Origin of the sequence: Christiangramia sp. OXR-203 (assembly GCF_034372165.1) — a bacterium.
In the GTDB taxonomy this organism is placed as follows: Bacteria; Bacteroidota; Bacteroidia; order Flavobacteriales; family Flavobacteriaceae; genus Christiangramia.
On sequence record NZ_CP139698.1, the window covers coordinates 2,652,159 to 2,882,844 of the forward strand.

The following is a 230,686-nucleotide window of genomic DNA, read 5'->3' on the forward strand; positions in this document are numbered from 1 at the left end:
CGAAACGCTGATCCCAGAAATTTTCATCTATATCTTCAACGCTGTTGATGCCAGGAATATTTTCATTCATAATATACCCGGGATGCACTCTTGTGACAAGCACATTTTCGTAATGAGTTCTATTGAATACTCCAAACTTACCACGCTCTGGCAAGGCGATGTAATGTCGCCATAAGTAGTCATGCTTTAGCTCCTTGTGAGAAGGAGTTTTAAAGCTGTGCACCACGACTCCCCTACTATTGAAATTTTTAAAAACCTCCCTGATCAAACTGTCCTTCCCAGCAGTATCCATTCCCTGCAGGCAAACCAGCACGCTATATTTATGGTGCGCATAAAGTACATCCTGCCAGTCGCCGAGCTCCTTTCGTACATCTTTCAGTTTGTCTTTAATTTTATCTTCTGAAGCTTCCATCTCTATTTTTGTAGGCTTCTCTTTCAGTTTAATATTACCGGTTACTTTGAGCTGGGTATGGTCTATTTTCTTCATAAGATTATTAAATGAACCACTAAAGATACAATCTTTATAAAAGTTAATTTTTTTATCTTCGCCACAAATTCATTCGGCTTGGACAAATTAGAGAGAAAAGATATCATCGATAAGGTCACTACACTTTTAAAGGAGATCCCGTCTTCCATGGATATCGTAAAAAAGGATGGAAACCGTGACCAGAGATTTAGATACCTCGCTACGCACATGGTAGATAAAGCCATTGAGAAAGATGCACTTATCGTTTCTGAAAACCGACAGGGTATAGCCATTCTTTTCAAAACCAGTAAGAAGGACAATAATATCTGGAAGGATCTATGGTCTCAGCTTAAGCTGGTTGCTAATGTAACTGGAGTGAAAAATGCGCTGGACATTCTTAAAACACAGAAGTATATTAAGAATCAACGTCCTCAGGAAGGTGAATATCTATACTGCTGGTTCTGGGGAATTCTTAAGGAATACCGAGGTGCAGATACACAGGTAGGAAAGGAAATGAAGGATGTTTTCTTTAGAACTGCACATGATACAGGTCTGGAATTATATGCAGAAACCCGCGGTAGAACGAATGCTATCGTTTATCAACGGGTTGGTTTTGATCTTTTTCATGAATGGGACCATCCAAGTGGAGACACCATGTATTTCCTTAAATACGATCCTAAAAAGCCTAGAAATAAAAGACCTTAGAACCTACTTCCGAAGAGCTCGACGTCTTCCCTGGTAATTTCCTTACCTCCAAGAATAATGAGCCTTTCCACTACGTTTCTAAGTTCTCTTACGTTACCACGCCATTCACTCTGCTTTAGTAATTCGATTGCTTCTGCTGTGAATTCTTTCTTATTAGTTCCCTGTTCTGTAGCGATCTTTTCACTAAAATGGTCTACCAGAAGTGGGATATCATCTTTTCTATTCTTTAAAGCAGGAACTTCTATAAGGATCACAGCAAGACGATGGTAAAGATCTTCTCTAAAATTATTTTCCTCGATCTCTTTCTTTAGGTCTTTGTTGGTTGCCGCAACTACTCTTACATCTACCTTGATATCCTTGTCACTTCCAACCCTGGAAATTCTACTTTCCTGAAGCGCTCTCAATACTTTTCCCTGAGCAGACATACTCATATCCCCAATCTCATCCAGGAATATAGTTCCTTTGTTAGCTGCTTCAAATTTCCCGGCTCTATCTTTATTTGCTGAAGTAAAAGCTCCTTTTACATGTCCGAAAAGTTCACTTTCTATCAATTCTGAAGGGATCGCGGCACAATTCACTTCTACCATAGGACCTTTAGAGCGATCACTTTTTTGATGCAACCAATGCGCAACAAGTTCCTTTCCAGTCCCATTTGGACCAGTGATTAGAACCCTTGCATCGGTATGCGCCACTTTCTCAATCATTCCTTTGATCCTGTTGATCTCTTCAGAATCGCCGATCATTTCATAATTCTTACTTACCTTTTTCTTCAGGCGGGTATTTTCCACAACCAATTCCTTTCGATCAAGTGCATTTCGAACAGTATTGAGCAAACGATTAAGATCCGGTGGTTTTGAAATATAGTCGAAAGCTCCGGCCTTCATGGTATTTACGGCGGTATCGAGGTCACCATGTCCAGAGATCATTACAACAGGAATTTCTGGCTTGATCTTCTTAGTCGCTTCAAGTACTTCCACACCATCCATTTTCGGCATTTTGATGTCGCAAAGGATCAGGTCAAAATCTTCATTTTTCACCAGTTCCATTCCTGCAAGTCCGTCTTCAGCTTCGGTAACATGATAATCCTTACTTTCTTCACTCAGTATTTTATTCAGCACACGTCTTATGCTTGCCTCGTCTTCTATCAGTAATATTTTTGCCATTAGAATATTGTAAATTTTATTCCGCTTCTCGCGTAAAATGTATTTGTTTCATTGATTGTGTACAGATCCTCTCGATCTGCATCACGCAACCTAATATCGTTCAATAAAGTATGTCCACCATAAATATATAGCTTCAAATGGTCGGTAATACTATATTGATAACCTAAACCACTCAGCAATATTGTCATGGATATACTCTCTGCATTTGGTCTATCGTTAAAAATTAAAGGCTGCGTATCAATATTTCGCTGAATATTCGCGAAAAACCCGTCCAGTGTAACAAAAGCCTGTAATTCGCTATTTTCACTAAAATGATATTTCATATTGGTCTTCGGAATTCCTACCGTATACGACCAGTTTTCTGCCCATTTTCTATAGTAGCTCACGATAGGTAAAGGAAATGGAAATCCGGTAGTCGTACTATAACGTAACCCTAGTATTAGTCTCCAGGGAATTTCTACTTCCTCCTTATCTCTTATTTTCACAAAGAATACTGAACCTGTATAAATGAGATCATCCTGAAGTATAGAGTTTTCAGAAAAATTTGACGCGATCTTTAGGCCGCCTTCAGCTCCAAATCTCCAATCATTACCAAACTTGAAAGTGTAACCTAAAGAGCCGGTAAAAGACTGAAACCGGTCAAGATCTGTTGTTTGAAATCCTGTGGGATCTTCAAATTTGAAATTCACGTTCCTGTATTCTACACTCGGCACCAGATAAGCACCATCCTTTTTTAAAGCAATAGGATATGCTACCTGCGCTCTAAACCTTCGGAAGGAGTTATCTGAATTTTTCTGCGGAAAATAAGTGTATTCGATCCTGGCAAGATCAGCTGTCTGGGCATTCAGAAATGAAACACCTAGCAAACATATTATCAATATCCAGGACTTATGCATCATTCTCAGTAGTTTGATTATTAGGAATTTTATTCCCTGGCGGATAAAACATATGCACATCTCGCTGCGGGAACGGAATGGTAATATCGTTCAATCTGAACTTATCATTAATCTTAAATCTCAATTCACTCTTCACCTTTGGATCAACAAAACTATCTGACACATAGAAATGTAATGCAAACATTAAAGCTGAATCTCCAAAGTCTTCAAAAAGCACGAATGGCTCAGGCTTCTTTAAAATACCTTTCTGCTCCTTGGCGCATTCTAGCAAGATAGTTCTAACTTTCTCAACATCGCTTCCATATGCAACTCCCACTTTAACCGATTCCCGGGTAGTTTTATGATTCTGCGTATAGTTATATACTGTATCGCTTATAAATTTATGGTTTGGAATGATCATTACTTTATCATCCCTTGTAAGCGCCCTGGTAGTTCTTAGTTTAATTTCGAATACCCGTGCCACCCGGCCATCCATTTCTATAATATCTCCAACCAGAAGTGATTTATCCAGGATAATAAAAATTCCGCCAATTACATCCTGAAATAATTCCTGCAAAGCCAGACCAAGTCCAACAAATAACGCGGCAGAGGCTGTTAATAAGATAGTTACATCTACACCTGTGGAGCTTAAAGTAATTAGGATCACCGTAAGATATACGAAGTATTTGATGAATTTAAAGACGCTAATAAACTTCAGCTTGTCTTCTTCCATCAACTTTGAGGTGATAAAAGATCGAATTAACCTTAATGCAACGCTGGTCAGTAGAAAGGACAGAATGACAATAATGACCATTCCAACGGTGATCTTAACATCATCACCTCCTATCTGATAACTGAATCCGGCATTCCAGAAATCCTGGATCAAACCCCAGATATCTTCCTCAATTACTTCTGTAACTTTCTCTTTTGTAGATTGATCTTCCTGCATTCTAATACTTAAGCCACTTATACAATTCTTTATAGCTTGGTTTCTTCCCGTACATCAAGATTCCAACACGATAAATTTTTGCTGATAACCAAAGTACTGCGAAATTGGTTCCAATTAAAATAATGATGGAAATTAAGATTTCATACCACGGCACCCCAAATGGAATACGCATAAGCATTACAATAGGTGACGTGAAAGGTATAAATGAAAATATGGTTGATACCGTTCCGTGCGGGTTTTCCACCACGGAAAAGAAACCTACATAAATCCCTAAAATTAGGGGGAGAATAACCGGAAACATAAATTGCTGCGTATCAGTTTCACTATCTACCGCAGCTCCAATCGCTGCATAAACCGAACTGTACAGAAAGTATCCGCCAATAAAATAGATCACAAAGAAACTAAGCAGGCTGGCATAAGGTAACTTCAGAATATCGATCACCAGCTGATTGATCTTTGGATTCCCAGCATTTTCCATCGCCATAGTAGCCGGCGTCTGTGCTGCCATAGGATCAATGCCAAGGAAAGTGGACAATCCTAATAAAAGTACACTTCCCAGGACCACCCAGACTACGAATTGTGTAAGTCCTGCAAGACTGGTCCCCAAAACTTTCCCCAGTAATAACTGAAAGGGTTTTACTGAAGAAACAATGATTTCTATGATCCTGTTCGTCTTTTCCTCAATCACACTACGCATCACCATGTTTCCATAAATAATGATGAACATCATAAGCAGGTAACCGGCTGCACCACCAAAGAACATTTTAATATAATTAGACATCTTTGAGCTTTTTTCTCCCGAGAAATTCTGGATATCCACGCTAACATCTGCTCTCGCTTTATCAATTTCTGAAACATCGATTCCTTTATCAATTAGCTGCTTACGGGTTAGTTTATCTGAAATAGTTTTCTCGATATTTTCTATAGTTCCAAAACCCGGTGTTTCATTTCCGAAGAATTCGATTTTATCTGGTTTGCCACTAACAGAATTCAAGGGAGAGATATGGATGAGTCCGAAATATTCATTTTCCAGCACCTGAGTCCTGGCAAGTTGAAGATCTTTTTCTGATAGATCCAGATATTGAACCTGCTCTCCATCTTTAAATTCTTCAGCAAATATTCCTGTGTCATCATGAATTCCAATGATCTTTTGATCGGTACTATTAAGCATACTTAAATAAGCGATCAACATGATCATCCCCACGAAGATGAGCGGACTCAAAAACGTCATCACGATAAATGTTTTGTTGCGCACCCGGGCAAGATATTCCCTGCTAATGATTAACTTTAAATTACGCATTCTGAGTCACTGTTTTAATGAAAATATCGTTTACTGAAGGAATCACCTCAACAAAATGATTCACTTTCGCCTGGCTCAATAAATATCTAAGCAGTTCATTAGAATCGTCCTTATCTCCAACTTTGATGGTTAGTTTAAGATCGTCCTGAATACTCTTGTACTTAGCGGGCCCAACTTCAAATTTTGACTGTAAGTCTGCATACAAAGCATTTTTATCTGCCGTTTCCAGACCAATTTCGAAGGTGTTTGAAGTATATGCTTTTTTGATCTCGTTTATTGGACCATCCAGTAATTTATTCGATTTATGGATTAGTGCTATATAATCGCAAAGTTCTTCCACGCTTTCCATACGATGAGTAGAGAATAAAATAGTAGCTCCTTCGTCTCTCAATTGTAATATTTCATCCTTAATAAGATTCGCGTTCACTGGATCAAATCCGCTAAAGGGTTCGTCGAAAATCAGAAGTTTAGGCCGGTGTAAAACGGTGATCACAAATTGTACTTTCTGAGCCATTCCCTTAGACAATTCCTGGATCTTTTTATCCCACCATTCCTCTATTTCCAGCTTCTCGAACCAATATTTAAGTCTTTCCCTGGCTTCTGCTTTACTCAATCCTTTCAATCTTGCCAGGTATAGTGCCTGTTCTCCAACTTTCATGGATTTGTAGAGCCCTCTTTCTTCGGGGAGGTAGCCAATATGCGCGATATCATCTGGATGTAATGGTTTACCATCAAGATACAACATGCCCTCATCTGGCATAGTGATCTGGTTGATTATCCTGAGCAAGGTGGTCTTGCCTGCTCCATTGGGACCCAGGAGTCCAAAAATACTTCCGCGTGGGATACTTAGAGAGACATCGTTGAGTGCTGTAAATTTTCCGAAGCGCTTGTAGACATTCTCGGCAACCAAAAGATTATCCATAGAGTTCTTTATAATATGTTAAAGATATAGAAATAGCAACAGAGAAAAAGTCGATTAAGAAGATTTTATTATTCAAAAAAGTCCCTAAAAACAAAACCCACCCTCAATAAATTAAGGATGGGAAAAAAATTGCTATGAAAAAGAAAAATTATCGCTAAAAGACTTAGCGATAATCAAATATATAAAAATTTTCTTAAAATTGGATTTTATGAAAACATATCTTTTACTTTTTCAAAAAATGATTTATCGCTTTTCTCTGGATTCGGCTGGAAGTTATCGTCATTAGCCATTCTCTCGAAAAACTCTTTTTGTTCTTTATTCAAAGTTTTTGGAGTCCATACATTTACGTGAACCAGCAAATCTCCTTTTCCGTAGCCATTGATGCTACTAATACCTTTACCGCGAAGACGTAAAATCTTTCCAGACTGTACCCCTTCTTCGATCTTGATACGAACTTTTCCAGTTACAGTATCGATCTCTTTTGAAGTACCAAGAGCTGCTTCAGAATAACTTATATAAAGGTCATAATGAAGATTGTCTCCTTCACGCTGCAAACTTAGGTGTTCCTTCTCTTCGATCGCGACCAGTAGATCACCAGGAACTCCATTACCAGGAGCATCATTTCCTTTCCCGGAAACCTTTAACTGCATCCCATCTTCAACTCCCGCTGGAATTTTGATAGAAACAGTTTCCTCCTTCATAATAAGACCCTGAGCATCTGCACCATCTGGCTTCTTGTCAATAATCTGGCCTGACCCACCACAAGTAGTACAAGGGGAAGCAGTTTGCATTCTACCTAGAATCGTGTTGGTGACTCTGGTTACCTGACCTGAACCGTTACAGGTACTACAGGTTTTATAAGTGGTTCCTGAAGCCTGGACTTTACGCTTCACTTTGATCTTCTTTTCACAACCGTTAGCGATCTCTTCGAGGTTAAGGCTCACGCGTATTCTGAGATTACTCCCTTTTGCACGTCTTTGACCTCCACCAAAGCCGCCGCCGAAACCGGAGAAACCTCCGCCGCCGCCAAAACCACCGCCAAAGATGTCACCGAACTGGCTGAATATGTCATCCATATTCATACCGCCGCCACCACCGAAGCCGCCGCCATCGAATGCCTGATGACCAAAACGATCATATTTAGCACGTTTTTCCTGATTTCCTAATACCTCATAGGCTTCAGCAGATTTCTTAAACATGTCTTCAGCTGAGGAGTCTCCAGGGTTCTTATCCGGGTGATACTTCAAAGCCAGTTTTCTATATGCCTTCTTGATTTCTGCTGCTGAAGCGTCTTTACTTACGCCTAATATTTCGTAATAATCTTCTTTCATACTATGTTTTTACAATTCTGTAAAAGCGTTTTTATTTTCCTGTAACCACTTTTGGATACCTGATAATTCTTTCTCCAAGCTTATAACCTGGCTCGACCACATCTACGATCTTTCCTTTAAGATCTTCTGAAGGCGCAGGGATTTGGGTAATAGCTTCATGAATTTCAGAATCGAAATCACTCCCCTGTTCTACGTCCATTCTTTCAAGACCTTTAGCTTTTAAAGTTTCGCGAAGCTTATTATGGATTAATTCAACTCCTTTGAGTAGGTTCTCGTCACCAGATTTATTGATCTCGTTCATCGCCCTGTCAAAATCGTCCATAACCGGCAACATAGCTGTCATTACTTCCTGGTTGGCAGTTTTGAACAATTCCAGACGTTCCTTTGAAGTTCTACGCTTATAATTTTCAAATTCAGCAAAAAGTCTCAGAAATTTATCTTTCTCTTTTTGAAGATCTTCTTTCATGCGTTCTTCTTCGCTAAGTTCGTTATCGCTTGCTGTATCTTCTGCTTCGGTATCATCACCGGCCTGCTCTACCTCATTGATCGCTTCCTCCATCGCATCCTCAACCTGGTCTTTCACTATCTTATCTTCGTCTTTGATGTTATCTTCTTTTCGGCTCATTTTATTAAAAATTTACTTTCTGCTGCAATTGGGTCAAAATCATTGCCAATAAAGATGAAATGTCAAAATGTCACAGTAATTATTTAATAAAACTTTAAGAAGCATGGTTTGATTTTCAAATTACTTTTGCGCGGAATATAAAAAACTTTAACAATGAAAAAATTAATACTGAATGCCTTTGTAGTGGCTAGTCTTGGACTTGGTTTTACAGCATGTAAGAATAACAATAACGAAGCTGAAACTGCAGACGCGAAAGATGCGGCAACTGCAGAAGCTGAAGCAATGGAATATAAAGTAGATACTACTGCTTCAACTATTGAATGGCAAGGTTCTAAGCCAACTGGGAATCACACAGGAACTATTGCTGTGAAAGAAGGTACATTTATGGCTACAGATTCTACGATCCAGAGTGGAACTTTCGTGATCGACATGCAGTCTATCGAAGTTACAGATCTTGAAGGAGAGGAGAAGTCAAATCTTGAGGCTCACCTTATGGGAACTGTAGAAGGAAAAGAAGGTGACTTCTTTAACGTTCAGGAATATCCTGAAGCTACTTTCGAAGTAACTGGAATCAGTGAAGAAGAAGGTACTACTATGCTACAAGGAAACCTTACAATGAAAGAAGTTACTAAAAACATTTCTTTCCCTGTAACTATCAGTAAGAATGATGATACTTACACTATTAGCAGTGAGGATTTCAGCATTGATCGTACAAAATGGAACGTAAACTACGGTTCTAAATCTGTATTTGAAGGTCTTGGAGACAAGTTCATCAATGATGAAATTCAGTTAACGATCAACCTTGAAGCTAAAAAAGCTTAATTATAAAGATCAAATCATAAAAAAGGCTGCCATCTGGCAGCCTTTTTTTTTAAGTAAGATCTTCCAAAGCCTTGGAAAGATTGGAGTATTTAAATTTGTATCCATGTTCTTCGATCTTCTTACAACTTACCAACTGACTGGAAAGTACGATCTGTGACATTTCACCTAACATGGTTTTAAGTACCAACTTCGGAACATTTGGGAGCCACAACGGCTTATTGAGTTGATCGGCTAACTGCTTGGTCATTTCCTTATTTGTTACCGGATTTGGGGCAACCGCATTATAAACTCCTGTAAGCTCTCTTTCTATAGCATGAAGAAAAATACCGGCGAGGTCATCGAGATGAATCCAGCTCTGCCATTGTTTACCACTTCCCAAAGGAGCTCCGACATTCATTTCTATAGGTTTCCTAACCTTCTCAAGCATTCCGCCTTTTTCTGAAAGCACAAGTCCAACGCGAATTTTTGCTACGTCTATTCCAAGGTTACTAAACCTGTCTGCTGCTGCTTCCCATTTCTTCACTACCGTGCCAACAAAATTATCTGCAAGAACTTCGTCATCCTCGAAGTATAATTTTTCAAGGGAGTCCGGATATTTACCAATAGCGCTGGCAGAAATAAAATTTTCTACCTGGTGTTCATTATTTTTCAGGGTGTCATATAGCAATGCTGCAGTTTCGGTTCTGCTTTTAATGATAGTTTCTTTATATTCTGAAGTCCATTTTTCAGCGATACTGGCACCCGCAAGGTGAATAATCGTTGAAACACCATCAAGGCATTCTTTTTCTATTTCTTCAGACTTTGGATCCCAGTAAAAACCTTTGTAGTCTTCCCTTTTCTCGATCTTCGATTTACTGGTGGTTAGATAATGTACTATCATGCCACTCTCTCTGCATAAATCGCTCAACCTGGAACCAATCATTCCAGTAGCTCCTGTAATAAGTACTTTCATCTCTTTTTTGAAGAAATATACGACACACTAAAGGCAGGTGTAGCACAATTCTACAGGTTTAACGAGAATGCAGTTATAGTTTAACAGCTCTTAACATTTCACGCTTGCCTGGAGGGCCTGGTAATTTTTCTACCTCAAAACCAGCAGAAATCATGGCTCTCCGAACACTCCCTTTCGCAGCATAGGTTACAAGGACACCATTAGACCTTAAAGCTTTATACATCGAATTGAAAATATCCTCTCCCCAGAGCTCTGGTTGAACTCTCGCACCAAAAGCGTCAAAATATACCAGGTCAAACTGATTGGTCATATCGAGTTCCTGAAATGTCAGCTTATTCTTCAATAATGAAAATTTTTCGGTAATGGGTGCTGAAATTTCCCAGGGAACGGAATGTAGTTTATTGAATTGGTCTTCAGCTGAAGTAGCGTCGGCCGCCTCTGGATAATTAAGCATTTCAATTTCTGAAGTAATTACAGGATATGCTTCTACTCCTGTATAATTTATCTCAATATCATTACGATTGGATTCTAAAAGAGTTAGAAAAGCATTAAGACCGGTCCCAAAACCAATCTCAAGAATTTCCAGTGGTCTCTTTGAATTTGATTCCAACCAGTGATGTAATCCCATTTTAAGAAAAACGTGCCTGGCTTCCTGAATAGCACCATGTTTGGAGTGGTATTGTTCATCCCATTCCGGCAAATGTATGGTCACGGAACCATCGCTGGTTTTAATGATCTTTCTTTCCAAATTATTTTTTTATTAAAACACCATCAGCTGTAAAACCAAATTTTTTCACAGGTTCGCGAATCGCCATTACCTCATCAATAGATTTGCCCGCATCCTCAGCGTAATGACGTTGCTCCTCTACACTTGTTTCTTCAATAAATGCCTTACCACGAACAATCACATCTTTACCCATAGCATCCTTTGGAACAAAGAAGCCATAATTTTCAAATTTCACCATTACATCATCCACTCCGGGTAATTCCAGAACCATCCAGCAGCCTTTACTCTGACAGACACTATTAATTTTGGTATCAAATTTCACATTGATAGTGTCTCCCCCTCGCAAACTTTCATATTTTTCCAGCATAACTGATGAGGAGAAAGTGCCTTTAGGACTAATTTCCTGGCCATATGATTCATAATTAGCTTCAACATTATCTTCTAATACAGCTTCAGCTTCATCATTATGTTTTTTTCGATCACAGGATAAGAGACAAAAAAAAGCAAGAATAAATGCAAATTTTTTCATGATTATATATCTAAACAAAGGTTAGTCTTCAAATTTACCAAAACTTTAGATTTTCGTTCTGCTAATATTTCGGTAAATTTGCGCAATAATACACCAACTACTAAACACCAACTAATGATAGAGATACAAAAGACTACCGAATCTAAAATAGACAAGACTAATTTTGATGATCTAGCTTTCGGACAGGTTTTCTCAGATCATATGATGGAATGTGATTATAAAAATGGTGCGTGGCAAAAACCTATCATCAGACCTTATGGACCTTTATCTTTAGAGCCTTCAGCGCGTGTGTTTCACTATGGACAGGCTGTATTCGAGGGAATGAAAGCTTATAAGGATAAAGATGACCGTATCTGGCTTTTCAGACCAGAGCAAAATTTTGAGAGGATCAATAAATCCAGTGCGCGAATGGCAATTCCTGAGTTTCCGAAGGATTATTTCTTTGAGGCGCTGGAAGAACTATTGAAGTTAGATAAAGACTGGATTAAGAAAGGCTTTGGAAATAGTTTATATCTAAGACCGTTCGTGATTGCTACAGAGGCAGGTGTATCAGCTTCCGCAGCAAAAGAATATAAATTTATGATTATTTGTTCTCCAGCACAGGCTTATTACAGCGGAGAAGTGAGAGTGAAATTTTCAGAAAAGTATAGTAGAGCTGCAGACGGTGGAGTCGGATTTGCTAAGGCTGCCGGTAATTACGGAGCACAGTTCTATCCTACCAATCTTGCAAAGGAAGAAGGTTTCCAGCAGATCATCTGGACCGATGCTAATTCTCATGAATATCTTGAAGAGGCCGGCACAATGAACATTTTCTTTAGAATTGGAAACAAGCTGGTAACTGCACCAACAAACGACCGTATTCTTGACGGGGTGACTAGAAAGAGTGTTCTAAAACTTGCGGAAGAAAATAATATTGAAGTTGAAGTACGCAGAGTTAGCGTTCAGGAGATCGTTGAAGCTGCCAGAAAAGGAGAATTAAAAGAAATGTTTGGATCTGGAACGGCAACTGTGATTAATCCTATTGCTGGCTTCGGCTATAAAGAAGAAAAGTTCGAATTACCAAAGATGGATGATTCTTATGCCAGTTTTTTCAAGGACACACTTATGAAAATTCAGTATAACGAGGCTGAAGATCTTTACAACTGGACTTACGAGGTAAAATAAGATTCCTCTAAATAGTAATGATATATGATCCCGGAAGTTCTCTTTCGGGATTTTCATTTATCAAGGATCTTACTTATTTCAGGTTTAAAGTAATTACTCCCTTTCAGGACCTTTCCATCCTCTCTATAAACTGGCTCACCATTGTCATCCAGTTTACTCATATTACTTCGCTGTATCTCTTCAAAAACTTCTTCAATCTTATGCTGCATACCATGTTCGAGAATTGTACCACACAATATATAGAGCATATCCCCAAGAGCGTCTGCTACCTCAACAAGATCTCCGCTATTTGCTGCCTCCAGATACTCCTCGTTCTCTTCCTTCATTAGGTGATAACGCAACAGGTTCTTTGCCTTTCCAAGATTGGCCTCTGGCTTCTGTTTAACGCCAAGACCAAATGCAGAATGAAACTCTTCCACAGCAGCAATAGCTTTCTTCATGATTAGAATGTATAAAAAGTTTAACTTTGCTGAAAAATTAACTAAATGTTTTCTACCGGACAACTTATATTCGCTGCCTTTTTCGTGGTAGCATTTATCATCGTTATGATCATTAGTTACCGAAAGGATCTGAAACTGCATAAAAAATACTATAAAGGAAGTCTGATGGTACTATTAGCCTTCATAGCTTTTATTGTCATTTTATTTATAATCAAGACACAGCTGAATCATTGATTCTTGCAACCACTCCAAAATAATTATATTAGTCCCCAATAATCCCAGTCATCATGAAAATTCTTAAATACCTGTTTTTCCTACTTTTAATCATATTCATTGGAGCGTCCATTTATATCGCAACCAAGGATGGAAGTTACCAGGTACAGGAACAGCGCATGATCGCAGGTCCGCAAGAAGTTCTTTATGATGAGGTAAATGACCTTACTACCTGGAAAGAATGGGAACCATGGTCGAATGGTGCTGAAGACATGATCATCAACTACGGTGATAAGACCATTGGCGAGGGTGCGAATTACGAATGGAGTAGTGAGGAAATGGGTGATGGTTCGCTGGTTACCACGAAAGCCAACCCTCATGGTAGCATTGAGCAACAGGTTACCTTCAAAACAACTTTTGGGCAAAGCACCAGTGATATCTCCTGGTCTTTTGAAAAACAAAATGACAGTATCTTAACTACCTGGACTTTAAAAGGTGATCAAACTTTTCTTGAAAAAGCAGCATTTTTGTTTGAAGATGAAAGTATGACTCAGCGATTACAGCCGGTATTCAAACAAGGAATGGATAATCTTGAAGAGCAGATAAGAAAGGAGATCGAAAGTTATACGATCAATGTGGACGGAGTAACGCAACACGGTGGAGGTTATTATCTTTATATCACTACTGCGAGCCGACTTTCCCAAATTGCGGGTAAAATGGAGGATATGACAAACGACGTAAGCAACTTCATGAACTCTAATAATATTGAAATGACTGGCAAACCTTTTATTCTCTTCAATGAAAGAAATGAAGATAGAGGAACCGCCATTTATTCAGCAGCGTACTTTACTCCAAGTGAGGTGATCACTCCTCAGGATAGCCAGGTACTGAACGGTTTTATGCCTAATCAAAAAACATTGAAAACCACCCTAAAAGGTGATTATGAATATCTACAGGAAGCTTGGGATGCGGCTTACCTATATATTCAGGAGAATGACCTGGCAATTATGGAAGATGCTGAGTTATTCCAGGTACATGTTACCGGACCAAGGGACAATGCGAATCCAGCCGAATGGATTACTCATTTATACATTCCTCTGGGAGAAAAAGAAACAGTATTAGATGATTAAAAACCTGCTACTCGTCTTTCTTGGTGGTGGTTTAGGATCCAGTCTGCGATATTTGATAAGCAAGTATTTAAATGACGGAGGTGTTATTCCCCAGGGAACTCTAGTAGTTAATGTTCTGGGTAGTTTTTTGCTAGGGCTTGCCCTTGGATGGCTTACTAAGCAGGATATGCTTAATCATCCATTATACTTTCTTATAGCCATTGGTTTTTGTGGTGGTTTCACCACCTTCAGCACCTTTTCGTTCGAAAATTTCAATATGATAAAATCTGGTGATTATATTTCATTCTCTATATACTTTTTAAGTAGTATCGTACTGGGAATTATCGCCATATTTCTCGGAATTATGCTTTCCAGACTTTTTTAAGCGATTTTCAGATACATATATTTCGATTTTAAACATTTTATTTATACACCCCTAAATTTATAGGGGTGTTTTCTATTTATATCATAAAAGTTGACTTGCTAGTTATATTTTAACAGGGTCTGTTAAAGTTTTTAATAACTTTAAACCTCTCTTAATCAACATTTATGAAAAAAATTGAAGCAATTATTCGCAAGTCTGAGTTTGACAAGACCAAAGCAGCCCTGCACTCAATTGGAGTTACGTTTTTTAGCTACTGGGATGTTACCGGAGTTGGAAATGAAAAGGTAGGTCATGTTTATCGTGGTGTATCGTACAGCACCGCAGATATTCAACGAAGATACCTGTCTATCGTGGTCACAGACAGTTTCTTGGACAAAACCATAGAAACATTAATGGACGCTGCTTATACCGGCAGCGTTGGAGATGGAAAGATCTTCGTGTCCACAATAGATGAAGCCTACCGAATAAGAACCAAGGAAAAAGGTTCCGAATCACTCAAGTAAAAACTACAATTTCAACAGTAACTTATTATGGAAGGAATATTAACTATCAATAACGTATGGATGATGATCTGTACGGCACTCGTTTTCTTTATGCACATGGGCTTTGCTCTTTTAGAGATTGGTCTTACCAGGCAAAAGAATACGATTAACATATTATTTAAGAACCTGTTTATTATCACTGTAGGCCTGTTACTCTATTGCCTGCTTGGATTCAATTTGATGTATCCGGGAGAGTTCAATGGATATTTTGGTTTCGCAGGCTTTGGACTGGATAGTCCTCTTGCCGATGGAAGTCTAGATCTGGCCTACAGTGAAGGCTATACTTACTGGACAGATTTCCTATTTCAGGGAATGTTTGCAGCGACAGCAGCAACTATCGTTTCTGGTGCTGTAGCCGAAAGGATCAAACTAAACAGTTTTATGGTCTTTGTAATTCTCTATGTGGGAATTGTATATCCAATAGCCGGATCCTGGAAATGGGGTGGCGGATTCCTTGATGAAATGGGATTCTATGATTTTGCTGGTTCAACTCTTGTTCACTCTGTTGGTGGGTGGGCAGCTCTCGTTGCAATTTACCTTTTAGGAGCAAGAATTGGAAAATTCAAAGATGGTAAAATTGGAGCTTTTCCTGGTCATTCCATGCCTTTTGCCACTGCAGGAGTTTTGATCTTATGGTTAGGATGGTTTGGATTTAATGGAGGTTCAGTACTTTCTGCAGATCCAGAACTAACCTCATTAACCCTGGTAACAACCTGTCTTGCAGCAGCAGCAGGTGGAGTAGCCTCCTTTATATTCTCCAGCATCCTTTATAAGAACTACGATATCACTATGTTTTTAAATGGTATTCTGGGTGGATTGGTAGGAATCACTGCCGGTGCAGACCAGATGTCCCCAACAGATGCAATTCTTATTGGTGCGATCGCAGGTGTTATTATTGTAATGGGAGTCGCGTTTGTTGACAAATTGAAACTGGACGATCCTGTAGGTGCCGTAGCCGTTCATTTGATCTGCGGAATATGGGGAACCCTTGCCGTAGGTATCTTCGGAAATATGGCGGGTATTGATCAGTTCATCACTCAACTTATTGGTGTTGGAGCTTATGCCGCTTTCTGTATAGTGACTTCATTTATCATATTCTATATTCTGAAGGTTACTCTTGGGCTAAGAGTTTCAGCAAAAGAAGAAACTGAAGGTCTGGACATCCATGAACATGGAATGGATGCCTATCCAGATTTCGGACTTAATCAGAAATAACAGCTAAAAATAGAAACGGAGCGTTCCTCCAAACGCTCCGCTATATAATTGCTAAACTTTAAAATACATTAAGTAATACCGTCGCTAAACGAATACACTAACAATGTTTTAATCTTAAAATTATGCATGCAATTACATTTTCAAAATTAATAAAAATCTTCATTGTACCATGCCTCTTATTCTTCTCATTTAGCTTGCAGGCTCAGGAAAATGAAACAGAAGAAGCCTCAACATTTAGTATAAGCGGAAGTGTTGATGCCTATTTCAGAACAAATTTTAATGGGCTCAACCAATCTGAAGAGATCGTAGGTGGTGACGCCGTAACTCTAGATCCTGCCGCTCCCGCGACTTCCTTTGCCAATGATCCCGGTTTTGCCATTGGAATGGCAAATGTGATACTGGGCTACGAAAATGATAAAGTCGGCTTTGTTGCAGATCTGGTATTTGGACCCCGAGGTGAAGATGCTGTATTTCTATCCCAGGGTTCTGCCCAAATTGTGAATCAGTTATACGCCTACTATAAAGTGAATAACGCACTAAAATTCACTTTAGGAAACTGGAACACTTATCTTGGTTACGAGGTAATTTCACCGGTAGCAAATTTCAATTATTCTACCTCTTATATGTTCTCCTACGGACCTTTCTCTCACACTGGGATCAAAGCCGACTTTAGCTTTGACGATAACTGGACCGGGATGCTGGCCATCATGAATCCTACTGACTATACAGAATACAACCCTATCGGGAAATATAGTTTTGGAGGGCAATTAGGTTACAGTAAAGACGGTGGAAGTGCCTTTCTAAATCTTCTCTATGGAGAGCAATCACTTTCAGATGACAGTCTATTTCAAATAGATCTAACCACGGGATGGGATCTAACCGACAGCTTCTACCTTGGATTGAATACTACTTACCAGGATACTGATGGTGCAGGCTTCTATGGTGCAGCAATCTACCCGCAACTTTCACTTACATCCAATTTTGGTCTTGGCTTAAGAGCTGAGTACTTTAAAGAACTGGAAGACGGAGGTGTTGTTTATGGAGCAGACACCAGTATTACTGCTTTCACGCTAACCGGAAGTTACCAGACCGGCGGACTCATCATAAAACCTGAATTGCGTCTGGATAGCGTTTCTGATGATTTCCCGGCATTTCTGGATCGGGACCTACAACCAAATAGTAATCTGGCTTCCTTTCTTGTCGCTGCTATTTATGCATTCTAGTTTTTAGTAAACTTTTTAACGCCGGCCGGTATTGCTGTTTCCAAATGATTCTCCTTAGGAGGAATGGGACAAGAATACCGGCCGCTGTATGCACAATAAGGATTGTATGCCCTATTAAAATCAATAGTTACTCTCTTCTCTTCAGGAATACTGAAGTCTAAATATCTCCCTCCATCATAAGTAGAAATTCCGTTGGTCTCATCTGTAAATGGCAGGAACAAATAATCGAAATATTCTGGATCTGATCTAAGATTTTGATTTTGATATAGATTCAGCATAAATTCTTTTCCCTTTAGTTCAAAATAAAGCTCTCCATATTTCACATAGGTTGAAGTTCTGGAAGTGCTTGTCTGCATTTCAAAAGGAGATTCCGATGGAGTTCTAACAAATTCTGCTTCAACGATATAGGCAGTATCGATTGTGAAAAATTCCAGCCCATCAAAATTTTCCAGGTCTTCCTTTTCCAGTGGAGATTCTTCGGGATCTCTAAAATCTTCATTCATTTGCACTCGATACTCTTCCGAAGCTTTTACAGCTTCCGGCATTTGTGCATGTAACAAAGAGGATATGCAAAGAATAAGGATAAAAAAGATATTTCTGAGTGAAGACATGTGATGTATTTAATTCCCAAAATAACCAATATCTACCAGAAAAATTGAACTAATTTTGAGGCTTATCAATTCTATGAAAAAGTTATTTGCATCCTATATCGATTCGTTCTCTGGACTAAGAAAAGAAATCTGGCTACTGGCTTTGATCACCCTGATTAATAGAGCAGGAACTATGGTCATTCCTTTTCTTTCTCTGTATTTAACCAAGAGTCAGGGTTTCAGCCTGGAGCAGGTAGGATGGATACTCACATTCTTTGGGCTGGGATCTGTAACTGGCTCTTTTCTGGGCGGTAAGCTAACAGATATTTTCGGGCATTATAAAACCATGGCTGGTAGTTTGATTGGTAGCTCTGTATTATTCGTTCTACTTCAGTTTCCTCAGGATTTCTGGACGTTCTGCCTTGGAATTTACCTGGTCATGTCTATAGCAGATATCTTCAGACCTGCAGTGTTTGTTGCGATAAGCGCCTATAGCAAACCGCAGAACAGAACAAGATCCCTAACATTAATAAGACTGGCGATAAATCTGGGGTTTTCAGCAGGACCAGCGCTGGGAGGTTTAATTATAGCTACTGCTGGATATGATGGATTATTCTGGGTAGACGGTATTACATGCCTGTTTGCAGGTGTCCTATTGTTAAAACTACTTCATCCTAAGCGTGCTGTAGAAGAACCTGAAGAGGAGATTACCAATACCGCTTCTGCATACCAGGATAAACTGTATTGGGTATTCATAGTAGCACTAATGCTGTTCGGACTGGTATTTATCCAGTATTTCTCTACGGTGCCACTTTACTATTCCGAAGTGCATCAATTGAGCGAACTCGAAATCGGACTTATACTGGGACTGAATGGGTTCTTTATATTCCTGTTTGAAATGCCGCTGATCAAGTACCTGGAAAACCGAAATTTAGGAACGTTGAATTATGTCATATTCGGCGCCTTCCTAACCGCATTAAGTTTTCTGGTCATAAACCTTACCGGTTGGGTAGGTATTATTATTGTTGGAATGCTTCTGGTTACTATTGGAGAAATGATCGCTTTTCCGTTTTCTAACTCTTTTGCTCTTATTAGATCTCAAGGCAAAAAACGTGGCAGTTACATGGCGCTCTATAGTATCGCCTTTTCAGTCAGCCATATTTTTGGACATAACTCCGGAATGCAATTAATCGATAATTTTGGTTACGACTTCACCTGGTACACTATGATGGGGCTCGCCGTTGTATGCATCCTGTTACTTATTCTTCTGAAGAAGTTTCTGGTGAGGGAAGCAGCTTAGTATTTCGATTTTTTGAGATACTTCTGAATGATCGCATTGTATTCTTCAGAGAATTTCAAATCCAGAGTTCCATCGATGGAATACAATCTTTCATAGTCATCGTAACCGGTCTTCAGAAGATCTTCCAGGTACAAAAGAGCCGTTTCAGCATCCCCATCCAAAGAAGCCAGTGATATAATTTTGAAATAGGCTTCAGGGTCTTCTTTGTTGATTGCTGTTCTTAAAACACTTATAAAAATTCTGGCATCAATTCCTGCATTGGATTTCATGATATCATCGAACTGTCGCTTGGAGAGAAAGTCCAGATATCCCTTCAACCTGTAAGCCATATCAACTTTTGCCTTTTCAGAACTATTCTGAAGTTTCTCCAGACCATCCATTTGGTACGCCCACCAACCGATATTTTGAAAGTTTTGCGTCATCACATCTGAAGTTAAAAGGTACTCATACTCTGCCTGTTGTTCGCGCTCATAAGAAACTGCCTGTTTAAAATCTCTTTTCTGAGCCGAATAACCCCTGGTACGCCTTACCTCTTTCATTCGATCTTTCACTTCGTCTTCGTAACCAAATTCTGCATACTTTTCTTTCATTCTCTCCAGGTTTTGATACGCAGAATAGTAATTCCTTGTACGCCTCAGACTTTCCACATAATCCAGTTCCTGCTGGTATAATTTAGAAATGAAATCTTTATCTGCCTGTCTTGTACCATCCTTTACTGCTTGTAGCGTAAAACCGGAAACTGCATTATAGATGACTGCACTGGAAGGCCAATCATTCTCCTTACCGTCAAAATAATAGATTTCCGTTGGGAAATCTCGCTTGTCATAGAATTTAAGATAGCTTTCCATTTCGTACACCATATAATCCTGACTTGCTCCTATTCCAATAAACATATATGGCTCCTGATCATTCACAAATTTTGGATTGACGAATGAGTTATTAATAGCAAGGATTCCAGCCATGTTCCTATTCATCAGAGTAAGGGCAGAGGCGATCTGTGCCCCTTCTGCCATGCCTGCAAAATAGATTTGCTCAGGATCAATTCCTAAAGTTCCTGTTACTACGTTCATCATGGATACTGAGGTATTTATTACACTATCCAGAGACTTAGATTTTAAATCGAGTTCCAGGGCTGCAATTATATACCCCTGATCTTCCGCAGCCGGTCGAAAAAGATTTGCTGTACTAGTCGCCCTTCCTTTTGGATCAAAAATAAAAATAACCGGCCATTTTTTATCCTGAGAATATTGTGAAGGGGTATAAACTGCGAAAGTTTCACCTTTGGATCCAGGAATATTAATGCCTTTAGTAACATTGCCTTTGGCGATTCTCATCTCCTGTCCTACCATTAAAAGAGGGAGTATTAGGAAGAAGATGTACAGTAGAAGTCTTTTCATAGGTGTTCGAATATTGTTAAATATAATAATTGCATCACGAATTATTCCATAAAAAAACCCGTAAGTAATAAACTTACGGGTTGGGGCACTTTGAATGTGTCTTTTATCTCCTTTTTACTGGCTGATATTTCATTTTTGGTTTCTCCGGAAAAAATAATTTCGCCATAAGAGAAATCACCAGTAGGTCTGCAAAAATCAGGAACATTATTCTAACTACTTCAATTCCGGAAAATGATAATCCGGTAAATCCAACTAATCCTGTTACTGCTGCAAGAACTAAAAATAATAGTGCTTTCTTCCTCATGATACTTTTTACTTGTTTTGTTTAATACAAATTTAAGTACGAATCTCATTATATTGTCCTAACAAAATTACAATTGGAATCTTTTTAACTAAGAACCGGGTATTCTCAAATTAAAGTGTTAACAGAAAGAATTGAAAGTCATTATTTTAACAGTTTTTTCTGGCTCGTTTAGATTTGCTGGAAAAACTAAATATTCTTATCGTGGTAGTATTGGCGCATCGTCCACAACTTTGGAAAGTATAATATGAGTTCTGGTTTCCCCATAGGTGATTAATTGATCAATGAGCTTTTCCAGGTGCACCTGATCTTTTAAGATCACCTCCATAATTATATTTTCGTTACCAGTTATACGATAACAATTGAGCACCTCTTTGTAGGTTGGAACGGTTTCTAAAAATGCTTTTAATCTTCCTGTAAATGCGCGCAAAGTAATTACCGCCCTTAGTTGATATCCGGTCTTCTGGTGACTGATATTGACTTTATAGGAATTTATCACCCCCGCATCTTCCATTTTCTTCATTCTCTCAGCAACAGCCGGTGAACTCAACCCCACTTTTCTTCCTATCTCTGAAAACGAAGCTCTCGCATCTATTTGTAATTCCTGCAGGATCGCCCAGTTCAATTTATCAACCATATTTTTAAAGTATTATATAGCTATAAATTTAAATATTAAATATAATTCTATCATTTACATTAACTTTTAAATGCATCTTTGATAAGTCTCTAGTAATTTAGAGGAAAATTTAAACGATGTCATCCTCTTACGACAAGTCCCGACAGCCCAGCGAAGCATTATATTCTAAGGCCCGGGAGATCATGAAGATATCCAAATCTGTATCAGATTATCTTTTGCCTGATGTATCTGGCTTAAATGATCATGGGTTGGAAGATAAGAGCGTTTATTTTACCGGTGATATCATTCGATATTCAGAATCACTTTTGCCGAATATTGCGAGGGCCGAAAATGAATTTTTTCAGGAAAGTAGAAAGCATTATGTGCATGCCGTAAGTCTGCTTACCGAACGTTTAAATAAGCATTGCGAACACCTTGAACTTGCTAATAGCAACGGAACAGATTTCGTACGGCTTCTACGGAAAGAAATTCAGAAGTTTAGAAAATTACAAAGCGTCTGGCGACTATCCTTATAAAGTTAGAAAACAAAAAAATCCCGGTTTCCCGGGATTTTTTTAATATCTGAAATAATTCAGTATTTACATATTTCTACGATACTGTCCACCCACCTCAAACAATGCATGAGTGATCTGTCCTAGCGAACAAACTTTCGTTGCCTCCATTAATTCCTCGAAAAGGTTCTGATTGGTAACTGCTGCTTTTTGTATTCTTTCCAGCATTTCTTCAGCAGAATCCTCTTTAGCCTTATGTAAAGTTTCCAGAGTTTTGATCTGGTGTTCTTTTTCCTCTTCCGTAGCACGAATAACTTCACCCGGTGTTACCGTAGGAGAACCTGTAGAACTCAGGAAAGTATTAACTCCGATAATTGGGTAGTCTCCATTGTGCTTTAAAGTTTCATAGTACAGGCTTTCTTCCTGTATCTTTCCTCGCTGATACATAGTTTCCATAGCACCAAGCACTCCGCCACGTTCTGTGATTCGATCAAACTCAGTAAGCACAGCTTCTTCCACCAGGTTGGTCAATTCTTCGATAATGAACGATCCCTGGATAGGATTCTCATTCTTAGCAAGCCCTAACTCCTTATTGATAATTAATTGTATAGCCATCGCTCTTCTTACTGAAGCTTCAGTAGGCGTGGTGATCGCTTCATCATAAGCATTGGTGTGCAATGAATTACAGTTATCGTAGATCGCATACAATGCCTGAAGGGTAGTTCTAATATCATTAAAATCAATTTCCTGCGCATGTAAAGACCTTCCTGAAGTTTGTATATGATACTTCAACATTTGAGCTCTGGAATTGGCTCCATACTTATGTTTTAAGGCTTTGGACCAGATTCTTCTGGCAACCCTACCAATCACTGCATATTCCGGATCTACGCCGTTAGAGAAGAAGAACGAAAGGTTTGGACCAAATTTATTGATATCCATTCCCCTGCTTAAATAATATTCAACATACGTAAATCCATTTGCCAGGGTAAATGCCAATTGGGTTATTGGATTCGCACCAGCTTCAGCAATATGATATCCGGAAATAGAGACAGAATAGAAATTTCTAACCTTCTCTTCAATGAAATATTCCTGAACATCACCCATTAATCGTAGCGCAAATTCAGTAGAAAAAATACAAGTATTCTGAGCCTGATCTTCCTTTAAAATATCTGCCTGAACGGTTCCTCTAACTACAGCTATAGTTTCAGCCTTGATCTTAGCATACACATCTTCTGGTAAAACCTGGTCACCGGTTAATCCCAGCAGCATCAAGCCAAGTCCGTCATTTCCTTCTGGAAGGTCCCCACGGTATTGTGGTCTGTCAATACCAGCATCGTCATACAGCTCCTTCAGTTTTGCTTCTACTTTGTCTTCAAGACCATTCTCTTTGATGTACTTTTCACAATTCTGATCGATCGCGGCGTTCATGAAAAACCCAAGTAACATTGGAGCAGGACCATTAATGGTCATACTCACAGAGGTCATCGCATCTGCAAGATCAAATCCAGAGTAAAGCTTTTTCGCATCATCAAGACAACATATAGATACTCCGGAATTACCAATCTTACCATAAATATCTGGTCGGTGATCTGGATCATTTCCGTAGAGCGTAACCGAATCAAAAGCGGTAGACAGTCGTTTAGCCGGTAATCCCTGGCTTACGTAATGAAATCTTCTATTGGTTCTCTCCGGTCCACCTTCACCGGCAAACATTCTCGTTGGATCTTCACCAGTGCGCTTGAACGGGTAAAGTCCGGCAGTATAAGGAAATTCTCCAGGAACATTTTCCTGAAGACACCATCCTAGAATATCGCCCCAGGCTTTATATTTTGGAAGCGCCACTTTCGGGATCTGCGTATGTGAAAGTGACTCTGTATGAGTATCGATCTTGATCTCTTTATCGCGGACTTTAAAGCTATACACAGGTTCCGTATACTTATTCACTTTATCGTTCCACGCAAGAATCATCTCCCAGTTGTAGGGATCCAGATCCATCTTTACTTTATCGAATTCAGCAAAAAGCAATTTTAAAAATTCGGACTGATCTTCTTCTGAAACTTCTATGATCCCATCCTGATCGATTCCGTTTTTATCAAGGTATTTGGTTTGATCTTTACCAAACTCGGTTTTTATATTAGCAACGGTTTCGATGGTTTTATAGATTCCGTAGAGACGCTGAGCAACTTCAGTTTGAGTAGCAGCTGTTTCATCATAACCACGGTTATTTTCAGCAATTTCTGAAAGATAGCGAGTACGTTTTGGCGGAATCACGAATATTTTCTCGCTCATTTCTTCTGAAATTTCAAAAGTAGAGCTCATCCCTGAATTTGTTTTCTCCTCTACAGCGTCCATAAGACTTCTGTAAAGCGTATTCATTCCAGGATCATTGAATTGAGAAGCGATGGTACCAAACACCGGAAGTTTCTCAGCATCTTCATGCCACAACTGGTGGTTTCTCTGGTATTGCTTTTTTACGTCACGCAAAGCATCCTGAGCTCCACGTTTATCGAATTTGTTGATCGCAACCAGATCTGCAAAATCAAGCATATCGATCTTTTCAAGCTGCGTTGCTGCACCAAATTCCGGAGTCATTACATATAATGACACATCTGAATGATCCATGATCTCTGTATCACTCTGCCCAATTCCTGAAGTTTCAAGAATGATAAGTTCATAACTGGCTGCTTTCAGCACATCGACAGCTTCTGCTACATGCTTGGACAATGCCAGGTTCGCCTGCCTTGTAGCAAGTGAACGCATAAAAACTCTAGGATGATTGATACTGTTCATCCTGATACGGTCACCAAGCAATGCACCTCCAGTTTTCTTTTTTGAAGGATCCACAGAAACGATCCCAATATGTTTTTCAGGAAAATCCATTAAAAATCTTCGAACCAGTTCGTCTACCAAACTTGATTTACCAGATCCACCTGTACCGGTAATTCCCAGAACAGGAGTTTTATTAGTGTCAAAATTGTTCTTATCAAAATGTTTCAGGAATTCCTCATGCCTGTTTTCAGCAAGTGAAATAAGACGGGAGATCGTGGTAACTTTTCTGGATTGCAGATTCTCGTTTACCTTGTCTGCTTCTTCAAGATCTGGAACCTGATTATCAACACGCTGGATCATATCATTGATCATCCCCTGCAAGCCCATTTCACGACCATCATCTGGAGCGTAGATCCTGTCTATCCCGTAATCCATCAATTCCTTGATCTCATCTGGAAGGATCACTCCGCCTCCACCGCCGAAGATCTTGATATGTTCTGAACCTTTCTCTTTAAGCAGGTCATACATATATTTGAAGTATTCGGTGTGACCACCCTGGTAAGAAGTCATTGCAATCGCGTGTGCATCTTCCTGAATAGCACAGTTTACCACCTCTTCCACACTTCTATCATGTCCAAGATGGATCACCTCAACTCCAGTAGCCTGGATGATCCTACGCATGATATTAATAGCGGCATCATGACCATCGAACAGCGAGGCTGCGGTTACAATTCTTATTTTATTTTTAGGTTTATAAGGACTTTGTTGCTCCATATTTAATTATATCAAGAATATTGACCTGCAATTTACGAAAATCGCAATGAAAATGAGATTTTAAAATTATTGAAAACTTAAAAAAAGCCACCTTGGGGGAGGTGGCTTTTAAGCAGGAATATGAACTCGTAATATGCTGATGTATGAAAACAGTCTACTAATAATTCAGTACTCATGTTTTATATTAATATGGAAAAGTATTAATCAGGTGATCATAAATCAATCATCATCCGTTCAACATAATTGATCTAAAACTGAAATTAGAAATAAAAATCATTAAATACCTTTAATCTAAAAACCTGTAAATCAGATCTATCTCGCTAAAATACATCAGCAGAAGACATGAACAAAATCGATAGTTTTAATATTATTATAACTTTATGCGATGAAGCGTTAAAATTTTAGCAAGTATATTTGAGCAAATTATTTACCATGAAAAAGTTCCTCGGTCTACTACTAATATTCTCGTTAAGTTCCTGTGCAGAATTACAACAAATCGCAACTCAGATACCTTCAACTTATGGTGTAACAGATTCGGAGATCAATTCCGGACTAAAGCAGGCGCTTCAATTCGGGATAGATAAAGAAGTGACCAGTCTTGCTACTGAAGATGGATTCTTTAAAAATGAACTTGTGCGTATAAGTTTGCCACCTGAATTGCAGAAAGTTGATAAGACTTTAAGAGATGTTGGATTGGATAATCTTGCAGATGAGGGTCTAAAAGTTCTTAACAGAGCCGCTGAAGATGCAGTAGGAGAAGCCATTCCTGTTTTTGCAACTGCGGTGAAAGAAATAAGTTTTGCAGATGCTCGAAATATTCTTTTAGGTGCAGACAACGCAGCAACAAATTATCTTACTTCAAAAACTCAAACACAGCTTTATGACAGGTTCAATCCCATCATCAATAACTCCTTAGAAAAAGTTGGAGCAAATAAAGTTTGGTCTAATCTCATACAAAAATATAATGCCATTCCTCTTACAAGTAAAGTGAATCCAGATCTTACCGATTATGTAACTAATGAAGCTCTTCAAGGAGTTTATCTTATGATTGAGAAAGAGGAAAAGGATATTAGAAATTCTTTGAACTCCAGAACTACAGACCTATTAAAACGTGTTTTTGCCTTACAGGATAGATCCTAGAATTCTTACATAAGATAAATTTTTAACACTTTCACTCTTATATACTTACTATTTTAAATTAAGCTTAACTCAACATTATCAATCTATAAGCTATGTTAGTCTTAGCTTTGTACCGTAGAGAGATGAAGATGGAGTGGAAAGCAATTAAGTATTATATGTTTAGAATTTTCGAAAATAAATCCAAGGAAGAACGTCTTTGTGAGAAGTACAGCAGATTGATGCAACGCGCTTACAAGATCGCTCTTATAGATAAAGAACAAAGTGATAAATTGAATTTTAGGGCCAAAAAGATTCTGGCTGAGCTTAGAAGAATGGATTGTTCAATGGTAGAAACTAGGAGTGAAACTGCCTGAAGTACTTTAAGGCTTTTAAAACACGGCTTCCATACCAGCTGAAGTATTCACCATCCACAAGTGTAACCTTTTCGGAAATTCCTGAGAAGGCTTTTTTATGTTTTTGTTCAAATGGAAAAGGTTCAGAACTCAGGAGAATCTCATCAATTTCCATAGTCCTTAAGGTATCAAGATCTGTTTCAGGGTATCTGTCCAAATTGAAAACATTTATCATCCTATTTAGAGCAAGCATTTCATTGATAAAGGTTCCCTGCCCTGCTACCATCAATGGTTTATTCCAGATAAAATAAGCTACTCTTCTAGGTTTCGAATCAGATACTATTTGCACCAGATCCTGCCGGGAATTCTCGATATTCTGAATCAAAAAATCGGCTTCCTCTCTTTTATCAAACAACTCCCCATACATTCTAATAAGTTGAGCATTATCCTCCAGATTGGCGACGGCTGAGCAATGAACAGGCGCGATTTCAGTTAGAGCTGTTACCATTTCACGGGTATTCTCCTCTTTATTACAAAGTATAATATCAGGTTTTAAATCCCTGACCTTCCTTAAATTCACTTTCTTAGTTCCTCCTAAGCTGGTTTTCTTATTCCTGAGTCCTTCAGGATGCACACAAAAATGGGTGACTCCCACTATAGAATCTTCTAAATCAAGATCTACGAGTAATTCAGTTTGACTTGGAACTAGCGATATTATTCTCTTCGGAATTGAGGTGAGTTCAAAAGATCGGTGGAGTTGATCCTGAAACTGCATATTTCAGAGCTTAGCTAATTCATCCTTCATCTGGATCTGAATAGCTTCAGCTTTTGCACCAGCGATTTCAGCAAAATTGGAAGAATCTGAAGCATAAATAATCTTACGGGAAGAATTTACGAGTAAACCCACGTTAGGAGTAATTCCGTATTTACAAACTTCCTCGAGACTTCCTCCCTGCGCACCAACACCTGGTACCAGCAAAAAGTTATCGGGAATCATCTTTCTAATTTCAGCAAGATAATCCGCTTTGGTAGCTCCCACTACGTACATCAAGTTTTCAGAATTATTCCAGTCTAAGGATGTTTTAATGACCTTTTTGTAAAGTTCTTCACCGTCAATATGCTGGGTCTGAAAGTCATAAGCTCCCTCATTGGAAGTAAGCGCAAGTAATATGGTATGCTTATTATCAAATTCGAGGAATGGTTCTACACTGTCCTTTCCCATATAAGGTGCAACGGTTATAGAATCGAAACCAAGGTCCTCAAAAAAAGCTTTCGCGTACATTCTGGAAGTATTTCCAATATCTCCACGCTTGGCATCAGCGATTGTATACAGCTCTGGGTATTCAGTATGCAGGTATTCGATCGTCTTTCTAAGACTTTTCCATCCACTGGCACCCAACGCTTCATAAAATGCAATATTAGGTTTATAAGCCACGCAAGATTGATGCGTAGCGTCAATTATGGCCTTATTAAAGCTAAATACAGGATCTTTTTCTGAAAGCAGGTAGGTTGGAATTTTGTCTATATCGGTATCCAGTCCCACGCACAAAAATGTTTGCTTTTTGAAAATTTGCTCAGTAAGCTCCTGTGAAGTCATATTAAATTAATTCAGATTTAAAGAATATCAGAATTCTCTTTTAACTTTTCCGTATTCTCTGCCAGCTGCAATTCATCCACGATCTTTTGAATATCGCCATTAATTATATTGGACAGGTCGTAAAGCGTCAGGTTGATACGGTGATCTGTAACCCTACTCTGAGCATAGTTATAGGTACGAATCTTAGCACTACGGTCACCACTGGAAACCATTGAGTTTCTTTTTGCAGCGTCGGCTTCCATTTTTTTAGCAAGCTCCTGCTCATATAATCTGGAACGTAAAACACGGAAAGCTTTTTCCTTATTCTTATGCTGCGATTTTTGATCCTGACATTGAGCTACCAAACCAGTAGGTTCGTGAGTTAAACGTACCGCAGAGTATGTGGTGTTTACTGACTGTCCTCCAGGTCCTGAAGAACAGAAATAATCAATTCTTACATCTTTTGGATCTATTTGAACATCAAATTCTTCAGCTTCTGGCAACACCATAACGGTTGCGGCAGAAGTATGTACTCTGCCCTGAGTTTCGGTTTGAGGAACCCGTTGTACACGATGCACTCCAGCTTCAAATTTCATGGTACCATACACATCTTCTCCGGAAACTTCAAAGATCATTTCTTTAAATCCTCCACTGGTACCTTCACTATAATCCACGATATTATGCTTCCAGCCCCTACTTTCGACATATTTAGTATACATACGATATAGATCTCCAGCGAAAATGCTGGCTTCATCACCACCAGTACCACCTCGAATCTCTACGACCACGTTCTTAGAATCTTCCGGATCTTTTGGGATGAGCATCATTCTTATCTTATCCTCTAGCGCAGGAAGTTGATTTTTTGCTTCCTCCATTTGAAGTTTCGCCATTTCTGTCATTTCAGCATCGCTACCATCAGATATGATCTCTTCAGCTTCCGAAATGTTTTCAGTAAGACTTATATACTTCTCGCGTTCATCCATCAATGCCCGAAGATCTTTATATTCTTTATTCAATTCGATATACCGCTTCTGGTCTGATATAACATCCGGCTGAATGATCAAATCATTCACCTCATCAAACCTCTGCTTTACGATATTAAGTCTTTCAATCATATATTCCTGCTGAATTTAGGCTAGCAAATTTACGATAATTTGGTTGAAATCATATAAAAGCTTTAAAGCCTTTCCATTTCCAATAATGGTTCATGATTTCTACTGAAAGTAGCAAATTTAACCAGTGAAACCATACCAATAATATAGAAAAATCTATCAGGATAATAAAATTCGAAGAATTCCAGATAATAAGCTATAAATGACATTATATCTGAAAACACCAAACATAAAGCTCCTGCAGTAAAGAAAAAAGCAGTAGTATCAGAATATATATTACTATAGGATATCGCGGCGAGAACTAAAGTAATCATGGCACTTCCGTAGATATAAAACAGGAAATTCAGGTAGGAATAATCATATTTTTCAGGAATCATATCTACTAAAACATATAACATTCCAATATTCAGTGAAAAAACCAATGCAAATACAACTTTCTGAATAATGCTCATTTTTAAATCTTTAATCTCGGGCAGGATGACCACTACAAAAGAAATGTATGCGGTGATACGTAATAGAAATGTAGCTGAATTGACATATGTGTTTTCGTAATTCAGTAAAAGAACATCAGAGGCTAGAAGTAATAGTATTGCGGCAAGAAGCAGTTTTTCAGATCTCTGTTTCCAAATTAATGCTAGAAAAAGGAGAAAAGTACTAATTAATCTACTCCATCTAATCATTTCCAGATCATACTCAAAAATTATGAATGCATTTGCTAGTACTAAAATACCGGCTACAATTGGAAGAAAATTTTTAGAAAACATCTTTGGTTATTTTTTTGAGAGGTATTTACGAATCTTAGGGAATCCTGGATTTAAATTACGGTTTTAAGTTACTAAATTTCCGTTACAGACTCGTCCTCTTTTTTTTGAATCCATTTTTTCACAAAGACAACCAGCAGTGCGACTCCTATTATATTAACAATCCTGTCTGCATAATAAAACACCTTAAAATCTAAATAGTACGCATTATAGAATGTTAGGTCAGACAATACTAGGCATATTGAAATAACCACTAATAAGAAACCCTTAGTGTCCGCGTATCTGTTCAAATAAGATATGCAGGTTGAAACTAAGGCCAGGGATACTAACCCAAGGGTGTAAAACAGTATGGTAAAAATAATATCATTTTTGTAGCCCGGGATATATGTTGCCATATCATGCAACATATAGACATCCAATGCAACTATAAAACCAGTGATTATAAATGCAATCAAGTTTAACCGAAGACGTGAAAGGTAAGGATACAGAAAATTGATAATGGTCAGATATGCCAATATACGAACAACATATATAATATTTCGAACTATAGAATTCTCATAAAATATTAATAGTCCGTCACATAGTGTTAACAAAGAAAATGAAATAAGTAATTTTTGATCTCTATTATATTTAAAAAAAAAGACCAGAAAAAAAACTACAGTTGCAAGTAGTCTAAACCACCTATCGGTTATTGAGTCCAAGTAATAGATCGCAAGTATATTCGTAGCGATCATAACTAAAACCAGTAAGCCAAACCAGAATTTCATCTCAATTTTATAAAACTAATAACCTGGAATGCTCATTGCTCGAGGTTATTCGAAGTTAATTTGTATACCTAACTATACTCAAACGTACCATATTCACTGTTAATTGTAAGCTTTTTACTTTCAGATGTTTCAACTCTTCCCACTACCTGAGCGTCTACATTAAAAGATCTTGAAATTTCTATCACCTTATCTGCATGAGCCTCATCAATATAAATTTCCATACGATGTCCCATATTAAAAACCTGATACATCTCTTTCCAGTCCGTTTTGCTTTCCTCCTGAATTAGTTTGAAAAGTGGTGGGGTAGGAAACATATTATCTTTTATAATATGCAAATCATCAATAAAGTGCAGGATCTTTGTTTGCGCACCTCCACTACAGTGAACCATTCCATTAATATTCTCAGCTCCAATATCAGAAAGTAATTTCTGAATAACCGGCGCATAAGTTCTGGTAGGTGAAAGCACGAGCTTCCCTGCATCAATCGGACTATCATCTACAACATCGGTCAACTTCCTTGTACCTGAATAAATAAGTTCTTCAGGAATAGAACTATCAAAGCTTTCAGGATACTTTTCAGCTAAAACTTTAGAGAAAACATCATGGCGTGCAGAAGTAAGACCATTACTTCCCATTCCGCCATTATATTCACTTTCGTAGCTTGCTTGTCCTGAAGATGAAAGTCCTACGATAAGATTTCCAGGTTTGATATTCGCATTATCAATCACTTTATTCCGTGGCATTCTGGCTGTTACTGTAGAATCAACGATAATGGTTCTCACCAGGTCTCCAACATCTGCAGTCTCTCCACCAGTAGAATGTATTTCTACTCCGAATTTTCGTAATTCTGAAATCAATTCTTCTGTACCGTTAATAATCGCTGAAATTACTTCGCCCGGAATTAGGTTTTTATTCCGACCAATAGTGGAAGAAAGCAGAATATTACTGGTAGCTCCCACACACAAAAGATCATCTATATTCATAATCAAAGCATCCTGAGCAATCCCTTTCCAAACCGAAAGGTCTCCGGTTTCTTTCCAGTACATGTAAGCAAGAGATGATTTAGTCCCGGCACCATCGGCATGCATTATCAAACAATGTTCTTCACTTCCCGTTAGGTGATCTGGTACGATCTTACAAAAAGCCTTCGGGAAAAGTCCTTTGTCTACATTCTTGATAGCGTTGTGAACATCCTCTTTTCCTGCAGATACACCCCTGCCTAAATACCTTTTGCTAATTTCTTTGCTCATGAATATAACTTAGAATCCTCAAAGATAATTAGTTTCAGGCTTCTGGGAAATTATACGACCTATTTAAACAAAAAAACCACGCTAATAGCGTGGTTTGATTTAGAAGATAGTTAAACAGTTATTCCCAATCGGGCATTTTAGCATTCTCGAGCAAAATCTCGCGGTCCTCTTCGAAAGTATTAAAGTTTTCATCGTACTTAACCTGGTAAATAGACTTGATTGCTTCAGCTTCACTTGAAGAATTTACAAAAACTACCGAAGCTTCGTTTGGAGCAAATCTGGGATCGAAATCATTGGTGCCATTTGGTTTTTCCTCACTAAGATTAAATGCTAAGTTTTTATCTCTGTCGTACACAAAAATTTTAGAATTCAATTGCCGAGCACCTACAGATTGGTATCCAGAAACATCTAAACTGTAAAGAATATATCTATTATTTACCGAAATATCAATGCCGTCTAAAACTCCAGCTTCACCTTCGATAATTGTTTCTATTCTTTCACCTTGTTGATTGATTAAAAACAGGCTTCCGGAAAACCCATTAATGTCAGTCTCAAGAATAGCAATAAATTCTCCATTCTCACTTTCTCGAATATCCATTATATATCGATCTGACGGAGCTTCATAAATAATATCCTTCCCGCCACCGGAAATACCGGTTTTATATAATTTGTTGAAATTAGGAAAAAGTAAACTCTCTCCGTCATTAGCCCATGAGAAACCAATTCGGGAGAAATCTATTCCATTAACTGGAATGGAATTAGTGATTTGTTTCTTTTCTGAACCATTATAATTCATGGTAAAGAGATGCAGTTCTCCACCTGAGTTTCCGAGATAGGCTACTTTTTCAATGGCTAGATTCTTTCTCGGCCTGAAGTTATTCTTTGATTCACTAGTTAAACTAGTATCATTTCCTTCGGTATCTGAAGAGAAAATAACATTATTCCCATCTACTTCCCTAACAAAGTAATAAGCGCTTGAAGCGCTTTCTAAAACATTGAAAGAACGTACTTCGCTAATTACAGTAGCGTTAATACTATCACTGACTTTTACCTGCCAGAAATATTTATAAGCACTATTCAAATTAGAAACCGTAAATGTAGTATCTACTATATCAGAAAATCTTAGGATATCGTCATTCCTGTCATTGCGCAATTCCAATTGATACTTTAAGGAATCACCCTCAGGATCTGTAGAATTCCACACGAATTCTACCGCATTAACTAGTACTGTAGCTGCATCCTCAGGGGAAAGTAATTCTGGAGTACTGGGTGCCCGGTTGTTCGCTGTAGATAGTTTTAGTTCAAAAATAACATTGACCTGACTACCTGCACGAACAATTGCTCCTTCAAAAGTGGTGACGTAACCGTCTTTCATGGCCTGAATTGAATATTCTCCTTCCGGAATATCGTCAATAATAAATTCACCATTTTCGTCAGAAAAAACTGTTGATGAGGATGGATTGGTCGAAATTTTTACATTTTCAATGGGCTCATTAGAACCATCCATAACCACCATTCCCGTAACTTGTCCCGAACCGAAGGTTTCTATTGTCTCTTCACTACAGGAGATCAATAAACCGATAAAAGCTATTAATATAATTTTTGCAATTTTCATGCTCATTTATTTTAGTTTGACTTGGTAGACGGCATTGCGCCAAGATTGAAACTTACTCCTACACTGAAATTGAAATAGTGATCATCTCTATTTCCATTTATTACAAAATCAAGTTGATCGGAAAAAGTAATATTGTGTTCTGCGAAAGCCTTTAGGCTTACTTTAGGGCTTAAAAGGTATTCAAGACCTAGACCATATTGTGCCTTAAAAAAAGATGTATCGTTACCATCTGGAGCATTACTATCTATGCTAAAAAGATAACCAGCGCCAGCCTGCACGAAAGGACTTAAATCTTCATTTGGCAACACCAAAAAACCCGCATTAGCATCTACGCCCGTGTATTTCTGAGAAAAATGCGGATTATTGGATAATTCAAATGCATTTGCTCCAAGATTGATATAAAAACTATTGTTAAGATATTGAGAAAAGTCAACCTTGACCAGAGGACCTAGCTCCGGCGAGTTAAAATCGCCGCTTATTAGAGATCCGCCCAGATTAACTGTCAATGAACTGCTGTATGTTCTCTGAACCAATTTACCTCCGTAAACACTCTCCAGATCTGCTTCCTGCTTTTCCTGCCTGTAGGCTTGAATCAGCACATCCTGATCTTGTCCATCTTTAACTTTCCATAAATTATCCTCAACGCCTTCGATAATAAGGCCTTCCACTGCTTTTTCAATAGCTTCGGTTACTGCGAGCTGCACCGGTTCGTTTCTGGTTACACCAACTTCAGCCTCTAGCAGTCTTTGAAATTTTACATATTTAAATAAACTAGCATCAAGAGATTGAGACAATATCGTTTTGGAAACATATATATTCTTCAGTATTTTACCACTGGATGTCGAGATTGCGCGTAAATAAACAGTAACACGATCCTGCCTGTATTGCGTACTTCCTCCAATTCCAAAATATCTGGCACCCATTCCCCCCGTTATAATATTAGTATCATAAGACACTATACCACCTTCAAGTAATACACCAGCAAAAAGTAAGGGTGGTACTTGGGGTTCATTATCTTGAGCTCCCTGGTATTCCTGTCGAGTAGAACGAATAATATTTCGCTCATTTAAAAGATTTCCTATATTTTCTCTCTCAATAGTAGTAAACCATCCCGAATTCTCGAGCGCATTGATAAGAATGGCAGTTCCTCCCTGAGTTACGGCTGTACTAAACGTACTTCCGGACTGAGATGCTTTATACTGCCCGGTCAAATCTCGAAAATTATAAACTCCTACAACCACCTTCTCTGCAGGTTCCGGAAGCGTTTTTAGCTTCTCAGTTGTAGACGTATTCTCCCCAATTCTGGCTTCTCTAAAGTCTACGGGTTGATTGAGGTAGGTACTACAGGATAAACAGAGCAAGGAACTTAATCCTATCAGGCATAAATTTTTAATATTCATGTATTTAGGTTAAGAATTAGGTATAGTTATTTGGGTTTGATCTCCAGTAGTGGTATCAAGAATGTCGATGACGAGCCCTCCATCAGAAGGATAAATATCTATAGCCAGATTCCCAAAAGTGTATCTTCCTTCTGTTAATTCTCCTTCACCAAATTGTGTGAAAAATAAATTTCGGCTTACCTGGCTCAAAAGCTGGCGATTTAAACTTTCGGTGAATTGATCCAGTTCAGATAAATCTTCACGTTCATCACGAGGTGCGGTAAAACTGTTTTGCGCCTGGGCCGAACTGAGCAACCATTGGTAATTAAAGGTATCTCCACCAAAAGCGGGGTTCTTGGGTGTGTATACCAGATCCTGTGCGCTCATTCCAAGGCAAGAGATTAAAATTGAAAAAAATATAAGTTTCTTCATATTTTCACTAGTTAGTATTGGTTAGTATATTCATTTCGATTCTCCAAATATTGAAGATACCTGGACACCTCGTTAATTGCTTTATCTGCATTCTCCCTCAAATAATCCAGTTTGGGACGCGCAAAAAATTGATAAACCACCCGGTCTTCAACTTCAACAATGAGCCTGGTAGTTCTTCCAAAACTTATAATCTCACCTACAGAAATCATGCGTTCACTTTCAAGTCCACTAAGCATGTATTGCTGATAAAAGAAATCATAAAAGTCTTTACCTGGTTTGGTTTTTGTGTTTTCGGTCACGAAACCTGTTAATTTGATTCCCTCATTGTTTTTTTGATAAGAAATCTCATCTCTGTTGGTCTCGTTTTCGTTTGATATTATCAACTTCCGGTTGGTACTAATAATATTTTCGTTATCATCTTTAAAGATTAGAAGGATGACTATTTCAGTACTGTCATTATGACTAATAGAGGTTGAGGCTAGACTTTTTATTTCTGAAGCCTGGAGACTAAAAAAATTTGATTGTTTATTTATTGAATTGTTGTCTCCCTTTTTAATAACAGAAAGCTCATAAGATAAACTAAGAGCTGTATGGGTGAGATTCTTTGCAGATGCTGTTATAGTATAAAAATCACTTGATTTTTCCTGAATATTGATGACAGGTTCTACCTCTTTATTAAAGTTTTGAGAATAACTAGAACAGGCCGACAGAAGTAAAAGCAGAAAGGAGAATTTGGAAATCGATTCCACAGTTTAATTACTTTATATTCTGAATAGTTAACATACGATCATCTCCGATAATTCTAATACTCATATTTTTACTGATGGCGTTGGCACCATTATTCTCAACATGCTGATTATTTCCCTCCTGAATAACCTCCAATTGGGTGCCAGGTTCGGAAAATATTGGAATATTTGAAAAATAATTATTGTCACCGTGTTGGCTGGCATTTAACTTATATCCTTCCACATTAACAATAGATTCTATATAATTTTCATCTCCACTTTGTAACAAACTCATTTCAATACCACTAGCATAAGACCTTGCAATAGCAGAATTATTATTGCCAATTTGCTGAATATTGACAGCGCTTGAATTATTAATCAAATTATTCGCTGAGAAATTAGAATTTTTTATTTGTGCTATCATCTTATAAATTTCTACATTAGGCTGAATATCCTGTGAAAAACAAGAGAAAGTTCCTAAACTTAGGAACGTTAGAATTATCAAATTTTTAGCAAGCGATTTCATTTTCTAAAATTTAAAAGCGGGAATTATTCAATTCCCGCTTTTACTAATATTAATTATTCTGAATAATGTTGAAATACATTTGATGCATTCCCATTTCCACTTTGAATCACACTACTAATATGATTTGTATCTGGAAGAAAACCTGAAGAAGATTGGGAAACAACACTAGAATTATAGTCCCCGGTTTGTAACACTTCTGATTCAAATTTCCATCCACCATTTTGGTCAACATCAGAATAGTTACGATCCCCTTTTTGTTCAACTAAGGAAGTATGTGTAGACCCACGCTGATATACATTACTATTATTGTAATTACCTATTTGAAGTACATCTGATTCATGATGTCCTCCTCCTTGCCAATCTACAGCATTGTTATTGTTTCCACGCTGAGTCTGGTAAGAACGAAGATTCAGACCAGATTGCTCTATAGATGCATAGTTGCTTTTACCTACTTGCAGTTGTTGAGCTTCTGAAGACCTAGTACCGTTACCTGAAGTCCACCCAGTAACGTCCTGTACAATGCTTGCAGAATTATAATCGCCTCTCTGCTCTTGAGACGCATCATTGTCTCCAGCATTTACAGTATTTGGATGTACAGTATTTTGTTGAGTTATTGCATAATTACGATCCCCTACTTGTTTTATATTTGCTGTATTTGCTTGAGCTTCTTGGTTTACTCGTGCACCGTTATAAAATCCCTTTTGATATACGGTCGAAACTAAAACAGAACCTACTTGATCAACATCAGATCCATTATTGTTTCCAATTTGATCAACATCACTGCTGTTTCCTGTTGGCCCTTGGGCAAAAGACATTGCCCCAAACATTAGCGCTCCCGCGCAAAAAATCACTTTTTTCATAATTAATTAAATTTAGATTAGTATTGATTAAACAAAAAATTACACTTCCAAGATTCAGGGCATAGAATATTGGCTTAACTAATTGTCAAACAATGTTTTGGAAAACTAAAGTGTAGGGTTGTAATTGAATGCGGTAGGGTTAGTATTGCAATCTTAATTACTTCTTCGAATATATTTAAGCTAAACAGTTATGAAAAAAAATATCGATGAATACCAGTAATAATTGTTGAAATACCATTTTCTGAAAAAATATTAGGTTAAAAACATGCCATTTAATAAAAATTAGGTGAAATCTCTATGATAATCTTAAACAAAAAAACCACGCTAAAAGCGTGGTTTTTCTTTTTTCTAAAACTTCAGAAATTATCTTGTGAAAAGTAATTCTCTGTATTTAGCTAATGGCCAGATTTCATCATCTACCAATAACTCTAATTTATCACAGTGATATCTAATTTCTTCGAAGTAAGGTTTCACATCATCACAATAGGCAAATGCTTTCTCTTCAGCATCTTCTAGTTTGTTGGCAATTTTTCTCGCTTCAATCATCGCATTCACATTAGAATTGATACTGGCAATATGAGAAGAAATGCTTTCTATAATTTCCAATTGTTCCTTAGCGTGTCTCGCGAAATCATCAGCATAAATATCTTTCAATCCGCGTACATTCTTGATCAGGATATTCTGATATCTTATCGAAGTTGGTATGATGTGATTTCTGGCGATATCTCCAAGGATACGTCCTTCAATCTGAATTCTCATCGCGTACTCTTCAAGCTCGATCTCGTGTCTTGCTTCGATCTCAGTCTCATTCATTACCCCAAGTTCCTTGTAAAGGGCAATTGTTTTCTTGCTTACCTGAGCTTTTAAAGCTAGTGGCGTAGTTCTGTTGTTACTAAGTCCACGTTTCTCTGCTTCTTTTTCCCATGGCTCACCATATCCATCTCCTTCAAATCTAATTTTCTTAGATTTTTTAATGTATTCTCTCAGGACATTAAAGACGGCATCGTCTTTCTTCATCTTTTTGTCCTTGATAAGTTTATCAACCTCAACTTTAAATTCCTTAAGCTGCTTAGCTACGATACTGTTAAGTACGGTCATCGCCCCAGCACAGTTCGCAAGAGAACCAACTGCTCTAAATTCAAATTTATTCCCTGTAAAGGCAAATGGCGAAGTTCTGTTTCTATCAGTATTGTCAAGAAGAATTTCAGGAATCTTCCCAACTACATTCAATTTAAGATCTGTTTTTTCCTGAGGAGAGAGTTTACCATCAGTCACTTTTTCAAGTTCATCAAGAACTTTAGTCAGCTGACTTCCAATAAATACTGAAATGATTGCTGGTGGGGCCTCGTTAGCTCCAAGACGGTGGTCATTAGAAGCACTTGCAATCGCAGCTCTTAATAATTCCTCATTATCATAAACCGCTTTAATCGTGTTTACAAAGAATGTAAGGAACTGAAGGTTCTTCATTGGCGTAGAACCTGGAGATAGTAAGTTTACTCCGGTATCTGTCGCTAATGACCAGTTATTATGTTTACCACTACCGTTAATTCCGGCAAATGGTTTTTCGTGCATTAATACGCTAAAATTATGTCTTTCACCAACTCTCTTCATCACATCCATGATCAATGAATTGTGATCTACAGAAAGGTTAGCTTCTTCAAAAACTGGAGCAAGCTCAAATTGGTTTGGTGCTACCTCGTTATGACGGGTTTTAACCGGAATACCAAGCTTCATACACTCGATCTCAAGATCCATCATATAAGCGATCGCTCTTGAAGGTATAGAACCAAAATAGTGATCATCCAATTGCTGACCTTTCGCTGGAGAATGTCCTAATAATGTTCTTCCGGTTAAAGTAATATCAGGTCTTGAAGCTGTAAGTGCAGAATCAATCAGGAAATACTCCTGTTCCCATCCTAAAGTCGCGTTTACTTTCTTAACGTTCTTATCGAAGTATTTTGCAACATCTGTAGCTGCATTATCAACTGCCTGTAAAGCTCTGAGTAATGGTGTCTTATTATCAAGTGCCTCTCCTGTGTAAGCTACAAATACTGTTGGAATGCATAATGTGGTCCCCCAGATAAAAGCTGGAGAAGTAGGATCCCATGCTGTATAACCTCTAGCTTCAAAAGTATTTCTAATTCCACCATTCGGGAAACTTGATGCATCTGGTTCCTGTTGAACAAGCTGTCCTCCACCAAACTTTTCGATTGCCGACCCATCACCCAAAGGCTCAAAGAAAGAATCATGTTTCTCTGCAGTTGCTCCCGTAAGAGGCTGGAACCAGTGAGTATAATGAGTAACTCCTTTAGAGATCGCCCATTCCTTCATTCCGGTAGAAATATGATCGGCTACATTGCGATCTATTTTCTTCCCGGTATTCATAGCTTCCACGACGTTCGTGTACGCTTCTTTGGTTAAAAACTGTCTCATTACAGTTTCATTGAAAACATTTTTTCCGAAAATTTCAGACCTTCTACGAGGTTCCTTGATCTTCACCGGCTTCCTGTTCAATGTTTCTTTTAAAGCTTGGAATCTTAAAGTTGACATGCTGAAATATTAATTGTGTTGGTTTATAAAAGATTGAATTATCAAATCATCAAATAATTCAGTAATTATCGATTGAAGATGCGAATATAAGCGATATGCAACAAAAAAAGAGTGCAGATTTCGGAAAAAATGCATCCTCTTTAAGAAAACCCCCTATTTTTTTAGGGTTGTTTCTCAATTTTAACCAATAATTAATATTATGCACCCCTTCTTCCGAAGGGATTTAAGAAGAAATTAAGACCTATAGAATTGTGATCAGGATAAACGTAGCGTAAGCGGCAATAAGACCAAATCCCTCTTTTCTTCCCATTTCTGAAGGTTTCGGAATTAATAATAGTGGCAATAAGGCAAATGCGATTGCCAGCATCCAGATCATATCGTTCGAAAGAATTTCTGAAGATTGCACGACTACAGGTTTGATTAAAGCGGTTAAACCTAAAACTGAAGCGATATTGAAAATATTGGAGCCAATTAAATTCCCTAACGAAATTGCTTTCTCCTTTTTCATTGCGGCGATCAGGGAAGCTGCCAGCTCTGGAACGCTCGTTCCAACAGCGATGATAGTCACAGAAACTACTCGTTCGCTAATACCTAATTGAGTGGCAAGATCTACTGCACCCATGACGAGTAATTCTGATCCTCCCCATAAAGCAAAAATTCCAATTAACAGCCAGATTCCTAATTTGATACTTCGAACATCCTGTAAAGACAGATCTACCTCATCTGCAACCACATTGTCCTTTCTTCTTGACCTTTTAATTAGTAGAAACATGTATCCTACAAGTCCGAGTAAGAGAATTCCACCTTCTATACGTGATAATACATCTCCACTTTGGAGAAAGAAATAGAGTACTATGGAGAATAACATCATTATTGGCCAGTTGATCCTATAGAAATCACGATCGACCATTAAGGGAGAAACCATGGCCGTTAATCCCAGAACCAAACCAATATTAGCGATATTAGAACCTATTACATTACCTAAAGAAATATCTGAAAAACCATCAATAGCTGCCTGCAGACTCACCAAAAGTTCTGGAGCTGAAGTAGCGAAGGAAACCACCGTAAGACCTACAACCATCCTGGAAATACTGAGTTTTAGTGAAATTGCTACAGAACTTCGAACTAAAAACTCTCCTCCTATTACCAAAAGGACAAAGCCAACAATTAGAAATACAACGCTCATAGATGATATTTTTTGCGAAGATAGAGGAATTCATAGAATTGCAATTACTTTCTTTAAGTCTAAGAATTCAATGCCTTTAATGACCAATTTTCAGCCAAATATGTTATTTCGCTGAAATTGAATAATTTGTACCTTTCGAAAATATCTCATGTACAATGAAAAAGTCAATTTTCAAGGCGCTTGCTAAGTTCAACAAGAAATTTTTACCTAGTTACTCCAAAAAAGAATTGGATTTACAAAAAGCTTCAAAAGTCCAGATGGCTATTATAGGCTGGCGCCTATGGGTTACTAAAAACTCGCTGGACTAGTAATGTATTAGTGACTCTACCTCATAATTAGAAATCCGGTCTCTCCCGTTAAGAAAATCAAGTTCTATTAAGAAATTACACTGCACAATATTGCCTTTGCATTTTTCCACAAGTTTACAGGTGGCCAGAGCTGTTCCTCCGGTTGCAAGGACATCATCATGAATTAGCACATTTTCACCTTCCTGGATCGCATCCTGATGAATTTCAAGACTATCACTTCCATATTCCAGATCATATTCCTGCTTGAAAGTTTTAGCAGGTAGTTTACCCGGCTTTCTAACCGGAACGAAGCCTGCCTTTAGTTCCTGTGCCAGCAGACTGGCGAAAAAGAATCCCCTGGACTCCATTCCTACCACCTTATCTATTTTTGCGTCTGGAAGTTTGCCAATAAAATTTACAACAACTTCTTTCATAGCCTTGTGATCCAGCAAGAGCGGACTTATATCTTTATATCCTATTCCTTCCTTCGGAAAGTTCTCGATCTCGCGTATATAATTCTTCAATTCCATATTTTATAGATCAAACTGTAATTGCTTTGTTCAAATATTTGCGGAAAGGTAGCATCTCCCTATAGATCTCTATCAGTTTTTCCTGAAAATCATTCTTCAGAATTTGTTTTTGAGTGAGGTCAACCTGAACAGCAAAAGTTTTATTCCGCAGTAGTTCAATATGTTGATGATCCTTGTCAAAGCCTTTGGGTGCGGTTTTAAGCTTTTCATCATGTACAAGTCCGCCGAATGTTTCCACAAATGAATTCTTTTCGATAATTTCTTTAAACTCGGCACCATTATAATCGATAGATGAACGTATACTATCAAGTATGGATTTTTTGGGACGGTAAAATCCGCCGGCTACAAAGCTTCCGTTGATCCCTATATGAATATAAAAATCTCCTTTTTCAGGCTTGTCATCCAGACCTGCGCCAAAATGGTCCTTGTATATTGGTTTATTAGGGTGAAACATCAGGTTATTGTTGATCCTGTTGATTGCTTTCTTACCTTCTGTTGGTGCATAATCTTCATCAATATTAGCCAATTTTATATCAAGCTCATTTAACCATAAGATGTATGAATCGCGAATATGATAGTATTCTTTACGATGTTCGTCCATCCACTCTTTCGAATTATTCTTGTTCAGATCTCTTAAAAAAGTGAACATTTTTTTAAAATCCATGTACAATATTTGAATTGTAAAGATCGCCAAAAACACCGGTATTGCAATAGTTAATCATGGTCCTACAAGATAGCTTTCTACTTATAAAATTGGAATACAGCTTATTACGTTCAAGTTTTATTCAATACCGTTAATAATCTGACTGATTATATTTTATATTTATACGACCAACCTGTAAAATTCATTATTATGATCTTCAAAAAACTGGGAGATGATATTTTCGCGCCTTCACCTAAGGCTATGGCACTAATAGATGCTAAAGATCCTAAATTCAACTACTACCTCTCTTCAAGAATTAGAGGACCTTTAATTGATCTGGACATTACCACTAAGATCTTTCACAATAATGAAATGTTCGTGCGTAAATCTAGTTATCGGGTTAAGCTGGGACAAATCGAAAAGTGCGTCAAACAAAACCTTATAGAACACATGCTCCTATTAGGACTGCCGGAAGCAGAAATTCCAGATAGCCTGAAATCTGATGGGTTTAAGGCCGATGTCATTAAAAATATCAATCGGAGAATTTATACGGATTAATCATAATTCCCCCTGGTAAGAAGCTCTGTTGAAAAACCGGGCTTTTTTTATTTCAGGTAAGACATAAAAAAAACTGCAACCTAAGTTGCAGTTTTTTGTGACCTCGCCAGGATTCAAACCTGGAACCTCTTGAGCCGTAATCAAGTGCGCTATTCAGTTGCGCCACGAGGCCTTTTAAATAGTGCTCTACTGTTTTGTAAAGCGGGTGCAAATATAATTGCTTTTTATAAAACTAAAAAGCCTTTTCAGAATAAAATAAAAAAAAGGCGGATGAACCGCCTTTCCTAGTGCCCAATGTTTGGTTTTTAGTATAAGTAGTTTAGGGCAACGGTATCATAATATCCAAATTCTCCGTCTTCGTTCCCACCAAAACAAGCCAGCATGATAGAATTCGAATCAAAGCCTGTAGGCGTACCTGGAATATGGACTGCACCATCAGCTCCTGCAGATTCTCCACTTTGTCCACAGCTTTGGCGGCTAAACCAATCTGTATGTCTTAATCCTACTGCATGACCAATTTCGTGAGTCATCACATGTTCATTAGTGTTAGTGTCGTAGTTCTGCATACCTGAGAAAATCTGTACATATTTATATGGATTTCCATTGCTAGGAAATCCTGCAACTCCTCCTGCCTGACCATTGTTGGTCTGGTAAACTACGATATCGTAGGGCTGGTAGTTAGTTCCGAAAGTGAGTGTAAAGGTAATTCCAAGATCCAGCGCATTGTAATTACCAATTGCATACTGTAAGGCAGTTCTCTGTTTACTGGATAAAGCCTGACTTCCTCCGGTGTACCCAATTACGTTCACAGTACGAGGTGAGCTCACCAGGTTGTTGGTTCGATACTGCTTATCTGTGATAGAAGACGCGGACATACTAAATAATTGGTCTTTAGTCATGGCAATATCACCTTCGATAAGATAATTTTCGATAGAGCTTCCGTCGGGAAGCATCATCATTTGCTTTTCAACATGTTTTGAATTGAAATGGAGATCGGAAATTCTCTTAAGAACCTCTTTGGATATCTGATCTTCCTGAACTTTGGCAGTTTCTGGAGAAATTTCTGAAACATCTTCTTTTTCACAGGAAGCAAAGAATAATACTCCCATGGATAGGGTAAGTAGTGTAATTTTTTTCATAAGTAAGTTTAGGTTAATGGGGCACTTATAAAGTTAAACTACACTAAAAGATGTTTATCTACTAATAAATTATGTTAAATGTAGGAATTTTCTGCAATGCTACACGATTTCAGCACTCAATCCTGCATCCAATAGTTTGGAGCATCTTGGCTTCAATTCATCATATGGACCGGTTTTTACAGTACATTTTCCCTTGTAATGAACCAGAATACTACATTGCTCAGCCTGTTCTGGAGTATGTTCACAAGCATAGATCAATGTTTCGATTACATGATCAAAGGTATTGTAATCATCATTATATAAAACGATTTCGTTTTCACGCTGTTTTTGCGTTTTCAGGTCAACCTGTTCTAAAACTTCCTCTTTCGTACTCATCTTCAACTTATTACAATTTCTGAAAGCTGCAAAGATACAAATTAATGTAACATGCTTAAAATGAAAACTTTGCAGCTACCCAGTTATTTCTTTCAATGTGTTCTATAAATTTCAAGTCATGCTTTTCACATGCCGACTTTATAACCGAAAGGTCTTCGGTATAAAATCCACTAAAGAAGATACTTCCTGATTCTTGCAGACATTCTACATAAGTAGCCATATCATTCAGCAAAATATTTCTATTGATATTGGCAAGAATTACATCGTATTTTCTACCAGGTAATAACTCTGCTCCACCTTCTTCAACATTTATATCCTTACAATTGTTGCGTTCAATATTCTCCAGTGTATTCAAATAACACCAGTTATCGATATCAATCGCTTCCACAGGGTTTGCACCTTTCATTCTTGCTAAAATGGCAAGAACTCCAGTACCACATCCCATATCCAGTACAGATTTACCTTTCCAGTAGTTCTTTAAAATATGCTGGATCATCATGTGAGTAGTAGAATGATGACCAGTACCAAATGACATTTTTGGTTCTATGACAATATCGAACCGGGTATTTGGCTTCTCATGAAACGGTGCTCGAACGCTGCACTCATCGTCCACCAGTATAGGAGTGAAATTCTTTTCCCACTCCTCGTTCCAGTTTACCCGTTCAATTTTTTTCACCTCATAGTCAATACTGAATTCTTCAGACTTCAGGATTTGTACCTCATCCAGTAGATCAGCTGCGAATTGCTCTTCCGGCACATAAGCAGTAATGCCATCTACATTCTCAACAAAACTTTCAAAACCAAGTTCTCCTAGTTCTGCAATTAAAATTTCTGAAGCTGGAACGACCGGTTGTATCGTAAAATGATATTCGTAATAATGTCCAGTCATTAAAATGAGTTTACAATCTCAAGAAAATCAACTGCTTTTAAGCTAGCTCCCCCAATCAGACCACCATCCACATCTTCTTTGGCAAAGATCTCCCTGGCGTTTGCCGGCTTTACACTACCTCCATAAAGGATGGAAGTATTTTCAGCCACACTCGCGCTTACATTGTCTTTTAATAGAGTACGAATATGTTTATGCATATCTTGTGCCTGTTCAGGGCTTGCAGTTTCACCGGTCCCAATTGCCCATACTGGTTCGTAGGCTAAAATGATATTTTTCCAGGCGTCTTCTGAAAGGTGAAATAAAGCTTCCTTTAACTGTGATTCTACTAAACTGAAGTGCTTGTCGTTTTTACGGTCTTCCAGCTCTTCTCCAAAGCAAAAGATCACTCGCATTTCTGCTGCGATCGCTGCGTCTACTTTCTTAGCCAGTTGCCCATTTGTTTCGTGAAAATATGCACGTCTCTCGCTATGCCCAAGAATAACCGTAGTCACACCAATACTTTGTAACATTTTTGCTGAAATTTCACCCGTAAAAGCGCCATTTTCACTTTCATGCATATTTTGAGCTGCAACGATAACGGGAGTATCCTTTAGTGCCTGGAAAGTAGGATATAGATTTGTAAAGGCTGGAGCTACCATAACAGTTGCTTCAGGTTCCTTAACCATTTGCATCTTCATTTCGCCAAGTAATTCTTCAGTCTCAGCAAGATCGTTATTCATTTTCCAGTTTCCGGCTACTATTTGTTCTCTCATGATAAATATATTTCAGTGATTGGATGCTCTCCTACTATAGGTTTCAGCATATAAGACAAATATAAGGAAAGACTGAAATACGAAATCCTAAACCAGAGCTAAACCTTCAATTTTTAGGATTTTCAAAATATAAGATAGTAGATGCTTATAATTCGATATCGCTAGCGTCGAACCAGTGTTTTTTCTGCTCCACAGTTCCGGATCTCAATACCAGGATACCGGGATTCGCTCTTACGATCGTTTTAAGCGCAGTTTCGTCTGCCTGATAAAAATCGAAATCGAGATCAAATTTCTCTTTTAGTTTAGCTTGAAGATTCTCACCAGATGCTGTGAGAGCAATCACGCGATAATTCTTAGTCCGTGCTTCTTTTGCCAGGTCCTGGATCGCTTGATATCCTTCCATTTCAGTAGACCTTATGTTATACATAACGAACATCAGGACTTTATCTGTAGTAAGAATATCTGTCGTAATATCACCCTCTGGACCTTCGATCACAAAATCATGAATTGGCGGTACATAGCCTTCTTCGATCTGTACCGTTTCAACGCCTATAAATTCTCCGGAAACCTGGGGATAGGCACCTTGATTGGTAATGATCTTCTCCTCACCTCCCACATTAAATTTCCATTGGTATTCATATACAGGCTCCTGAGCACCTTCTGGCACCACCATCTTTTCAGCAATATTATTGCCAATCTTATAGGGTCTGAAATCAAGCAATGGAAGATGCATCAGGACATGATAACAAAATGCGAAACATGCCATGAAGCTGAGGAAAATTGCCCATTTATGATATTTCTGCGGAAATAATGGCTCTATAAACTTCTGATTAAAGAATAATACCAAAATCAGTATCAGTAAGATAATATCTTTATAGAATGACTCCCACGGAGTAAGCGGAACAGCATCACCGAAACAACCACAATCTGTAACTTTATCGAAGTATGCCGAATAAAAAGTAAGAAATGTAAAGAAAACAATCATGAGCAGGAGGCTCCAGCTTGTAAATTTCCTTGCATACCCAATAAGCAGCATGATCCCAAGCACGAGCTCGAAGATCACGAGTAAAATAGCGATAACAAGAGCAAACGGTATAAGCGCCGGAATGTCCAGTACCGGTTCACTAAAATATTCCTGTAGTTTGTATGAAAAACCTACGGGATCATTCAGTTTAATGAATCCGCTGAAGATGAAAAGTACACCTACCAGGACTCTGCAAATACCTACTATTGCTTTCATAAGCTTTATTTTCTGAATTATTTTTCAGCTTCCTGGAAATGGATCATGGCAAATACAGAATAATTGATCATATCCTGGTAATTTGCATCGATCCCTTCACTAACCAGCGTTTTTCCCTGGTTGTCCTCAATTTGCTTCACCCTTAATAATTTCTGTAAGATAAGATCTGTAAGGGAACTAATTCGCATATCCCGCCATGCTTCGCCATAATCATGGTTTTTATCCATCATAAGCTGCTTGGTTGCGGCAATGTTCTTGTCATATAGATCTATTGCGTCCTGAGGTCCAAGATCGGGCTGATCTGCAATTCCCTTTTCAAGCTGAATCAATGCCATCACCGAATAATTAATAATCCCGATAAATTCAGACTTCTCATCTTCATCAACTTTTCGAACATCGCTTTCCTGAAGTTTTCTTATACGCTGTGCCTTGATAAAGATCTGATCTGTTAAGGAAGGTAATCGTAAAATGCGCCAGGCACATCCATAATCCTGCATTTTATTCAGAAAAAGACTGCGACAAAGGCCAATGACATCATCGTATTGTTCGGAGGTATTTTGCATGAAGTAGCTGTAATTTGCGTAAATTTCGGTCAAATATTTCAGATAGTCAAAGTTATTTGCGCTACCAAAATTCAGCCATCTCATGTTTATAAATTGCCGTGGTAATCTCATCGACCTCTCCAAGCCAAAAGTGATGGGGATCATCAATATCACTCCAGATTCCTTTTTTGAGGGTAGTAGAAAACAAACAGATAAAGAGATCCTTTCCTCTGCTGAAAAAATGCTGAAGGAAGGTGCAAGCTTTCTGGATATTGGTGCTTACAGTTCCAGGCCTGGTGCACAGGATATTTCAGAAGAAGAAGAATTGGAACGAATGATTCCGAAGCTGAAGTTACTGGAACAGCATTTTCCTGAAGTGAACTTTTCCGTAGACACCTTTAGATCCAGAGTCGCCAGAGAAGCTATTGAGAATGGTGCTGCAATAATCAATGATATTTCTGCTGGGAATCTCGATGCTCAAATGATTGAAACCATTGCCAGTCTTCAGGTGCCTTATATCATGATGCATATGAAAGGGACTCCGCAAACAATGAAAGACCTCAACCAATACGAGGATCTCACTGCAGATATTCTTTTTTACTTTTCTGAAAAGATCTCTGCAGCCAGAAAAGCCGGAATTAACGATCTAATTATTGATCCGGGATTTGGCTTTGCTAAGAACATTGCTCAAAATTTCGAACTACTGAATAAACTGGATCTTTTCAAAAATCTTGAACTTCCCATACTCGCAGGACTTTCAAGGAAAAGTCTGATCTGGAAGACCCTGAAGTCCACACCTGATAATGCTCTGAATGGCACAAGCATTTTAAATACTATCGCACTTAATAAAGGAGCTTCAATTTTAAGGGTTCACGATGTAAAAGAGGCAATGGAATGTATCAAATTGACCAGTGAACTCAATAACTACGTTTAGTTTTTCTATTTTTACAAAAAACCACTGCATTTGGACATCATAGATCTTCGCATCCTCGATATTCTAGATATTGTTTTTGTCGCCCTTCTACTCTACTACGTTTACAAACTGGTTAGAGGTACTGCGGCTGTTAACATTTTTATCGGGATTGTGGTTATTTACCTGGTTTGGCTGCTAACACAGCTACTTCAAATGGAATTACTTAGCAGTGTTCTGGGTGAATTCGTTGGGGTTGGAGTGTTTGCTCTAATCGTGGTTTTTCAGCAGGAGATCAGGAAATTCCTCTTAATGATTGGTTCTACAAACTTTACACAAAAAGGCCGATTCTTACGAAGCTTCAAAATTAGCAGGGATGATGTGCGCTCGAAATTAGATGTGGAAGCTATTATTGATGCTTGCGAAGCAATGGGTAAAACTTATACTGGCGCTTTGATGGTCATTCAAAAGAACAATAAACTTGACTTCGTAAAGAATACTGGAGATAAAATGAAGATCAAGCTGAATCAGCCTATCATTGAATCGATATTTTTCAAAAACAGTCCGCTGCATGACGGTGCGATGGTCATCGAAGAAAGTATGATCACTGCGACCAGAGTGATTCTGCCTGTATCCAATGACAGATCCATTCCTTTAAGATTCGGACTTAGACATCGTGCTGCCGTAGGAATTACTGAAAAAACTGATGCGCTAGCTTTGGTAGTTAGTGAAGAATCTGGACAAACCTCTTATATCAGGGATGGGCAGTTCGTGATGTTCGAAACGATGGACGAACTGAAGGTTAAGATCAAAGAAGACATAAGCTAAGAATAGATGACGCATTGCAAAAATTGCAATTTTGCCATTTCAGAAGAACAGAATTATTGCTCCAATTGTGGAGCGAAGATCATGCGCGACAAGCTTAGCGTTCCCTATCTTTTTAGAGAATTCTTTGAATCCTTCTGGAGTATTGATTCCAACAAACCTGTACTAACTTTTGTTGACCTTTTCCGTAGACCTGTGAATGTGATTCAGGGATATATTGAAGGCCTGCGTAAAAAATATATCAATCCTTACGGATACTTTACCATCGCGCTAACCCTGACTGGTCTATATACTTACGTTAACCTGAAATATTTTCCAGAATATTTGGAAGGAGGAGGTCTTGAGGTTAATACAGGAGAACGTGATATAACCAAAGAGGTCACCACGATGATCCTGGAACATATGAACCTTATCACATTCCTGTTCATCCCGGTAATCACCTTATTCTCCAGACTGGTCTTTTTAAAAAATAAGAAATACAATCTTGCCGAGCATTTGATTGTACACCTTTACGCTTACTCGCATATAAGTATCGTTTTTGCGATCCTTATTCTACTTTCATTCAGCAATCAGTCGCTTTTTGCAATTATGAATTATGTCAGTTTACCTTTTTACGTAATCTACTACGGGTATATTTTCAAAAAGATGTATGATCTAAGCTTATGGAAGATAATACTTAAAAGTTTACTCTTTCTGCTTTTGCTTCTGCTTGTTTTCCTGATAGTTAGCCTCGTAATTGGTCCCTATATGGCCAAACTCAAGGGAGTTATTTAAATACTCTCTTCTTCCTTGAACTGCACTTCATAAAGATTGCGGTAATATCCATTGGTTTTCTGAAGCAAACTTTGATGGTTACCAATTTCCACAATTTTACCCTGATCCATTACAATGATCTTATCTGCTTTTTTAATGGTCGCAAGCCTATGTGCGATAACGATGGAAGTTCTACCTTCAGTGATCTTATCTGTCGCGTCCTGTATAAGTTGTTCGCTATAGGAATCTACGGAAGATGTTGCTTCATCCAACACAAGAATGCTTGGATTGCTTACATAAGCTCTTAAAAATGAGATCAACTGCCGCTGTCCTGAAGAAAGCATTGCTCCACGTTCCTTTACATTATAATAATAACCGCCAGGAAGAGAATCTATAAATTCATGAATTCCAATTTGCTTTGCAGCCTTGATCACATCTTCATCTGAAATATCAGGGTTATCAAGATTGATATTATTCATGATCGTATCTGCGAACAAAAATACATTCTGAAGAACCACGGCGATTTGAGATCTTAAAGATTTAAGCTCAAGATCCTTAATATCCTGCCCGTCTATTTCAATGACTCCACTATCAATTTCGTAAAATCTACTCAATAAATTTATGATGGTCGATTTTCCAGCACCGGTAGCTCCAACAATTGCCACAGTTTCCCCAGGTTCTACTCTAAAAGAGATTCCTTTTACAACTTCTTCCTCTGGAATATAACTAAATCTTACATCTTTAAATTCGATCTCTCCGTCAAGATGCTCTACTGCAATAATTCCGTTATCTTCTATCGTAGATTCTGTATCCAGAATCCCGAATACCCGGTTAGCAGCGACCATTCCCATTTGCAACGTATTGAACTTATCGGCAATTTGTCGTAATGGCCTGAATAACATCTGACTCAATTCGATAAAAGCTACAATAATACCCAATGACATATCATCACCGGCAACTACCCGTAATCCACCAAACCATACGATCAAACCTATGGTAATAGAAGTTGACATTTCAGCAATTGGAAAAAAGATGGAGTTATACCAAACCGTTTTCACCCATGCTTTTCTATGTTTATCATTGATCTTCTTAAAGTTTTCGTATTCAGTTTTCTCGCGGGTAAACAACTGTACGATTTTCATCCCGGTGATACGTTCCTGTACAAAAGTGTTCAAATCTGCCACCTGAGTTCTAACTTCTTCAAAAGCCAGCTTCATTTTCTTCTGAAAGACTCTAGTTGCGTAGATGATAAAAGGTAAAACTGTAAGTACAAGCAAGGTTAGCTCCCAGCTTTTATAGAACATTACACCAATCACTACCAACATTTTCAGTAGATCTGAAATGATCATAAAAAGTCCCTGGCTAAAAATACTGGCAATCGTTTCAATATCACTTACCGCCCTGGTCACCAATCTTCCAACTGCAGATTTATCATAATACTGCATTTTGAAGCCAAGCATATGCTTGAAGAGTTTTACCCGCAAATCACGAACAACTTCCTGCCCAAGCCAGTTGGCATAGTAGATAAAACAGAACTGGAAGATCACTTCCAGCACCAGTACCCCAATCATTAGGCTTACATAATATATAAGACTGTCAAAATCTGCCGGGATCAGGGCTTCATCTACAGTTTCCTGTAGTAAAATAGGCCTTAGAACTCCAAATAGAGAAACAAGGATGGCCGCTACACCTACAAAATAGAATATTCGTTTATAGGGATTGGTATATCCAAGCAATCGCTTGAAAAGCGCCATATCAAATGCATTTCCTGTATTAGATGCCATCTAGTTCTCTTATCGTTTCAGGATATTCGATCCTGGTTAAATATAATCCATGTGCCGGTACTGAAGTTCCAGCTTTCCCCCTGTCTTTGCTCTTGATCACCTCGTGCATGTATTCCACAGGCTGTTTGCTTTGCCCAATTTCAAGCAAAGTTCCTACTATTGCCCGCACCATATTACGCAAAAATCGATCTGCAGTGATATGAAAAATTAGCTTCCCATCCTTTTCGACCCATTTCGCTTCATCGATACGGCAGTTATATGTATGAACATCTGTCCGCGATTTGGAAAAACATTGAAAATCTGAGTACTCCTTCAGGATCTCTGCAGCTTGATTCATTTTTTCCAAATCAAGTTCATAGCGAAAATACCATGCCTGATCGTAATCAAATACATCTTTATACTGAAGCAGATGATACTCGTAACTTCTCGCTACAGCATCAAATCTCGCATGAGCATCCTTCCTTACCGGAAATACTTCAGAAATTGCAATATCCTTCGGAAGCATAGAATTTAGCTTATAAGCAAGTTCTTGGCAATTAAGTTCTTCCGAAGTATCAAAATGAGCGAACATTTGTCGTGCATGCACACCGGCATCTGTCCTTCCAGCACCAACAATAGCTACTGAAAATGGGAACACCTTGCTTAGATTTTGTTCAAGAACCTCCTGAATACTAATAGAATCAGGTTGATTTTGCCAGCCGTGATAAGCTTTACCGAAATATGAGAGCTTCAGGAAATACCTCAAGTCAGCTTTATTTTTATATTAGCGAAATGCAAAGATAAGGCAATTATAGCAAGGAAAAAGGGCTGATTTCGCTTCCTTTGTTAAACGACTTTTAAAACTGAAAACTTTGAAGAAGATTCTATTACTAAGTGATACACATAGTCATATAGACGAAAGAATTTTGCATTACGCCGGTGAGGCAGATGAAATTTGGCATGCGGGGGATATTGGTAAAACAGATGTCACCGATAAGCTGAAGCAAATTGGACCGCTGCGTGCAGTTTACGGGAATATAGATGATGCTGAAATACGTAAAGAATTTCCATTAAACCAGCGTTTCATGTGTGAAGAGGTTGATGTCTGGATCACTCACATTGGTGGCTACCCGGGAAAATATTCTCCAGCAATTCGGGAAGATATCAGGCAAAATCCCCCGAAACTATTCATTTGCGGTCATTCACATATTCTGAAAGTAATGAACGATAAAAACCTCGGACTTTTACATATGAATCCAGGTGCGGCGGGGAAACATGGATTCCATAAGAAAAGAACCATGTTGCGCTTCCAGATCGATAAAAAAGAAATCAAGGAACTGGAAGTTATTGAATTGGAATAATTAAAAAACCCGAAGCTTTCGCTTCGGGTTTTTCACGCACTAATACTACTAAGATGATAGGCTTATCGTAATCGATCTACAGATTTTACGAGATCTTCGTCCTTCTTGATGGCCTTATTGGCCAAAACAATAAAAACGATAGAAATAATAGGAAGAAACATCCCAATACCTTTCTCTGAGATATCCATCTCTCCAGGTAAAGTTAGAGACCAATAAACAAACACTCCTAGTAAAAAAAGATTTAATATGATATTTAAACGCCCCAATACAAATTGAAGCTTTCTATTTTTAAACATAACGATACTCACCAGCGAAATTGCTGCTGAAGCAAGAAACATTCCCAGCGCGATCAATACTTCGTGAGCATAGACAAATTCACCTGCTGAATTCTCCCAAAGCGGAAGAACAAAGATGAGTCCGGCACTCACAATAACCGCTAATAATAACCAAATAGTTTGTATTCTCTGAAGCATATTTCCTGCGATTGCGGGACAAAAATAAAAGATTCTTTTTAGAATCATTGCGTAAAAGAATAAAATAAAGTTGTATAATTGCAGTAACATTGCGTAACCTATTCAATACAGGTTACTTAAGTCTCCAAAACTTTTTATTCTTCTTCGAGAAGTTTTTAAATCAATCCAATCTTATAATTATTTCACTGAATAGATGTTCGAAATTTCAGAATTAAAAGCTAAAAAGCTTCCTGAACTTAAGGAAATTGCTCAATCGCTAAATGTTCCTAAGTATAAAACCCTTAAAAAACTGGATCTTGTTTACCAGATCCTGGACTATCAGGCCGCTAACCCAGCAAAAGTAAAAGAAGTACTTACAGAAGATAATGCCGAACCGGCTAAGCAGGAAACTAAAAAACCTTCAAAGGTTGGAAGTGAAAAAAAACCTGCAAAAACTCCTGCAAAAACTCCTGCCAAACCTGCTGCAAAAGCACCGAGGCCTTCCAGGAAAGAGTCTGATCCAAAGGAAGATAAGAAGGAATCAAGACAAAAAAGTACTCGCGAGCGTAGTCCTTCTAGCGGAAAAACTGATGACCGCAAAAAAAGCGACAACAGAAACGATAATCGCAACGATCGTAATGATCGTAATGATCGCAACGACAGTCGAAACGATCGCAATCACAACAATAATAGTAATAGCGGAAACAACAAGAATGACCGTAACGATAACAGAAATGATAATCGTAACGACAATAAGAAAGGTAACAACGGAAATCGGGATAATCGTAACAGATACCGTGAGCCGGATTACGAATTTGATGCTATCATCGAGAGCGAGGGTGTACTGGATATCATGCAGGATAACTATGGTTTCCTAAGATCTTCAGATTACAACTACCTCACTTCTCCTGATGATATTTATGTATCACAATCACAAATAAGATTATTTGGTTTAAAGACAGGAGATACAGTACAGGGACAAATTAGACCTCCTAAAGAAGGAGAAAAATATTTCCCACTTATCAAGATCAATAAGATCAATGGACTGGATCCACAGGTCGTAAGAGACAGAGTTTCTTTTGAGCATCTTACACCACTTTTCCCGAAAGAAAAATTCAACATTGCCGAAAAGCAAGCGACGATCTCTACAAGGGTGATGGATCTTTTTGCTCCCATTGGTAAAGGTCAGCGTGGGATGATCGTATCTCAGCCTAAAACAGGTAAAACGATGTTATTAAAGGATATCGCAAATGCTATTGCGGCAAACCATCCTGAAGTATACCAGATCGTTCTATTGATCGATGAGCGTCCGGAAGAAGTTACTGATATGCAGCGTAATGTGAAAGGTGAAGTAGTTGCTTCCACTTTCGACAAAGAAGCTCACGAACATGTTAGAGTTGCAAATATCGTACTGGAAAAGGCTAAAAGACTGGTAGAATGTGGACATGATGTTGTGATTCTACTTGATTCTATCACCAGACTGGCTCGTGCTTACAATACGGTACAACCTGCCAGCGGTAAAGTATTAAGTGGTGGTGTTGATGCAAATGCACTTCACAAACCAAAACGTTTCTTTGGTGCTGCACGTAATATTGAAAATGGAGGTTCTCTATCTATTATTGCTACCGCTCTTACAGAGACAGGATCAAAAATGGATGAAGTGATCTTTGAAGAATTTAAAGGAACCGGTAACATGGAACTGCAATTGGATAGAAGAATTTCCAACCGTAGAATATTCCCAGCTATCGACCTTGTTTCTTCAAGTACCCGTAGAGATGATCTATTGCTTGACGAAAACAATGTTAAGCGCATGTGGGTACTACGTAAATATCTTGCTGACATGAACCCTATCGAAGCGATGGAATTTATTAATGACAAGATTAGAAACACTAGAAATAATGAAGAGTTTTTAATTTCCATGAACGGGTAATTAATTCTTTCTTATATAAATTCTGAAAAGCCTGAAACTAGATTTCAGGCTTTTTTATGTAATAAGATCAAGTAAAGTGAGAGCTTCGAATTCGTGTAAGATTACAGGCTACAGATCTTTTTCAAGGCATTCGCCTTTACCATTACAGTACAATTATTAAATCAGAAAGCCTAAAGACTAAGTTTTACAATATTGAATAGCTCTGATTACTTTCCGTAGCAAATACTTTCAGCATTCTAGATAATATAGTTTTAGACTGGAGATTCCTCCTATTGAGAGGTGAAATTTTAAAATTTCCGTAGTAATCTCGGAAGGCTTTAGACTCTAATTATCTGCAACAAAAAAGCCCTGTCGATTGACAGGGCTTAGAGCGGGAGACCGGGTTCGAACCGGCGACATTCAGCTTGGAAGGCTGACGCTCTACCAACTGAGCTACTCCCGCATGCGGCGGCAAATATAAATGCTTTCTTTTGTATGTTCAAAGGAAATCAAAGTTTTTTTAGAAAATGATAGCCACGAATAACAAAACCAAGATTCATGTAAAATTTATGTGATCTGAAATTTTCGACGTAACTGTTCAGCTCAATAGTTTCACACTGCTTTTTCTTCGCGTATTGATCTATAAACTGAAATAACTGTGTCCCAACACCCAGCCCCTGCAGGTCATCATCTATATAAATATGATCTACTTCGCAGGTTCTTCCCGCATAATGCCGGGTCATGAACCATAATCCAAAAACACCTACAAGTTTTCCAGCTCTATAAATACCGAAACACTCGTAATTCTGCTCAAACATTTCCAGCAATCTTTCTTTCAAAATCTCTGGTGGCAACGCCTGCGACTGCAGTTTTTCGAGGTAAGGCAGAACTAAGGAAAAATCAGTTTTTAAAATCTTGTTAAATGCCAGTTGCATACCTACCTTTTCCGTAAAAATAGTCATATTTTTATCTATTACTTCAAGTACTACAAATAAGAATTATGGATACATCTAAGAATAAGCCTGGTAAGATCCAGGATCTAATTGACAATAAATTTCTGGAAGAACGCAAAATTTATCTTTGGGGAATGGTCAATGATAAAACTGCGAAACATGTTATAGACAGACTGGAATATCTTGACCTGATGGGAGATGGAGAGATTCAGTTATTTATCAATAGCCCGGGTGGTTATGTAACCGATGGATTTGCTATTTATGATACCATCATGAGCATAAAATCACCAGTTTCAACAATTTGTACAGGTCTGGCAGCTTCAATGGGTTCTATATTACTTTCCGCAGGAGAAAAAGGAAGAAGATTTATACAACCGCATGCGAAAGTGATGATTCACCAACCTAGTGGCGGAGCAAGAGGTCAGGCTTCAAATATTGAGATCGCGGCTAATGAAATACTTAAAACCAAACATCTTAGTGCAGAGATCCTAGCTGAAAATTGTGGTACAACCACTGAAAAGGTGCTTAAAGATTTTAATCGCGACTACTGGATGGATGCTGATGAATCACTTGATTACGGAATAGTAGACGGAATTTTTAGAAAATAATATGGAGATAAAACATAAAGAAAGCGATAGCCGCGGAATGTTCTACATTGAGAAAGAGAACAGTCTTGTTGCTGAACTTACCTACCATAAGAAGGGTAATGTGATTACAATAGATCACACCGAGGTGAAGAGGGAGATGGAGAACCAGGGAATTGGTTCAAGCCTGCTGAAGGAAAGCGTTGAATTTGCTCGTAAGAATAATCTAAAGATCGACCCACTTTGTCCATTTGCTGAAGTAAAATTTGATGAAAACCCGGAATATTCAGACGTTCGGGCTTCATAGTTTCGTTTAGAATGAAAACTAAACTACTCCTTGTGGGTTTGATCTTAGGGATAATAAGCTTATCCTGTAAGGACGAACCGAAGCTGGAAGGAATCGAAGAGCGCAACGAAGTTGAAGAGATCAAAGAACTAACTTCGCAGGATGACATAGAGGATTACTTTGAAGATACCGATAGCACTTCAACTAAATTATACAATTTTAAAAGCGTGAGTTCCTTTTATTCTCAAAGGGAATTCATGCCTTTATGGAATGACAAGGAAGCTCGGGAAGACCTTTTTCGCAGTATAGAAACCATCGAATATGATGGGTTATTTTTTGAGGATTATCACGGTGAAGAATTACAGAAACTATTATCTACACTCAGCAGCGAGAATGAAGAACAAAATCTAAGAGCTGAAATTCTTCTAACCGATGCCTTTATCGATCTTTCACATGACCTGGCCGTGGGTAAATTAAACCCGAAAGAAATTTACGAAATCTGGGGTACAGAGCTTAATACCGTAAATACTGAAAGCCTATTACAAAGACTCGAAAAAGGTGAAAAAGCTTCATATATTCTTGCTGAACTGGCTCCAGATCATGTAGTCTATAAAAGTTTAAAGAAAGCACTAAAGAGTTACCGGGATGATGGAATTATAGAAAATTCCACCACTGTGATCGCTAGTGGCAAACTTATAAAACCCGGTGAAGACAGTGATAGAATCCCTGATATTGCGAGCCGGCTTTTCGAGCTTGGATACTATAAAAAGAGTCCAGATTCTGTTGGAACCCGATACATTAAAGAACTACAAACTTCACTTGAAGATTTTCAAAAAGATCATGGTTTAAATACTGATGGCGTTATTGGTAACACTACTATCGAGAACCTGAATCTTACATCAGAAGACCGATATCATCAAATTCTGGTTAATATGGAACGCTGGAGATGGTATCCCAGAGATCTTGGTAAACACTATATTCTAGTAAACATCCCTGATTATGAACTTTACGTGGTCAAAGATGGAGATACCATTAGAAATCACAAAACCATGGTGGGAACTGAAGCGAGAAAAACACCTGTTTTCTCTGATGAGATCGATTATATCATTTATAACCCGACCTGGACCATCCCTCCTACTATCATGAAAAATGATGTAATTCCGGGAGCTTCCAGAGATGTAGGTTATTTGCGAAAGAAGAATATCAGGATGTATGATCGTAGTGGAAAGGAAGTAGATCCTTCTAATGTGAATTGGAGTTCTTCCAGTCCCCAATCTTATACTTACCGTCAGCCGGCAGGACCATCGAATCCATTAGGACTGGTAAAGATCATCTATCCTAATGAATATATGATCTACCTGCATGACACACCTTCAAAAAGCTTGTTCGAAAAAAATGCCCGGGCTCAAAGTTCTGGTTGTGTAAGAGTTGAAAATGTACTCGATCTTGCTAAATACCTGATTAGCGATCAGAAAGAATTCGACGATGAGAAGATCGAAAAAATCCTCAAATCTGGTAATACCACACAGATCCCTATGAAGCAGGAAATTAAGGTACATCACTTTTACTGGACCACCTATCAAAAAGAAGATACCACCAGGTTTATTGATGATATCTATGATCTTGATAAAAAGCTATGGAATTTACTAAAGCCTAAAGCTTAAGAATTTAAAAAACTGGAAGTTTCCAGATATTTGTCGTTAGATCGATGAATGTATACCACCGACTTTCCTTTAATTTTATGGATTAGATCTTTAGCTATCGTATTAGGAACGGCAGGACAACCATAGCTTCTTCCCAATCTTCCTAATCTATCAATAAATTGAGGTTCAGCATAATCTGCTCCATGAATTACAACATATCTTTTTCTGGCATTGGAATTAAATTTCTTTTCCATTCCGTCAATGAACAACGAAAGTCCGTTTTTTCCGAAGTAAGTTTCCCCAGTTACATAGAAACCCAGGGAGCTTTGAAGTGAATTTACAGTATTAGAAAATTTGGTCGCGAATTCTGCGCCTGTGTTTTTACCGTGCGCTACATAAGTATTGAATTCTACTTCTTCTGTATCCATATTAAGGATCCACATTCTCTTCTTAGTTGAAGAAAGGTCGAAGTCTACGACCGTTAATAAAGAATTACTGACCTTTCCAGCTTCATCTAATTTTTGATAGCCTTTGATCGCTTTTTCGAAAACCGATAATTCTGGCATCGTACTATTTTTCAGGGAAAAGCTTTCATATAATGCGAGTGTCTTTTCTTCGGAAGTAAGTTCAACCTCCTCCACTGGCTCTGACTCAATTACTATCTCTTTTGAATTGTCTATTTCAGATGCATTACTGAAAGCGAATGAGAAAATTAGTACTCCAATCACCGTCATAATTCTATACTTCATATAATTTTCGTTTTTAGGTTATTTGTTAAATAATTCCAAAAGTCTTGCCAACATACAAAATTTCAGAACTAATCTCGAAATCAGTCAAATTTTAACAAGATTTGATACTGAAAGCTACTGCAATTGCTCTAAAAATAAGAATTGTTTGCTTGTGGTAAACGCTTCGGAAATGAAAAGATTGTTCCAAACTAACAATTGGGATATGTTAAATTTTTAAACCGCCAGTAGATATGAAATAGTGAAATTTTGTTAAGCTTACTTATTAGTCCACACTTAGCAAACTGCCAAGAATGTTAGAATCGTCTTCCGAAGAATTATGAGAGATTTTATGAGTTGTGAATTAGAAGTTGATAGGTACAAATTAGCTGACAGCTGTATCATATTTGAAAGTTCCGGAATTCAATGAATTCTAAACAGATGATATTGATCGTCAGAGCATTTCATTACAGTTTATGCTTCATAAGAATTAGTTTTAATAAAATATTATAGTCTGCCCTTCAGTCATTCCCTGTAATTGTTTTTATCTTTATCGCTTAAACTACGACAATCGATGAATAAGAAAGTTCTCCTAATGATCCTGGATGGATGGGGTATTTCTCCTAATGAAGAAATATCTGCAGTTGCTAAAGCTAAAACTCCATTTATGGATTCGCTACCTGGAAAATTCCCGCACGCTACTTTGAGGACTGATGGTCTTAATGTTGGTCTTCCTGAAGGACAAATGGGGAACAGTGAGGTTGGACATATGAATCTTGGAGCCGGGAGAGTTGTTTATCAGGATCTGGTAAAGATCAACATGGCGGTGGAAAAGAATACTCTAAAAGATGAACCAGTTTTGGAGTCGGCTTTTAGCTATGCGGTCAAAAATAATAAGCCAATTCATTTTATGGGATTGCTCAGTGATGGTGGAGTTCATTCTCATATCGACCATCTAAAAGGATTACTATCTGCAGCTGAAGAGGCTGGTGTACAAAAAAAATATGTGCACGCATTTACCGATGGTCGTGATGTAGATCCACATTCTGGTAAAGGTTTTGTAGAAGATCTACTCCCTCATTTAGAGTCAACAAATTCTGAACTGGCCTCTGTGATTGGCAGGTATTATGCCATGGACAGGGACAACCGTTGGGAACGAGTTGAGAAAGCATATGATTTAATCGTTAAGGGAGAAGGTAAAACCACTCAAAATATTACAGCTGAAATTCAGAAAAGCTACGACAATGATATTTCAGATGAATTTATCGATCCTATAGTACTTACTGATGATAATGATAATCCTGTTGCCAAGCTTAGTGAAAAGGATGTAGTGATCTATTTTAACTTCAGAACAGATCGCGGAAGACAACTTACCCAGGCGTTGTCACAAGATGATTTCCCCGAATATGACATGAAAAAATTGACCTTATATTATGTCACCATGACTAAATATGATGATAGGTTTGAAAATGTAAATGTCATTTTTCAGAAATCTAATATTAAAGCGACCCTAGGAGAAGTCCTTGAATATGAAGGCAAGAAGCAGATAAGGATTGCGGAAACTGAGAAATATCCCCATGTAACATTTTTCTTCTCTGGAGGTAGAGAAAAACCTTTTGCCGGTGAAAGAAGACTTATGTGTGATTCTCCGAAAGTTGCCACTTATGATCTTCAGCCGGAAATGAGCGCTTATGACATTACAGACAAAATCGTTCCAGAATTAGAGGGCGAGTCGGCAGATTTTATTTGTTTAAACTTTGCAAATCCAGATATGGTAGGTCATACCGGTAATTTTGATGCTGCTGTCAAAGCTTGTGAAACCGTTGATATTTGTGCGAAAAAAGTAGCTGAAACTGCTTTTGAAAATGGCTATTCTGTCATTATAATCGCAGATCATGGGAATAGTGAAACGATGAAGAATCCCGATGGTAGCGCAAATACTGCTCACACCACCAACCCGGTTCCGCTAATTTTGATGGATAGAGATATAAAATCCATACGGGATGGTAAGCTTGGTAATATCGCTCCGACTATTTTAAAACTGATGGGAATTACCCAGCCAGATCTAATGACAGAAGACCCTTTAATCTAATTTTTATGAAAAAGCTATTAATTATCATTGCAGCTTTTGCGGTGAGCTGTGGAAATAAAATGGACAATTCTAATCAGGATGTTGCCATGGATGAAATAGAAGATTCAGTAGTTGAACAACAGGAAACCCAAAAGAATATGTTGCTTGGTGATTTTACTAAAGAAGAATTGCAACGAGCACCATTCAATAGCTGGTTTGATTCAAGGTATGAAAACTTCAAACCGGACACCGATGAAATGGCTACGATCAACGAAAATATTAAGGACTACGAAATCAAAGTTCTTATGGGTACATGGTGCGGTGATAGCAAACGCGAACTGCCTAAATTCCTGAAGATTCTTAACGAAGCAGACTATGATTACGACAATCTGCAACTGGTCGCAGTAGATAGAAATAAAACAACGCCATCTGGCATTGAGAAGGACTTAGAGGTAACTAGAGTACCTACGATCATCTTTTACAAAAACGGGAAAGAAGTAAATCGCTTCGTAGAATATTCACAGGGTGAAAGTATAGAAGAAGACATTGCCAAGATCGTAGGCGGTAAGGAGTACAAAAATTCTTACGCAGATTAGTAAGGAAAAGTTGCAAACTCTGTAATTAAAAAATTATAACTAATTTTGTTTATGCCTAATTCTCTTACCATCGCAGTTGATTTCGACGGTACGATCGTAGAGAACCGATTTCCAGAAATTGGAAAACCTTTGCTATTTGCCTTTGAATCTCTTCGGAAATTACAGGAAGAAGGTCACAGATTAATACTTTGGACCTACAGAAGCGGAGAAAAACTTGATGAAGCTGTTAATTTCTGCGAAAAGAATGGTTTAAAATTTTACGCAATTAATAGTAGTTACCCGGAAGAAGAATTTGATCAAAGTATTAGCAGGAAGATTCTTGCCGATATTTTTATAGATGATCGTAATTACGGGGGAATGAAAGGTTGGGGAGAGATCTACCAATCACTTACATTAAACAAACAAGGAACCGAAACCGGTAAAAAGAAGAGATCAGGTCTCTTCAGAAGATTTTAAAGTATGATTATACCAAAATCCAGCGAAGAAATTGAACTACTAAGAGAAAGTGCGCTCATTGTAAGTAAGACTCTTGGAATGCTGGCGCCTGAAATTAAACCAGGTGTAACTACCCTACACTTAGATAAACTTGCAGAAGAATTTATACGTGATCATGGTGCTGTTCCAGGTTTTCTGGGACTTTATGATTTTCCCAATTCTTTATGCATGAGTCCTAATGCACAGGTAGTTCACGGTATACCTAACGACACTCCATTACAGGAAGGTGATATTATAAGTATTGACTGTGGAGCTTTGAAAAACGGCTTTTACGGAGATCATGCCTACACATTTGCAGTAGGAACGATCGCTCCCGAGGTTGAGGAACTGTTGAAAGTCACAAAAGAGTCCCTGTATGAAGGAATTCGAGAATTCAAAGCAGGAAATCGCGTTGGTGATGTAGGATATGCAATTCAGAAATACACTGAGGACCGCGGCTATGGAGTCGTTCGCGAACTTGTGGGACATGGACTTGGTAAAACGATGCATGAGGATCCCGAAATGCCTAACTACGGTAAACGTGGCAGAGGTAAAAAATTTGTAGAAGGTATGGTCGTGGCTATAGAGCCTATGATCAATCTTGGAACTAAAAGAATTAAACAATTGCCCGATGGCTGGACAATACTAACCGCCGATAATAAACCCAGTGCTCACTTCGAGCACGATGTCGCATTGATAGACGGCAAACCAGAATTACTATCAACATTTAAATACATTTATGAATCATTAAAAATTAATTCAACAGAAGAAGACGAATTTAGAGCAAAAGTTTATGATTAAAAGTTACAGACAGGAAATCTGGAAAACCCTACACAAAGATTCCTGGGAAGACCGCTTTATCTACAAAGTCTCAAATTTCGGAAGGATGATCAGTTATCTGAAAAACCCCGAAGGAGACTTGATGAATGGCGGAAAAGTAGGTGGATATTTAAACTTCGCGGTAAAATTGAAGAATGGTAAGCACAAAACTTACTACATTCATCGCATTATTGCTGAAATGTTTTTAGAGAAAAAAGAAGGTGATCAGTATGTGATTCACAAGAATTTTGTGAAGAATGACAATCGCGTTTCTAACTTGGCATGGGCCACCAAGGATGAATGGGTCCAACATCAATATAACAGTCCTAAAGTAAAGGAAAACAAGGAAAACAGAAGATTACGTAAAGTAACTTCTTACTCCAAGTTAACTTACGCACAAGCTGTTATTCTAAAGAAAAAGCTATTAGATCCTGACAGGAAAACCCGTATTCGAGTACTGGCTAAGCAATTTGGTGTATCCGAAATGCAGCTATATCGTATCAAATCGGGCGAAAACTGGGGAGATATCGAAGTATAGCCAATGAGCAATCTTTTTAAACTGGCCTTAAACAGTATTCCCAGGCCTGTACTTATTAGAGCCAGTTACTTGATAAGGCCGTTTTTAAAGATTTATCTTAAAGGCAACCGATATACTGATCCAATTGACGGTAGCAGTTTCCGAAAATTTCTTCCATATGGATATGAAGATCAGAGAGAAAATGTTCTCTCCCCTTCCACTCTATCTTTGGAAAGGCATCGCCTACTTTGGATATACCTTCAGCAGCACACAGACTTTTTTACAAAAAAGCGTAAAGTACTCCACTTCGCACCGGAACAGGCTTTTTATAAACGCTTCCGGAAATTGAAAAATCTTGAGTATACTTCTACAGATCTAAATTCACCGCTGGCAGATGTCAAAGCTGATATATGTGATCTACCCTTCGCTGATTCCAGCTATGATTTTATTCTCTGTAATCACGTTCTGGAACATATCCCGGACGATTTTAAGGCAATGAAAGAATTGTACAGAGTTTTGAAACCAGGCGGTACGGCGATCCTTCAAATACCCCAGGACCTGAATAGAGCTGTGACATTTCAGGATGATACTATTACTGATCCCAAGCAAAGGGCCAAAATATTTGGACAGTATGATCATGTCAGGATCTACGGTAGAGACTATTTTCAGAAGTTAAGGGAGGTAGGCTTTGAAGTAAACGAAGTAGATCTGAGTAAAGACTTGAGTAGAAAAGAGTTAGATAAATACAGACTTGCGAAAGGAGAAATATTACCAGTTTGCAGCAAATGAATTATTATTCCACCAGATTGGATTTAAATCCTGGTGTTACGTAAGTTTTGATAGCTCCATTTTCATCGGAATAGATCAGATACACTTCTATAGATTTTAGTTCCTTCAGCATACTAGCAGATCTATCCAGACCCATAGCCATAAGAGCTGTAGCATAGCCATCTGCCATCATACAATTTTCAGCAATTACAGAAGCACTTAACAAATTGCTCTTTTCAGCAAAACCAGTTATTGGATTCACAGTATGTACAAAGCGCTCTCCCGTAATAGAGTCCACCCGGTACTTTCTATAATTTCCAGATGTTGCCATAGCAGCGTCTTTAAGCATGACCTTTGCATTAAACTGTCTTTGAGGACCTTCCTGTAATGGATGATCAATTCCCACCAACCATTCTTTACCAGATGATTTATTTTTACCCTTGGCTTTTAGTTCACCACCCAACTCGATCAAATAATCTGATACCCCATTATTTTCAAGGTACTGCCCAATAAGATCTATAGTATATCCTTTGGCAATCGCGTTAAAATCGAGGTAAACGTCTGGATTCTCTTTGAAGACAGTCTGGTCTTCATTAATCCTTACTTTGTTAAGACCCACCAGTTGGTTCAGGGAATCGAGTCGCTCTGCATAAAGATCGGTTACAGGTTTGCCAGGACCAAAACCGTAAGCATTGACCAGAACTCCTACTGTTGGATCAAAAAAACCATTGCTTTCAGAATAAATTTTTTGTGAAGCCTCGAAAACCTTAATAAAATGTTGATCTACGGTTACACTAGAATCACCCCGATTGACCATGGAAATATCGGAATCCTGTTGATATGTACTCATGGATCCATTGATAAGTTCCACAATACTGTCCAAAGATTTAGTGAACTCAAGCTCCTCCTCAGAAAAGTATTGAACTGAATAGGTAGTTCCTAAAGCTTCACCTTTAAAGGAAGCGATGTCCAGTCCACTCTTAGAATCGCAAGAAACCAGAGATAAAACAGAAATGATAAATATTGAAATACGATACATCTAAAATTCTTTCCAGCCAGAATAGTTTACAACATAATCTTCCTCATTAGAGACCGGTTTATCATAATCTGAAGAATTAGCCAGTCCTACACCAGCATAAAATGTTTTAGCGTTAAACTTTTCGGCATGTTCCTTTATATCTTTCATGAAAGCAGGATCAAAAGCCGTTGGATCATCTGGATACTCAATAGCTCTTACAATGACAAAATGCAATTTTGTATCCTTCAGAGCTACAAATTGTGGATTTCGTCTTAGTTTGCTATTGACCCCTAAGAATTCATACCCGTTATCCTCGAGATCCTTACCAACGATATTCATCGCCAGGTTATGTAGTTCCTGTTCGTCTAATTTTGGCATATACAAAGATAAAAAAATCCCGCCGAAGCGGGATTATAATTACTATCCTCCAAAGTCATCAAATCTGATGTTCTCAGGTGGCATACCGAAGTCTTCACCCATTTTCTGAACTGCTTTGTTCATCAATGGTGGACCACAGAAATATAGCTCGATATCTTCCGGCTCTTCATGGTGAGAAAGATAATTATCTATTACAACCTGGTGTATAAAGCCTACAAATCCATCTCCTTCGTCATCAAGATTCGATTTAACTTTCCAGTTATCTTCTTCCATGGGCTCAGAAAGTGCCAGATAAAATTTGAAATTCGGGAAATCTCTTTCTAATGCTCTAAAGTGTTCTGTATAGAACAATTCTCTTTTAGATCTACCACCGTACCAGTAAGTTACTTTTCTACCGGTTTTCAAAGTTCTGAATAAGTGATATAAGTGAGATCTCATTGGTGCCATACCGGCGCCACCACCTACATAAAGCATTTCTGAATCGCTTTCATTGATGAAAAATTCACCATAAGGTCCGGAAATAACTACTTTATCACCTTTCTTCAAGCTAAAGATATAGGAAGAAGCGACTCCAGGGTTCACATCCATCCAATCGTCTTTTGCACGATCGAAGGGTGGGGTGGCAATACGTACATTTAACATGATCTCACGGCCTTCTGCTGGATAAGACGCCATTGAGTAGGCTCTTTCAACCAGTTCAGGGTTCTTCATTACCAGTGGCCATAATTTAAACTTGTCCCACTCATCTTTAAATTTATTCGGATCATCATGTTCTTCAGGGTGAGCAGTAATATCCATATCTTCAAATTTTACTTCCGTTTTAGGAATTTCAATTTGAATATAACCTCCGGCTTTATAGTCCATTGGTTCAGGAATCTCTACTACAAACTCCTTAATGAATGAGGCTACGTTGTAATTTCTTACTACAGTTGCATCCCATTTCTTAATACCGAAAACTTCTTCAGGAATGGTTATTTTCATGTCCTGCTTTACCTTTACCTGGCAACCAAGTCTCCATCCATTTGCAATTTCCTTTCTGGTAAAGTGTGGCTCTTCCGTAGGAAGAATTGCTCCACCACCATCTTCAACGATACATTTACACTGGATACAAGTTCCACCACCACCACAGGCAGAAGGAAGGAACAATTTATTATCTCCAAGAGTGGATAGCAAGGTTCCACCTGAACCTACTTCTATATCTTTTTCGTTGTTGACGTTGATTGTCACAGGTCCCGATGGTGATAATTTGGCCTTAGCTCCTAAGAGCATTGATACCAATAACAAAATCAAGACTAAGAATACTACTACACTAGCTATTATAACTGTCATAATCTTCTTTTACGATTATAATTTAATTCCCATAAAACTCATGAATCCAAGTGCCATTAGTCCGGTGATGATAAACGTGATACCAAGACCTTTTAATGGTGCAGGAACATTTGAGTATGCAATTTTTTCCCTGATGGCCGCAATGGCAAGGATAGCAAGGAACCATCCTATTCCACTACCAAGCCCATAAGTGATCGCTTCTGAAATTCCTCCAAAATCTTTTTGCTGCATAAAAAGTGAACCTCCTAGGATCGCACAGTTTACTGCAATAAGTGGAAGGAAAATACCAAGTGCACCGTACAAAGCCGGAGCAAATTTTTCAACAATCATTTCCACAAGCTGTACCATGGATGCGATTACCGCAATGAACATGATAAAACTCAGGAAGCTTAGATCCACATTTGCATATTCAGCTCCAAGCCAGGAAAGTGCTCCAGGCTTCAAAAGATAATTATCCAGTAGAAAATTGATAGGCACAGTGATCGCCAGTACGAAGATCACAGCAGCACCTAAACCAACAGCTGTTTTTACAGTTTTAGATACCGCCAGGTAGGAACACATTCCCAGGAAGTAGGCAAATATCATATTCTCTATGAAAATACTTCTTACAAATAGATTAACTAATTCCATTCTTTATATACTTTTTTGCTGTACAGCTATTAGTTTTGTTCGATTAGTTTACGATTTCTAGCACGTTGTACCCAGATGATCAATCCAACCACTATAAGTGCCATTGGAGAGAGTAGCATCAAACCGTTATTTTCATATCCTAAAGCATACAGTCCAGTAGACTCAGCCAACGTCGCTCCTTTATGTCCTAATACCTCGAAGCCAAAAAGTTTTCCAGATCCAAGCAATTCTCTAAAGAAAGCTACCACAACCAGAATTAAACCATAACCTGCAGCATTACCAATACCGTCAAGAAAGGACTTGTAAATTCCGTTCCCAAGAGCAAAGGCTTCCAAACGCCCCATTACAATACAGTTCGTAATAATAAGACCAACGAAAACCGACAATTGCTTGCTTACATCAAAAGCATAGGCTTTTAAGATCTCACTTACCAGAATTACAAGAGAAGCAACAACAACCAGTTGAACAATGATCCTGATCCTACTTGGGATCAGGTTTCTTAGCATAGAAACGATCATGTTACTAAATGCCATTACCACCATTACAGCAATTGCCATTACTACGGCCGGTTCCAACTGCACGGTAATTGCCAGTGCAGAACAAATTCCCAGTACCTGAACGGTAATAGGGTTATTGTCATCTAATGGATCGGAAAGTAATTTTCTATTTCCTTTTGAAAGAAAATGCTCCCTTTCTTCAGAATTTGAAAGGAAAAGGATCATTTCCCGTTTCTTTTCTTCCTCTTTAGCAGAGTTGAATTTTTTCTCTTTAGCCATATCTATCTAGTTGCTACTTTAAATCCTTTTTGCTGCTCGAAATAAGGTAAATAACGCTTTAATCTTTCTGAGATCATATCAGAAACACCATCACCTGTGATCGTTGCTCCTGAAATTGCATCTACCTGATTATCGTCCTTATCTGAAACATCAATATTTCCTTTGACTACAGAAACTCCTACAAGATTACCATTGGAATCAAAGATCTTTTCATCAGCAAATTTCTCCTTAAACCATTGTTTTGTAATTTCTGCACCAAGTCCCGGAGTTTCTCCAAGGTGGTCAAAGGTTGCACCTTTTACCGTGTTGATATCATCTTTTAAAGAAATATATCCAAAGATCGCATTCCAAAGTCCGTTTCCTCTTAGAGGAACGATATAATATCTGGAACCTTCAACTTCAGCTACATAAAGTGGAAAAACCTGTTCTGCAACATCTTTTTTAATCTCTTTTGCCAGATCAACTTGAAATGCGTCTACAGATTCGTCTACAGTACCATCTTCAGTGATAGCTACTTCTTCTACGATATACTTATCATATAGCTCTTTTGCTCCATCTCTGTCGGTAGTAATTCCAACGGTAGAAAGGATATTCTGCATTTTCTCTTTACGCACATTCTCCATTTGTGTTGGCTGGAGAGAGATAGCGGCAAAGGCAAGTACAGCGGCAACTACAACAACCATGATCACAGAGAACATGAAGGTATAGCCATTGCTATTCGTCTTATTAACTGATTTTTGTTCCATAACTAAACTGCTGTTTCTACTTGAGGGTTAGCATTTTTAAGTCTTTTCTTTCTTCTCTTCACATTAGATTCTACCACGTAGTGATCGATCGTTGGTGCGAAAACATTCATAAGTAGAATACCTAACATTACACCTTCGGGATATGCCGGGTTGAATACTCTAATCATTACTGAAATAAATCCTACAAGGAATCCATATATCCACTTACCTTTCATTGTTTGTGCTGCTGAAACCGGATCTGTTGCCATAAAGACAATACCGAAAGCAAGACCACCAACAATAAGGTGAAGATACCATGGGAAATTCGTTAAGTTATTACCTTCAATACCCAAAGATGGTAGCGCATTGAAGATCAATCCCATCACTGCAGCTCCAATAAATGCACTTAGTATAATTCTCCAGCTACCTACTTTACTTAATACAAGTAGCAATGCACCTGCCAGAATACAGATCGCTGAAGTTTCAGCTATAGATCCCGGGATCATTCCAGAGAACATATCTAGCGGTGTATAACCTGCCTCATTTCCAGCTGCAAGATTTCCAAGAATCGTTTCACCAGTTACTGCATCTACTTCATACGCATTACTAACCCAAACACTGTTTCCAGACATGTAAGTTGGGTAAGCGAAGAAGGCAAATGCACGTGCCGTAAGTGCAGGATTCAGAATATTCATTCCAGTACCACCAAAAGCTTCTTTCCCAATTAGAACCGCGAACACTACTGAAAGTGCCACCATCCATAGCGGAATATCAATTGGCATGATCATAGGAATAAGTAAACCAGTTACCAGGTATCCTTCGTTCACTTCATGTCCTCTAAAGATCGCAAATGCGAATTCAATTCCAAGACCTACAGCATACGATACTGCGATCATCGGTAAGATCTTTCCAGCACCATGCAGGAAAGCATCTATAAAAGGTACACCGTTCGCATACTCTGGCAATTGGTGAAGATATTGATATCCACCATTCCAGAATCCAAACAAAAGAGCTGGAACAAGAGCGATTACCACGGTAATCATAGTTCTCTTAAGATCCACTGCATCACGAATATGCGCTCCTTTTTGTGTAGTATGATTTGGAGTAAATAAGAAAGTATCTAATGCATTTACTGCAGGAGCATATTTCTCGTACTTCTCGCCTTTGCTAAAAGGCTGTTTCATTTTATCTAATCTCTGTCTAATCCATTCCATATTCTTCAGCTTTTTAACCTACTTCGGTAATCATTAAATCAAGACCTAATCTTATTACTTCCTGAATCTCAATCTTGGAAGTGTTCACGTATTCTACCGTTGCGAAATCTTCAGGAGCTACCTCGTAGATCCCGAGATTTTCCATTTTCTCGATATCACCAGCCATACATGCTTTGATAAGCTGCATTGGATAGATATCCATCGGTAAAACCTCTTCCATTTCACCAGTTACCACCAATGCACGCTCTTCACCATTCAAATTCGTGGTTGGAGTGTATTTTTTATTCGGAAATAACCAGGACAAGGAAGTTCTGGAATGTGAATGTATGTTGTTATAGGTAAATGGTAACCATCCAAAGATTCGGTAATTGTCACCTTCAGGAATTAGCGTAAGCTCGTTTTCAAAGAAGCCTAAATACTGATTATTGCTTAACTGAGTTCCTGTGAACACATCACCAGAGATGATACGAGTACCTTCTGCAGCCTGACCAATAAGATCTGTAACATTAGCACCAATAATCGTTTGATAATATTTCCTGTTTTCAGCTTCACTTCCAACCACAGCAACCGTACGCTCAGCACGATATTCCCCGGTTAGAAAAACATTACCAATAGTTGCCACGTCCTCTACTCCTACAGTCCAAACACGCTCTCCTCTATTTATAGGGTCAAGCTTATGAATTTGAACACCTACGTTACCCGCAGGATGAGCTCCTTTTACATGATGAAGTTCAACACCCTGAATCCCTTTTAGATACTCAGCTGAAGAATCATCTACAGAAAGATGAACTTTACCAGGTGTAAGTTTTCTTAAAGCATCAATTCCCGCCTGGAATGCAGCAATCTTGTCTTTAATGATAAAACCTTTATCTGCCGCCAGAGGTGCAGTTGTTACCGCAGAAATAAAAATTGCCTTCGGAGTATCCTTGGGATCCGCTACAATGTCGTATGGTCTTTGATTAATAAAAGCACCGCAACCACTTTCAAGAAGAAGTTCACGAACATCCTTTACATCAGCTTTAGCAGGATCCAGTTTTTTGAATTCACGATAAGTGTTTTCAGGATCTGCCTCGATGATTATTTCGAGGATCCTTCTTTTGTCACCTCTTTTGATTTCTTTAAGAACACCACTAACTGGTGTTGTAAAGCGAATTTCCTCGGTATATTTCGAATAGAAAATCTCATCACCTGCAAGAAGCTTAGCTCCTTCTTTTACTACCATTTTTGGCACAACAGTGTGAAAATCTGGCGGTTTGATCGCGTAAGTTTTGGATCTCGGAGCCTTTACAAGCTCTTTTTCCGCCGCCCCTTCTAATCGCAGAGATAATCCTCTTTTAATTCGAATGTCTTTTGACATAGGATGAAGTGTATGTTAAATTTTTAGTTTAAAGTCGGGCAAATTTAAGAATTTTCACTCCATTTATCCCAAGAAATGTCAGAATTTTACTTTGGTCAACTGTTAAATTAAATGGATGCAAAATGCTTATTTATATTAACTTTGCTATTTACTCAAACTTTATGAAAGGCTTTCTTATAATCTTTACGTTTTGCCTGCTCCAGTCGAATATTTATGGGCAGGTTGTTAGAGAAACCTTGCCACCTCCGTTTATAAGAACCATTATTTTCCAGGGAGATTCCGTAGAGAATAAAGGAAATCCAATCATTCGTTTAGGTGCCAACCTTCAATTAAGTTTTGATGATATCATTGGGGATGAAGCCGATTACTATTACACGATCGAACATTATAATTTCGACTGGACTCCTTCTCAACTTACTAAAAATGAATATCTCGAAGGTTTTGATGATGTTAGAATCATCAATTACCGAAATTCGCTAAACACCTTGCAACCCTATACTCATTACGAGCTTGATATTCCGAATAAAAATGTACGCGGACTCAAGGTTTCGGGCAACTACATGATTAGCGTCTATAATGCTCAAAGAGAGAAGTTATTCTCGCGAAAATTCATGGTTTATGAACCTGTAGCGCAAATTACTGCGGAAGTAAAAAGAGCCAGAAACCTTGAATTTATCGATGAAAAGCAAATTGTAAACTTCAGTATTAAATCTCCAGATCTGCTTCTGAAGAATCCTGACAGGAATGTCAAGGTAAGCCTCATTCAGAATTTTAATTTAAAAACTGCGAATACGGATCTTAAACCGCAATATACCATTGCCAACGAACTCATCTATCGCTATGATACTGAATCTTCTTTTTGGGGTGGCAACGAATTTCTTCAGTTTGACAATAAAGAAATAAGAGTCACCAATGCTGATATTGCCAAGGTTGACATGCAACAGCTATATGTTCATTATCTTTTTATGGACATCACCAGGGACGGGCAGCCATACACGTACAATCCTGATATTAATGGAGGTTTTGTGGTAAGAAATGTGCTTGCAGAAGATTCAGACCTGGAAGCCGATTATGTATGGATGAGATTTACTTTACGAAATTATGATCCGCTAGACGGGAAACAAATTCATTTGTATGGAGGGTTCAATAATTTTCAACTGGACGAAAGCACTAAGCTCGAGTATAATAAGGAGAGCGGTTATTATGAGCTAGCGAGATTGTTTAAACAAGGATATTATAACTACAAATATGTGGTGACAGGTCCAGACGGGATTGAAGATGGAGCAATTAGTGGAAACTATGATGAAACCGAGAACAATTATACGATCCTCGCTTATTACAGAAGCCCGGGAGCACGTTATGACAGATTGATTGGTGCGGGAGGTGCGAATTCAAGAAACATTCGTAATTAAGCTGTTTATATGCCAGATACTGAAAATAAGATTGAAATTTACCAGTACAGAGGTCAGCATTGCTTAAACTGCGAATTACCTTTAGATAAAAACGACCGCTTTTGTCCCAATTGCGGACAATTAAATACCACTAAAAAACTTAGTTTTTCAGATCTGTTTAATGAATTTTTTTCGGGAGTATTTGCCTATGATTCCAGGTTTCAGAGAACTTTAAGAATACTCCTTTTCAGGCCAGGAAAAATTTCAAAAGATTATGTGGAAGGAAAGAGGACGAGGTACGCAAATCCCTTCAGGTTCTACCTGAGTGTTTCCATTATATTCTTTCTGATCTTTAGCCTTAGCCTGGATCCTAGCGAAAGTTTTAGACGACAGGATCGGGATGAAAACTTGCTTTCAAAACTCGACCGCAAGGAATTGAGCGAGGCTTCTATGGATTCCATTAATAAAGTTTTGACCAGCGATGATGTTGGTTTGGACAGCATCCAGAATAATGTTTTCACTGAAACTTATACTGAAAAGCTTGTGAGTCAGCAAGAACTTGACAGCATGAACTTTATGAATGCTTTTGCCAAAAAAGCAGATCTATACTATGCTTACCAGGATGAAACAGGAATTTTCACCGCTTCCCGGGCGCTGGATAGTTTAAAGCACGAGCAAACCAATTACAATCTCTGGCTTTATAAGAAGGCAGTTGATGCAGGAACCTTTTCAAAAGACCCAGCGCTATTTATAAATTACTTTATAGGGAAGTTGCCTTTTATCATTTTCATCTTTTTGCCGGTATTCGCATTATTTATCTGGCTACTGTATTTAAGAAGAGACTTTAATTATATGGAGCACCTCATCTTTGCATTCCATGTACAAACAGTATTTTTCGTACTCTACAGTTTCGCGCTAATATTAGAAATTATTTTTAAATGGGAAATACTAACAACGCTGGCAAATCTTGTGTTTCTATTCTATTTATACAAAGCCATGCGTTTTTTCTACGGACAGAAACGTGTTAAAACGATTTTAAAGTTTCTACTCCTGAACCTTATATTCTTTACATTAGCCACAGTCGCTGCAATAATATCATTACTCGCGTCTTTTTCAATTTATTGAAACATATGATTCAACAGGTTACAAAAGGTATTAAGATTTCTGTGGAAACCAGATTCGAAGGTAAGTTCTATAAGGACTTCCAGCTGAAGTATGCTTTTGCTTACCAGATCACCATTGAAAACCAGAGTAACGATTCTGTTCAGTTAAAGTCAAGATTCTGGGAGATCAAGGATGCTTTAAGTGAAATCGAATATGTTTCAGGAGAAGGAGTGATTGGAAAAAAACCTGTTTTAAAACCGGGTGAAAGTCATACATACCAAAGTGGTTGCTTACTTACCGCACCTATTGGTTCCATGTCTGGATACTATAACATGATCAATTTCACAACTACGAATGAATTTCAGGTAAGAATCCCACCCTTCAGACTTGCTGCTACCTTTGCTTTAAACTAGTAAGGTATTCTTCAGAAGTATCTTTATTTATTAAATTTTGATATGAAAAATTAATCCCATCAGAGCCATTTGCAACCTGTGATATACTTTGAGTTTTCAGAAATCCACGGTCTATGATCAATCCGTATTCCTTATTGCCCTCACCTGCACTTTTGTGAAATTTTAATAGACTCTCGGCTGTATAACCTTCAGCGCTTACTTCTTCAAACCACTGTTTTCGCTTTTTCTTCATTGCTTCAGAATAGAGCGGAGATGATGACCAGATATGTTGAGTTATAGGAATATATTCGTGTTTATAATTTTTTCCATCCCACACCAGTTGCTGAAAGCATAAGCCATCATGCCATTCTACAATGATCATAGTAAATGGTTCAATGCCTTCGAAATTATATTTGTTTAGATATGATCGCAATCTACACGCTGCAAGAAATTCTTTAACAACCACTCCCCTACTTTTTCGGTACTCAGGTTTGCGTTCGTGAGGTTTTTCAGCTCCATTCATAAGACATATACACCTGGAGTGCTCACTAACTCCCAGCCAGGTGCCTCCTGCCTGTTTATCTTTTGGGAAATATTGTCTTACACCTTCAAAGCGTTCCCATGCAGGTGAAAGGGTTTCTCGACCAACCGATTCATCCCGGTTAGAAGTTAATACAAAGCCAGACATAGACTCAGGACGGGGGACTAAAGTAACTGTGCACATGCTTTAAAATCAAAATTTTAATGAAATGTACAAAAAAAGTTAAGCTTAAGTAAAGGCAAGCCAGATGTTATTGTGCGCAACTTAATTTTTTTACCTTTATCGGAATTAGAAATAAACGAAAAAACAAAATTTATATTTATGGGAAAAGGATTTTTTCACGTACCAGTAGCGGTTAACGAAGAAGTAAAAAGTTACGCTCCGGGAAGCCCAGAAAGAGAAGAAGTATTACTTACTTATAAAGACCTTTGGAATGCGAATACTGAAGTTCCTCTTTATATAGGAGCTGAAGAAGTAAAAACCGGGAATACCAGAACTATCAATCCTCCACATGATCATGCTCATGTTGCAGGAACTTACCATATTGCAGAGAAAAAGCATGTGGAAAGAGCTATTTCTGAAGCTTTGGAAGCAAGAAAGAAGTGGTCAAAATTGGAATGGGAACAAAGAGCTGCTATATTTTTAAAAGCTGCCGATCTAATTTCCGGACCTTACAGACAAAAGATGAATGCTGCCACGATGATCGGGCAATCGAAGAATATTTATCAGGCTGAGATTGATGCTGCTGCAGAAATCTGTGATTTCCTACGTTTTAATGTAGAGTACATGGCAGAATTGTATGATGAGCAACCAATTTCTTCAGATGGAGTTTGGAACCGCGTAGAATACAGACCACTAGAAGGTTTTGTTTACGCTATTACTCCGTTCAACTTTACCGCAATTGCAGGAAACCTTCCTTCAAGTGCTGCGCTTATGGGAAATGTAGCCGTTTGGAAACCTAGTGATAGCCAGATGTTATCTGCTCAAGTATTGATGGAAGTATTTAGAGAGGCAGGTTTACCAGCAGGTGTGATCAATATGATAAATGGTGATCCAGAAATGGTAACAGATACTGTATTAGCCAGCCCGGATTTTGCAGGAATCCATTTTACTGGAAGTACCGACGTATTTAAAGGTATTTGGGGTAAGATTGGAAACAATATTCAGAACTATAAAACATATCCAAGAATAGTTGGTGAAACAGGAGGAAAAGATTTTATTTTGGCCCACCCGACTGCAAAAGCTAAACATGTAGCCACTGCCATTTCAAGAGGTGCCTTCGAATACCAGGGTCAGAAATGTAGCGCGGCTTCCCGTGTTTATATTCCAAAAAGCCTTTGGCCGGAAATTAAAGATTTCGTGATTGAGGATGTGCAATCATTCAAGATGGGATCTCCGGAAGATATGTCTAACTTTATAAATGCTGTGATTCACGAAGGTTCTTTCGATAAGCTTGCAAGCTATATTGAAAAAGCTAAGAACGATAAAAATGCTGAGATTGTAGTTGGAGGAAACTATGATAAATCTAAAGGTTACTTTATAGAACCTACGGTAATTCTTACATCAGATCCTCATTATACAACGATGGAAACCGAGCTTTTTGGTCCTGTAGTAACAGTATATGTATACGATGATAAGGATTTTGATGAATCCAAGTGGGCAGATATCTGTCAGACTGTGGATAATACAAGCATATACGCACTAACTGGAGCTATTATCTCTGGGGATCGTTATGCAGCTGCTCAGGCTACAGATCTATTGCAGAATGCAGCTGGAAACTTCTATATTAATGATAAACCAACTGGTGCAGTTGTAGGACAGCAGCCATTTGGTGGAGCAAGATCCAGTGGTACAAATGACAAAGCAGGATCAAAGATGAATCTTATGAGATGGATTTCTGTAAGATTGATCAAAGAGACTTTCGTCCCTGCTACAGATTATAGATACCCGTTTTTAGGTGAGTAATCGCACTGAGAACATAGTTTTAAAAAACCGCCTTTCCGGCGGTTTTTTTATTCATAGACTTTCAGGTATGTCACCTCTTAAATGTCAAACTACCACTTATTTTCTACAATCATAAATTTTTGTTTTTTTAGCATAACATGCTACAATTCAAAATTTTAACTTAAATTTACTTTCCCCAAAAACTTGTTCCCCAGCAAGTTACATGCAAGGAAACTTGCGTAAAAGCCTACTACTACTACCCTACGTGATATTTATTATTGTAATTAAACCGCCAGACTTATGGTTAAAAAATTACATTGGAATTTGTTTTTTGTATTATTCGTTCTCCCGATTTTAAGTTGGGGGCAGGTTTGTCCTACCTCTGTGTCAATTTCATCTGATACTGGAAATACGATTTGTGCTGGAACGGAAGTATTATTTACTGCTACAACTACCGGTGGTAGCGGTGTGGAAATTTATCAGTGGAAAATAAATGGAAATAACGCCGGGTCGCCCACGACTAGCAATACTTTTTCTAGTAACTCTCTTGCGAACAATGATTATGTGACCGTATCTGTTACAGAGATAGGCGGAGTTGCTTGTAATCTTACCAGCAGCAGGTTCACCATGACAGTGAATGATTTACAAACTCCAACCGTAGATTTTCTCATTCCTCCAGGAAATAAATGTATTGGGCAAAGTATAACCATAGAGGGTTCTAATACAAACGGAGGGTCAAACCCTACTTACGAATGGTTTGTTGACGGTGTCTCAGTGCAGTCTTCCAGCAATAAAAGACTAGTCAGAACTTATTCGGAAGCTAAAACCTACAATATTAGACTTTTACTAACCAGTAATGTGAATTGTTATACATCGCAAACTGCAGAAGTAACCAAAACTTTAACCATCCAACCAGACGCAAGTATCACTATACCTGAAAGTGATATTAGTGATGCATGTATAAATACAGCGATTCCAAATCTCAATTTTACTCTTCAGGGAACTGTGAGTGGAGCAAACGCATCCGGCCTCCCGCCTGGAGTTACAGGAAGCTACAGCAGTGGAAATTTTAGAATTTCGGGAAGCCCTACGACTGCTGGCACGTATAACTATTCGGTTACAACGACAGGAGCCTGTGCAAATGCTACTCTGTCTGGAACTATAGTAGTTCTAAATGATGCAACAATACAATTGACAAATGGAAATGACTTGCAACAAATATGTCAAGGTGAAAACATCGAAAATATCATATATACGATCGGAGAGACTGCAGATGCTGTTAGTGTCTCAGGTTTACCATCTGGAATTACAGGTACTCTCTCGGGACAAACATTTACTATAAGTGGATCTACTAGTCTCGTAGGAACACATAATTTCAGCATCTATAGCACAGGTGATTGTTCAAATTCTGAAGTTCTTGAAGGATCCATTACAGTGAACGAAAATCTCATTCCTGGGGTAACTATAAGTTCATCAGATGTTGATAATGAAATCTGTGAAGGTACAGAGCTTACGTTCACAGCGACACCAACAAACGAAGGTACTAATCCAACTTATCAGTGGAAGGTCAACAACTCCAATGCTACTGGCGCAGGAAATTCGAGCGTTTTTACTACAAGCTCTCTAAACGACGGAGACATTGTAAGTGTGGAACTTACCAGTACTGAAGAATGTACCACCTCCAACCCTGTACTGAGTAATGAAATACAAACCACAGTTTTAGAAAATCTTACACCTTCAGTCTCAATTACAGCAAGTGATACGGATATTTGTCCTGGAGATGAAGTCATTTTCAGCATAGAATCTATTGTTAATGAAGGTGCTAGTCCAACATATCAATGGAAGTTAGATGGTGCAAATGTTGGAACAAATACCACAACGTATGCCAGCACCAGTCTCACCAATGGACAGGTTGTTTCTCTCGAAGTTATCTCCAGTGAAATATGTTTAGCTTCAGAAGGAGCTAGTAGTAACAACATTACAATGGAAGTATTTCCACCTGTTCCAGATACACCTGCGCAAATTACCGGAGAGAATGAAGTTTGTGCTACCGCAACCGGATTGATATATTCTGTCCCTGCGGCAAATAACGCAACCAATTATATATGGAACTTTCCAGCAGGCTGGTCCATTGCATCTGGTGACGGATCCAATAATGTAACGGTGAATGCCGGTACCGGTTCGGGTGAGATAAGTGTTGTAGCTTCCAATAGTTGCGGTGATAGTGCAAATACTACTTTTACAGTAACCTCTGTGGATGGCGTTCCGGCAAATCCTGGAACTATAACTTCAGATCTTGATGGTGTCAATCTAGTTTGTCCGCCGTACCCTATCACATTCAGCGTAGCCAGCATAGGACCACATCAATGGACAGTTCCAACTGGCTGGGATATAATTAGCGGTGCAGGCACTAATACGATACAGGTTAATGTAACCAACGCTGCATCTAGTGGAACCCGCGAAGTTTCAGTTGTAGCCGAAAATATCTGTGGTGAAAGCACACCAGCCACCTATACTGGAATAGAGATCAATAACCATATTATTGCAGATTTCGGGGAAGATCAAACGATCTGTAAATCGCAGAACAGTATTCAGCTATCTGGAACGAGAAGCTTTGGGAATGCAACACTTGACGTTACGTTTTCAAGTTCGAGTTCCGGAAATAATGGATTTTCAGGTTCGACTGTGGGAGGAAATAATAAAAATGGCCCTTTCAATGTAATTTACACTCCTAATGCAGCAGATAAAGCTGCAGGGCAGGTCACACTTACTATGACTGTTCCAGAACCTAAAAAACAGGATAATACTGGAAATGACTGCGGAGATTCCAGTGATTCCATTACCCTTTATATTATTCAGGATGCAGTAATAAGTTCTCCTACAGAAAAAGATCAAACCGTTTGTATTAATACAGCAATCGAAACCATTGACTTTGAAATTTCTGAAGCAGGTACAGGTGCCACTGTTTCCGGATTACCATCTGGTCTTATCGGAACATTCAATAATGGACTTTTTAGTATTAGCGGTACACCAACAGAAGATGGTGAGTTTGATTATACTGTTAACAGTACAGGAGATTGCTCAGACCAGCAAACTTCTATTAGTGGTACAATTACAGTTTCTCCAGATCATGAAATTATTGATGCAGTTAATAAGGATCAAACTGTTTGCCTTAATTCTGCAATAGCTAATATGGAGTTTCCTGTAAATTCTTCAGTTAATTCTGTACAGGTGACCGGAATGCCAGCAGGGGTCTCCGGAGTAATTCAAGGTGGGAATTTTGTAATAAGCGGTACTCCTGCAGAAGTAGGGACTTTTAATTATACTTTGAACACCGTAGGAAGTTGTATAAGTGCTTCCACTACCGGCACATTAACAATTAATCCTGATGTTACTATCAGTGATCCAACAAATAAAAATCAGGAGATTTGTATTAATACTGCTATTGACGCTATTGAGTTTACCATTACTGAACCTGGCACAGGTGCCGCTGTTACCGGTTTGCCTGTTGGTCTAAATGGTAGTTTTAATAATGGCATTCTCACAATTTCAGGGACAGCCACTGAAGCTGGAAGTTTTGATTATGAAGTTACTACCACTGGGGAATGCGTTCAGGTAAGCCAAACCGGAACTATTACGGTGACTCCAGATCCAACAGCGGAAATTGCTTATTCTGGTGAATTCTGCACTTCACAGGGAGGAAGTTACTCAGGTACGCTTAGTGGAACCGGCGAATTTGAAAGCGGTACTTATTCTGCAACTCCAAGCGGACTTATAATTGATGAGGCAACCGGTGAGATAACTCCTTCACTAAGTATTGCGAATACATATACCGTTCGCTATGAAGGACCTGATGTGTGTAACAGGGCTATCGCGACGACTGAAGTTATTATAAACGAAGAGCCTTCAGTTGAAATAGTATATGCAAATGCATATTGCACGTCAAACTCAAGCCTTCAAATTCCGGAATTTCAAAACGGAGTTGGTAATTACGAAGGAGGAATATTTTCCGCAGAACCTGGAGGCCTAAGTATAGATCCGGCGACTGGCGCTATTAATCCACAGGCAAGTTCTGCCGGTACATATGATATATACTATACTATATCTGCTGCAAACTCTTGTGCTGAAGTCATTATTACTACAGAAGTTACAATAACAAGACTTCCAAATGTAACTATTAGCTATCCCGAAATTATTTGTAATTCAGAAGGAGCTATCACCGTTACATTCTCGAATGAAGATGGTATTTATGAAAACGGAACCTTCTTGGGTAGTACCGGGCTGGCTATCAATGAAGATGGACAGATAGATCCTTCGGCCAGTGTTCCGGGTGATCATATAGTTACTTATATAATAGACTCATCAGAGGCATGCGAAGAAGTAGTAGCAACGGCAAACTTCACTATAAAAGACGAACCAATTATAACCACAGACCCTGTAAATTTAGGTGTTTGTTCAAACGGTCCTGCTGAGTTTGAAGTTTTTGCTTCTGGTGATGATCTCACTTACGAATGGTTTAGAATCATCGAAGGAGTTGATCAGGTTATTCCAGGAGAGAATGAATCTGTACTTAGCTTCTCTAACGTTACGGCAGAAGATGCTCTGGAATATTTTGTGGTAGTTTCCGGAGCTAATTCCTGTAACACTGCGACGTCAACCATTTTTACGTTAAATGTCGACGAAGACATTACTATTACAGAACCTTCAGAAGATATTACCATCTGTGAAGATTCACGGGAGGACATTACGTTTACTTTCAAAGGACATGCTAATGGTGCAATATTAAATTTCGACTGGATCAAAGATGGTGAAATCGTGACGGAAGAAGCTGGTAAGATTGACATTGACGTTCTAGGACCATCGGGGACTAATGGAGAATATACCGGAACCCTAACAATTACCAATCCTACTGCTGGAGAGAATGGAGATTCTGGTGAATACTGGGTAGTGGTAGATGGGCCCGATTATTTCACTTGCTCCGAAGCAACTTCTAATAAATTTACGTTTAGAGTGGAAGCCAGACCTCCAAATCCGGTCACAGAAGACCTCACTCTATGCTTAAATGAAGAGGCTGGGAATCTTACGGCAACAGTTGAAGATGGTAATGAAACAAAATGGTATACTTACAATGAAACTACTTCAGAATACGATTTCATTGGTAACAACATTACTATAGATTCCAGTGAGCCAAAAACTTTACAATATTTCGCTACTCAAACCAGACCTAATTCTTGTGAAAGTGATTATGAGCCTATTACGATTACAATTCTGGATACTCCAGATCCAATTTCGACTGAACCTGTAGTTTTCGAATTCTGTTTTGAGGAAGAGGTTACAGAGGCTATCGCTGTCACTCCGGCAGAAAATGCAACCATCAACTGGTATGCTTCTATCGATGCTTCTGAAACTATTGCCGCACCAATTCCGAACACAGGTATTTCAGAAAATGAGACTTATTACGTAAGTCAGACATTTGCTTCTACCGGATGTGAAAGTGATCGTACGCCTGTTGAAATTCGAATTAAGGATCTTCCGAATGTGATCGTGGAAATTGATGGCGAAGAGAGTACCATCTGTTTGGGCGATAGTATAACAATGAATGCTTCCGGAGCAGAGAGTTACGAATGGTTTGTTGATGACACTTCAGTAACAACCGGTGCAACTTATTCCCCTACTCCAACTGAAGCTGGTGAAATCACCTATACTGTTGTAGGAACCTTAAACGGATGTACCAATAGTTACAATATTACGATCAATGTCGACGAAGTAAGTGTTGCTGGAACATTAGCAGCACCTGAAAGAATTTGTATCCAGGATGGAATTGCCACTCTAAGCCTAACTGGTACTACCGGCGAAATTATAAGATGGGAATATAAATCTGCGGAAACCAGCGATGCCTGGACAAATTTCGAGGATGGGAATTTAAGTGCTGAACGAACCTTTACACTTACAGAAACTACAAGTTATCGAGTAACTGTTCAGAATGGCGAATGCTCAGAAGATACGGTGGAAACAACTATTATTGTGGACCAACTTCCGGTTGGTGGTGAACTAACCTGGGACTCCAACAATGATCGTATATTCCTCACTTGTGAAAATCCGGCAAATGGTTTTGGAAGCAGATTGAGTCTTTCTGGCTATACTGGAGAGGTAGCTTATTGGCAATATCGAAATGCACCTTCGAACACATGGGTTGCAATTGAAACAAACGAAACTTTTTTAGAAAGTAATCAGATTGAAGGACTAATTAATAATTTATCTACAACCTTTAGAGCAGTATTAAGTAATGGTAGTTGTACTGATGCTGTTTTTTCTGAAACCGCTATCACAAGCGTAATTGTTGCTGATATTAAACCAACACCTGTAGAAGTCGACAAACCTATTATTTGCATCGGAGAAGAAATTAGCCTGAGCTCAGAAACAGGGTATAGCACAACCGGAGAAAAATTCGAAGGAGGACAATTTACAGAGGCTGGAATTAAAAATAAAGGATGGGACTTTACACAACCTGATGGAACAGTAAATGATTATGATGCCGCAGCCAATAATGGAAGAGCAGATCACTGGTTAAAAATGAATGCAAGTGGTGGTCCAGATGGCAAGGTCTATACAGGAACATTACCTAGCGGTAACACCGGAACGACTATAAGATGGACTTCAGAATTAAATGTGAATGAGAAATTTGCTTTGGTAACCGGGCCCAATGATTCTTATATGGAAACTCCTCCGTTTTCATTGAGCGGTATGGATGAAGCCATTTTTATCTGGGATCAGGGTTATAATCTTACTGCCGGAGCAACAATTACTGTGGAAATTTCTACTAATGGCGGTAGCACTTATGAAACTGTATTATATACTCATACCGGTGACGGCACCGTGGCTGGTGGATCAAGTGGTAATTATTTGGATTTTGGGGGAGGTACACCTTCGACCAGACCTAAAAACAAGATGGTTGTTGATCTTGGTGATTACCTTGGTCAATCTAATCTGCGTGTTCGATTTAACTATGACGGCAGAAAAGACGGAGACGTTTGGGCAGTAGATAACATTAAAGTTCCTGAAGGGCCACAGGATATATTATTACAATGGTATTATGACGATGATCTTACAGATGACGGGAACGTTTTGGAAGAAATCGGCGAAGTGAATCAAAACACAGTATTCTTTACTCCAAGAAAAATTGGCTGGAATGATTTTGAAGTACAGACCAGAATTATCCTGGATAGTAATGGTAATGCCTGCCAGAGTATAGACAATTTTGAAACCATTAGAGTTTGGGCTTTTGATGAGTATACCACAGAAGTTTCTGCTGCTGTAGGCGCATGTGGTAGCCTGTCCATTGTGCTCAATGCGACGGTTACAGCAACTGAACAGAACATGGAAATAGTTGAGTACCCTACTCTGGATGGTTATGTAGGTAGCTGGAAAGTTTTTGATTCAAATGACATTGAAGTTACTACTGGCTTTAGTTTCGATAATCAGGATAATAGCAGCGATCTTGAACCCGTAAATGACCCAAATGCTATTTTCACTGCGGAAAACCTGGGTGACTATAAAATAAGATGGGTCCTTAGTCCAACAGCAACAGATGAAAATGGAGTTTTGATTGAAAATACAGGTTGCCCGCCAATAGATACCACACAAACTATAAGTCTGGTGGATTGTGTTACTCTTGATTTTGATGGTTATGATGATTATGTAGATCTGGGAAATAATTATACCGGCAGTTTCTTTTTAGAAGCATGGATAATGCCATTCGACAGACCACTTCCTGATGGAGGAATGACAGACGCTTCAAAAGGAACAATTTTCAGCGCTCCTGGATTTGAACTTAGTATGGAAAATCTTTCTGAATTTGTAACTACTAATGACAGGTGGTACCATATCGCAGTTTCCAGTAATGGAACTACACTATACATTGATGGTATTGAAATCACCGGAGGAACTAGTGTAAATACATCTGGAACCAATACCGCGGCAATTGGAGCGAGATACAGTGCCTCGACTAAAACTGCTACCAACCACTTCTCAGGATGGATAGAGGAAGTCAGGATCTGGAATACTGCTCCTTCAGAAAAAGAGATTCGTTTCATGATGAACCAGCGACTTAAACTCAATTCTTCCAATCAGGTCGTTAGTCCAATTGAAGGGGAAGTTGTACCAAACAGAACCGTTGATGGCAGCTACTATACCGCTAATGGTTTCAATTTAGATGAAGATGGAGTTAGTTTCTATGATCAAACTGCGACTGAACTTGCTGGGTACTATCGACTTTATTCCAATGATCCAGACCCGGATAATAAACTTCCAGGTTACTTCCTGGATGCTCTAAAACCATTGAACGGACTTACACCCAATCATGCTAATGCAGCGAATCCTGGTAGAATGGTTAATATTGAAACAGATCAGGAGAATACTTCTCCAACGCCATACTTTACGTATGCTGATGGTTCTACATGGAGCGATATTAACACCTGGGCAAGACCCGAAGTTTGGGACGCACCTAATAGCCAAGGTTATGATGGCATTTTAATTGACTGGAACATAGCAAGAATCAATCATACTTTTGAAGCCAATAGAGCTATCACGATGCTCGGTCTACTTTCTGAGACCACAGGTAAGGAATTAACTATCAATGCTAGTAATCCAATAACCATTAGTCATTATTTGTATCTGGACGGTAGTATAGATTTGCAGGGGGAATCTCAGTTATTACAAAACCACGGAAGCATCCTGGCGAATGAAAGCGGTGGGTTTGTTGAAATAGATCAACAAGGTAGAATGAGTAGTTTTAATTATAATTACTGGACAAGTCCCGTGAGTACCCAGGGATCTTCGAACAATTTAGGTTACCGACTAGCAGATGTTCTAATGGATGGCACAAATGCCGAAAATCCTGCTGCAATTAACTGGAAAACTGGATATTTCGATGCAGATGGAGCAAGAACTTCACCTATAACAATCACCGATGCCTGGATCTGGGATTTCAGAGGAGGCGACGCAGATATCTACGGAGACTGGCTCTTTATGGGTAAAGATTTTATGCAAATTGCAGGCGCTGGTTATTCTATGAAAGGAACCGATGGTACTGTGGGCCCAAACCAAATGACCCAGAATTATGTTTTCCGCGGAAAACCGAATAACGGTAATATTCCGACCACCGAATTGAGTCTGAATTCAACACAGAATTTTCTGGTTGGTAATCCATTCCCTTCTGCTTTGGATGCTAACGAATTTTTACGAGATAATTTAAATGTTGTAGGAACTGGAACTGGAAACAATTCTCAAAATGTCTTTAATGGGACACTCTATTACTGGGATCATTTTGCGGGAAGCACACATATTCTCGAAGAATATGTTGGTGGATATGCCACCTACACCCTGGCAGGCTCTGCTCCTGCAATTTTAAATGACTGGCGTATAAGCCAGGTAGGTGGAAATGGAACTAAAGAAGCTTTGCAATATATTCCGGTAGCACAAGGTTTCTTTCTGAATAGTGCTCCTGTGAATGGAAATACATTTGGTGGACAGATTCAGTTTACTAATACCCAGAGAGTTTATAGAAGAGAAAGTGTAGATCCATCTATTTTTCTACAACAAGAAGATAATCCTAAATCTTCCAAAAATAAGACTGCAAAAAGCTCAGAGGATGATCGAGCAAAGATTAGGTTGAAATTTGAATCTCCGGCAGGTTATCACAGACAGATTCTGGTTACGAGAGACGTGAATACTACTAACGGATTTGACATTGGTTATGACGCGCCTCTTATCGAAAATAATAAAGAGGATATGTACTGGTGGTTTGCCGAAAATAGATTTGTAATACAGGGAGTTCCTGATTTTGAAAAAGATCAAGTACTGCCCTTAGCTATAAAAACTTCTTCGGAAGGGTCATTTACTATAAAAATAGATAGTACCGAAAACTGGCCTGCAAATAAAGAACTATACCTGAAGGATAAACAAAATGACAGTATCCACGACCTGCTTGCCGGTTCATTTAAAGGCTCGACGACAGAAGGTGAAATTAGTGATCGTTTCGAAATAGTGTTCTTCAAAGAAATGGCACAGGAACCTGATCCAGTTATCATTCCAGAAGAACCTGAATTGCCAGTAGTCGATGGTCTAGTAGGAATATCCTATAGTACCTTCAGCAGAAATGTTAAAATTAGTAATGAAGATTTACTTAAAGTTGAAAAAGTTCTGATTTATGACATGGGTGGTAAGCTGATACAGGAGTTCGATGGACTTCCTTCAGAAAAGGAAATTTATCTTGGCTTAAGGCCAGTGAGATCTGGAATATATATTGTTAAGGTTTTCTGTGAAAATGCAATTTGTAATAAAAAGATCATCGTGAAATAATAGAAAGTAGTTTCTTACAAGATCATATTAACAGTACTAAGTTTTGTTTAGATTACTGAATTAAAGACTTTTATGACATTATTTTTACCATATACTTAACGCTTTTAATCGAATTTATATTACTTTTACCGATGAAAATCTAGATCGGTAACCTTATGAAACAAATTACTATTGGACCCCAACTCCAATTTGTACTTTTTTCGCTATTCTTTTTTTTCTCATCTGTAGTTTTAGATGGGTTAGAATTACATGCGCAAACCATAAATGCAAATTCCACAAATCCTACCTGCGAAAATTCAGCAGATGGCTCTATAACAATCACTGTTAGCGGTGGAACCTCACCCTATACATACAACTGGACTGGTACGGGAGTTAATACTTTAGCTCAAAATCAATCAAATCTTACACAAGGGACCTACTCCGTTGAGGTAACTGATAGTTCAGATCCAGCTCAATCCACTTCAGAAACTTTCACACTTACTGCTGTAGATAACGAAGATCCAACGATCACTGCTCCAGCAAATGTTTCTGCGAATACCAGCGATGACGGTAATGGTGATTGTACAACTTCGGTCGATCTGGGAACACCTACCTCCAACGATAATTGTGAAGTTGAATCAGTAAAAGCATTTGTAAACGGCGGTGAGATAAACCCAAACAATTATTCATTCCCTATTGGAACTACTACTGTGACCTGGACAGTTACTGACACTAGTAATCGAACGGCCTCTGATGACCAGACTGTAACAGTGTCTGACAACGAAAATCCAACAATTTCTGCGCCAGCAAATGTTTCTGCAAATACCAGCGATGATGGTAATGGTGATTGTACAACTTCAGTAGATCTGGGAATACCTACCTCCAACGATAATTGTGAAGTTGAATCAGTAAAAGCATTTGTAAACGGCGGTGAGATAAACCCAAATAATTATTCATTCCCTATTGGTACTACTACTGTGACCTGGACTGTTACTGACACTAGTAATCAAACGGCCTCTGACGACCAGACTGTGACAGTTTCTGACAACGAAAATCCAACAATTTCTGCGCCAGCAAATGTTTCTGCAAATACCAGCGATGACGGTAATGGTGATTGTACAACTTCAGTCGATCTGGGAACACCTACCTCCGACGATAATTGTGAAGTTGAATCAGTAAAAGCATTTGTAAACGGAAGTGAGATAAACCCAAATAATTATTCATTCCCTATTGGAACTACGGTTGTGACCTGGACAGCTACTGACACTAGTAATCGAACGGCCTCTGATGACCAGACTGTAACAGTATCCGACAACGAGGATCCAACAATCTCTGCACCAGCAGATGTTTCTGCAAATACCAGTGTTGACGGTAATGGTGATTGTACAACTTCAGTCGATCTGGGAACACCTACCTCCAACGATAATTGTGAAGTTGATTCAGTAAAAGCATTTGTTAATGGGGATGTAATTAATCCAGATACCTACGAATTCCCTATTGGAAGTACTACTGTAACTTGGACCGTTACCGATGCTAGCGGAAGAATGAGTTCAGATGATCAAAACGTTGTAGTAACTGATAATGAGCTTCCGGTCATCACAACAACTGGAACGGTAAACTCTTTTAATGACAATGGTCTTTGTGAAGCTAATGTTATTGTCCCTGCACCCACAATTACGGATAATTGCAATGTAGGAGCTGCCAGTGGTGTACGTAGTGATAATAAATCTTTATCAGACCCATATCCTGTAGGAACCACGGTAATCACCTGGACAGTTACTGATGACAATAACAATGATGCAATCCCTGTAGAACAACAGGTTATTGTCACAGACAATGAGGAACCGGTACTTCCTGTTCTGGAGACTATTACCTGGGGATGCGAATATACAGCTAAAGTACCTGTTACCTCAGATAACTGTGATGACGAAGTAACAGCGACAACTGAAGACCCTACAACCTTTAACACTTCTGGGACATATACAATCACTTGGAAATTCACGGATAAGGCTGGCAATTCAGTATCTGTCAATCAAACGGTTATTATCGATCTTTTAGCATTAGATTTAAGCGCTACGGAAATTGAATGTAATGGTTTTCAAACCGCACAGGCTACTGCGAACTTAAATGGAGGAGTACAACCCTATTATTATACCTGGATCAATAAAAGTACGAATGAGGATTTAGGCTCAAATGAGAGTATCACTAATCTCCCGGCTGGAACTTATCAGGTTACAGCCAGCGACGTTAATGGTTGCGAACTAATAGATGAAATTACCATATCAGAACCTGATGTTCTTGCAATGACTAATCCTTCATCCACACCCGTTAGTTGTAATGAAGGAAGTGATGGATCAATAATCGTAGGAACAATGACTGGAGGTACGGGACCATATTCGTACTCTTTAGATAATACTAATTACCAAAATAATATTTCATTTAGCAACCTTCAGGCTGGTGATTATACCATATTTGTGCAGGATGCTAATGCTTGCTCTTTGCAGAAAGACGTTTCAGTATCAGAACCTAATCCTTTGGATGGTAACCTTTCAAAAACTGATGTAAACTGTTTTGAAGGACAGGATGGAACTATTGAGGTTAGTAATGTTAGTGGAGGTAATGCTGGATACCAGTACAGTCTTGATAATATTTCATGGCAGGATGCTCAGCTTTTTGATGGATTGATAGCTGGTAATTATACCGTGTATATTAGAGACCAATCGGTACAGGATTGTGTGGTAGAATTAGGATCCATAAATGTGGATGAACCAGCAAGTCCTTTAGCTATCAATGTAACTACGACTTCTACGACCGGGGCTGATACTGCGACTGGAAGTGCTACCGCAAATCCGACCGGGGGAACGAGTGGTTATACCTTTAAATGGTTTAAAGCAGGTACAGCTGCCGTGATCCAGACCACCAGAACAGCCGGCAATTTAAAAGCCGGAGATTATGTAGTTGAAGTTACAGATCAGAATGGTTGTATTGAAAGCCAGGATGTAACAATTCTAGACAGAATTAATGCAGAAATAGATCCAAGATCCATCTGTGAAGGCGGTGCTGGCGATATTAGAACCTCCTACTATACCGTTCTGGATGGTTCTGCTACAGGCGGTGTTGGACCGTACACCTATAATTGGAATTTTGGAAATGGGGCAAGTCCTGTAAATGCAACTACTACAGATGGTAATAAAGAGTACCGAGTAAAATACAATTCAGAAGGGGTAAAGGAAATTAGGTTAACTGTTACAGATAGTAGAGGTGAAAGCGAACTTTTTATAATTGAACAGTTTATTGGCCAATGCTTTGCGAATAATTGTGGCTCTAATGATTTGCGAATCGATGATTTTTACGTAGGCGATGCCAATGGAAACCGATTGAATTCAGCTGACTGTGCTAGTATTGGTAGAAAGTATCTATACCTAGCGCTCGATCCTGGACCGGATAGATATAGCTTGTATGTTGAGGTTTCGTATGTCAAGGAAAATCGTTTTTTCAATACAAGTCCAGAAGGGGTTAATAAAACTGGTACATTCTTTTGTAATGAAACCATTCCCGATCAGGCTAGATTATTTGAAATTGAAAACTGGATCTGTGGTGATCAGGTAACTATTGAAGGTGTTTATCTAACATTCCAGAATAATAAGAATAAAAAGTGTGGTACCAGCAACAAACCAAAATGTTATGGTAGTGATGATGGCAATGAGGTAACCACTCCACTATTTGGGATTGCTACACCAAATGAAATTCCATGTAATGGATTAGAGACAGGGGTTATAGAGGTAAATGCTGCAGGGGGAGAATTTCCTTACGACTATAGTATTACCAGCGCAACTGCTGGATTTCAATCTGGAAAACGATTTGCCGATCTACCTGCCGGGACATACTCAGCATGGATAAAAGACTCACAGGGTACAATTTATCAAACAGATGAAGTAACCATTCTTGAACCAACGAACCCGATAACCCTTACTACGGCAGTAACCGAACCAATCTGTTTCGGCGCCCTAGGCGAAGCTACAGTAAATGTGACCGAAGGTTCTGGAACGCCATTTGAATCTGGCGAACCGTACCAGTACCTGTGGAATGATGCCGAAAACCAGAATACCAAAACTGCTACTAATCTGGCTGCCGGGAATTATACAGTTACAGTGATCGATGCTAACGGTTGTCAGGAAATTGCTGATGTTACTATCACAGAACCCGAACAATTAACAGTACCCGCTGCAGGAGAAGATCAAAATCTGGGATGTGGAATAACAGAGGTTACGTTAAATGCTAATGTCGCAGAAGTTGGAGTTGGTTCCTGGAGTATAGCCGACGGGTCAAGTGCAGGCGGTACTATTACAGACCCTTCCAATCCCACTTCCACATTTACTGGCGTCCAGGGCACCTATATATTAAACTGGACTATTACGAATGCAGAAGGGAATTGTGGTGATGATAATTTTGACAGTGTAGAAATTATAATTGATGGTGATTGTTCCAAACTTGATTTTGACGGAATAGATGATTATATAGATTTTGGTGACAACTACGGCTTCAGTTCCGGGAACTTTACATTTGAAGTATGGGTAAAACCTGAATCAATTTCTGGAAGTCAAACAATTTTAAGTAAAAGAGATGTTTCTACAGGAAACAATGGTTATGAGCTTATTATAAACAATGGTTCACCTACTTTTAAATGGAACGGCAAAACAGTTAGTACGTCATCGAAGGTCAATACAAGCAGGTGGTTCCACATCGCTGTAATTTATGATGGGACGGCAAGACTATATGTAGATGGAATCGATGTTGGGAATGCCACAGGCACCAACCCTTCTACTTCTGTTGCTCCTTACCTTCTTGGAGCTACTTATAATTCTGCGAACCCAACTACTCCACAATCACACTTCTCAGGTTGGATGGAAGAACTACGTATCTGGAATGTTGCTCTTACCCAAACACAATTGCGTTTCATGATGAACCAGAGAGCTACAGCGAATGGTGATGTCGTGAGAGGCTCGGTATTACCTCTGGACGTTCCAGGTAACTTAGCCTGGTCCGCTCTTAAGGGTTATTATAAGTTAGTCCCAGGAGAGATCGTAGATGGAAAGACTTTGGATTTGTCCAATACTCCAGTTTCTGGAGCAATGCGAAATATTGATACTGACCAATATCAAAGCGCACCATTACCCTACATTTCTGAAGCAAGTGGAAAGTGGAGAACTCGTTCTACATGGGATACGAATATAGGAAATGCTCAGGAAAACTGGTGGGGTGTTCCTAATGGTGTAGGTATTAATAACACCAAAATCAATTGGAATATTGCTAAAATAAAACATAATATTGATTCAGATGCAACTGATATTTCTCTGCTGGGTCTTTATGTTGATGAGAATAAACTGGATATGATTGGGTCTAATTCAGCTCAATCTGGAAACGCTTTAACGGTAACGAAATATTTAAGTTTGGATGGTATTCTCGATCTCAATGGAGAATCTCAACTTATTCAAACTGAAGGAAGTATCCTAGAGGAAAATAGTGTCGGTTACCTGGAACGTGATCAACAAGGAACCGAGAATAGTTATAATTATAACTACTGGACTTCACCAGTCTCTACTACAGGAGGTTCTATCAATTCAGGTTTTAGCTTGAGCTCTGTATTATGGGATGGAACCAATCCTGATGAACCTGCTGGAATTAACTATAATTATCAGTTTCATTGGGCAGACAGTGATTATTCAGGAGAATTAAGACTGAGCACTTACTGGCTACATTCGTTCCAAGGAACAGCCGATGATTATTTCCAGTGGTCTCAATTTAGTGAGGACGATGTCCTGAAGCCTGGGATTGGCTTCAGTATGAAAGGTACTCGAGGTAGTGCTGCAGTAAGTAGTAAGCAGAACTATACATTTAGAGGTCTGCCAAACAACGGAGATATCTCTGTTAATGTAGGTACTGATCAAAATCTACTTACAGGTAATCCATACCCCTCTGCCCTGGACGCACAAAAATTCATACAGGATAACATTCAGAATTTTAATGGAAATATTTACTTGTGGGATCATTTTGGTGCTGAATACTCACACTACCTCGAAGAATACGTTGGTGGATATGCAGTTTTTAACCTCTCAGGGGGAATTGCAGCAGCATCATCCATCGATTCCCGTATCAACGCTAATAATGATAAGAGTCAGAAATCATCACCAGGCAAATACGTACCTGTAGGACAGGCATTCTTTATCAATACGAAAGGTGTATCCAACCCAGATAAAATTACTTTTAGAAACTCTTATCGAACGTTCGTAAAAGAATCCAGTTCAGACTCTCAATTCCATTCTCAGGAAGATGATCCTAAAAAATCGGATGAGAATAAATATGAAAAAGACACGAGACATAAGATTAGATTAAAACTGGAATCTCCTAAAGGTTACCACCGCCAGATTCTTGCCACTGCAGATGTCAATACTACTGATGGTTTTGATCTTGGGTACGACGCACCGCTTATCGAAAACAATGTGGAAGATCTCTATTGGATGATCGATGAATCTGAATTCGTAATTCAGGGTGTTCCAGATTTCAATAAAGCAAGAGTTCTGCCTATAGGTTTCAAAATTGCTGAAGCGGGAGAGTACACTATTAAGATCGATGAACTTGAGAATATTCAGAGTGATATAGACATATATCTGTTAGACACAACAACTGAAGAATATCATGACCTGATGAAATCTGATTATACGGTGAGTACAGATAGTGTTGGTGTTTTCAATGAGAAATACCAGATCGTATTTCAAAAACTGGAAGAGGAAGTTTCCGAAGAAGTAGTGGAAGAAAAGCCAGAAGTCATAGAAGAATCAGACCCAGATTTTCTGGATATGAGATACCTTCGCCAGACAGATGAAATTGCGCTATACAATCCTGATCTACAGAATATAGATTTTGTAGAGCTGTACAGCGTCTCTGGACAGAAGATCATGACCTTTAGCGAAATTCCTACGGAAGAATCAATAAGCCTAAGAATTCAACAAAAATTGAGTTCTGCAGTTTATGTAGTGAAGATCTATGTTGGGAAAAAGAGTTATTCCAAGAAGGTGATCATCACCAAATAATCTGGCAATTAACCTTTATATTTCATAGGCAAGTAGACCACTTTCTTAGTATCATAGAAGTCTTCTTCAAAATAATCGGATAGCTCAAAGATCTGGGCTGTCCGGTAATCCTTTAATTCTTCTGAAAGATCTCCGCCTTTCAGATATAAAATTCCGTTTTTGAAATCGTGCTTACTTTCCTTAGCGATCTTACCTTTCACCCAGCGAACAAAAGTTGGCATTACTGCTACCGCTCTACTCACGATAAAATCATACTGACCTTGCAGATCTTCTACACGCTGATTATGTGTGGTCACATTCTCGAGTCCCAGACCTTCTGAAACCTCATCCACCACTTTAATTTTCTTACCTATAGAATCAACAAGATCGAATTTAGTTTCTGGATGCAGGATCGCTAGAGGGATTCCTGGGAAACCACCACCGGTTCCAACGTCCAGAACTCTTGATCCTGGAAGAAATGCCTGAACCTTTGCTATACCCAAAGAATGTAAAACGTGGCGAATATATAATTCGTCAATATCTTTTCTGGACACTACGTTAATTCTAAGGTTCCAGTCTTTATATAATTCTTCCAGTTTTTCAAACTTCTGAAGTTGATCTTCAGTTAAATTTGGGAAATATTTCTTTATTAGTTCCAAAGCATTCAATTTTCAGCAAAAATAGGCATTTTTTTATGTCCATTTTTTCTGAATAAACAGTAGCTGAAAATTTTAATATTATAACTTTGAAATGTTTCCGAAGCTGATGCTACATTGAAATAAAGTGGCATTTTCAGAATCATTAAAAATTTAAAGACATGCAGGAAAAACTATCGAACCGAATTAATGCGATGGCAACATCCCAAACACTTGCAATGGCAGCAAAAGCCAGAGAATTAAAAGCGGAAGGGAAGGATATTATAGGATTAAGTCTTGGAGAACCAGATTTTAATACTCCAGATTTCATTAAGGATGCCGCAATACAGGCCATTAATGACAACTACAATTCCTATACTCCGGTCGATGGTTATGTTGAATTAAAGGATGCCATTATTTCTAAATTCAAAAGAGATAATGATCTTACCTATGATCGCTCACAGATTGTTGTCTCAACCGGTGCCAAGCAATCCCTGGCGAATGTTGCCATGGTTGTTCTTAATCCCGGAGATGAGGTACTTCTACCCTGCCCTTACTGGGTAAGTTATGCTGAAATTGTAAAACTTGCAGAAGGTGTTCCAGTGGAAGTTCCAACTAGTGTGGAGACCAATTTTAAGATCACTCCTGAACAACTGGAAGCTTCTATTACTCCTAAAACCAAGATGATCTGGTATAGCTCTCCCTGTAATCCAAGTGGAATGGTGTACAGCAAGGAAGAATTAAGAGCACTTGCAGATGTACTTAAAAAATATCCAGATATAGTGGTTGTTAGCGATGAGATCTACGAGCATATTAATTTTGTAGGAGATCACGCGTCTATGGCTCAATTTGAAGATATGTATGACCGAACGGTCACAGTAAATGGAGTTTCAAAAGCATTTGCCATGACCGGATGGAGAATCGGGTATATTGGAGCGCCGGCTTATATCGCTCGGGCCTGTAATAAAATGCAGGGACAAATTACCAGTGGTGCTAACTGTATTGCGCAGCGTGCTGTGATCACTGCTCTGGAAGCTCCGGTGAGCAAGATTAGTCATATGATCGATACTTTTAAATCAAGAAGAAAGCTGATTATTGATCACCTTAATGAGATCGATGGATTTGTAACTACCGAACCTCAGGGAGCGTTTTATGTGTTCCCAAATGTCTCAGCCTTCTTCGGAAAGACGATCGATGGTACTAAAATTGAAAATGCAAGTGACTTTTCGATGTTATTATTAGAAAAAGCGAACGTTGCCACAGTAACTGGTGAAGCTTTTGGAAATCCTGACTGTATTCGTATTTCATACGCCGCAAGTGAAAGTCAGATCGAAGAAGCTATTAAAAGAATAAAAGAAGTATTATCATAATTGCAGTTATGAACAAAAAAAACCGGCTTTCGCCGGTTTTTTTTGTTCTATAAATTCAGGTTATCTATTACGCCAGAAGAATGGAGTTAATATGATAAGTACAGTAAATAGTTCCAGTCTACCTATCAGCATCAAGAAAGCTGACCACCATTTTCCGAAATCTGATAATATGTCAAAGTTATTCACTGGACTTAAACCTCCGAATGCGGGTCCAATATTCCCCAGTGAAGATGCAGCACCTCCAATGGCTGTTTGAAAATCCAGCCCCATTCCTGCAAATACTACTGCTCCAATGATAAAGGACAGCATATACAGTATAAAAAAGCCTAGAATATTAAAAACGATCTCCTTACTAATCGACTTCCCATTGAATCGTACCGGAAGTATTGCATTTGGATGTAAAGTTCTTTTAAATTCGATGATCCCGTTCTTGATCATGATAATATGACGCATTACCTTCACTCCACCAGCGGTACTCCCTGCGGAACCACCCAGAAAGAACAGTCCGAAATAGAGAATAGTTAGAAAAGGCGTCCACATCGTATAATCGGCAGAAACAAACCCGGTAGTGGTGATCACGGTTAAAACCTGGAATAGAGAGTGTCTGAAAGCACTTTCTGCTTCCCCCCAAACCATTGGATGCTCAATACTTGAAATTGCAACATCCGCCTGGAAATAAACCACCAGTGCTGAAATTACCGTGAATCCGAAGATGAAATACATATACCATTTGAACTCATCATCATGCAGAATTTTTTGCACCTGACCCTTAAAAGCAAAGTAACTCAATACAAAGTTACTACCCGCCAGCAACATAAAAAGTATGATGATATACTGAATTATAGGGTTATCATTCCAGTAAGCTAAACTTGCGTTCTTGGTAGAAAAACCTCCTGTAGATAATGTACTGAACGCATGATTAATAGCATCAAAAAAGGTCATTCCAGCCACCCATAAAAGGATAGTTTCAGCTACCGTATAGGAAACATAGATAAGCCATAGACGCTTGGCAGTATCTGTAATACGTGGCTTTAATTTATCTGCGCTTGGACCAGGGGACTCCGCAGAGAATAATTGCATCCCTCCAATTCCAAGCAAAGGCAAAATTGCGATGGCTAGAACGATTATTCCCATTCCGCCAATCCAGTGGGTTAGACTTCTCCAGAATAGAATTCCCTTTGGAATCGCTTCAATATCATTAAGAATGGAGGCACCGGTAGTGGTGTATCCAGACATAGTTTCGAAGAACGCATTTGTAAACGTTGGTATAGACTTACTGATGAGATAAGGCAAGCTACCACTTAAGGCCATAAAAATCCATCCAAAGGTTACAATAATATAACCCTCTCTTTTCTTTACCTCCTTACTATGACCACGAGTTGTAAACATGAGCAAGGTCCCGGTAAATAACGTTACTAGAGCAGCAGTTGAAATTTCAAGAGTTACGCCGTCATCATAAATATAGCTTACAAGGGTTGCTAAAAGCATAAAGCCGCCATTACACAGCAGCAATAATCCCATCACATGAAGAATTATCTGATAATTCAATCTGGGCATTAGAGGAAAAGTTTTTCTACTTTGTTAATAGATCTCGGTAAACAACAAACCACAATTCTGTCTCCAGGTTTGATTAGAAAATCACCTAGAGCGATTAAACCTTTACCATAGCGAATAATTCCACCAATAATTGCTGAACGAGGGAAATCCAGATCCTTGATCTTTTTATTTGAAACCTGGGAATTTGGTTTTACTATAAACTCCAGAAGTTCGGCATTCATATTATTAAGCTTGGTCATCGCTACAACCTCACCTTTTCTTACATAACGGAAAATATTATTCGCCGCCAATAGTTTCTTATTGATAAGTGTATCTATTCCAATAGAGTGACTCAGCTGAAAATAATCCATATTCTCGACCAATGAGATAGTTTTCTTAACGCTTTTGGACTTCGCAACCAGACAGGACATAATATTAGTCTCTGAATTTCCGGTTACAGCAATAAAAGCATCCATATCATGGATATTTTCTTCCTCTAGTAATTCAACATTACGACCATCGCCATTGATAATTAAAACATTAGGAAGTTCATCTGCCAGCTCATATGCTTTTTCTCGATGTTTCTCTACCAGCTTAACATTGAAATTATTCCGACAAAGATCCTGTGCGGTTTTTCTACCAATCTTACTACCCCCAAGCACCATTATATTCTTGATATCCTGTCGAACTTTCCCGGTTAGTTTATATAACTCCTCTACACCATTTTTAAGAGTGATAAAGTAAACCTGATCACCATCCTTAAATTGTGTATCTCCCCTCGGTATCAACGTATATTGAGTTCCAAATCTCTGAATTGCAATAGGAACAAAGTTTAATTCTGGAAATATCTTGGCTGCTTCCTTTACTGTCTTTCCTACAAAGGTCGCGGTTCTAGATAAACTCACACCAATCATGGTTAGTGCACCCTCTTCAAATTCGTAGCTATCATTGAACGCCGACTGATTCAGCAGTAATTCAATTTCACGTGATGCAAGCGCTTCTGGAGAAATAAGTTCATCTATTCCAAAACGGGTGAATCCCAATTCTCCCTGATTTTCCAGATATTCAGTATTTGAAATTCTGGCGATGGTTCTTTTCGCTCCAAGCTGCTTAGCCAGTACACATACGGTAATATTAGTAGCCTCACTTGAAGTTACACTAATCACCATATCTGTATGTTTCACCTGCGCATCCTTTAATATTCTGATGGAACTGGCATCGCCTTTAATGGTCCTAATATCCAAATGAGTGTCAGCATAAGCAAGGTTATCTCTATTTGGGTCAATTAGCGTAATATCCTGAGATTCAAAGGAGAGTAATTTAGCTAAATGAAATCCTACTTCACCTGCGCCGGCGATAATTATTTTCATATAACAGCTTCAAATTGTGAAAGCAAAGTTAAGTTATTTTGCAGAAAGGAAAAATCTCTTTTCAGAGATAAATAATCGGCTTATATCCGTTATTTTCTACATATCAGTTATCTTTGAAGCAAATTTCACCTATGAGTAAGAAAGTTACTCCATATAAAGACTCGCAGCTCACCAAAAAAAAGCAGGTAGAACAAATGTTCGACAGTATATCTGACAACTATGATGGGCTAAACAGGGTTATATCTATGGGAACCGATGTAAGCTGGCGAAAGAAGGTTGTTGCTGCTGTAGCTGCAACTAAGCCTGATAGTATTCTAGATATTGCTACCGGAACTGGCGATCTTGCCATACAAATGGCGAATACTGGAGCGACTAGAATCGTTGGCCTTGATCTATCTGACGGAATGTTAAGCGTTGGTAGAAAAAAGATTGCTGCTAAAGAGCTGGATGTTGAAATTGAGATGATTCAGGGAGATTCCGAAAATTTACCATTTGAAGCTGATAGTTTTGATGCGATTACCGTTGCCTTCGGGGTTCGAAATTTTGAAAACCTGGAACTCGGACTTTCAGAAATATTTCGTGTATTAAAGCCTGGTGGTATCTTCGTAGTTCTGGAAACCTCAGTTCCAACAAGATTTCCATTTAAACAGGGCTATAAGATATATTCATCCATGATATTACCGGCTATAGGAAAGTTATTTTCAAAGGACAAGGATGCCTACTCCTACCTAAGCGAAAGTGCTGCAAGTTTTCCTTATGGCAAGGAGTTCAACAATATTTTATCGAAAACCGGGTTTACTAATGTGAGAGACTTACCTCAAACCCTGGGAGTCTCCACTATATACATTGCTTCAAAGTAGATACATGAAGAAATTTTTTATAATTGCCCTTTTTCTATTCATTTCAAATGCGTCTTTCGCCCAGCTATTTTCAGGTGAGAGCGTTGTAAACCAACCTAATATTGATAATGCTCGATGGTCATGGGGTTATTTTCTAGGTTTTAATAGTTATGATTTTGATTTCGATTATATTGATTATAATCCAGACCCCGTAACGGGTCAGGATTTTAGAGTTGGAACTAGAACTGGTTTTAACGTAGGATTAATCGGAAACTTAAAACTACACAACAATCTAGATCTTAGGCTAGAGCCTGGTGTAAATTTCAATACCAGAGATTTTCAGGCGCTAAAGGCAGATGAAGGTACCTATAGAGAGATAAGCGCAACGTATGTACACATACCATTATTACTGAAATTCAATGCGAACAGGCTGAATAATTTTAGGCCTTTCGTGACCGGTGGTCTTTCTACATCGATCAATCTTAGTAGCAATGAAAATAATCCGGATGACAATTCTGCTGGTCAATTCCGCATGAAAACCAATACGTATTATTACGAGATTGGATTTGGTATAGACCTGTATTTATACTACTTTAAACTAACGCCATCTATTAGAGGAGTATTTGCAATTAATGACGAATTAGTGAGAGATGAAGACCCTAATAGCATATATACGGGTAACGTAGATTCTATGTCTTCAAGAGCTGTTTTTATCAACTTCACTTTCCAATAGACTCCTGTCTTCGGAATTCTGCAAGCGTTATTGCTGTTGCCGTTGCTACATTAAGACTTTCAGTATTTTGCTCCTTACCATATTGGGGAATGCTTATCTTCTGATTCACTAATTTGTGAATTTCAGAAGAAATGCCATTTGCCTCATTTCCGAAGATGACAAAACTTTCTGATTTTAACTCACTTTGATAAATATCGGAACCTTCTAAAATTGTTCCATATATCGGGAAAGATTGTTTTTCAGAAATGAATTCATATAAGTCTGTATACACAATATTTACACGGGACAGAGAACCCATACTGGCCTGTACTACTTTGGAATTAAAACAGTCTACTGTATCTCTGGAACATATAAGATCTGTAATCCCGAACCAATCGCAAAGCCTGATGATTGTCCCAAGATTTCCAGGGTCTCGAACTCCATCCAAAACTACCTTCAATCCATTTTCTGCTACCGGTAAATCTTCGCGCATTCTGAAAACTGCAAGATAATCTGGAGCAGTAGTCAGGGAGCTTATCTTGGCCAGATCGGTTGAGTTTGCCGCAAAGAAATCTCGCTCGTTAACCTGTTCTAAATTTTCCGGTCCAAATAGGGCATATAGCTCATAATCAGATTTCAAAAACTCTTTCACACCCTTAATTCCTTCAACTGTGAATAGCTTTTCACGTAGCCTGTGCTTTTTTTGAGAAAGACTTTTTATTAACTTAATCTGGCTTTTGCTTACCATACAAAAAATGTATTTTTGAGCCCTAATCGATTATACTTGACACGGCTTCTCGCAAAAATATTATTATTTTTTTTAACGACTGTTCTTATCCTTAGCTGTAATGCTGTAAAAAGATTAGAAGCCGATGAAAATCTATTGGTAAAAAACGAAATCTTTGCCAATGACGAACTAGTTAAGGATTCCAGAATTAAAAATCAACTTTACCAAAAACCAAATACCAAATTATTAGGTTTTCCGCTTAGACTGCATTTCTACAATTTAGCACGGCCTGAAATTGACAGTATACTAACAGAAAAATTTCTTGAGAACGAATCCCGAAGAAAGCGTCTTACTGCAATACTATCCAAAAAACAATTTGATCAATATGTTTATTCTAAAAAAGAGTTTAACCAGTGGATCAAAAGAACTGGAGAGGCGCCAGTTATTCTAAATAAGGAGCAGGCAGATAAGTCAGTTAACAGGTTAAAATCCTGGTACTGGAATAATGGATGGTTTAATGTGGAAGCAGATTACAAGGTGTTGCCTATAGAAAATAAAGAAAAACGGGCTAAAGTAGAATACTACGTCAAACCTGGAAAGCCTTACACGCTAGACTCGCTTATTACAGAAATTGCTTCACCCGCACTTGACAGTCTTTACCAAGCTAACAAAAATGAAAGTGAGATCATAGCTGGTACGCAGTATAACACTATAGATTTCAACGAAGAAAGAGATAGATTATCAGACCTTTTCAGAAACAATGGAGTGTATAATTTTGACCAGGAATATATTAGTTTCGACGCAGATACTGTGGACACAAACCACAAGTTAAACACTACTCTGATCATCAAGAATGAGCGGAATAACATAGGAGACAGTATAACTAGAACCCCTTTTAAAATCCATACGATAAGTAAAGTAAAGATCTTTACAGATTATAGTTTCGCTAACCGAAATATGCCGATTCTGGACAGTGCAACTTATCGCCGTTATGAGCTGTTTAGTTTTGATGAAATGCGGTATAAGCCAGAAGCTGTTACCGATGCTGTTTTTATAAGACCCGGTATGATCTATCGTGATCTTGACCGAACAAGAACCTATAACAGACTAAATTCACTTCGAGTATTTAAGTATCCCAATATTCAGTATACTCCAGATCCTTCAGATAGCACCAACACAAAACTGATTTCTAATATATTTCTTAGCCCGCTTCCAAAGTATTCGCTTGGTTTCGATTTTGACGTTTCACAAAGTAATATTCAGAAATTCGGAATTGGATTCGGAGGTTCATTTCTGATCAGGAATATTTTTGGCGGACTGGAGAACCTGGAATTATCTGGTCGTGGTAGCATCGCCTCTTCTACAGATGCGGCAGCAAGTGCAGATAAGGACCGTTTTTTCGATATCACTGAAGTTGGTGCCGATTTAAAATTGACTCTTCCGAGGATATTCTTACCTATAGATACTGAAAGGCTTATTAAAAAATACATGGCACCCTTTACCAGTATGAGTCTTGGATTTAGCTCCCAGAGAAATATTGGTCTGGATAAGCAAACATTTTCAGGGATTTTGAATTATAACTGGAACCCGTCTAAACAGCTTACTAACAGCCTCGATCTACTCAATATCCAATACGTTCGAAATTTAAATACTGAAAACTACTTCAATGTCTATCGAAATTCATTTGAAGAATTAAATTCTATTGCGCAGCGAAGTAATTTTAACTTCAGCACTCCGGGAAGTGATCTGCAAATTCCTGAAGAAGCCGATGGATTTATAGATTATGTCATTAATGAAGACAGGCCAAATACTGGTCTGGAGAATGAAGACTACCTGAATACGCTAGACATTTACGAGCGTAAATTGAGACTTACTCAAAATAACCTGATTTTCGCTTCCAGCTACACTTATTTATGGAACACACGGGAAAGCCTTTACGATAAGGAGTTCTCGCGTTTTAGATTCAAAATAGAAACCGCCGGAAATGTGTTATCAGCTCTTTCTAATGTTTTTAATTACCCCGAAAATGACCAGGGAAATGAGAAAGTTTTAGGAGTCGCATATTCTCAATACGTCAAAACTGAACTGGATTTTATCAAGCACTGGGATCTTGGGAACGATCAGATCTTTGCAGTTCGTGCATTTGGAGGAATCGCCATACCCTATGGCAATGCAAATGATATTCCAATCACCAAAACATTTTTTGCTGGTGGACCTAATGACAATCGTGCGTGGCAGGCTTATGACCTTGGACCCGGTAGCAGCGGAAGTATCCTGGAGTTTAATGAGGCAAACTTAAAACTGGCGTTCAATGGAGAATATCGCTTCGGAATTTTTGACCAGTTCAAGGGTGCTTTATTCGTAGATGTGGGAAATATCTGGAACGTTCTTGATTCCAGAACTTCTAAAGATGTAGTTTTTGAGGAATTTTCAGATCTTGAGGAATTAGCTGTTGGAAGTGGATTTGGTCTTCGTTATGACTTTAACTTTTTTGTATTAAGATTTGATATAGGCTTCAAAACTCACGATCCAGGACAACCTGAAGGAGATCGATGGTTTCAAGAGTATAATTTTAACCATGCTGTTTATAACGTAGGAATCAATTATCCTTTCTAAGCCAGTTTATTTTCTTATTTTTGTAAACATAATCAACTAAAAGTTATGAGTCACAATATCAAACCGGGCGTTGCCACTGGAAAAGAAGTTCAGGAGATTTTCAATTATGCTAAAGAGAAAGGTTTTGCCCTTCCCGCTGTTAACGTAATTGGATCAAGTAGTGTGAACGCTGTTCTGGAAACTGCTGCTGAGTTAAATTCACCTGTTATTATTCAATTTTCTAATGGTGGTGCGCAATTTAACGCTGGTAAAGGATTGTCTAATGAAGGAGAACAGGCTGCAATTGCCGGTGGAGTTGCTGGTGCAAAACATGTTCACGAAATGGCAAAACTTTACGGTGTACCAGTGATCATGCATACAGATCACTGTGCTAAAAAATTACTTCCATGGATCGACGGACTTTTAGATGCCAGTGAAAAACACTATGAACAATTTGGTAAACCTTTATACAGTTCTCATATGATAGACCTTTCCGAAGAACCTCTGGAAGAGAATATGGAGATTTGTAAAAAATATCTTGAGAGAATGTCCAAAATGGGAATGACTCTCGAGATCGAGCTTGGAATAACAGGTGGTGAGGAAGATGGAGTGGACAACTCTGATGTTGATGCTTCTAAACTTTATACTCAGCCAGAAGAAGTTGCATATGCTTATGAAGAATTAAGCAAAGTGAGTGATCAATTCACTATCGCTGCAGCTTTTGGAAATGTGCATGGTGTTTACAAACCAGGAAATGTAAAGTTAACTCCGAAGATCCTCAAGAATTCTCAGGAATATATCACTAAAAAATACAATGTAGAAGAAAACCATATCGATTTTGTTTTCCATGGTGGAAGTGGTTCCACAGTAGAAGAAATTCGTGAAGCTATAGGATATGGTGTTATCAAAATGAACATTGATACCGATCTTCAATATGCTTATCTAGAGGGAATTCGTGATTATATGGAAGCTAAAAAGGATTACCTGGCTACACAAATTGGAAATCCCGATGGCGACGATGTACCTAACAAGAAATATTATGATCCACGTAAATGGGTTAGAGAAGGTGAATTAACTTTCAAAACGCGTTTAAAGAAAGCTTTTGAGGACATTAATAACGTAAATACATTATAAATAATTCTCTATAACAGTCTTTTTCTTCGGAATCAGACTGTTTTTTATTGCCATAAATTTGACAACCCTGACGATTAAAATTTGAAAGAAATGGCTTGGTTTAAAAGAACACAAAAAGGAATTCAAACTCCTACTGAAGATAAAAAAGATGTCCCTAAAGGTTTATGGTACAAATCACCTACCGGGAAGATCGTAGATGCCGAACAATTGGAAAGCAATTTTTATGTAAGTCCGGAAGATGGATATCACGTAAGAATTGGTAGCAATGAGTATTTCAAAATTCTCTTTGATGATAACAATTTCAAGGAACTTGATAAAAATGTCACTTCCAAGGATCCTCTGAATTTTGAGGATACTAAGAAATATACAGACAGACTCAAAGCTGCGCAGGAAAAGACCGGTTTGAAGGATGCAGTACGAACTGCTGTTGGAAAATCTAAAGGAAAAGACCTGGTGATCGCCTGTATGGATTTTAAATTCATTGGTGGTTCTATGGGGTCTGTTGTAGGAGAAAAAATTGCCCGAGCAGCAGATTATGCACTACAGAATAAAATTCCTTTCATGATCATTTCCAAATCTGGAGGTGCCAGAATGCAGGAAGCTGCACTCTCATTGATGCAACTTGCAAAAACTTCTGTGAAGTTAGCTCAACTTGCCAATGCGAAAATTCCATATATATCTCTTGCTACAGATCCTACCACTGGAGGAACTACGGCAAGTTTTGCTATGCTAGGAGATATTAATATTTCTGAACCAGGAGCATTAATAGGATTTGCAGGACCTAGAGTTGTAAAAGATACCACTGGAAAAGATCTTCCAAAGGATTTCCAGACTTCAGAATTTCTGAAGGAAAAAGGATTTTTAGACTTTATCACACATAGATCCGAATTGAAGAACAAAGTGAATTTATATCTTGATCTAATCCAGAATCAACCTGTGAGAAAATAAGTATATATTTCAGTTTACAGAACAAAAAAAACGACCTGATCTCTCAGGTCGTTTTTTTTGTTTCTGCGCTTCAGGATTAATCGATCTTTCCTGAAACATGATCTTCTCTAACTTTTGGATCGCGATACTTGCAACAATCATCAAGCTTAGCATAAGCTTCATCGGTAGCTTTTAAGCTATCGAGATCATGCCCGGCATCGAGAATATTGCCTTGGATCGTTTTAAGATCTGTTTTCTTTTCATTGAAGATCAACTGTAGTTCCTGAGTTTCTAAATTCCAATCTGCAAATTTCACACCTTTTGATGTAATACCTGCTTTCTCAATTCTATCCTTGCACATCATACAAACACCATCTACTTGAAATGACGCTTTTGCATTGCGATCCTGAGCAAACATGCTGGTAGAACCTACCATAAAAATTAATAATACTAAGTATTTCATATTCTACTGTTTAATTCAATTTAAATCTAAAACCTGCGTAGTATAAATTACCAAAAACAGGACCATACACAAGAGTTGAGTCAAAATAATCTCCAAAAGGATCTTCCGCAGCAAGTATTGGTCGATCCTGTTTAACATTCGTAATGTTTTCTCCTCCAATATAAACCTCGAATCTACCTGAAAAAACCCTGGTTATTTGTGCGTTTAGTGTATTTAATGATGGTGAATATTCTCCTACTTGGAACTCCTCCGGATTTGTGGTTGTAGACGGAAATCTTTGTTCCCCGAGCCAATTATAGGTAGCGTCAAACTTCCACTGACTATTATTTTTTATTTCAGTTTCATAGGAAAGATTTGCAAAGACTCTATTTTCTGGGATAAGGGGCTTGATCTTAGTTCCAGTCTGATACTTAGTTTTTACATCGTAAAATTTATAAGCCATTCTTAGATCCAGGCGCTCTGCAGGATTGTAGCTAAATTCAGCCTGAAAACTGTTAGCATAGCTATCTCCTTTCTATAAAAACTTATTTCCTGTGGGTTTTCCCAATCGACGACCACCTGGTTCTGAAAGTCTGTACGATAGTAATCAAATATCAGCTCTGCTTTTCTACTGAAAATGTTGAATCCCTGCATATATGAAATTCCGTAATTCCAGGCGATCTCAGGATCCAAACCATAAATATCTCCGCTGGAACTTTTTTGGATATTGATCTCCCGGGAAGACGCGAATAAATTTTGATTTTCAGCAAAAATATTAGCAGCCCGTTTCCCACGACCAAATGATGCTCTCAAAGCAGATTTTGCCCATGGTCGATACCTCGCATGAACTCTTGGAGTTAGAAAGAAACCAAGCCGATTATGATAATCTGCACGCACTCCTGCGGTAAGATTAAGCTTGTCCATATCGTCAAAGTTATACTCGAAAAAACCACCTACAGAATTATCTTTACGAACGTAATCTGTATCTTCTACCAGCTCATCATAAGAATCCTGAGTAAAATCAAGACCAGTTTTGATCTTATGTCTGGAGTCACTAATAATACTATTATAGATAATGTTGGAATAAATGCTATTGTGCTCTATATCATAAACTCTAAGACCAAAATAGGAATCCTGCTGATGATTGCTCACCGCTAATTGCATTCCAATACTCTGCCATGGAAGTTCCGGATTTACATATCCTAGTTTTCCTGAAAACTCATAGCGCTGTGTATTGATCTCACTTCCCCAGGCATTTGTGGTAAGTTTATCTGTTTCAGGATCAAACTCCAGCTCTCCGGTTTGCTTTTCATCGTTTAGATAACGGAAATTCATAAAAGCAACGATCCCGTTCTCGTTATCGATATATTGCCAGCGATTCATCAAATTGATCTGATTATACAAAGGCATATCCAGGAAGTTGTCGTTATTGACATCGTGCTCTTCCTGATGTGAGTTTCCGTGTACAAAAATACCAGTACTCCACTTCTTATTCAGCTGAGTATTATAATGAGTATTGAGCTCCAGGCGCTTACTGCTGGCACCATAAAGGTTTACAAAAAATTTATCTGAATTTGCAGGTTTCTGAAGTTCAGCGTTGATCTGTCCGGCAATACTTTCATAACCATTAACCACACTACCCGCTCCTTTAGTAATCTGAATACTCTCCACCCATGTTCCCGGTGTAAAGGAAAGTCCGTAAGCCTGAGCGGCTCCTCTAACTGCCGGAATATTTTCAGTAGCGATTAATATATAAGGACTGGTTAGACCCAGCATTTTTATTTGTCGGGTTCCCGATATAGCATCGGCAAAATTTACATCTATGGAAGGGTTGGTTTCAAAACTTTCAGAAAGGTTACAACAGGCTGCCTTCAAAAGTTCATCGCTGCTAATATTCATAACATTTGTAGATTCCAGATAGGATCTCGACGTTGCTTTTTTCCGGGAAACCAGGTCTACTTCATCTAGATTTGCTGAAGGACTTAATTTATGAATAAAATTATCCTGATTATTTTTAATATTGAGAGTATCTGCTTTAAAGCCCATAAAACTAATGACCAGCTTGTCATATTCCTTTTTATAAGGAATTGAAAATTCTCCGTTGAAGTTGGTTATGGTTCCAACTTCCGTATTTAGCCAGTAAACATTAGCTCCAGGCACAGGCATTTCTGTACCCATTTCCTGTACTTTACCCTTGAAGGTTTCTTGGGAAAAAATTACCGCAGGGAGTAGTAATAATATGAGAGATTGTATGATTTTCATCAATTAAATTTTGATTTTTGATAATAATTAAAGTACCCTCCGCCCGTCTTTCTGCGGAAAGTGATAATTCTATTAAAAATCTAAATTCAGATTAAATATATCTGGTAGCACGACTGAAGGTCAAAGCTAATAGTAGGTGGATCGTAATGAAGTGAATTTTCCAGCCTTTTAGAATCCGGTTGAAAGAGTGAGAAGAAAGCGTTGCCGAATGCAACAAAAAAGACCTGTTGACCTACATCCAGATCGTCGATCTTTTTGGCGGTGGTGGCATCCTGTCCTTCCTGAACATCAATTACATCTTTACAGCAATGATCTATGATGTTGGTTACATCATCGGGGTCGAGGCAACCTGAGCATTTCTCCAATTCAGCAAAAACAGAAGAAGTGATTAGGTTATCGCCACAAAAATGTTTTTCTATGGCAAATGAATTGGTAATGACCAGCACAAGAAGCGCCAGTACTGAAACCATAAGTTTATGACATATACCTGTTTTCACCCTGCGAAAGTATAAATTTTACCTGACATTTAAATTTAAAACCTTATACATACGGAATAAAAAATAAATGATATCTTTGCCGCCTGACAGATATGCTGTCAATACATAAAAATCATTTAAATAATATTGGAATGTATCTAGCAAAAGAGAAAAAAGAAGAGATCTTCGAAAAACACGGTAAATCAAAAAATGATACCGGTTCAGCAGAAGGACAAATCGCATTATTTACTTACAGAATTGCTCACCTATCTGAGCACCTGAAGAAAAACCGAAAGGATTTTAACTCAGAGCGTTCACTGGTAAAGCTTGTTGGTAAAAGAAGAAGCTTACTTGACTACTTGATGAAAAAGGATATCATGAGATATCGTGCAATCATTAAGGAACTTGGACTAAGAAAATAATTTTCAGGGGGCTTTATGCCCCCTTTTTTTATATCTTGAAGCAACCTGTTACAGGTTTTTAAAATTGTCGCCCAGGGGGTAGTTTTTCATTGGTCACAACAACTACACACAACACACAACCCGGCCGTCCGGATGGCGGAGACCTTTGTTTAACTAAAATGATCTGGTTGAAGTTATTCAGATCGAATTTGAAATTATTATGATTCCACAAACATTTAAGGAGGTTATCGATTTAGGAGATGGTAGAACTATTTCCCTCGAAACCGGAAAATTAGCAAAACAGGCTCACGGCTCTGTTGTCGTTCAAATGGGTAACGCTATGTTACTTTGTACTGTAGTATCTTCTTACAAGCCTACTACAATGGACTTCTTTCCACTAACACTGGATTACCGTGAAAAATTTGCAGCTGCAGGTCTTTTCCCTGGAGGTTACTTCAAGAGAGAAGCGAGACCAAGCAATGAAGAGATTTTAGTAATGCGTTTAGTAGACCGTGTATTGCGTCCACTATTCCCAAAAGACTACAAATTTGAAACTCAGGTAATGATCCAGCTAATGTCTCATGACGATGATGTTATGCCAGACGCTCTAGCAGGATTGGCAGCTTCTGCTGCAATCCAATTATCTGATATTCCTTTTGAAACTCCTATTTCTGAAGCGCGAGTAGCAAGAATTAATGGAGAGTTCGTTCTCAACCCAAGCAGAGAGAAACTTGCTGAAGCAGACATGGATATCATGGTTGGAGCTTCTGCAGATTCTGTAATGATGGTTGAAGGACAATTTGATGAATGTTCTGAAGAAGAGATGGCTGAAGCAATTAAATTTGCTCATGAGGCTATTAAAATTCAGTGTGAGGCTCAGGTGAAACTTGCTGAAGCATTTGGAAAGAAAGAACCAAGAGAATACGAAGTAGCTGCAACAGATGCAGATATTGAGAAGAAAATTCTTGATGCTACGTACCAGAAATCATATGATATCGCTAAAAGCGGTACCAGCAAAAAAGAGAGAAGTGAAGCTTTTTCTGCATTAAAAGATGAAGTAAAAGCGATGTTCTCTGAAGAAGAGTTAGAAGAAAAAGGTAAAATGATCTCCGGATATTTTGCAGATGCTCAAAAGAAAGCTGTTCGTGATGTAACTCTTAAAGAAGGAACTAGATTAGACGGTAGAAAAACCGATGAGATCAGACCAATCTGGTGTGAGGTAGATTACCTTCCATCCACACACGGTTCAGCGATCTTTACTCGTGGAGAAACTCAGGCACTGGCAACAGTTACTTTAGGTACTTCCAGAGAAGCTAACCAGGTAGATCTTCCAACTCAACAAGGAGAAGAGACTTTCTATTTACATTATAATTTCCCTCCTTTCTCAACCGGAGAAGCTTACCCAATTAGAGGTACTTCGAGACGTGAGGTTGGTCACGGGAACCTTGCTCAAAGAGCATTAAAAGGAATGATCCCAGCAGATTGTCCTTATACCGTACGTGTAGTATCTGAAGTTTTGGAATCTAATGGTTCTTCTTCGATGGCTACAGTTTGTGCCGGTACAATGGCATTGATGGATGCGGGTGTTCAATTGAAGAAACCAGTTTCAGGTATCGCCATGGGATTAATTTCTGAAGGTGATGACTACGCAGTACTTTCTGATATTCTTGGAGACGAAGATCACCTTGGCGACATGGACTTTAAAGTTACAGGTACTGTAGATGGTATAACTGCCTGCCAGATGGATATTAAGGTGAAAGGACTTTCTTATGAAATCCTGGTAGCTGCATTGAAACAGGCTAGAGACGGTAGACTTCATATTCTAGAGAAACTTACTGAGACGATCCCAAGTGCAAATACTGAAGTTAAAGCTCATTCTCCTAAGATCATCACCAGAAGAATTCCAAATGAATACATTGGTGCATTGATTGGACCAGGTGGAAAAGTAATACAGGAACTTCAAAAAGAAACTGGAACTACGATCGTTATTAACGAAGATCCGGTTACAGAAGAAGGTGTTGTTGAAATCCTGGGAACTCAACAGGAAGGAATCGACAAGGTTCTTGCTAAGATCGAATCAATTACATTCAAGCCTGAAAAAGGTAGCGTATATGAAGTAAAAGTGATCAAGATCCTTGATTTTGGAGCTGTTGTGGAATATGTGGATGCACCAGGAAATGAGGTATTACTTCATATCTCTGAGCTCGCATGGGAACGCACCAATGATGTGAATGACGTTCTTAAAATGGGTGATGTGATCGACGTGAAATACTTTGGTCTTGATCCTAAAACCAGAAAAGATAAAGTCTCTCGTAAGGCATTGCTAGAAAAACCTGAAGGTTACGTGGCAAGACCACCAAGAGATGACAAACGTGATAATCGTGGATCCAGAGATAATCGTGGTTCTCGTGATAACCGAGGCCGTGATAATCGTAGAGACGATCGTCGTGACGATAGAAAACCAAGAGAAGATAAAGAATAGTTTATCCCTCACTAATAAAAAAAGCCCGGATCTTCCGGGCTTTTTTGTTTCTATGCTGTAAGGCTTTCAACTTCCTGCAAACCTATCTAAAGGTTTTTTCAAAATTATTATGTGAGAATTTGCGTTAGGGATTGTAGCGAATAGCCCACAGCGACTGCAAGGAGCGCGGACTAGTAGCGTAAAGCCCGGCACGAAGTGCAACGCACGGAAAAATATTTTAAAACTTTTTGTAACATTTTTTGGAATTCTTACGTATAACTACACAGAGACCCTATGCACAATTAAAATCCAAGAGAGATAGATGAGACAACTGAAGATTACGAAGCAGGTTACCAATCGTGAAACCGCTTCGTTAGACAAGTATTTGCAAGAAATTGGAAAAGTGGACCTGATCACGGCTGATGAAGAAGTGGAACTGGCACAAAGAATTAAAGCGGGAGATGACCGCGCGCTGGAGAAATTAACCAAAGCGAACCTTCGTTTTGTTGTTTCTGTAGCCAAACAATATCAAAACCAGGGATTAACCTTACCTGACCTTATCAACGAAGGGAATCTAGGACTTATAAAAGCTGCGAAACGTTTTGATGAAACTCGTGGTTTCAAATTTATATCTTATGCCGTATGGTGGATTCGTCAATCTATCCTGCAGGCTTTAGCTGAGCAGTCTCGTATTGTTCGTCTTCCATTGAACAAAATTGGATCTATAAACAAGATCAACAAAACTTTTGCTTTCCTTGAACAGTCACACGAGCGTCCGCCAAGTGCTGAAGAGATTGCAAAAGAACTGGATATGACAATTAATGACGTTAAGGAATCAATGAAGAATTCTGGTCGTCATGTATCCATGGATGCTCCGCTTGTAGAGGGTGAGGATTCCAACCTTTATGACGTACTACGTTCAGGTGAATCTCCAAATCCAGACAAGGAACTTCTCCATGAGTCTCTTAGAACTGAGATCGAGCGTGCATTGGAAACTCTTACTCCGCGTGAAGCTGATGTGATCAGACTTTATTTTGGACTTGGTGATCAACATCCTATGACACTGGAAGAAATTGGTGAAACTTTTGATCTTACCAGAGAAAGAGTACGCCAGATCAAGGAAAAAGCTATTAGAAGATTAAAGCATACTTCCAGAAGTAAGATTTTAAAAACCTATCTTGGTTAAAATATTTAAGATGACAACAGTTTAGTGACGGGAGTGATGACCCGTTATGAGAATAACTGTTCGTTTTTTGATTGATGAATGACCCCGGAGTGATGACCGGGGTTTTTTCTTTTCTATATCTGACTAAATTTTTGTTAATCTAATTCCGGTTTACTCCAATCCGCGATTTTGTTCTTAAATTCTATTCAAAAGAAATTCTGATCATGAAGAAGATATTAATTGCAGGAGCCTCTGGAGTATTAGGTATGGAACTTTGCAGATTATTGAGTCAGGACGAAGGTACAGAGCTAAGACTACAAACCAGTTCCAGTGAAGGAGCTGAAAAATTGAAAAATTTTAGTACCGATATCTTCATCGCGGGAAATGAGGATGACTTTACCGGTATCGCTGCAGATATTGATATTGTAGTTTCTGCACTAGGAAATAGTGTGAGTCTCTTTACTAAAAACGACTCATCATTCTATCAAACTGATCTTTATACCAACAAAAAAATTCTTGAAGATGCAGAAGAGAATGAGGTCAGTAGATTTATATATGTTTCAATCCTGGGAGCAGAAGAAAATGAAAAAATGAGCATTCCCGGCTCCAATAGACTTTTCGAAAAATCTTTGGAAAGCTCCGGTCTTGATTATACGATCATTCGACCAGTAGGATTATTTAGCGGCCTGCACGATTTGGGGATCATGGCCAAAAGGAAGCTAGTACCAGTGATTGGCGACGGAAAAGCGAAAACAAATTCCATGCATCAGGCAGACCTCGCGCTATTCATTACTGAAATACTGGAATCAGGGGATAAATTAATTGAAATAGGTGGTCCAGAAATTCATACTCGTATGGAGATGGCTGAAATGATCGCTGAAAGATTCGATGCTAAGACATTAAAAGTTCCAGAAAGTATTGCTGAGGCAGGTGTTGTATTATCTTCCTTTTCTGAAGATATTAAACACAAACTTGAAAACTTTAAATATATCACCACTCATGAGATGATTGGGAAAGCCTACGGAACTAAGACTTTTAAAGAATATTTAGAACATATAGATGAAAACGAGCTACCCTAATGAATGAGGAATTTGATGTCATTATAGTTGGAAGTGGTCCAAACGGACTGGCTGCAGCCACCTATCTTCAAAAACAAGGTTATAGAACGGCAATATTCGAGCAGGCGGAGAAACCTGGTGGAGCGGCCAGAACAGAGGAAATCACCTTACCTGGTTTCAAGCATGATCTGGGATCTGCTGTGCATCCACTGGCCTTTGCATCTCCTTATTTTAAGACTTTACCTCTGGAAGATTACGGACTTAAATGGATACATCCGGAAATTCCATTCGCACATCCTTTTGATGACGGTACCGCTTTTGCCTGTTATAAAGATATCCGGAAAACCGCCATACAGTTAGGAAAAGACGAACAGAACTATCTCAACCTACTTCTAGACTTTGTTGAGAAATGGCCAGAACTGGAAGAAGATTTACTTGCTCCCCTGCGATTCCCACAGAATCTTGAAATGATGTTCCGATTTGGTCTCAAGGCATTGCCATCAGCTAAATTTACCGTAAATCGTTATTTTAAAGAAGAAAAGACTAAGATCTTCTTTTATGGTGCCGCTGCACATTCCACTTTACCTCTCTCAAAGCTGGTCTCTTCCTCTTTCGGTTTGGTGTTGAATATCCTGGCGCATAGACATGGGTGGCCGTTTCCTGAAGGCGGCGCAGTTAAGATCGTGGATTCGCTTCTCGCTTACTACAAAGACCACGGAGGTAAAATTTTTCTAAACCAGACTGTATCTGATCTTAAAGATTTACCTCCAAGCAAGACTTTCATTCTGGACATGACGCCAAAACAAATTCTGAAAGTAAAGAATACTGATCTTAGCACAACATACAGAACTAGATTGGAAAAGTATAAATATGGAGCCGGGATCTTCAAGATGGATTGGGCTCTCGACAAACCTATTTCCTTCACGAACGAAATTTGCAAAAAAGCCGGAACCGTACATTTTGGATATAGTAAGGAATCACTTGAAGATTCTGAAGCAGCGGCACATGAAAACAGGTTATCCAGTGAACCTTATGTGTTGCTTGCACAGCCTTCAGTATTCGATAGTACCAGGGCTCCGGCAGGAAAACATACAGCCTGGGCTTACTGTCATGTTCCAAATGGCAACAAGGAGGATGTTTCTCTATATATTGAGAAACAGATAGAGCGAGCAGCTCCAGGTTTTAAGGAATGTATCATCGCAAAAAACACTATGAGGACAGATGAACTGCAGGCTTTAAATCCTAATTTAATAGGTGGTGATATCAATGGAGGTAAACAGGATATTAGTCAGTTATTCACTAGACCAATAGCAAGCACTAATCCACATGCTACTTCAAATCCCAGGATTTTTATAGGTTCCTCTTCAACCCCTCCTGGTGGTGGCGTTCATGGAATGGGTGGATATTACGCAGCGAGATCGGCTGAAAAGTTCCTGGAAAAATAATTTTAAGTTTAATACTATAATTCAAGAACAGATTGATAGGCAAATATAAATTTAAACCTTATTTTCCTTCAACAGCAAGTGCAAGATTTTTCCTGACATCTTTTCTTCGAATGCTTTTGTGAAAAAATTCAGCTCTTGGTCTCTGTATTTTTTTAAATTGTAGGCCTAAATAATTTTTATTGCAATGCGTTATGCCATTAGTTACGTAAGCAGCGTAAGCCACACATTATCAAATGATCAAATCCAGGAGGTTTTAGACTATAGCAGAAACTGGAATATCGAGCATAATATTACCGGAATATTACTCTACTCTGAAGGTAATTTTTTCCAGGTTTTGGAAGGAGACAAAGATCTTCTGCAATCATTATTTTCAAGAATAAGTACAGATGAAAGACATCGTAATTTGATCACTCTTTTCCGAAAAGAAGTTTCTGAGACAAAATTTAATACCTATAAATCAGATTTCATATCGCTGGATTCACGTTTTCAAGGTAAAAACATAGCCCTATATTTTTCTCAGATCGAAAAATTAAATCCAGAAATTCAAAGTTCTGTAAGATATATACTAAATAAATTTACCGAAGGAATTAAACTATCTTAGGATATTCGTTATTACATATAATAACCCATTTCCCATGGAATTGTAGTTAATTTTCCTGACCTTCCATTCGACAATTTCTGTATTTTCCATTTAACTGTATATAATTATAAACGAAATAATAACCTATGAGATATGCCATAAGTTACGTTAGCACAGCTAAAAGAAGTCTTTCAGAAACAGAAATTAGACAAATTCTGGATGATTCTGAAATCAATAATGATAAGCAGAATATTACCGGTCTACTACTCTATTCAGAAGGAAACTTTTTCCAGATCATTGAAGGAAATCAACAGCAGATTATTCAGCTTTATGAAACTATCAAAGATGACTCCCGTCATTACAATATTATAAAGCTCTTCGGAAAAGAAATTCAAAAAGAAGCCTTCGATGGTTTTAAAAGTGATTTTATTTCAGCAGATGCCCGCTATAGCAGTGATAGACTTCAGAATTATAAACGTTATCTCGAAGTTCTGGACAAGCCTACAAAAAAAGCCGTTGCTAATATTCTAAAAGCATTTATCGTGTAATACTCTAAAAGCCTGTAATTCTTCTTATTTTTGCAGCTCACACAACAAAATTTTGATGAGCACAACACTTATAGCCCCTTCAGTTCTGGCTTCAGATTTCGGAAATCTACAGAGAGATGTAGAAATGATCAATCAAAGTGAAGCAGACTGGTTTCATATTGATATAATGGACGGTGTTTTTGTACCAAACATCTCATTTGGCATGCCGGTTTTGAAAGCTATTTCTCAACACGCGACTAAAACTATCGATGTTCACCTTATGATCGTAGACCCAGATAGGTATATTAAGGAATTTGCCGCTTTGGGCGCTAATATACTTACAGTTCATTACGAAGCATGCACCCATTTGCACCGCACCTTACAAGCTATCAAAGCTGAAGGCATGAAAGCTGGTGTTGCAATTAACCCGCATACAAATGTAGATCTGCTAAAAGATGTGATCAAGGATATTGATCTGGTTTGTATAATGAGCGTAAATCCTGGATTTGGTGGACAGAGTTTTATTGAGAATACTTTTAAGAAAGTACAGAAATTGAAGGAAATCATTATGACGAATAACGCACCGACACTTATAGAAATTGATGGTGGTGTAACCGATAAAAATGCTGCGGAATTAAGTAAGGCCGGAGCAGATGTATTGGTGGCCGGTAGTTTCGTATTTAAGTCTGATGATCAGCCTGGAACTATTAAAAATCTAAGATCTATTGCAAACTCCTAACGAGAATTACGAACTGGTAATTATTGGTGGTGGTCCTATTGGTATCGCCTGTGCGCTGGAAGCTGAAAAGAAAGGGATTTCCTATGTGATTCTTGAAAAAGGCTGCCTGGTGAATTCGCTATACCATTACCCTACGAATATGACATTCTTTTCCACTTCTGAAAAACTGGAACTGAATAATATTCCATTTATTAGCAACAATCCAAAACCTGAGAAGCGAGAAGCTCTTGAATACTACCGAAGAATCACGGTCGCCAATAAGATCAATATTCACCTTTTCGAGAAGGTTACTGCTGTGGAGCCTAATATAGATTCAGGCCATATTGTGAAAACCACGAAGTCTGAATATCATACTTCTAAAGTAATCATCGCAACAGGTTTCTATGATATTCCTAATTACCTCGGGGTTCCCGGTGAAGACCTGCCAAAGGTTTCTCATTATTACAATGATCCTCATTACTACGCAACCCAGAAAACTATTGTTGTGGGGGCTAGTAACTCTGCCGTGGATGCTGCACTCGAAATCTACCGCAAAGGTGGTGATGTGACTATGATCGTTCGAAAACCAGAAATTGGGGAAAGAGTGAAGTACTGGGTGCGACCAGATATTGTAAATAGAATAGAGGAAGGAAGCATTAAAGCATATTTTAATGCAGGTATTAAAGAAATTAGGACTAAAGAGGTTGTTATTGATACTGATGAAGGTGAAGTTTCGATACCTAATGATTTTGCGTTATTACTCACAGGATACAGGCCTAACTTTGGATTTCTGCAGGATATTGGGATTCATCTTTCAGAAGATGGCAGGAAAATTCCTGAGTATGATCCAGAAACAATGGAAACAAACATCCCAGGCATTTATCTTGCCGGCGTAATTTGTGGTGGAACTGAAACTCACAAATGGTTTATTGAAAACTCCAGAGTTCATGCAAAGATGATCATGAACGATATAGGTAAATAAAAAAAGTCGATTCAAATGAATCGACTTTTTTTATTTATACTGATCAATACCTTAGTCCATCAGAACTACAGAGTTGGAACCAAGACCTTTTTTTCTTCCAATTAGCTTACCGTAAAACTCAAGATCTTCTTGATTGTGCTTAAAAGAGTGATCAATTTTTTTACCTATTTCTTTAATTGGAAATGAATAAACTTCTATTTGCGGATAAGAATTAAAATCATCCTCGGTTTTATTGATTCCAATTTCAACGGCTTTCGTTTGTTTATTATACACTGCGTACTCAGCCTGAAAATTATGTCTTAAAAGATCCATACAATCCTGAGAAAGTTCGTTACATTCCTCACAATCACTCATATAAATCTTTACCAGTTCCTTCATTGTCAATCTCAACTGGTTGGTATTAAAATATGCTGCCATAATACTTGCTTTTTTATCTCATGGCTAAAGTATCAGATACCTTAGGCTTCGGAAAGTATTTATAGAATGTTTAACGCCAGTGTCTAAATAAATCAAAAATTTTCAAATTTATTCTAAGAACATTGTAGAATTTTTTAGTTCTGTGTCAATGCCATTGCAGAGCTAGAATGAATGAAGATTAAATGATCCCGGAGATGTAAAATATCAAATTTGCAAATAAGCTGATGATTCAGATTGAAAATTCACAATATTGTATATTTTCGTACGCGTTACTATATAGTTAGTAATTTTCTTAAGTTATCGCCATTCAATTACGGATATCCATAATTTGATTGTTGAAACTTTAATACATTGCGATCAATTGAATTGAGCGAGAGATAATTTTCAGTTCATCATAAAATGCCAGATCATATGGATTTGTTAACTGAGTAGGGTCGGTTCGCAATATCCGATCTGGCTTTTTTATTTCTATCTGGTAGTTTCATTTGGAAAATTTGAGATATAGGCTTCAATAGATGTATATATTTCAAATATTCTGCTGAAGAAGTAACAGAAATAAAAAATCCGTAGAACAAATGCTCTACGGATTCTCTTTGTGACCCCGGCAGGATTCAAACCTGCAACCCTCAGAGCCGAAATCTGATGCGCTATTCAGTTGCGCCACGGGGCCTTATAATTTATTTATTCAGTCTTTTTCTAACGATAGCTGAGATTGTTTTTCCATCTGCTCTACCAGCTAATCTAGCCGTAGAAGCACCCATTACTTTTCCCATATCCTGCATTCCGGTTGCACCGATTTCTGTGATGACCTGGTCCACCTCTTTCTCAATTTCAGCTTCGCTCAATTGTTCTGGAAGAAATTCTTCGATCACAGCAGCCTGAGCTAATTCAGGTTCAGCAAGATCTTCCCTTCCCTGTTGCTTGTAAATTTCAGCACTATCCTTACGCTGCTTCACAAGCTTCTGCAACAACTTCATTTCTTCGTCTTCGGTAAGTCCGTCTTTAGACGATGAGCCTGTGTTCGCTAAAAGTATTTCACTTTTAACGGCACGCAAAGCCTCTAACTTCACACTATCCTTTGCTCTCATGGCCGCTTTCATTTCGCCCATTACTTTTTCCTGTAAACTCATGACTGAAAAATTATGCAGCGAAGATAAAATTTTCTTCAAGAATACACTATAGAATAACTGAATGAAAATTAAGTAAATTCAGAAATACCTACGAACACAATAACATCCAAATCACAAGTTTATCCATTATACTAGGAATCAACAGATTTCAATAAAAAGCCCCGGGAGTAAAAACCAAAACCCGGGGCCAACAAACTAAAACTTACGATTTGAATTCTGTGGAAATCGATTCACTTTCTTATTCTTCCGGAGCAATGCGCATGGCATTAATATAAAAGAATCCATTTGCATTATCGTTATTTAATCCCGATGTTACTTCAATAAAGATCTCTCCATTCTCATCTGCTTGTATGCCTTGAACACAGGCGATTTCATCTGTATTACTCGCGGCATTCAAGGTTGCAGAATCAGAGTTCTGACCAATTACGGTGTATAAGGTCTCCCTGTTATCTGTAGCTGTTCTAGATCCAAAAAAACAGAACTCATATGCGCTATCACTTTCAAAACCACTTAGCTTCAGAACACCTTTTTCAACAAGTATTCCGGCCCATTCACCCTTTGAATTTCCGTAGAAAGAATTTCCAGAGACTTCTGCTGGCATATTTAAATCTGTCGTGGTGACAGTCTCTCCTGCAGTATTCTGGCCGTTAAATCTACTTGTAACTGTAAGTTCAATTCCAGTGAACTCATTGTCTTCATACTTTAGATTTGGTATCGTAGCATCTTCAAGGAAACTGGTCAAACCATTCCATCCTGTAGAATTTGAAGAGGTTGCAAAATCGATGAGTACATTTTTAGTTATAACTCCAGACCCTCCTGCAGTTTGATAGTCGGTAAGCTCCGTAATCATCATTGGATTCTGAACAGCTTCGTGAGCAGCATGTTGAGCAATTTCAGCATCCAGCGGAACAAAGCCTTCCGGAACATAGCTATTACCCAATACACTTTGATCAAAAAGGATCTCGAACCATGTACTTGCAGCAGTATATTTTCCTATTTCATTTAAATGATAACCATCTCTATTGAAATTATCTCCTAAATAACTGGTTCTCGCATTCTGAATGGCAGTCCCGGCAGGAACGACACTATGCGTGTTGATAAGGTCCCCGGCCTGGTCATAAGCATCAACGATAGCTTCATACATTTGAATCTGGTCATTATCATAATTTACAAATCCGGAATGAGTTGAATTTTCAGAATATGCCCAGGTTTGGTGAAGCAAATATTTAGTATCCGAATTATCCACATTTTGAACTACATATTCGTATAATTCGGTTAGAGGTGTAACAAAAGTTTCATACTGACCAGATTTCTGACTCACCTGCTGGAAACTAATATAATCCCAGTTCTCATCATCCAGGGCGGTAGAGATCGCCACATCTGCAGTAGTATTCTTATTTCCCTGCAGATCGATCTTCCGGTAGCTATAACTTCCAGCATTTTCCGCAGCATTCTGAGCATGTAAGTCCAGTTCTGCACCTCCAATATATAGATTACCTATCACGATTTCCTCACCGGCTGCATCTGCCAGTCCATACAGGTAAGATTCCAAGGCGTCTTCAGAAAAACTGTTTCCAATGGCCAGAACCTTTAGAATTCCGTCGTTCTCATTTTCTACGATTACTTTTGTAGAACCCACAACCTGACCATCATCAGAACGTATAGTAAGTTCTGTAGTACCTTCCTGCAAACCCTGAATTTCAATTTCATAAGTCTCAGGATCTGTTTCAAAAGAGATGATTCCTTCAGGATTGGCGGTCCAGGTATAATTTCTAACTGGACGCTCCACCAGGTTAAAATCTGGAATGATACTTACCGTGGACTGAGTAAAGGCGGTAATAGTCGCAGGCAATCGCACTTCAGATTCCATGATCAAATTGGTCTCTATGGTGGTGCTGGCTTCTTCTGTCCCATCGATAGTACTTATAGATGCGGTCGCGGTGCCTTCACCAATAGCTCTTACAGTTGCCGCGTAATTGCTGGCTACTGAAACTATTTCTATCACTGTTGAATCTGAAACTGCCCACTGATACTCTTTGGAAGCAGTTTTAAAATTTCTTATAAGCGGAGTTAGAGTCAGCTCGTTTCCTACAACCATGTGTGCGTAGTCAAGATCTAATGCGACCGTACTTAGTGGCTCTTCAATATCATCGTCCTCACAGGCAGTAAACGCCAGCAGCATCGCTGCAAAGATGAGGAAGACATAACTAAACCGGTAAAATTGCCTGGAAACTCTCATAATAAATGTTTTAATGGTTGATACTAATTGGTTAAGTGTTCATTTTAATTTTTCAATTATCAATTATTTTTTCAAAGTAAAACTGCCCGCTGCTTCTATGGCTGATGAACCTCCAATAAAGAATTCAAATTCTCCTGGCTCAGCAACAAATTCCAATTGTGAATTATAAAATTTTAAATCCTCTTCAGTAATCTTAAAAGTGACAGTTTTTGACTCACCCTTTTTCAAAGCGATCTTCTGAAAACCTTTCAGTTCTTTAACCGGTGGAGTTACGCTTCGAACTTTGTCAAGTAAATAAAGTTGTACCACTTCCTCCCCATCAAAACCTCCGGTATTAGTGATCTTCGCACTTAATTCTATGGAACCATTTGAAGTGAGTTCGTTACTATTTGCCTTTATACTTTCATATTTAAAAGTCGTATAACTAAGCCCATGGCCAAATGGTATCAATGCTGAATTTTTCGTATCCAGGTAGTTGGTCTTGAATTTGGCAAATTCTTCAGAAGGTGCTGGTCTACCCGTCGTTTTTACTGAATAGTATACAGGAATCTGTCCTACATTTCGAGGCCAGGAAGCTGTGATCTTTCCGGATGGATTATAATCACCAAAGACAACATCGGCAATAGCATTTCCAGCTTCCACTCCTGGATGCCATACCTGCAAAATACTTACTGGTAATTCCATTTCTTCTGAAATATCCAGAGGTCTACCACTCATTAGCACTAAAACCATCGGCTTACCAGTTTTAGCCAATTCGCGAATCATTGTTTTCTGACTTTCAGGAATCTTAATATCGGTTCTACTGGCAGCTTCTCCACTCATTTCGGTGGCTTCCCCGACAGCAGCTACGATCACATCTGCATTCCTAGCAGCATCCAGCGCTTCCTTCAGCATAGCTTCCGAAGACTTTTCTGAAATCATAATTCGTGGACCAAAGACATTCACTTTTTTGGCAAAACTGGTATCATTTGAAATATTAGCCGCTTTTGCATACGAAATTGTAGCCTCTGGAGCTACATTTTTAAAGCCTTCTAATATTGAAACTGATAAGGAAGGATCTCCGGTTGGAGCCCAGGTTCCAAGCATATTATTCTTATTATCAGCCAATGGACCGACCAAAGCGATCTTCGCAGATTTCGAAATTGGCAGAACATCCTCATGCTTTTTCAATAATACGAAAGAACCTTTAGCAGCTTCTCTTGCCAGCTTTCGGTGTTCTTTAGTCAGAATATCGGTAGCAGGTCTGTTGCTGTCCAGGTATTTATAAGGATCATCAAAAAGTCCCAGTTTATGCTTTGCTTCCAGAATTCTTCTGGCAGCGATAGTTATCTCTTCTTCGGAAACTTTTCCCTCTTCAACAGATTTTCCGAGAGTAGTCAGAAATCCTTCTCCAACCATATCCATATCAAGACCTGCTTTTAAAGATAGGGCTGAAACGGCCTGCAGATCACCTAATCCATGAGCGATCATTTCGTTCACTGAAGTATAATCTGAAACCACAAATCCATCAAATCCCCATTTTTCTCTAAGTAGCTCGGTAAGCAACCACTTGTTCCCTGATGCCGGGATTCCGTCCACATCATTGAACGAACTCATAACACTGGCTGCTCCTGCATCTAGAGCGGCTTTATATGGTGGCAGGTATTCATTGAACATTCTAAGTCTGCTCATGTCCACCGTATTATAATCTCTTCCAGCTTCCGCAGCACCATAAAGTGCAAAATGTTTGACAGTAGAGATCATGGTATTTGGCAGAGCAAGATCTTCTCCCTGATAACCTTCTACCATCGCTTTCGCGATCTGGCTACCCAAGTAAGGATCTTCTCCTGCGCCTTCAGCAATTCTACCCCATCTTGGATCACGGGCTATATCCACCATTGGTGAAAAGTTCCAGTTTATCCCGTCTGCAGTAGCTTCTTTAGCTGCAACCTCAGCTGTCCTTTTAATTAATTCCATATCCCAGCTGGAGGCAGTTCCCAGTGGAATTGGAAAAGTCGTTTTATATCCATGGATGACATCTGAACCAATTAGCAGCGGGATCCCCAATCGTGTATTATTAACAGCATATTCCTGCGCCATTCTAATTTTATCTGGACCAGATACCCCAAAAAGACCTCCTACTTTTCCTTGCTTTATCTTATCCTTAACATTCTTACTAACTACGGCTCCTGTAGCTACTCCACCACCGGGTGTTACCAGGTTCAACTGACCAATTTTTTCCTCCAGGTTCATTTTTGCCAGAATCTCTTCCACTTCCGGGATTCTATCCTGTGCCTGCATAGATATTCCAAAAATGGCTACACATAATATGGATAAATAATTTTTCTTCATTTCTTCTGATTTTCTAATTTGAATTCGGTTATTCTACAGTTATAATTTGGGTCTTTTCTGAAATTCCATTTTCATTGAAGGATTCAATAGAGAAGAAGTATTTTGTATCTCTATCCAGATTTCTCATAAAATGATCTGTTTTGCCATACACCAGCCAGGAATGATACAATTTATCTGGAGCTATTCCCCACCTGATATTGTATCCCTGAGCACCAACAACTTTCTTCCAGCTTAAACTGGCGTTACGTCTATCATCCTCTCTATCAACTTTAAAATCCTTTACTTTTTTTGGTGCAGCTCCATAGCCTTTTCCAAATACTCTTATTTCTGAAAGTGCCAGGTTATTTCCCGGTACTTTGACATTTCGATATCTCACGTACCTCGCCTTCACGGGTTTATCTAAACGCAGGTACGCATTAGGAGCATCTATCTCACTATTACTGCGATCCACGATCATTTCCCAATTGTTTCCATCTTCGGAAGTTTCTAAGGTAAATTGATGTTTCAATCCTTCAGTTCTGGTATAAATACCGGCCTCATGATCATGAAAATTTAGCTGAAGTGCATAGACATCACCGGAAGATTTCATTTCTAATTCCACCCATTGTTCCGCATTATTACTTTCAGCAACCCAGTAAGATTTAGGACTTTCATCAGTAATTAATTCCGTAGTAATATTATTATTGGAATCCCTGCCTGCTGCGATTTCTTCAATATCAAATTGCCCGTCTGCAGATGTACTTTTTCGCACCTGTACCTTCGAAGTTGAAACCGTGGTTTTGGCCTGGTAAGAAAGTAACATCCAGCCCGTATGTTTTCCTGGCTTTGTTGGATGGTCTGGTGCAAAGAGCGGATAATCACCATAACTGGTATTGGAATGCATGAGTCCGTCCTCATCAAAATAGGTAGGAAACATCGCCAGTCTTCTTTCCCAGTGAGAATTGGACGCCAGCGCCATGGTAGAAAAATGCCAGTATTGTCCATTTGTTTGCTTCACTGTGATCCCATGTCCTGCGCCGTTGGTAAAGCCTCCCGGTTTAAAACTCATAGGATTATTTTTCATGTATTCAAAGGGTCCTAATGGTGTTTCACCAACATAAGCTCCATCTGCATATACATTAAATTGCGTGCCGGGTGCAGCATATTGCAGGTAATATTTACCATTATGTTTGGTCATGGAAGCTCCTTCCATATAACCCTCTTTCAAAGTGGGATGAAAGTTATTCTCTCCAAACCGCTCCCATCCATGCTCCTCTTCTACCAGATTGAAAAGCTCCTTTTGATCGCCGGTCTCCAGGAACCGATCGTTTTTATTCAGCATTTTAACCTTTAGCGGGTGAACGTTCGAAGATCCCCAATACAGGTAGGTTTTACCATCATCGTCAATAAATAATTCTGAATCCTGAATATTATTAGAAATTGAAGCAACCGGTTCCCACTCACCTTTCTTAGGATCATCTGTATAAATAATGCTTCCGTAGCCTGCAGGATCACCAGCAAAATAGACCAGCGAATCTTTATAATTGAAAGCCGTAGGAGCATTTGACCCTTCGAAATACCATTGCTTAGGTCTTATAAATTCCCAGTTTACCAGGTCTGTAGAATGCCAGTAGCCAAAAGAACGGGTAATGAACATAAAATATTCACCACGGTATTCAATCACAGCGGGATCTGCCCCGGAACGATAGGAAATATTCTTACTGGAATTATATACCATATAGGTATAATCGATATCCAATGGATTACAGTAGGTTTCAGGCAAGCTCTCCTGCGCTGTCAGAATACCTGAAAACGTTAGGGTTGCACCTAAGAAATACTGTCTAATTCCACTCATTTTGATCATTAAATCAGGATGTTTATTTTGTTTGATTCTGAATATGTGAGAATAGCCATTTCAGTAAAAAAGGTTCTGCAAAAGCTGAATCCCAGCTATTATGATTATCCTCAGGATATAGGGAAAGTTTAGCATTTCCCCCATGATGATTGATCGCACGCGCCATCGCTTTGGAATATTTTGGCAACACTACATCATCCTGTTCTCCATGGAAGATCCAGATATCAAAATTTTCAGGATACGCAGCTGCGATCTCGGTATTCGCTCCGCCACATATGGCAAATGCAGCTGCGAACAATTCAGGTTTTTTGAAGATGATTTCAAAAGTTCCCATTCCACCCATACTCAATCCACCCACGTATAAACGATCATCATCCACGAATGATTTTTGCTTCATTTCTTCCATTAATTCCATGACCAGTTTCAAGGATGGTGTGCTTTCAGCTTTATTTTTAAAATCGAATTCAAAAGGTTTAATATCTCTATTCACTTCAACTTTTGCCCAGTAATCATCCTTTGGTGCCTGCGGAAAGATGACGATAGCGGGAAATTGCTCTCTCACCGAATCCTTCAGAAAAAGACCACCACCATGAACCAGTTGAGCTTCATTATCATCTCCACGTTCTCCTGCACCGTGTAGCACTAATACCACCGGATATTTTTCAGTTTCACTGAAGTCCTTCGGAAAAAGGATTCGGTAATCCAAAGTATCAGTTCCTGAAACAAAATGCTCTTTTTGATATTCTGAATTTTCCTGAGCATAGCCTATCAAGCTGAAAAAGCATACTAAAAGTGTCAATCTAAATCTCATATCTTCTATTTTGTAAATTGAAAATCAAGCTTTTTTAATCCTTCCTGAACTTCCGGTGCCTGCATAAAAAGATCCCAGATAAGTCCGCTTCTATAATTTTCGATCATCACTACCATTGGACCCTGATCTATGGCGAGATATCTCTGGCTTACCCATGGCTCATCTTCCAGGCTATAAGCATCATAGAAACCAGCAGGCCCCCAGAGCAGGTCATTTTGATCCTCAAAGAAAAACCTCATCGCTGCCAGAGATTTTTCAGGAGTGTATGGAATGGAACTAATCGCTGCTGTAGGTGAAACCACATCACGATCATTATCTGGTGAATGTGCTGTGTAACCAGTAGAATTATCCTGATTTCGGGTATAACTTGCGGTTAATCCCCAGGAATTTTCAGCGTAAGTTTTAGAGCTATCAGCTTTTGAAAGAGCATACTCGTAGTTGATGAGCGTATGATTTACATTAAGATCCCAGTAATTTGCATACCTGTCGCTTAGACCTTTTGGATTCAGCCCCAAATACGAATAATGAGCCCAAAACAATGGACCTCCCATATTGCCACGAGTATTATGTTTTAGAATAAGAGGATAAGAGAAGGCTTCAGCTCCTGTAGTGATCTTACCACTTCGTGCCCAGCCATCGTGGTATGCCCTGGCTTTAATCGCATGATCCGGACTGGACGCGGCCAGGATATAGGTGATAAGACATTCATTATAACCTTCGATCATAAAATCCATCTCCCATTCGTATTCTGGTGACCAATGCCAGTAAATACCATCCTTATCATTTGTATACCAGTCCCATTCGATACCTTTCCAGAGTTTATCAAATTTTGCCGCTACTGCTTTCTCCTCTGTAGTTCCATTTTTATAATACTCGCGCACCACGATAAAGCCCTGTGCTAAAAAAGAAGTTTCAACAATATCTCCACCATTATCTTTTTCCCCAAACGCCTGAATTTCTCCAGTTTCACCATTTAGCCAGTGAGACCAGGCACCATGAAATCTGGGAGTACTATCCAGAAAATCTGCGATCTTATTAAATCTTATCAATGCTGAATCGTTCGGAATAAAACCTCTTTCTACTCCGGCAACAAGCGCCATGAGTCCGAAACCAGTTCCACCCGTTGTAACCACATGTTTATCATCTTTTGGATAATTACCATCTGGATGAAAGCGCTCTCGTGCCATTCCACTATTTGGTTCTGCGAAATCCCAGAAATACTTCAGGGTTTGCTTTTGAACAGTGTCTAATAACTCGGCTTCAGTGAGTTTCGGCGAATTACTGCTTGATTCCTCTGAAGCTTCAGTCTTATTCGTTGCGTCCTTGCAACCTGTTAATAGAAAAAGGCTGAGACTTAGAATATATAAAGATCTATTTAACATTCAATTACTTTAAAATTTGATTCAGGATCTAGTAACTAAAACCCAGTTTATCCAATCCTGCAGATATTTCAGGATTAGACATAAAGAGATCCCATAATAATTGCGTTCTGTGGTTTTCTATCATCGCAATGATAGGCCCCTGGTCGATGGCCAGGTAACCATCGGCATACCAGTCATATTCTTCAGAAAATGCATCATAAAAGCCCATATTTCCCCAAAGATCATCTCCTAGTTCTTCGTAGAAGTAACGTAATGCTGTCATTGACTTTTCAGGAGTATAAGGAAAAGAGGATAATGCCGCAGTAGGAGTGATCACTCCCAAATCATTCGTAGGGCTATGAGCGGCATATCCATCTTTAGAATCTGAGGCTGTAAGGCCCCACGAATTCTGTCCGTAGCCTTCAAAATCCTTCGGATTCGTAACGGCATACTCATAATTTATTAATGTATGTGCTGTATTCTGATCCCAGTAATTGGCGTATTGATCTTCCAGGTTTCTTGGATCCAGACCAATAAAGGAATAATGACTGAAAAATAAAGGTCCGCCATAGGAAGGTCCAAGTGGCAGTCCAATGGAATAATGCTCACGGTTATTCACCATGTTCCCATTAGAAGCCCAGCCATTGGTATAAACTTCTTTATCTATAGAATGGGTAGGTGATGAGGCTGCAAGCACATATACGATTAAAGATTCATTCCAGCCGTTGATCTGCAGATCCTTTTGGAAAGCGAAATTTGGAGACCAGTGCCAGTAAAGTGTATTTTCTTCTTTAGTATACCAATCCCATTCCACTGCTTCCCATAAACTTGTAATTCTAGAATCGATCTCATCGTTCTCGAAATATTCCCGACAAATAAGCAAACCCTGTATTAAAAATGCTGTTTCAACAAGATCTCCACCATCATCAAATTCACCAAATGTTCTAGTTTGAGCGGTGTTTCCCATATACCAGTGAGAAAATGCACCATGATAAGTTGGAACCGATTCCAGAAAATCAAGAATCTTTATCACGCGATCCTGAGCTTCAGTTTTACTAATCCAGCCACGTTCAACTGCTGCAGGAAAAGAGGCTAATCCAAATCCTGTACCACCAGTAGTTACGATATTAGGTGAATCACCACCATAAGCTTCATCCTGGGATCGCTCTCTTGCCATCCCGCTATTAGGTTCAGCAAAATCCCAGAAATATGTAAAGGTTTGTTCCTGAACTTTATCAAGAAGCTCCTCATCTGTGATCGAAGGAACTTCAGCCACGTCATCATCTGTTGGGTCTGGGTTGTAGGGTTCCTGATAACCTGGACCAGAGTCATCTGAACAAGCTGATATAAGCAGGATATTCAGAAGAAGAAAAACAGACGGAATTTTGATTTTGAGCATAATAAAGCTTTGATCTGGTTCAAAATTTTGAAATTTTAAATCAGAAATTAATGATTATGTGGATTTAAAGAAAGGCTTCGGAGTGGTACTCCGAAGCCTGTAAACAAATTATTCCTGAGCCATCATGGATTCGATTTCATTTTCAGTAAGTACTTTATTGAAGAATGTTAGCTCGTCCATGTAGCTGGTATCGGCAAGGTGACCCCAGCCGGTAAATCTTGGAGCTCCAGACATGATAGAAAGAAGATCTGCTCCTGTCCAGTCTATAGGTGAAGCAAGAGTACCTGTATTTACGGCTTCGCCGTTAAGATAGATCACGGTTTCAGTTTCTGAAATAGTGAAAGCTACATGCACCCACTCTCCAGCGGTTACGTCTACTACTCCACCATCATTCCAGCTTTCGCCATCGCCGGTTCCAACGTTTAGTTTGATACGTTGCTCTTCAGCATTTCCTTCTCGAAATAATCTAAAACCTTTGGTACGGTTGTTCTGAGCATCAGGATTTTCTGAGTCTGCAGCAGCCATCGTTAAAATTCCAGCACGGTCGTTCGTTGCGTCTGCCTTGTACCAGAAAGTGGCACTAAATTGTGAAGACGTAAGCCCTTCCGTAGAAGCAGTTAAATAAGAATCTGCGGCACCAGCGTATGCATTCGATCCTGCGGCAGCTTCACCGGCATAGCCTGGATTTCCTACCGTGGCGATATCACGATTACTCGCAGCATCCTGGTAAGAACCATCGAATGATATTTTTAAAGTTTCAGAAGAAGCATTAATAAGGTTTGATATCTCATCCTGACTAAGCGCTTTGTCAAAAATCCTTAATTCATCAATTGCGCTGCTGTCATACTTATGATCCCAGTAACTAAAGGTTTCGCCACCAGCACCAATAGTAAGTTGCTCAACTCCTGTCCAGTCGATAGGCGCAGCAAGGTTCCCGGTATTCATAGCAACACCGTTAAGATATATGGTAGATTGAGACTCGGTCACCGTAAAGGCTACATGCACCCATTCTCCGGCATTTACATCAATAACTCCACCGTCATTCCAGCTTTCTGCTGCTCCGGTTCCTATATTCAGTTTAATTCTTTGCTCATCAGCACTTCCTTCTCTGAATAATCTGAATCCCTGAGTACGGTTTTCATCTGCTCCAGCTACAAGAATCCCTGCTCTGGATGGATCTCCACTAACTTTGTAATAAAAAGAAGCAGTAAACTCTGTTCCAACAGATCCATTAAATGGGAATTCCAACCATGAATCTGGTGATCCTGTGAAAGAATTGGAACCTCCAAAAGACTCTCCGGCAAAGCTAAGATTGCCAGTTACTTCTGAGCTTCTAAGCGTAATTAGGTCTACGTAATCACCATCGAAAGCCATATATAAATGCTCATTTTCGAATTTTGGTGTATACGGTGGTTCCTTACTAAAGTTCACCGTTTTAGATGTTACATTACCTTCAAGATCTGTTGCTCTAACTGTGACAGTATGTTCTCCATTGGTTACATTATCAAATATAACTTCCCTGTTAACGATCCTGTAATCCATGAATTCACTCATGGTTGCGATCACATTGTCATTCACCAGGACTTCTACCATGGCTACTTCAATATCATCCTCAACTCCAAATTTGATAACGATACTGGAAACTTCGTCCAGTACCTTGATCACATTACCATCTGCCGGAGATGATATAGTTACCTCTGGAGCTCCCTGATCTGGACCTGGATCTACTTCTGTGATTGGATCGATTCCTTCATACTCACAGGATGTGATCGTGAAGAAAAATGATAGCAACCCAAGAAAATATATGTTGAATTTTTTCATTTTTAGACTAATTTAATTGGTTCAAAATCTCATTCATCACTGTATTCCTGTCAACTGCCGTAGCGTTTAGAGGTAAAGCGTCTACCTGCGCCTGTGGATAAGGCAAATATTCGTTTGCTGCAGAAAAGTTTCTGCCATCATAGCTCAACTCATCATACTGATCTAATCTAATAAGGTCATAATAACGTTTTCCCCATTCCATTGCCAGTTCAGCAAATTTCTCATCAATCACATCCTGAGTTGTTACGCCGGAAATTGATGATATTCCTGCTCTTTCTCTTACCATGTTCACCGCTTCATCTGCTGAGATAGCTGAGGCTGAAGCACCCTGTGTTACGGCTTCTGCATACATTAATAAGATTTCAGCATAACGAATTACAATATTATTCTTCCCTGCACCATAGTCATTTCTACCATCAGTCAATTGTACTGAAGGTAGATAATGCTTTCCGCTGGCAAATAGTGCACGTGCGTAATCGTTGATCACATCACCAGATTCTGTAGTATTATCTATAAAACCTGGTACGCTTACACCATTTGCCTCTAATGCAGCAATACCCCTGTCTGTAAATAGAACCGAAGTTTCGAGACGTCTTTCTTCTCCTCTGTTAATCATAAACTCGATCCACTTCATACTTGGCTCATAGAATCCCCAACCACTACTTGCATTTTCTCTTGCAGGTGTCCAGTTGGAAGGACCGAATGGTGCGTATAGATGATAAACTTCTCCTCCACTCTCCTGTCCAAAATCTGAATATTGCATCTCCAAAAGGCTTTCATCACTCAGCTCTCCTGGTTTTTTGAATAGCTGATAGAAATCATTGTAAAGAGAGAATCCGCCGTTATTGATGATCTCTCCTGTTGAAGTTGCGACTCCCTGGTAATCTTCCAGTTCCTGGTAAGCCAATGCCTGTATAGCTAAAGCAGTATATCTGGTTACTCCACCAGGAATATCTGTTCTCTGGTTAGGTCTCATATCCGGCAGGTTTGGAATTGCTTCATCCATCTGGTCAACGATCCACTGCATAACTTCAGCTTTAGAAGCTGGTCCAGCTTCTACTTCACTAGCCGGTTGATTTGAAGTAATGATGAACACATCTTCCCAGGTTCTAGCCAGGTTCAAATGAAACCAGGCTCTTAGAACGCTAATCTCTGCGATATACTGATCTGCTTTTGCTATATCATTACCTTCAGCAAATTCTTTAAACGATTCTACTTGAAGGATCGCAGTATTCATATTAACGATGTCATTATAATGTACATTCCACAGAGAATTGTACATCCAGTAATCTTTATCGTACGTAAATTGATCTGTCGCAGAAAATGGCTGTTGATCACCTTCTCCTCCAGCATTCACATCATCTCCTCTCACTCCCAAAAGCAAAGGTTCTTCCCATCCCCTCGTTGAAAACTCATAATAAGCTCCAATCACGGGCTGGATCATATCACTGGTATTTGTATAATCTATATCGCCAGTATTTAGCTGACCTTCCCGCGTATCCAGCTTATCGCTACACGAAATTGCAGTAGCAAGGAAAAGCATAGAGAATACGCCAAGAATTACTTTTCTATCAATTCTTTTCATATCGTGTTTTTTAAATTTTAATGTTTAGTCCAATAGTATATACTGAAGGTATTGGATAGGTTTGTCTGTCTACTCCATTTGATACTTCAGGATCAAAACCATTGTAATCAAAGAAAGTGAAAGGTCTTTCTGCTGTAAAATACAACCTGGTTTCAGGTAATGATGGACTTTCAATAGTATATCCAAACTGGATATTCTGTATTCTGAAGAAATCTCCCTCTTCTACCCAGAAGTCACTCAATTTCTGGTTCCACACTTTTCGCAATCCAGCAGATGATGGATACGTATTACTTGTTCCTTCACCATGCCATCTGTTAATTGCAAGATCTGCATCCATGTTCGTATCATTTGTGAAGATGATCTCCCCTCGCTTACGGTTTAAGATCTCGTTCCCAACCTGTCCATAAAAACTTGTAGAGAAATCCCAGTTTTTATAGTTGAATCCTATATTTCCACCAAATGTGAAATCTGGTAGAAACGATCCAAGAATAACTCTATCGGCATCATCAATGACCCCATCACCATTCTGATCCTTAAAAATAAGGTCTCCGGGAACAAGACCATTGTTCACAGCAATTGGATCTGCATCAATCTGGGCCTGATTCTGGTAAACCCCTGTTCTCTCATAACCATAAAAGGCGAAAAGAGGACCACCTTCCTGTGTTCTTTGACGAAATTCAGCTGAACCTGAATCAATATAACCACTTTCATTGGCAATTTCTAAAGCCTCATTGTTGATAGTGGTAAAGTTTGCACCAATCCTATAGCTAAAGTCATCGTTCACAGACTGGTTCCAGTTTACGGCCAATTCCAGACCTTCATTCCTGATAGTTCCTGAATTTTGATTCACACTTCGGTTAATGATAGGAATAAAAACCGGCAGTATGGCATCTTTAGTATCTCTAATGTAGTAATCTGCATCTATAGACAACCTGTTATCTAAAGCTTCAATATTAAGACCGAAGTTCTTTTCTTCGATTATTTCCCAGGTATTGTTAGAGAAAACACTGGTAGAAGTTATTCCTGAAACCGGTTGTTCACCAAGAGCAGCAGTAATTACTTCAATGGTATTTGATCCATCACTGGCAGCAACATTATCATTACCCAATTTTCCCCAGCTCGCTCTAAGCTTCAGAAAATCGACAACTCCATTATCCTCCATAAATTCTTCTTCAGAAATTACCCAACCAGCTCCAACCGAAGGGAAATAACCCCATGGATCTTTGGTGAATTTCGAAGAACCATCTGCTCTAAAAGTTCCGTAGAGAAGATACTTATCATCAAAATTGTAAGCAATCCTTCCGAAATAAGAGATCCCATAATATCTTCTTCCAATTTCACTTACGTTGTTATTAAAAGACTCATTATCTGCAAAATCCAGGTACCAGCTTGATTCAAGTTTAATACCTGCGATATCGGTTCCTGTTGCAGCAAAACCATTGCTAGCCTCATCACGATAAGAAGCACCGGCCATCACAGTAAGATCATGATCGCCAAACTCATTTTGATAAGTTAGGATATTGTCCCAGTATTGATTGGAAAAAGTATTGTTCTCTCTTTTAATACTTGACCTTCTTTCTACATTATTTCCTAAAGTATATGGAAGATCTACATAACGCTCTTCCAATGCTGAATAGTTGTGACTATAGGTCGTTTTGAAATCAAGTAATTCAGGAATCACCTCATATTGAAAATAAACACTGGCTAAAATCTTTCTAATTTTTAACCTGTTCTCATTAAAAGTAAGATCTGTAAATGGATTCTGTGTTCCCCGGTAACCCAGGTTTTGAGCATTCGCATAAGGAATTGGCTGCGCATCTGTATTCGTAGGATCAAGCACCGGCATAATTGGTACCGCGAAATATGATTTAAACCACGCTGCATTTTCGGGAGCATACTTTGTAGCATTACTGAAAACCGTGTTCACCCCGGCTTTAAAACGATCTGTAACGTCTACATCAATTTTAGACCTAAGGTTGAATCTCTCATATTCGTTTTTCATATCAAGAATTCCTTCCTGTCCGAAATAGTTGGCTCCCAAGGAGTAGGTTACTTTATCTGCTCCACCGGTGATTCCAATACTATGGTTTTGGATGATCCCATCACGAAGTACTTCTTCATACCAATCTGTATTTACGGCAGGTACATTAGGATTGATCCTGCTACGGCCATAACGTTCCATGGCATTTAATACAAATTGCACATCTGGAGCAGAGCCAGATTCGTACGCCATCGTAGTAAACTGCTCGGCATTTGCCATTTTCAGAACATTCTGAGCTCTTTGTATCCCGGTATAGCCATCGTACTCTATTTGTGGCTTTTGATTCTTCTTACCAGACTTGGTTTCAATGATTACTACCCCGTTAGCCGCTCTTACTCCATATATAGCGGAAGACGAAGCATCTTTTAGAATGTTTATTGACTTGATATCCTTTGTATTCAAGAAGTCGATATTGTCATATAGCGTACCGTCTACTACATAAAGTACATTCGTTGCATCCTGGTAAGTACCAAGACCTCTAATTCTTACTGTAGGTGAATCTCCCGGAGAGCCGGCACTTACAATTTGCACCCCAGAAACTTTACCTTGTAATGACTGCATCACGTTGGAAGTAGGAGTCTTTTCAATTTCTTCGGAATCTACTGAAACGATCGCTCCCGTAAGGTCTCTTTTCTTCTGAGTACCATATCCAACTACTACGACCTCGTCTAATTGACCAGCATCTTCTTCAAGAGAGATATTATAATCATTACTAGAAGTGACCTGAACGGTTTGCTGTTTAAATCCTAAGAAAGTTACTCTGAATGTATCACCTTCTTCTACACCTTCGAGGCTGAAGTTACCATCGAAGTCTGTAACATCAAAAATATCTTTGTCTGTTACTTTAATTTCTGCACCTGGTAATGGAACACCACCTGTGTCTGTAATGATACCAGAAATGGTTTTTGTTTGCTGTGCGTGAGCGAGTATAGAACATACTCCAAAAATCACACAGGCTAATAGTAATTTTACCTTCATACTTGTTGGGTGTTTATGCTTATTTGAAGTCACAATATACATCCAAGCTCAAATTTTACGCAAACGTTATAGTACACATCTACTACTTCAAGTATGTTCTTAGTGCAACTATCTTGTTATCAAGGCTCTATAATAGTTTTGAAGTAATTTGAAAGTAAATATTTTTCGTGTTGATGTAGTATTGTAGTACTTAAATTTTGTAATATTTATGACTATTTACTGATAATTTAGAAATTCTTTATCAGGAATTTTGTCAAATTCACATCACTTTCGAGCGCCATTTTCTTCCTTAAACGATACCTGTGAACCTCAACACCCCTGACAGAAATTCCCATTAACGGAGCAATTTCTTTTGAACTCAAGTTCATTTTTAAATATGAACATAACTTTAGATCCTTCCCAGATAATTTTGGATACTCCGAAAGTATATCCTTAAAGAAATCTTCATGAACTTCATTAAAGTTAGTTTCGAAGACTTTCCATTCATCCTTACTCTTAACCGCCGCATTGATTTTGTTCATAATATGTTTCATCCTGTACTGGTTGGAGAAGGAATTTTTATCCTTGGAAAGTTCATTTTGTATCTCCATAAGAACTTCATTCTTCTTTGCAGCCATCATGGTAGTATTAGCCAGTTCTTTTCTTTTCAGGTCAATTTCATGAACCAGGCGATCGTGTTCTATTCTAGCTAATCTTTCCTGGTGCTCATCTTCAAATTTTTCTTCCAGCTTCTGCTGATGTTTTCTCAGTTTTCTCTTGTTAATTAGAAAGACCACGGCGATAAGGGCCATAAACAGTAATACGTATAAAGCTTTCATCCAGGCAGACAAATACCATGGAGGAGCGATTCCAAAGGAGTATTTCGCCAGAACCTTCTTGTTATCCTGCTCCCTTTCATGGATGATATCTAGCGCGTAATCACCATAGGAAAGATTTCTAAGATTCAACCAGCCGTCGCTACCTATTTTACCGCTATATTCTTCATCTCCCTTTAGTTTATAGGATAGCTCGTTCAAATTAAGATTTGGAGCTCCAACCTGTACGCTAATATTTCCTGATGTTCTGTACTTCAAGGTAGGTGAAGAACTAAGGTCGTAGTAACCATTATTGTCACCGAACTTTTTTATGAATCCTATCGATTCCCATTCTTCAGAATCAGTCCTTTTAAAGGCTGCAAAATCCAGCTTAGCGAAGCCATCATTTAGGGTTATATAATAAGTGGAGTCATTCGGTCTGGTCAAATTTTCATTAGCCTTTACCAGCCTGTTATCCAGTACACTTGCAGAAAGCCCGAGTGTATTCTTGTCGAAATCTGTAAATAGTATACTACCATTTTCTTCATTATTGAAGACGAAAAAATCGCTTGTATCCTGAAGCAACCTCAAACCTCTAAAGTCTTCGAATTCTTCAAATTCTTCAAAAGTCTCCTTGAATGGATTATGCCTATACCAGTTCTCGTTGACAAAGCAAATGATCTGGCCATTCAGTTTGAATAAGTTTACTCTGTAGTTATCAGTTTCCCCTAGTGCAGGAAGTTTCTGGACTTCTATTTGTTGAAAATTATTATGTGTAATTCTGTACAAACCTTCGTAAGGATGGGCAGCCCATAGTACCTGATCATTCTCAAATACAATTTGCTTCACTGGAAAATTCACTCCTTCCACTTCGCTTACTTCTCCAGTATTTTGATCGTAAATACTAATTCCCGTATACTCTCCCAGCAAATAAAGATTTTCACTACCGGGCACTTTCTCTATACAGAAACTACCCGTTCTTTTCTTAACCGGAATGAACTGATCCTTTTGTACCTGATAGATGCCTGTATTGTGATTCACAAAAAGTTGATCATCCAGAACTTCAAGATTCCAGACATGGTCCTGACTTCCTTCCAGTAAACTCATCTTTCCATTCTGAAAAGTGTGTACACCGGTATTACTAGCCAGATATGTTTTACCTCCAAACTCTTCAATATCATAAACAGCACCTAGTTCACCAGAATGATCTGTAAAGAATTTTAAAGGTGAATCAAGATCAAGTTTATCTATTCCTTTGTCCAATGCCAGCCATAAATTCCCCTGATGATAGCTCATCCCTAAGACCGTGTTGTTTTGTAAACCTTCAATACGATTGTAAAACCGAAGTTCTTTAGTATCAAGATCGTATTCCGCTACGCCATTTTTGATTGTTCCAATAAGAACTTTTTCTTCTGAAACGCTCAGAATATGGTTAAGCTCAGATTCTGAAAGAAATTCATTCAGTTCTATGTCCTCGATCTTTGATAATTCCCCTTCGGAGTAAATAAAAAGAGAATTTTTACTTCCTATATATAAGGTATCATTTAGAGCGAATAATTCTACAATATTTAATCCTTCCAGGGCTGAAAGATCTCCTTCCAGTTCCAGCCTGGCATTATCATTCGTTAAATAAAATATTCCTTTGCTTCTTTCGGCAATTACCAACCGACCTTGAAAAACCTCCATTGCCGTGGAAATATGGTTCTGAACTTTTAAGATCTCATTATCCTCATATTTAAAAACACCTCCAAAAGATCTGAAGTAAATAGTTTCACCCAGGGATTCTATGCTCCAGAATTCATCACTTTGCAATTCCAGTCCGGTCATTAGTTTACTCAACGAGTGATAAACCATTTTACCTTTTTCATCGGTCTGCCAGTAACCAAATTCCCTGAAAGATCCTGTATATATTCTATCTCCTTTTGGAAATACCGATCGAATGATGGAGCCACTTTCAAGTTTATGTAATTCCCAGCTTAATCCATCAAATTCTAAGAGGCCCTGATTATTTGCAGCAAATACTACCCCGCGATCATCCACAGCAATATCCCAATTCTGGCTGGCAGCATCATATAAAGCAGGATTATAGTTTTGTATAGGTGGAAGTAATTCCTGAGAATAAGTAGCATTCAGAGTTAAACATATAATAATCAGTATTTTAAATATTTTATGAATCATTTCGTACAGGTAATTGTGCATGCTATGAGCAGGTGAAAATTAAACAATTCCTATAAAACTTTTGCATTTTTCCTCTATACAAAATCTATCTCAATGTTACATCGAAGCTTGCCTATTTACTTTCTAATTCTTTTAAGCTCTATCTTTTTACAATCCTGCCAGGAAAAAACTTCTGAAGAAGTGACTGCAGATAAAAAACCCAATATCATCTTTATCATGACAGATGATCACGCTGCTCAGGCTATAAGTGCCTATGGACATCCAGTAAGTCAATTGGCTCCCACTCCAAATATTGACCGGATTGCCAATAACGGAGCTCGCTTTTTGAATAATTTCTGCACGAATTCTATTTGTGGACCCAGCAGGGCTGTGATCCTAACTGGAAAATTTAGTCACATAAATGGTTTCAGAATGAATGGGGACATCTTCGATGGTTCTCAACCTACATTGCCAAAATATTTGAAAGGTGCAGGATATAATACTTCTATAGTCGGAAAATGGCATTTGCATGGTAAGCCAGAGGGTTTCGATCACTGGCAAATCCTCAATGACCAGGGAAATTATTACAACCCCGAGTTTATTACCAAAAATGACACCAGCGTTGTTGAAGGATATGCAACAGACCTCATTACCAATATGAGTATAGAGTGGTTACAGAACCGTGATTCCGAAGAGAAGAAAAAACCATTCTTCCTGATGGTTCATCATAAGGCTCCACATAGAAACTGGATGCCACCAATAAGGCACATCAATACCTACGATTCTATTAAGTTTCCACTTCCAGAAAGTTTTTACAGTAAACATGAAAATCAGCTTGCCGCAAAGCACCAGTTACAAACTATTTATAATGACATGTATGAAGGGCATGATCTCAAAATGACCATTGAGAAAGGCAGTGATTCATTAAGACATAATCCGTGGAAAACAGATTTTGATAGAATGACAAAAGCTCAGCGTGCCGATTGGGATAAAGCCTACCGACCTAAAAATGACGCCTTTCATGAAGCTGATCTTAAAGGAAAGGATCTTGCGGAATGGAAAGGGCAAAGATATATGCGGGATTATATGGGAACTGCACAGGCAGTCGATGAAGGCGTTGGAAAAATCCTCGATTACCTGGATGCAGAAGGACTCACAGAGAACACCATTATCGTTTATACTACAGATCAAGGATTTTACCTTGGTGAGAAAGGCTTTTTTGATAAGCGTTTTATGTATGAAGAGTCATTAGCCATGCCTTTGCTTATACAATACCCGAAGGCGATCTCAAAAGGAATTGTCATTGACGCACTGACTCAAAATCTGGATTTCGCTCCAACCTTTCTGGATTACGCCGGCACTGAAATTCCTGAAAAAATGCAGGGTAAATCTCTTAGGCCTCTACTCTCCAGTTCTGAGAACAATAAGACCTTCAGAAATGCCATTTATTATCATTATTATGATTTTCCAGCTTTTCATATGGTTAAAAGGCACTACGGAATAAGAACAGACCGGTATAAACTTATCCATTTTTACGATGATATTGACGAATGGGAACTTTACGATCTTGAGACAGATCCAAAGGAGTTGAACAATCTATATGGCGATCAAAAGTATGCGGATATTCAGAAGAAACTACATTTAGAGCTAGAAGAACTTCAGGAGAATTACGAGGTGACCGAAGAGGAATTCGCCACTACACCAAAAGCTCAGGTTAAAAAAGCCTATGAAAATTTTGCCCGTCTCGCTGATGAGGAGCCAGATTCTTATGAAGGCTATCATTCTTTGAAAAAAAATTAATCTTTTGAGCTAATAGTTTATCGTTTAGGAGTCACTATGATTTTGGAATATTTCCTATTTTTGGATAAATTCCTAATTATGGATTTCGATCGAATAAAAGAAAAATTAAATATTCTGGCAGACGCTGCTAAATATGATGTTTCATGTTCTAGTAGTGGATCCAAGCGAACCAATACCAAGAAAGGCTTGGGTGACTCATCAGGAATGGGTATTTGTCACTCCTATACACAAGATGGCCGTTGCGTATCCTTACTGAAGATCCTTCTTACGAATCATTGCATATTCGATTGCGCTTATTGCGTTACCCGAAAATCCAATGATATTAAAAGAGCTGCTTTTAAGGTACAGGAAGTTGTAGATCTTACCATAAGCTTTTATCGTAGGAATTACATTGAAGGTCTTTTTCTAAGTTCAGGGATTTTTAAAAGTCCAGATCATACAATGGAAAGATTGATTCGAGTAGCCAAAAAATTGAGGGAAGAAGAGAACTTTAATGGCTATATACATCTTAAGAGCATTCCTGGAGCCAGTGATGAATTAATGAGAGAGGCTGGACTCTATGCCGACAGGTTGAGCGTAAATATTGAGATCCCAACAAAATCAGGTCTTAAACTACTAGCGCCCGAGAAAAAACATGAGGACTTCATGAAGCCCATGGAGAAGGTAAAGAATGAGATCATTCAATATAAATCTGAGTCGAAACTTATCAAAAGCACTCCTAAATATGCACCTGCAGGCCAAAGTACCCAGATGATCGTTGGAGCTACCGGTGAAAGCGATCGGGATATCATGTACTCATCAGCATTCTTTTATAAGAATTACAATATGAAAAGGGTTTATTATTCTGGTTATGTCCCAATTAGTAATGATCCTCGTTTACCTGCTTTAGGAACTCAGGTTCCCATGATGCGTGAAAACCGACTCTATCAAACAGATTGGTTGATGCGCTTTTATGGGTATGATGTTCGGGAACTTTTGAATAATGATTTCCAGCATCTTGAAATGGACATAGATCCTAAACTGAGTTATGCACTCCGTAACCGACATTTATTCCCTGTAGATATCAATAAAGTCGACAGACAGCTACTATTACGCGTTCCGGGAATTGGATTAAAGTCGGTTAATAAGATCCTTCAGGCACGAAAATTTAGAAAATTAAACTGGGAACATCTTCAGAAGATCGGTATCTCTATGAATCGCGCTAAGTATTTCATTACCTGTGATGCCAGGGAAAAGGAACTTAAAGATGTAAGCAGTGAAAACTTAAAGCAGTTAATCATTCAAAATTCCTTCAGTAAATATCGAAAGGAATTTAATCAGCAACTTAGTTTATTTTAATGAAAAGCGTTGTACTGAAATATGATGGAAGTTTTCCGGGATTTTTGACCTGTGTTTTCAATGCCTATGAGCAGAAGCTGGAAATTACCGAGATCATTCCTGAAGGAGAAGATCAGAAACAATTATTTAGTGAAACGCTAGAAGTAATTACTGAAGATTTCAAGGTACAGAGAGTTTTAAAATCATTGAAGAAAAAGTTGTCATCAAATGGTGTTAAGAGATTATACTATTCTTTCCTGAGTGAAATTCCCGGGATCGAACTGAAGATGTATGATATGATTCGATATGTCTATAGTTCTCAAGAGAAGGCAGAACTGGATTACTCTCATCCATCAGTGCTGGATATTTCCAAAGCAGCAAAACAGGTTGGACGCGAAAAGCATAGAATGGAGGCATTTATAAGATTTAGACTTACTAAAGATGACCTATATTTCGCGGTGATCGAACCAGACTTTAATGTTTTGCCTGTGATCACGAAGCATTTCAAAAGCAGGTATGCAGACCAGCGATGGTTGATTTATGATCTTAAGCGAAAATTGGGAGTGCATTATGATCTTCAAAAGGCAGAATATGTTTCGATGGAATTACCTGAAGATATAGGTATCTCAGGCGGAAATCCCGACTATTTTGCTGAAGGAGAAATCTACTTTCAACATTTATGGAAAGAATACTTTGACTCCACAAACATCAAAAGTCGAGTAAATATGCGGCTTCACATTCAACACGTGCCTAAAAGATATTGGAAATATTTAAGTGAAAAGAGTCCTTTTGCATAATAAAATTTTGTTTAAATTTGTGTCTTCAACTAATTAAACATTTTACAATGAAAAAATTTTTATTATTATTTGCAGTTGCATCAATGAGCCTTTCTATCTATTCTTGTAGAGAAACTACTGAAGAAAACATGGAAGAAGACATGGAGCAAGCAGGTGAAAACGTAGAAAACGAAATGGAAGAAGCTGGTCAGGAAGTAGAAGATGCTGCTGAGAACGCTGAAACCGAAATGGAAGAAGAAGTAGAAGGAACTGACGATATGAACGGTGATGATGATATGTAATCATTTTCTTTCTTAATATGATTAAAGCCATTCATTTGAATGGCTTTTTTTAGTTTAACCCTAAAATTATAAACAATGAAAAAGACTGTAACGATCCTGGCCTTAGCTGCAATGAGTATTTCTATGTATTCCTGCCGAGAAACAACCCAGGAAAAGACTGAAGAAGCAGCGGAAGCGATTGGAAATGATATTGAAGATGGTGCCAGAGAAGCTGGAGAAAAGATCGAGCGTGGAGCTAAGAAAGTTGGTGAAGAGATCGATGAAGAAATTCACGATACAGACGATGTAAATAATGAGGAAGAGACAGATGACACTGTCCAGTAATATAAAAAGCGGCACGATGTGTCGCTTTATTTTTTTCGTTCTATAACGTAATTTACCATTAATTCTAAACTGTCACGGTATTCAGATGCTGGGTAGTCCTGCAATAATAGAAGTGCTTCTTTCTGAAATTCCTTCATACGTTTTACCGCGTAATCCAGTCCTCCATTAACCTTCACGAATTCAATCACTTCTCTTACCCTTTTACGATCCTTATTGTGATTTTTGACAGAATTGATTAACCACTTCTGATCTTTTTCAGAAACAGTATTTAAGGTATAAATTAAGGGTAATGTCATTTTTTGCTCCTTTATATCAATTCCCGTAGGTTTCCCGATCTTCTCAGTACCATAATCAAAGAGGTCATCCTTGATCTGGAAGGCCATACCTATAAGCTCTCCAAATTTCCGCATCTTTGCGACATCACCGCTGTCTGGCTTTACAGAAGCCGCACCAAGACTACAACAAGCTGCGATTAGCGTTGCAGTTTTCTGTCTTATAATATCATAATAAACTGCTTCGGTGATATCAAGTCTTCGGGCTTTCTCGATTTGCAACAGTTCACCTTCACTCATTTCGCGAACAGCTACAGAAATGATCTTCAGCAGATCGAAATCATTGTTATCAATGGAAAGTAATAAACCTTTACTCAACAAATAATCACCCACAAGAACGGCGATCTTATTTTTCCATAAAGCGTTTATACTGAAGAAACCTCTCCTTCTGTTGGAATCATCTACAACATCATCGTGTACGAGCGTGGCAGTATGTATTAGCTCAATTACAGAGGCGCCACGATAAGTTCTTTCATTCACTTTACCTTCAGAAACCATTTTGGCAACCAGGAATACGAACATGGGACGCATTTGCTTCCCTTTCCGGTTTACTATATAATGAGTGATCCTGTTTAGAAGGGCCACTTTGGAAGACATGGATTCGAAGAACTTTTTTTCAAAAAGTTCCATCTCTTTTTCTACCGGTAGCTTTATTTGAGAGATGACCTTCATTAAGGCTGTAAATATAAGAGTTTTAAAGAGGTTCTATACTTTATCATTAAGCCGATTTATTCGCCAGCTGCCCACAGGCTGCATCAATATCCTTACCTCTTGAACGTCTCACCGTTACTGTAATATTGTTACTTTCCAGCATTTGTTCGTACATTCTCGTAGCTTCCCTAGCTGCCTGCTGGAAATTACCATCATCAATTGGATTGTACTCAATAAGGTTCACTTTACATGGAACATACTTACAGAAACGCACCAGCGCCTGCGCATCTTCCCGGGTATCGTTAATATCTTTCCAGACAATATATTCGTAAGTAATCCGGCTTCCAGTTTTTGAGTACCAGTATTCAAGAGATTCTCTAAGATCTTTCAGCGGGAAAGTTTCGTTGAATGGCATAATCTGTGTCCGCACTTCGTTTCTGGCCGAATGCAGGGATACTGCCAGTTTGATCTTAGCTTCATCATCTGCCAGCTTCTTGATCATTTTAGGTACGCCAGATGTCGATATTGTTATTCTTTTTGACGACATGCCCAGACCTTCAGGAGAAGTGATCTTTTCAATAGACTTCATTACGTTATTGTAATTCATCAAAGGCTCACCCATCCCCATGAACACGATATTGGACAAAGGTCGGTCAAAGTATAACCTGCTTTCATTATCGATCGCAACCACCTGATCGTAAATCTCATCTGGATTGAGGTTACGCATACGTTTTAACTTTGCAGTAGCACAAAACTGGCAATCAAGACTACAACCAACCTGTGAAGAAACACAAGCCGTGGTTCTTGTTTTAGTAGGAATCAATACAGATTCTACAGTAAGTGAATCATGTAATTTCACCGCATTTTTTATCGTCCCATCGCTGCTGCGCTGCATACGATCCACACGAATATGATTGATCACAAAGTTCTCATCCAGCATTTGCCGGGTAGACTTAGAGAGGTTTGTCATATCCTCAAAAGAATGTGCTGCTTTATTCCATAGCCATTCATAAACCTGAGTTCCACGAAAGGATTTATCTCCCTGTGACACAAAGAACTCCTGCAATTGCTGCTTGGTTAATGCTCGTATATCTTTTTTCCTGTCTTTCACGCTGCTAAATTACAAAGTTATTACCAAAGCTTCAGTCTTTTACCAGACAATAGCTTACAAAAAAGGCCATAAACCGAAATCGGATTATGGCCTTTAAATTTTATTTTCAACTTCTTAGATGATCAGCATTGCATCACCATAAGTATAGAATCTGTATTTTTCCTTTACTGCTTCTTCGTAAGCCTTTTTCATAAAATCATGACCGGCAAATGCAGACACCATCATCAACAACGTAGATTTTGGCGTATGGAAATTAGTGATCATACAATTTGCAATATTGAAATCGTATGGAGGAAAGATGAACTTGTTAGTCCATCCACCAAATTCGTTTAAAGTCTGGTCTGAAGATACAGCACTCTCAAGCACCCTCATTACAGTTGTACCAACTGCACAAACTCTACGCTTATCGCGTTTCGCCTGATTGATGACATCTGTAGCGTTCTTCTCAATAAAAGCTTCTTCACTATCCATCTTATGTTTGGAAAGATCTTCAACTTCCACCGGGCTAAATGTTCCCAGCCCAACGTGAAGTGTAACCTCAGCAAAATCAACACCTTTGATCTCCAAACGTTTAAGTAAGTGCTTGGAAAAGTGAAGTCCTGCAGTAGGAGCTGCAACAGCACCTTCATTTTTAGCGTATATTGTCTGGTATCTTTCTTCGTCTTCAGGCTCTACTTCTCGCTTGATATACTTCGGAAGAGGAGTTTGCCCTAGTTCTTTTAATTTCTGTCTGAAATCACTGTAAGATCCATCGTAAAGAAAACGAAGAGTTCTACCTCTTGAAGTTGTATTATCGATTACTTCAGCAACAAGACTTTCGTCTTCACCGAAGTATAATTTGTTACCAATTCTTATTTTTCTTGCAGGATCAACAAGTACGTCCCACAATTTTGTTTCAGGATTCAGTTCTCTAAGAAGGAAAACTTCAATTCTGGCCCCGGTTTTCTCTTTATTTCCGAAGAGCCGCGCAGGAAAAACTTTCGTATTATTTAGAACCATCACATCTTCCGGCTCGAAATAATCAATTATATCTTTAAATTTTTTATGTTCAATCGTCTGCTCCTTACGGTTTAGAACCATTAGCCTTGCTTCATCCCTGCTTTCAGAAGGATATTCAGCCAAAAGTTCCTGAGGCAGTTCAAAATTGAAATTAGAAAGTTTCATTCCCATAGTTCCTGTTTTAAAAGCTGCAAATATACAATCTCAACATAGGCGTTGTCAAGTAAATGGCGGTTTATTTATAGAATAATTCTATTCTCGATAGGTGTAGCCAAGTTCTTTAAGATCTTCCCAGAAATCTGGATAGGATTTAGAGACGACCTCAGCATCCAGAATGCGCAGATCTGTCTTTAATGCAAGTGGAGCAAAAGCCATCGCCATTCGATGATCATTATAAGTTTCGATCTCAACGCCCTGCTTCAAATCAGGATTTGGAATTAGTTGCAGACTATCTCCTGTAATTCTCACTTCTGTACCAAATTTCTCAATTTCATTCTTGAGAGCCTGCAGCCGGTCGGTTTCTTTGATCTTCAGAGTATGTAAACCTGTGAGCATACACTCGGTTTTAGTCGCGAGACAGGTAACGGCGATAGTTTGAGCGATATCTGGAGAATTGCGAAGATCTTCCCGAAGGCTTCGCGCACGAGTCTTTCCTGTCTTCTTCAGCGTGATACTATTTTCAGAATAAATGGTTTCCACACCAAAGTGCTTATAAATTTCAGCAAGGGAAGAATCTCCCTGCCTGCTTTCCTTTCGGTAGTTATTAAGTTTAATTTCCGCAGTTTCAGAAATAGCTGCAAGACTATAGAAGTAGGAGGCAGAACTCCAGTCAGATTCCACAGGAATACTTACCGGTTTTACAGATTCCTGAGGTTCAATAAAAATTCTGTCTTTTACAAATTTACCATGGATACCGGACTGTTTGATAATTTCCAGCGTCATAAGAATATAAGGCGTGGAGGTTACGGGACCTTCCAGAATGATCTCGAGCCCTTTCGGCAAGGTAGCTCCTATGAGCATCAATGCTGAAATGTACTGGCTGCTTACATTGGCTTCCAGCTTAACTGAAGATGCATATAATTTTTTTCCCTTGATAAGTAAAGGCGGGTAACCGGTCTCATTTTTATAAGTGATGTCGGCGCCCATACGTTGTAAGGCATCCACCAGTAATCTAACTGGTCGCTCCTTCATTCTTTTACTTCCGGTAAGCTCAACTTCACAGTCTTCCTTCACCGCGAAATAAGCCGTTAAGAAACGCATTGCCGTTCCTGCGTGGTGTATATCTATGATCCCGTTCCCTTTTTCAAGGGCCTTTTTCAATACTTCAGAATCATCACTATTCGAAAGATTGTCGATCGAAATTTCAGGGTATAATGCCTGAAGAATGAGCAAACGATTCGATTCACTTTTAGAACCGGTGATTTGAAGTGCTGCTTTTAGATTCTTTTCTTTGGTATGTAGGGATAGATTCATGAGAGTTCGTAAAGATGAATTACGAAATTACTCTTTCTTTTCTTTACTGCGAAACTGTCCAAACGACAAAATAAACCCATACAGGAACGAGGCGATCAACTGTCCAATGATAAAACGAGCTAATTTCCCATTTGCCGTACGCTCTTCAAAGAACCTCGTAAATTCGAAACCGCCGTATTCGAATAGCATCGTGATCACATTATACAATACAAGAAAAGATAGACCTAACCAGAAAACCGACTTCCAGAAAGGACGTTCAGAAACCATTTCTTTGAACTTCATTATTGCAGTTTTTCGTTGTTCTTATGTCTGTCCTTATCCCGTTTTGTCTTAAGGTCGAGCTTTTTATCAAATGCATCCTGCAAATTAATACCAGTCTGGTTTGCCAGGCAAAGCACTACAAATACCACATCTGCCAGCTCCTCACCCAGGTCTTTATCCCTATCGCTTTCTTTCTCACTTTGCTCCCCATAACGACGGGCAATGATACGGGCAACTTCTCCAACTTCCTCTGTTAACTGAGCCATATTGGTAAGCTCGTTGAAGTATCGCACTCCGTGTTCCTGTATCCAGTTATCTACCGCTGTCTGCGCGTTCTTCAAGTCCATCTGCTGAAATTTTCTTCAAAACTATGCTTTCATTTTGTTTTTTGATAATGTTGTCGTAAAACTTTTGAATGTATTCATAGTCTGTCGCAGCAAAAATTGTTTGCGCCAAGTTCACTTCAGATTCTATTCTAATTACATTGTTCATGTGCTTTACAAGATACTTGAACTCTCCGGCAGCATCTTTTAATTGTACGATAGCACTCTGCGGAAGCGATTCCACCTTATAGCCTTCAGGAATCAACATATTCACCTGGTGGTGCTTCTTCATTGGAAAATCAAAGTATACTGGTAATGTTCTGGTTTCAGCTTTAAAAGGATTTTCTGAAGTTACATTGAACAACATAGGCTTTACGTAGATCTTATCTCCAATTACATCCTGACCACTTTGGGTATTAAACTCATAAGTATTTTGTATACTTTCTCCAAGTTTTTCAAAGTTTTCAATCTTTACTTCGGAAATGGAATGATTGCTCAATCCCGATTCCAGGTTTGCCGTAGCATCGCTCAAATTCCCATGATTTAATCTGAAGTTTCTGGCATAAAGAGCATCTAGATTATTGAAGTATTTACCTGAAATTCCATCTTCTGCCAGCTGAACATTCAGCCTGGTTTTATTTTCTGAAAAATATAAAGGTTGCAGGTTTACCCATTCCGAAGTTCCATCTTCACGAATCAATCTACCCTGCCAGTTTCTTGCTCTTTTAGGCAGTTCCCCTGGAATTGCCAGTGGATCACTAGCATCCATCAGGATCACATTATCACCAATTTTAGCGGCAGCAATCAAGTAATTAAACCCATCTTTTGTTGGAAACAACGGAGTTCCATTGCTAACGGTACTTACCAGAACTGGATTTGCATCGATATTAGCATACTTCAGCATGGAAACCAGTAAAAGATTGATATCACCGGTATTTCCCGTGCCTTCCTCGTAAGCATCACGTAGCCCATTTTCAGCTATATAACCCACGTAATCATTCCAGGTCATCTTCTGCTTCACAAAATTGAAGATCTTATTCATTTTTTGTTCCTGGTTGGTCAATGTGCCAAGCAAAGCATCGATATCATCATCAAAAAATCGCTGATTGCGCAGTTCTGTGTTGAATCCGCTATCATTATAAATGGACTTGGAAACACCTTCCCAGGTTTGAGAATAGTTATCGATGGGAGAATTTGGAAACTTGGTAAACTTTAATTCCCAATCTAAAAACGCCGCGTAATTCTCCATATAATCTACATGACTTTCAGCTTTCAGGGCAGGGATATTTTCCTGGTCTATCTCATACGTGTTCTGTATATAATCTAACTCTGTGTTGGTGGTAGAATGGCGAATAACATTTCCCTCATATGAAGTATTTCTTTCAGTATTGGTGAAGGATCTTCTGAACGGTTTCGTTCCCTGATTGATTTTAGCATAGAAAGCTGCTTTTGGATTGTTATAAACTCCAAAATTTAAATATTCCGGGATCGTCACGCTTATATTAAGCTTGTCAATAGGAATCGTATACTGTAAATTAATACGATCCATCGAAGTCGTGATCCGGTCGCTGATTTTCTTATACTCATATTCGATCACAGTTCCCTCTTTTACCGCCGGCATAGTGAACGTAGTAAGCTCGCGATATTTGCTTGCCTCATTCTCATAAATATCCTTACGATCAAGCTTGGTTTCCTTAATTTTTCCATTTTCCAGATTGTAACTAACTCCCTTTACTCCAGAAACGTTTTCCTCGTAACCTCCTTTATAGGCACTGATCTTATGCGTTGCCCAATCAAAACCATCTTTATTGTAGATTTTGATACGCTCGTGATATTCGGTTACCACAAAGAATCCGGAGTTAGGCTTGTAATCGTAGTATGTACGCTGATATTTATATAAAACAGCAGCGTTCGCATCTGGCTCTTTGTCGTGTTGTTTCTGGGCAACTTCACTTTTAGATACTTTTCCAAATTTATAATTCTGAGCATAGGTCGTGCTACTCAGAATTAAGAAACTGAGGATAAAAAGGTATTTGGTCATGGTTAGGATTTTTCGGATTTGGCGATTACTGCTTTTAGGTTATTTAAGGTGTTTACTTTGTCGATAAACTGGGTGAAGTTCTGGAATTGCTCACTTGGCCACTCCCCTTCGCGAATAATTAGAACTCTCTCTACTTCTATACTTTTATCTTCTTCGGAAGCGCTAATGTTTATACTGAATTCTCCAAATTCTGAAGCGATCTCGTCACTTCCAGGTAATGCTTCGATCTCATAACCTTGCGGAATCTTAAAGCTGAAGTGATCTTTGTAGGTTTTTCCACGTTCGAAGACAAAAGGCATGGTTCGCTCCTGCGGAGTTTTCTTCATGATGTTCCCCTGCTGAATAAAATTGAGTGGAACCAGTAATCTTTCTCCGGCAGGACTCGCCAGTCTGCTACCACTAAACTTCAGTTTCTCCTGAAATTGAATAGCGACCCGATCATCTTCAAAAGCAATGTTCTCAAAATGCAGATTCTGAAGTCTGCCCCACTCATTTCTATAGTATTTTTTAAGATCGTCTTCAGTTTCTCTCTTTAATCCGTAGCGATCACTGTAAGGAATACCTTCTGAGATTCTGGTGAATTCCGCATCGAAATTGCCATTTTCGTCCAGCTGAATCTCGCATTCTATCGCCTGTACATTATCTGAAGCTGTATATTTTCTGGTACGTATGATCTCTCCACCGTCTTCTGATACCCTTAGCGCGTAACGGTCATCTGTGAAGTCTCCCATATAGTTGAAAGGAGTAGTCTGACTCGTACATTCCAGCCATAGATCTGTATCATCTTCCGCAGGAATATTCAGGATCACATGATTTCCCTGCATGATGGTGAAATCAGGATTTATATGACGCTTTGAATCTCCACCATAGATTACGGTATAATAAGATTCGATACCCTGACTTTTAAGCAAGGCTTTCGTATAATTCGTTAATCCCTTACAGTCGCCATACCCAAGTCTGTCCACGTTCATGGCAGTTTCTGGCTCCCAGCCACCAATACCATATTGCACAGAAATATAACGGGTATTTTCCTGAACGTACTGGTAAATAAGTCTGGCTTTTTCTTCTATACTACTGGCAGAGCTGGTCAAATCTTCCATTTTTTTAATGGTGCTCTCTGGCAGGTGATCATGTTCTGCAACAAGATTATCGTACATCCATTTTCCATAATGTTTCCAGTCCCTGGTTTCTCCGGCGACACCTTTCAGTTCAAATTTTTCAAGGCTAAATAGAAGGTTGGGTGTAGTAGTGCGTAAAGACGGTTCGAAATCTTCGTGTTTCCTCGCTTTGACATTCCGAAGTTTATAAAGGAAATGATTCTCAACCGAATGATCTTCTATGGCAACCTTATCAAAGTTGTTTTCCTGAAATCTTAGTGCATGCGCATCTGGATTTTCAAGTTCGAAAATAGATTCTTCTATACTTACATTATAACCTTCCAGAGGAAACCACTGATCGAGAAAAACGGTGTCTTCGTTTTCAAATTCACTGGTATAAATTACGGTATATGGATAGTTTCTGGCGTTATAATCCATATAACTAACTCTATTGTCTGCAAATAAGGTCCCTGAGCCAAAAGCGCTAACATCTGAAAAATCCTTTTTTCTGAACTTTTCAACTTCATTCCCCATTGCATCAAGAATGATGGCTTGCTGTTTTTCTATCCCATCACCCTCATCATAATGCTGGTAAGCATCGATGAAGTATTCACCATTCTCATTGAAAACAGTGACAATACGAGTAGTGTGTACGACCACTTTATCTATGTCTTCAACAACAAGTTTTGTGTGCATCTTGCGAACGACCGCATCTGCATTTTCTAATAATTCCGGGGAAATTTTTAAAATAGAATATTCTTGCTGGGAATACATTGAAGACATGCAGACCAGCAGCAAAAAAGTGATGATTCTTTTGCGCATTAAGCTGAAAATAGGTTAGTTCAGCCCGCAATATATAAAAAATTAACTCTTTTTAACGCTTTTCTTTCGAATCGATGATAATTGTTACTGGACCATCATTGAGCAAGGAAACTTTCATATCTCCTCCAAAGACTCCTACCCCAACGCTTTTACCAAATTCTTTTTCAAAAGACTTTACAAAATTCTGATATAATGGTTCCGCAATATCAGGTTTCGCCGCATTTATAAAACTGGGCCTGTTCCCTTTTTTAGTACTGGCGTGTAGTGTAAACTGACTTACAATTATAGCATCTCCATTTACAGTTTTGAGAGACTTATTCATTTTGCCCTCATCATCCCCAAAAATTCTCATGTTAATGACCTTACGGCAGAGCCAGTCGATATCTTCCTGGGTATCGCCCTCCTCTATTCCAAGTAGGATCAATAAGCCTTCGCGCATTACCGCGCAAACTTTGTGATCTACAGTGACCGATGCTTCTGTAACTCGTTGTATTACTGCTCGCATTACTTCTGGTATTGATCTACTCTATAGTTTTCATCTTCACCTTCCATGATCTGTAAATAACTTTTGTACCTGGACCAGGCGATCTCTCCTTCTTCGAGAGCATCTTTTACAGCACATTTTGGTTCATTAAGATGCAGACAATTATGAAATTTACAGTGCTGTTTTAGCTGAAAAAATTCCGGGAAATAGTCGCCAATTTCTTCCTTGTCCATATCCACTACTCCAAAACCTTTAATTCCGGGAGTATCAATGATTCTCGCATCAAATTGAAGGTCAAACATTTCAGCGAAAGTCGTGGTATGTTGTCCCTGGCTGTGCTGCCTGCTAATTTCCGAAGTTTTAAGATCGAGAGTAGGCTCTATAGCATTGATAAGAGTAGATTTTCCGGTACCACTGTGACCAGAGATCATACTGGTCTTTCCAATCATCTTATCCTTGACTTTATCTACGTTTTTACCTTCTTTAGCTGAAATTCCAATACACTCATAGCCTGCACCGCGGTAAAGTTCTGCAAGGTATTTCACCTCAGCAAGTTCCTCGATGCTATAAGTATCTACTTTATTGAAAAGCAGCACCGCCGTAATAGCATAGGCTTCTGCAGTAACCAGAAAGCGGTCTATAAAAGTGGTTAAGGTAGGCGGATTATTAAGGGTAATAAGCAAAAAAACCTGGTCAACATTTGAAGCAATAATATGAGTTTGCTTTGACAGATTAACCGACTTCCGGATTATATAGTTTTCCCGTTCGATGATCTTTTTGATCACCCCGGTTTCCTCCTCGCCATCTTCTACATCAAATCTTACGACATCCCCTACAGCCACAGGATTTGTGCTTTTAATTCCCTGTATCCTGAACTTTCCTTTGATCCGGCATTGGTAAAATTGGCCATTCTCGGCTTTTACATGATACCAGCTCCCGGTAGACTTATAAACAACTCCCTGCATTAAGCTAAACTATTCATATCTAATAATTACTTTCCGCAAATTTAGGCATTAATTTATGAAGCTACCGGGTAGCGTGAAATCATCCCCTATACATCAAGGATTTTCTGTTGGTGATTAATAGATTCCTGGTGAATGGCTTTGAACAATCTTAGAACAAATTCTTCGCTCAGGCCTTTATCTTCACCTTCCAGTACCATTTTACCAAGGATCTCGTTCCATCGTTTTGTTTGTAGAATAGCTACGTTCTGATCTTTCTTCACCTGTCCTATTTCTTCGGAAATTTTCATGCGTTTAGACAAGATCTCCAGAATCTGACTATCGGTAATATCAATCTTAGAACGCAAAGCTGTTAGCTTATTCTGAAAATCTTGACTTGCAGAGATCTCTTTTCTAACCTTTAGATCTTCCATCATCTGTATCAAAGCAGCTGGTGTAATTTGTTGTGCAGCATCACTCCATGCTTTATCTGGAGTATGGTGAGTTTCCACCATGATACCGTCGAAATTAAGATCAAGTCCTGTTTGACAAAGATCAAAGATGATATCTCTTCTTCCTGCGATATGAGATGGATCCAGGATCAAGGGAAGGTCCGGGAATTTATTCTGTAACTCAATGGGAATCTGCCATTCCGGGTTATTACGGTACTTTGTTTTCTCGTAAGCAGAGAATCCACGATGTATTACTCCAAGGTTGTTAATATCTGCCGTGTGTAAGCGCTCAACCGCTCCCAGCCACAAAGCAAGATCTGGATTAACAGGGTTTTTAACCAGTACGATCTTATCTGTTCCTTTCAAAGCATCTGCGATCTCCTGTACAATAAATGGAGAAACCGTTGTTCGCGCTCCAATCCAGAGAATATCTACATCATGTTTTAATGCAAGATCAACATGGTTCGGGTTTGCAACTTCAGTAGTAGTTAGCATTCCGGTTTCCTCTTTCGCCTTCTGAAGCCATTTTAGACCCAGTGCACCAACTCCTTCGAAATTTCCAGGGCGAGTTCTTGGTTTCCAGATTCCTGCACGTAAAACAGTTGCGTCACTATCTTTTAACTGGTGAGCGATCGTTAATACCTGCTCTTCGGTTTCTGCACTACACGGCCCTGCAATCACCAACGGGTGAGACAGGTTGAAGTTGTCTAACCAGCCTCTGAGTTCTTTTTTATTTTCCATTCTCCTGTAATTTTAATTCTTCGTTCTTATTTATTCCGTTTAATACTTCTTTTATATGATTGGTTCGATCCATTTCCTGGTAAAGCTGATCGAAATTGTCTTCCTGCATCAATTTTCTGAAATTCTGAAGATTCAGAATATATTCATCAAGAGTTTCCAGTACATTTTTTTTATTCTGACTAAAAATCGGTGCCCACATTGCCGGGGAACTTTTAGCGAGTCTCACAGTCGAGGCAAATCCACTACCTGCAAGGTCGAAAATATCCCGCTCGTTTTTTTCCTTTTCCAGTACTGTTTTTCCCAGCATAAAGGAGCTAATATGCGATAAATGAGAGACATAAGCTATATGACGATCATGTGAACGGGCATCCATATATCGTATTCTCATTCCTATCTTCTGAAATACCTCTAAAGCTTTTTCCTGAAGCTTGAAAGCGGTCTTTTCTACTTCGCAGATAATATTGGTCTTATTTCTGAATAATCCATGAATTGCAGCCTGCGGACCAGAAAACTCAGTTCCCGCTATCGGATGTGCTGCCAGAAAGTTTCTTCTTTTCGCATGATCCTCGACTACCTGGCAAATATTCTCTTTAGTTGATCCCGCATCTATTACCACGCAATCATCTTTTACTATATCCAGGATTTGTGGAAGCACCTTAATGCTGGCATCTACCGGAATTGCAAGGTACACAAGGTCGGCTTCATGAATATCTTCTATCGCAGACATTCTGTCGATAAGACCTAGTTCAAGCGCCTGCTTCAGGTGATACTCATTTCCATCTATTCCGGCTATACTAATCCCAGGAATACCCGCTTTGAGATCCAGCGCGAAACTGCCGCCTATTAACCCAATTCCTACTATAAATACCTTCATGATCTAATTCTTTTTAAAGCTTCATCGATCATTTCTTCCGTAGCACAAAGGGAGAAACGAACATAATCTCTTCCCTGCTCACCAAATATAAAACCCGGTGTTACGAACAGATCTTTATCGTACAATAATTCATCAACCAGGCTTTCTGCACTTTTACCTTCAGGAGCCTTCGCCCATACGAAAAGTCCAGATTGTCCCGGTGCTGCTTCACAATTCAATGTTTTTACCAGTTCCAGTACCTTCTTTTTTCTTGAACTGTATAACTCGTTTAAATTTACAAACCATTCATTTGATAGTTGAAGCGCCTTTACCGCCCCAGCCTGCAAAGGATAGAACATACCACTGTCCATATTAGATTTTACTTTTAGAACAGCTTCAATATTTTTCGGACTCCCGGCGAGCATTCCAACTCTCCAGCCAGCCATATTAAAACTTTTACTTAGCGAATTAAGTTCCATCACGTAATCGCTCCTTTTGTCGGTATCTAGAATACTCAAAGGTTCTGTATTCTGAATAAAACTATATGGATTATCATTGACAACCAGAATTTCATTCTTTTCAGCAAAAGCAGTCAGTTTTCTAAAGAAGGCCGCAGTCGCTTTGGTTCCCGTAGGCATATGAGGATAATTCACCCACATGATCTTCACATTTTCAAGTCCCTGTTTTTCTAATTTTTCCAGATCTGGTAACCAGTTCTGCGATTCGTCCAAAGTATATTTCTGAACTTCTGCCTGTAGTAATCCAGAAACCGAAGTATAGGTAGGATAGCCTGGATCCGGAACTAAAACTTTGTCACCTTTATTCAGGAACGCCATGGAAATATGCATGATCCCTTCCTTGCTTCCCATGAGCGGAAGGATTTCATTCTCAGCATCCAGATTTACATGATAATAGTGAGAATAAAAGCCTGTCATGGCATTTCTTAGTTCCGGTATACCTTTATAAGGCTGGTATTGATGCGCTTTGGAATGTTTTAGCCCATTTTCCATCGCATCTACTACTTGCTGCGGTGGTGCAAGGTCCGGACTTCCAATTCCAAGATTGATCACCGGCTTGCCCTGTTCTCGCAAAGCTGCCACTTCCCTTAATTTTTTGGAGAAGTAGTATTCCTGTACGCTTTCCAGTCTTTCTGCTGTCTTCATGACAATCTGCTTTTGTATATTCCTAATATGTTCAGGTCTTCGGTCATTAATTTCAAAACATCCATCGCACGATCAAAATCTTCTCTTTTATCAAAGATCACATCTACGAAAAAAGAATATTTCCAGGGCTCGTCTATAATTGGCAATGACTGTATCTTGGTTAGATTCAAATAAGAATCCCGTAGAATGTTGAGTACTGAAACTAAACTTCCACGGTCGCTCTTTAGATCAAATTTCAAAGATGCTTTATCAAGAATTTCACCATTCGGTTTTTGTTCCTCTGTTCCCAGAACCAGAAATCTGGTGGTATTGGATTTGATCGTATGAATGCCTGAAGCCAGAATTTCGAGTCCGTACATACTCGCCGCCGCAGGACTTGCTACCGCCGCAACTTTCAATTTTTCTTCGGAAGAAATTCTTCGGGCAGCCTCTGCAGTATCTGCATCTTCTATCAACTTAATATGCGGATGCTTCTTAAAAAATTGTTTGCATTGCAACAAGGCCATAGGATGAGAATATACTTTTTTGATATCTTCTATTTTCTGACCTTTTACCGCCATCAAATTCATATTCACCGGAGTGTAATGCTCTCCAATGACCTTCAGCTTGTATTCATCAATCAGGGCATAATTAGGAAGAATAGAGCCGGCAATACTGTTTTCGATAGCCATCACAGCTTCTGTCGTCCCACCTGAGGCAAGCGCTGTTGTGAGTTCCTGAAATGACATATGTTCAGCCACAGCAGTTTGCTCTCCAAAATAGTCCATCACTACGAGGTGATGAAAAGACCCTTTAATACCCTGAATTCCGACTTTTCTCATTTTTTTCCAAAAAAAAAGTCCCGATCTAAGATCGAGACTTTTATATAATTTTAGCTTATTTAATCATATAGCATTCCCGATTCTATTCCTGGTATAGAAATAAAAATAATAGAATGCGTTCCAGTTAATTAAGCTTGTCATTTCATTAATTATGAATCACTAAAGTAGTACTAATATTCAAGACTCAAAATTAAACGGTATCCAAATTAGAACTTTTCCCATATTCGGAAAATTGATGTGAATTATTTACAGATTACGATCTAATACCACAAAATTGACTGCTAACATTGAAAGATAATCAGTCAGTTCTCTGAAGAATTATTCCTAATTTTGATCACCATCTATGTCTATACAAGTAAATAACATATCAAAAAGCTTCGGAGATCAGCAGGCGCTGGAAAATATAAGCTTCGAAATTGGCCGCGGTGAGATCGTTGGATTCCTTGGACCTAATGGTGCAGGAAAATCAACTTTAATGAAGATCCTTACCGGCTACCTTTCTGCAGATTCCGGCGAGGCCAGGATCAATGATTTCGCGCTGGATACTCAGCTGGCAGATCTTCAGCGAAGTATTGGGTATCTGCCAGAGCATAATCCTTTATATACTGAAATGTATGTTCGGGAGTACCTGCAGTTCCATGCATCAATATTTTCAGCTTCTAAAGACAGGATCGAAGAAGTCATTAAACTTACCGGGCTTTCTCCTGAAGCAAACAAAAAAATAGAACAGCTATCGAAAGGATACCGGCAACGTGTTGGTCTTGCGGCTGCGCTTTTGCATGATCCTGAGGTATTGATCCTGGATGAACCTACTACAGGTCTTGATCCAAATCAGCTAGTTGAAATAAGATCTTTAATTAGTTCTATTGGAAAAGATGGCAAGGATGGAAAGCGGGGAACAACCGTATTTCTTTCCACACATATTATGCGTGAGGTAGAAGCGATCTGTGACCGGGTCATCATTATAAGTAATGGAAAGATAGTTGCTGATAAGTATCTAAAAGATCTTAGAAATGAAAAAGAACAGGTGATTTTTGTCGAATTCGATTATAGAATTGAAGAAGTTGCGCTTCAAAAGATTCCTGGAATGATCTCTGCAAAAAATACCGGCGGCTTTACCTATGAGCTGATTTTTGATTCCAATAAAGACATGCGTCCAGCTGTTTTTGATTTCGCCCATGATAACGGACTCAAAACACTACAGCTAAATCAAAAGACGAAGAACCTGGAAACCCTGTTCGCTGAACTTACCCAAAAATAACATCAATCAAATAACAAGTTCAATGTTAAAGGACACCAGTTCTAACTCCATCCTGTTTTGGACGATTTTGCGTTAGGGATTGCAGCGGCATCCTTTTAACACGAGGCTGAGCACGTCGAAGCATTGTGTTGAAAGATAAAGCGGAAAGCCCGGCCCGAAGGGAAACGCCCATATTTTTAAAGATCTCTACAATATATATCTGGAAACTCTAGTTGCTGAACTCTCCAAAAAAATAACATTAATCAAGCACAGGTTCCATAAAAGCTACAGTTGTAACTCTAAACTGCAATGTAGATGTTTGCGTTAGGGATTGCAGCGGCATCCTTTTAACGCAAGGCTGAGTTTATCGAAGCCTTGTGTTGAAAGATAAAGCGGAAAGCCCGGCCCGAAGGGAAACGCCCAAATCTGAAAAATCATCGAACTATTCAAAAATCAATCTGCCTTCGAAGTGTTCGGTCACATCAACATTTGCCGGCCTGTTTACCGAAATGATATCCCCGTAACTAAAAAGATCGGCTTTTAAAAATTGTTGCGGATTAATGATCAATTTATTCGTTCCGCGATGTAGAAGGTCGTAATGCTGCACGACAAGATCTCTTGCTTCCAGCCTGGAATCTCCTGCTGCAAAGAAGCCGTCAAAATTTTCCACGCTTCCAGAAAGAAAGAAATGCGAATAATTATCGCTGGTGATCCGGAAATTCTTCACTTTAAGATCCAGTTTAAAATCACCATTGGTATATACCTCAATGTCTTTATCCTGATTTTCTGAAACCAGCCAAAGCTCATTCAGGCGCAAAGTTCCTACACTTTCTATCATCAAATTTCCTGCATGTCTCAAGTAAGTGAGATCGGGAACAGTGACGTAAACTTTGGTGTTATTAAAATCACGCACAAAATTGCAATCGTTCTCGTTTCTTAAAACCAACTGACCGTTGATCACTTTAGCCGAGACCTCATTTCGAAGATTTTCACCGGTTTCAACAATAACTTTTTGCGATTCTCCCTGTTCGATAAACAATTTGATCTTATCATACACCAAGATCTCGTCAAAGCTTTCAAGCACTATTTCTTCGGAAGTGATCGCGCCAGCTTTCTGAAAACAATCATTGGCATCTTCAGAATCACAACTCCAGAGAACTATTCCGAAGAATAAAAATATCAGTTTTTTCATAATCTGTAACCTATTGAAAATTCAACTGCTTCAGCATTTGCTCCATGGGATCTAACTGTGACCGAAGCCCACCAGTCTTTAGAAAAATCACGTTGCAAACCCATTCGGTTATAAACTCTGTCCACATAATCATCATAGGGATAGTATGCATAATAACCTAGATGCGTGATCAGGGACATTTTATTAAAAGTGAGTTTGTGACCCAAAAATAATCCCACTCGCTTAGCATTCTCATCGCCTGAAGTTCCTTTCTGTGGAAATGCAATCGACTGATACCTGATAAATTCTTCCAGGGATCTTGAAAAGAAAAGCTCTGCTCCTCCATGCAGCGTACTTCTATGATTCAGAACTTTATCTGCATACGCTGAAACCGTCAAAAATGGCAATCTCGGAGAACCTATCACTCCTGAAGTGTTCACACCACTTCGAACAGCGAAATTATAATGAAAAGGTTCGGTATATTTTTCTTCCTCACCTCTTGGAATATATTCAGGATGCTCCTTATGGTCCAGCAGGTAATTTACTCCTACATTAAAAGTGAAGGTATTTGTACTATGATTTGGAGAACCCATATCTGCATTGGAATAATGTATAATGGTCACTCCGGCATTCAGTCCCAATCCGCCCACGATCTTTTCCTTGTGAATATTTCCCATTAAATAGGTAGAACTCAAAAAGCGGGTTCCGTAGGCATTATTCTGATAATTGGTATCAGGATCGTAAGGATCTGTAGTATATGCAATCCCCTGTCCTATTCGAAACATCAACAATCGCTGTAGGAAATAGAAGCTAAAATGACCGTAAACAGAATAATTCTCACCGAGATACTGATTTTTCATATTCTGATAGATAAAAGAATATCCAAAATCAGGATAATTATACCTGCTTTCCCATTTTTCGAGTCCGTAGGTTTTCCGGTTCACGCTCAGTAAAAAACCTTCCTGGTGCTCATCGATCAAATGTGCAATATCCGGGTTATGTTCGAGGATACTTCCATAAAAATAACTGGCATCGAAGGAATAATATTTTTCAGGTTTTTCTTCCTGAGCCTGTATGAACAAGCTGAAAAACATGAGGAGAGCGGGGAGAATTCTTTTCATACGGAAACAAATCTAACATATTTACGAATATTATTCCGTTAGAGTTTGAACTTAGAAAACCGCTTCAGCAATTTGCCTGATATTGGTACTTTTCCCCATGGAATAATAGTGTAAAACAGGCGCTCCACCTTTGATCAATTCCTTACTTTGCTGGATGCACCATTCCACACCAACCTGCCGTACCTCTTGATTATTTTCACATTTTTCCACTTCGTGAATCAGGGCTTCTGGAAGATCCACGTGAAATCTATGCGGCAGTAAATTCAATTGTTTTTTAGTCGCTAAAGGCTTCAATCCCGGAATAATAGGCACGTTAATCCCCTGATCGCGGCACTTTTCAACGAACTCGAAATAACACTGGTTATTAAAAAACATCTGGGTCACCACATATTCTGCACCGGCATCTACTTTTTGTCTTAAGCGCCGAACATCAGAATCTATACTTGGAGCCTCCATATGTTTTTCCGGATAACCAGCAACGCCAATACAAAAATCTGTGTTATGCCCTTTTTCGATGACTTCATCCAGATACTTACCTTCGTTCATATCCCTGATCTGTTCCACCAGTTCACTAGCAAATTGGTGTCCGTTTGCTTCCGGCTTAAAATAAGTTTCGCTTTTTACTGCATCTCCCCGAAGTGCCACCACGTTCTTGATCCCCAGAAAATCCAGATCGATCAGGAAATTCTCGGTGTCTTCCTTTGAAAAACCTCCGCAAAGAATATGAGGCACCGCATCCACTCCATATTTACTTTGTATCGCAGCACAGATCCCAACCGTTCCAGGACGTTTCCTAACGATCTTTTTTTCCAGGAGTCCGTTTTCACGCTCAGAATACACATATTCTTCACGATGGTAAGTTACGTCTATAAATGGCGGATTAAACTCCATCAAAGGATCGATATTTTCGTAAATAGAATTAATATTAAATCCCTTTAAAGGCGGCAGGATCTCAAAAGAAAATACTGTTTCTCCCGCGGTTTTCTCCAGATGTTCGGTAATCTTCATGTTATTGGTAATAATTTCAATTTGTGCGTTGCCCTTCGGGCCGGGCTTTTCACTTTATCCTTTAGCACGATGCTTCAAAAGCTCAGCTTCTTACTAAAAGGATGCCGCTGCAATCCCTAACGCATGTTTCTCACTTCACAATTTTTTAATATCTGAACCTGTTTCAGGATATTCAAAGAAGCTGAAATCGATGATTCACGGATTTGATTAGTCCAGCTTCACTGATATCTTTTCTGACTTCTCTAATTTCCTATTGGTCTAAATACTCAGTACTAGTCCGCTATATTTGGATTTAACCATTTTTCGGCTTTGAGATAATCAATTCCTTTTCTTTCAGCATAATCCCGAACCTGGTCTTCTTTAATTTTTCCGAGACCAAAATATTTAGCTTCAGGATTGGCAAAATAATAACCACTTACACTTGCCGCAGGCCACATCGCCAGGCTTTCGGTAAGTTCCACGCCGATGTTCTCCTTTACTTTAAGAATTTCCCAGATCGTTAGTTTTTCCAGATGATCCGGGCAAGCAGGATAACCAGGCGCAGGCCGGATACCTTTATATTCTTCTTTGATCAAGGCTTCGTTGCTCAGGTTTTCTTCAGAATCATAACCCCAATAGTTCAGCCGGACTTCTTTATGTAAATATTCAGCAAAAGCTTCGGCTAACCTATCTGCCAGAGCTTTGATCATGATCGAATTGTAATCGTCCAGATTCTTTTCGAATTCCTGAGCTAATTCCTGCGTTCCAAAACCTGTAGTCACACAAAAACAACCTATATAATCCTGAACGCCATTTTCTTTTGGAGCTATAAAATCTGATAACGCATAATTCGGCTGATCTCCATGTTTTTTCAATTGCTGACGTAATGTTCTGAAAATGGCAGTTTTCTGTTCTGAATCTTGATAAAATTTTACTTCAATATCATCGTCTTCAACAGAATTCGCTTCAAATAATCCAAAAGTAGCTTTAGCCTTCAGCAGTTTTTCCTTCAGAATTCGTTGCAGTAAAACCTGGGCATCTTCAAATAAACTCTTGGCTTGCTCTCCAACTTTTTCATCTTTCAGAATATCTGGATAGCGGCCATGCAGATCCCAGCTTCTGAAAAATGGAGACCAGTCGATATAATCGAGTAATTTAGAAAGATCAAAGTCTTCTATCACCTGTGTACCGAGCTTATTCGGTTTTTTGATCTCAGTATTCTTCCAGTCAATATGAAATTTATTTTTGCGAGCTTCTTCAATACTTAGAAATGATTTGACCTTACTTCGTTTCTTGAAATTAAGGCGGAAAGTATCATAGTCGGTTTTAAGGTCGCGCTTGTATTTTTCTTTCGTACTCTCCTTTAGCAACTGTCCAACAACCGTCACCGCACGGGAAGCGTCGTTAACATGTGCAACGGCATTCTTATATTGTGGATCTATTTTAACTGCGGTATGAGCTTTAGACGTTGTTGCACCACCTACCAATAAAGGGACAGAAAAGCCCTGACGTTCCATTTCCTTCGCCAGAAACACCATTTCATCCAGGGACGGAGTAATGAGTCCGCTAAGACCAATCACATCTACATTCTCTCTTTTGGCTGTTTCAATGATCTTCTCTGGTGGCACCATCACTCCAAGATCGATGATCTCGTAATTATTGCATCCCAACACCACAGCCACGATATTTTTACCAATATCATGTACATCACCTTTTACGGTGGCCATCAAAACTTTTCCAGCCGACTGTCTTTTATTCGATTTATCGGCTTCGATATAAGGTAATAAATGCGCTACGGCTTTTTTCATTACGCGGGCAGATTTTACTACCTGCGGCAGAAACATTTTACCACTTCCGAAGAGATCTCCCACTACATTCATTCCGTTCATCAAGTGACCTTCGATAACATCTAAAGGTTTTTCAGCTTCAATTCGCGCCTGTTCAATATCTTCAAGAATATAGGCATCAATTCCTTTTACCAGGGCATGTGTAATTCTATCCTGTAATGGTTTCTCGCGCCAGGAAAGGTCTATTTTATTCTCTTTTTCTCGCCCCACTACATTTTCAGCCAGGTCCAGCAAACGCTCTGTAGCATCCTCGCGACGATCGAGGATCACATCTTCCACATGTTCCAGCAGCTCTTTCGGAATTTCGTCATATACCTCCAACATCGAAGGATTCACGATCCCAATATTCATCCCAGCTTTGATCGCATGATATAAAAAAACCGAATGCATCGCCTCCCGTACCGGATTATTGCCACGGAAGGAAAAGGAAACATTGCTCACACCACCGCTCACACTACAGTGCGGCAAATTCTCTTTGACCCATCGTGTACCTTCAATAAAGTCGATCGCGTTTCTTTTGTGTTCATCCATTCCTGTTCCCACGGGAAAGATATTGAGATCAAAAATGATGTCTTCGGGAGGAAATTTTACCTGATTGACGAGAATTTCATAGGAGCGTTTGGCAATTTCAATGCGACGTTCATAATTATCTGCCTGCCCTTTTTCATCAAAAGCCATCACGATCACGGCGGCGCCGTAGCGTTTTATTTTTTTGGCATGAGTGATGAATTCTTCTTCACCTTCCTTTAAACTGATGGAATTCACCACGCATTTCCCCTGAACTACCTGAAGTCCGGCCTCAATGATCTCCCATTTGGAACTATCGATCATAATAGGAACACGGGAAATATCGGGTTCAGCAACCACGAGATTGAGGAACTTTATCATGGCTTCTTTCCCTTCAATAAGGCCATCGTCCATGTTCACATCGATGATCTGTGCACCATTTTCTACCTGTTCCCGGGCAACTTCCAGTGCTTCATCAAACTTCTCTTCTTTAATGAGACGCAGGAATTTTTTAGATCCGGCAACATTGGTTCTTTCTCCTACATTTATAAAATTACTATCCGGTGTGATCACCAGCGGTTCCAATCCGGAAAGTTTTAAGGGTCTTATTTGTGACATTCTAGATACTTTCTGTTTCGAGCTGTGGTAAGACTCTAGGTTTGTAATTAGAAGCGATTTCGGCAATTGCCTTAATATGTTTTGGTGTGGTTCCGCAGCAACCACCGAGAATATTTACCAGGCCTTTATCAAGATATTCTTCAATTTGAGCTGCCATCTCCTGCGCATCCTGATCGTACTCCCCAAAGGCATTCGGTAAGCCGGCATTAGGATAGGCCGAAACTCCCGAATTCGCATAGCGGTTTAAAACTTCCAGATGAGGAGTTAATTGTTTTGCACCCAATGCGCAGTTAAAACCGACACTTAACAACGGAATATGAGCTACTGAAATAAGAAAAGCTTCTGCCGTCTGTCCGGATAGGGTTCTTCCGGAGGCATCGGTAATCGTTCCGCTTACCATGATGGGAATATCAAGATTCAGTTCTTCTTTTAATTCTTCGATCGCAAAAAGTGCTGCTTTCGCATTTAATGTATCAAAAACAGTTTCTACAAGAAGAACATCTGCTCCACCTTCAACAAGCGCTTGCGCCTGCTGTTTGTAAGCTTTCCGAAGTTCATCAAAAGAAATAGCGCGGTATCCGGGATCGTTCACATCCGGACTCATACTAGCCGTTTTGTTCGTCGGCCCCATCGCTCCAGCTACGAATCTTGGTTTGGATGGGTCCTCCGCAGTGACCTGTTCCGCCACCGCTTTAGCAATTCTGGCCGACTCAAAATTAAGCTCGTAAACGAACTCTTCCATTTGATAATCGGCCATCGCAATGGTGGTTCCTGAGAAAGTATTGGTTTCTACAATATCGGCGCCGGCATCAAAGTATTTACGATGGATGGTGGCAATAGCTTCAGGTTGGGTAAGGGATAGCAGATCATTATTTCCTTTCAATGAAATGGGCCAGTCGGCAAAACGTTTTCCGCGGAAATCTTCTTCAGAAAATTTATATTCCTGAAGCATGGTACCCATGGCACCGTCTAGTATTAATATTTTTTGAGAGAGTAACTCTTCTATTTTCGACATGATTATTCAAATAATACGATATCAAAAAAAGAAGACTGGAAAGAATTCTGATTGTTATCTATCCGAGACTGAACTCAGTAGAATGTAGCACCTTCTCCTAAGGAGGGTTGCTAAGGTTTCACAGGGTCTAATCCCTCAACCTTTCTTGATAACGATTGTTAGTAAACAATGAACTTACGAGACAAATATAGGGTTCAGCCTCTAAAAACCAAGGCTTTTGGCAAAAAATTAATCTGATTATTAAAATGAGAAATTTCCTCTTTGCTGCACATTTAGTAAATTATCTTCACCTAATTCCTTCAGAAATGATCTAAATTCTTCTTTCATCTCCTTATTGGAAAGGGTAATTTCAAGATCTCTCTTTTCTCCAGATCTATGGGTAAAATATAAATGGTTCTTATTTCCGTAGATCGTGTGTTTCCAGAAACTGGCATATCCTACATAGTCAAAACCAAGATCCTGTAATTCTGTGATCTTATATATTTTTGATTCATTCTCCTTTTCAATAATGATCTCATCGCGAGTGATCCTTAATAGGCCTAAAATCCTTGGTTTTAGAAAAGTTTGCCCTAATGCAATGAACATGCAGATAACATAAACCGCATATGCGGAATTTAGCAGCCATGGATTTTCCGGTTCCCAGACATACGCGATCACACCGCTACCCAGCAAAAATACAGCTAGCGGAATTCGGACTTTCCATGAGGGATCCCAGGTTTTTACAATTCTCGTTTCGAACGAATTCACTATAGAACTTTTTCCGAATTAAGGCTCACACTATATGAGATCTCCGCAGCTTTTTCCAGCATTTTCGAAACTGAACAATATTTATCCATCGATAGTTTCACCGCTCTCGCCACTTTTGATGCCGGAACGTCACCCTTCAGAATAAAATCAAGATGGATCTTTTTGAAAACATTAGGAATAGCGCCATCTTCACGATAACCATCCACCTCAACCTGAAGATCTTCCAGCTCGTGATTTTGCTTTCTCAAGATCATCACAATATCTATACTGCTACAACCCGCAATTCCCCTAAGCAGAAGATCCATGGGACTCGCCCCTTTTGGCTCCTCATCAGATTTGTTATCCAGCAATACTATATTCCCGCGCTCATTTACAGTCTCGAACAGGTAATTCTCGTTGATTCTCTTTAAGCTGATCTTCATTTTTTCAAATTTTCAATAAATATAGGAATTCTCATACATCTGAAGAGTAACCTTAGTTACCAAGATCTTCTAAACACTAATACTTTTAACGACTTCTCGTTTTGCTTCTTTCTTAGTTCCGTCGAAACCTTCCACCCCGCCCACGGTAGTGTATTTCAGCACATACTTCTTATCTGGATTGATTCGCGCATAAGCACTCTGGCACATAATGGCAGCTTCATGAAAACCAGACAATATTAGCTTTAGTTTACCTTTATAAGTATTCACATCGCCTATCGCATAAACCGGGAATATTCGTCTGGTAATCATAAGAATTATCTACTTTGATCGCATTCTTCTCGATCTCCAGTCCCCAGCTGCCAATTGGCCCTAGCTTGGGAGAAAGACCGAATAACGGGATGAATTCATCCACTTCCCTGAATTCTTCACCACGCGCTTTATCTTTATGCCTAATAACCACTTTCTCCAGCCGATCGCCCCCTTGCAGACCAACAACTTCTGCATTGGTGATCATTTCAATTTTTCCAAGTTTAGCCAATTCTGAAACTCTTTCTACGGAATCTAAAGCTCCACGGAATTCTTCTCTTCTGTGTACTAAAGCAACTTCAGCAGCAACATCGGCCAAATAAATCGCCCAGTCTAAAGCAGAATCCCCGCCACCAGCGATCACCACACTTTTATTACGATACACTTCAGGATCCTTAATAAAATAAGATACTCCCTTATCTTCAAAATCTGCGATATTAGAAATTGGAGGTTTCCGTGGCTCAAAAGAACCAAGTCCGCCAGCAATCGCTACAACGGGTGCATGATGCTGAGTGCCTTTATTAGTAGTAACTATAAATGTTCCGTCATCCAGTTTTTCTAAAGTTTCTGCTCGCTCCCCAAGTGTAAAACCAGGCTCAAAAGGTTTTATTTGCTCCATTAAATTCTTAACAAGATCACCAGCAAGGATCTCTGGAAACGCCGGAATATCGTAAATAGGTTTTTTGGGATAGATCTCAGAACACTGTCCGCCAGGTTGAGGCAAGGCATCAATAAGATGCGTTTTTAGTTTTAGAAGTCCCGCTTCGAATACCGTAAACAATCCTGTGGGTCCTGCTCCAATGATCAGGATATCTGTTTCAATCATTTTTCTCCTTTTCATATATTAAAGACTCAGTAATGCTATTCATTTGTTCCACTTTGGCTTCAAAATCACCTTTGATGGATTTTCGATATTCATTCAAATTCTCCACCATTTCGCTAACATTTTCGGGAATCACTTCTTCAAAAAACTGTCGCAAACGCTTTGCGGTCGTTGGTGATTTTCCATTAGTGGAAATGGCGATTTTCACATGCCCTTTGTTAACGATCCCGCCCATATAGAAATCACATAATTCTGGTGTATCTGCGATATTCGCCAGTAAAAATCTCTTTTTTGCATCTTTATACACCCTTTTATTAAGCTTTGCATCGTTTGTTGCAGCGATCACAAAATGCCGCTTCTTGAGATATTTTCGTTTATACCTTCCCTTAGTCAATTTAGCTCCGTGTTTTCTGGCAAGCTCTTCTGTTTCTTTCAGGAACCATTTTGCTACCACTTCGACCTGCGCATTAGGACTGGATTTAAATAGAAAATGAAGCTTTTCGTGACCTACATTTCCACCACCAACTACCAAAATATTAAGTTGATTCACTTTTAAAAAAACCGGATATAATTCGTTTCTCTCTTCCATTTTTTTGTTTAATAATTCACATTTCGACTGTGCTCAATGTGACAAAACTTTTATTTTGTCAAGCTGAACTCGATACAGCTTCTCTATAGATCCTGAATCAAGTTCAGGATGACGGGCTTACTCTTTAAGCAGCTCCAATGTTTACATATCCCTGTTGTTTCGGAAGACTTTTCACGTTCTGAAAAACTGTTTGTAAAGCATTCGCTTCCTTCACGACCTCACCAATCACTATAATCGCAGGCGCTCCCAGATTTTTTTCTGAAACTATCTTTTCAATAGTTTTTATAGTTCCAAAACCTGAATTTTCATTAGCAGTAGTACCATTCTGAATAATTCCTACGGGCACATCTTGCTTTCCAAAACCACTGAAGATCTCCACTATCTCCTTCAATTTTCCCATTCCCATCAGGATTACTACGGTTGCTGTAGATTGTGCTGCCAATTGCACGTCATTAGATAAATTCTTCTGAGAAGTGGTTCCCGTGATCACCCAGAAACTTTCAGAAGTGCCTCTTTGCGTCAGCGGAATTCCAACATTTGCCGGTACCGCAATGGAAGAGGTTATTCCTGAAACAACCGCAGTTTCCAGTCCATGCTTTCGAGCATAGATGATCTCCTCAGACCCTCTTCCGAAGATGAATGGATCTCCTCCTTTAAGTCTTACCACATGACCTTTTTCTGCAGCATATTTCACAATTAGTTCATTGATCTCATCCTGAGAAAATCGATGTTTATCCTTTCGTTTTCCCACGAAAATATGTCTCGCCTGGGGAGCATATTCCAATAAGTCTCTATTAATAAGTGCATCATACAGAATTACGTTAGCCGACTTTAAAGTATTTAAAGCCTTCACTGTGATCAATTCCGGATCACCCGGACCTGCGCCTACTACCGTTAGTTTTGCTGAATTAAACATTCTGTACCTCCTTCGTCCTATAAGCATCTACTCTATTCAGAAATAACTGCGCATCCTCTAAATACTTTCTGGCAAAGTCTTCGCTGGGTTCATGCTGGTTTAACTGGTATGTAAATTCTTTAAAAGTGGTCGCCAGATCGATCTTCCCGGTTTCAACGAATAGTTCATCGAATTGCGCAATGATCCCGGCCTGGGTATTCGTTTTTACATCTTCAGCCAGCAGCAAGGCTTTCGCTGAATTTACAATCGAAGTGTACGCGTGATAAATACTGTCTGCCCAGTCCTTTCGTTCCAACGCAGATTTGGCATTATCGATCTTCTCTTCACTTTCAAACAATAATGTTGCAATCAGGTCAATGACCACCCCGGCACATTCCCCTACTCCTACTGCCTTAATATATGGGGTTTCATGTCCCCAATCCACGAACTCATTCTCGGAAATATTTGAAGTATCTGCCAGATCTTTCAGCAAATCATAGAAATAGGTTTTTTCTTTACGATCGTAATACTCTATAAATTGTTCCTTCGCTTCTGAATTTGCCTCAAAATCATTCAGTATAGTCCTTAATGCTTCAGGACCACGTTTACTGGGAACTTTGACAAGTTTATCTGCAAATCTACCTTTACCATTCCCGAGGGTTCCACCACCTAGTAACACCTGAAGGGCCGGTGCGACCGTTTTCCCGACTTTTATAGACATTCCCTGGAATCCAATTTCAGCCATATTATGCTGTCCACAGGCGTTCATACAACCACTAATTTTTATGGTGATATCCTTTCCATTAGTGAATTGCGGATATTCTTCTTTGAGAACATCTTCCAGCACATCGGCAATACCGGTACTGCTGGCAATACCAAGATTACAGGTATCGGTGCCAGGACAAGCCGTAATGTCTACAGTCTTATTGTATCCAACTTCTGCATAACCCAGTTTTTTCAGTTCTGTATAGAAGAAAGTCAGTAAATCCTGCCGAACGTGACGAATCAAAATATCCTGTCTTAAGGTTAATCTTAACTCGTTACCTGCGTATTTTTTAATTAGGTCTGCCAGCTGCCTCGCTCCACGAGTATAAAAATCACCAAGTGGCACACGTATTCCAATAGCGAATAATCCTTCCTGCTTTTGCTCAAAAACATTCTTTTGCTTCCAGTTTTCAAATTCTTTCTCATCTTCGATTTCTACGGAAGGAAACTCAACTTCCTGCAATGCTGGAGCTGCTTCGAATCTTTCAATCTCAAATTCAGGTTGTTCTTGCGAAAGTGCCGTCTTTTGTTCGGCTACCAGTTTCATAAACGCTTCTTTTCCTATATCCTTCAGAAGAAATTTCATCCTGGCTTTTAGACGCTTAGCACGTTCCCCATGTCGATCAAAAACCCGGAGTACACCTTCAATTAGAGGTATGATTTCTTCCGCAGGTAAAAAGTCATATAACTCATCTGCATGCCGGGGTTGTGATCCCAGACCGCCACCAAGCATTACTTTGAATCCGCGTTTTCCATCCTTCAGTTTGGCGATAAAACCAAGATCATGTATATAACTAAGCGCAGTATCTTCATCTGAAGAAGAGAAGGACATCTTAAATTTTCTACCCATTTCCTGGCAGATTGGATTCCGAAGAAAAAATTGAAAGACAGCGTGTGCATAAGGTGAGACATCGAAAGGCTCATTAGGATCTATCCCAGCTGTTGGCGAAGCTGTGATATTTCTTACTGTATTCCCACAGGCTTCTCTAAGAGTGATATCATCTCTTTCTAGTTGCGCCCATAGCTCGGGAGTCCTGTCCAGGCTCACGTAATGAATTTGGATATCCTGCCTGGTTGTGATATGCAGCCGACCTTTGGAATACTCATCTGAAACATTAGCGATCCGGTGTAACTGTTCTGAAGTTACCTTTCCAAACGGCAGTTTTATACGAACCATTTGAACTCCTGACTGTCGCTGTCCATAAACTCCGCGTGCCAGGCGTAGGCTACGAAACTTCTCTTCATCAGCCTTTCCTTCGCGAAAAAGCCTGATCTTTTTTTCTAAATCCAGGATATCTTTCTCGACTACAGGATTTTCAATTTCGGTTCTAAAACTTTGCATGATCTTGATTATTTAAATGAAAAAAGTCCTTTTAAGAATGACACTTAAAAGGACTTTTTATAATTCAGTTTATAAAATGGACTTCTAAGTATGAGGCGAATCGCACATACACATTTTTGATAAAATGTTGATATTGAAGTGGTTCATTTTTTGGTGATATTATTTTATAAATCCTACTCCGGCCGTGGTATTAGTTTGAGTATCTACCAGAATAAATCGACCATTTGTTCGATTCGTATTATAACTGTCGACATAAATAGGTTTACTTAGTTTGATCTTTACGCTACCAATATCATTTAGACTCAAAGAAGTTACATTCTCTTCGGCTCCAAAATTCGAATCGATATGACTTTCTACTTTATCTATTTTAGCCAGAACACCGTTGGTATTATGTTGTAAAACATATTTTTTGCCCGGAACCAAAGGATGATTATCCATCCAGCAAACCATGGCATCCACAACTTTTGTTTCTTCAGGAACCTCTTTGGTTTTCACCAGCATATCTCCTCTGGCGACATTTATATCATCTGCCAGGCTAATAGTTACAGAACTTCCTGCTGGAGCTTCATCAAACGTTTCTTCAAAAAAATGAATGTCTTTGATTTTAGAGGTCGTCAAGGATGGCAATACGGTTACTTCATCTCCTACTCTCAAACTATTACCACTAATTTTTCCAGCATATCCTCGATAATCATGAAATTCTTCGGTTTTAGGTCTTATCACTGTTTGAACAGCAAACCTGGCCTGACTTTCTTCCGCAAAATCTTCAGCTTTGAGATCTTCGAGATGTTCCAGTATGGTTTGCCCTTGATACCAAGACATTGCAGTAGATTTTTCAGCAATATTCTCTCCCCATAAAGCGCTCACCGGAACAAAGGTGAGTTTCTGATCCTGGAAATCACTTTTACTTCTCAATTCATCAAATTCCGTAATGATGTTATTGAATACATCTTCAGAGTAATTGACAAGATCCATTTTGTTAATAGCGACTATAACTTCTTTGACCCTCAACAAATTATTTATAAAAAAGTGCCGGTACGTTTGTTCGATAACTCCCTTTCTGGCATCTATAAGTATAATTGAAGCTTGCGAAGTTGATGCACCGGTCACCATATTCCGTGTATATTCAATATGCCCCGGAGTATCGGCGATGATATAACTTTTCTTTGGTGTTGAAAAGTAGATATGAGCTACATCTATTGTAATCCCCTGCTCTCTTTCTGCTACCAGACCGTCTGTAGCTAGTGAGAAATCCAAATAGTCCAGACCATTTTTCTTACTTACCCTATCAATGGCTTCCAATTTATCTGAAGTTAAAGATTTGGTATCGTAAAGCAGTCTGCCAATGAGTGTACTTTTACCATCATCAACGCTTCCTGCTGTTGCTATTTTTAATACTTCCATTCTCTTCTTTATTTTAAAAATAACCTTGTTGCTTTCTTGTTTCCATGGCGGCCTCAGATCTTTTATCATCGATTCTTGCACCTCTTTCTGAAATAGCTGACTCCCTTATTTCCTTGATAATCTTTTCTACGGTATCTGCTCCAGATTCCACTGCAGCCGTACAGGTTATATCTCCCACAGTTCTAAATCGAACGGTTTTCATTTCTGTAATCTCATGATCGTCTTTGTAAACGTGTTCTGAAGCTGTCCAAATCAACCCGTCTCTTTCAAAAATCTCCCTCTCATGAGCGAAATAAATGGAAGGAATTTCAATCTTTTCAGCATCTATATAACTCCATACATCCAGCTCTGTCCAGTTAGAAATTGGAAATACTCTAACATTCTGGCCCATATCAATACGACCATTTAGCATATCAAAAACCTCCGGTCGTTGGTTCTTTTCATCCCATTCTCCAAAGTCATTTCTTACTGAAAAAATTCTCTCTTTAGCACGAGCTTTTTCTTCATCCCTTCTTGCTCCACCTATACATGCATCGAACTTATATTCTTCAATGGCACTCAAAAGAGTATTGGTTTGCAATGAATTCCTGCTGGAATACCTGCCTTTTTCTTCAATAGAAACTCCGCTGTCAATATCAACCTGAACTTTTCTTACAATAAGTTTCAGTCCAAGTTCTTCAACTAATCGATCTCTGAACTCGATAGTTTCAGGAAAGTTATGACCGGTATCTATGTGCATTAATGGAAAAGGAATCCTGGCAGGATAGAAGGCCTTTTGCGCTAGGCGTACCAAAGTGATAGAATCCTTACCGCCCGAAAATAATAGTACGGGATTTTCGAACTGAGCCACAACTTCCCGCAAGATGTAAATAGCTTCGCTTTCTAACGTATTTTGATTTAAAATCGAACTCATTTTTAAACTTTTAGGTGTGTAAACCACACTCTCTGTTATCTAATACTTTTGTAGGGTCGAAATACTTGAATTCATTCGGTAGCTTATGCTCTCTTAAATACCCATCTAATTTTTCGTCTGACCAGTGGTAAAAGGGACTAACCTTCAGAAGACCGTCCTTACTATAACTTAGAATATCGATGCTATCTCTAAAATTTGTCTGTCCTTTTCTGAGATTCGTAAACCACACATCAGGATTTTGTTCAGTCATTGCTCTTTGAAAAGGTTCCAGTTTTACCTGCCTGGTAAATTCCTCATGATCTGGAGAATCTACACCAGGAATACCGCTAAAAAATGCGTCTCTATAAGCAGCCGTTTCTTTTGGTGTGTAGAGTTTTACATTAAGATCTAAATGATCTATAAGAAATTGAGCATGTTTATAGGTAGGCAGGGTATTGTAACCTGTGTCGCACCAAATTATCTTCATAGTACTTTCTACCTGAGTACAGGCATGTAAGATTGCTGCTTCATAAGGTCTGAAATTGGTAGTAACTACTGGATTATTACTAGATGCCAAGACCCTTTGAATTATTTCTGAAGGTGCTACACCCCGTAACTGACTGTTAAGTTTTTCTATTTCTGAATCGCTAAACTTTCTCATCTGTCTTTATGATTTAATTCTGGTCAATTGCGAATAATCAGTTACTATTTCGCATTAGTATAATTTCCGGTTCGCTACTATTTAAAGCTAATCTTTGCCATAGGGGATTAAATTCCAAAGCCGTTCGTGACCAAAGTACAGGATCATTTTTGTCACCAGTTCTACAGATCCAATTGCGATAGCGGTTTCTATTTTTCCAGTAAGAAACCATGCGATCATGACCGTATCCAGGGTTCCAACTATTCTCCAACTAATAGTTTTTAGAATACTTCGAAGCGGTCGTTCTGTAGTCCTATCTTTTTTATAGGTACTTTTTTCTTTAGTTTGATTCAGTAACATCAACATACTTTCTTCCTTAAAAACTATAATCCTATCGGTTTACTGGGTTTTAAGCAAAACTAGACTTCGTTTATTTAAACACCAATTTATTTCTCTGTAAAATTTTATTTTAACACCCTTGTCATTGCTTTAAGGCAATGTCTGCAAGCGTATTCTCTCCAAGTACATTCAGCGATGCATCTCTAACCTGTATCATTAATTTATGAACAGAACAGGCGTCCTCATCTGGACAGTCATCGCATTTTTCGTAGTAATTAAGGCTCACACATGGAACCATGGCTATGGGTCCTTCCAGTACCCTGATCACTGCGGTCATCTTAATTTCTGAAGGTTTTTTTATTAAATAATAACCTCCACCTTTTCCCTTCTTAGATCCTAGAAAGCCAGATTTCCTGAGTTCCAGCATGATACTCTCCAGGAACTTCTGAGAAATATTCTCACTTTCTGAAATTTCAGAAGCCTGAACAGGGAATTTTTCATCTTTTCGAGCTATGTATGTTAGCGCTTTGATGCCATACTTGGTCTTTTTGGAAAGCATGAAACGAAAATAAAAAATTTCCAACTTCTATTGCTATTCCTGCAAGGCCTTTTTAAGATCATTAATAATATCTTCCACATGTTCCAGACCCACCGAAATTCTGACCAGGCTTTCTGAAATTCCTACCGCTTCCAACTCTACTTCACTTAATTTACTATGTGTTGTAGAAGCAGGATGAGTCACGATCGTCCTGGTATCTCCTAAATTTGCAGATCTTGAACACATTTGCAGTCCGTCGATAAACCTTCTACCTGCTTCCAGTCCGCCTTTGATTTGGAATGCCACTACATTACCTCCCAGTTTCATTTGTTTTCTTGCCACTTCATATTGTGGATGAGATTTTAAGAACGGATATTTAACAGTTTCCGCCTGAGGTAAAGACTCAAGAAACTCTGCAACTTTAAGCGCATTTTCACAATGCTTCTCTAGTCTAATAGAAAGTGTTTCCAAGCTTTTCGATAAAACCCAGGCATTAAATGGCGATAGTGCCGGACCCGTATTTCTACTAAAAAGATATATTTCCCGAATTAGATCTTCTCTACCAACAGTAACTCCGCCAAGGACTCTACCCTGTCCATCCATCAATTTTGTAGCCGAATGTATTACGAGGTCTGACCCAAATTTTATAGGATTCTGCAAATACGGAGTCGCAAAGCAATTATCGATGATCAAAATGAGATCATGTTTTCTGGCAATATTTCCAAGTAATTTCAGATCCAGAATGTCAACACCAGGATTGGTAGGTGATTCAGCAAACAGGATTTTTGTTTCAGGTTTGATCAAACTTTCAATATCTTCCGGCGCATTCACATCAAAATAATCATGTGAAATGTTCCATTTAGGAAAATATTTAGTTAATAATCCATGAGTTGAACCAAATACAGAGCGGGATGAAACTACATGATCACCGCTTTCCAGCAAGGCTGCCAAAGTAGAAAACACCGCAGCCATACCTGTCGCAAAAGCAAATCCATCTTCAGCTCCTTCCATCTGCACTACCTTGTCAATAAATTCTGAAGTATTAGGATTTGAATAGCGACTGTAAATATTTCGCTCCTTCTCTTCAGCAAAGCTTGCACGCATATCTTCTGAATCTTCAAAGATATAGCTGGATGTCAGGTACATAGGTGTGGAGTGCTCCTGAAATTGTGTTCGTTTCAATTGCGTTCGTACCGCGATGGTTTCAAATTCTGCCATTACTTTAGTTTAATTGCTTGTTTATCTTCAGAATATCGCTAAAAACACCTCGTGCGGTAACATCAATTCCTGCGCCTGCTCCCTGTATAACCAGTGGAAACTCTTTATAGGATTCAGAATAGATCTCAAAAATATTATCGGTTCCATCAATCTGGCCAAGCGGAGTTGCAGCATTCGCTGAGATCAACCTGGTTTGCAAACTTCCATTTTCTACATTGAGTTCCCCCACATAACGCAATACTTCTCCGCTCTTATTCTCCTCTTTATGCTTCTGAAAAATATCGTCTAAAATTGAAACTTGCTTCTGAAAATGCTGTAAACTGGTTCCACCATCTATGGATATAGGAAGTAAAGATTGAACACTTACCTCTTCCAGCTCTTTCTTCAGCTGAAGTTCTCGTGCAAGAATTAGTAATTTTCTGGCTACATCCTTCCCGCTAAGATCCATCCGCGCATCTGGCTCGGTATAACCTAATTCACCAGCCTTGCGAAGCACCTCTGAAAATTGAACATTCTGCTTTGAATAGGTATTAAAGATATAGCTGAGTGAACCCGAGAAAACTCCCCGAATTCTGGTTACCTGCTCTCCAGAATCATACAGGCTCTTGATGGTTTCCAACACTGGCAAGCCAGCTCCCACATTGGTTTCGTACTGGAATATTTTATGATTTCGTTTTAACGCTGTTCTTAACTGCTCGTAAAAATCCAGACTTAGTGTATTGGCAACTTTATTTGCGGCTACAATATGACTCTCATGTTCGATCAAATCAATATAATTCTCCGGTAAACTATCACTTGCCGTAGTGTCTATGGAAATTAGATTAGTAAATGCATTATTTTCTAAATATTCCAGAATATCGTGGAATTGGTAAGAGCGCTTTTCCTTGCTAAACCTTTCTTTCCAGTGCTCATTAAGACCTAGTTTATCAGTGATCAAATTACTGGAATTGGCAACCAGGATAATTCTGATCTCAAGGTCTGAATTTCTTAGAAGTTGATCTTTCGCAGCGATGATCTGCTGAATTAATTTACTTCCAACCTTACCCGGCCCAAACAGAGCGAGATTTATTATTTTCATTTGTGTAGTTTTTTTGTTGAAATATGGGTTCTAAAAATTTGGCTACCTGGTCGGTTTCGATCAAAAATGCATCATGTCCATGAATAGATTTGATCTCGTGAATACTAACATTATTCTTGAATAGTGACAGCTCTACATAAGTGTTCCAATTTTCTTCTGCCAGGAAAAAAAGATCCGTATCTATGGTGATTATATGTATATGACCCTTAACCCTTGCGGCAACTTCAATGGTGTTTTGTGAGTCGTTTGAAATATTGATCGTAGTCAATAAATGGTTCATCAACTTATAGGAACTTAAACTAAAGCGTGATCTAAGTTTACTCCCGTGATGCTCCAGCCAGTTTTCGACCTTAAAACTATTCGTAGTTTCATCTTTTTCATTTCTGAATTTGTAGCTAAGCGATTGTGGTGTACGATAAAAGGTCATTGCATGCATACGCGCATCCTCCAATGGATTCTCACTGTTATTCAGAATCCTGTCCTGAATTTTACAATTTGCCAGAAGCCAGTCTGTCGATTTCAGATCTGTAGCGATTGGTATCACGTGTAAAGCAAGGTCTGGTTTTAAAGCTGCCAGCTGCCAGGCCAGTGCCCCGCCAATAGAAGCTCCAATGATGGCAAATAGCTCGGTAATATTTAAGTGTTCCAGAACTTTAACCTGGATTCTTGCAATATCATTCAAGGTAAACTCCTTATAATTATGAAAGTTATCTTCATCATTCTTCAGAATTCCATTTCCAGGAATATTGATGCAAATAATGGAAAATTGATCTGTATCTATGCTAGCTCCGGGCCCCACAATATCACTCCACCAGCCTCCTGAACCGCAAACCTGGGCATTTCCGGTAAGCGCATGATTCACCATAATTACCGGAGCGGTGCCCAGTTTTCTGCCAAATAACTGGAAACAAACATCAATGTTCTGAACGCTGCCGGCACTATTCCTAAAACCTGTTATTCTTATTTGTTGCATAAAATTGAGGTTAAACCGGAACCGCATACATTGCATACAGGCTCCGGCGATTAAACCAAACTAAAATTAAACAAGTGATTGTTGAGTAACCTGAGCGAAAGCCTGCTTCAAATCTGCTTTAAGGTCCTCTGTATCTTCCAGCCCTACTGAAAGTCTTATTAGATCCGGCTTTACCCCGGCAGATAATTGTTCTTCGTCTTTCAACTGCTGGTGAGTGGTACTGGCAGGATGAATAATAAGGGATTTAGTATCTCCAATATTGGCAAGCAGTGAAAATACCTTTGATGCATCTACTACTTTTTTAGCGACTTCATAACCTCCTTTAATTCCGAAAGTCACGAGTCCGCTTTGCCCTTTTGGTAAATACTGCTGAGCGATATCGTAGTATTCGCTAGACTCCAAACCGGGATAATTTACCCATTCCACTTCCTCTTGCTGCTCCAGCCAGGTGGCTAGTTCCAGGGCATTTTTGCTATGTTCGTTTATTCTAACTTTCAGCGTTTCCAGTCCCTGGATAATCTGGAACGCATTAAACGGACTAAGTGCCGCACCATGATCACGCAATCCTTCAATCCTGACTTTAGCAATGAATGCAGCTTCCTGCAATGCTTCGTGATAAACTAATCCATGATAACCTGGAGATGGCTCCGTAAATTCAGGAAATTTTCCACTGGACCAGTCGAACTTACCAGCGTCAATAATCACTCCTCCAAGACTGGTTCCGTTCCCGCCAATATACTTGGTTAGAGAGTGTATTACGATATCTGCTCCGTAATCTATTGGATTCAAAAGGTAAGGTGTGGCTACGGTATTATCCACGATAAACGGCACTTTGAATTCCTTTGCCTCTTTGGAAATTGCCTCCAGATCCAGAACATCCAGTTTTGGATTCCCCAGCGATTCAACGAAAAATACCCGGGTATTTTCCTGTGTTGCTTTCTTGAAATTGGCAGCATCACGTGGATCCACAAACGTGGTTGTTATGCCAAACCTTGGCAGTGTATTTTGTAAAAGGTTGAAAGTCCCACCATACAAGCTGCTGCTAGCTACAATATGATCGCCAGCCTTTAGTAAAGTTAGTAATGCAGTATTGATCGCAGCAGTTCCAGATGCCGTAACCACAGCTCCAATTCCACCTTCTAGCGCTGCCAGTCTTTGTTCCAGCACATCATTGGTGGGATTGTTTAAACGGGTATAAATAAAACCTGGCTTTGCAAGAGAAAATAGATCTGCCGCATGCTGACTATCGTTGAAAACATAGGAACTGGTCTGGTAAATTGGTACCGCTCTGGTTCCTCCATTTTGAGTTGTATCGTGTCCTGAATGTAATGCCTGTGTTGAAAATTTTTGAGTACTCATGATATAAATTTTTAAAAATTGAAATTGATTGAAATAAAAAAGTCCCCCTGATATGCTATTACCAGGGGGACTTTTGAATTGATTCCTTTTTAAAATCTATATTCTCGAGTTCAGGTAATAGCTATACATGCTGCACATACACATCATCATGCGCATGTTCATCATATTTTTAACTGTTACCTGTAATATCATAATTGTAAAGTTTTGTGTTCTAATTTCAATTTTGGCAATAAAAAAAGCCGCTGCGGTTGGCAGCGGCTTTTTGCAATATATATTCTTTCAGAATTATGCAACAAGATGCGCTGCGGAAGTTCTCCACATCATACACATCATCATATTGCAAACTGTTCTGTACATTGTTTTAAATTGTTTTACAAAGATAACGTCAGAGTTTTTTATTATCCAAGCTTTTGCGTACATATTTTTTTAGCCTTCTAGAATTTATAAAGTGCAACACGCATAAATACTGATAGTTACAAAGTATATTTTTTTTTGGTTGCGTTAGGGATTGAGCGAGTTGTTCGAGCTCTTTTGGTTCTTTTTCGAACCAAAAAGCGAGTCGCGAAAGCCCGGCGCGAGACCGGAACGGGCGAAGCGCAACGCCCTGATTATTCCGAAAAATACAACTGTAATTCCACGTCCTTTAAAATGGCGTTAAATCGATTTGCTATCCTTTTAAATTTTATACATTTGTATCAACTTATTGAAAGGGATAGATTTGACTGATTGCAACCCTCTACATCACATAGATGTTTTAAAATGCTAAAGCAGAATGGTAATTACACTCCTTTTTAGCTTCCCACGTCAAATTTTTCCATTCTTATAAACTTAAAAAGTAATTGAATGGCTTATTTATTTACTTCAGAAAGTGTATCTGAAGGACACCCGGATAAAATTGCAGATCAAATTAGTGATACGTTACTGGATAATTTTCTTGCCTTCGATGGCGAATCGAAAGTAGCTTGCGAAACTCTGGTTACAACCGGGCAGGTAGTACTTGCTGGTGAAGTACGTAGTAATACATACCTGGATGTTCAAAATATCGCACGTGATGTGATCAATGATATTGGTTATACAAAAGGTGCTTACAAATTTAGTGGTGATAGTTGCGGTGTGATCTCCCTTATTCACGAACAGTCCCAGGATATTTACCAGGGTGTGGATCGTGGAAAGAAGGAGGAACAGGGTGCTGGTGACCAAGGAATGATGTTTGGTTATGCGACCAATGAAACTGAAAACTATATGCCGCTGGCATTGGATATTTCACATCGTATCCTTATTGAACTGGCTAAACTTAGAAGAGAAGGAAAGGATATCGAATATCTACGACCTGATTCCAAGAGCCAGGTGACTATTGAATATAGCGATGACAACATACCAGAAAGAATTGTTGCGATCGTGGTTTCTACTCAGCATGATGATTTTGACCAGGATGATGAGAAAATGCTGGCGAAGATCAAAAAGGATATGGTTGAGATTCTTATCCCAAGAGTTAAGAAACAACTGCCAGATTATGTCCAGGAATTGTTTAATGATGATATTATTTACCATATTAATCCTACAGGTAAGTTCGTAATTGGAGGTCCGCATGGTGACGCAGGGCTTACCGGAAGAAAAATTATCGTAGATACCTATGGTGGAAAAGGTGCTCACGGTGGTGGTGCATTTTCAGGAAAAGATCCTTCTAAAGTAGATAGATCTGCCGCGTATGCTTCCAGACATATTGCCAAGAACCTGGTAGCTGCGGGTGTAGCTCCTGAAATTTTAGTACAGGTATCTTATGCAATTGGAGTGGTTGAACCAACTTCTATTTCGGTTTATACCTACGGAAAAAACAATACAGATCTTTCTGATGGTGAAATTGCTGAAAAGGTTCGTAATATCTTTGATATGAGACCAGCTGCGATCGAGGAACGACTGAAGTTGAGAAATCCAATTTACCGGGAAACTGCTGCATATGGACATATGGGAAAAACTCCGCGTACAGAAACTAAAGTTTTTGAAAGTCCGTATAATGGTAAGATCACCAAGGAAGTGGAACTATTTACCTGGGAGAAACTGGATTATGTGGACAAGATCAAAGAGAGTTTCGATTTAAAATAAAATCACACTAAAATATGTAAAAAGCCTCTAAAAGTTTAGAGGCTTTTTTAATGGATCAAATCGTGTACTGGCCTCCAGTGACCTGTACCGTTGAGCCAGTCATATAACTAGAATCTTCGGAAGCTAGCAAAACAAAAGCTGCCGCCAATTCTGCTGGTTGTCCCGGTCGTTTCATAGGGGTATCACCTCCAAAATTCTTCACCACATCGTTTGGCATGGTTGCCGGGATAAGCGGAGTCCAGATTGGTCCCGGAGCTACACAATTCACCCGAATCCCTTTGTCTGCCAGCAATTGTCCCATACTCGCTGTAATATTCTGTATCGCACCTTTAGTAGCAGCATAGGCCAGAAGATCTGGACGTGGATTGTATGCATTTACTGATGTGGTATTTACAATTGTACTGCCCGGTTTCATATGAGGTTCTGCCGCTTTGCATAAATAGAACAGGGAGTAAATATTCGTTTTAAAGGTGTAGTCCCATTCTTCTGCTGAAATCTCCTGCAAGGACTCTCTCGCCATCTGGTAAGCAGCATTATTTACCAGGATATCGATCTGGCCAAATTCAGCAATAGCCTTTTCTACTATACTTTTACAATGTTCCTGATCACCGATGTCTCCCGGTACTAAAACTGCTTTTTTGCCTGCCTCTTCTACCAGCTTGGCAGATTCCTTAGCATCCTCATGTTCTTCAAGATAAGAGATCAAGACATTGGCCCCTTCCCTGGCAAAAGCAATTGCGACTGCTCTTCCAATTCCGCTATCTGCCCCGGTAATGATCGCGTTTCTGCCTTTCAGTTTACCTGAACCTTTATAGGATTTTTCACCATGATCTGTATCCGGATCTATGCTACTTTCTGTTCCCGGTTCACTCTGGTTGAGATTTTCAAATGGTGGTTTTGGATATTTTTCCTGTGGATGTTCCATAATTATTGATTTTAAAGGTTTCTCTAAAATTATAGAATGCTTCGATATATCAGGAAAGCAGATATTGTAAACTTTCCCTAAATCTTTATGGAAAAGCGCGATATTTTTTATCAACTCTTCGGAAAACCTTAACAAGCGAACGCGGTTTTAATTCCTAAATTGAAATTCCACCAAGAGGAATTTCTATGTCTTTATTTAAAAAAGTTCGTGATACGGTTAACCTGCTAAAATCGGTTGATCTGGATCAGCTAGCTAAGATCAATCAAAAGATTGATCTAGCTGAAGCGATGAAAACTTTGGGCAAACTTGACGACCGTCAACTCGCCGGATTAATGAAAATGTTAAAAACCAAGAAGAAGAAAGGTCAGCACGACCTGCCTCCTATCGATGGTGATTTTTATAATCTGGATCTCAAGCTTACGCCGGAACAACGGGAAATTCAGCTTAAGGTTAGAAATTTCATGGAAGACGAGATTCGCCCTTTAGTAAATGAATACTGGAAGAAAGATCAGTTTCCATTTGAAGTGATCAAAAAATTCAGCAAACTGAATATTGTTGGCGTTCCTTATGAAGGATATGGATGTCCAAACATGCCATTTTTGATGGAAGGTATCATAGCTCAGGAAATTGCACGTGTAGACGTTTCAATCTCTACCTTCTTTGGAGTTCACAGTGGTCTCGCCATGGGTTCCATTTATCTATGCGGAAGTGAAGAACAGAAACAGGAATGGTTACCACAAATGGCAAAAATGGAAAAGATCGGTGCCTTTGGCCTTACCGAACCTAATGTTGGTTCTGGAGTTGCTGGCGGACTCGAAACTACCTGCAAATTTGATGGAGAGAACTGGGTATTGAATGGTCAGAAAAAATGGATAGGAAACGCCACTTTCGCTGATGTAATTGTTATTTGGGCTCGGGATCTTGACTCTGGCAGAGTAAAAGGTTTCCTGGTACGTAAGGAAAACCCTGGTTTTTCCGCAGAAAAGATTCAGGATAAAATGGCATTGAGGATCGTGCAAAACGCACTAATCACTCTAAAGGATTGCAAGATCCCTGAAGGTGACAGGTTGCAGAACGCTAATTCTTTTAAAGATACTGCCAATGTTCTTAGAATGACCAGAGCCGGAGTTGCATGGCAAGCGGTTGGTTGTGCCAGAGGTGCTTATGAAAGTGCTTTGAAATACACCAAAAAAAGAGAACAGTTTGGGAGACCTATTGCCTCTTTTCAGCTTATTCAAAATCATCTTGTGGAAATGCTTTCCAATCTTACGGCAATGCAAACACTTTGCTTTAGGTTATCAGAAATGCAGGACCAGGATCTGCTTACAGATGAGCACGCCAGTCTTGCAAAGGTTTATTGTAGCATGAGAATGCGTGATGTAGTGAGCAGAGCTAGAGAAGTTCTAGGTGGAAATGGAATATTATTAGAATACGACGTAGCTCGTTTTGTAGCAGATGCTGAAGCGATCTACAGTTATGAAGGAACTAAAGAAATCAATTCATTGATCGTTGGCCGTGCAATTACAGGTTACAGCGCATTTGTGAGTTAAATGAAAAAGAAAAATTTATGTCAGTATTAATCGTTGCTCCGGGAAGAGATTCGGAGGCATGGGTAGAAGCATTGAAAAATCAACATCCAGGAATGAATATTTACACCTATCCGGAAGAACATGACCCGGAAGAGGTAGAATTTGCACTAACCTGGAACCACCCAAGAGGATTATTCAAGAATTATCCGAATTTGAAAGTAATCGCCAGTATGGGTGCAGGTGTAGATCATATTTTAAGTGATAATTCGCTCCCTGAAAATGTTGCGATCACCAGGGTAGTAGACGAAACACTTACCGAAGATATGGGAGATTTCGTACTTAGCCAGGTAATGAATCATATTCGTAATCTTCATGGTTACGTAAAGTCGCAGTATAAAAAGCAATGGGATAGGTCTCAGTATAAAAGACCACAGAATACCAACGTTGGAATTATGGGCCTAGGTGTCCTGGGGAATGCTGTAGCAGACAAATTACACAAGAACTTTTTCAAAGTGTCCGGTTGGTCAAAAACAGAAAAAGATTGTGATAATGTTACTAGCTATTACGGGAAAGATCAGCTGGAAGAATTTTTAAATAATTCTGAAATTTTAGTTTGTCTTCTTCCTTTGACCGAAGACACTGAGAATATCCTGAATGAAGATCTTTTCGATATGCTGCCGGAAGGTGCATATGTGATCAATGTTGCGCGTGGTGAACACCTGGTGGAGCATGATTTAATGAAAATGATTGATAATGGTCATCTTTCGGGAGCATCTCTGGATGTATTCAGAGAAGAGCCATTGCCGGAAGAACATCCATTCTGGGAACATGATCGTATCAATATCACTCCGCATATTGCCAGTGTAACCAAACCGGAATCTGTGGTTCCTCAGATCGCTGAAAATTATGATCGTATGAAGGAAAACCAGGATCTTAAGAACAAAGTTGAAATGGACAGAGGTTATTAATTAATTAGCTATGGATACATTCAAAAATATCATGGTAGCGGTGGACTTCAATGACAGCATTGGTGAATTAATGATTTTTGCTGATAGTCTAGCTCAAAAGTATGAATCGAAATTATGGGTTTTGCATGTAGCAGATCCAGAACCAGATTTTGTTGGTTATGAACCAGGACCTCAATATATAAGAGATCTTCAAGCTGAAGAATATCGCGAGGAGCATCGTAGTCTTCAACAGGTATGCGATAGTTTTATAAGCAAAGAAGTTGAGAGCGACGCCTTACTTATTCAAGGATCAACGGTAAGTACCGTTCTTGAGGAAGCTAAAAAACTAAATGTAGATCTACTAATAGTTGGAACTCATAAACATAGTTTCCTCTACAATCTGCTGAATGAAAGCGTCTCGATGGAACTCGTCAAAAAGGCTGAAATCCCCATGTTAACGATACCAATTACTGAATAAAAAAAATCCCCGTAATCACGGGGATTTTTTATTTTAGTATAAAACTAAAAGATTTGAATAGCAGCAAAGAAGAACTTCTAAAAGTTCTGGAGACCATAGCGCCATTTATCCATAGAACTCCGGTTCTAACTTCTACGCTAATCGACGAAATAGCCGGCTGCGAAATTCAATTTAAGTGCGAGAATTTTCAAAAGATGGGTGCATTCAAAATGCGCGGTGCGATGTATGCGATTTCAAAGCTTTCTGAAGCCAAAAAGAGTGCCGGGGTGGTCACACATTCTTCAGGAAATTTTGCGCAGGCTTTGTCTCTGGCAGCTAAAAGTTTGAATGTGCCTGCTTACATTGTAATGCCCGATTCGGCTCCAGAAGTTAAAAAAGCTGCGGTCCGAACTTATGGAGGGGAGATTACAGAATGTCCGTCTACTCTTCATGATAGGGAAGCTACAGCTAAAAGAATAATGGAAGAAAAAGGAGCAAGTTTTATACATCCTTCTAATGATATGAATGTGATCCTGGGACAGGGAACTGCAGCAACCGAATTATTGCTCGATCATCCTGAACTGGATAGGGTCGTTTGTCCGGTTGGCGGCGGTGGCCTGATTGCCGGAACTGCTATCTCAACTCATGTTTTGCTCCAAAACTGTCTTTGTATTGGTGCAGAACCTATGGAAGCTGATGATGCCTGGAGATCTCTAAAAAGTGGAAAAATTGAAAGCAACTCTTCTGTTCTTACCGTTGCAGACGGACTCAAAACAATGCTTGGAGACGTTAACTTCCCTATAATCAGGGATCATGTTGCTGAGATCATCAGGGTTTCTGAAGAAGAGATTATCGCGGCAATGCGCTTGATCTGGGAACGCATGAAGATCGTAGTAGAAGCCTCCAGCGCTGTAGCCCTGGCCGCAATTCTTCAACAGAAAGATAAATTTAGAAACAAGAAAGTGGGTTTGATCATTTCCGGCGGCAATGTTGATCTTACGAATCTACCATTTTAGGAGTCTTTTACTACAGATATTGTTACCAGCATTTGTCCTATATGTCTTTGAGAATGTTCCGCAGTATGAAAAAGTACGCCAATTAAACTTGACTTAATTCGCTTTCTTCCTACTTCTACACTATTGGTTAGATCTTCAGGTTTCTGAGATTTCAAAAATTCTACCGCTGCGTTCAATTCATTTTCAGCCTGAATTATTAGTTCTTCAACACTAATGGAGGCATCAGCTTCTCCTTCCAGCTTTAAATATCGAAACTGAGCTTCCCTCAATTGTTCGCCTTTTGCATAAGTGATCAAACGGTTAGTTACGCCAGCTATATGCTGAAGATGAAACCCTACAGATGCCCTCCCCGCAGGTTTAGTCCATAACTTTGCTGATGGGAAATCAGTAAGATATTTACGGAGTTCTTCTTTAGACTGAAGTAGTGCATGTGCTGCCGGCTGCAACAGATCAGGAACATTCTCCACTTTACCTCTCAGCCAATTCTCTGGTTTAGATTTATCCATCTTCATATTTTACTGAAAAGTAGAAATTAATTCAGGTAATAAAAAGAAGTCTTATCTTTAATAAGAACATCAGGTTGTTATAGTAAATAAATTCAGATGGAATTGTATCTCACCGTTGCGATCATCATCATTGGTATCATCCTGTTTGTGCGCGATTATTTTTCGATAGATACTACTTCTATTATAATTATGGCGCTTTTTATCATTTCGGGAGTTCTAAGTCCCGAAGAAGGTTTCTCGGGATTCAATCACCCGGCAACCATTACGCTTGGTTGTATGTTCGTAGTAAGTGCCGCCGTTTTTAAATCGGGGATTATTGACGGACTTAGTGCCAGGCTTATTAAGATTGCACGTATTAATTATTTTTCTGCACTCGTTTCCTTATGTCTCACTTCAGCTGTTCTTTCTGCCTTTATTAATGATTCTGCGGTAGTTGCAATTCTTATTCCTGTGGCACTACTGGTTTGCCGCGAGGCCGAAATTAGCCCTGCCCGACTTCTAATTCCTATCTCCTTTTCAGCATTATTTGGTGGCACCTGCACTCTTATTGGAACCTCAACGAATATCCTGGTAAGCAGTTACGCTGAAAAACTGGGTTCTGAACCCTTTGGCATGTTCGAATTTTCCATGGCTGCTCTGTGCTTACTTGCTATCGGACTCACTTATATCTTCCTGCTTGGGCCCATTCTATTACCAAAAAGAGGATTGCCCGAAAACACCGGACTGATAAAGCAAACTGAAAAATATATGGCTGAGATCGAACTGCATCATGATCATGTTGATATCGATCTACCGGTTTCCCAATCCAGACTGGTTAAAGACTATAAAATACAGATACTTAGAATTAAACGAAAACATTACCGGGTATATGAAATAAATGGTGAAACGGTTTTAAGAGAAAACGATAGGATTAGGATCCTGGTGGACCCAGTAAACTTAGCAAAGCTAAAATCAAAAAAAGGGATTTCTGTAAGAGGTGACAAGGAAAGTATCCAGGAAATGGAGGCTAATCAGGATGCCTCAGAAGTTTCAGAAGAAAAAAAAATCTTCGAAGTCATGATCCCGTATGGATCTGAACTTGCCGGTAATTCCATTCGGGAAATGAACTTCAGAAGCACTTATTACGCATCTGTTCTAGCTATTCGCCACCGCAAGGAAACGATCACCGAAGATGTTTCCCGGGTAGTTCTTAGAGAGGGTGATATGATGTTGTTATTCGCTTCAGAAAAAGCAATTTCGGTACTAGCTTCAGAAAAAATGATCGTAACACTTTCAGAATACCAGGGGAGAAATGTGAACTACAAAAAGGCAATTCCTGCATTACTCATCGTGATTGGTGTGGTTGCCGCGGCAGCCTTTAACCTTACTTCTATCCTCATTAGCGCGATGGTTGGAAGCTTATTGATCGTCACACTTACGATTTTAAAACCTCAGGAAGCATACGAAGCCATTGAGTGGAAAGTGATATTTATGATCGCCGGTGTACTTTCTATGGGAAAAGCCCTGGAAAAAACCGGTGGATCCGATATTGTTTCCCAGTACGTCTTTGAAACTCTGGGCGATATGGATCCCCGATGGACATTGAGTATGATATTTTTATTCACCTTTCTTTCCACCAATGTCCTATCCAGTAAAGCTGCGGCAGCGCTTATGACGCCTATAGTAATAAGTCTGGCAGGCGCAATGCAGGTAAGCGAAAAACCTTTTTTGATTGGCGTCATGTTCGCATGTTCGCTTACTTTTATGACTCCGGTAAGCTATCCCGTGAATACAATGGTGTACGCACCGGGAAATTATAGGTTCAGAGATTTCCTAAAGTTCGGAACTCCACTTAACTTTATCATCTGGATCGCAGCCTCATTTATTATCCCGATGTTTTTCCCTTTTGAACTATGAGAAAAGTAAAATTACATAACCCTTTCAAAGCCAGAATCATTGACGAAAAACTGCTTCGTGAACATCTCGCTTTGGAAAGAACTAAACTTGCCAACGAAAGAACATTACTTAGCTATATTCGGGCATCTATTTATTTGCTAATTAGCGGACTTGCTTTATTACAAATCAAGGACTACCAGGGCATCAGCCTGATGTGGGTAGGTTATTTATCACTTTTCCTCTGTATCCTATTTATTATTGTTGGATTTTCAAGGTATGTTGCCCTGGAACGTAAACTTAACGGACTGCTTAGAGAACAACCGGAAGAAAAAAATAAATCCTGATGCTACAGAGTCTGGTGCATTATTCCATGCACTTTTTGGTAATTGGCGCTATCGCCTGGTTCTATGATCGTGAAAACTGGATAAAGTACTGGGCAATTCTTGCTGCTACCATGATCGTGGATATTGATCATTTACTAGCCACCCCAATTTTTGATCCCAATCGCTGCGGAATTGGATTTCATCCCTTACATTCTGAAATTGCTATCGCTGCGTATTTCTTCGGAATGTTATTTATCAAACACAGGATCATCAGGTTGATATGCATAGGATTGCTATTTCATATGATCACAGACTTAATAGATTGTCTTTGGACGAACTAAAATTGTAATTCATATATTTTTCCAAATCCCTACTATAGCCCTATCCTTCCGAAGTTAATTGCAACCAAACTTTTCTGCTTTAGGACGATGATACTTCTGAAGAAGCATTTTGAACTGGTAAGGTTATCGTGATAAATGATTCTTTTAGGCTTACATATATAAAAGCTATTTCGAATCAGTAGTTAGTACAAAACCACTTCAGTTAATTTTGAGATAGTGCCAGGCCGTGACAAGTGAAAATCAAACCCCCCTTTTTTAATTCAATAAAATATTGATCAACAACGATTTAGTCTTTGTTGAAAATTTCTTTCTCCAAGCAATATCAAATTGACCATTTTAACTCAATTCTTTTATCTTTACATTCCTTAATTCAGCCTAAGAAATAAATTATGCATGTAGCCATAGCAGGAAATATTGGTGCAGGAAAAACAACATTAACTCGATTATTAGCAAAGCATTACAACTGGGAACCACAGTTTGAAGATGTTCTGGAAAACCCCTACCTCGAAGATTTTTACAACAAGATGGAGCGTTGGTCGTTTAACCTGCAGATCTATTTTTTGAATAGCAGGTTCAGGCAGATCCTTCAAATTCGTGAGAGTGGCCAGAAGATCATTCAGGATCGTACGATCTATGAGGATGCTTATATTTTCGCACCTAACTTACATGCAATGGGTCTTATGACCAACAGGGATTTTGAAAATTATAAGTCACTCTTTGATCTTATGGAAAGCGTGGTTCAGGGACCAGATCTACTCATTTACTTGAGAAGCAGTATTCCTAACCTTGTAAAACAGATCCATAGTAGAGGTCGTGATTATGAGAACTCTATTTCTATTGACTATTTGAGCAGGCTGAATGAACGCTACGAAGCTTGGGTACACGATTATAATAAAGGAAATTTGCTTATAATTGATGTAGATAATATTAATTTTGTGGACAATCCTGAAGATCTTGGTGACATCATCAACCGAATCGACGGACAGTTACACGGACTTTTTTAAATGATAATTGACTATGGAATCCACTAAGCTAAAAAGACCAAAACATAAGGGTTCTCCAAAACTTTTCGATAACCCGATCCTGGAGAAGTTAACGCATACGCATATATCGCTACCATTGATCATCTTTGGATTGATCTCTGTTGCATTAATCTATTACGGAATCATTGATAAAGGTTTCGAAGCACCAGCGATGATTGGATTATTCCTTGCAGGCCTGTTCTTCTTTACTTTTATTGAATATGTAATGCATAGATATCTGTATCACATTCCGGCAACTACGCCTAAAAAGCAAAAATTGAGCTATACCATGCACGGCGTACATCATGATTACCCAAAGGATAAATCCAGGCTGGCCATGCCTCCAGTTCTTAGTCTTGTAATTGCAACTGTGCTATTCATCATTTATCGTGCAGTACTGGGCGACTATGTATTCGGTTTTCTTGCAGGTTTCCTTATTGGATACGCTGCTTACCTGGCTGTTCATTATTCTGTACACGCTTTTAAAGTACCAGATAATTTTCTAAAGATCTTATGGCATCATCACAGTATTCATCATTATCGTGAACCAGATCGTGCTTTTGGAGTTTCCTCTCCACTATGGGATCAGATCTTCGGAACCATGCCAAGAAAGTCGCCGGTTCAGGATAGAGCCGCAGTTGGAACCAGTATTGACCCTAGCTAAATCAGTATTTACAAAAAATTAAAAAGTCCCTTTTTCAAGGGACTTTTTTTATTTGTTGAATTTCGTAACCGGACTATTTTATAAAACCATTTTCGCGGGCGTGTTCTTCAGCTTCCTCACTACTCATGACCATTAGCACCGGTACTGTATCAAAATTATCGATGATACTTTGCACTCGTTGCATTTGCTTTTTATGTTTTACACTTCTTAGATAGATCGCCATTATTCGGTCTGAATACTGAGCCGCAATATCTGTATAAATACTCGCATCATGTTCACCACTATCACCAATAAGGATAAATTTAAGATCTGGATAGGTTTTCAAGATATTGGTGATCTCTTTTTGCTTATGAGGTTTTTCAGGTTTTATAGTACTTTCGAAAGGAGTTCGAAGATCACGTAACAACATGGGGCCCTTTGGGAAATTATTGTGATCCAGGAACAATTTGAGATATTCATACATGTTCCAGGGACTGTTACTTAGGTAAAACATGGGATTTCTAAACTTACCACTGGTTCCCTCGTGTAATTTCTGGTAAAGACTCGGAGCTCCTTTTAATGGGATTCTCTTGTAAGCATTTGTAAGCAATGAATTCTTCAGAAGCCGCCATTTTAAAAAAGAAGTAACTCCGGTATGCAGGATTGTATCATCAATATCACTTATGACTCCGAATTCGGCATCATGCTGCGGAATAAGAAATTCCCCACGTTTTGGATTCTCCAGTTCATCTGTTCTAGGTTCTACCTTTTCACAGTATCGAACCACATAATCTATCCAACCTTCATTGGACGCATATTCAGATAAATTTTCATCAAAAGTCTTATCGAAAAGAAAGTAGCCTTCATCATTGGTAGTCGTTCTCAAATTTACTTTTCCAGGAACCACCAGCTCCATCTCGGCATCAGGAATTTCAAAGCTATCGAACTGCTTATAAGTATTCTTGATAGTCCGAAAAATGGACTGTTCCTTGACGATATTCAATGGTTCATTATCTAAAACCCGTCCAAAGACATATAAATGCGAATAAGTACCATAACTTCTATAAGGCACGATATGAATTTGATCGAGATTTCTATATCTGCCTAGTAGTTTTTTAAAACGTTTGATCATTAAATTTGAAGGTTTTGGTTCAAGTTATATTTTATTCTGAACCGAGTCCGCCAGAAGGCCCAGTTTTATAATTATTTTAGTATTAAAGTCGGTTTAGGGCTTCCAACGCCTTTGCCATATCTAAACCTTCACCCAATACCCCATTGAAAAGATTGGGATTCTCAACAATTCTTGCAGGCATATTCTTAATATTAAAATCTTTGATTTTCAAACCGGACTTCAATTCGTTCCAGTGTAGAGGAGCAGATACCGGAGCACCAGGTTTAGGTCTCGCACAGTAAGGAGCAGCCAGTGTTTGTCCCCTTCTATTCTGCAAATAATCCAGATAGATCTTATTTTTGCGATTCTTTACAGCCCGATCCATACTGGTAAGACCTTTGGTTCGCTCGAGAACATAATAACAGATGAGTTTTGTAAATTCCCGACCTTCTTCGTAAGAATATTTCGCACCAAGTGGGATATAAATATGAATCCCCGAAGATCCTGATGTCTTGCAATAAGCTACGATGTTTGCCGACTCTAAAATTTCCTTTGTTACCTGCGCAACTTCAATTACTTCCTCAAATGTATTTTTTTCTGAAGGATCCAGATCAATGACTACATAATCTGGTTGGTCCAATGAGTTTTTCCTGCTATTCCAGGGATTGATCTCAATACAACCCAGGTTCGCCATATAAATCAAACTAGCCTCGTCCTGGCAGAGAAGGTACTTAATATCTCTTTTTGAAGAAGTAGACCAAACCTTTAAAGTTTCGATCCAGGAATCCAGCAAACCTTCATTGTCTTTCTGGTAAAAACCTTCCTTCTCGATACCATTTGGGTGCCTGTGGAGATTTTGTGGACGATCTTTTAGAAACGGGATCATATATTCTGAAACCTGTATGTAATAATCGATGAGATCATACTTCCTGAAACCTTCTCCCGGCCAATAGATCTTATCAAGATTCGTAACATTAACTGTTCTGCCATTTATGTCTAAGGCATTGGAACTAGCCTTTGAAGATTTCTGAGATGATTTATTAGCGGTTTTCTCATCACTTAAAGATTTGTCTTCTCTTAAACCTTTGTACACAGGATGACGCATTCTACCACTCTCTGTCCATTCTGAAAATTTGATCTCGCATACAAGTTCCGGTTTTACCCAATTTGGTATTCTGCCTTTGAGGTTTATTATATGTCCGAAAGGTGACTTTTGAGTTTCAAGTCCCTGCATTTTCTGAAGTAATTCCTGTTGTACCGCAGATGAAAATCCTGTTCCGCAATTACCTACGTATTGTAATTTACCTTCTCTGTACATCCCGAGTATCAACGATCCGAAAACGGATCCTTTTGAATCTGTATAACCACAGATCAAAGCTTCTTCAGATCTTGTTCCTTTTATTTTTAACCATTTCTCACTACGATAACCTGGAGTATATACCGAATCTGCTTTTTTTGCGATCACTCCCTCCATACCATTTTTGATAGCTTTCTTGTAAAATGCATCTGCCATACTCTCAACATGCTCACAGTAATAGGTCATCTCCAATCCTTCCAGAATATCAGGAAGCAGACTTTTACGCTCGAGCAGGCCTAAGTCCAGTGTACTGTGTCCATTTAGAAAAAGTATGTCAAAAACATAAAAACGAAGATCTGCCGGAGAAGTACTGTCGTAATTCTGCAGTTGTTGAAACTGTGGTTTTCCCTGCTCATCCAGAATTACCACTTCCCCATCGAGTATCACATCATGCGGGATGTTATCCAGGTCCTGAGCGAGCTTTGAAAACTTATTATTATAATTTATACCATTCCGGGAATACAGGTTCACATTACCTTGGCTGATACTTGCAAGAACTCTGTAGCCATCCCATTTTAACTCGTAGATCCACCCGGCTTTACTAAAGATTCCATCGGCTGCAGTTGCCAGCATAGGCTTTATGACATCAGAATCGTTTAAGCTTTTTACGATTCCTTGCGGAGCATAATCTTCTGCGTCGTAATTTGAAGTTACCGAATGATCGTCTTTCTTCTTTATAAGCAACCAGTGTTGCTGTCCATCCTGCCTTCTTGTTCTAATAAGGGCAAATGTTCCTATAAGCTTATCACCATGAAATTTCACTTTCAAATCACCCTTTTTTAATGCCTCCTCAGCTCCAGAATCTCCTACCGATTCAAATGTACCGGTATCCCAGATCCGCATTTTACCAGCTCCATAATTACCCTTTGGGATGGAACCTTCAAAGTGTAGATACTTTACCGGGTGATCTTCAGTTTCAATAGCCAGCCTCTTATCGTCGGGGTTCATGGAAGGGCCTTTAGGAACGGCCCAGCTTTTAAGAACACCACCAACCTCAAGTCTCAAATCATAATGCAATCTTGAAGCACGATGACGCTGAATAACGAACCTATGGAGATTCTCATTTTCAAGATCTCCCTTAGGTTCAGAGGTTTGAGTAAAATCACGTTTTTTATTGTATTCCGTTAAAGACATGTTTTAGCTGGCCTTTGACTTTTTCTTTTCAAGACTGGCCTTCAGTTTAGCCATAAGATCGTCTGCCTGCGTGGGTTCTGAATCGTAATCTTCAACTTTAGGCTTTTTACCAGTCGCTTTGGATTCTATGATCTTCATTAACTGGTCATTATAAATATCCTTATATTTTTTAAAATCAAAGTCAGAAGTATACTGTTCGATGAGTGAAACCGCCATATCTACCTCCTTGGCCTTTACCTTGGTTTTGGTAAGCTTCAGTTCTCCGGGATTCCTAATCTCATCTTCAAATCTAATCACATGTAACACCAGTGCATCCCTGTAAATACCTACAAGAGATAAATGCTCCTTTTGTCGCATCACGAATGTGGCCACACCCAGTTTTCCTGTCTTTTTTAATGCCTGCAGCAGTAAATTATAGGATTTACCCCCTTCTTTTTGTGGTTCCAGGAAGTAGGGCTTTTTAAACAACACATCGGCTACCTCATCCTCATCGATAAATTCTTCGATATCGATAGTTTTAGTCTTTTTCATGTTCGCCTGGTCAAAATCCTCTTTTTCCAGAATAACATAGCCGTCATCCTTTTTATAACCTTTTACAATATCCTTCCATTCCACCTCTTTGCCGGTATCCTCATTAATACGTTTATAGCGAATACGGGCATGATCATTTTTATCGAGCATATCCAGGTCTATTCGCCTGTCTTCAGAACCCGAATAAAGTTTCACGGGAATTGAAACCAGACCAAAACTTATTGAACCATTCCAGATTGAGCGCATATTAGTGGTTTCTTAGTGCTTTAATCAATTCATCTTTAGACATATCACTTCGTCCATCGATGCCTACTTTTTTCGCCTGCTCGTAGAGTTCCTCTTTTGTTCTCTCTTCGTAATTTTCGGCTTTACCACCTTTCTCTCCGGAATTGGACGTATTGGCGATCCTCGCCGCTTTTTCCTTGCTCATTCCTTCCTTGCGCAATTTCTCGTACTGCTCATCATTTTTAATACTGGGTCCGTGATCTTTTGACATCTTCTGAATCTTTTGAATTGAACTTAAATTTAATCAACCTTTCAGCAGTCCTGAAATTTTAAGGGATTGATTAACCATAGTTTAACTGAAATACCAGTTTAAAGATCGTTTTTCCGAAGGAATAGGAGAATGATACTTTTGGCTAGAAATTGAAAAACCTCCACAATTGCGGAGGTTTCTTTATTTCTTTTTTATTGAAGGGTTTCCTATAGTGCGTCGATCTTTTTCTGCACTTCCAGGCTTGTGCCTTCAAATTCATAGGTATCACTGGTCTCATTTCCATTTAAGGAACTTGTGACCACTACCCTTGCAGTTACCAGATCTTCCAGATCATTTTTCTCCAAACTAATTTCTTTTGAAATCACAGAACCTTCCAAAGAGATCACCTCAACAGTTTCCTCCTGGTTTGGAATGTCAGCATCTGTATGCCCACCTAAAATTGGTGCGATTACCAGGCCGATAAGGCAGGTTAATTTAATTAATATATTCATAGAAGGACCTGAAGTATCCTTGAAAGGATCTCCTACCGTATCACCGGTTACTGCTGCCTTGTGAGCATCAGAGCCTTTATAGGTCATCTCCCCATTGATCATGACTCCGGCTTCAAAAGATTTCTTGGCATTATCCCAGGCACCTCCGGCGTTATTCTGAAAGATAGCCCAAAGCACACCACTCACAGTAACCCCCGCCATATAGCCCCCAAGCATTTCAGCAATTGCGAGATTATCCATCCCAAAGATCATTGGTAGAAATGCGATGACCAATGGAAAACCAATAGTTAACATGCCTGGCAGCATCATTTCTCTTAAGGAAGCTTCCGTAGAGATCGCCACGCACTTATCATATTCCGGTTTCGCCGTTCCCTCCATAATTCCCGGAATATCCTTGAATTGTCTTCGTACTTCCTGCACCATTTCCATCGCGGCTTTACCCACCGCATTCATTGCCAAAGCAGAGAAAACCACGGGAATCATCCCACCAACAAAAAGCATCGCCAGAACAGGAGCTTTGAAAATATTAATTCCTTCAATCCCTGTAAAGGTTACATAGGCGGCAAAGAGAGCTAAAGAAGTTAAAGCAGCAGATGCAATTGCAAAACCTTTTCCTGTGGCTGCGGTCGTATTTCCTACAGAATCCAGAATATCTGTTCTTTCTCTTACTATTGGCTCCTGCTCACTCATTTCAGCAATACCTCCAGCATTGTCTGCTATAGGTCCAAAGGCATCGATCGCCAGCTGCATAGCTGTAGTTGCCATCATTGCTGAAGCTGCCAATGCAACTCCGTAAAATCCTGCGAAAGCATAAGACGCCCAGATCGCACCGGCGAATAATAAAATTGAAGGAAAGGTAGAGATCATACCGGTCGCCAAACCTGCAATTATATTTGTTCCAGCTCCAGTACTTGATTGCTGAACGATCTTGAGAATTGGTTTTTTCCCCAGCCCTGTATAATATTCGGTAACTGAAGAAATCGCTCCACCTACAACCAGACCAACCAGCGTTGCGTAAAATACGCGCATGGAACTTATGTTAATCATTTCAAATCCTTCCTCTCCACCTATAAAGAATCCCATCGTCATGGTATTCGCAGGTAGCATCCAGTTTACCAGAAAATAACAGGAAACCGCGACCAGTAAGATCGAAACCCAGTTCCCAATATTTAAAGCTTTCTGAACTTCCGATTCTTTAGCCGAATTTGAAGAAATTCTTACTAATAATGTCCCGATTATGGAAATGATTATTCCAACACCGGCGATTGCCATTGGCAACAAAATTGGTCCAATACCACCAAAGCCTTCGCTGGTGATATCACCTCCCATATCCTCGATTATATAATTTCCAAGCACCATTGCTGCCAGCACTGTGGCCACGTAACTTCCAAAAAGATCGGCTCCCATTCCGGCAACGTCACCTACATTGTCTCCAACATTATCTGCAATGGTCGCAGGGTTTCTAGGGTCATCTTCAGGGATACCTGCTTCAACTTTACCAACGAGATCAGCTCCAACATCTGCAGCTTTGGTATAAATCCCTCCTCCTACTCTCGCGAAGAGTGCTATAGATTCGGCACCGAGAGAAAAACCAGCAAGGGTCTCCAGAACCACGGTCATTTGCTGAGTATTGGTCCACTCTCCTCCCATAAAATAATGAAAGAAGAATATAAAGAAGCCGGTAAGACCAAGAACTGCGAGACCAGCAACTCCAAGTCCCATCACTGTTCCACCTCCAAAAGAGATATTTAATGCTTCCGGCAGGCTGGTTCTTGCCGCCTGCGTAGTTCTTACGTTAGTTTGCGTAGCGATCTTCATCCCGATATTTCCAGCAAATGCTGAGAATATCGCACCGAAAATAAAGGCAACGATGATGAGATAATGGGTGGTTGGAACGAAGTATGCAATTGCGGCCAGTGCAATGCTGGCTCCAATCACAAAGAGAGTCAATAATTTGTATTCTGCTTTTAAGAAGGCAAGAGCTCCTTCATAGATATGTGCTGAAATTTCTTTCATTTTTCCGTCTCCGGAGTCCTGTTTCATCACCCAGGATCTTTTGACCCACATAAAGATGAGTCCGATGATTGCCAGCACCGCTGGCAGGTAGATCATTATTGATTCCATATTAGCTAGTTAATTGTTAATTAAATATTAATGCTAGCTAATGTAGTAAAATTGGCAACAATTAAAAAAGCAACAACTTTTTAAGGTTATTGCTTTCATATTCTTAATAATTTGAGTGATATATTACGATTATATTCCGAATCTGGATTTATCACCGTCATAGTTCTCATAACGTTCGATACACTGTCTAATGATCTCACGAGCTTCGTCTGCATCTCCAAAATCTCCTGTATCTACCTTTTTCTTCTCAAGATCTTTATACACCTTGAAGAAATGTTCGATCTCTTTAAGCATATGACCATTCAATTCTTTAAGATCGTTCAATCTATTCCAGATAGGATCTGATACCGGTACACAGATGATCTTCTCATCCGGTCCTTTTTCATCTGCCATATGGAACACACCAATAGGCTTCACTTCCATCACGATTCCTGGAAAGGTAGGTTCAGAAACCAATACCAAAACATCAAGAGGATCTTCATCCAATGCAAGGGTGTTAGGAATAAAACCATAATCTGCAGGATACATCATCGAAGAGAAGATCATCCTGTCGTAACGTACTTTTTTAAGTTTGAAATCGTATTCGTATTTATTTCGGCTTCCCTTTGGGATCTCGATCAATACATCAAAAGTATTCGACATTTTTATATTTTTATCTAAATTAAAATTCAGGGCAGCAAATATAGTTATTTCTGATATTTAAACTATTATCTAAAAGTGAAATCCGAAATCTATTGTAAACGCAAGACTCCTTGCATCAGGATTATCGAAGTAATTTCCTCGGAAATGCACATCAAATCGCATTACTTTTAAAATATTTCCAATACCCAGACTATACTCGTAAAACGGATCATTATTTGGAGCTACCAACGGTAAACCGGAAGCATCTAGATCTTTACTTGCTTGTGAAATATCTCCATAGACCGCTCGAAATCCTACCAATTCCCGCAGGTTCAACTCTCTTAGCAACGGAATTCTAGAAAATAGTCTTCCATTGAAGTTGTGATCTATATGAATAGCTGAATAACTATCTGTCACAAATTCGTAGAAATCCAGTGTTGGAAATGAATTATACATACTAAAATAAGTCTGGTTTCCCGGAACTACACTCAGCAATCCTAATGGTACAGCGTCAAATGTCTTCCCAGCTTCCAGGCTGATATTAGATCTACCAAAACCACCAATTAACAATGGTTGATTATAAAAGAACTGAAGTTTCTTATAATCAAAATCACTATTAAAAACTTCTTTAACTCCTAGACTGTAGTTTAAAAATAAAGTTGGAAAATCCTCTTCATTCACCACATTACGCTCCACTCCGAAGCCCGAAGTTTTTCTACCCGGTGTCCAGGTAATGATCGTAGAAAGTTCGGTTTGGTTGATCTCACTATCGGTGATCGTACGCGTGTCGTCTACATAATAATCAAGACTAAAACCTTCAGATGCTGGTTGTAATATTCTGTAATTAGCTCCAAATCTTAAGGTAAGGTTTTTTACCGGTTCGAGTTGTACGGAAAAAACACTCAAATTGATCGAACTCAATTTATCTGTATCTCCAACATTGAGAAGCGATGAAGATGCAAGACTCCTTCCCAGAACATCTGTAGAATTCGTAAGACTGGTTCCTAATTGCTCTACGTCCCTACGGTTTCCACCACTTAGGATAAGTCGCATTTTGTAATCCAGCAGCACTTTTGCTGATACTCCATACTTGAATTTATGGTCTTTAAATCCATAAGCTCCATAAGCTTCAATTCTCCATGGATCATTCTGTCCAAAATAGGTTCTTCCACCAAAGCGCGTTCGTATTCCTTCCACATCATTAAACCCGAAAGTAGAATAAACAGGACCATAATCCCATCCATCAAACTCTACGTAACCTGACTGTGCAATCGTGGCTATATCATACAACCGGTTGAAAGCCTTTGTCTTCGTAAGACTATCCAGCATTACATAGATTCCTTCTTCATCATCGTTTAACTGTTCAAGCCTGTTTTCACTCCAGAACTCGTCACTTCTATTATAAGCCTGAGATTGAGGATTATAAACTGGTTGATTATAAAAACTTGATCCCCGTTCTTTATTAAACTCATACTCATCGTAAAGCATGGTTCGTTTCGCATAAACTCCCTGAGAAGTTTTCTTTTTGTTTATTCCGAAGTCGGCCATAAAGAAATCTTTCTCAATAAGAAAAACAGAGTCATTCAGAACTTCAAAATCCTGTTCGATATAAACCTGCTTGATCCAGTTGATATTTACATCCTTGGTAGTTTCGAGATTAATGTTCTTAACTGCCCAGGTCGTATCATTCACCCAGAAATCCCCTTTAAAGGTTAGTTCATTCTCACGGCGTGGATAATAGACGATATTATAGCACCACTTATTGTCGATATAAGCGCTATCTGACAACACATAATTGTAGGTATCGATCCCCGTAGTCGAGATGGGACTTACAAATGATTTGTCGAAGAACTTGAGATAGTTTTTATAGATATCGTAATCATCATAAATATCCTTCACAAAATCAATCAGGTTCCTGTTCTGGTTGAATCCGGAATTCTTGTTTCCAAGTAAAACTTTTTTCTCCTCGTTGATCTTGTTATCTCCATAAACCTGGGTTACCGATTCGTTAATGAACATAGGCAGATAAGTTTTCCCGGTCACTGTATTGGTATCTGCATAATCGAAAATAAACTCCATTCCATTAAAGATCCTGCTTTCTACAACAGCACTATCTATGGTATTGAGATCAAATTCCAGTTTTTCGTATTCCTTATAACTATACTGGTCGAAAGCATTAACGCCGTTGCTTCGGCGGTTTGCCCAAACTTTCTTTAAGATATCAATTGCCGGGTTGTTCTTCTTCGAGGTTTTCCCGCGATAGATAACTACTTCATCAAGACTGGAAGCTTCCTGCTCCAGCTTCACATCCATGTTTAGATTGACCCTGGATTTTAAAGCGATCTTTTTGGTTTTGTAGCCAATAAAAGAAAACACAAGGGTATCATAATTATCATCTGACTGAAGGTAAAACTCACCAACTTCATTGGTAGTCGTTCCTGAAGTAGAATTTGCGAAAACTACATTCGCAAAAGGTACAGTAGCTCCGGTGTCATCGGTAACAATTCCCCCTGCTTTTGTTTGAGCGATTAGACTGAAAACTGGAAGGAGAAAAAGTATTAAAAGGTAGGTGTATTTGTTCATTATAGGATAAAAAAAAACTTCATCGTTTAGATGAAGTTTCAAAGATAGGTTGAAAAGGTTTACTTGTACATGACCTTTTTCACAGCTTTAACAACATCCTCACTATTTGGCAACCATTCTTTCAGAAGAACAGGTGAATAAGGTGCAGGAGTATCTGCTGTATTGATCTTTATAATTGGAGCATCCAGAAAATCGAATGCTTTAGATTGTACCTGATAAGAAATTTCCGTAGAAATATTTCCAAAAGGCCATGATTCCTCAAGGATCACTAGACGGTTGGTTTTCTTAACTGATTCAAGGATGATATCTATATCTAAAGGACGAATCGTTCTAAGATCAATGATCTCACATGAAATATCTTCTTCAGCTAAAGTTTCAGCTGCCTTATAAGCTTCTTTGATTATTTTTCCGAAGGAAACAATAGTTACATCAGAACCTTCACGCTTGATATCGGCTTTACCAATTTCAATAACATATTCATCTTCAGGAACTTCACCCTTGTCTCCATACATTTGCTCACTCTCCATAAAGATCACCGGATCATCATCACGAATCGCAGCTTTCAATAATCCTTTAGCGTCATACGGGTTAGATGGAACGATCACTTTAAGGCCTGGTGTGTTTGCGTACCAGCTTTCGAAAGCCTGTGAGTGAGTTGCTCCCAATTGACCTGCAGATCCTGTTGGTCCACGAAATACAATTGGAATATTAAATTGCCCGCCACTCATCTGGCGCATTTTTGCAGCGTTATTGATAATTTGATCAATCCCTACAAGTGAGAAGTTAAAGGTCATGAATTCAATGATAGGACGGTTACCGTTCATGGCAGAACCAACTCCTATTCCAGAAAATCCAAGTTCAGCGATTGGTGTATCTATAACTCTATCCGGACCAAATTCGTCAAGCATACCTTTGGAAGCTTTATAGGCACCATTGTATTCAGCAACTTCTTCACCCATTAAATAGATACTGTCGTCGCGACGCATTTCTTCGCTCATCGCCTCAGCAATAGCTTCTCTAAATTGAATTGTCCTCATTATGTAAAATCTTAATTTTAATTCCTGCAGAGCAAAAATAGTAATTCATTAAGGTAAATACCATAATTGTAAGCAAAAATTTAGAGGTTGCAGAGTTCTTCGGAAATGCTTAAATCACGAATAACGAGAATCTCATTATTTTGCATAGTTTTATACATATTGCGCATTAAAACACACACAAAACCAAAAATCAACTAAAATTTGACTGATTCTTTTGGTTAAATTTATTATGCATGCATAGCTTTTTTTGATATAAAATACTTACCTTCGTCTGCGAAAACGTTTTATTAAAAAAAGAACCTTATATATGAAAATCTTAGTTTGTATTAGTCACGTACCTGACACTACATCCAAAATCAATTTCACGGAAGGAGACACGAAGTTTGACACAAATGGTGTTCAATTTGTAATAAACCCGAATGACGAATTTGGTCTTACCAGAGCGATGTGGTTCAAAGAAAAACAAGGCGCGAGTGTAGATGTTGTAAATGTTGGGGGAGCTGAAACCGAGCCTACACTTAGAAAAGCACTTGCAATTGGAGCAGATACAGCAATTCGAGTAAATACTCCTGCAACTGATGGATACCAGGTAGCAAAGGAATTGGCTAAAGTTGTTAAAGACGGCGGTTATGACCTTGTTATTGCAGGTAGAGAGTCTATTGATTATAATGGTGGAATGGTTCCAGGAATGTTAGCCGGAATTTTGGATGCTAATTTCATTAATAACTGTATTAGCCTTGAGATCGATGGTGACAAAGCGAAAGCTCTTCGTGAGATCGATGGCGGTAAAGAAACTTTAACTGCTTCTCTTCCACTAGTTATTGGAGGACAGAAAGGATTGGTTGAAGAATCTGATCTTCGTATCCCGAACATGAGAGGAATTATGCAAGCGCGTAAAAAACCTTTAAATGTTGTTGAGCCTGCGGAAACTTCAGTAAAAACCGAAGTTGTAAAATTTGAGAAGCCAGCACCAAAAGGAGATGTAAAATTAATTGATCCTGACAATCTGGATGAATTGATCAACTTACTTCACAACGAAGCAAAAGCGATCTAATCAAAATTCAGAATAAAATAGATTCAGGAATTAAAAAATTTAGAAAATGTCAGTTTTAGTATATATAGAATCAGAAGAAGGAAAATTTAAGAAAGCCTCTTTCGAGGTTGCGTCTTATGCAAAGGAAGTTGCAGGCATGCTGGGAACCAGTGTTACTGCGGTAACATTCAATGTTGAGGATGTTTCAGAGCTTGGAAACTACGGGGTTGACAAAGTTTTGAAAGTAAACAACGACAAATTGAATAATTTCAATGCTGAAGCATATTCTGATGCCATTAAACAAGCGGTAATTCAGGAAAGCAGCAAGGTCGTAGTTCTTAGCCAGAGTGCGAACAGTAAATATTTAGCACCACTACTTGCAGTGCACCTGGAAGCAGGTTATGCATCTAATGTTGTGGCATTGCCAGAGAGCGCAGATCCTTTTACAGTTAAAAGAACTGCTTTCACGAATAAAGCATTTAATTTCACTAAGATCGATACCGATGTGAAAGTGCTTGGTCTATCCAAGAACGCTTTCGGTCTTAAAAAATCTCAAGGAGCTGCGACTGCTGAAGATTTTAGCCCGGAACTTTCAGATGAAGATTTCACCGTAAACGTAGAATCTGTAGATAAGGCAACGAATAAGGTAACGATCGCCGATGCTGAAACTGTGGTTTCAGGAGGTAGAGGACTTAAAGGTCCTGAAAACTGGGGAATAATCGAAGAAATGGCAGAAATTCTTGGAGCTGCAACTGCATGTTCCAAACCAGTTAGTGATATGGGTTGGAGACCTCACAGTGAACACGTGGGTCAAACAGGAAAGCCTGTAGCCTCTAATTTATACATTGCAATTGGCGTATCTGGTGCAATTCAGCATCTTGCCGGTATTAATGCTGCCAAAACCAAAGTTGTAATTAACAATGATCCTGAAGCGCCTTTCTTCAAAGCTGCAGATTATGGGGTGGTTGGAGACGCTTTTGAGATCGTACCGAAGCTAAATGAAAAATTGAGGGAATTTAAAGAGAAAAACGCATAATTTTTCTAAATTGCGACCCATAAAAGGGCTGTCTAGATCTGGTAATTTTGTCCTTATTTAGACAGCCTTTTTAATTTTTACGAAGCATGAGTTTAGTTCGTCTGAACATTAAAGGAATATCTTACAGTCAAACACAAAATGGAGCTTACGCCCTGATCCTTAACGAGGAGGATGGTGAACGTAAGTTACCAATTGTTATTGGAGCATTTGAAGCACAATCCATTGCGATAGCGTTGGAAAAAGAGATCAAACCTCCCAGACCACTTACCCACGATCTTTTCAAAAACTTTTCAGATCGGTTCTCGATCACGGTTAAACAGGTTATCATTCACAAACTCGTAGACGGCGTATTTTACTCCAGTCTTATTTGTGAACGTGAAGGTGTCGAGGAAGTTGTGGATGCCCGAACCAGTGATGCAATTGCACTTGCACTAAGGTTCGATGCCCCTATTTTCACCTACAAAAACATTCTTGATAAAGCTGGAATTTTCCTAAAAGCAGACGAGAGTCAGCGTGCTAAGGAAATGAAAGATGAAGAGGAAATTATTGAAGAAGAACTTTTACGCGAGGACTTTGAAGTGAAAATGGATAGCGATTCAGGTTTCAGCAAGATGTCACTTGAAGAACTTAATGAGCTACTTGCCCAGGCTGTAAATCAGGAAGATTACGAAAAAGCCGCTCGTCTAAGGGACGAGATCTCCAAAAGAAAATAATCTATAATGAATAAACTCTGGTGTTGCCTGTTTCTGGTCTTAATTTCTATTGCATCAGCTTCTTCACAAACCATTTCCAAATCCTGGACTCTGGAAAATTTAGCTGAATTTCAAGAGAATTCAGTTTTTCAGGATGTTGAAGAAGTTCATTTTAATGAAGGTAGCTTCCTTTTTCTGGCAAATTCTGAACAGGATACTATTGCTTCCGGGGACTATCTATATCAAAAGAAATTACTGGTCCTGTTCTATAACTCACCAAAGGATACTATTCAAAATCTCAGGGTGACTGGGATTAGCGATCAAAAACTAAGCATCAAAGGTAGAGATAACACCTTCGAACTTTCAGCAAAGCCAAAGCTTGCTGAAGATGTGATCCCTGTGAAAGCTGCGAAGCAAATGATACCCAGCCAGGGAATGTCCACTTCAAGTTTGATTCGAGGCATTCTTGGTATGTTCGTGCTTTTACTCATCGCGTTCCTCTTCAGTAGTAACCGAAAAGCGATTAGCTGGAAAACTGTTGGTATAGGACTAGGAGCTCAATTAATACTGGCTATTGGTGTTTTAAAGATCACAGTGGTTCAGAAAGTATTCGAATTCGTAGGACAAGTATTTGTATTGATCCTTGATTTCACCGCGGCAGGAAGTGAATTTTTACTAGGCGGAATGATGGACGTGGATAGTTTTGGATTTATTTTTCTATTCCAGGTATTACCTACCATAATTTTCTTCTCCGCATTAACATCAGTTTTATTCTACCTTGGAGTAATCCAGATCGTTGTAAAAGGTATGGCCTGGGTACTTACCAAATTAATGGGAATCTCTGGACCTGAGAGCCTTAGTGTTGCCGGGAACATATTTTTAGGACAAACCGAAGCACCTCTAATGATTAAAGCTTATCTGGAACGTATGACCAGGTCTGAAATTCTACTGGTTATGATTGGCGGGATGGCTACTGTAGCCGGAGGTGTACTCGCTGCATATATTGGATTTCTTGGTGGTGATGATCCGGAATTAAGACTTCAATTTGCTAAACACCTGCTTGCCGCTTCAGTAATGGCTGCACCTGGTGCTATCGTAATTTCAAAAATTTTATATCCACAACAGGAGGCTGTAAATACAGATGTAGAAGTTTCTTCAGACAAGATTGGAAGTAATATTCTGGATGCTATAGCAAATGGTACTACTGAAGGTTTAAAACTGGCGGCGAATGTTGCGGCGATGCTACTAGTCTTCATCGCATTTATCGCCATGATCAATTATATCCTTGGTTATCTAGGTGCGCTTACTACTTTAAACAGTGTCATGGCAGAATATACTCCATATTCTAAATTCTCTCTGGAATCGATTTTAGGAATCATCTTTTCTCCTTTGATGTGGGTCATAGGTGTGGCGAAAGAAGATATGATGCTTATGGGACAGTTGCTTGGAATTAAACTGGCAGCAAGTGAATTCGTAGGATATGTTCAACTGGCAGACCTTAAAAACCCTGCAAACGCATTAAGCCTGAATTACGAAAAGTCGGTCATTATGGCTACTTATATGCTCTGCGGTTTTGCTAATTTCGCTTCGATAGGGATTCAAATTGGCGGAATTGGATCATTAGCTCCAGGACAACGTAAAGTTCTTTCTGAATTCGGGATGAAAGCATTAATTGGGGGAACTCTTGCCTCCCTTTTATCTGCTACGATCGCCGGAATGATCATTGGCTAACAGCCTAATTTTTAGAAAACTTTGTAATTTCATTTTTTTTCAGAATCCTTATATATTCTAAATTACACGTTGCCGAAGTATGGCCTTAAGTATATTAGTATAAATAAGAATCAAATGAGTGAAGAAAAAGCAAGTAAATCTAATAACCGCGGACGAGAAGCAACAAAACCGCACCAAATTCCAATAGCTGGTTGGAAAGATATTGGAAAAAGGGTTTTTGCCCAAATGAAACTAGATCATGTGCAAATTGTTGCTGCCGGTGTAGCATTCTATTTCTTTCTGGCTCTTTTTCCAACGATAGTTGCAGCTATCTCGATTTACAGTTTAGTGTTAGAACCTTCTCAAATTCAAGAGCAATTTGACAACCTAAGTTTGATGCTTCCACAACAAGCATTCGGTATGATATCTGAAATATTGACACCGGTTTTAGAACAATCTACTTCAGAATTAGGATGGGGACTGGTTATCAGCATTCTGATAAGTTTATGGAGTGCGAATAAGGGAACCAGTGCTCTATTTGAGGGCATTAATATTGCCTACGATGAAAATGATGACCGTGGGATCATCAAAAAAAACCTTCTTACATTACTTTTTACATTAGCTGCAGTGGTAATTGGATTTCTTAGTTTACTGATTGTAATCTTCTTTCCCTTGTTAATTGGAAAAGTTGGATTACCTATACAAATAGAGAATATCTTGGACTGGTCCAGATGGATTGTCCTTGCTATTGTACTTGTATTAAGCTTAAGTATGATTTATAAAATCGCACCAAACAGGAATAATCCACAATTTGGATGGGTAAGCTGGGGAGCAATTTTTGGCACAGTAGTGTGGATCCTTGGTTCTATTCTATTCTCTTGGTATGTGCAGAATTTTGGAAGTTACGATGATCTCTACGGCAGTTTTGCAGCCGTAGTAATCTTAATGCTATGGTTATTCCTAACTGCATTTATAGTCCTAATTGGTGCTGAAATAAATTCTGAAATGGAACACCAAACGAGGTACGATACAACGATTGGAAAGGATATGCCACTAGGCAAGAGGAATGCTTACCATGCAGATCATGTCGCGGGTGAAGATGAAGATGTAAAAACCTAAAAAATAATCAGTAATTCTACTATATAACATCAGTACCCATATATAAAAAAAGTCGTCCAAATTATCTGAACGACTTTTTTTTTGTTCCTTGTATTAAGTACTAGAACAATGTAAGCAAGCTACCTCCAATTGCTGCACAGGCTGAAAATACGGCACTAACTACTAACCACCAGGCTGCAGATGCTGCAGTCTCGCGAGCATGTTCTGCCTGAATCACTGCTTTTCTCTCTACCATTTTTAATCGACCTTTAGCCGTGTCTTCAATCTTCTGAATTCTATCTAATACATTATTGCGTGCTTCTTCAACAGAATTTGCTACCTTATCAATATCCTTACGATCTATTTTAGTATTGTTCGTAATTAAAGCGATTATATCGTCTTTATCAGCATTTTGCAATCTACTTTTCACCACATCAAGGCTGTCTTTTTGATTATCCATTTTATTCTGAATAATATGTGTTAGATCTGAAAAGTTGAAATTTGAGCTTCCTCTACCACTTCCAAGACCTGAAAGTATACTTTGTACCTGCTCTTTTATTTCAGTAACAACACCATCATCATTGGAATTTCCATTAAGTTCCACTTGTACTCTACGGATAGTTTTCTCAATTTTATCAGCATATTTTTCAGCCTGAATGCGGTCCAGAGAAGTATTTCGAGACACCAGTTCCACAATGGTATCACGATCAAGTTCTTCCATTTTCTGACCAATTTTATTAGCTTCAACCTTCGGATTTTTCACAATCTCTTTAACTCGCTGATCCAAAGACTGACTATCCATATCTCCAGAACCTTCAGTAGAAATGAAATCTTTGATCTTATCTATATAAGAACCTACTTGTTCTTCTTCCGCAGGCGTTAATGTTGCAATTACTTTCTGAACTTTTTCTTCTTTATTATCACCTTCACCGTATGCTTCTTTTAATTCCTTCTGAAGTTTTTTAAGTTGTTCAGTTTTACTTTTTCCTTCTTCAGAATTATCATTTGAAGCTTCTCCAATCGCATTGTTCAATACACTCTGCACAGCCATCCATTTACCCGGACTACTACCGCCGCTGCTATCCGAACTACTTTGCTTATTAGACTTCTCTACTGAATCATCTACGATTTTTTCAATATCATTTTTCACCTTATCGTAGTTAGGTACTTTTTGATCAAATTTTGTGAAAAACTCGTCCACTGCGCTATCGAGCATATTAGAATCAAATCCATTCTGGAATTCTTTACGAACTTTTTCGATAGTATGATCTGCTACGTGCTCAACTTTTGAAGCTTCAGATGGAGAAAACATATCCTTCACCGCGCTTGCAGAAGATCGTAATCCAGAAGTTGCTGCGTTTATTAGTCCACCAACAAAAGTGTTAACTACTTTAGTTTCAAGATAAAAAAGTAGAATAAAAAAGGTTGCCCAAATTACAAGTGCAAGTGTAACAGCCATTAACGGATTGGCAACAAGACTAAGATTCATGGCAAAAGCAGTAGCTCCAAATAAAGAGCTCGCCACGGTTAGTGTACTCCAAATTCCAAATGCGGTAGTAACCATAGTTCCTGTAGAACCTGAGCTATCATCATTATCTTTATCATTTCTGTCTTTAAAATTATGCTTTCCAGCTGTATGATTTTTACTTTCTACATAAGATTTTTTTACATCTCCTATCGCAGTTATTCCCGCTGCTACAGAAAGCGCAGTAAGAATAAACTGAAATCCAAGTGCCAGAATCACACCGGCGATTACCGTGATAAAAAATTGTGGAGTAATAATTGTCTCTGCTAAAACTCCGAGTTCATTTTCCTGTGCATAAGTTGACATTCCGGAAATCAAAAAAAGGAATGAAATTGCTAGTTTTCTCATAATTATTTTTTTGTGGTTGATTAACAATGTTACAATCATAGGTATGGAAAAGATGTTTAAACATAGTTAATTAACTATTTTTTAGAATAATGGCTAGCTTAGACTTTCTCGAGTTGATAAGTCCATAAAATTGGATCATTAATACGCATGATATACTTTTGCTATTTGTTATTTTAGAGCTATCGAAATTCTTCACAAATGAAACAATACCACGATCTTCTTAAACATGTACTTGAAACGGGTGCTCAAAAAGGTGACAGAACCGGCACTGGAACAAAAAGTGTTTTCGGTTACCAGATGCGCTTCGATCTCAGCAAAGGCTTCCCTATGGTTACTACCAAAAAGCTTCATTTAAAATCGATTATTTACGAATTATTGTGGTTTCTAAAAGGAGATACGAATATTAAATACCTTAAAGATAATGGCGTACGAATATGGAACGAATGGGCAGATGAAAACGGTGATCTTGGCCCTGTATATGGACATCAATGGAGAAACTGGAATAGCGAAGAGATTGACCAGATCAAGGAGATTGTAGAGACATTAAAAACAAATCCTAATAGTCGAAGAATGCTGGTTTCTGCCTGGAATCCTTCAGTATTACCAGATACTTCTGTTTCATTTTCAGAAAATGTAGCGAATGGTAAGGCTGCCTTACCTCCATGTCATGCATTCTTCCAGTTTTATGTGGCAGACGGCAAACTATCCTGCCAGTTATACCAGAGAAGTGCAGATATTTTTCTAGGAGTTCCTTTTAATATTGCATCTTATGCCTTACTCACCATGATGATGGCACAGGTATGTGGATATGAAGCGGGTGATTTTATTCATACTTTTGGTGATGCTCATATCTATAGCAACCATATGGAGCAGGTGGAACTTCAGTTGAGCAGAGAACCCAGAGAACTTCCTCAAATGAAACTAAATCCTGAAATAAAAAACATCTTTGATTTTACTTTTGAAGATTTCAGTTTAGAAAACTATGATCCACATCCGGCAATCAAAGGTAAAGTAGCAGTTTAATAGTCAGAATATTTTTCAGTCCATCGTGGCGAGATAATTGCAATCTTTAGAATGAACCAAAATTGAGAATATGAAAAATATATTTCTAGTAGCATTATTATTTATAGGATTTGGAGCCTTCGCTCAAGACGATGTTTCCGTAGAAGGAAATACAGTTTCTATGAAAGAGACTGCGCCTGTCTGGCCTGGTTGCGAAGCAAGTGAAGACACAAAAACCTGTTTCAATTCCATGTTAATGAAACATATCAAGGAAAACTACAAGTATCCAAAAAATGAAAAGGGCGAATACATTAGAGGAAAAGCAACAGTTTCATTAGTTGTAAACGAAGAAGGAAAAGTGGTAGTTAAAGAAGTCACTGGAAAGCATCCAAAGATCAATAAGGAAGCAAAAAGAATGATCGAAGCGATACCAACGATGACACCAGGACAGCTAGCTGGCAAGCCTAGAGCGATTAGCTACAAAATCCCCTTAACTTTCTAAATGAAACTCATAAGTTTTCTAAGTTTACTCTTTCTATTCACAAACTCTATTCAGTCTCAAAATCCTGAAATAGTTCCATGGGATGAAGTGGATAAAATTCCAGTTTTTGTGGGTTGCTCAGAATCTGGAAATAGCGGTATGTGTTCTAAGAAAGCATTTATTGATTTTGTGATCAATCAATTTAATCAAGAATTGATTTCAGAATCTGAGTCTGCTTATACCTTAAACTTTAGGATCATCATTGGTACAGATGGCAAACTGCGATGGTCATCTGTAAAAGGTAATAATGACGAGATAGAATTGGAAGGACGTAGGATCTTATCCAGTTTACCCACCTATAGTCCAGGATTAGTAAAGGATCAGCCGGTAAATGTTATGGTTTCGTATAGGATTGAATTAGAGAAACAAAATGATATCTCAAATATTAAATCTGTAGATATCCCGCCTATCCCTCGTGATTGTGAGAATAATGAAGATAAAAGAATTTGTTTGGCTGAAAACATTTCGCGTTATGTCAATAGATCTTTCAATACTGATATTCTGAGATCAAAGAAAAAAGGCAACTCAATATTCAGAACTACAGTGCATTTTGTCATTAACGATCAAGGTAAAATTGTTGATGTGACAGCAGATGGAGAAAATGAAGTATTCAACCAGGAAGCTATTCGAGTATTAAGTACTATTCCTTCCATGCAACCGGCAATACTCAATGACAAACCTGTAGCGGTGACTTATAGCCTGCCAGTTGCAGTCGGAATCTCAAGTAACTAACACTTTAACTCGACCTTAACGAGCTACTTGCAAGCTCATTTTGAAAAATTTGTAAATTTGAGTGATACCAAAAAGTATCGCTCATTTTTTATGTTGTCACAATCCGAATTACTACATCTTTTCAAAGAGACCCGAAAAGATTCAGAAAATATTTGCTCCTTCCTGGAAACTGAAGATTACGTGGTACAACCAATCGTAGATGTTTCACCTCCTAAATGGCATTTAGGCCATACCACCTGGTTCTTTGAAGAATTTGTTTTAAAAAAATATGCTAAAAACCATTCGCTATTCGATGAGAACACAGCATTTGTTTTTAATAGCTATTACGAAAGTGTTGGTGAAAAAGTAGTACGAACAGACAGGGGAAATCTTTCAAGACCGACTGTTGCCTGGATCTATAAATTCAGAGAATATGTCACGACCGAAATTATGAGATTGCTGGAGAATAATACGCTTTCGGAAGAAGCTCTGAGTGTTCTGGAAATAGGCTGTCATCATGAAAAACAACATCAGGAACTGTTGTATGCAGATATTAAGTATATTTTAGGAAATAATCCACTAATGCCTGAATACAATCAGCAGTTTCGAGAAAACCCTGTTCAGGATTTTGAGCGAGAATGGCTTGATATTCCTGAAGGTATTTATGAAATTGGCCATACTTCAGAAGATTTCTGCTACGACAACGAATTAGGTACACATAAAACCTATCTACACGACTTCAGTATATCTAACAAACTAGTAACTAATTCAGAATACTTAGAGTTTATTGATGCTGGTGGATATGAGGATGTTCTATTATGGCACGCTGAAGCCTGGGATTGGGTGAATACCAATGAAATTAAAACGCCATTTTACTGGCATAAGATCGAGAACAAGTGGCATCAATATACTTTAGGAGGACTAAAGCCTTTGAATCCTGATGCTCCAGTTACTCATATTAGTTACTACGAAGCTTTCGCTTATGCACAATGGAAAGGTATGAGATTACCAACCGAGCAGGAGTGGGAAATTGCTCAAAAGGATTTTGATTGGGGAAGCAGATGGGAATGGACAGAAAGCGCCTATTCACCTTATCCAAATTATCAGAAAGCAGACGGCGCCCTTGGTGAGTACAATGGGAAGTTTATGGTAAACCAGAAGGTTCTTCGTGGAGCTTCAGTTGCTACTTCCAGCAAGCATAGCCGTTATACTTATAGAAATTTCTTCCATCCACATTTGAGATGGCAGTTTACGGGATTCAGACTCGTTAAATAATATCATATGAAAAATCAATCTGCAACCATGTTCGAATCTGTCTTTGCTGAAGACACGCATAAAGGACTTACCAGCTATCCAAAATATTTGCATTCCAAGTATATTTATGATAAAAAAGGAGACAAATTGTTTCAGGAAATCATGGCAATGCCTGAATATTACCTTACCAGCTGTGAATTTGATATTTTAAAACAGAACAAGACTGATATCGCTAAAATATTCAGTAGTGAGAACGATTTTGATCTTATTGAACTTGGCGCCGGAGACGGTAAAAAAACCAAACTGCTTTTAAAGGAACTGGTGGACAAAGATTACAAGTTCAACTATCTACCTGTAGATATTAGTCAGAATGTGCTTGATGAACTTGAAAATGCCTTGAAGGATGAAATTCCGCAAGTATCTGTCAAAACTCAACAAGGGACCTATTTTGAGACACTGGAGAAACTTGCAGAGTATAATTCCAGGAAAAAAGTCATCTTGGTTCTGGGTAGTAATATTGGTAATCTTTCTCATAGTGAGGCCGTAGATTTTCTTCGGAATATTGCTGTTGCGATGAGCGATGACGATATGTTATTTATGGGTTTTGATCAAAAGAAGGACCCACAGATCATCATGAATGCTTATAATGATCCCGCTGGCATTACGGAAAGATTTAATAAGAACTTACTGGTAAGAATAAACCACGAACTGGATGGTGAATTTGAAGTAGAAAAATTCAAGCATTGGGAAACCTACGATCCAGAAACCGGTACCGCCCGCAGTTTCTTAGTGAGCAAGGAAGAGCAAATGGTTAGGATCAATAAACTCGAACTGGAGGTGAAATTCGACGCATGGGAGAGCATACATACCGAGATTTCCCAAAAATATGATGATGCAATCGTAAGCTGGTTAGCAGATGAAGCTGGATTGGTTGTGGAGCGTAGTTTTGCAGATTCAGAGAACTGCTTTAAAAATTATATATTTAGAAGGAAATAAATTTACTGAACTATGAAAGCTATCTGGAAAGGCACCGTAATTGCAGAAAGTTCTGAAACGAGGATCGTTGAGAACAATCATTACTTTCCTCCTGAAGTTATTAAAGATAAATTCTTTAAACCAAGTGAATTCACCACCCGTTGCCCATGGAAAGGCAAAGCTTCCTACTATGATATAGAGGTAGACGGTGAAAAAAATGAAGATGCAGCATGGTTCTACCCGGAGGCAAGTCACGCGGCTAAACCAATTGAGAATTATGTAGCCTTCTGGAAGGGTGTTCAGGTAACTGAATAGGATCTAAACACTTACCACACTATTATCATCTCCCGCGAAATCATTCCACTTGTAGGCATCTGCAGCTGGATCGTTTTGCCACTGTCCGTCTACAAGATATCTGAATTCGTATGCTTTATCTACTGGTAAATTAAGCTGAGTCTTGAAATTACCATTTTTATACTTCTTCAATTTTGCTGGTTTCCAGTCATTGAACTCACCCACTAATTCTACCTGATCTGCTTCTTTCGCAGGAAGGTTAAAAGTGATCTTACATTCCGGTTTGGACTTCAGGTACTGCTTGCTAATTGGCATAGTTTTAATTTAATGATTGACTCTTCGAATTAAATTAAAATATACTTGTAAACCAATACATATCAGCGTTCTACATCATTTTTGTAGAATTACTAGTTTTAGTCATTTATAGAGATAATTCTTTACTCCGAAAACGGTTTTGGATATGAAAACATTAAATATCTGCAGAATTTTAAGACTAAATTCTGAGTACATTAAACAGTTTATTCAGGTCTTTCTCAGAATTAAAGTAGTGTAAACTAATTCGGATTCCGTTTCCTCTCATGGAAGTGATAATATCTTCTGATCTCAATTTCTGAAATAGTTGTTCATCGCCCGTAATATTAAATAGTGATGAATAGATCTCTCTTTCTGCAACCCATTCTTCCAGCAAACCAGCCGATTTAAACCGTTCCCGAGCTATATGCTTCAGCTTGGTAATCTGACCTTCAATAGGATCCCAACCAATCTTCTGAATAATTTCAACCGCAGTTTTTAAGCTTCCGAAGTTAAGCGTATCATAATGACCCGGTTCGAACTTCCCAAGAAAATTACCCTCATGTTCTTTGTACTTTCCTTGCAGCGAACCGAAACCAAGATGTTTAGGATCCAGTCTTCCTTCTACACGATCGCTAAATAACATAAAACCGTTACCGTAACCGGCATTCATCCATTTGTAGCAACTGGAGATCGCGATATCTAATCCGCTACGTTCAAAATCAAATGCTTCGGTTCCAAAGTATTGAGTCCCATCGCCAATAAGTAGAAGATCCGGGAATTGCTCTTTAAGATTCTTTATGAAATCTGAACTCAATTGTACCCCATTTATGTACTGGACAATACTAAAGGCGAATACGTCGGGTTTTTCCTTTCTAATGGCCTCGAGAATATTATTTTCCAGATCCTTATCCAGGTTTGCATAACAGACTTGAAAATCTCGGGATTCCACCGGCCAGTTGATCGAAGGATAATCATCCTTAAGCAGTAGAATTTTGGAGCTCAAATCAATCCCCCCCAGAATACTATTGAAGCCATAGGAGAAATTTGGGATCAAAGCTACCCGATTTGGTGCACAATGATATAAAGAACCTATACTTTCCCTTACACTTGTAAGCATCTCTCCCATTTTCTCTTTTAAAACACTTGCTTTTAAGAAAAAATCCATGTCATGATCCTGCCTGAATTCCCATACTTTTTCGGGAAGTAAGCCGCAGGCAGCCGTGTTGAAGTATGTATATTGCTGAAGTACAGGAAAGCCTTTTCTTAAATTATCCATAAGCTATTGGAAGTTCTTTTGATAAAAATGTAAATTTGAAACTACACTAAGGTACTTTTTATTATGTTTTCCAAAAAGAAAAACGAATCCAAAATAGATTATGAACAAAGGGAGCTCTATGAGAATGCCAGGCAGAGAGCAAGACAGAAAAAAAGACTGTTCCGGCATTTTGTAATATTTTTAATTGGTGCCGCTTTTCTTATTGTATTGAATGTCGTGGTGGGTTACCAGGAAGATTTCAAACCCCTTGGATATAACTGGTTTGTTTGGGCCGTTCTACTATGGACGCTGTTATTCCTGATCCATTTCTTCAATGTCTTTATCATTAATAGTTTTATGGGAAAAGACTGGGAAGCAAAACAGGTGGACAGACTGGTTAAAAAACAGAAAGAGAAAATCGCTCAACTTCAAACCAAAGTAGAGAATGACCATCCACTACCCGATCATTCCGCTCACGCCAAAAATACAGATACAGATTTCCAGAACAGAATTACCCCTGGAAATCCAGACAGACCAATAAACAGTTAAATATGATCACAATGATTGCTGCGGCAGCAGAAAACAATGCACTAGGCAAGGATAACGATCTTGTATGGCATCTTCCAGACGATTTCAAAAGATTTAAACGACTTACCTCCGGGCATCATATTATTATGGGTCGTAAAACTTTCGAGTCTTTTCCAAAATTACTTCCCGACAGAACGCACGTGATCATTACTCGAAAGGAAGATTACTCTCCGGAAAATACTATTGTAGTGCATTCTATGGAAGAGGCTTTAAAAGTTTCAAAACTGGATGATCAGGCTTTTATAATTGGAGGTGGTGAAATTTACAAAATGGGAATGGAATATGCTGATAGAATTGAACTGACCCGTGTTCATGGTGAGTTTGAAGCCGACACACATTTTCCGGAAATTGATAAAAGTGAATGGGGAATAGTCAAAGATCAGTTTCATGATAAAGATGAAAAACACGACTACTCGTTTACCTATCTAACCTATGAAAGAAAGCAGGAAAAATCTCATTGAGAGGATTGCTGAAAAACACAGCTTCAATCTCCATAGTTTTAAGCCACTTACTGGTGGAGATATCAATGAGGTCTATAAATTAGAATGTAAGGATCAATCCCTGGTTCTTAAACTTAATTCTGCTTTAAAATTTCCCGGGATGTTCGAGGCAGAGAAAAAGGGCCTGGAATTACTTGCTACTCCTGGAGCTTTTCTAATTCCAAAAGTCTTTGAAGCTGCTATTCTTGATGATCATTCATACCTGCTATTAGAATATATCCCGACAGGCACTAAAAATCGTGATTTCTGGCAAGTCTTCGGAAACCAATTAGCCCAATTACATTCTGTGCAAAATGATCAATATGGTCTGGATCATGATAATTACCTGGGCAGTCTTCCGCAGCAAAACTCCTATCGTACTGACCCGATTAGTTTTTATACTGAAATGCGTCTGGAACCTCAACTGAAGTTGGCAAGAGAGAAACGTTACGACCTGCCTGATACTTCCAGTCTTTTCAAAAATTGTGAATCCATTATTCCGAAGGAAAAAGCCTCGTTGATTCATGGGGATCTCTGGGGTGGTAATTACCTGGTTGATGCCAATGGCCATCCCTGCATTATTGACCCTGCGGTAGCTTATGCACCCAGAGAGATGGATATTGCCATGACCAGGCTATTTGGTGGTTTTGACGATCAAATGATTTCATCATACCAAGATTATTTTCCTCTGGAAAACGATTGGGAACAAAGAATAGAGCTCTGGCAATTATATTATTTGCTTATGCATTTGAATGTTTTTGGAACTAGCTATAGGTCGCAGGTTACAGAAATCATCCATAAATACTCTTGATTTTACATTTCTTAACAAGACTATCCTCTTTTTTAGCAGTTCCTTAGCTCAGCTTCATTAGTATCTAAAGTATCTTCAACTCAAAATAAAATTACTATGAGTACTAAGAATTTATACGACGATAAGGCAAGAGAAAAAATAAAGGAACTGGCAGAAAATGTAGATTTCTGCATGCTGGTTACGAACATGGATGAAAAACCATTAAGTGCAATTCCTATGTCTACTAAAGAAGTAGATGATCACGGAGCGGTATGGTTTTTAAGCAAAAATGATAGCGATCATAATCGTGATATTGAAAAAGATAAAGATGTTCAATTACTATATAGCGGAACTTCAGATATGGAGTTTCTAAGTGTATACGGTGAAGCATTTATCGAGACCAATAGAGATGTGATTAAGGAATTATATTCAAAAGCAGATAACGCATGGTTTGATGGCGAAGATGATCCAAGTATTACTGCGATTAAAGTAAACCCAAAGGAAGCTTATTATTGGGATAACAAGGATAGCAAAATGGTGACCTTGTTCAAGCTAGGAATGGCTGCAGTGACTGGTGACAAGCAAGATATTGGCGAAAAAGGAAAGCTAAATGTATAGTTGATTAGCATAAGATTTTCAGATAAGACCTCATAGCGAAACTTCGTTATGAGGTCTTTCTATTTATCCCTATTTTTGTTTCCCTAAACAATCTTTATGAAAGCATACGTATTTCCAGGTCAGGGAGCACAATTCTCCGGAATGGGTCTTGATCTTTACGAAAAATCTCCAGAAGCACAGGCTTTATTTGAAAAAGCAAATGATATCCTTGGCTTCTCTATTACAGATATCATGTTTGAGGGTTCTGCGGAAGATTTAAAACAGACAAAAGTTACACAACCTGCCGTTTTTATACATTCGGTAATATTAAGTCAAATCTTAGGTGATAATTTTAAGCCAGATATGGTAGCAGGACATTCACTCGGGGAATTTTCAGCCTTGGTGGCGAATAAAACCTTGAGTTTTGAAGATGGTCTTGAGCTGGTTGCTAAAAGAGCGAAAGCCATGCAAAAGGCTTGTGAACTGGAACCATCCACTATGGCTGCTGTATTGGGAATGGAAGATGAGATGGTAGAATCCATTTGTGCTGAAACTGAAGGCGTGGTAGTTGCTGCAAATTATAATTGTCCGGGTCAGTTAGTAATTTCAGGAGCTTATCCTGCAGTTGAAAAAGCCTGTGAAAATTTAAAAGAGAGAGGTGCTAAACGCGCATTAATACTTCCTGTTGGCGGAGCGTTTCATTCCCCACTCATGGAACCTGCGCGCAAGGATCTTGCCGAGGCTATTGAAAATACGGAGTTCTCCAAGCCTATTTGCCCTATCTACCAGAATGTAAGCACATTTTCAGTGAACGATCCTTCAGAGATCAAGAAAAACCTCGTTTTTCAATTAACTGCTCCAGTTAAATGGACTCAATCTGTTCAGAATATGATCAGCGACGGAGCTAATGAATTTGTTGAAGTTGGCCCTGGAAAAGTACTTCAGGGTTTAGTAAAGAAGATCAATAGAAGCATGACGACATCTTCTGCCACATTAGAGTAGAACACATCTGATTAATACAAAAAAAGCCCGATCTCAAATGATCGGGCTTTTTTTGTTATCTAACTAAGCTAGTTAAGATTTAAAACCGCATAGTATCTAAATTAAATTATTAGTTCTAATATTATCTTTATTCTTGCTTGTACACCTTTCCTTCTTTCATGACAAATACCACTTCTTTTAGGGTAGAAACATTTTGAGTGGGATCCTCGTTTACCGCAATGATATCTGCATAAAAACCACTTGCGATCTTTCCGCTTTCGTTTTCCATATTCAAAACTTTCGCGGGAGTGATTGTTGCTGAAATGATTGCTTCCATAACTGGCATTCCGGCTTCGGTCATATATTCAAATTCGCGAGCATTTTCTCCATGCTTGAAAACACCTGCATCTGTACCAAATAAAATAGGCACTCCCCTCTTGTATGCTATAGCAAATGTATTTTGAATCTTGGGCCCTATCTCCTGAGCTTTAGGGACTACCAGTTCCGGGTAGTATCCTTCGATCTCTGCATTTTCTGTAACTTCCTTTCCAGCGGTGATGGTAGGTACGAGGTATGCATTCATCTGCTTCATAAGATCCATGGTTTCTTCACTCATTAAAGTTCCATGTTCTATGGTTTTCACTCCCGCTCTTACTGCCCGCTGCATTCCCTCATCACCATGTGCGTGAGCGGCCACATGAAAACCGTAATCTTTAGCTGTCTTAACTATTTCTTCAATTTCTTCAGTAAAAAACTGCGGATTTGAACTACTCTTCGCAACACTAAGCACTCCACCGGTAGCAGTGATCTTGATAAGATCAGCTCCATTCTTATAGCGTTGGCGAACCGCCTTTCTTGCATCCTCCAGACTATTCACTACACCATCCTTCGGTCCAGGATTTCCCATCAATTCAGCATTAACTCCGTTAGTAGGATCGGCATGGCCACCAGTTGTTGCGAGACTTTTTCCAGCAGTAAAAATTCTTGGACCGGCTATCTTTCCCTTATTTATAGCATTCCGAAGAGAAATATTAATACCAGAACCTCCAAGATCCCGAACAGAAGTAAAACCAGCTATTAGCGTTTTTTCAGCAAAACCTACAGCGTTGAAGGCATTATCCGCCGGGTTATTAGTAAAGCTTTCTAAATACTCACCTGGATTGGATTCGCCCTCCATATGTACATGCATATCGGTAAGCCCGGGAAGAACCGTTTTACTCTTGAGATCAATAACCTCAATGCTGTCACTGGAAGGTTTTTTAAAACCTTTCTCTACGGAAGAGATCCTATTACCTTTAATAATGATGGTTTGCTCTTCCAGTACTTTAGAATTTTTAGTATCGATCAATTTTCCAGCGTGGATATAGGTTTGTTGGGCCATTAAGTTCAAACTGAACAAAACAGCGAATGCTATTAGAAGAAAGTTTTTCATGAGATTATTTTAGAAAATCGATTATTGTTCCTGTAAGATAATCAATTTGCTCATCATCAAGCTCCGTGTGCATAGGTAGTGAGATCACTTCCTGCACAAGTCTGTTGGTCACAGGGAAATCTGCTTCATTATAACGCTCATCGGCATAAGCTTTTTGCTTATGTAATGGAATTGGATAGTAAATTCCGAAGGGAAGGCCTTTCTCCTGTAGGTGTTTTGCCAGTGCATCCCTCTTGCCATTAAGAATCCTTAGAGTATACTGGTGAAAAACATGAGTGTCACAGTCACCTTCGCGGTAAGGCGTGACAATTTGCTCATGACCTCTAAATGCCTCTGAGTATTTGAAAGCAGCTGCCTTCCTCGCTTCGTTGTAAATATCCAGCTTTGGTAATTTAGCTTTTAATACTGCGGCCTGTAAACTATCTAATCTCGAGTTCACCCCAACCACATCGTGATGGTAGCGCTCATACATACCATGATTTACAATACCTCTAATTGTATGTGCCAGTTCATCATTATTCGTAAAAATAGCGCCACCATCACCATAACATCCTAAATTCTTGCTTGGAAAAAATGAAGTAGCTCCCACATCACCCATGGTTCCAGCTTTGAACGTCTGGGCTTCCCTGGTATGGTAATTAGCTCCTATAGCCTGTGCGTTGTCTTCAATAACAAAAAGATCATGCTCTTTAGCGATCTCCATCACCACATCCATATTTGCCACCTGTCCGAATAAATGCACAGGTACGATAGCACGGGTTTTTGGTGTAATCGCCTTTCGAATTTTGTCAGGATCAATATTATAAGTTTCGGGATCTACGTCCACTAGCACTGGAGTTAGCTGAAGTAAGGCAATAACTTCCACAGTAGCGGCAAATGTAAAGTCAGCAGTTATGACCTCATCGCCTGGTTTTAGTCCCAGTCCCATCATAGCTATTTGTAAAGCATCGGTTCCGTTTGCACAAGGAATGACGTGCTTTACACGCAGATATTCTTCAAGATCCTTCTGAAATGCATGCACATGAGGGCCATTGATAAAAGATGTTTCTTCCATGATTTCCTGGAAAGAAGCATTTACTTCGTTTTTTATACCTTCGAACTGACCTTTAAGATCAACCATTTGAATCTTTTTCATCTGCATTTTTTTTCAGGTTCACGAAAATACAAAATATAGCATCTACTGGCAATCACTTTAATCACAAACGGCTATTTTTGAAATCAGATTTACATTCATGCAATCTCTCTATAACTCACTTATAAATTTCAGCCAGCCGGTAATTTCAATAGCTGGAAAATTCAGTCCAAAACTGAAGGAATTTTCAGATGGAAGAAAAGATCTGTTTCCACGTCTTGAAAAATTGCTACAGCCAGAATCCCAGTATATATGGATACATGCAGCTTCACTTGGAGAGTTTGAAATGGGAGTACCGGTCCTTAAAATGCTGAAAGATGAATATCCTTCAGAAAAGATAATCGTTAGCTTCTTCTCTCCTTCGGGTTTTAACAATAAGAAAAAGCATGAGTTGGTGGATATCTTCACCTACCTCCCACTGGATACTAAGTATTATGCACAAAAGTTTCTTGAACTTATAAATCCGAAAATGGCGTTCTTCATCAAATATGATTTCTGGCCAAATCTTTTAATGGGTCTTAAAGATCGTAATATTCCCACATACCTGGTTTCTGGTGTGTTTCGTCAAAATCAAAGTTTTTTTAAATTCTACGGAAAATGGATGATCAATTCTTTGCAGGCTTTCGATCACTTCTTTGTTCAAAACGAGGAATCTGCAGAATTATTGAGCAAAATAGGTTTTGAGAATACAACTGTTGCAGGAGACACAAGGTTCGACAGGGTTGCAGCTCAGATCACTCAAGACAACCGTATAGAATTTATTGAAGATTTTAAGGCTAACCAGCTTTTGACAGTATTTGGTAGTAGCTGGCCAGAAGATGAAAACCTTTTTATTGACTATATAAATAAACATCCTGAACAAAAGTTCCTGATTGCACCGCATGAGATTAAAGCTGAAAAAATTCAAACTTTAAGCGATAAAATAAAACAACCGGTGCTGCAGTTTTCAGAAATGAAGAGGGCTAATATTGAAGATTTCAATGTTTTTATTCTGGATACGATTGGCTACCTTGGAAGAGTGTACAGTTATGCAGACATTGCCTATATTGGTGGTGGTGCAGGTTCGACGGGCTTACATAATATTCTGGAACCAGCTACCTTCGGAATTCCAATAATCATTGGATCGAATTACGATAAATTTCCGGAAGCGGCACGATTAAGACAATTAGCAGGATTGTTTTCTGTTAAAAATTCCGAAGAATTTGAAGAGATTATGGACAAACTCATAAGCAATCCTGACTTTAGAAAAAAGAGCGGAATGATCGCAGGGCACTTTATTAACAGTAATACAGGGGCTACCAGAATTTTAGAATCCCATTTAAGAGTAGCAGAGAACGGAGGATTAACAAACATTGCTAAAAAAAAGTAAAAATAATTCGCACAATTGTTTATAGTTGTAATTTCGACCAGTATTAACAACTAAATAAATACAAATGAGACGTTTATCAATCCTTGCGGTTGCATTAATGACTAGTTCTGTTTTATTCACATCATGTAGACAAGAAGCAGAAAAGGAAACCATCGTCAAGGAAGTAGAAGTTGAAAAGCAGGTTAAATCACCTGAAGAAGCTGATGAACGAGAAGGGATTCTTGAGCGAACAGCTAAAAAAGTTGATAATGAAGTAAATAAGGAAATCGACGAAGAAATAGAAAAAATTGGAGACGACAATTAGTAATAAATCTCGAATTTTAATACATTGAATTACTAAAACTACTAATAACTAAATAATCAAATTATGAAAAAACCGATTTTAATGCTTGCTTTAGCACTGTCAACAAGTTTATTCTTTACTTCTTGTAGAGAAACTAACGAGAATGAGACTGATGATATGGAGCAAATGGAGTCTGATGATATGGACGACATGGATGATATGGATGACATGGACGATGCAGGAAATGACATCGAAAATGCAGCTAATGATGCTGGTGATGCAGTAGAAAATGCAGCTAACGACGCTGGAGATGCGGTAGAGAATGCAGCTCAGGATGTCGAAGACGAGGTTGAAGGAAACGACGACTACTAGTCCTTAATAAAATAAGTTTTAAAAGCCCTCTCTAAATTAGATGGGGCTTTTTTAATGTTTAAAAGATTTTAATTCTCTTTTTAACTCGTTCATTGATTGTTGAAGTTCCTGAAAAAGCCCATTATTTGTTGGATTGTCCAGGTTGAAAGTAAGTTTAGAATTTACCTGCCAGATCTCCTGAATATCGTGCACATTGATCTCTAAAGGTAAATATTCTTCATTGAGTGATATCAACAAAACTTTCGAAGGATCAGGCATTTTCTGTATCTTCTTTACCAATACCGAGTCATACATTACGATCACGTATACTTTATTGTTACTGGCTTCTTCTATGCTAGCAACAGCTTTTCCCATCACCCATTCTCCCGGACGATAATCTGGCAACATACTATCTCCCTCGATCTGGAAACCACGGTAGGTCGCATTTCTAAATTCTGGTAAAGGAATATCAAAAGCTGGAAGTTGATTATACCATTCCACATCCTGTACGTTGTGAGGATACCCTGCAGCCGCCTTCTGGTTTACAAGAACTATATTTTCGTTATCGGCATTATCTACGGTAACAACTTTTGGACTTACATCTCCTTTACTGATCTTAAGATACTTCTGCCCGCTGTCTCCAAACAGCCATAATGGATTGATCGCGAATTGCCTAAGCAATTCAGCCACTACTTTACCTGAAAGCTTCGTACGGCCACGTTCTATATCTGCAGTTGAATTTTTTATACCCAATAGCGTAGCAAATTCTGTTTGAGTATAATTATGCTCTTCACGAACTTCTTTAAAATGCTTAATTTCAATCGATCCCGGTGTACCCATAAACTATTAATATTGGAATTATTCCAAATTTATAATAATAAATGGAATCTTTCCTCGGAATTGAGAAAATTATTGAATTAAATTTACGTAGGTACTGTTGGTCATGTCCGAACATGCCTTATCCCATTGCGTAAGGAAATCATAGTCTATAAAACTGAAGAACTTAAAAATTCTATTCAGATTTGTAACCCAGAAGTCTAAGTGCATTTAATACCACAACAAGGGTTGAGCCTTCATGGAAAACCACCGCCACCCCAATATTGGCCCAACCAAAGATCGTCGCCGGAAGTAGCAAAGCCACTACACCCAGACTGATCCATAAATTCTGTTTTACGATGTTATGCGCTTTACGGCTCAAACCTATTGCGAATGGAAGCAATTCAAGTCTATCTGCCATAAGAGCGACATCTGCAGTCTCAAGCGCAACATCACTCCCTGCTGCACCCATCGCAATTCCTACCGTGCTATTTGCCATCGCCGGAGCATCATTAACGCCATCCCCTATCATGGCAACTTTGGCCTTCCCGCTGCTAAGTTTTCGAATCTTATCGACTTTTTCTTCAGGCAATAAACTACCATAAGCTTTAGTGAGACCAATTTCTTTAGCGACCGCATTTGCTACAAATTGATTATCACCGGTAAGCATCACCATTTCCTTTATACCCAATTCTCTTAAACGTGATAAGGTAGGCCTGGCAGATTCCCTGGGCTCATCCATCAATCCCAGAATCCCACTAAAATGATCTCCAGATTTCACTAACATGGTAGTTTTCCCATCTCTTTCCAGGTCTTTGATCCTTTTAACCAGATTTGAATCAAGGTGCTTCTCACCTTCAAATAGTTCCAGGTTCCCAATAGATATTTGATTCCCATTAATGTGACCACTTATACCTTTTCCCTGAATTGCTTCAGAAGCAGATAATTGAGGTATTTGATATTCTACTGGCAGTTTTGCGCGTCCATCACGAACTATGGCTTTGGCAAGCGGATGATTACTTGTATTTTCCAAAGCAATCACTTCTGAAA

Annotated in this window: 205 protein-coding genes, 3 tRNA genes, 2 pseudogenes and 1 riboswitch (2 of these 211 only partly in view); of the genes and pseudogenes, 85 read left to right on the forward strand and 125 right to left on the reverse strand. The window is 38.9% G+C overall.

Features of this window, described 5'->3' with window-relative positions; all coding sequences use genetic code 11:
- A protein-coding gene (locus T8I65_RS12255; protein ID WP_322300875.1) for a PPK2 family polyphosphate kinase crosses the window boundary here: on the reverse strand, nt 1–487 show its 5' portion. It extends 395 nt beyond the left edge of the window; the window shows 487 of its 882 coding nt (coding positions 1–487); it begins with the start codon at nt 485–487; its stop codon lies off the left edge, out of view.
- Between the two features lie 78 nt (nt 488–565).
- Between T8I65_RS12255 and T8I65_RS12260 the strand changes: the two genes are divergently transcribed.
- Nucleotides 566–1,171, forward strand: a complete 606-nt coding sequence (locus tag T8I65_RS12260) for a hypothetical protein (RefSeq protein ID WP_322300876.1) — start codon at nt 566–568, stop codon at nt 1,169–1,171.
- On the opposite strand, the gene T8I65_RS12265 is transcribed toward T8I65_RS12260, so the two are convergent.
- From T8I65_RS12265 to T8I65_RS12295, 7 genes are all read right to left on the reverse strand, one after another.
- Nucleotides 1,168–2,334, reverse strand: coding sequence for a sigma-54 dependent transcriptional regulator (locus T8I65_RS12265; RefSeq protein WP_322300877.1), 1,167 nt, complete (start codon nt 2,332–2,334; stop codon nt 1,168–1,170). The genes T8I65_RS12260 and T8I65_RS12265 overlap by 4 nt on opposite strands.
- Nucleotides 2,334–3,233, reverse strand: coding sequence for a DUF6268 family outer membrane beta-barrel protein (locus T8I65_RS12270; RefSeq protein WP_322300878.1), 900 nt, complete (start codon nt 3,231–3,233; stop codon nt 2,334–2,336). The genes T8I65_RS12265 and T8I65_RS12270 overlap by 1 nt, the downstream gene beginning before the upstream one ends.
- On the reverse strand, nt 3,223–4,158 hold the full coding sequence (locus T8I65_RS12275; protein ID WP_322300879.1) for a mechanosensitive ion channel family protein: 936 nt from the start codon (nt 4,156–4,158) through the stop codon (nt 3,223–3,225). The genes T8I65_RS12270 and T8I65_RS12275 overlap by 11 nt, the downstream gene beginning before the upstream one ends.
- A 1-nt stretch (nt 4,159) precedes the next feature.
- The gene (locus T8I65_RS12280; RefSeq protein WP_322300880.1) at nt 4,160–5,458 is read right to left on the reverse strand and encodes an ABC transporter permease; all 1,299 of its coding nucleotides are present in this window, start codon (nt 5,456–5,458) and stop codon (nt 4,160–4,162) included.
- Nucleotides 5,451–6,380 (reverse strand): ABC transporter ATP-binding protein, encoded by a 930-nt coding sequence (locus T8I65_RS12285; RefSeq protein WP_322300881.1) that lies wholly within the window; start codon nt 6,378–6,380, stop codon nt 5,451–5,453. The genes T8I65_RS12280 and T8I65_RS12285 overlap by 8 nt, the downstream gene beginning before the upstream one ends.
- Before the next feature lie 206 nt (nt 6,381–6,586).
- A complete protein-coding gene (dnaJ, locus tag T8I65_RS12290) occupies nt 6,587–7,711 on the reverse strand; it encodes a molecular chaperone DnaJ (protein ID WP_322300882.1) in 1,125 nt (374 codons plus the stop codon).
- Nucleotides 7,712–7,742: 31 nt separating this feature from the next.
- Nucleotides 7,743–8,336, reverse strand: coding sequence for a nucleotide exchange factor GrpE (locus tag T8I65_RS12295; protein WP_322300883.1), 594 nt, complete (start codon nt 8,334–8,336; stop codon nt 7,743–7,745).
- A gap of 153 nt (nt 8,337–8,489) precedes the next feature.
- On the opposite strand from T8I65_RS12295, the gene T8I65_RS12300 reads away from it, so the two are divergent.
- Complete coding sequence (locus T8I65_RS12300) at nt 8,490–9,158, forward strand: YceI family protein (RefSeq protein ID WP_322300884.1); 669 nt, start codon at nt 8,490–8,492, stop codon at nt 9,156–9,158.
- Between the two features lie 49 nt (nt 9,159–9,207).
- Here T8I65_RS12300 and T8I65_RS12305 read toward each other — a convergent pair whose 3' ends face one another.
- From T8I65_RS12305 to T8I65_RS12315, 3 genes are all read right to left on the reverse strand, one after another.
- A complete protein-coding gene (locus tag T8I65_RS12305) occupies nt 9,208–10,110 on the reverse strand; it encodes a TIGR01777 family oxidoreductase (RefSeq protein WP_322300885.1) in 903 nt (300 codons plus the stop codon).
- A gap of 73 nt (nt 10,111–10,183) precedes the next feature.
- Nucleotides 10,184–10,858 (reverse strand): tRNA (5-methylaminomethyl-2-thiouridine)(34)-methyltransferase MnmD, encoded by a 675-nt coding sequence (mnmD, locus tag T8I65_RS12310; protein WP_322300886.1) that lies wholly within the window; start codon nt 10,856–10,858, stop codon nt 10,184–10,186.
- Between the two features lies 1 nt (nt 10,859).
- Nucleotides 10,860–11,366, reverse strand: a complete 507-nt coding sequence (locus T8I65_RS12315; protein WP_322300887.1) for a DUF4920 domain-containing protein — start codon at nt 11,364–11,366, stop codon at nt 10,860–10,862.
- Nucleotides 11,367–11,480: 114 nt separating this feature from the next.
- On the opposite strand from T8I65_RS12315, the gene T8I65_RS12320 reads away from it, so the two are divergent.
- On the forward strand, nt 11,481–12,530 hold the full coding sequence (locus T8I65_RS12320) for a branched-chain amino acid aminotransferase (protein WP_322300888.1): 1,050 nt from the start codon (nt 11,481–11,483) through the stop codon (nt 12,528–12,530).
- A gap of 53 nt (nt 12,531–12,583) precedes the next feature.
- On the opposite strand, the gene T8I65_RS12325 is transcribed toward T8I65_RS12320, so the two are convergent.
- A complete protein-coding gene (locus T8I65_RS12325) occupies nt 12,584–12,970 on the reverse strand; it encodes a nucleoside triphosphate pyrophosphohydrolase family protein (protein ID WP_322300889.1) in 387 nt (128 codons plus the stop codon).
- Between the two features lie 45 nt (nt 12,971–13,015).
- On the opposite strand from T8I65_RS12325, the gene T8I65_RS12330 reads away from it, so the two are divergent.
- The 6 genes from T8I65_RS12330 (at nt 13,016) to T8I65_RS12355 (ending at nt 17,657) form a co-directional block, all read left to right on the forward strand.
- The gene (locus tag T8I65_RS12330) at nt 13,016–13,204 is read left to right on the forward strand and encodes a DUF3810 domain-containing protein (RefSeq protein WP_141878476.1); all 189 of its coding nucleotides are present in this window, start codon (nt 13,016–13,018) and stop codon (nt 13,202–13,204) included.
- Nucleotides 13,205–13,257: 53 nt separating this feature from the next.
- The gene (locus T8I65_RS12335) at nt 13,258–14,313 is read left to right on the forward strand and encodes an SRPBCC family protein (protein WP_322300890.1); all 1,056 of its coding nucleotides are present in this window, start codon (nt 13,258–13,260) and stop codon (nt 14,311–14,313) included.
- Nucleotides 14,306–14,677 carry a fluoride efflux transporter CrcB gene (gene crcB / locus T8I65_RS12340; protein ID WP_322300891.1) on the forward strand — a complete coding sequence of 124 codons (372 nt, stop codon included), beginning with the start codon at nt 14,306–14,308 and terminating at the stop codon, nt 14,675–14,677. The genes T8I65_RS12335 and crcB overlap by 8 nt, the downstream gene beginning before the upstream one ends.
- A gap of 164 nt (nt 14,678–14,841) precedes the next feature.
- Nucleotides 14,842–15,180, forward strand: coding sequence for a P-II family nitrogen regulator (locus tag T8I65_RS12345; protein WP_322300892.1), 339 nt, complete (start codon nt 14,842–14,844; stop codon nt 15,178–15,180).
- A 27-nt stretch (nt 15,181–15,207) separates the two neighbouring features.
- Nucleotides 15,208–16,434, forward strand: a complete 1,227-nt coding sequence (locus T8I65_RS12350; protein ID WP_322300893.1) for an ammonium transporter — start codon at nt 15,208–15,210, stop codon at nt 16,432–16,434.
- A 122-nt stretch (nt 16,435–16,556) separates the two neighbouring features.
- A complete protein-coding gene (locus T8I65_RS12355) occupies nt 16,557–17,657 on the forward strand; it encodes a porin (RefSeq protein ID WP_322300894.1) in 1,101 nt (366 codons plus the stop codon).
- Here the strand turns inward: T8I65_RS12355 and T8I65_RS12360 are convergent.
- Nucleotides 17,654–18,268: a DUF1684 domain-containing protein gene (locus tag T8I65_RS12360; protein WP_322300895.1), complete on the reverse strand. Its 615-nt coding sequence runs from the start codon at nt 18,266–18,268 to the stop codon at nt 17,654–17,656. The genes T8I65_RS12355 and T8I65_RS12360 overlap by 4 nt on opposite strands.
- 73 nt (nt 18,269–18,341) lie before the next feature.
- On the opposite strand from T8I65_RS12360, the gene T8I65_RS12365 reads away from it, so the two are divergent.
- A complete protein-coding gene (locus T8I65_RS12365; RefSeq protein ID WP_322300896.1) occupies nt 18,342–19,547 on the forward strand; it encodes an MFS transporter in 1,206 nt (401 codons plus the stop codon).
- On the opposite strand, the gene T8I65_RS12370 is transcribed toward T8I65_RS12365, so the two are convergent.
- The 3 genes from T8I65_RS12370 to T8I65_RS12380 all read right to left on the reverse strand — a co-directional run bounded on the left by T8I65_RS12370 (nt 19,544) and on the right by T8I65_RS12380 (nt 21,882).
- The gene (locus T8I65_RS12370) at nt 19,544–20,944 is read right to left on the reverse strand and encodes a hypothetical protein (RefSeq protein WP_322300897.1); all 1,401 of its coding nucleotides are present in this window, start codon (nt 20,942–20,944) and stop codon (nt 19,544–19,546) included. The genes T8I65_RS12365 and T8I65_RS12370 overlap by 4 nt on opposite strands.
- Before the next feature lie 103 nt (nt 20,945–21,047).
- Nucleotides 21,048–21,248, reverse strand: coding sequence for a DUF1328 domain-containing protein (locus tag T8I65_RS12375; protein WP_026914415.1), 201 nt, complete (start codon nt 21,246–21,248; stop codon nt 21,048–21,050).
- Between the two features lie 196 nt (nt 21,249–21,444).
- Nucleotides 21,445–21,882 carry an Lrp/AsnC family transcriptional regulator gene (locus T8I65_RS12380; protein ID WP_322300898.1) on the reverse strand — a complete coding sequence of 146 codons (438 nt, stop codon included), beginning with the start codon at nt 21,880–21,882 and terminating at the stop codon, nt 21,445–21,447.
- Between the two features lie 116 nt (nt 21,883–21,998).
- Here T8I65_RS12380 and T8I65_RS12385 point away from each other — a divergent pair, with 116 nt between their 5' ends.
- A complete protein-coding gene (locus tag T8I65_RS12385; protein ID WP_322300899.1) occupies nt 21,999–22,397 on the forward strand; it encodes a hypothetical protein in 399 nt (132 codons plus the stop codon).
- Between the two features lie 63 nt (nt 22,398–22,460).
- Here T8I65_RS12385 and T8I65_RS12390 read toward each other — a convergent pair whose 3' ends face one another.
- The gene (locus T8I65_RS12390; RefSeq protein ID WP_322300900.1) at nt 22,461–25,916 is read right to left on the reverse strand and encodes a methylmalonyl-CoA mutase family protein; all 3,456 of its coding nucleotides are present in this window, start codon (nt 25,914–25,916) and stop codon (nt 22,461–22,463) included.
- 432 nt (nt 25,917–26,348) lie between these two features.
- On the opposite strand from T8I65_RS12390, the gene T8I65_RS12395 reads away from it, so the two are divergent.
- Together T8I65_RS12395 and T8I65_RS12400 are read left to right on the forward strand one after the other, a co-directional pair.
- Nucleotides 26,349–27,056: a DUF4197 domain-containing protein gene (locus T8I65_RS12395; RefSeq protein ID WP_322300901.1), complete on the forward strand. Its 708-nt coding sequence runs from the start codon at nt 26,349–26,351 to the stop codon at nt 27,054–27,056.
- A 92-nt stretch (nt 27,057–27,148) separates the two neighbouring features.
- Nucleotides 27,149–27,409, forward strand: coding sequence for a Lacal_2735 family protein (locus T8I65_RS12400; protein ID WP_322300902.1), 261 nt, complete (start codon nt 27,149–27,151; stop codon nt 27,407–27,409).
- Here the strand turns inward: T8I65_RS12400 and T8I65_RS12405 are convergent.
- From T8I65_RS12405 to T8I65_RS12465, 13 genes are all read right to left on the reverse strand, one after another.
- Nucleotides 27,390–28,163, reverse strand: coding sequence for a helical backbone metal receptor (locus tag T8I65_RS12405; protein ID WP_322300903.1), 774 nt, complete (start codon nt 28,161–28,163; stop codon nt 27,390–27,392). The two genes, T8I65_RS12400 and T8I65_RS12405, sit on opposite strands and share 20 nt — an antisense overlap.
- Before the next feature lie 3 nt (nt 28,164–28,166).
- Nucleotides 28,167–28,985 carry an orotidine-5'-phosphate decarboxylase gene (pyrF, locus tag T8I65_RS12410; RefSeq protein ID WP_322300904.1) on the reverse strand — a complete coding sequence of 273 codons (819 nt, stop codon included), beginning with the start codon at nt 28,983–28,985 and terminating at the stop codon, nt 28,167–28,169.
- Nucleotides 28,986–29,002: 17 nt separating this feature from the next.
- Complete coding sequence (gene prfA, locus T8I65_RS12415) at nt 29,003–30,079, reverse strand: peptide chain release factor 1 (protein ID WP_322300905.1); 1,077 nt, start codon at nt 30,077–30,079, stop codon at nt 29,003–29,005.
- A 62-nt stretch (nt 30,080–30,141) separates the two neighbouring features.
- Nucleotides 30,142–30,840, reverse strand: a complete 699-nt coding sequence (locus T8I65_RS12420) for a lysoplasmalogenase family protein (protein ID WP_322300906.1) — start codon at nt 30,838–30,840, stop codon at nt 30,142–30,144.
- Between the two features lie 832 nt (nt 30,841–31,672).
- Nucleotides 31,673–32,854, reverse strand: a complete 1,182-nt coding sequence (locus T8I65_RS12425; protein ID WP_322300907.1) for an AIR synthase related protein — start codon at nt 32,852–32,854, stop codon at nt 31,673–31,675.
- Between the two features lie 118 nt (nt 32,855–32,972).
- Nucleotides 32,973–34,469, reverse strand: coding sequence for a carboxypeptidase-like regulatory domain-containing protein (locus T8I65_RS12430; protein ID WP_322300908.1), 1,497 nt, complete (start codon nt 34,467–34,469; stop codon nt 32,973–32,975).
- 11 nt (nt 34,470–34,480) lie between these two features.
- Entirely contained in the window at nt 34,481–35,869 is a 1,389-nt protein-coding gene (locus T8I65_RS12435; RefSeq protein WP_322300909.1) for a CsgG/HfaB family protein, read from the reverse strand.
- Nucleotides 35,870–35,878: 9 nt separating this feature from the next.
- The gene (locus T8I65_RS12440; protein WP_322300910.1) at nt 35,879–36,280 is read right to left on the reverse strand and encodes a curli assembly protein CsgF; all 402 of its coding nucleotides are present in this window, start codon (nt 36,278–36,280) and stop codon (nt 35,879–35,881) included.
- An 11-nt stretch (nt 36,281–36,291) separates the two neighbouring features.
- Nucleotides 36,292–37,029, reverse strand: coding sequence for a CsgE family curli-type amyloid fiber assembly protein (locus tag T8I65_RS12445; RefSeq protein ID WP_322300911.1), 738 nt, complete (start codon nt 37,027–37,029; stop codon nt 36,292–36,294).
- Between the two features lie 7 nt (nt 37,030–37,036).
- Nucleotides 37,037–37,531 (reverse strand): hypothetical protein, encoded by a 495-nt coding sequence (locus T8I65_RS12450; RefSeq protein WP_322300912.1) that lies wholly within the window; start codon nt 37,529–37,531, stop codon nt 37,037–37,039.
- Between the two features lie 53 nt (nt 37,532–37,584).
- On the reverse strand, nt 37,585–38,391 hold the full coding sequence (locus tag T8I65_RS12455) for a hypothetical protein (RefSeq protein ID WP_322300913.1): 807 nt from the start codon (nt 38,389–38,391) through the stop codon (nt 37,585–37,587).
- Between the two features lie 363 nt (nt 38,392–38,754).
- Nucleotides 38,755–40,941 carry a glutamine synthetase III gene (locus tag T8I65_RS12460; protein ID WP_322300914.1) on the reverse strand — a complete coding sequence of 729 codons (2,187 nt, stop codon included), beginning with the start codon at nt 40,939–40,941 and terminating at the stop codon, nt 38,755–38,757.
- A gap of 241 nt (nt 40,942–41,182) precedes the next feature.
- Nucleotides 41,183–42,127 carry a calcium/sodium antiporter gene (locus tag T8I65_RS12465; protein ID WP_322300915.1) on the reverse strand — a complete coding sequence of 315 codons (945 nt, stop codon included), beginning with the start codon at nt 42,125–42,127 and terminating at the stop codon, nt 41,183–41,185.
- Between the two features lie 155 nt (nt 42,128–42,282).
- Here T8I65_RS12465 and T8I65_RS12470 point away from each other — a divergent pair, with 155 nt between their 5' ends.
- The gene (locus T8I65_RS12470) at nt 42,283–42,435 is read left to right on the forward strand and encodes an SsrA-binding protein (protein ID WP_322300916.1); all 153 of its coding nucleotides are present in this window, start codon (nt 42,283–42,285) and stop codon (nt 42,433–42,435) included.
- Here T8I65_RS12470 and T8I65_RS12475 read toward each other — a convergent pair.
- Together T8I65_RS12475 and T8I65_RS12480 are read right to left on the reverse strand one after the other, a co-directional pair.
- Nucleotides 42,432–42,944: an adenine phosphoribosyltransferase gene (locus T8I65_RS12475; protein WP_322300917.1), complete on the reverse strand. Its 513-nt coding sequence runs from the start codon at nt 42,942–42,944 to the stop codon at nt 42,432–42,434. The two genes, T8I65_RS12470 and T8I65_RS12475, sit on opposite strands and share 4 nt — an antisense overlap.
- Before the next feature lie 10 nt (nt 42,945–42,954).
- Nucleotides 42,955–43,608, reverse strand: coding sequence for a DUF2461 domain-containing protein (locus T8I65_RS12480; protein ID WP_322300918.1), 654 nt, complete (start codon nt 43,606–43,608; stop codon nt 42,955–42,957).
- Between the two features lie 189 nt (nt 43,609–43,797).
- Between T8I65_RS12480 and T8I65_RS12485 the strand changes: the two genes are divergently transcribed.
- The gene (locus tag T8I65_RS12485; RefSeq protein ID WP_322300919.1) at nt 43,798–44,145 is read left to right on the forward strand and encodes a hypothetical protein; all 348 of its coding nucleotides are present in this window, start codon (nt 43,798–43,800) and stop codon (nt 44,143–44,145) included.
- Between the two features lie 98 nt (nt 44,146–44,243).
- Here the strand turns inward: T8I65_RS12485 and T8I65_RS12490 are convergent.
- From T8I65_RS12490 to T8I65_RS12520, 7 genes are all read right to left on the reverse strand, one after another.
- Nucleotides 44,244–44,317, reverse strand: a tRNA-Arg gene (locus tag T8I65_RS12490).
- Between the two features lie 133 nt (nt 44,318–44,450).
- On the reverse strand, nt 44,451–45,284 hold the full coding sequence (locus T8I65_RS12495) for a M57 family metalloprotease (protein ID WP_322300920.1): 834 nt from the start codon (nt 45,282–45,284) through the stop codon (nt 44,451–44,453).
- Between the two features lie 99 nt (nt 45,285–45,383).
- The gene (locus T8I65_RS12500; RefSeq protein ID WP_322300921.1) at nt 45,384–45,659 is read right to left on the reverse strand and encodes an ATP-dependent Clp protease adaptor ClpS; all 276 of its coding nucleotides are present in this window, start codon (nt 45,657–45,659) and stop codon (nt 45,384–45,386) included.
- A gap of 55 nt (nt 45,660–45,714) precedes the next feature.
- Nucleotides 45,715–46,548, reverse strand: a complete 834-nt coding sequence (gene prmA / locus T8I65_RS12505) for a 50S ribosomal protein L11 methyltransferase (RefSeq protein ID WP_322300922.1) — start codon at nt 46,546–46,548, stop codon at nt 45,715–45,717.
- Nucleotides 46,548–47,300, reverse strand: a complete 753-nt coding sequence (gene tpiA, locus T8I65_RS12510; RefSeq protein ID WP_322300923.1) for a triose-phosphate isomerase — start codon at nt 47,298–47,300, stop codon at nt 46,548–46,550. The genes prmA and tpiA overlap by 1 nt, the downstream gene beginning before the upstream one ends.
- A 145-nt stretch (nt 47,301–47,445) precedes the next feature.
- Nucleotides 47,446–48,540 carry a BT_3928 family protein gene (locus T8I65_RS12515; protein ID WP_322300924.1) on the reverse strand — a complete coding sequence of 365 codons (1,095 nt, stop codon included), beginning with the start codon at nt 48,538–48,540 and terminating at the stop codon, nt 47,446–47,448.
- Nucleotides 48,541–48,557: 17 nt separating this feature from the next.
- On the reverse strand, nt 48,558–49,103 hold the full coding sequence (locus T8I65_RS12520; protein ID WP_322300925.1) for a DUF1599 domain-containing protein: 546 nt from the start codon (nt 49,101–49,103) through the stop codon (nt 48,558–48,560).
- A gap of 82 nt (nt 49,104–49,185) precedes the next feature.
- Here T8I65_RS12520 and folP point away from each other — a divergent pair, with 82 nt between their 5' ends.
- The 3 genes from folP to T8I65_RS12535 are packed head-to-tail and all read left to right on the forward strand — an operon-like array spanning nt 49,186 to nt 51,591.
- Nucleotides 49,186–50,016, forward strand: coding sequence for a dihydropteroate synthase (folP, locus tag T8I65_RS12525; RefSeq protein WP_322300926.1), 831 nt, complete (start codon nt 49,186–49,188; stop codon nt 50,014–50,016).
- Nucleotides 50,017–50,046: 30 nt separating this feature from the next.
- Nucleotides 50,047–50,820 (forward strand): diadenylate cyclase, encoded by a 774-nt coding sequence (locus T8I65_RS12530; protein WP_141878509.1) that lies wholly within the window; start codon nt 50,047–50,049, stop codon nt 50,818–50,820.
- A 6-nt stretch (nt 50,821–50,826) separates the two neighbouring features.
- Nucleotides 50,827–51,591 carry a DUF3667 domain-containing protein gene (locus tag T8I65_RS12535; RefSeq protein WP_322300927.1) on the forward strand — a complete coding sequence of 255 codons (765 nt, stop codon included), beginning with the start codon at nt 50,827–50,829 and terminating at the stop codon, nt 51,589–51,591.
- Here T8I65_RS12535 and T8I65_RS12540 read toward each other — a convergent pair.
- Complete coding sequence (locus T8I65_RS12540; protein WP_322300928.1) at nt 51,588–53,354, reverse strand: ABC transporter ATP-binding protein; 1,767 nt, start codon at nt 53,352–53,354, stop codon at nt 51,588–51,590. The genes T8I65_RS12535 and T8I65_RS12540 overlap by 4 nt on opposite strands.
- Entirely contained in the window at nt 53,344–54,099 is a 756-nt protein-coding gene (gene truA, locus T8I65_RS12545) for a tRNA pseudouridine(38-40) synthase TruA (protein WP_322300929.1), read from the reverse strand. The genes T8I65_RS12540 and truA overlap by 11 nt, the downstream gene beginning before the upstream one ends.
- A gap of 106 nt (nt 54,100–54,205) precedes the next feature.
- Here truA and T8I65_RS12550 point away from each other — a divergent pair, with 106 nt between their 5' ends.
- Nucleotides 54,206–54,694 carry a metallophosphoesterase family protein gene (locus T8I65_RS12550; RefSeq protein ID WP_322300930.1) on the forward strand — a complete coding sequence of 163 codons (489 nt, stop codon included), beginning with the start codon at nt 54,206–54,208 and terminating at the stop codon, nt 54,692–54,694.
- 62 nt (nt 54,695–54,756) lie between these two features.
- On the opposite strand, the gene T8I65_RS12555 is transcribed toward T8I65_RS12550, so the two are convergent.
- Entirely contained in the window at nt 54,757–55,167 is a 411-nt protein-coding gene (locus tag T8I65_RS12555; RefSeq protein WP_322300931.1) for a DUF4293 domain-containing protein, read from the reverse strand.
- A gap of 193 nt (nt 55,168–55,360) precedes the next feature.
- Between T8I65_RS12555 and rho the strand changes: the two genes are divergently transcribed.
- Nucleotides 55,361–57,076: a transcription termination factor Rho gene (gene rho, locus T8I65_RS12560; protein ID WP_322300932.1), complete on the forward strand. Its 1,716-nt coding sequence runs from the start codon at nt 55,361–55,363 to the stop codon at nt 57,074–57,076.
- Nucleotides 57,077–57,445: 369 nt separating this feature from the next.
- On the opposite strand, the gene T8I65_RS12565 is transcribed toward rho, so the two are convergent.
- A tRNA-Gly gene (locus tag T8I65_RS12565) sits at nt 57,446–57,518 on the reverse strand.
- A 46-nt stretch (nt 57,519–57,564) separates the two neighbouring features.
- Entirely contained in the window at nt 57,565–58,017 is a 453-nt protein-coding gene (locus T8I65_RS12570) for a GNAT family N-acetyltransferase (RefSeq protein WP_322300933.1), read from the reverse strand.
- A gap of 38 nt (nt 58,018–58,055) precedes the next feature.
- Here T8I65_RS12570 and T8I65_RS12575 point away from each other — a divergent pair, with 38 nt between their 5' ends.
- From T8I65_RS12575 to T8I65_RS12585, 3 genes are read left to right on the forward strand one after another with little or no spacing between them, the layout of a single operon-like run.
- On the forward strand, nt 58,056–58,616 hold the full coding sequence (locus T8I65_RS12575) for a ClpP family protease (protein WP_141878517.1): 561 nt from the start codon (nt 58,056–58,058) through the stop codon (nt 58,614–58,616).
- 1 nt (nt 58,617) lies between these two features.
- The gene (locus T8I65_RS12580; protein WP_322300934.1) at nt 58,618–58,899 is read left to right on the forward strand and encodes a GNAT family N-acetyltransferase; all 282 of its coding nucleotides are present in this window, start codon (nt 58,618–58,620) and stop codon (nt 58,897–58,899) included.
- An 11-nt stretch (nt 58,900–58,910) separates the two neighbouring features.
- The gene (locus tag T8I65_RS12585; RefSeq protein WP_322300935.1) at nt 58,911–60,542 is read left to right on the forward strand and encodes a L,D-transpeptidase family protein; all 1,632 of its coding nucleotides are present in this window, start codon (nt 58,911–58,913) and stop codon (nt 60,540–60,542) included.
- Here T8I65_RS12585 and T8I65_RS12590 read toward each other — a convergent pair.
- Complete coding sequence (locus tag T8I65_RS12590) at nt 60,539–61,270, reverse strand: murein L,D-transpeptidase catalytic domain family protein (protein ID WP_322300936.1); 732 nt, start codon at nt 61,268–61,270, stop codon at nt 60,539–60,541. The genes T8I65_RS12585 and T8I65_RS12590 overlap by 4 nt on opposite strands.
- 550 nt (nt 61,271–61,820) lie before the next feature.
- Between T8I65_RS12590 and gpmI the strand changes: the two genes are divergently transcribed.
- From gpmI to T8I65_RS12620, 6 genes are read left to right on the forward strand one after another with little or no spacing between them, the layout of a single operon-like run.
- Nucleotides 61,821–63,338, forward strand: a complete 1,518-nt coding sequence (gpmI, locus tag T8I65_RS12595; RefSeq protein ID WP_322300937.1) for a 2,3-bisphosphoglycerate-independent phosphoglycerate mutase — start codon at nt 61,821–61,823, stop codon at nt 63,336–63,338.
- A gap of 5 nt (nt 63,339–63,343) precedes the next feature.
- Nucleotides 63,344–63,913 (forward strand): thioredoxin family protein, encoded by a 570-nt coding sequence (locus tag T8I65_RS12600; RefSeq protein ID WP_322300938.1) that lies wholly within the window; start codon nt 63,344–63,346, stop codon nt 63,911–63,913.
- A 51-nt stretch (nt 63,914–63,964) separates the two neighbouring features.
- Nucleotides 63,965–64,369: a BT0820 family HAD-type phosphatase gene (locus T8I65_RS12605; protein ID WP_322300939.1), complete on the forward strand. Its 405-nt coding sequence runs from the start codon at nt 63,965–63,967 to the stop codon at nt 64,367–64,369.
- A 3-nt stretch (nt 64,370–64,372) separates the two neighbouring features.
- Nucleotides 64,373–65,188 (forward strand): type I methionyl aminopeptidase, encoded by an 816-nt coding sequence (map, locus tag T8I65_RS12610; protein WP_322300940.1) that lies wholly within the window; start codon nt 64,373–64,375, stop codon nt 65,186–65,188.
- Nucleotides 65,181–65,744 (forward strand): HNH endonuclease, encoded by a 564-nt coding sequence (locus T8I65_RS12615; protein WP_141878525.1) that lies wholly within the window; start codon nt 65,181–65,183, stop codon nt 65,742–65,744. Before map ends, T8I65_RS12615 begins: the two co-directional genes overlap by 8 nt.
- 3 nt (nt 65,745–65,747) lie before the next feature.
- The gene (locus T8I65_RS12620) at nt 65,748–66,512 is read left to right on the forward strand and encodes a class I SAM-dependent methyltransferase (RefSeq protein WP_322300941.1); all 765 of its coding nucleotides are present in this window, start codon (nt 65,748–65,750) and stop codon (nt 66,510–66,512) included.
- A gap of 4 nt (nt 66,513–66,516) precedes the next feature.
- On the opposite strand, the gene T8I65_RS12625 is transcribed toward T8I65_RS12620, so the two are convergent.
- The 8 genes from T8I65_RS12625 to T8I65_RS12660 are packed head-to-tail and all read right to left on the reverse strand — an operon-like array spanning nt 66,517 to nt 73,918.
- Nucleotides 66,517–67,530 carry an FAD:protein FMN transferase gene (locus tag T8I65_RS12625; protein ID WP_322300942.1) on the reverse strand — a complete coding sequence of 338 codons (1,014 nt, stop codon included), beginning with the start codon at nt 67,528–67,530 and terminating at the stop codon, nt 66,517–66,519.
- Nucleotides 67,531–67,887 (reverse strand): Na(+)-translocating NADH-quinone reductase subunit F, encoded by a 357-nt coding sequence (locus T8I65_RS12630; RefSeq protein ID WP_322300943.1) that lies wholly within the window; start codon nt 67,885–67,887, stop codon nt 67,531–67,533. It lies immediately after the preceding gene.
- A 42-nt stretch (nt 67,888–67,929) separates the two neighbouring features.
- Nucleotides 67,930–69,216 (reverse strand): NADH:ubiquinone reductase (Na(+)-transporting) subunit F, encoded by a 1,287-nt coding sequence (gene nqrF, locus T8I65_RS12635; RefSeq protein WP_322300944.1) that lies wholly within the window; start codon nt 69,214–69,216, stop codon nt 67,930–67,932.
- 15 nt (nt 69,217–69,231) lie between these two features.
- Complete coding sequence (nqrE, locus tag T8I65_RS12640; protein ID WP_322300945.1) at nt 69,232–69,846, reverse strand: NADH:ubiquinone reductase (Na(+)-transporting) subunit E; 615 nt, start codon at nt 69,844–69,846, stop codon at nt 69,232–69,234.
- 29 nt (nt 69,847–69,875) lie between these two features.
- On the reverse strand, nt 69,876–70,622 hold the full coding sequence (locus tag T8I65_RS12645; RefSeq protein WP_322300946.1) for an NADH:ubiquinone reductase (Na(+)-transporting) subunit D: 747 nt from the start codon (nt 70,620–70,622) through the stop codon (nt 69,876–69,878).
- A gap of 2 nt (nt 70,623–70,624) precedes the next feature.
- Complete coding sequence (locus tag T8I65_RS12650; RefSeq protein ID WP_322300947.1) at nt 70,625–71,368, reverse strand: Na(+)-translocating NADH-quinone reductase subunit C; 744 nt, start codon at nt 71,366–71,368, stop codon at nt 70,625–70,627.
- Between the two features lie 2 nt (nt 71,369–71,370).
- Nucleotides 71,371–72,561: an NADH:ubiquinone reductase (Na(+)-transporting) subunit B gene (locus tag T8I65_RS12655; RefSeq protein WP_322300948.1), complete on the reverse strand. Its 1,191-nt coding sequence runs from the start codon at nt 72,559–72,561 to the stop codon at nt 71,371–71,373.
- Nucleotides 72,562–72,574: 13 nt separating this feature from the next.
- The gene (locus tag T8I65_RS12660; protein ID WP_322300949.1) at nt 72,575–73,918 is read right to left on the reverse strand and encodes a Na(+)-translocating NADH-quinone reductase subunit A; all 1,344 of its coding nucleotides are present in this window, start codon (nt 73,916–73,918) and stop codon (nt 72,575–72,577) included.
- A gap of 122 nt (nt 73,919–74,040) precedes the next feature.
- Here T8I65_RS12660 and T8I65_RS12665 point away from each other — a divergent pair, with 122 nt between their 5' ends.
- The 3 genes from T8I65_RS12665 to apaG are packed head-to-tail and all read left to right on the forward strand — an operon-like array spanning nt 74,041 to nt 76,826.
- Nucleotides 74,041–75,330 (forward strand): DUF5103 domain-containing protein, encoded by a 1,290-nt coding sequence (locus T8I65_RS12665; protein ID WP_322300950.1) that lies wholly within the window; start codon nt 74,041–74,043, stop codon nt 75,328–75,330.
- Between the two features lie 9 nt (nt 75,331–75,339).
- On the forward strand, nt 75,340–76,434 hold the full coding sequence (locus tag T8I65_RS12670; protein WP_322300951.1) for a DUF3667 domain-containing protein: 1,095 nt from the start codon (nt 75,340–75,342) through the stop codon (nt 76,432–76,434).
- Between the two features lie 5 nt (nt 76,435–76,439).
- Nucleotides 76,440–76,826, forward strand: a complete 387-nt coding sequence (gene apaG / locus T8I65_RS12675) for a Co2+/Mg2+ efflux protein ApaG (RefSeq protein ID WP_026914360.1) — start codon at nt 76,440–76,442, stop codon at nt 76,824–76,826.
- Here the strand turns inward: apaG and T8I65_RS12680 are convergent.
- Nucleotides 76,807–77,529, reverse strand: coding sequence for an NRDE family protein (locus T8I65_RS12680; RefSeq protein ID WP_322300952.1), 723 nt, complete (start codon nt 77,527–77,529; stop codon nt 76,807–76,809). The genes apaG and T8I65_RS12680 overlap by 20 nt on opposite strands.
- Nucleotides 77,530–77,667: 138 nt before the next feature.
- On the opposite strand from T8I65_RS12680, the gene pruA reads away from it, so the two are divergent.
- The 3 genes from pruA (at nt 77,668) to T8I65_RS12695 (ending at nt 96,719) form a co-directional block, all read left to right on the forward strand.
- Nucleotides 77,668–79,311, forward strand: coding sequence for an L-glutamate gamma-semialdehyde dehydrogenase (gene pruA / locus T8I65_RS12685; protein ID WP_322300953.1), 1,644 nt, complete (start codon nt 77,668–77,670; stop codon nt 79,309–79,311).
- A gap of 279 nt (nt 79,312–79,590) precedes the next feature.
- The gene (locus T8I65_RS12690) at nt 79,591–89,649 is read left to right on the forward strand and encodes a LamG-like jellyroll fold domain-containing protein (protein WP_322300954.1); all 10,059 of its coding nucleotides are present in this window, start codon (nt 79,591–79,593) and stop codon (nt 89,647–89,649) included.
- A gap of 155 nt (nt 89,650–89,804) precedes the next feature.
- Nucleotides 89,805–96,719 carry a LamG-like jellyroll fold domain-containing protein gene (locus T8I65_RS12695; protein WP_322300955.1) on the forward strand — a complete coding sequence of 2,305 codons (6,915 nt, stop codon included), beginning with the start codon at nt 89,805–89,807 and terminating at the stop codon, nt 96,717–96,719.
- 8 nt (nt 96,720–96,727) lie between these two features.
- Here T8I65_RS12695 and rsmG read toward each other — a convergent pair whose 3' ends face one another.
- Entirely contained in the window at nt 96,728–97,357 is a 630-nt protein-coding gene (rsmG, locus tag T8I65_RS12700) for a 16S rRNA (guanine(527)-N(7))-methyltransferase RsmG (protein WP_322300956.1), read from the reverse strand.
- 158 nt (nt 97,358–97,515) lie between these two features.
- On the opposite strand from rsmG, the gene T8I65_RS12705 reads away from it, so the two are divergent.
- Nucleotides 97,516–98,703 (forward strand): pyridoxal phosphate-dependent aminotransferase, encoded by a 1,188-nt coding sequence (locus T8I65_RS12705; protein WP_322300957.1) that lies wholly within the window; start codon nt 97,516–97,518, stop codon nt 98,701–98,703.
- 60 nt (nt 98,704–98,763) lie between these two features.
- Here the strand turns inward: T8I65_RS12705 and T8I65_RS12710 are convergent, their stop codons facing one another.
- Together T8I65_RS12710 and trkA are read right to left on the reverse strand one after the other, a co-directional pair.
- Nucleotides 98,764–100,260 (reverse strand): TrkH family potassium uptake protein, encoded by a 1,497-nt coding sequence (locus T8I65_RS12710; RefSeq protein WP_322300958.1) that lies wholly within the window; start codon nt 100,258–100,260, stop codon nt 98,764–98,766.
- Complete coding sequence (gene trkA / locus T8I65_RS12715) at nt 100,260–101,609, reverse strand: Trk system potassium transporter TrkA (protein ID WP_322300959.1); 1,350 nt, start codon at nt 101,607–101,609, stop codon at nt 100,260–100,262. Before trkA ends, T8I65_RS12710 begins: the two co-directional genes overlap by 1 nt.
- Before the next feature lie 131 nt (nt 101,610–101,740).
- Between trkA and ubiE the strand changes: the two genes are divergently transcribed.
- Nucleotides 101,741–102,469 carry a bifunctional demethylmenaquinone methyltransferase/2-methoxy-6-polyprenyl-1,4-benzoquinol methylase UbiE gene (gene ubiE, locus T8I65_RS12720; RefSeq protein WP_322300960.1) on the forward strand — a complete coding sequence of 243 codons (729 nt, stop codon included), beginning with the start codon at nt 101,741–101,743 and terminating at the stop codon, nt 102,467–102,469.
- A 4-nt stretch (nt 102,470–102,473) separates the two neighbouring features.
- The gene (locus T8I65_RS12725; protein WP_322300961.1) at nt 102,474–103,181 is read left to right on the forward strand and encodes a porin family protein; all 708 of its coding nucleotides are present in this window, start codon (nt 102,474–102,476) and stop codon (nt 103,179–103,181) included.
- On the opposite strand, the gene T8I65_RS12730 is transcribed toward T8I65_RS12725, so the two are convergent.
- Nucleotides 103,168–103,908: an RNA methyltransferase gene (locus T8I65_RS12730; RefSeq protein ID WP_322300962.1), complete on the reverse strand. Its 741-nt coding sequence runs from the start codon at nt 103,906–103,908 to the stop codon at nt 103,168–103,170. The genes T8I65_RS12725 and T8I65_RS12730 overlap by 14 nt on opposite strands.
- 36 nt (nt 103,909–103,944) lie before the next feature.
- Between T8I65_RS12730 and T8I65_RS12735 the strand changes: the two genes are divergently transcribed.
- The 3 genes from T8I65_RS12735 to accD all read left to right on the forward strand — a co-directional run bounded on the left by T8I65_RS12735 (nt 103,945) and on the right by accD (nt 108,564).
- On the forward strand, nt 103,945–106,503 hold the full coding sequence (locus tag T8I65_RS12735; protein WP_416173200.1) for a BamA/TamA family outer membrane protein: 2,559 nt from the start codon (nt 103,945–103,947) through the stop codon (nt 106,501–106,503).
- A gap of 45 nt (nt 106,504–106,548) precedes the next feature.
- A complete protein-coding gene (gene fbaA, locus T8I65_RS12740; protein ID WP_322300964.1) occupies nt 106,549–107,616 on the forward strand; it encodes a class II fructose-bisphosphate aldolase in 1,068 nt (355 codons plus the stop codon).
- Nucleotides 107,617–107,706: 90 nt separating this feature from the next.
- Nucleotides 107,707–108,564, forward strand: coding sequence for an acetyl-CoA carboxylase, carboxyltransferase subunit beta (gene accD / locus T8I65_RS12745; protein ID WP_322300965.1), 858 nt, complete (start codon nt 107,707–107,709; stop codon nt 108,562–108,564).
- Nucleotides 108,565–108,640: 76 nt separating this feature from the next.
- On the opposite strand, the gene T8I65_RS12750 is transcribed toward accD, so the two are convergent.
- The 3 genes and pseudogenes from T8I65_RS12750 to T8I65_RS12760 all read right to left on the reverse strand — a co-directional run bounded on the left by T8I65_RS12750 (nt 108,641) and on the right by T8I65_RS12760 (nt 111,744).
- Nucleotides 108,641–109,006, reverse strand: a complete 366-nt coding sequence (locus tag T8I65_RS12750; protein WP_322300966.1) for a heavy-metal-associated domain-containing protein — start codon at nt 109,004–109,006, stop codon at nt 108,641–108,643.
- 10 nt (nt 109,007–109,016) lie between these two features.
- A pseudogene (locus T8I65_RS12755) lies at nt 109,017–111,247 on the reverse strand (TonB-dependent receptor).
- Between the two features lie 86 nt (nt 111,248–111,333).
- Complete coding sequence (locus T8I65_RS12760; RefSeq protein ID WP_322300967.1) at nt 111,334–111,744, reverse strand: HYC_CC_PP family protein; 411 nt, start codon at nt 111,742–111,744, stop codon at nt 111,334–111,336.
- A 131-nt stretch (nt 111,745–111,875) separates the two neighbouring features.
- On the opposite strand from T8I65_RS12760, the gene rpsO reads away from it, so the two are divergent.
- From rpsO to T8I65_RS12805, 9 genes are all read left to right on the forward strand, one after another.
- Nucleotides 111,876–112,145 carry a 30S ribosomal protein S15 gene (rpsO, locus tag T8I65_RS12765; RefSeq protein ID WP_322300968.1) on the forward strand — a complete coding sequence of 90 codons (270 nt, stop codon included), beginning with the start codon at nt 111,876–111,878 and terminating at the stop codon, nt 112,143–112,145.
- Between the two features lie 199 nt (nt 112,146–112,344).
- Complete coding sequence (locus T8I65_RS12770; RefSeq protein WP_322300969.1) at nt 112,345–114,606, forward strand: polyribonucleotide nucleotidyltransferase; 2,262 nt, start codon at nt 112,345–112,347, stop codon at nt 114,604–114,606.
- A 301-nt stretch (nt 114,607–114,907) separates the two neighbouring features.
- Entirely contained in the window at nt 114,908–115,771 is an 864-nt protein-coding gene (locus T8I65_RS12775) for a sigma-70 family RNA polymerase sigma factor (RefSeq protein ID WP_011708302.1), read from the forward strand.
- A gap of 203 nt (nt 115,772–115,974) precedes the next feature.
- Nucleotides 115,975–116,829, forward strand: coding sequence for an SDR family oxidoreductase (locus tag T8I65_RS12780; protein WP_322300970.1), 855 nt, complete (start codon nt 115,975–115,977; stop codon nt 116,827–116,829).
- Nucleotides 116,829–118,253, forward strand: coding sequence for an NAD(P)/FAD-dependent oxidoreductase (locus tag T8I65_RS12785; RefSeq protein ID WP_322300971.1), 1,425 nt, complete (start codon nt 116,829–116,831; stop codon nt 118,251–118,253). Before T8I65_RS12780 ends, T8I65_RS12785 begins: the two co-directional genes overlap by 1 nt.
- A 184-nt stretch (nt 118,254–118,437) precedes the next feature.
- Nucleotides 118,438–118,854, forward strand: coding sequence for a BLUF domain-containing protein (locus tag T8I65_RS12790; RefSeq protein WP_322300972.1), 417 nt, complete (start codon nt 118,438–118,440; stop codon nt 118,852–118,854).
- 125 nt (nt 118,855–118,979) lie between these two features.
- Nucleotides 118,980–119,381, forward strand: coding sequence for a BLUF domain-containing protein (locus T8I65_RS12795; RefSeq protein WP_322300973.1), 402 nt, complete (start codon nt 118,980–118,982; stop codon nt 119,379–119,381).
- A gap of 55 nt (nt 119,382–119,436) precedes the next feature.
- Nucleotides 119,437–120,099 (forward strand): ribulose-phosphate 3-epimerase, encoded by a 663-nt coding sequence (rpe, locus tag T8I65_RS12800; RefSeq protein ID WP_141878558.1) that lies wholly within the window; start codon nt 119,437–119,439, stop codon nt 120,097–120,099.
- Complete coding sequence (locus T8I65_RS12805) at nt 120,086–121,060, forward strand: YpdA family putative bacillithiol disulfide reductase (protein WP_322300974.1); 975 nt, start codon at nt 120,086–120,088, stop codon at nt 121,058–121,060. The genes rpe and T8I65_RS12805 overlap by 14 nt, the downstream gene beginning before the upstream one ends.
- A gap of 51 nt (nt 121,061–121,111) precedes the next feature.
- Here the strand turns inward: T8I65_RS12805 and T8I65_RS12810 are convergent, their stop codons facing one another.
- The 13 genes from T8I65_RS12810 to T8I65_RS12870 all read right to left on the reverse strand — a co-directional run bounded on the left by T8I65_RS12810 (nt 121,112) and on the right by T8I65_RS12870 (nt 141,979).
- Complete coding sequence (locus T8I65_RS12810) at nt 121,112–121,477, reverse strand: hypothetical protein (RefSeq protein ID WP_141878560.1); 366 nt, start codon at nt 121,475–121,477, stop codon at nt 121,112–121,114.
- Nucleotides 121,478–122,073: 596 nt separating this feature from the next.
- Nucleotides 122,074–122,147: transfer RNA gene (locus T8I65_RS12815), tRNA-Arg, on the reverse strand.
- 7 nt (nt 122,148–122,154) lie between these two features.
- Nucleotides 122,155–122,607: a GatB/YqeY domain-containing protein gene (locus T8I65_RS12820; protein WP_322300975.1), complete on the reverse strand. Its 453-nt coding sequence runs from the start codon at nt 122,605–122,607 to the stop codon at nt 122,155–122,157.
- Between the two features lie 238 nt (nt 122,608–122,845).
- Nucleotides 122,846–124,846 (reverse strand): DUF4886 domain-containing protein, encoded by a 2,001-nt coding sequence (locus T8I65_RS12825; RefSeq protein ID WP_322300976.1) that lies wholly within the window; start codon nt 124,844–124,846, stop codon nt 122,846–122,848.
- A gap of 63 nt (nt 124,847–124,909) precedes the next feature.
- Nucleotides 124,910–127,177, reverse strand: a complete 2,268-nt coding sequence (gene bglX / locus T8I65_RS12830; protein ID WP_322300977.1) for a beta-glucosidase BglX — start codon at nt 127,175–127,177, stop codon at nt 124,910–124,912.
- A gap of 28 nt (nt 127,178–127,205) precedes the next feature.
- The gene (locus T8I65_RS12835) at nt 127,206–129,011 is read right to left on the reverse strand and encodes a family 43 glycosylhydrolase (RefSeq protein WP_322300978.1); all 1,806 of its coding nucleotides are present in this window, start codon (nt 129,009–129,011) and stop codon (nt 127,206–127,208) included.
- Between the two features lie 22 nt (nt 129,012–129,033).
- Entirely contained in the window at nt 129,034–129,822 is a 789-nt protein-coding gene (locus tag T8I65_RS12840) for a prolyl oligopeptidase family serine peptidase (protein ID WP_322300979.1), read from the reverse strand.
- A 5-nt stretch (nt 129,823–129,827) separates the two neighbouring features.
- Nucleotides 129,828–131,204: a glucoamylase family protein gene (locus T8I65_RS12845; RefSeq protein ID WP_322300980.1), complete on the reverse strand. Its 1,377-nt coding sequence runs from the start codon at nt 131,202–131,204 to the stop codon at nt 129,828–129,830.
- 28 nt (nt 131,205–131,232) lie between these two features.
- The gene (locus T8I65_RS12850) at nt 131,233–132,582 is read right to left on the reverse strand and encodes a glucoamylase family protein (protein WP_322300981.1); all 1,350 of its coding nucleotides are present in this window, start codon (nt 132,580–132,582) and stop codon (nt 131,233–131,235) included.
- A gap of 108 nt (nt 132,583–132,690) precedes the next feature.
- Nucleotides 132,691–134,403 (reverse strand): LamG-like jellyroll fold domain-containing protein, encoded by a 1,713-nt coding sequence (locus T8I65_RS12855; RefSeq protein WP_322300982.1) that lies wholly within the window; start codon nt 134,401–134,403, stop codon nt 132,691–132,693.
- A 7-nt stretch (nt 134,404–134,410) separates the two neighbouring features.
- Complete coding sequence (locus tag T8I65_RS12860; RefSeq protein ID WP_322300983.1) at nt 134,411–135,988, reverse strand: RagB/SusD family nutrient uptake outer membrane protein; 1,578 nt, start codon at nt 135,986–135,988, stop codon at nt 134,411–134,413.
- Nucleotides 135,989–135,998: 10 nt separating this feature from the next.
- Nucleotides 135,999–139,007, reverse strand: coding sequence for a TonB-dependent receptor (locus T8I65_RS12865; protein WP_322300984.1), 3,009 nt, complete (start codon nt 139,005–139,007; stop codon nt 135,999–136,001).
- Nucleotides 139,008–139,234: 227 nt separating this feature from the next.
- A complete protein-coding gene (locus T8I65_RS12870) occupies nt 139,235–141,979 on the reverse strand; it encodes a LuxR C-terminal-related transcriptional regulator (RefSeq protein WP_322300985.1) in 2,745 nt (914 codons plus the stop codon).
- A gap of 93 nt (nt 141,980–142,072) precedes the next feature.
- Here T8I65_RS12870 and T8I65_RS12875 point away from each other — a divergent pair, with 93 nt between their 5' ends.
- The 5 genes from T8I65_RS12875 (at nt 142,073) to T8I65_RS12895 (ending at nt 146,477) form a co-directional block, all read left to right on the forward strand.
- Entirely contained in the window at nt 142,073–143,758 is a 1,686-nt protein-coding gene (locus tag T8I65_RS12875; RefSeq protein ID WP_322300986.1) for a sulfatase, read from the forward strand.
- Between the two features lie 78 nt (nt 143,759–143,836).
- Entirely contained in the window at nt 143,837–145,096 is a 1,260-nt protein-coding gene (locus tag T8I65_RS12880) for a putative DNA modification/repair radical SAM protein (protein ID WP_322300987.1), read from the forward strand.
- Nucleotides 145,096–145,872, forward strand: a complete 777-nt coding sequence (locus tag T8I65_RS12885; RefSeq protein ID WP_322300988.1) for a TIGR03915 family putative DNA repair protein — start codon at nt 145,096–145,098, stop codon at nt 145,870–145,872. Before T8I65_RS12880 ends, T8I65_RS12885 begins: the two co-directional genes overlap by 1 nt.
- A gap of 83 nt (nt 145,873–145,955) precedes the next feature.
- Entirely contained in the window at nt 145,956–146,153 is a 198-nt protein-coding gene (locus tag T8I65_RS12890) for a hypothetical protein (RefSeq protein WP_322300989.1), read from the forward strand.
- A 75-nt stretch (nt 146,154–146,228) separates the two neighbouring features.
- On the forward strand, nt 146,229–146,477 hold the full coding sequence (locus T8I65_RS12895) for a hypothetical protein (protein ID WP_322300990.1): 249 nt from the start codon (nt 146,229–146,231) through the stop codon (nt 146,475–146,477).
- Between the two features lie 26 nt (nt 146,478–146,503).
- Here the strand turns inward: T8I65_RS12895 and T8I65_RS12900 are convergent, their stop codons facing one another.
- The 14 genes from T8I65_RS12900 to T8I65_RS12965 all read right to left on the reverse strand — a co-directional run bounded on the left by T8I65_RS12900 (nt 146,504) and on the right by T8I65_RS12965 (nt 161,042).
- On the reverse strand, nt 146,504–147,481 hold the full coding sequence (locus T8I65_RS12900) for a polyprenyl synthetase family protein (protein ID WP_322300991.1): 978 nt from the start codon (nt 147,479–147,481) through the stop codon (nt 146,504–146,506).
- Between the two features lie 46 nt (nt 147,482–147,527).
- Nucleotides 147,528–148,571: a 23S rRNA (adenine(2503)-C(2))-methyltransferase RlmN gene (rlmN, locus tag T8I65_RS12905; protein WP_322300992.1), complete on the reverse strand. Its 1,044-nt coding sequence runs from the start codon at nt 148,569–148,571 to the stop codon at nt 147,528–147,530.
- Nucleotides 148,572–148,685: 114 nt separating this feature from the next.
- Nucleotides 148,686–149,735, reverse strand: coding sequence for a tRNA preQ1(34) S-adenosylmethionine ribosyltransferase-isomerase QueA (queA, locus tag T8I65_RS12910; protein ID WP_322302800.1), 1,050 nt, complete (start codon nt 149,733–149,735; stop codon nt 148,686–148,688).
- Between the two features lie 87 nt (nt 149,736–149,822).
- On the reverse strand, nt 149,823–151,043 hold the full coding sequence (gene aroA / locus T8I65_RS12915; RefSeq protein WP_322300993.1) for a 3-phosphoshikimate 1-carboxyvinyltransferase: 1,221 nt from the start codon (nt 151,041–151,043) through the stop codon (nt 149,823–149,825).
- Between the two features lie 27 nt (nt 151,044–151,070).
- Nucleotides 151,071–151,325, reverse strand: coding sequence for a hypothetical protein (locus T8I65_RS12920; RefSeq protein WP_141878569.1), 255 nt, complete (start codon nt 151,323–151,325; stop codon nt 151,071–151,073).
- Nucleotides 151,325–151,651, reverse strand: a complete 327-nt coding sequence (locus T8I65_RS12925; protein ID WP_322300994.1) for a nucleotide pyrophosphohydrolase — start codon at nt 151,649–151,651, stop codon at nt 151,325–151,327. The genes T8I65_RS12920 and T8I65_RS12925 overlap by 1 nt, the downstream gene beginning before the upstream one ends.
- Complete coding sequence (locus tag T8I65_RS12930; protein ID WP_322300995.1) at nt 151,617–153,668, reverse strand: DUF3857 domain-containing protein; 2,052 nt, start codon at nt 153,666–153,668, stop codon at nt 151,617–151,619. Before T8I65_RS12930 ends, T8I65_RS12925 begins: the two co-directional genes overlap by 35 nt.
- 2 nt (nt 153,669–153,670) lie before the next feature.
- Nucleotides 153,671–155,587: a transglutaminase family protein gene (locus T8I65_RS12935; protein ID WP_322300996.1), complete on the reverse strand. Its 1,917-nt coding sequence runs from the start codon at nt 155,585–155,587 to the stop codon at nt 153,671–153,673.
- 52 nt (nt 155,588–155,639) lie between these two features.
- Complete coding sequence (dtd, locus tag T8I65_RS12940; RefSeq protein WP_322300997.1) at nt 155,640–156,092, reverse strand: D-aminoacyl-tRNA deacylase; 453 nt, start codon at nt 156,090–156,092, stop codon at nt 155,640–155,642.
- Complete coding sequence (gene rsgA, locus T8I65_RS12945; protein ID WP_299154744.1) at nt 156,092–157,036, reverse strand: ribosome small subunit-dependent GTPase A; 945 nt, start codon at nt 157,034–157,036, stop codon at nt 156,092–156,094. The genes dtd and rsgA overlap by 1 nt, the downstream gene beginning before the upstream one ends.
- A gap of 86 nt (nt 157,037–157,122) precedes the next feature.
- Nucleotides 157,123–158,205 (reverse strand): bifunctional 3-deoxy-7-phosphoheptulonate synthase/chorismate mutase type II, encoded by a 1,083-nt coding sequence (locus T8I65_RS12950; protein ID WP_295180528.1) that lies wholly within the window; start codon nt 158,203–158,205, stop codon nt 157,123–157,125.
- The gene (locus T8I65_RS12955; protein WP_322300998.1) at nt 158,195–159,079 is read right to left on the reverse strand and encodes a prephenate dehydrogenase; all 885 of its coding nucleotides are present in this window, start codon (nt 159,077–159,079) and stop codon (nt 158,195–158,197) included. The genes T8I65_RS12950 and T8I65_RS12955 overlap by 11 nt, the downstream gene beginning before the upstream one ends.
- Nucleotides 159,076–160,221 (reverse strand): pyridoxal phosphate-dependent aminotransferase, encoded by a 1,146-nt coding sequence (locus T8I65_RS12960; protein ID WP_322300999.1) that lies wholly within the window; start codon nt 160,219–160,221, stop codon nt 159,076–159,078. The genes T8I65_RS12955 and T8I65_RS12960 overlap by 4 nt, the downstream gene beginning before the upstream one ends.
- The gene (locus tag T8I65_RS12965) at nt 160,218–161,042 is read right to left on the reverse strand and encodes a prephenate dehydratase (RefSeq protein WP_322301000.1); all 825 of its coding nucleotides are present in this window, start codon (nt 161,040–161,042) and stop codon (nt 160,218–160,220) included. The genes T8I65_RS12960 and T8I65_RS12965 overlap by 4 nt, the downstream gene beginning before the upstream one ends.
- A gap of 343 nt (nt 161,043–161,385) precedes the next feature.
- Between T8I65_RS12965 and gldA the strand changes: the two genes are divergently transcribed.
- Nucleotides 161,386–162,303 (forward strand): gliding motility-associated ABC transporter ATP-binding subunit GldA, encoded by a 918-nt coding sequence (gene gldA / locus T8I65_RS12970; RefSeq protein WP_322301001.1) that lies wholly within the window; start codon nt 161,386–161,388, stop codon nt 162,301–162,303.
- 421 nt (nt 162,304–162,724) lie between these two features.
- On the opposite strand, the gene T8I65_RS12975 is transcribed toward gldA, so the two are convergent.
- From T8I65_RS12975 to T8I65_RS13070, 20 genes and pseudogenes are all read right to left on the reverse strand, one after another.
- A complete protein-coding gene (locus T8I65_RS12975; RefSeq protein ID WP_322301002.1) occupies nt 162,725–163,474 on the reverse strand; it encodes a head GIN domain-containing protein in 750 nt (249 codons plus the stop codon).
- Nucleotides 163,471–164,574: an acyloxyacyl hydrolase gene (locus T8I65_RS12980; RefSeq protein ID WP_322301003.1), complete on the reverse strand. Its 1,104-nt coding sequence runs from the start codon at nt 164,572–164,574 to the stop codon at nt 163,471–163,473. Before T8I65_RS12980 ends, T8I65_RS12975 begins: the two co-directional genes overlap by 4 nt.
- 51 nt (nt 164,575–164,625) lie before the next feature.
- On the reverse strand, nt 164,626–165,582 hold the full coding sequence (metF, locus tag T8I65_RS12985; RefSeq protein ID WP_322301004.1) for a methylenetetrahydrofolate reductase [NAD(P)H]: 957 nt from the start codon (nt 165,580–165,582) through the stop codon (nt 164,626–164,628).
- Between the two features lie 272 nt (nt 165,583–165,854).
- Nucleotides 165,855–168,533: a methionine synthase gene (gene metH, locus T8I65_RS12990; RefSeq protein WP_322301005.1), complete on the reverse strand. Its 2,679-nt coding sequence runs from the start codon at nt 168,531–168,533 to the stop codon at nt 165,855–165,857.
- A 1-nt stretch (nt 168,534) separates the two neighbouring features.
- Nucleotides 168,535–169,548 carry a homocysteine S-methyltransferase family protein gene (locus tag T8I65_RS12995; protein ID WP_322301006.1) on the reverse strand — a complete coding sequence of 338 codons (1,014 nt, stop codon included), beginning with the start codon at nt 169,546–169,548 and terminating at the stop codon, nt 168,535–168,537.
- Between the two features lie 51 nt (nt 169,549–169,599).
- Nucleotides 169,600–169,703, reverse strand: a riboswitch (SAM riboswitch).
- An 85-nt stretch (nt 169,704–169,788) separates the two neighbouring features.
- Nucleotides 169,789–170,295: a hypothetical protein gene (locus tag T8I65_RS13000; RefSeq protein ID WP_322301007.1), complete on the reverse strand. Its 507-nt coding sequence runs from the start codon at nt 170,293–170,295 to the stop codon at nt 169,789–169,791.
- Complete coding sequence (locus T8I65_RS13005) at nt 170,295–170,717, reverse strand: OsmC family protein (protein ID WP_322301008.1); 423 nt, start codon at nt 170,715–170,717, stop codon at nt 170,295–170,297. The genes T8I65_RS13000 and T8I65_RS13005 overlap by 1 nt, the downstream gene beginning before the upstream one ends.
- Nucleotides 170,718–170,786: 69 nt before the next feature.
- Nucleotides 170,787–171,849 (reverse strand): annotated as a pseudogene (locus T8I65_RS13010) (NAD(P)/FAD-dependent oxidoreductase).
- Nucleotides 171,842–172,435 (reverse strand): bifunctional precorrin-2 dehydrogenase/sirohydrochlorin ferrochelatase, encoded by a 594-nt coding sequence (locus T8I65_RS13015; protein ID WP_322301009.1) that lies wholly within the window; start codon nt 172,433–172,435, stop codon nt 171,842–171,844. The pseudogene T8I65_RS13010 and the gene T8I65_RS13015 overlap by 8 nt, the downstream one beginning before the upstream one ends.
- A gap of 124 nt (nt 172,436–172,559) precedes the next feature.
- Nucleotides 172,560–173,351, reverse strand: a complete 792-nt coding sequence (cobA, locus tag T8I65_RS13020) for a uroporphyrinogen-III C-methyltransferase (RefSeq protein ID WP_322301010.1) — start codon at nt 173,349–173,351, stop codon at nt 172,560–172,562.
- Nucleotides 173,344–175,437, reverse strand: a complete 2,094-nt coding sequence (locus T8I65_RS13025) for a HEPN domain-containing protein (protein WP_322301011.1) — start codon at nt 175,435–175,437, stop codon at nt 173,344–173,346. The genes cobA and T8I65_RS13025 overlap by 8 nt, the downstream gene beginning before the upstream one ends.
- Nucleotides 175,438–175,596: 159 nt before the next feature.
- Nucleotides 175,597–176,841 (reverse strand): sulfate adenylyltransferase subunit 1, encoded by a 1,245-nt coding sequence (locus T8I65_RS13030; RefSeq protein ID WP_322301012.1) that lies wholly within the window; start codon nt 176,839–176,841, stop codon nt 175,597–175,599.
- Between the two features lie 13 nt (nt 176,842–176,854).
- Nucleotides 176,855–177,754, reverse strand: coding sequence for a sulfate adenylyltransferase subunit CysD (cysD, locus tag T8I65_RS13035; protein WP_322301013.1), 900 nt, complete (start codon nt 177,752–177,754; stop codon nt 176,855–176,857).
- A gap of 10 nt (nt 177,755–177,764) precedes the next feature.
- Nucleotides 177,765–178,394 carry a phosphoadenosine phosphosulfate reductase family protein gene (locus tag T8I65_RS13040; RefSeq protein WP_322301014.1) on the reverse strand — a complete coding sequence of 210 codons (630 nt, stop codon included), beginning with the start codon at nt 178,392–178,394 and terminating at the stop codon, nt 177,765–177,767.
- Between the two features lie 87 nt (nt 178,395–178,481).
- Nucleotides 178,482–178,739 carry a DUF2061 domain-containing protein gene (locus T8I65_RS13045; protein ID WP_322301015.1) on the reverse strand — a complete coding sequence of 86 codons (258 nt, stop codon included), beginning with the start codon at nt 178,737–178,739 and terminating at the stop codon, nt 178,482–178,484.
- A gap of 115 nt (nt 178,740–178,854) precedes the next feature.
- A complete protein-coding gene (locus T8I65_RS13050; protein ID WP_141878594.1) occupies nt 178,855–179,271 on the reverse strand; it encodes an RrF2 family transcriptional regulator in 417 nt (138 codons plus the stop codon).
- Nucleotides 179,272–179,304: 33 nt separating this feature from the next.
- The gene (locus T8I65_RS13055; protein ID WP_322301016.1) at nt 179,305–180,468 is read right to left on the reverse strand and encodes a trans-sulfuration enzyme family protein; all 1,164 of its coding nucleotides are present in this window, start codon (nt 180,466–180,468) and stop codon (nt 179,305–179,307) included.
- Nucleotides 180,469–180,472: 4 nt separating this feature from the next.
- Nucleotides 180,473–181,546: an aspartate kinase gene (locus T8I65_RS13060; protein ID WP_322301017.1), complete on the reverse strand. Its 1,074-nt coding sequence runs from the start codon at nt 181,544–181,546 to the stop codon at nt 180,473–180,475.
- A complete protein-coding gene (locus tag T8I65_RS13065; protein ID WP_322301018.1) occupies nt 181,509–182,519 on the reverse strand; it encodes an alpha/beta fold hydrolase in 1,011 nt (336 codons plus the stop codon). The genes T8I65_RS13060 and T8I65_RS13065 overlap by 38 nt, the downstream gene beginning before the upstream one ends.
- Nucleotides 182,520–182,585: 66 nt before the next feature.
- Nucleotides 182,586–183,878 (reverse strand): O-acetylhomoserine aminocarboxypropyltransferase/cysteine synthase family protein, encoded by a 1,293-nt coding sequence (locus T8I65_RS13070; protein WP_322301019.1) that lies wholly within the window; start codon nt 183,876–183,878, stop codon nt 182,586–182,588.
- A gap of 843 nt (nt 183,879–184,721) precedes the next feature.
- Between T8I65_RS13070 and metK the strand changes: the two genes are divergently transcribed.
- Nucleotides 184,722–185,981 carry a methionine adenosyltransferase gene (metK, locus tag T8I65_RS13075; RefSeq protein ID WP_322301020.1) on the forward strand — a complete coding sequence of 420 codons (1,260 nt, stop codon included), beginning with the start codon at nt 184,722–184,724 and terminating at the stop codon, nt 185,979–185,981.
- Between the two features lie 55 nt (nt 185,982–186,036).
- Here the strand turns inward: metK and T8I65_RS13080 are convergent, their stop codons facing one another.
- Nucleotides 186,037–186,906: an SDR family oxidoreductase gene (locus tag T8I65_RS13080; protein WP_322301021.1), complete on the reverse strand. Its 870-nt coding sequence runs from the start codon at nt 186,904–186,906 to the stop codon at nt 186,037–186,039.
- Between the two features lie 185 nt (nt 186,907–187,091).
- On the opposite strand from T8I65_RS13080, the gene T8I65_RS13085 reads away from it, so the two are divergent.
- From T8I65_RS13085 to T8I65_RS13100, 4 genes are read left to right on the forward strand one after another with little or no spacing between them, the layout of a single operon-like run.
- Complete coding sequence (locus T8I65_RS13085; RefSeq protein WP_322301022.1) at nt 187,092–188,456, forward strand: acyl-CoA dehydrogenase family protein; 1,365 nt, start codon at nt 187,092–187,094, stop codon at nt 188,454–188,456.
- Nucleotides 188,457–188,473: 17 nt separating this feature from the next.
- A complete protein-coding gene (locus tag T8I65_RS13090) occupies nt 188,474–189,403 on the forward strand; it encodes a 2-hydroxyacid dehydrogenase (RefSeq protein ID WP_141878602.1) in 930 nt (309 codons plus the stop codon).
- Between the two features lie 10 nt (nt 189,404–189,413).
- Entirely contained in the window at nt 189,414–189,860 is a 447-nt protein-coding gene (locus T8I65_RS13095; RefSeq protein WP_322301023.1) for a universal stress protein, read from the forward strand.
- 53 nt (nt 189,861–189,913) lie between these two features.
- Nucleotides 189,914–190,855, forward strand: a complete 942-nt coding sequence (locus T8I65_RS13100; protein ID WP_322301024.1) for a threonine/serine dehydratase — start codon at nt 189,914–189,916, stop codon at nt 190,853–190,855.
- On the opposite strand, the gene T8I65_RS13105 is transcribed toward T8I65_RS13100, so the two are convergent.
- On the reverse strand, nt 190,852–191,361 hold the full coding sequence (locus T8I65_RS13105; protein WP_322301025.1) for a DinB family protein: 510 nt from the start codon (nt 191,359–191,361) through the stop codon (nt 190,852–190,854). The two genes, T8I65_RS13100 and T8I65_RS13105, sit on opposite strands and share 4 nt — an antisense overlap.
- 96 nt (nt 191,362–191,457) lie before the next feature.
- On the opposite strand from T8I65_RS13105, the gene T8I65_RS13110 reads away from it, so the two are divergent.
- The 5 genes from T8I65_RS13110 to T8I65_RS13130 all read left to right on the forward strand — a co-directional run bounded on the left by T8I65_RS13110 (nt 191,458) and on the right by T8I65_RS13130 (nt 195,586).
- Nucleotides 191,458–193,257 (forward strand): SLC13 family permease, encoded by a 1,800-nt coding sequence (locus tag T8I65_RS13110; protein WP_322301026.1) that lies wholly within the window; start codon nt 191,458–191,460, stop codon nt 193,255–193,257.
- The gene (locus T8I65_RS13115) at nt 193,254–193,580 is read left to right on the forward strand and encodes a DUF202 domain-containing protein (protein WP_322301027.1); all 327 of its coding nucleotides are present in this window, start codon (nt 193,254–193,256) and stop codon (nt 193,578–193,580) included. The genes T8I65_RS13110 and T8I65_RS13115 overlap by 4 nt, the downstream gene beginning before the upstream one ends.
- On the forward strand, nt 193,580–193,900 hold the full coding sequence (locus T8I65_RS13120; RefSeq protein WP_322301028.1) for a DUF6122 family protein: 321 nt from the start codon (nt 193,580–193,582) through the stop codon (nt 193,898–193,900). Before T8I65_RS13115 ends, T8I65_RS13120 begins: the two co-directional genes overlap by 1 nt.
- A gap of 389 nt (nt 193,901–194,289) precedes the next feature.
- Nucleotides 194,290–194,904, forward strand: a complete 615-nt coding sequence (locus T8I65_RS13125) for a deoxynucleoside kinase (protein WP_141878609.1) — start codon at nt 194,290–194,292, stop codon at nt 194,902–194,904.
- Nucleotides 194,905–194,917: 13 nt separating this feature from the next.
- Complete coding sequence (locus tag T8I65_RS13130) at nt 194,918–195,586, forward strand: sterol desaturase family protein (RefSeq protein ID WP_322301029.1); 669 nt, start codon at nt 194,918–194,920, stop codon at nt 195,584–195,586.
- Nucleotides 195,587–195,659: 73 nt separating this feature from the next.
- On the opposite strand, the gene T8I65_RS13135 is transcribed toward T8I65_RS13130, so the two are convergent.
- From T8I65_RS13135 to T8I65_RS13170, 8 genes are all read right to left on the reverse strand, one after another.
- A complete protein-coding gene (locus tag T8I65_RS13135; protein ID WP_322301030.1) occupies nt 195,660–196,697 on the reverse strand; it encodes an App1 family protein in 1,038 nt (345 codons plus the stop codon).
- Between the two features lie 82 nt (nt 196,698–196,779).
- Nucleotides 196,780–199,167, reverse strand: coding sequence for a DNA ligase D (gene ligD / locus T8I65_RS13140; RefSeq protein ID WP_322301031.1), 2,388 nt, complete (start codon nt 199,165–199,167; stop codon nt 196,780–196,782).
- Between the two features lie 3 nt (nt 199,168–199,170).
- Nucleotides 199,171–199,944: a Ku protein gene (locus T8I65_RS13145; RefSeq protein WP_322301032.1), complete on the reverse strand. Its 774-nt coding sequence runs from the start codon at nt 199,942–199,944 to the stop codon at nt 199,171–199,173.
- Nucleotide 199,945: 1 nt separating this feature from the next.
- Nucleotides 199,946–200,194, reverse strand: a complete 249-nt coding sequence (locus tag T8I65_RS13150; RefSeq protein WP_322301033.1) for a Rho termination factor N-terminal domain-containing protein — start codon at nt 200,192–200,194, stop codon at nt 199,946–199,948.
- Nucleotides 200,195–200,400: 206 nt separating this feature from the next.
- Entirely contained in the window at nt 200,401–202,809 is a 2,409-nt protein-coding gene (locus T8I65_RS13155; RefSeq protein WP_322301034.1) for a sodium-translocating pyrophosphatase, read from the reverse strand.
- A 129-nt stretch (nt 202,810–202,938) separates the two neighbouring features.
- The gene (locus tag T8I65_RS13160) at nt 202,939–203,451 is read right to left on the reverse strand and encodes an inorganic diphosphatase (protein WP_298528319.1); all 513 of its coding nucleotides are present in this window, start codon (nt 203,449–203,451) and stop codon (nt 202,939–202,941) included.
- 69 nt (nt 203,452–203,520) lie between these two features.
- Nucleotides 203,521–206,013 (reverse strand): DUF5686 and carboxypeptidase-like regulatory domain-containing protein, encoded by a 2,493-nt coding sequence (locus tag T8I65_RS13165; RefSeq protein WP_322301035.1) that lies wholly within the window; start codon nt 206,011–206,013, stop codon nt 203,521–203,523.
- Between the two features lie 59 nt (nt 206,014–206,072).
- Complete coding sequence (locus tag T8I65_RS13170) at nt 206,073–207,050, reverse strand: pyruvate dehydrogenase complex E1 component subunit beta (RefSeq protein WP_322301036.1); 978 nt, start codon at nt 207,048–207,050, stop codon at nt 206,073–206,075.
- 307 nt (nt 207,051–207,357) lie between these two features.
- Between T8I65_RS13170 and T8I65_RS13175 the strand changes: the two genes are divergently transcribed.
- From T8I65_RS13175 to T8I65_RS13195, 5 genes are all read left to right on the forward strand, one after another.
- Nucleotides 207,358–208,104, forward strand: coding sequence for an electron transfer flavoprotein subunit beta/FixA family protein (locus T8I65_RS13175; protein WP_141878618.1), 747 nt, complete (start codon nt 207,358–207,360; stop codon nt 208,102–208,104).
- A gap of 46 nt (nt 208,105–208,150) precedes the next feature.
- Nucleotides 208,151–209,119 (forward strand): electron transfer flavoprotein subunit alpha/FixB family protein, encoded by a 969-nt coding sequence (locus T8I65_RS13180; RefSeq protein WP_322301037.1) that lies wholly within the window; start codon nt 208,151–208,153, stop codon nt 209,117–209,119.
- Nucleotides 209,120–209,205: 86 nt separating this feature from the next.
- A complete protein-coding gene (locus T8I65_RS13185; protein ID WP_322301038.1) occupies nt 209,206–209,832 on the forward strand; it encodes a bifunctional nuclease family protein in 627 nt (208 codons plus the stop codon).
- 6 nt (nt 209,833–209,838) lie between these two features.
- On the forward strand, nt 209,839–211,542 hold the full coding sequence (locus T8I65_RS13190) for a NupC/NupG family nucleoside CNT transporter (protein WP_322301039.1): 1,704 nt from the start codon (nt 209,839–209,841) through the stop codon (nt 211,540–211,542).
- 114 nt (nt 211,543–211,656) lie between these two features.
- Nucleotides 211,657–212,640 (forward strand): YihY/virulence factor BrkB family protein, encoded by a 984-nt coding sequence (locus T8I65_RS13195; protein ID WP_322301040.1) that lies wholly within the window; start codon nt 211,657–211,659, stop codon nt 212,638–212,640.
- Nucleotides 212,641–212,740: 100 nt separating this feature from the next.
- On the opposite strand, the gene T8I65_RS13200 is transcribed toward T8I65_RS13195, so the two are convergent.
- On the reverse strand, nt 212,741–214,492 hold the full coding sequence (locus T8I65_RS13200) for a hypothetical protein (RefSeq protein ID WP_322301041.1): 1,752 nt from the start codon (nt 214,490–214,492) through the stop codon (nt 212,741–212,743).
- Nucleotides 214,493–214,690: 198 nt separating this feature from the next.
- On the opposite strand from T8I65_RS13200, the gene T8I65_RS13205 reads away from it, so the two are divergent.
- The 6 genes from T8I65_RS13205 to T8I65_RS13230 all read left to right on the forward strand — a co-directional run bounded on the left by T8I65_RS13205 (nt 214,691) and on the right by T8I65_RS13230 (nt 219,290).
- The gene (locus T8I65_RS13205) at nt 214,691–215,515 is read left to right on the forward strand and encodes a thymidylate synthase (RefSeq protein ID WP_322301042.1); all 825 of its coding nucleotides are present in this window, start codon (nt 214,691–214,693) and stop codon (nt 215,513–215,515) included.
- Between the two features lie 70 nt (nt 215,516–215,585).
- A complete protein-coding gene (locus tag T8I65_RS13210; RefSeq protein ID WP_322301043.1) occupies nt 215,586–215,996 on the forward strand; it encodes an energy transducer TonB in 411 nt (136 codons plus the stop codon).
- Nucleotides 215,997–216,767: an energy transducer TonB gene (locus T8I65_RS13215; protein WP_322301044.1), complete on the forward strand. Its 771-nt coding sequence runs from the start codon at nt 215,997–215,999 to the stop codon at nt 216,765–216,767.
- A gap of 90 nt (nt 216,768–216,857) precedes the next feature.
- On the forward strand, nt 216,858–218,021 hold the full coding sequence (egtB, locus tag T8I65_RS13220) for an ergothioneine biosynthesis protein EgtB (protein WP_322302801.1): 1,164 nt from the start codon (nt 216,858–216,860) through the stop codon (nt 218,019–218,021).
- 6 nt (nt 218,022–218,027) lie between these two features.
- Nucleotides 218,028–218,996, forward strand: coding sequence for an L-histidine N(alpha)-methyltransferase (locus tag T8I65_RS13225; protein WP_322301045.1), 969 nt, complete (start codon nt 218,028–218,030; stop codon nt 218,994–218,996).
- 12 nt (nt 218,997–219,008) lie between these two features.
- Nucleotides 219,009–219,290, forward strand: coding sequence for a DUF427 domain-containing protein (locus T8I65_RS13230; RefSeq protein ID WP_322301046.1), 282 nt, complete (start codon nt 219,009–219,011; stop codon nt 219,288–219,290).
- Nucleotides 219,291–219,293: 3 nt separating this feature from the next.
- Here the strand turns inward: T8I65_RS13230 and T8I65_RS13235 are convergent, their stop codons facing one another.
- Nucleotides 219,294–219,584, reverse strand: a complete 291-nt coding sequence (locus T8I65_RS13235) for an isoamylase early set domain-containing protein (protein WP_141878628.1) — start codon at nt 219,582–219,584, stop codon at nt 219,294–219,296.
- A 178-nt stretch (nt 219,585–219,762) separates the two neighbouring features.
- Nucleotides 219,763–220,839, reverse strand: coding sequence for an aminotransferase class V-fold PLP-dependent enzyme (locus T8I65_RS13240; protein WP_322301047.1), 1,077 nt, complete (start codon nt 220,837–220,839; stop codon nt 219,763–219,765).
- Nucleotides 220,840–220,902: 63 nt separating this feature from the next.
- Here T8I65_RS13240 and T8I65_RS13245 point away from each other — a divergent pair, with 63 nt between their 5' ends.
- The 5 genes from T8I65_RS13245 (at nt 220,903) to fabD (ending at nt 224,274) form a co-directional block, all read left to right on the forward strand.
- Complete coding sequence (locus tag T8I65_RS13245) at nt 220,903–221,367, forward strand: 2TM domain-containing protein (RefSeq protein ID WP_322301048.1); 465 nt, start codon at nt 220,903–220,905, stop codon at nt 221,365–221,367.
- 2 nt (nt 221,368–221,369) lie between these two features.
- Complete coding sequence (locus T8I65_RS13250) at nt 221,370–221,867, forward strand: dihydrofolate reductase (RefSeq protein ID WP_322301049.1); 498 nt, start codon at nt 221,370–221,372, stop codon at nt 221,865–221,867.
- Nucleotides 221,839–222,696 (forward strand): fructosamine kinase family protein, encoded by an 858-nt coding sequence (locus tag T8I65_RS13255; protein ID WP_322301050.1) that lies wholly within the window; start codon nt 221,839–221,841, stop codon nt 222,694–222,696. Before T8I65_RS13250 ends, T8I65_RS13255 begins: the two co-directional genes overlap by 29 nt.
- Before the next feature lie 96 nt (nt 222,697–222,792).
- Entirely contained in the window at nt 222,793–223,293 is a 501-nt protein-coding gene (locus T8I65_RS13260; RefSeq protein WP_141878633.1) for a pyridoxamine 5'-phosphate oxidase family protein, read from the forward strand.
- A 96-nt stretch (nt 223,294–223,389) separates the two neighbouring features.
- Complete coding sequence (gene fabD / locus T8I65_RS13265) at nt 223,390–224,274, forward strand: ACP S-malonyltransferase (RefSeq protein WP_322301051.1); 885 nt, start codon at nt 223,390–223,392, stop codon at nt 224,272–224,274.
- A gap of 127 nt (nt 224,275–224,401) precedes the next feature.
- On the opposite strand, the gene T8I65_RS13270 is transcribed toward fabD, so the two are convergent.
- Nucleotides 224,402–225,685: an amidohydrolase family protein gene (locus T8I65_RS13270; protein ID WP_322301052.1), complete on the reverse strand. Its 1,284-nt coding sequence runs from the start codon at nt 225,683–225,685 to the stop codon at nt 224,402–224,404.
- A 4-nt stretch (nt 225,686–225,689) separates the two neighbouring features.
- Entirely contained in the window at nt 225,690–226,820 is a 1,131-nt protein-coding gene (locus T8I65_RS13275) for a DegT/DnrJ/EryC1/StrS family aminotransferase (RefSeq protein WP_322301053.1), read from the reverse strand.
- Between the two features lie 97 nt (nt 226,821–226,917).
- On the opposite strand from T8I65_RS13275, the gene T8I65_RS13280 reads away from it, so the two are divergent.
- The 3 genes from T8I65_RS13280 to T8I65_RS13290 all read left to right on the forward strand — a co-directional run bounded on the left by T8I65_RS13280 (nt 226,918) and on the right by T8I65_RS13290 (nt 228,841).
- Entirely contained in the window at nt 226,918–228,186 is a 1,269-nt protein-coding gene (locus T8I65_RS13280) for a 3-deoxy-D-manno-octulosonic acid transferase (RefSeq protein ID WP_322301054.1), read from the forward strand.
- 64 nt (nt 228,187–228,250) lie between these two features.
- Entirely contained in the window at nt 228,251–228,490 is a 240-nt protein-coding gene (locus T8I65_RS13285) for a hypothetical protein (protein ID WP_322301055.1), read from the forward strand.
- A gap of 81 nt (nt 228,491–228,571) precedes the next feature.
- Entirely contained in the window at nt 228,572–228,841 is a 270-nt protein-coding gene (locus tag T8I65_RS13290) for a hypothetical protein (RefSeq protein WP_322301056.1), read from the forward strand.
- A 51-nt stretch (nt 228,842–228,892) separates the two neighbouring features.
- On the opposite strand, the gene T8I65_RS13295 is transcribed toward T8I65_RS13290, so the two are convergent.
- Both T8I65_RS13295 and T8I65_RS13300 read right to left on the reverse strand, forming a co-directional pair.
- Nucleotides 228,893–229,660: a LexA family transcriptional regulator gene (locus T8I65_RS13295; protein ID WP_026914243.1), complete on the reverse strand. Its 768-nt coding sequence runs from the start codon at nt 229,658–229,660 to the stop codon at nt 228,893–228,895.
- A gap of 172 nt (nt 229,661–229,832) precedes the next feature.
- A protein-coding gene (locus tag T8I65_RS13300) for a heavy metal translocating P-type ATPase (RefSeq protein ID WP_322301057.1) crosses the window boundary here: on the reverse strand, nt 229,833–230,686 show its 3' end. The gene runs 1,123 nt beyond the window's last position; 854 of the gene's 1,977 nt are visible here — the last part of the coding sequence; its start codon lies off the right edge, out of view — the gene reads right to left on this strand; its stop codon occupies nt 229,833–229,835.

Bases quoted from the DNA above. Each gene is read 5' to 3' on its own strand.
- T8I65_RS12265 (WP_322300877.1), bottom strand. From the start codon at position 2,334: ATGGCAAAAATATTACTGATAGAAGACGAGGCAAGCATAAGACGTGTG.
- T8I65_RS12270 (WP_322300878.1), bottom strand. From the start codon at position 3,233: ATGATGCATAAGTCCTGGATATTGATAATATGTTTGCTAGGTGTTTCA.
- T8I65_RS12275 (WP_322300879.1), bottom strand. From the start codon at position 4,158: ATGCAGGAAGATCAATCTACAAAAGAGAAAGTTACAGAAGTAATTGAG.
- T8I65_RS12280 (WP_322300880.1), bottom strand. From the start codon at position 5,458: ATGCGTAATTTAAAGTTAATCATTAGCAGGGAATATCTTGCCCGGGTG.
- T8I65_RS12285 (WP_322300881.1), bottom strand. From the start codon at position 6,380: ATGGATAATCTTTTGGTTGCCGAGAATGTCTACAAGCGCTTCGGAAAA.
- dnaJ (WP_322300882.1), bottom strand. From the start codon at position 7,711: ATGAAAGAAGATTATTACGAAATATTAGGCGTAAGTAAAGACGCTTCA.
- T8I65_RS12295 (WP_322300883.1), bottom strand. From the start codon at position 8,336: ATGAGCCGAAAAGAAGATAACATCAAAGACGAAGATAAGATAGTGAAA.
- T8I65_RS12300 (WP_322300884.1), top strand. From the start codon at position 8,490: ATGAAAAAATTAATACTGAATGCCTTTGTAGTGGCTAGTCTTGGACTT.
- T8I65_RS12305 (WP_322300885.1), bottom strand. From the start codon at position 10,110: ATGAAAGTACTTATTACAGGAGCTACTGGAATGATTGGTTCCAGGTTG.
- T8I65_RS12315 (WP_322300887.1), bottom strand. From the start codon at position 11,366: ATGAAAAAATTTGCATTTATTCTTGCTTTTTTTTGTCTCTTATCCTGT.
- T8I65_RS12320 (WP_322300888.1), top strand. From the start codon at position 11,481: ATGATAGAGATACAAAAGACTACCGAATCTAAAATAGACAAGACTAAT.
- T8I65_RS12325 (WP_322300889.1), bottom strand. From the start codon at position 12,970: ATGAAGAAAGCTATTGCTGCTGTGGAAGAGTTTCATTCTGCATTTGGT.
- T8I65_RS12330 (WP_141878476.1), top strand. From the start codon at position 13,016: ATGTTTTCTACCGGACAACTTATATTCGCTGCCTTTTTCGTGGTAGCA.
- T8I65_RS12335 (WP_322300890.1), top strand. From the start codon at position 13,258: ATGAAAATTCTTAAATACCTGTTTTTCCTACTTTTAATCATATTCATT.
- crcB (WP_322300891.1), top strand. From the start codon at position 14,306: ATGATTAAAAACCTGCTACTCGTCTTTCTTGGTGGTGGTTTAGGATCC.
- T8I65_RS12345 (WP_322300892.1), top strand. From the start codon at position 14,842: ATGAAAAAAATTGAAGCAATTATTCGCAAGTCTGAGTTTGACAAGACC.
- T8I65_RS12350 (WP_322300893.1), top strand. From the start codon at position 15,208: ATGGAAGGAATATTAACTATCAATAACGTATGGATGATGATCTGTACG.
- T8I65_RS12355 (WP_322300894.1), top strand. From the start codon at position 16,557: ATGCATGCAATTACATTTTCAAAATTAATAAAAATCTTCATTGTACCA.
- T8I65_RS12360 (WP_322300895.1), bottom strand. From the start codon at position 18,268: ATGTCTTCACTCAGAAATATCTTTTTTATCCTTATTCTTTGCATATCC.
- T8I65_RS12365 (WP_322300896.1), top strand. From the start codon at position 18,342: ATGAAAAAGTTATTTGCATCCTATATCGATTCGTTCTCTGGACTAAGA.
- T8I65_RS12370 (WP_322300897.1), bottom strand. From the start codon at position 20,944: ATGAAAAGACTTCTACTGTACATCTTCTTCCTAATACTCCCTCTTTTA.
- T8I65_RS12375 (WP_026914415.1), bottom strand. From the start codon at position 21,248: ATGAGGAAGAAAGCACTATTATTTTTAGTTCTTGCAGCAGTAACAGGA.
- T8I65_RS12380 (WP_322300898.1), bottom strand. From the start codon at position 21,882: ATGGTTGATAAATTGAACTGGGCGATCCTGCAGGAATTACAAATAGAT.
- T8I65_RS12385 (WP_322300899.1), top strand. From the start codon at position 21,999: ATGTCATCCTCTTACGACAAGTCCCGACAGCCCAGCGAAGCATTATAT.
- T8I65_RS12390 (WP_322300900.1), bottom strand. From the start codon at position 25,916: ATGGAGCAACAAAGTCCTTATAAACCTAAAAATAAAATAAGAATTGTA.
- T8I65_RS12395 (WP_322300901.1), top strand. From the start codon at position 26,349: ATGAAAAAGTTCCTCGGTCTACTACTAATATTCTCGTTAAGTTCCTGT.
- T8I65_RS12400 (WP_322300902.1), top strand. From the start codon at position 27,149: ATGTTAGTCTTAGCTTTGTACCGTAGAGAGATGAAGATGGAGTGGAAA.
- T8I65_RS12405 (WP_322300903.1), bottom strand. From the start codon at position 28,163: ATGCAGTTTCAGGATCAACTCCACCGATCTTTTGAACTCACCTCAATT.
- pyrF (WP_322300904.1), bottom strand. From the start codon at position 28,985: ATGACTTCACAGGAGCTTACTGAGCAAATTTTCAAAAAGCAAACATTT.
- prfA (WP_322300905.1), bottom strand. From the start codon at position 30,079: ATGATTGAAAGACTTAATATCGTAAAGCAGAGGTTTGATGAGGTGAAT.
- T8I65_RS12420 (WP_322300906.1), bottom strand. From the start codon at position 30,840: ATGTTTTCTAAAAATTTTCTTCCAATTGTAGCCGGTATTTTAGTACTA.
- T8I65_RS12425 (WP_322300907.1), bottom strand. From the start codon at position 32,854: ATGAGCAAAGAAATTAGCAAAAGGTATTTAGGCAGGGGTGTATCTGCA.
- T8I65_RS12430 (WP_322300908.1), bottom strand. From the start codon at position 34,469: ATGAAAATTGCAAAAATTATATTAATAGCTTTTATCGGTTTATTGATC.
- T8I65_RS12435 (WP_322300909.1), bottom strand. From the start codon at position 35,869: ATGAATATTAAAAATTTATGCCTGATAGGATTAAGTTCCTTGCTCTGT.
- T8I65_RS12440 (WP_322300910.1), bottom strand. From the start codon at position 36,280: ATGAAGAAACTTATATTTTTTTCAATTTTAATCTCTTGCCTTGGAATG.
- T8I65_RS12450 (WP_322300912.1), bottom strand. From the start codon at position 37,531: ATGAAATCGCTTGCTAAAAATTTGATAATTCTAACGTTCCTAAGTTTA.
- T8I65_RS12455 (WP_322300913.1), bottom strand. From the start codon at position 38,391: ATGAAAAAAGTGATTTTTTGCGCGGGAGCGCTAATGTTTGGGGCAATG.
- T8I65_RS12460 (WP_322300914.1), bottom strand. From the start codon at position 40,941: ATGTCAACTTTAAGATTCCAAGCTTTAAAAGAAACATTGAACAGGAAG.
- T8I65_RS12465 (WP_322300915.1), bottom strand. From the start codon at position 42,127: ATGAGCGTTGTATTTCTAATTGTTGGCTTTGTCCTTTTGGTAATAGGA.
- T8I65_RS12470 (WP_322300916.1), top strand. From the start codon at position 42,283: ATGAAAAAGTCAATTTTCAAGGCGCTTGCTAAGTTCAACAAGAAATTT.
- T8I65_RS12475 (WP_322300917.1), bottom strand. From the start codon at position 42,944: ATGGAATTGAAGAATTATATACGCGAGATCGAGAACTTTCCGAAGGAA.
- T8I65_RS12480 (WP_322300918.1), bottom strand. From the start codon at position 43,608: ATGGATTTTAAAAAAATGTTCACTTTTTTAAGAGATCTGAACAAGAAT.
- T8I65_RS12485 (WP_322300919.1), top strand. From the start codon at position 43,798: ATGATCTTCAAAAAACTGGGAGATGATATTTTCGCGCCTTCACCTAAG.
- T8I65_RS12495 (WP_322300920.1), bottom strand. From the start codon at position 45,284: ATGAAAAAAATTACACTACTTACCCTATCCATGGGAGTATTATTCTTT.
- T8I65_RS12500 (WP_322300921.1), bottom strand. From the start codon at position 45,659: ATGAGTACGAAAGAGGAAGTTTTAGAACAGGTTGACCTGAAAACGCAA.
- prmA (WP_322300922.1), bottom strand. From the start codon at position 46,548: ATGACTGGACATTATTACGAATATCATTTTACGATACAACCGGTCGTT.
- tpiA (WP_322300923.1), bottom strand. From the start codon at position 47,300: ATGAGAGAACAAATAGTAGCCGGAAACTGGAAAATGAATAACGATCTT.
- T8I65_RS12515 (WP_322300924.1), bottom strand. From the start codon at position 48,540: ATGAAAGCAATAGTAGGTATTTGCAGAGTCCTGGTAGGTGTACTTTTC.
- T8I65_RS12520 (WP_322300925.1), bottom strand. From the start codon at position 49,103: ATGCAAAATACCTCCGAACAATACGATGATGTCATTGGCCTTTGTCGC.
- folP (WP_322300926.1), top strand. From the start codon at position 49,186: ATGTTTATAAATTGCCGTGGTAATCTCATCGACCTCTCCAAGCCAAAA.
- T8I65_RS12535 (WP_322300927.1), top strand. From the start codon at position 50,827: ATGACGCATTGCAAAAATTGCAATTTTGCCATTTCAGAAGAACAGAAT.
- T8I65_RS12540 (WP_322300928.1), bottom strand. From the start codon at position 53,354: ATGGCATCTAATACAGGAAATGCATTTGATATGGCGCTTTTCAAGCGA.
- T8I65_RS12555 (WP_322300931.1), bottom strand. From the start codon at position 55,167: ATGCTTCAGAGAATACAAACTATTTGGTTATTATTAGCGGTTATTGTG.
- rho (WP_322300932.1), top strand. From the start codon at position 55,361: ATGTTCGAAATTTCAGAATTAAAAGCTAAAAAGCTTCCTGAACTTAAG.
- T8I65_RS12570 (WP_322300933.1), bottom strand. From the start codon at position 58,017: ATGACTATTTTTACGGAAAAGGTAGGTATGCAACTGGCATTTAACAAG.
- T8I65_RS12575 (WP_141878517.1), top strand. From the start codon at position 58,056: ATGGATACATCTAAGAATAAGCCTGGTAAGATCCAGGATCTAATTGAC.
- T8I65_RS12580 (WP_322300934.1), top strand. From the start codon at position 58,618: ATGGAGATAAAACATAAAGAAAGCGATAGCCGCGGAATGTTCTACATT.
- T8I65_RS12585 (WP_322300935.1), top strand. From the start codon at position 58,911: ATGAAAACTAAACTACTCCTTGTGGGTTTGATCTTAGGGATAATAAGC.
- T8I65_RS12590 (WP_322300936.1), bottom strand. From the start codon at position 61,270: ATGAAGTATAGAATTATGACGGTGATTGGAGTACTAATTTTCTCATTC.
- gpmI (WP_322300937.1), top strand. From the start codon at position 61,821: ATGAATAAGAAAGTTCTCCTAATGATCCTGGATGGATGGGGTATTTCT.
- T8I65_RS12600 (WP_322300938.1), top strand. From the start codon at position 63,344: ATGAAAAAGCTATTAATTATCATTGCAGCTTTTGCGGTGAGCTGTGGA.
- T8I65_RS12605 (WP_322300939.1), top strand. From the start codon at position 63,965: ATGCCTAATTCTCTTACCATCGCAGTTGATTTCGACGGTACGATCGTA.
- map (WP_322300940.1), top strand. From the start codon at position 64,373: ATGATTATACCAAAATCCAGCGAAGAAATTGAACTACTAAGAGAAAGT.
- T8I65_RS12615 (WP_141878525.1), top strand. From the start codon at position 65,181: ATGATTAAAAGTTACAGACAGGAAATCTGGAAAACCCTACACAAAGAT.
- T8I65_RS12620 (WP_322300941.1), top strand. From the start codon at position 65,748: ATGAGCAATCTTTTTAAACTGGCCTTAAACAGTATTCCCAGGCCTGTA.
- T8I65_RS12625 (WP_322300942.1), bottom strand. From the start codon at position 67,530: ATGTATCGTATTTCAATATTTATCATTTCTGTTTTATCTCTGGTTTCT.
- T8I65_RS12630 (WP_322300943.1), bottom strand. From the start codon at position 67,887: ATGCCAAAATTAGACGAACAGGAACTACATAACCTGGCGATGAATATC.
- nqrF (WP_322300944.1), bottom strand. From the start codon at position 69,216: ATGACAGTTATAATAGCTAGTGTAGTAGTATTCTTAGTCTTGATTTTG.
- nqrE (WP_322300945.1), bottom strand. From the start codon at position 69,846: ATGGAATTAGTTAATCTATTTGTAAGAAGTATTTTCATAGAGAATATG.
- T8I65_RS12645 (WP_322300946.1), bottom strand. From the start codon at position 70,622: ATGGCTAAAGAGAAAAAATTCAACTCTGCTAAAGAGGAAGAAAAGAAA.
- T8I65_RS12650 (WP_322300947.1), bottom strand. From the start codon at position 71,368: ATGGAACAAAAATCAGTTAATAAGACGAATAGCAATGGCTATACCTTC.
- T8I65_RS12655 (WP_322300948.1), bottom strand. From the start codon at position 72,561: ATGGAATGGATTAGACAGAGATTAGATAAAATGAAACAGCCTTTTAGC.
- T8I65_RS12660 (WP_322300949.1), bottom strand. From the start codon at position 73,918: ATGTCAAAAGACATTCGAATTAAAAGAGGATTATCTCTGCGATTAGAA.
- T8I65_RS12665 (WP_322300950.1), top strand. From the start codon at position 74,041: ATGCTTATTTATATTAACTTTGCTATTTACTCAAACTTTATGAAAGGC.
- T8I65_RS12670 (WP_322300951.1), top strand. From the start codon at position 75,340: ATGCCAGATACTGAAAATAAGATTGAAATTTACCAGTACAGAGGTCAG.
- apaG (WP_026914360.1), top strand. From the start codon at position 76,440: ATGATTCAACAGGTTACAAAAGGTATTAAGATTTCTGTGGAAACCAGA.
- T8I65_RS12680 (WP_322300952.1), bottom strand. From the start codon at position 77,529: ATGTGCACAGTTACTTTAGTCCCCCGTCCTGAGTCTATGTCTGGCTTT.
- pruA (WP_322300953.1), top strand. From the start codon at position 77,668: ATGGGAAAAGGATTTTTTCACGTACCAGTAGCGGTTAACGAAGAAGTA.
- T8I65_RS12690 (WP_322300954.1), top strand. From the start codon at position 79,591: ATGGTTAAAAAATTACATTGGAATTTGTTTTTTGTATTATTCGTTCTC.
- T8I65_RS12695 (WP_322300955.1), top strand. From the start codon at position 89,805: ATGAAACAAATTACTATTGGACCCCAACTCCAATTTGTACTTTTTTCG.
- T8I65_RS12705 (WP_322300957.1), top strand. From the start codon at position 97,516: ATGCAGGAAAAACTATCGAACCGAATTAATGCGATGGCAACATCCCAA.
- T8I65_RS12710 (WP_322300958.1), bottom strand. From the start codon at position 100,260: ATGCCCAGATTGAATTATCAGATAATTCTTCATGTGATGGGATTATTG.
- trkA (WP_322300959.1), bottom strand. From the start codon at position 101,609: ATGAAAATAATTATCGCCGGCGCAGGTGAAGTAGGATTTCATTTAGCT.
- ubiE (WP_322300960.1), top strand. From the start codon at position 101,741: ATGAGTAAGAAAGTTACTCCATATAAAGACTCGCAGCTCACCAAAAAA.
- T8I65_RS12725 (WP_322300961.1), top strand. From the start codon at position 102,474: ATGAAGAAATTTTTTATAATTGCCCTTTTTCTATTCATTTCAAATGCG.
- T8I65_RS12730 (WP_322300962.1), bottom strand. From the start codon at position 103,908: ATGGTAAGCAAAAGCCAGATTAAGTTAATAAAAAGTCTTTCTCAAAAA.
- fbaA (WP_322300964.1), top strand. From the start codon at position 106,549: ATGAGTCACAATATCAAACCGGGCGTTGCCACTGGAAAAGAAGTTCAG.
- accD (WP_322300965.1), top strand. From the start codon at position 107,707: ATGGCTTGGTTTAAAAGAACACAAAAAGGAATTCAAACTCCTACTGAA.
- T8I65_RS12750 (WP_322300966.1), bottom strand. From the start codon at position 109,006: ATGAAATACTTAGTATTATTAATTTTTATGGTAGGTTCTACCAGCATG.
- rpsO (WP_322300968.1), top strand. From the start codon at position 111,876: ATGTATCTAGCAAAAGAGAAAAAAGAAGAGATCTTCGAAAAACACGGT.
- T8I65_RS12770 (WP_322300969.1), top strand. From the start codon at position 112,345: ATGATTCCACAAACATTTAAGGAGGTTATCGATTTAGGAGATGGTAGA.
- T8I65_RS12775 (WP_011708302.1), top strand. From the start codon at position 114,908: ATGAGACAACTGAAGATTACGAAGCAGGTTACCAATCGTGAAACCGCT.
- T8I65_RS12780 (WP_322300970.1), top strand. From the start codon at position 115,975: ATGAAGAAGATATTAATTGCAGGAGCCTCTGGAGTATTAGGTATGGAA.
- T8I65_RS12785 (WP_322300971.1), top strand. From the start codon at position 116,829: ATGAATGAGGAATTTGATGTCATTATAGTTGGAAGTGGTCCAAACGGA.
- T8I65_RS12790 (WP_322300972.1), top strand. From the start codon at position 118,438: ATGCGTTATGCCATTAGTTACGTAAGCAGCGTAAGCCACACATTATCA.
- T8I65_RS12795 (WP_322300973.1), top strand. From the start codon at position 118,980: ATGAGATATGCCATAAGTTACGTTAGCACAGCTAAAAGAAGTCTTTCA.
- rpe (WP_141878558.1), top strand. From the start codon at position 119,437: ATGAGCACAACACTTATAGCCCCTTCAGTTCTGGCTTCAGATTTCGGA.
- T8I65_RS12810 (WP_141878560.1), bottom strand. From the start codon at position 121,477: ATGGCAGCATATTTTAATACCAACCAGTTGAGATTGACAATGAAGGAA.
- T8I65_RS12820 (WP_322300975.1), bottom strand. From the start codon at position 122,607: ATGAGTTTACAGGAAAAAGTAATGGGCGAAATGAAAGCGGCCATGAGA.
- T8I65_RS12825 (WP_322300976.1), bottom strand. From the start codon at position 124,846: ATGAGAGTTTCCAGGCAATTTTACCGGTTTAGTTATGTCTTCCTCATC.
- bglX (WP_322300977.1), bottom strand. From the start codon at position 127,177: ATGAAGAAAAATTATTTATCCATATTATGTGTAGCCATTTTTGGAATA.
- T8I65_RS12835 (WP_322300978.1), bottom strand. From the start codon at position 129,011: ATGAGTGGAATTAGACAGTATTTCTTAGGTGCAACCCTAACGTTTTCA.
- T8I65_RS12840 (WP_322300979.1), bottom strand. From the start codon at position 129,822: ATGAGATTTAGATTGACACTTTTAGTATGCTTTTTCAGCTTGATAGGC.
- T8I65_RS12845 (WP_322300980.1), bottom strand. From the start codon at position 131,204: ATGTTAAATAGATCTTTATATATTCTAAGTCTCAGCCTTTTTCTATTA.
- T8I65_RS12850 (WP_322300981.1), bottom strand. From the start codon at position 132,582: ATGCTCAAAATCAAAATTCCGTCTGTTTTTCTTCTTCTGAATATCCTG.
- T8I65_RS12855 (WP_322300982.1), bottom strand. From the start codon at position 134,403: ATGAAAAAATTCAACATATATTTTCTTGGGTTGCTATCATTTTTCTTC.
- T8I65_RS12860 (WP_322300983.1), bottom strand. From the start codon at position 135,988: ATGAAAAGAATTGATAGAAAAGTAATTCTTGGCGTATTCTCTATGCTT.
- T8I65_RS12865 (WP_322300984.1), bottom strand. From the start codon at position 139,007: ATGAAGGTAAAATTACTATTAGCCTGTGTGATTTTTGGAGTATGTTCT.
- T8I65_RS12870 (WP_322300985.1), bottom strand. From the start codon at position 141,979: ATGATTCATAAAATATTTAAAATACTGATTATTATATGTTTAACTCTG.
- T8I65_RS12875 (WP_322300986.1), top strand. From the start codon at position 142,073: ATGTTACATCGAAGCTTGCCTATTTACTTTCTAATTCTTTTAAGCTCT.
- T8I65_RS12880 (WP_322300987.1), top strand. From the start codon at position 143,837: ATGGATTTCGATCGAATAAAAGAAAAATTAAATATTCTGGCAGACGCT.
- T8I65_RS12885 (WP_322300988.1), top strand. From the start codon at position 145,096: ATGAAAAGCGTTGTACTGAAATATGATGGAAGTTTTCCGGGATTTTTG.
- T8I65_RS12890 (WP_322300989.1), top strand. From the start codon at position 145,956: ATGAGCCTTTCTATCTATTCTTGTAGAGAAACTACTGAAGAAAACATG.
- T8I65_RS12895 (WP_322300990.1), top strand. From the start codon at position 146,229: ATGAAAAAGACTGTAACGATCCTGGCCTTAGCTGCAATGAGTATTTCT.
- T8I65_RS12900 (WP_322300991.1), bottom strand. From the start codon at position 147,481: ATGAAGGTCATCTCTCAAATAAAGCTACCGGTAGAAAAAGAGATGGAA.
- queA (WP_322302800.1), bottom strand. From the start codon at position 149,735: ATGAAACTTTCTAATTTCAATTTTGAACTGCCTCAGGAACTTTTGGCT.
- aroA (WP_322300993.1), bottom strand. From the start codon at position 151,043: ATGAATCTATCCCTACATACCAAAGAAAAGAATCTAAAAGCAGCACTT.
- T8I65_RS12920 (WP_141878569.1), bottom strand. From the start codon at position 151,325: ATGAAGTTCAAAGAAATGGTTTCTGAACGTCCTTTCTGGAAGTCGGTT.
- T8I65_RS12925 (WP_322300994.1), bottom strand. From the start codon at position 151,651: ATGGACTTGAAGAACGCGCAGACAGCGGTAGATAACTGGATACAGGAA.
- T8I65_RS12930 (WP_322300995.1), bottom strand. From the start codon at position 153,668: ATGACCAAATACCTTTTTATCCTCAGTTTCTTAATTCTGAGTAGCACG.
- T8I65_RS12935 (WP_322300996.1), bottom strand. From the start codon at position 155,587: ATGCGCAAAAGAATCATCACTTTTTTGCTGCTGGTCTGCATGTCTTCA.
- dtd (WP_322300997.1), bottom strand. From the start codon at position 156,092: ATGCGAGCAGTAATACAACGAGTTACAGAAGCATCGGTCACTGTAGAT.
- rsgA (WP_299154744.1), bottom strand. From the start codon at position 157,036: ATGCAGGGAGTTGTTTATAAGTCTACCGGGAGCTGGTATCATGTAAAA.
- T8I65_RS12950 (WP_295180528.1), bottom strand. From the start codon at position 158,205: ATGGAAAATAAAAAAGAACTCAGAGGCTGGTTAGACAACTTCAACCTG.
- T8I65_RS12955 (WP_322300998.1), bottom strand. From the start codon at position 159,079: ATGAAGGTATTTATAGTAGGAATTGGGTTAATAGGCGGCAGTTTCGCG.
- T8I65_RS12960 (WP_322300999.1), bottom strand. From the start codon at position 160,221: ATGAAGACAGCAGAAAGACTGGAAAGCGTACAGGAATACTACTTCTCC.
- T8I65_RS12965 (WP_322301000.1), bottom strand. From the start codon at position 161,042: ATGAGAAAAGTCGGAATTCAGGGTATTAAAGGGTCTTTTCATCACCTC.
- gldA (WP_322301001.1), top strand. From the start codon at position 161,386: ATGTCTATACAAGTAAATAACATATCAAAAAGCTTCGGAGATCAGCAG.
- T8I65_RS12975 (WP_322301002.1), bottom strand. From the start codon at position 163,474: ATGAAAAAACTGATATTTTTATTCTTCGGAATAGTTCTCTGGAGTTGT.
- T8I65_RS12980 (WP_322301003.1), bottom strand. From the start codon at position 164,574: ATGAAAAGAATTCTCCCCGCTCTCCTCATGTTTTTCAGCTTGTTCATA.
- metF (WP_322301004.1), bottom strand. From the start codon at position 165,582: ATGAAGATTACCGAACATCTGGAGAAAACCGCGGGAGAAACAGTATTT.
- metH (WP_322301005.1), bottom strand. From the start codon at position 168,533: ATGTCACAAATAAGACCCTTAAAACTTTCCGGATTGGAACCGCTGGTG.
- T8I65_RS12995 (WP_322301006.1), bottom strand. From the start codon at position 169,548: ATGTCGAAAATAGAAGAGTTACTCTCTCAAAAAATATTAATACTAGAC.
- T8I65_RS13005 (WP_322301008.1), bottom strand. From the start codon at position 170,717: ATGAAGATCAGCTTAAAGAGAATCAACGAGAATTACCTGTTCGAGACT.
- T8I65_RS13015 (WP_322301009.1), bottom strand. From the start codon at position 172,435: ATGGAAGAGAGAAACGAATTATATCCGGTTTTTTTAAAAGTGAATCAA.
- cobA (WP_322301010.1), bottom strand. From the start codon at position 173,351: ATGTTTAATTCAGCAAAACTAACGGTAGTAGGCGCAGGTCCGGGTGAT.
- T8I65_RS13025 (WP_322301011.1), bottom strand. From the start codon at position 175,437: ATGCAAAGTTTTAGAACCGAAATTGAAAATCCTGTAGTCGAGAAAGAT.
- T8I65_RS13030 (WP_322301012.1), bottom strand. From the start codon at position 176,841: ATGGAAGTATTAAAAATAGCAACAGCAGGAAGCGTTGATGATGGTAAA.
- cysD (WP_322301013.1), bottom strand. From the start codon at position 177,754: ATGAGTTCGATTTTAAATCAAAATACGTTAGAAAGCGAAGCTATTTAC.
- T8I65_RS13040 (WP_322301014.1), bottom strand. From the start codon at position 178,394: ATGAGAAAGTTTAGCGATTCAGAAATAGAAAAACTTAACAGTCAGTTA.
- T8I65_RS13045 (WP_322301015.1), bottom strand. From the start codon at position 178,739: ATGTTGATGTTACTGAATCAAACTAAAGAAAAAAGTACCTATAAAAAA.
- T8I65_RS13050 (WP_141878594.1), bottom strand. From the start codon at position 179,271: ATGCTTTCCAAAAAGACCAAGTATGGCATCAAAGCGCTAACATACATA.
- T8I65_RS13055 (WP_322301016.1), bottom strand. From the start codon at position 180,468: ATGGCAGAATTTGAAACCATCGCGGTACGAACGCAATTGAAACGAACA.
- T8I65_RS13060 (WP_322301017.1), bottom strand. From the start codon at position 181,546: ATGAAAATAATAAATCTCGCTCTGTTTGGGCCGGGTAAGGTTGGAAGT.
- T8I65_RS13065 (WP_322301018.1), bottom strand. From the start codon at position 182,519: ATGCAACAAATAAGAATAACAGGTTTTAGGAATAGTGCCGGCAGCGTT.
- T8I65_RS13070 (WP_322301019.1), bottom strand. From the start codon at position 183,878: ATGAGTACTCAAAAATTTTCAACACAGGCATTACATTCAGGACACGAT.
- metK (WP_322301020.1), top strand. From the start codon at position 184,722: ATGGCTTATTTATTTACTTCAGAAAGTGTATCTGAAGGACACCCGGAT.
- T8I65_RS13080 (WP_322301021.1), bottom strand. From the start codon at position 186,906: ATGGAACATCCACAGGAAAAATATCCAAAACCACCATTTGAAAATCTC.
- T8I65_RS13085 (WP_322301022.1), top strand. From the start codon at position 187,092: ATGTCTTTATTTAAAAAAGTTCGTGATACGGTTAACCTGCTAAAATCG.
- T8I65_RS13090 (WP_141878602.1), top strand. From the start codon at position 188,474: ATGTCAGTATTAATCGTTGCTCCGGGAAGAGATTCGGAGGCATGGGTA.
- T8I65_RS13095 (WP_322301023.1), top strand. From the start codon at position 189,414: ATGGATACATTCAAAAATATCATGGTAGCGGTGGACTTCAATGACAGC.
- T8I65_RS13105 (WP_322301025.1), bottom strand. From the start codon at position 191,361: ATGGATAAATCTAAACCAGAGAATTGGCTGAGAGGTAAAGTGGAGAAT.
- T8I65_RS13110 (WP_322301026.1), top strand. From the start codon at position 191,458: ATGGAATTGTATCTCACCGTTGCGATCATCATCATTGGTATCATCCTG.
- T8I65_RS13115 (WP_322301027.1), top strand. From the start codon at position 193,254: ATGAGAAAAGTAAAATTACATAACCCTTTCAAAGCCAGAATCATTGAC.
- T8I65_RS13120 (WP_322301028.1), top strand. From the start codon at position 193,580: ATGCTACAGAGTCTGGTGCATTATTCCATGCACTTTTTGGTAATTGGC.
- T8I65_RS13125 (WP_141878609.1), top strand. From the start codon at position 194,290: ATGCATGTAGCCATAGCAGGAAATATTGGTGCAGGAAAAACAACATTA.
- T8I65_RS13130 (WP_322301029.1), top strand. From the start codon at position 194,918: ATGGAATCCACTAAGCTAAAAAGACCAAAACATAAGGGTTCTCCAAAA.
- T8I65_RS13135 (WP_322301030.1), bottom strand. From the start codon at position 196,697: ATGATCAAACGTTTTAAAAAACTACTAGGCAGATATAGAAATCTCGAT.
- ligD (WP_322301031.1), bottom strand. From the start codon at position 199,167: ATGTCTTTAACGGAATACAATAAAAAACGTGATTTTACTCAAACCTCT.
- T8I65_RS13145 (WP_322301032.1), bottom strand. From the start codon at position 199,944: ATGCGCTCAATCTGGAATGGTTCAATAAGTTTTGGTCTGGTTTCAATT.
- T8I65_RS13150 (WP_322301033.1), bottom strand. From the start codon at position 200,194: ATGTCAAAAGATCACGGACCCAGTATTAAAAATGATGAGCAGTACGAG.
- T8I65_RS13155 (WP_322301034.1), bottom strand. From the start codon at position 202,809: ATGGAATCAATAATGATCTACCTGCCAGCGGTGCTGGCAATCATCGGA.
- T8I65_RS13160 (WP_298528319.1), bottom strand. From the start codon at position 203,451: ATGTCGAATACTTTTGATGTATTGATCGAGATCCCAAAGGGAAGCCGA.
- T8I65_RS13165 (WP_322301035.1), bottom strand. From the start codon at position 206,013: ATGAACAAATACACCTACCTTTTAATACTTTTTCTCCTTCCAGTTTTC.
- T8I65_RS13170 (WP_322301036.1), bottom strand. From the start codon at position 207,050: ATGAGGACAATTCAATTTAGAGAAGCTATTGCTGAGGCGATGAGCGAA.
- T8I65_RS13175 (WP_141878618.1), top strand. From the start codon at position 207,358: ATGAAAATCTTAGTTTGTATTAGTCACGTACCTGACACTACATCCAAA.
- T8I65_RS13180 (WP_322301037.1), top strand. From the start codon at position 208,151: ATGTCAGTTTTAGTATATATAGAATCAGAAGAAGGAAAATTTAAGAAA.
- T8I65_RS13185 (WP_322301038.1), top strand. From the start codon at position 209,206: ATGAGTTTAGTTCGTCTGAACATTAAAGGAATATCTTACAGTCAAACA.
- T8I65_RS13190 (WP_322301039.1), top strand. From the start codon at position 209,839: ATGAATAAACTCTGGTGTTGCCTGTTTCTGGTCTTAATTTCTATTGCA.
- T8I65_RS13195 (WP_322301040.1), top strand. From the start codon at position 211,657: ATGAGTGAAGAAAAAGCAAGTAAATCTAATAACCGCGGACGAGAAGCA.
- T8I65_RS13200 (WP_322301041.1), bottom strand. From the start codon at position 214,492: ATGAGAAAACTAGCAATTTCATTCCTTTTTTTGATTTCCGGAATGTCA.
- T8I65_RS13205 (WP_322301042.1), top strand. From the start codon at position 214,691: ATGAAACAATACCACGATCTTCTTAAACATGTACTTGAAACGGGTGCT.
- T8I65_RS13210 (WP_322301043.1), top strand. From the start codon at position 215,586: ATGAAAAATATATTTCTAGTAGCATTATTATTTATAGGATTTGGAGCC.
- T8I65_RS13215 (WP_322301044.1), top strand. From the start codon at position 215,997: ATGAAACTCATAAGTTTTCTAAGTTTACTCTTTCTATTCACAAACTCT.
- egtB (WP_322302801.1), top strand. From the start codon at position 216,858: ATGTTGTCACAATCCGAATTACTACATCTTTTCAAAGAGACCCGAAAA.
- T8I65_RS13225 (WP_322301045.1), top strand. From the start codon at position 218,028: ATGAAAAATCAATCTGCAACCATGTTCGAATCTGTCTTTGCTGAAGAC.
- T8I65_RS13230 (WP_322301046.1), top strand. From the start codon at position 219,009: ATGAAAGCTATCTGGAAAGGCACCGTAATTGCAGAAAGTTCTGAAACG.
- T8I65_RS13235 (WP_141878628.1), bottom strand. From the start codon at position 219,584: ATGCCAATTAGCAAGCAGTACCTGAAGTCCAAACCGGAATGTAAGATC.
- T8I65_RS13240 (WP_322301047.1), bottom strand. From the start codon at position 220,839: ATGGATAATTTAAGAAAAGGCTTTCCTGTACTTCAGCAATATACATAC.
- T8I65_RS13245 (WP_322301048.1), top strand. From the start codon at position 220,903: ATGTTTTCCAAAAAGAAAAACGAATCCAAAATAGATTATGAACAAAGG.
- T8I65_RS13250 (WP_322301049.1), top strand. From the start codon at position 221,370: ATGATCACAATGATTGCTGCGGCAGCAGAAAACAATGCACTAGGCAAG.
- T8I65_RS13255 (WP_322301050.1), top strand. From the start codon at position 221,839: ATGAAAGAAAGCAGGAAAAATCTCATTGAGAGGATTGCTGAAAAACAC.
- T8I65_RS13260 (WP_141878633.1), top strand. From the start codon at position 222,793: ATGAGTACTAAGAATTTATACGACGATAAGGCAAGAGAAAAAATAAAG.
- fabD (WP_322301051.1), top strand. From the start codon at position 223,390: ATGAAAGCATACGTATTTCCAGGTCAGGGAGCACAATTCTCCGGAATG.
- T8I65_RS13270 (WP_322301052.1), bottom strand. From the start codon at position 225,685: ATGAAAAACTTTCTTCTAATAGCATTCGCTGTTTTGTTCAGTTTGAAC.
- T8I65_RS13275 (WP_322301053.1), bottom strand. From the start codon at position 226,820: ATGAAAAAGATTCAAATGGTTGATCTTAAAGGTCAGTTCGAAGGTATA.
- T8I65_RS13280 (WP_322301054.1), top strand. From the start codon at position 226,918: ATGCAATCTCTCTATAACTCACTTATAAATTTCAGCCAGCCGGTAATT.
- T8I65_RS13285 (WP_322301055.1), top strand. From the start codon at position 228,251: ATGAGACGTTTATCAATCCTTGCGGTTGCATTAATGACTAGTTCTGTT.
- T8I65_RS13290 (WP_322301056.1), top strand. From the start codon at position 228,572: ATGCTTGCTTTAGCACTGTCAACAAGTTTATTCTTTACTTCTTGTAGA.
- T8I65_RS13295 (WP_026914243.1), bottom strand. From the start codon at position 229,660: ATGGGTACACCGGGATCGATTGAAATTAAGCATTTTAAAGAAGTTCGT.